The following is a 230,686-nucleotide window of genomic DNA, read 5'->3' as shown; positions in this document are numbered from 1 at the left end:
ATAGCTAACGCCGTAAAAAGTGCACTAAAAGTACATCATGAAGAGGCTGTAGTATAATGATGCCTAAATTAATTGTTGCACTAGATTTTGATAATGAGCATGATGCTTTAAAATTAGTTGAAAAGCTGGATCCTAAAAGTTGCGCTTTAAAAGTTGGAAGCGAACTATTTACACTGCTTGGCACAAGTTTTGTGAAACAATTAATCAAAAGAAACTTTAAAGTTTTTTTAGACTTAAAATTTCATGATATTCCCAATACAGTTGCAAAAGCGTGTAAAGCAGGTGCTGAGCTGGGAGTGTGGATGATGAATGTCCATGCTTCTGGGGGAATGAGTATGATGCAAGCGGCAAGAAATGCTATTGATTCATATGGCACGAATAGACCTATCTTAATTGCAGTAACTGTTTTAACCAGTTTTAATCAAAATGAATTAATTTCAATTGGGATAGACACATCTGTAATGAGTCATGTAAAAAAATTAGCTATTTTGACCAAGGAAGCAGGTTTGGATGGAGTCGTCTGTTCCGCTCAAGAAGTTAAGGTCATAAAAAGTTCTTGTGGGGATCAATTTATAACGGTAACCCCAGGCATCCGATTGCCAAATAACGTAAGTGATGATCAATCTCGAATTATGACACCCAAACAGGCCATTGAAGAAGGGAGTGATTATTTGGTTGTCGGACGTCCAATCAATCAAGCATCAAATCCTGAACTTGTTGTTACTCAAATTTTAAAGAATATTCAAGATAATTAATCCTATTTATACCCTAGGTACATTGCAAAAATGTGCCTGAGTATCATACGTTAAAGTCACATCTGACAGTTCATAGCAGCTATTAGTTGTTCATTTCGGAATAATTCGGTCTATTTAATTTCTGATAAATTTGTGTTAATTATATTTGTGATGGTTAAAAATAATAAAACAAAAAGGAATCTTAATCGAATCATTTGAACAAAAGGTGATGGAAACAGCAAGACTCGAGTTAAATATAGCATGATCTAATCAGCAATAAATCAACTGGAAGCAGGGAGTGCTTTAATTATTGCTGAGGGAGTTAATGGATTATCATAACTTAAGGATAAGTGATGACACCACAACACGTAATAAGTCAGCTGCTTGAATCTGACGCACACCCATATGCTCAAAATCTTGATTTATTAAAAAAAATTATTATGACGGCCTATTTAGGACGTTTAGAAATTAATGGTTCCCTCCCCGATAATAAAATCGCTTTTGGTAATTATCTATTTGATAACGAACAAACAATGTTCGATTTTACTCGCGTAAGTGATGAGAAAAGATCATTGTTTAACCAATGGCTGTTGGATCCCCACCAAAAGGAAAAAACTAAAGCATTTTTATCGGGCGTAACAGTAAATGAGTATCGCGGTTTCACAGCAGAGGTTGCTTTAACCTGGTGGGGTAGAATAGTAAGCTGGTTTCAAGGGCAATTTTTAGAGCATTGGAAAATAAGTGATTTAGATTTATCACTGAAAAATATATCAAATTATCAATTAACTGGTATTCAAATGTGCCATGGTCATCATGGGATATTAGTAGGCTTTAATCAATTTTTAGTTCCTGGGACGGGAACAAAATATAAAGATCCTAATGACTCACAGCAAGAACCTCTAGGAAATACGAAACGACTTTTTATTACCGATAAATTAGTCGATCAGCTAATTTCGCTTAATATAAAAAATATTAACTTTGAATCCATATGTAAAAGCCCTCATCCTCATTCTATCGAAGTGTCCGATCCACAAGAACGTCTAGATAAAATGCATGATTATCGAAAGATGCAGCGATATATGTCATTAAAGCCTTGGTACGTACGCATTTGGAGTTGGTTATTTCCTTGGATAAACGAGGAAAAAGTTAAAAGCAAATCGATTAAAGAAAAACAGGTAGTACCTCTATATCAAACCAAAAAAATCGAGATATTTAGGTTTTTAAAATCACATGAGATTCTTGTAAGAGAAAGAAAGCCTAATATTGAAAATATAGTTCTTTGTGGTGGTGGCGCAAAAATTTTTGCTCATATTGGTGTCTGGAAAGCACTGAATGAAGCCAAAATATATCCTGAAAAATTTGCAGGCAGCTCCGCAGGAGCCATTATGGCCTTAATGTGTTATTTAGGTTATACAGCGGAAGAAATTGAAGCATTATTTAAACATTTTAAACATGAGCATTTAGTCCATTTTGATATAAATATCAATGGAATTTCTGAGGCTCATTCCCTAAAGACCGCTCTTGATTATGCGATTGCTTATAAATTAGATCAAATTGTTTTCAAATACCAAATTCCATATCCCCAAGGTCCAATCACATTTGCAACCTTAGAAGAAATTCGGCAGAAATGCCCGGGGTGTGGAATTGGTAAGGAATTAGTAGTTACAGCAACAAATAAAAGCCAAGGAAAAACTCGATATTTCTCTTACTTACGCTCACCAAATTTTGAAGTGAGTGAGGCAGTAAAAACATCCGCAAGTTTTCCTATAGTTTATAGAGCAACACTCATTGACGGAGAGGAACATAGTGATGGTGGAATATTAAATAATTTACCAACCAATGTGTTTTTCGATGATCATTCCACACTACTTGAATCCGAGTATGGTAATAACTTAAAAGTATTAGCCGTTAAGTTTGATGATGGTCCAGAGAGAAAGGCGATCGATCGTGTGATGGATAGAGTTTATAGAGAGAATGTTGTCTTAAATTGGATTTATAGATTATTAACTGGTGTTAGTGATCCAGCCAGCGGGTGGGAAAAAGATCGTTTGAAATTGAGAAAATATGCATGTCAATCCATTGTAATCAATGTTGATAATGTATCTACCTCATCATTTACCGTTGGAGAAGAAACTAGAAAGCAAATGATTGATTCTGGTTATCAAGAGACAAACAACTATTTGAACATGCGATATCACAAAAATGATGCCAAGGAATATGAAAATGAAGAGTTTATGTATACTACCTTTAGTTCCCTGGGTGAATTACTTTCCTATTGTTGTTATCGAGGTGATCAGCATTGGTTTGAAATAGTATTCCGACTAATTGAAGAATCTAGCGCTCCTAATCAAAGTGAGTTAATGCAACAAGCACAGGAGTTGCGTAGACTTTATTTTACTACCGCAACTTCATCACCTAAAACTCCCAAGCAAGATGATAGTCCATTGACTTTTTTTGGTAATGAAATACCCAATGCCTTATCATCGTCAACTAGAAAAGACCATCATAAGATATTACTTGCGATATATCCTGTTTTTTTAAAACTATCACAAGATTTAATAAAGGACAGCGCCGATAAAAAGATTTTTGATTATGCCCGCCATGTTTTTTCATTAAAAGCACCGTTTGAGTGTTTAACTCATTTTGCAAAAATTCGTAATGAAACGCATGTAATTTTTCATATCGCAATAAATTTATTAAAGCAATTGAAGAAAAATCCTTGTGAGAGAGTTTATGAAGAGATGAGTCGACTGCTTGATTTACTTAATAGTAATAAAAATTTATATAAAGAAGAGTATTTCTCACGTTGGGATTTATCCTTTTCTCAATGTTCACGCATACTCGATTTAATGAGCAAAAATTCTGAAGTTAATCCTCGAATGCTCCGTTCATTGAGCAGAAAATATGAGCCGATGCAAACGGTGAAAGCGGGCATTTATTATGAAGATGATTATGGAGATTTAGAGTCTGATGAAGGATTTTCATTTAGTATGTAATATGTTCATGGAACTATGATATTTTATCCGTTAACTCGCGAATTAATGGAATAAATTTTTATTATGAATATAAAAGGGTTTACACTGCTTGAATTGCTGATAACGATGGCAGTGTTCATAGGTTTATCAGTAATAGGGATTGGTTCATATACTTATTTTTTGAAAAAAAATGAGCAAAAAACAATTATTGATGAACTTCGTACGGCAATACAATATGCTAAGATGCAGGCGATAATTCTTGGTAATCCGGTATATGTTTCTCCGCTCGATGGGTCATCTAATTGGTCAAATGGGATGGTGTTAAATTTTTTAAACAAAAGAACGAATCAAAGGGAAGTAATTTATCAATGGCAATGGAACCATCCCCGCTGGGACTTGCATTGGGATGGCGCAGGTTCGAAAAAGAAAATCAGCTTTTCAACTTATCCTGGGCAAGCAATTAGCAATGGGCGTTTCATTTTAATGAATATGGATACCCATGAGCAGGTGCTAATTATTTTAAATAGGCTAGGGAGAATAAGAGTTAGCAATAACTTGTCGCTGATGCGTTAATTTTGTAAGATCTTACTGAACTATATTTTGTCATAAGTAGCAATAATACATGTCTATTAATACTCATTCTATTTTTACCATAAATGCACAAAGTTCGGAACAACTTAAAGAGTGGCTTAATTATAAAGCCTCATTAACTGATAAACTCCAGCAACTTAAGGGCGAAACGCAGATCGAGGTTATCTTTCAAGGTTGGGAAAATGTGAATTGGTGGGATAGAAACCTTCTAGAAATTCAGGATGAATTGGTCTTTCAGCGCGAAATCATAATGAAAAGTTATGATGTTGTGTATTGGTATGCACGCAGTATTATTCCTAAAAGATGTTATGAACTCGATCCTGTTTTTTTTGGGCGTTTAGAAAATGAATCCATAAAAAACTTAATTTTTAATGAAGATAAAGTTCATCGTATTCAGGGGACAACTTATCCCGTGGATCAACAATGTTTGGAGTATCATTGGGTAAAAAGGCATCTGAACTCAATTAGCGGGATACTTTGGGTTCGGCTCACTGAATTTTTATTTTTACAAAAAGAATCATTTTATTTGGCCGAGATTATGTTACCTGAACTTGAGAATATTAACCCATGAAGTGGAATGCATATTGGCGATTAATGCGATTTGATAAACCTGTAGGAATCCTATTACTTTGGTATCCAACCGCATGGGCTTTATGGATGGCAAATAAAGGGATCCCAACACTTAAACTCTTGGTCTTTTTTTTATGTGGCACTATACTGATGCGGGCGGCAGGCTGTGTGATTAACGATATTGCTGATAGAAATATTGATAAACATGTTGAACGCACTAAATTAAGACCATTAACGGCGGGTGAAGTGACTTTGCCTGAGGCTTTCCTATTATTAATAATATTACTTTTAGCAGCCTTTTTTATATTGATTCAGCTTCCTCGTAATTGTTTTTATCTTGGATTGATCGCCTTATTTATATCTTTATTATATCCATTTTGTAAGCGCTTTCTTGATGCGCCGCAACTAGTCCTAGGTTTGGCATTTTCTATGGGAATACCAATGGCTTATGTTGCATCAAATCAATTTTTAAATAATGAATGCTTCTTATTGTTTTTAATAAATTTTTCATGGATTCTTTCCTATGACACCATGTATGCAATGGCTGATAAAGCGGATGATTTACGAATTGGGGTGAAATCGACAGCGATTTATTTTGCTAATTATGATCGGATGATTATAGGTTTGTTACAATGTTCATTCCATAGTTTGTGGTTATGTTGGGCATTTATGAATCAAATAAATGAATCATTTTATATGTTTTGGTTTATAGCGGGCCTCATCTTGGTTTATCAACAAATACTGATTAATAAAAGAATTCCCCGAGATTGCTTCAAAGCTTTTATTGTGAGTGTCTATTATGGCGCATCAATGTGGATGGCGGTTTGTATCAGTCTATAAGATAGGAGTGACAGCATTTTATTACCTGGGTTCCGCTATGCGTCCCCCAGGTAATTTAGATTTAGTAGGTATCGCTACCATTATCTGCAACAACTCGAGTATTTTTTCCATAAATTACAAGGATTTTTTGTTTTGTTTTCAGTTTGAGATCTTCTGCTTGAACCACAGAAATAATTCCGCCTGAATTTAACTTAATGACATATTCAACACCATGTGATTGGTTATAGCCATTGTCCTCAAAGCTAGTACTACCTTTAGTTATGTTGCTTGTGTTTCGATGTAAATTCACAGGGCGCTTAGAAATAATTGTACCTGGAATAACTTTTTTAATTTTGCCTACTTCATTTGAATCATATTCACCAGGAGGTAATTTATTATTACAGCTTGCTAAAATGAGTCCAAAGAAAAGTACTAAAATAGGTTTAAATAAGTTTTTTCGGTTCATAGATACTTAACTCCAGTAAGGGACATGATTAAGATAAGAGCCCTATATAGACTGCGAGTGATTACCTTTTAAGTAATAGGGATTATCTATCTCACGTAATAATTAATTTTGCGACCGTACGAAGTATAACCGAGAATTAATTTATTTTTAACAGTTCTCCTAATAAACTGCTCGCTCCAATGCGAAACCAACTCTTATTAATTTGTTTTCCCATCACTAACTCTGCGAGGGTTGCATAATTATGTGCTTGCTGTGGTGTCCTAATGCCACCCGAAATCTTAATACCGCAAGATGTATTTGCGTCTCGAATCGCACTTAACATGGCGAATGCGGCAACTAATGATGCCCCTATAGGGGTTTTTCCCGTTGATGTTTTAATAAAATCACAGCCTGAATCAATTAACTCTTTACTTGCATTGTAAGTAGTTGTGATATCAGGAAAAGTTCCCGTTTCTAAAATTATTTTCAAAATGAGCTTATGTTGTTTACAGAATTGTGCAATAGCATGACATTGATCTAATGTGTGTTGTTTCTGTCCTTTAAGATACCTTTGGTAAGGAAATACATAGTCAATTTCTCTAACCCCCAACCTTATAGCCTTTTCTATAGATTCAAGTGAACTATTTAGATCTTCGCTTCCATGAGGAAAGTTAATAACTGTAGCTAAATTAATAGTATTTTCTGAAGAAACTTGATCCAAATGCTGTAAGTAAACACATAACGCAGCAACCTGATTTTGATTTCCGTTATGTTTTAATTGCAATAATGTTTCATTAGTGGCTTGCTCATCCAACAAGGTAAGATCAATGGTGTGAATCAGTTGCTTGGCAGGAATAATTCTTTTGGAATAGTTGCCAAGCAATGTTTCCATAGCCTCATTAAAATTGGTTTCTAAGGTCACTTTATACTCGCAATATATTGTTGCAGAATTAAATTTAGTTTTTCTGCAGCACTTTCAGCCATTGCAACCACCGATTCATGACTGTGTGCAGTTTTTGAAAGACCAGTTGCATAGTTCGTTATCATTGCAATAACTGCAACGTGCATTCCACAATGATTCGCAACTAAAACTTCTGGTACAGTAGACATCCCTACAGCATCAGCCCCCCAAACTTTAAATGCTCGGATTTCGGCGGCTGTTTCGTAATGAGGACCTAAAACTGAAATGTAAACTCCTTCGGTAAGCTTAATAGAATTTTTTGCTGCAATTGATAATAAGTCAAAACGCATTTGTTTGTCATAAGCATTATCTAAAGGATAAAATCTTGGACCAAACTCATCATCGTTGGGACCAATCAAAGGATTGCTGGGCTGCAAATTTATATGATCTGAAATAAGCATTAACTCTCCGGGCCCAACATCTTCTCTTAATGAGCCTGAGGCATTAGTAGCTATGAAGTAATCACATCCTAATAGTTTTAAAGCACGAATATAGGTTTTAACTGTTTCATAGTTCTCCGAACCTTCATACGTATGAGCTCGGCCTTGGAGACATACAACAGCCACATCATTCAAATATCCTAAAATTAAATTACCCCCATGTCCTTGTACGGTAACTTTTGGAAATCCAGGTAATTCTTCATAACTGATTCGAATTGAATCCTGTAACCCATCAGCAAATTTCCCTAAACCTGATCCTAATACCACGCCGATACGAGGTTTAAATGAGGGATATAGTTTTTTTATATAGTTTGCTGCTAAATGGGCATAGCTCTGCTTTGGTGCAGTATCTGTCATACAAATTTCCTATTAATTAAGGGTTAACATCAAAATTAAAAGCCAATGGGAGGAGTTCATTAATTTTTAAGCTACGTAATATTGAATCTTTATTACATAGATGGATCAACGTATCTGCGGTGGAAAATTCATGGATTCTTTGTCTGCATCCACCACAAGGTGAACACAATAGATTAGTCCCCGCAAGTATAACCATACTTTTAATGTGTTGCTCTCCTGCCGAGACCATTGCAGATATGGCGGAAGTTTCAGCACATACACCTAAACCATAGGAACTGTTTTCTACATTGACACCGCTATATAAATTATCTTTATCGGTGCATATACAACAAGCCACGCTAAACTTGGAATAGGGAGAATAAGAATGAGCAAGGGCCTTATGGGCGGTTGAAATCATTTTCGCAATTATTTGATCCATAATAAATCTCAATTAAAACTAGTAGTCTGTAAGTATAAAAGAGGATTGACTTTAAGACCATCTTCTTCTTTATGTTCTTCATCCTTAACAGATGATTTAGAGGGTTGAGATTGCTTTGGGGGATCAGAGAATAAACCATTGAAGCAACTGGGTTCTGGTTCAGGTGAGTTCGAATGGTCCAGGGAAGGTGAAGGTTTTAATGTTTCAGTCATTTCACAATAACTATCAGGACGTAAGTCGGGTTCATGTTGTCCCAAATTGCCATTTAACCAAAATTCAAATGCTAATGCGCCAAGCCCCACACAAATGAGCAGTGAAAAAATAGTAATGGGTATTGCTAGTGGTGGAAATAAAAGTATAAAAGTAGCTGCAAGCGCAGCAACTAAGCTTATGGCAGTGGATGTTACGGCGTAAGATACATAAGCTTTTTGCCGTGTCGAAGAAAAATTTTCATCGGCAGGAGGGGGATTTTTTAACTTATGATACTCTCCAATCGCCCAAATTATATTACCAAGAAGAAAAAGCCATGCTGCAGGCGGAAATAAAGCGGGTACAAAAATGGCAGCCACACTGATTACTGTTGCTGTAAACCCTATAGCTGAGGAAAAAATAAATTGCTCTTTAATTTGAGCAAATCCATACCATTTGCGATAGTGCTCTGGGTGATCTGGATGAAGATGGCATGCTGTAAACCAACTCAGATACGCTAATCCATAAACGCCCAGTGAAAGAAATCTAAAAATCGATGCGGCGAGTGGAAAAGGGATATACTGGAGTTTTGAGAGCAAAAAGCCAGCAAAGAAAAAGATGCCACTTGCTTTATCTAATTTCTGGGCTACGGTCATTAAAAGTAATCCTGAAGATTTTGTAACCCTGCAAATTGTACCTTAATTAAACAGAAAAAAATAGTTTATTTAATATATTTAAGAATATAAAAGTGAAAAAATATGCAGACTTAATCAATTTTTTACTTTTACATTATAGGTTGATGTATTAGCCATTACCGAATTGAGTTCAGATATTTCGGTTTTAATATCCGATTTTGAATCAAGAATAACCCGTACGAGCAATCCTCCATCAGGGTTATTTAGAGCCATAATTTCACCATGATGTAAGTAAATTGAGCGAGCGGCAATGGCTAATCCTAATCCGTATCCACCTGTTTTTTTTGTTCTTGACGTATCAACACGATAAAAGGGACTAAATATTTTATCGAGCTGATCTTTAGGTACACCAGGGCCTTTATCACTGATATCAATATAGATATGTTCTTTAGTTTCATCATGTTTTAATGAAACGACGACTTGTTCTGTGGCTGGCGAATAATGTAGGGCATTGCGAACCACATTCTCTATTGCTCTATGAATTAACCGCTCATCAAGGAGCAAGCTACACGGTTCAATTACACCCGCGTTGACGCGGGGGGTTTCCTCCCCAACTTCATAATTGGCATCTCTAATGATATTGTGTAAAAGAGCAGAAAGATCAACCTTACTTAAATTAAGATCAGTTGTTGATTTCTCTAAACGAGCAAAATCTAACACTTCAGTGATCAAAGCATTTAACCTGGCACATTCGAGCTCCATACGATTAAACTCTGTATCTGCTAAACCCTTCGTTTTATTACGTCCTAATTCTATGGCAATTTGTAATCGAGCAAGAGGGGAACGTAATTCATGTGAAATATCTTGTAACAATCGCTCTTTAGAGGTGATTAGGGTCTCAAGTTGTTCTGCCATTCGATCAAACTCATTGCTCAATTGAGCTATTTCGTCATTGTAATGTCCTCTTAAAGGCCCAACACGTGTATTTAACTTTCCAGTCGCAATCGACTTAGCTGCCATTCCTAACGATCGCAGAGGTTGAGTTAAATAGCGGGATAATAAATAACAGATTAGACCACTAATAAATGTGGCCAAAATGAGACGAATCGCTAGACCAGCCCACGGAACACCGACAAAATGATAGATTGGTTTTTCACTAACAGCTGCAAGTCGATAAAATTTTCCTGAAGTGGATAAAATTTCATGACTCACTATGAGTTTGCCTGATTTTAAAATACCTTCGCTTAGCTGATCCTGAAGTAAGTTTTCTGCAACTTTTTTCACATTTTCTGGTACTGCGTGTGTGCCAATAATTTCACCCGTGCTGGATAGCAAATAAATTGACATATGGCGTGAAATACCAATTTTATTAAGCCATTTTAATAATGCAGTTTGTCGGCCTGATTCGTAGGTTGCAACCGCCGCATTTGCATAACTATCCATAAATAGCTGTTCTTGGGCAGGCAATGATGATTTTTGTACGATGTGACTTATTACCCAGGCTGTAGTGAAAATAATAAGTATTGTGGCGAGCCAAAACGAAATAAAAATTTTCCAATACAAACTACGCATTAAACATATATCCAAATCCACGAACTGTTTTAACTATTGGTTCACCTTGAGGATTATCTCCTAACTTATTTCTTAAGTTACTGATATGAACATCGATACTACGATCATATGCAGTATATTTTCTGCCTAGCGCATATTCAGTAAGTTCCTCCTTAGAGAATGCTTGTCCTGGTGACTTTATAAGCATTTCTAAAATATTGAATTCAGCATTCGTCAGTTCAAGATAGTTTCCCGCCATGGTTACATGACGTTTGGAACAGTCAACAACTATATTATGTTGCTCAATAATAGGTCTTGATGTGGGAATCTTTTGAGTACGCCTTAAAATAGCACGTAAACGAGCTACTAATTCGCGGGGATTGCATGGTTTTGGGAGATAATCATCTGCTCCAATTTCAAGACCTACAATTCGATCGATATCATCACCACGAGCCGTGAGCATAAGAACTGGTGTTTCCAAATGTTCACGAATTGCTTTTAATACTTCAAAACCATTCAGTTTGGGTAACATGACATCTAGAATAATTGCATCAAAAGTTTGATTTAATGCTTTCTTTACTCCATTTTCTCCGTCATGGACACAAACAGCATGAAATCCTTCAGGTTCCAAATATTGGGCTAATAAATCTGTCAGCTCTATATCGTCATCAATTATGAGAATATTACCATTCATACTTCATTATGCCTTGCGTTTATCAATACATTCCATTAATTTGATTCTTCGAGCATCCGCGTTAATAATTTTAAACTCAAAAGAATCAATCGTAATCGTTTCCCCTCGTGAAGGTAAATGACCAAAACTATTCATTACAATCCCACCTATTGTATCATAAATTTCCTCACTAAAATCTGCTTTAAGTTGTTCATTAAATTCATCAATCGGCATATGGGCTTTAACAATATAGTGTCCATCTTCATGCGTCTTAAGATACGCATCTTCATCGATATCGAACTCATCTTCAATATCCCCAATAATCTGTTCGATAATGTCTTCAATGGTCACAAAGCCAGAAACTTCACCATATTCATCCACCACTATGGCCATGTGATTTTTGTTACTACGAAATTCACTCAGTAGGCTATCTAAGCGTCGACTTTCAGGAACAAAAGTGGCCTGCCTACAAATATCAAGTAAGTCAAAGGAATCCAAGTTAGCAGATTGATAGCGTAATAAATCTTTTGCGTGTAATACTCCAATGATTTCATCTGAGTCTGCAGTGATTACTGGAAATCTTGAATGGCCAGTTTGGGTGACTGTTTTGATGATGTCGCAGAATTGTTCATCTTCTTTAATACAAATCATCTGATTTTTTGGCAACATAATATCTCGCACACGCATTTTGGAGAATGAAATAGCACCTTCTATCATTGCCAAAGTTTCAGCACTAATAAGAGAGCGAATCTGTGCGTCTCTTAGTAAACTAACAAGTTCCTCTTGATTTTGTGGTTCTCCTTGTAAAAACTGCTTAAATCGAGCAAACCACGTACTGTTATCTTCCTCTTTATTCAAGTTAATTACCCTCTGCGTCGTAAGGATTTGGTAACCCAAGCTCAGCTAATAGTTTAATTTCAATAGCTTGCATTACGGCCGCTTCATCATCTTTAATATGATCATAGCCTAATAAATGCAATATTCCATGAATCAAAATCAATGCCCAATGGGATTCTAAAGTTTTTTTAAGATGCTTACTTTCTTCTAATAAAACTGTGGGGCAAATTACGACATCACCTAGTAATGGACACTCCAATTGTATCTCCGGAGGTAATGAACTGGGAAATGCCAAAACATTTGTGGTTTTATTTTGTTTTCTGTAGGTATGATTTAGATGAATCATTTCTTCTGGTGTAACCAGACGAACGGTGAGTTCAGCTTCTTTTTGATAATCTCTTAAAGCCAGTGAGGCCCAGTTTATTATTTCATCTTCGCTGATAGGTAGTGATTCATCAGTTGCGTTTTGGATATCGATATAATAAGTCATTTATTTTTTTCCTGTTGATGCCTGATCATAGCAGTCAACAATTTTAGATACTAACGGATGTCGTACCACTTCACGACTTGTAAACGTATGAATACTGATTTCCGGTATTTTTTTGAATAATCCTACTGCATGCGCAAGTCCAGAATCAATACCTTTAGGTAAATCAACTTGGGTCACATCTCCAGTTACTACAGCCTTTGAGCCAAAACCAATACGTGTTAAGAACATTTTCATTTGCATAACTGTTGTATTTTGTGCTTCATCAAGAATTATAAATGCTTCGTTTAGAGTTCGACCACGCATGAATGCTAAAGGTAAAACCTCGATAATATCAGTTTGAATGAGTTTTTGAGTTTCCTTGAAGCCTATCATTTCATATAATGCGTCATAAATAGGTCTCAGATAAGGTAGTACTTTTTCTACTAAATCTCCTGGGAGAAATCCTAATTTTTCGCCTGCTTCTACTGCCGGTCTTACAAAAATCAACCTTTGTACTTCCCCTTTTTCAAAACATTGTATCGCTTTAGAAACTGCTAAATAAGTTTTCCCAGTTCCTGCTGGACCAACAGCAAAGGTTACATCAAAACGATCAATTGAATCGAGAAAATCAGCTTGTTTATTATTTCGGGCGACAATTGATTTTCTGCATAGTTTAACATGATGAACATTATGGATCATTATTTTTTGGTTTTCCTTAAAAGTAATATATTATGAGTATAGTATTTATTATACTTTTTAGTTGTGTAAGGTTTAAGCTCACAAGAATAGTTCAGAACGCGCACCTTCTGCAAGATTTATGCTACAATCATTCTTTTTTGGTATAACATTCATTCATGATCGATCTTCATTGTCATAGCAGTTTTTCTGATGGATTCTTAAGTCCGAAGGAAATAATCCAAAGAGCACAAAGCAAACAGATTCAGTGTTTATCGCTAACAGATCATGATACAGTCTCAGGTTATCCTGAATTATTGCAAGCGGCTTCTACCACTTCGATTAAAATAATTAATGGTATAGAGTTTAGTGTCCGATGGAAAAAGCATGAATTACATATCCTAGGGTATCACATGGATTATACGCCGGATTTCTTCGAGCTTATTCAAAGACAAAATCAAAATAGAGTAGCGCGTGCGCAGCAAATTGGGACTGCATTGGACTTGCTTGGTATTGCGGATGCTTATTCAAAGGCATGTAACTTAGCGGGACATGAGCGCGTTGGTAGACCTCATTTTGCACAAGTTCTTGTAAATGAGGGTAAAGTTAAAGACCTTGCTACTGCATTTAAGCGTTTTTTGGGGAGAGGTAAGGGCGCTTATATTCCTACTCCTTGGATTAGCATCCAGGAAGCTGTCGAGGGCATTATTGATGCTGGTGGTCAGTCAGTAATTGCTCATCCACTTAAATACGGATTGACGCGTTCTAAATTGCATGAGTTAATTAAAGAATTTAAAGAAGTTGGTGGCGTGGGAATAGAAGTGGTTTCAGGTGAGATGACTGTAACTGAAGTCAATGAAATGGCTGCGATATGTCTTCGGTTCAATTTATTAGCTTCTTCTGGATCGGATTATCATAGTGATATTGCTTCGCGAGTAAAGCTTGGCGGTCAGAGGCCACTCCCAGTAAACTGTACACCTATTTGGCATGAATGGAACATTTAACAGGGGACTTTATGAGTCAGTTTTTTGCATTACATCCTGATAATCCACAGGCTCGTTTATTGAGAAAAGCGGTGAATATTATTGAGGAAGGGGGATTAATTGTTTACCCTACTGACTCAGGTTACGCGTTGGGTTGTAGTTTAGGTAATAAAGCGGCACTTGAACGTATTAGAAAATTACGCCAATTGGATAAAAATCATAACATGACTCTGGTATGTCGTGATTTATCTCAGCTTGGGACTTATGCCCGTGTATCCAATCCAATATTCAGATTATTGAAAGCATTTACGCCCGGTTCCTACACATTTATTCTTAATGCAACCCACGAGGTTCCACGATTAATGCTGCATCCTAAAAGAAAAACCCTAGGATTAAGGGTCCCCGATAATATGATTACACTTGCACTATTAGAGTGTCTCGAAGCTCCGTTAATGAGTACGACATTGATTCTCCCGGGTGCAAAAGCCCCATTGAGTGAACCTGAAGCGATTCACGATCTTTTAGGGCATCAGATCGATTTAGTTATTGATGGTGGTAATTGTGGACAAGAACCCACAACGGTAATTGATTTGACTGGTGATTATCCAGTGATAATTAGGGAGGGTAAGGGTGATCCCGAACCTTTTAAGTAATAATTAATATTTATAAAGAGGATATTGATGTCAGCATTATTTAGTTCCAATAAACGAGTTGTTTCTGGAATGCGTGTCAGTGGAAGATTACATCTTGGGCACTACCATGGTGTAATAAAAAATTGGATTAAATTACAACATCAATATGATTGCTTCTTTTTTGCAGCCGATTGGCATGGCTTAACTACACAATATGATGAGACGGGTTTCATAGAGAAACATTTGTGGGATATGATTGTGGATTGGCTGGCTTGTGGAGTAAATCCTGGATTATCACGAATATTTATCCAATCTTGGGTTCCAGAACATGCAGAATTGCACTTACTTTTATCCATGATTACACCGTTAGGGTGGTTGGAACGGGTACCGAGTTTTAAAGATCAACAAGAAAAACTAAAAGAAAAAGACTTATCAACCTATGGATTTTTAGGTTATCCCTTATTACAAAGTGCTGATGTTCTTATCTATCATGCTGATTATGTTCCTGTTGGTGAAGATCAAGTATCACATATTGAGCTTACTCGAGAAATTGCGCGTCGATTTAATCATATCTATGGTAAAGAACCTAATTTTGAAGAGTTGGCAGCCGAAGCAATTAAGAAAATGGGCAAAAAGAACGGTAAGTATTACAGCGAGTTGCGTCGTCAATTTCAGGAGCATGGAAATCATGAGGCAATTAAAACAGCACAAGCATTGTTAGAAGATCAACCCAATTTATCTATTGGTGATAAAGAGCGTCTCCTAGGTTACTTGGAAGGAAGTGGCAAAATAATTCTACCTGAACCTCATCCATTACTTACCGAAACTGCAAAAATGCCTGGCATTGATGGACAAAAAATGTCTAAATCTTATCATAATACAATTATGTTAAGAGAGCCTCCTGAACAGGTTGAGAAAAAGATATTAACTATGCCCACTGATCCAGCGCGAATCAAACGAACAGATCCTGGTGAGCCAGAAAAATGCCCAGTTTGGCAATTTCATAAAATTTACTCGAATAATGAAGTTAAAGATTGGGTTCAAAAAGGCTGTCGTTCAGCTGGTATTGGTTGCATTGAATGCAAACGACCCATCGTTGACGCGGTTAATAAAGAATTAAAACCTATCCAGGAAGCAATTACGGAATATGAGTCTGATTTGAGTTCAGTAAAGCGAATTGTTTCTGAAGGAAGCGAGGCCGCACGAGAAGTTGCTTGTAAAAATTTGAGTACCGTACGAGAAGTTATGGGCCTCGATTATTGATGTCTGGACGTTGTATGGGTACTTTTGAAAAATCCTGGACGAATATAATAGTGTCCAGGTTTCACTACTTCACCAACTTCACAGTACCGATTTATGTTGATCTTTGAAGGTGTCTGCAAGGAGCCTAATAAAGAATGAGTTTTTAGCATGGATATTGAATTAGCAAGTAAACCAGAAGTAAAAGCAATTATTGACGGTAAGGAGCTTACGGAGCTCCCAGATGATTTGTTTATTCCTCCTGATGCACTAGAGGTGCTTTTAGACTCTTTTAGCGGACCTCTAGACTTGCTTTTATACCTTATTCGCAAACAGAATATTGATATATTGGATATTCCAATTGTTAGTATCACGAAGCAATATTTGCATTATATTCAATTAATGGAATGCAGACGTTTAGAATTAGCTGCTGATTATTTATTGATGGCTGCAATGCTTGCAGAAATTAAGTCTCGATTGTTGCTTCCGGCTCCTCCTACTAGTGGAGAGGAGGAGGAAGAGGATCCTCGTATGAGTTTAGTACGAAAACTTCAGGCCTATGAACAAATAAAAGTTGCTGCGGAATTGCTCGATGCACTTCCACGACAAGAGCGAGATCATTTTCAAATTCAAATTGTTCCTTCTGAGCTTGAACGTATCATAGTTCATCCAGACGTACAGTTAGAAGATTTAATTACGGCAATGAAATCCTTATTACAAAGAGAAGAGCAGACAAGCCACCATCAAGTTTCACGCGAAGTATTATCGGTTCGTGAGCGAATGAGTCATGTATTAGCGCTTCTCCAAGAACATAATGTTTTAGAATTTAGTCAATTATTTTCAATCGAAGAGGGACGAATTGGTTTGGTAGTTTCTCTGTTAGCCATTTTAGAATTAGCGAGACAATCACTCATTGTGATCACGCAAAACGAAGCATTTTCTTCAATACATTTACAGGCAGCATAAGATGGATGAAAAGGAATTAAAAAACGTAGTTGAAGCGCTACTTTTAAGTTCGAATGAACCACTCTCTATAGATAGACTGCTAGATGTATTCGATGAATGGCAAAGGCCAACTAAAGAACATTTAGTTTTTATTATTAATGACTTAAAAGAAGACTATACCTCTCGATCCATTGAGCTTATCCAAGTTGCTACTGGCTTTATTATCCAAACCAGAAAAGAATATAGTAGCTGGGTTGCACGAATGCAAATTGAAAAACCGAGTAAATATTCTCGTGCTTTGCTTGAAACTTTAGCTATTATTGCTTATAAGCAACCTGTTACCCGAGCTGATATTGAGGAGCTTCGTGGTGTGGCAGTAAGTAGTCAAATAATAAAAACCTTATTGGAGCGAGAATGGATTCGGGTTTCTGGTTATAAAAATGTAGCGGGTAAACCCGCTGTATACACGACTACAAGAGAATTTTTGAATTATTTTAATTTAAAATATTTAAATGAACTTCCAACCTTACCTGAGGTTATGGAAGCATTAACTTTACATAATCCTAATGAAGAGTATATTACTGAATGAGCAGCGAAAGGTTACAAAAAATACTAAGTCAAGCTGGCCTTGGATCTCGACGAGAAATGGAGCGTTGGATAGAAAATGGCTGGGTCCAAGTTAATGGCAAACCAGTAAAATTAGGTGACTCAGCAAGTGCCGAAGATAAAATCACTGTAAAAGGAAAGTTAATTGCTAATCCCCTTAAAGTGAGGCAAAACACCCGCATTCTGCTTTACCATAAACCTGTAGGTGAAATATCAAGCCGTCATGATCCTAAATTTGAGAAGACCGTTTTTGATCATCTACCTCATTTACGACAAGGCCGTTGGGTTCAGGTGGGTCGTTTGGATTTAAATACTTCTGGTTTACTTATCTTCACCAATAATGGTGATTTGGCGAATCAATTAATGCATCCTAAATATGGCTTAGAAAGAGAATATGCAGTTAGAATTCATGGTCAAGTGAGTCCGGAGGCTTTAAATATTTTACAAAAAGGAGTGGAACTTGACGATGGAATAGCTAAATTTACCCGCTTAGAATTCCGGGGTGGAGAAGGCTCGAACTCCTGGTATCATGTGACCTTAAATGAAGGACGTAATAGGGAAGTACGACGTTTATGGGAGTCCCAAGGTGTTGAAGTAAGCCGATTGATACGCATTCGTTATGGTGTATTAACTATGCCAAGATTTTTATCGCGTGGCCAATGTTATGAATTAACGCCCAAAGAGGTTACTGAGTTTTTAGCTTCTTTGCCTAAACAATAATTTATATCAGTACTTTTAATATAGGGAATTTTGTCGTCATCCCTTGCAAGACGCGGGATGACGGGACGCGGTATTCAAGAGGATGCTGCCCAAATGGGTCGACCCTACATTTAATTTTAAGCAGTATATGTCTTTTTCTCTTTACTAAAAGGCTTTAATGATTCTGCAATTTGTTTATATAATTCAGGAAGCCATCTCGGTTGTGCAAAGGTAGTGGTGGATGGTTTGCTCTTACGTAAATCATTGGGTGCGATAATTACCTGAATATTACTTAAACCTACGCGACGTGCCAAAATAAAAAGTTGATCTATAGCGAGATCTCCCACAGCCAGACAACCTACAGATAAGTTTTTACCATGGATAAAAATATTATTGCCTAAATTTCTTCTCCCATCTTGATAACCTTTTTGTTTATCAAAATTATTGGGGTAATTAATCATCATTGACAAATGCATACTGCTGAATGGATTAAAATTAACTAATTTATAAACACCTTCAGGGATTTGTTTATCATTTTCACGTAACTTAGGACCTAGCCGACCACTGAATCCTGTTAAAGGGTAATCATGAATATGTTTCCATGATTGATTAGAGTCTTTAGCCCAGAGCTCCACTTTTCTTTCGGATTTAAAAGCAAGTAACGCAATATCACTCGGAGGATAACTTACCTTAGCTTTTGAGAAATAAGATTTCAATTGCGGTTCGACACGTAAGCCATATCGTTTAATTGCTCGGTCGACGGCTTGATCCCAATTAAGTTTAGGTGCCATAGCAAAGCAATTCAGGCTAAATATCATTATGACAAATGCAAATAACCGTTTCATAGAAATACTAGAGTGATGGATTGTTGGCATGTTATCAAATATTAATACAAAGAACAATTTAACCTCCCAGACTTCACGTGCAAATAAATTCATTTAATGCTTTTTATTGATTTTCTTCTCAGAATGGATCAATAGATTTAACTTTTATTTTTTTGTTTGAGTAGCATTTGTTTTTTTATGGGTAATGACATTTGTGTAGTAATGAAATCGGGGCTCGTTGCTAGATGGCCTACAGAGGGTAATAGACCATAATAGTTCGGACAAAGGTAGGCGACAGAACTGTCTCGATCAATTTTATAAAATACATACTTACTATCACAATATCCAGGCTTGTCAAAGAGGGCCACCTGCATAACGGGTGTTCCTTCCATCTTATTCTCTATAAAGAATGCATTAATCCACAGATTGCTAATCAGAATAAATGCTCCCACAACTAAAAGTGCATTAACAAAAGTATATGCGTATTTAAAAGCAGGGGCATTTATACTTAAATGCGATATGACTTGTATTAGGGCAAGGAGCAAGATAAGTAAATTAAATGAATAAATTCCTGCATTAAGATAGTTAAAATAGGTTCCAAAAATTTCATTTCCAGAGAATTGAAAATGAATGAGAAGTGCAATAAGGCTCAGCCAAAGAGATGAAATAATGTAATAAATAGCGTGTCGTTTTATTCCAATAATAAAGAGTACTAGTGCAATTAATGGAAAAAGACTTTGGATTAATTTTCCCAGTGTATACATTTGAGTCATACTCTAAAAATTAAGTGATATATACTTTAAAACTATATAGTTATATCAGTATTTTGGGCATCTGTATAGATTGTACTAAGCTTGAGTTTAAGTGTAATAAATTATCGTTGCCCTGAGGATGTTTTCCTTTTTAATCGATCATCTTGAGAGTATGTAGGAGAACTGTTTGGACGATGTCCTAATAAAGTTACTTGAAAAAGCTGTGTTGTGACATGGTTAAAAGGTAGTGTCATTGTTTTCTTTAATAAGGGTTAAGTATGGTTCTGTTGGATATATTGTTGTTTTAATCATACTCTCTGGCAATTTGATTTGTTTGACTACAAAAGGATTTTCAGTTTTAAACATATAACTTAATGGATTTATTAAATTTGGGAAATAACCCTGATTACTCATTTTCTTATTTGCTCGAGTAGATGGATGAACGCTACCTATCCATAATGGCTGATTTGATTCTAATATATTATAACTTGACTCCCAAATTCTTAATTCCAAAGTTAACTTAGTTTGTTGATCGGAATAAGTCATTATCAACATGGGCGGCTTATTTTCATACAACTGAGTAAACAATGGCAATTTAACGCTGTTTGGTTTTTGACTCATTCGCAAAAGTAAATTGGTAAAAAATGAATCTTGATGCGGTTTCCATCCATTCTTTTCTAGCGAATTTTGAAGTGTATCCAAATTGCCTGAGAATTGAATGTTCAATAAACTAATTCGTTTACCTATCCGACTAAATTGGTAAATTGGTAAAGTTGGCTTTTCTTGCCCCCACCAAGTTTTTTCGCTTAAAGTAAATTTTTTATGATAGGGAGTATGGTTGTAAGATAAAGTTTTGAAATTTACATAGGTTGAGCCAAATGAAGGTAAAAAAATACCGATAAAAAGCAAAGAAATTAATAGTAATGACGGTATCGTTTTTTGCTGTGGGATATTAGATTTTCTATAAATCAAACAGTGAATCAAGCAAATTGTTGTACCCGCAAAGTACGATGCCAAAATGTCTGTGAGCCAATAATCTCCTAAATACAACGCACCTAAACCACTAAAACCAAGAATTGTAAATACAATTGACTTTGACATGTTGGTGAATAAATCATAGGTATTATTAAGATAAAATAAAATAAATCCATACAATGCTGTAGCAATTAAAAGATTAACTGCAGGAAAAGAAGAGCCAGGCATAACAATCAATAATCCAGACGGTCTAGGAATATGGATAAAATAAATAAGGGATAGAGCTAAAAAACTACTAAAAACAATAAGACTGCATAAATAAACTATGGCTGTTTTATTTTTCTGATAAATAAACCAGCCACAACAAATAATAAAGAGACTGAATATCGTTGTTGTAGCGGTTAATTGAGTACAAAAGATAAAAAATACTTTTAATGTGGGGGTATTAAAACTTTGTAGAAATAAATAAGTGGGATAATTAACGGAGGCAAGATATTGTGTCCCGACTGTTAGTCCTAAAAGTGTGAGAAAAAAAAGCAGGCAAAACATGGTTATCAATACCAGTGCAGCAGTATGGTAGTGATTTGATTCACCCTGAGGTGTAAGCATGCGGTACACGTAAACAAAAACAGAGTTGTCTTTAAGTTTTAGCCAGAAAGTATGTAAGTGAAGCTTTAAAATAGAGCTTAATAACCCAACAATTCGCTTTATGAATAAACTAATAAACCAAAGTACAGCAAGTAGAATAAGGATTAATATAAATAATCGTGTTGCGCTTTCAGTAGAGAGTTCATGACTTGCCGCTCCTATTGCAACACCCGGCATAACATATAAAATAGACCAGCCAATCGCTGATAAAACATTTGCTACAAAAAAACGCCAATGCTGCATATGTAGTATCCCTGCAATTACGGGAATAATTGAGCGTAGGGGTCCCACAAACCGACCAATTAATACACTTTTGCCTCCGTGTGTTTCAAAAAAATCTTTGCCCCATTGTATCCATTTGGGATATTTACTAAATGGCCAAATTTCAGTCAATCGATCGCTATAATAATAACCCAGGATATAACTAAGGCTATCTCCAACAACGGCCCCTAAAATCGCTGCCAATAAGGTAAGATCAATACGCATAATTCCGGAGCCAGCAAGGATACCTATGGCGGTCATAGTAACACTACCTGGTACAATACTACCTATAATTGCAAGGGATTCAGTTAGAGAAATTAGAAATGTGATAAATAATGACCAGTGAGGGTTTTGTTGCAACCAAACAGTGAGTGGCTGTACGTAATCTACGAACAAGTTCATATTTTTTCAGCGATAAAATTGTTGCAGAAAATATTGCACGAAATGCTGATTGACTTCGTCTATTTGCACGGTAGGAACAAACTGACTTATTTGAGTCATTTCCATTTTTGCAAATCCACATGGATTTATTCCTGAAAAAGGTTTTAAGTCCATATCAACATTAAGGGCAATTCCGTGATAAGTACGCCCATTTTTAACTCTTAACCCAATTGACGCAATTTTTTTCTCATTAACATATACACCCGGGGCGCCACAATGTATAGAACCTTCGATTTGATATTGTGCAAGCACGGAAATCAGAATCTGCTCCAATTGACTCACCAATGATCTTATCCCTAAATTTTTCCTATTAATATCCATTAAGACATATGCAACAAGCTGGCCTGGTCCGTGGTAAGTCACTTGTCCTCCACGATCCGATTGTACTACAGGGATAGATGCAGGATTTAGAATATGTTCGGGCTTACCTGCTTGTCCTTGAGTATAGACAGGGGAATGCTCCAAAAGCCAGAGTTCATCTTGTGTATGTATGTCTCGGTTTTGGGTAAACTCTTTCATTCGCAGCCAAACATCATTGTAATTTTGAATACCCAGCTGTTGTATTTTCATTATAGAACCATTTTCACGTCGGGATGTTGGGTAATGGCTCTATAAAATGTATCAAGCATTTCTTGATTTCTAGCATAAACCGTCACAGTTATTGCTAGATAATTGGAATCTTTACTCATTTTATGAGTCAGCGCATCTTCTGTAATATCAGGAAAGTGAGTGAAAGTAATTTCTCTGATTTCCTCTAGAAAAACAGTTGAATTGGTCCCTATTATTTTTATAGGAAAATCACAGGGAAATTCAATTAAAGTTGTTTTTTCCATTCTTAAACCCTATGGCTTAGGAGCCAAACCATCGTTTAAAGGCCAAACGTATTGAGTCCTTTGTTCGAGTATAAAAACCGCCTGATTCAACATCTTGCAAAGCATACAGTGGTCGAGTTGATACTACGTTATTGTCAAATTGAACCACCAAGTCACCTATTTTATCACCTTTCTTAATGGGAGCTTCAAGGTAAGAAGGAGCTTTTGTAGAGATATTAAGACGTTGATACTGACCAGTCGGAATAGTGATATATTGATCTTCATTTAGTCCTACAGCTATTTTATCAACACTTCCTTTATAAAGAGGAAGCTCGGAAATTGATTGTCCTGATTTGTAAAGCTGATGCGTTTCAAAGAACCTAAAACCATAATTGAGTAATTTTTCGCTATCATCGGCACGAGAAGAATCACTGGGTTCACCAAGAACAACAGCAAGTAAACGCATATTGTCACGTTTTGCAGAAGATACGAGACAAAAACCTGCTTCATTCGTATGACCAGTCTTTATACCATCCACTTGATTATCGCGCCATAACAATCGGTTTCTATTGGGTTGACGAATGCCATTGTAGGTAAACCACTTTTGCTTATACCAGTCATAATATTGTGGAAAATCAATAATTAAGGATCTTCCAAGAATCGCTAAATCTTTTGCCGTAGTATATAGGTTAGGGTCAGGCAAACCGGTACTGTCAGTAAAATGACTATTTTTCATTCCAAGATTTTGAGCTTGCTGATTCATAAGATCAGTGAAAGAATTTTCAGTTCCACCAACATGTTCTGCCATAGCCACACAGGCGTCATTGCCGGAGTCAACGATAATTCCTTTGAGCAGGTCTTCAACAGGAACTTGTTGACCTTCTTTAATAAACATACGTGAGCCACCTATTTTCCAAGCATCACGACTTACTCGGACATTATCAGTGAGGTGAATTTGTTCATGATGCAGGGCGTTGGATATCACGTATAAAGTCATCATCTTAGTTAAACTTGCTGGAGGTAAACGTTCTTCACTATTTTTTTCAGCAATAATTTTGCCGCTGTTTACGTCGATAAGTATGTACGCTTTCGCATTAAGAATTGGGGCCGCAGGAGTAACTAAAGGTTTATCATTCACGGTTGGCGAAGGTCTTTCCAAATCCGCGGTAGGTTTTGGAGGTAAGGAGTCTCCCTCAGCCATAGAATTTGTTGATTGTACAAATAATGTAATAATAAACAAAGTAGTTAATAAAATAGACGTTGCTCTTGTCATGTTGTTATCTAGTCCCAGTGCAAAATGCGAATATAGTACCACAGCCTTTTGCCGGCAACAAAATAGCAGATGAAAAATAATGAAATTTTTTTCAAAATAAAATAAATCTTCGAAATTATGTGATATTTCTGTATATTAACCAGAAAATAATAATTAAAAATAGAAAATATGCGAAAGATACTTATTGCCGTGACGATTATATTAGCCGGTTGTCAAACTACAAATCAGTCTCTTGATTCAGCATCAGCAGGAAGCAAGCAGCCTACACGACAAGTAACTCAGAATAAGAACAATACTAATTATTCCATATATAACCGTTATAAGAATAAAAACAATCGATATACCCAGCGCCAAGATGGAGCCCCAGCAAAAGCTAAAAAAATAAGTTTTAAAGAGCCGGTACCTTCCAAAGAGCCTTTGAGTCGATATGGCAACATATCAGAATATTCCGTTGATGGACGCTCATATCAAGTAATGAGAAGCTCATCAGGATATAAAGCAAGAGGAATCGCTTCCTGGTATGGCACAAAATTTCACAAACAAAGAACTTCAAGTGGGGAGCCTTATGATATGTATGTCATGTCCGCTGCACATAAAACTTTACCACTGCCCACATATGTAAAAGTTAAAAATCTAAATAATGGAAAGGTTGCAATTGTTAAAGTAAACGATCGGGGACCATTTCATTCCGACAGGATTATTGATTTGTCCTACGCTGCGGCTTTAAAACTCGGTGTCTTTCCCAAAGGGACTGCACCGGTTGAAATTGAAACATTAATGGGACCTAAAGGACAGGCCCACTATTATCTTCAGGCTGGAGCTTTTACAACCGAAGCCATGGCGAAGCGGTTAAAAGAAAAATTAACTCATATCACTCCATCCCCAGTATATATTGAGCATTACAAGCAGCATTATATTGTGAGAGTTGGTCCATTTGGTTCTAAAAATATGGCCGATAGTCTAAAACGCAAATTAACACTTAATGGAGTGAAGGGTTCTTTTTCCGTTTTAGTTTAATTCATATGAATTTTGATGGCTTATTAATGGATTAATGGATAAAATTATCACGTCAAACTTCAGAACATTTGAATTATTATAGTAATAAAATTGTATAGGCCTTATGTACTAGCGCAGTATATATCAATTTTGTGTTTAACTTCTTGTTCTAGTGTGCTTAATCTGGCTTACAATGTTCTTTATTAAGGTTGGTTTTATTTTAATATTAAGGTGCTGAATCAATGCATGATGGCTCTGTGTTTTATACCATATTTTTAATTTTCGCAGGAGCAGCATTTCTATCCACCTTGGTTCTTTACACCAAACAGTCTTTGCTGGTTGCATATATTCTTTTGGGTGCAGTATTTGGACCATGGGGTTTAAAGCTTGTATCTGATGTGAGTATTGTCAAACAAATTGGTGACGTGGGAATAGTTTTCTTATTATTCCTACTTGGATTGCATTTGCAGCCACAAAATCTCGTTCATATGCTTAAGAAAGTTACATGGATTGCTTTAATAAGTTCTGCTCTTTTTGCAGTTACTGCATATTTTATTGGCAGGTTCTTTGGGTTGACAGTGGCTGAATCATGGATTTTAGGCGCTTCAATGATGTTTTCAAGTACCATTATTGGGTTGAAATTATTACCGACGACTATCCTACACCATCAACATACTGGTGAGGTCATGATAAGCGTATTGCTTATGCAGGACGTTATTGCAATCATTGTATTGATCTTAATTAATGGAGCCCAGCAAACAGGTGGTTTCTCCATAGATGATATAATTTTAGTAGGCATTAATTTACCTGCTTTGTGCCTTTTTGCATTTGCTATTGAGAAATATGTTTTAATCCGGTTGCTGGCTCGTTTTGATAGAACTCAGGAATATGTATTTTTATTATCAATTGGTTGGTGCTTGGGGTTATCAGTTCTGGCACAGAAGATGGGGCTCTCAGAAGATATTGGTGCTTTTATTGCTGGAGTTGCACTTGCAGCAAGCCCAATCTCCCTTTTCATTGCAGAGAGTTTAAAACCCTTAAGGGATTTTTTCCTGGTCATGTTTTTCTTTTCAATCGGAGCAACTTTTAACTTTGGTTTGGCACAACAAGTTATAATTCCTGCGCTTATTTTGTCTGCTTTAGTGCTTCTGCTTAAACCTGTTTTATTTTATTTACTTCTTGAAAAATCGGGTGAAAAGAAACATGTTGCCAAAGAGGTAGGTATACGATTGGGACAAGCAAGTGAGTTCTCATTGCTGGTTGCCAGTATTGCCTTGAGTACCGAACTGATTTCGAATAAAGCTTCTAATTTAATTCAGGCAACTACTATATTAACTTTTATTGTTTCATCGTATTTTGTTGTATTGAAATACCCCACACCCATAGCATTCTCTGATAAAATGCGTAAGGACTAAAATAATGAAATTATTGGTAATATTATTGTGTTTATTAAGTGAACGTTTTTTGATTCACTCTGTTTCCTATCAGCGATTTTATTGGTTCCCAGATTATTGTCAAAAGATCAAAAATATGGGGAATAAACATAGTTTTCTTAATAATCCATGGGCACTTTTGGTTTTAATCATAGTACCTATTTTACTGCTGGTGTCTCTGCTTTATCTTTTGCTGAACCCTGTGGTGTTCGGTTTAATGGGATTTCTTTTGAGTGTACTCGTTTTCTTTTATTGCCTTGGTCCCCAAAATGTTTTTTACCCAATAGTACAATCAGATACAAAAAGTAACCAAGAGCTTGTCGGGGACTATTTTATCTTAGTTAACAGACAATTATTTTCTCTTGTATTTTGGTTTATCATCGCCGGACCTATTGGAGCTTTGGCATATCGTTTAATTACTTTATGCCGCGAGATTCCTTTCATAGAGGAGCAGGCAGATGAAGTTACTGATCTGTTTGAATGGATTCCAGCTCGTTTAACTGTATTGCTTTTTTTACTTGTAGGAAATTTCCAACGAGGCTTTTCTTTATTTACGAATTACTTTCTCGCCAAACCGGATATGAATAATGAGATGTTACGAGAGTGTGGGCTACTCGCGGTTAGAACAAATGAAACAGACGAGATTCCTATGCCAGTAGCAGAAGGATTGGTTGAGCATGCAATTATTGTTATGTTGGTTTTTATTGCTTTATTTACATTAATTACCTGGTTGTAATTATGTTTTAAGAGTTTTGAGCTGAGAGCATTTAACTGCATAATCATTTTTGTGGATTTTATATGAATTCTTTTGAGCGTCTAATTTGTTGCACTATAATATTAATGCTTGCTGGTTGTCAGGGGTTTCATCAAAATGCATTAACAGGCCAAGCATTAGAACAATGTAATACGACATGTGTGCAGCACTTTGAGTTTTGTAAAGATAACTGTATTAATAATTGTCAGACATGTTCCTATGTGTCTCAACGACAAGCGGAAAAAAGTTTTGCGAAATATGTACATGAGCGAAGAGTTCAAGGTAAAAAGGTGATGCGCGAGTTGAATTCTTACCGCGATCCACTACAATGCCGCAAAGTAACATGTGATTGCTCATCAGATTTCACAATTTGTAAGAAAGGTTGCGCTGGTGTAATTCCAAAATAATTACAAGCTGTACCTTATTGAGTTTAATAGATTTCGGGGAACACTTTCATGGCAAATGAAAACAATTTAGATTTGGATCCTATAGAAACACGTGAATGGCTGGATGCCCTGCAAGCTGTATTAATCAATGACGGTCCGCAACGCGGAGCTTTTCTTTTGAAACAGCTTCTTAGTAAAGCAAATGCAGAAGGGGTTAACTTAACCAGTTCAATTAATACACCCTACAGAAATACCATTAATCTGCATGAAGAAAAGCAAATACCTCCTGATGAGGGTATTGGTAAGCGGATTAGTGCTTTGATTCGTTGGAATGCGGTGGCAATGGTGTTACGTGCAGGTAAATATGCTCCTGAACTAGGGGGGCATATCGCTTCGTACGCTTCCTCATCTACTTTGTATGAAACAGGTTTTAATTACTTTTTTAAAGGACCCAATGGCGAGCATGGGGGGGATTTAATATATATCCAAGGTCATTCTTCCCCCGGTATCTACGCTCGTGCTTTTCTTGAAGGGCGACTTACAGAAGAACAATTGGGTAAATTCAGACAAGAAGTAGAAGTTGATGGTCTATCCTCATACCCGCATCCGTGGTTAATGAGTGAGTTTTGGCAATTTCCTACTGTATCTATGGGATTAGGTCCTTTACAAGCTATTTATCAAGCACGATTTTTAAAATATTTAGAAAATCGAGGATTAATAAAAACTGAGGATAGGAAAGTATGGGCTTTTCTTGGTGATGGTGAAATGGATGAGCCTGAATCAGTAGGGGCTTTAAGTATTGCAGCGCGTGAAAAGCTTGATAATCTTATTTTTGTGGTTAATTGTAATTTACAGCGCCTTGATGGACCTGTACGTGGCAATGGCAAAATAATTCAAGAACTAGAAGGTTTATTCCGTGGTGCTGGCTGGAATGTAATTAAAGTGATTTGGGGTGGACGCTGGGATCCATTGCTAGCGCGTGATAAAGAGGGTTGGTTGCAAAAACGTATGGAAGAGTGCGTGGACGGTGACTATCAAGCCTATAAAGCAAATAATGGCGCTTATGTGCGACAGCATTTCTTTAATGAATATCCCGAATTAAAGAAAATGGTTGAAAATTATACCGACGAAGAAATCTGGAGATTGAATCGTGGTGGCCATGATCCTCAAAAAGTTTATGCTGCCTATGCTAAAGCGGTTGAACATAAAGGTACACCCACTGTTATTTTAGCAAAAACAATTAAAGGTTATGGAATGGGAGCCGCTGGTGAAGGACAAAATATTACTCACCAACAAAAGAAAATGACTGTGGAGCAACTGAAGGCATTTAGAGACCGATTTAGTATTCCTATCAGTGACGACCAAATTGCTGATATTCCATTTTATAAACCTGCAGATGATAGCCCTGAAATTAAATACATTAAGAAACAAAGAGAAATATTAGGCGGTTATCTACCATCGCGATCAACACAAGTAGAACCTTTAAAGGCTCCTGAGCTTGCTGAATTTTCATCTGTTACTAAAGGCTTAGGTGACCGTGAAATTTCCACAACGATGGCATTCGTACGTATTCTTTCAACATTGTTGAAAAGTAAAGAAATCGGCCCACGGATCGTTCCAATTGTTCCTGATGAATGCAGAACGTTTGGAATGGAAGGTTTATTTAGACAAATTGGTATTTATTCTCCAGTGGGTCAACTTTATACACCGGTAGACCATGAGCAAGTAATGTTTTATCGTGAAGCGAAAGATGGACAAATCCTTGAGGAAGGAATTAACGAGGCAGGAGCTTTTTGTTCGTGGATTGCAGCAGCGACTTCTTACAGTTCAAACAAATTAGCGATGATCCCATTTTATATTTACTATTCTATGTTTGGATTTCAACGTATTGGCGATTTGGCTTGGGCTGCTGGGGATATGCAAGCTAGAGGATTTCTATTAGGCGGAACTGCTGGACGAACCACACTGGCAGGGGAAGGATTGCAACATCAAGATGGACATAGCCATTTATATGCTTCAACAATTCCAAATTGTGTTTCTTATGATCCCACTTATGCTTATGAACTTGCTGTGATTATCCAAAACGGTTTATATCGTATGTTCGAGAAGCAGGAAAATATTTTTTATTACATTACCGTAATGAATGAAAACTACATGCATCCAGATATGCCAAAAGGGGTTGAAGAGGGCATCATAAAGGGGATGTATGTATTGCAAGAAACCAAGAAGAAGTCCAAACAACATGTTCAATTAATGGGAAGTGGAACCATATTGCGTGAAGTCATTAAAGCGGCACAAATGTTAAAAGATGATTATGCTGTGACTGCAGATATTTGGAGCGTAACAAGCTTTAATGAATTAAGAAGAGATGGGTTGGCTGTAGAACGTTATAATGCAATGCATCCCAAGGAAAAAGCACAAAAAAGTTATGTTACAACTCAATTAGAGGGCAGACCAGGGCCAGTAATAGCTGCAACAGATTATTTACGAATTTATGCAGATCAAATTAGACCGTTTGTACCTAATCACTATGTAACTTTGGGTACTGATGGTTATGGAAGAAGTGACACACGAGAGCGACTACGTCATTTCTTTGAAGTAGATGCTAAATTTATTGTTCTCGCAGCATTAAATGCTTTAGTTGCCGAAGGAAGTATTGATAAGTCTAAAGTTGTGGATGCTATAAAGCGCTATAACATTAATCCTGATAAATTAAATCCGGTTAATCATTAGAATTAAAAATATATAGTAGGCTTGGTAATTCAAGTTTTGGTGGTAATGGAACCATAAATTAATCACTTAGATATGTTTTCTATTCCATCAAGGCTTGAGTACACTGAGCAATCTTTTGAGGAAAAACATGGCAAACGAAATAGAAGTTAAGATTCCTGATATTGGTGGAGCGACTCAGGTTGATGTGATCGAAATAATGGTTCAAGTAGGAGATCAAATTGAAGTTGATACGCCACTCATTACTTTGGAATCAGATAAAGCCAGCATGGAGATTCCTTCTCCAGTTGCAGGAAAAGTCACCAAACTGAATATTAAAGTGGGTGATAAAGTGTCTGAAGGCGATCTGATTCTTTTTGCCACGGTGGAAAAAGAATCGAATAACGAAAAAGAAAATGAAACTCCACCTGCTAAAAAGGAACCGGTCAATTCAGAGCCAAAAGAATCTCAAGTGACACAAGAAAAGAAATCAGAACAATTAAAAGAAGTTAAAATTCCCGACATTGGTGGCGCAAGCCAAGTAGACGTGATTGAAATCATGGTTCAAGTTGGGCAACGAATTGAAGTAGATACGCCACTGATTACTTTGGAATCAGATAAAGCCAGCATGGAGATTCCTTCACCGATTTCAGGAACTATAACGAAGCTTAATGTTAAAGTAGGTGATAAGGTCTCTGAAGGTGATTTGATTCTTTTAGCTGCCTTAGAAAGTGGATCTGAAATTGAAAAAAGTAAAACCGCTACAGCCGAGCAGAAGCCAGCAAGTGTTGCTGCAACAACAAACCAGACAGAATCTAAAAAAGAGGAGCCAGCTTCTCCTCAAGCTGCTTTTGTTGAGCCAGTAAATTCTTCAAAATTAATTGCTGCAGGTCCTGCTGTAAGGCGCATAGCTCGTGAATTCGGTGTAAATCTTGATGCAGTAAAAGGTACTGGTCGTAAGGAACGGATTACTAAAGAGGATGTACAAGCCTATGTTAAAGGTCGTCTTAGTGAGCAACCGAGTCAAGGCTCTCTTAACATTCAACCTAATCCAGTAATTGACTTTACTCAATTTGGTGATATTGAAACTAAACCACTGAATAAAATTAAAAAGCTTACTGGAGTTAACGTACATCGTTCTTGGATAACCATCCCTCATGTTACTCAATTTGATTCAGCTGACATTACTGATGTTGAAGCATTTAGGAAGTCTGAATCAGGACAGGCTAAAGAAAAAGGATATAAACTCACTTTGCTGGCTTTCGTATGCGCTGTAGTGAGTAAAGCACTAAAGGCATTTCCTCAATTTAATGCATCATTAGATGCTTCTGGCGAAAATCTTATCTATAAAAAGTATTTCAATATAGGTATTGCAGTAGAGACTCCTAACGGTCTGGTTGTTCCTGTAATTAAAAATGTGGATAAGTTAACTGTAGCTGAAATTGCGGCTGAAATGACCCGTTTAAGCACTAAAGCTCGAGATAAAGGCTTGATGCTCAATGATATGTCAGGAGGATGCTTTACAATTTCCAGCTTAGGTGGAATTGGTGGGACATCATTCACACCCATAGTGAATAGTCCCGAAGTAGCTATTCTGGGATTATCTCGCTCGGAAATAAAACCGGTCTATGAAAACGGTACCTTTCAACCAAGATTAATGTTGCCTTTGTCTCTATCCTATGATCATCGAGTTATAGATGGAGCTGAAGCGGCGCGTTTTACTCGTTTTGTTTGCGAGTGCTTAAGTGATATAAGACGAATTTTACTCTAATTTTTATAAATATCTAATTGAAGAGGCTTGTAATGGCTAATAAAATAAAAACAGATGTCGTAGTATTAGGAAGTGGCCCTGGTGGATACACCGCGGCATTTAGAGCAGCTGATTTGGGAAAAAAAGTAGTATTGGTTGAGCGTTATGATTCACTAGGTGGTGTTTGCTTAAACGTCGGTTGTATCCCATCTAAGGCATTATTACATATTGCAAAAGTGGTTGATGAAGCGCATGAAATGTCCGAGCAAGGTGTTAGTTTTGGTAAACCCAAGCTGGATAGTAAAAAAATCGTTGCGTGGAAAAATTCAGTAGTTTCCAAATTGACTGGTGGTTTAAAGGCATTATCCAAACAACGTAAAGTTGAAGTCGTTATTGGCATAGGTAAATTTTCAGGTCCCAATCAAGTAACGGTTGCCACAAAAGATGGTGCAGTGGAAGTTGAATTTGAAAATGCAATCATAGCAGTGGGTTCTGAATCCATTAATTTACCTTTTATTCCAGAAGATAAACGCATTTTTAGTTCCACAGGAGCCTTAGAGCTTGCTGATCTCAAAGGGAGTTTATTGGTATTAGGTGGGGGGATTATTGGACTAGAAATGGCTACCGTTTATGCCTCTTTAGGTGTAGAGGTAACGGTTGTAGAATTTATGGATCAGCTAATTCCAGGTGCTGATTTCGATTTGGTTAATGTTTTGCAAAAACGCATGCAGAAGAAAGGCGTTAAGTTCCTTTTGAAAACTAAAGTAACTGCCGTCGAAGCCAAAAAAGATGGAATTTATGTTTCTATGGAAGGCGAACATGCAACAGACCAACCTCTTTGTTTCCAGCAGGTTCTTGTTTCAGTGGGTAGAAAACCCAATGGTGGTGCCATTGATGCAGAAAAAGCAGGAATAAAAGTTGATGAACGGGGTTTCATCAAAGTCGATAATCAACAAAGGACAAATGTATCACATATTTTTGCCATTGGTGACGTTGTAGGACAGCCAATGCTCGCACATAAAGCAATTCCTGAAGGGAAAGTTGCTGCAGAAGTTATTGCAGGTAAAAAACATTACTTTGATCCTAAATGTATTGCCAGTGTTGCCTATACCGATCCAGAGATTGCTTGGGCTGGTCTAACTGAAAAAGAAGCTAAAGAAAAAAATATTCGATATGAAAAAGCTACATTCCCTTGGGCCGCCAGTGGTCGTGCTCTTAGTATGGGTCGAGAAGAAGGTATGACTAAATTATTGTTCTGCCCAGACACGAATCGAATATTAGGTGCAGGGATTGTGGGGGTTAATGCTGGGGACTTAATTGCTGAGACCGCATTAGCTATTGAAATGTGTTGCGATGTTGAAGATATTGCTTTAACCATACATCCTCATCCAACTCTTTCTGAAACAATCGCTCAAGCTGCAGAGGCATTTGAAGGAACAATTACAGATCTTTACTTGCCAAAAAAGAAAAAAACTAATGGATAATATGTAATGCGCAGTCTAATGAAGTGCTTACCTGCTGTATTGAGTTAAATTGATTGAACTAAAATCTTTGTCATCTCCGCTCAGGCGGAGATTTATTTTATAGTGACTCAGCAATAAATTCACTCCTTCGGAAATCGAAAAAATTTTGAACTTATTAGCATTACGGGTTACGCAACATGGGAAACTAATGAAGTAATCCCCCGGCTTCGCTTTGCCAGGGAGATGATTTTTGTATAGGAGCGAAAAGGATGACACTTAACATTCGACCCATGACTGAATCAGATATTGATCATGTTTATGCAATTGAAAAAGAGGTTCATATTGCACCCTGGGAGAGAGATATTTTAAGGGATTGTGTTCGTGTAGGATATGATTGTCGTGTATTAGATATAGATGTTGGAAACCGTCTAATAATTGGGGGTTATATTATTTCTAGGCATAGTAATAAGTGCTGCCATATTTTAAATTTCTGTATCGCTAAATCTTTTCAATCACAAGGTTACGGACGTCAATTTTTAAAAAAAGTACTGCACTCATTAACAGAGTCCCAGTATATTGATCATGTTGTCCTTGAAGTGAGACCTAGTAACAAATCAGCTTTACATCTTTATCAAAGTATGGGATTTGAGCAAATTGAAATTAAACCAGCTTACTATGTGGAAGGGGACCATGTTGAAGATGCAATTGTGCTAAAAAAAATATTACCCATTTAAAACTGAATCTAATTTAAAATTTTTATAAAAGTATTCTGTCAAGACTGTTTTTTTGTTTTTTCTTTGCTATTATATACGACCATTTCGGTAAATCCTCTTATTCCCCATTCTGTGGATAACTTTTAGAGTAGTACTCTATCTTTTTTGTATTTTTTCCATTAAATATTAATATTCTCCTTATGCAGAGCCAAATTATATTTTTTTCAGTGAGATGGTAAAAATAGAGTTTATCCACAAAAACTGTGGATAACATTGTGAATAGGATTATAAATTACTTGATATATAAGCGCATTTTGGTGTGCCTCAAATTTAACCAATAATAAATAGTGTGTTTGCTGCGGGTAAAATAAAGCAAAGCGGTATGTAAACATGTTATTTTATTGTATGCAGCGCTATAATGGTGCGGTTAATTTGTACAGCGTGGGTTTTGTCATCACAATTTACCATGACAAATATAAATTTCCTATGGTACTCTCTAACACCTTGAAAAATGCAATCTTTTTCACAACGATTGCAACTGGTAATTCAAATTGATTTAAGAATTTATTTGTTGAGAACATGTCATGAGAAGAGCAAAATCCAAACTTAATCCTACCACGCAAACTGCTCAAATTGATAATTTAAGCCATGATGGAAAAGGTATTGCACGTATTAATGGCAAAGCAACTTTTATTCAGGGTGCTTTACCCGGTGAACTTGTCGAATTTCAATACACCAGGATAAAAAAGGATTTTGATGAAGGATTCTTGCTAAAGGTTGTTGAACCATCTACTTTGCGAGTTGAACCCAAATGTCCGCATTATTCCATGTGTGGCGGTTGTTCATTACAGCATATGAATGAAGAAGAACAAATCCATTTTAAACAAGAGCAATTATTAGATTTATTAGGTCGATATGGTCATACCCAACCACAGATTGTATTGCCTCCTTTAGTTGCTGGATATTGGAATTACCGGAATAAAGCCCGACTAAGTGTCCGCTATGTCGAGAAAAAGCAAACCTCGATGGTGGGATTTAGAGAACGTAGTAACCCTCGGTATATTACTGAGATTACTCAATGTCCCGTTTTAAATGCAAAGCTTGATGCAGATATTATTCCATTACGGCAATTGATTGACTCGATGCAAGACAAGAATTGTATTGCACAAATTGAAGTTGCTGCAGGGGACAAGGAAGTTGCTCTTATTTTCAGAAATTTAACTCCGCTAAGTCTTGACGACGAGTTGAACATTCAAAAATTTGCTGAAGAGTATGATTATAAAATTTTCCTCCAACCTGGTGGTCCAGACAGCGTATATTGTTTTTATCCAGCTAAGGCAAGTGAATATCTTACATATACGTTACCAGATTATCAGATTAACTTCTCATTTCACCCTACAGATTTTACTCAAGTTAATTCAGCATTAAATCGTACTATGGTGCCACAAGCGATTGAACTTATGGACTTAAAAAGTACTGATATCGTGCTAGACTTATTTTGTGGGCTTGGTAATTTTTCGCTTCCAATGGCTAAATTTTGTTCCAAAGTACTCGGTGTTGAAGGCAGTAAAAATATGGTTGAAAGAGCATATATGAATGCAAAGCTGAATCATATTCAAAATGTAGACTTTTATGCTGCAAATTTAGATGATGTACATGAAGTAAAGAAACTGGTGCAGCAACCTTGCAACAAAGTATTAATTGACCCTCCTCGATCGGGTGCACTCGAAATTGTGAAACAAATTGATGCACTGAATCCAGAGCGTATTGTATATGTATCATGTAATCCCGTAACATTAGCTCGTGATACAGATGTATTGGTTAATCAAAAAGGCTATAAGTTGATGAAAGCAGGGGTAATGGATATGTTCCCCCATACTGCTCATGTTGAATCAATCGCATTGTTTAAAAAGGATAAAACTGATGGTTAGAGTAAAAGATACTGTCCCATTGTGCGAAGATGGAAGCATCGATGTAGATTTGTGGCTTCATCAGTTAAGTGCAAAGGGTTATTTGGATAATCTTGAACTCATTCGTAGTGCATGTACCTTAAGTCAACTTGCAGGACAAGAACATGCAACAGAAACAGGACAATCTTGTTTGCAACAAGGCTTGTCTATGGCCGATTTGCTTGCAGATCTTGAGGTCGACCAAGAAACACTCGCAGCAGCCATTATTTTTGAAAACGTTCACTATGCCGATTTATCCATTGATGATGTGGTGGAGCAATTAGGCCCAAATATCGCCAAATTGGTTAAAGGCATAGAGCGCATGAGCGCAATGCAGAGTTTTCAAGGATTAAATAAATACCCACAGAATAAACAACAAATCGATAACATTCGTAAAATGTTATTAGCGATGGTAGATGATGTTCGAGTGGTATTAATTAAGTTAGCTGAACGCTTATGCGTTTTAAGAACAGCCGGGCATTTATCAGAAGAATTACGTAAACAATTAGCTACCGAAGCGATGGAAATTTATGCTCCTTTAGCCAATAGGTTGGGAATTGGGGCAATTAAATGGGAAATGGAGGATATGGCTTTTCGTTATTTACATCCTGAGGAGTATAAAGCGATTGCCAAAGGTCTCAAAGCAAAACGATTGGAGCGCGATAATTTCGTTGATGCAATTGTTGCTCAATTAAATGAACAAATTAAAGCTCATGGAATAGAACATTTTGCCGTCTATGGACGTTCAAAACATATCCATAGTATCTATAAAAAAATGACCCGGAAGAATGTTTCACTCGATGAAATTTATGATGCTACTGCAGTACGTGTTCTTGTGGATACCCAGCCTCATTGTTATGAAGTCTTAGGGATGGTGCATACCCTTTGGAAACAAATTCCCGCTGAGTTTGATGATTATATTATCAATCCCAAGCCTAATGGTTATCAATCGTTACATACAGCAGTTCAAAGCCCCGAAGGCAGAGTTTTTGAGGTGCAAATAAGAACTTTCCTTATGCATGATTTGGCGGAAATGGGGGTAGCAGCTCATTGGAAGTATAAAGAAGGTGGTTTCAAACAAAAACAAAGCCATGAGCGCAAAATTGAATGGCTACGCGATGTCTTAGCCTGGCATCGGGAAATGGCGAATAATAAGGGTGTTCCTGAAAGTACTACCACAGAATTTCTTGAAGATAGGGTGTATGTTTTTACTCCCGACGGAGATGTTCTTGATTTACCTCAAGGCGTAACCTCTTTGGATTTTGCTTATCACGTACATAGTGATTTAGGCCATCGATGTCGCGGAGCACGCATAAATGGACACATTGTACCCTTAACGTATCAACTGAAAACAGGCGATAAGGTTGAGATTTTAACTGGAAAAGAAAGTAAGCCCTCTCGTGATTGGATCAATCCTCACTTAAATTATCTCAAAACATCGCGAGCTAAAGCCAAAGTTTTGCATTGGTTTAAAATGCAAGATTATGACCGAAACATCCAAGATGGACGTGAATTGCTTGATAAAGAATTAAAATCTTTAGGAATAAAATCCGATAAACTTAATGAAGTCGCTACAGCACTTCATTTCAAAAAACTTGATGATCTTTATGCAAATCTGGGACGGGGTGATATTAAAATAGGGCAAATCGTCAGTAAACTTGCTCCACCGGTTACTTCAGAGCTCAATCTTGAACGATTTGTTAAACCTCATGCAAAACCAGAAATTACTGGAAGTGATCTGCGTATTGAAGGTGTAGGTAATTTATTAACTTTTATGGCACGATGTTGTCAACCTGTTCCTGGAGATTCCGTAATTGGTTATATCACGATAGGTCGAGGTGTATCAGTACATCGACAAGATTGTCCTAATATTATTCATGCTAGTGAGCGACAAAAACAGCGTTTTTTGCAAGTTACTTGGGGCAGTGCTACTCGAGAAAACTATGTGGTTGATATTTTAATCAAAGCGTTTGATCGTTCCGAACTTTTAAAAGATGTGACCTCACTTCTTGCTAATGAAAAAGCACACGTTTATGCATTGCAAACCCAAAGTAATAAACAAGAAAATATGGCTTATATCACTTTAACTGTAGATGTTGATGGGTTAAGTAGCTTATCTCGGCTCCTAGCAAAGTTAGAGCAAATTCCTAATGTTCTCGAGGCGAGAAGACAAGTTTAATTTGGTCATGATTTGTAGCTTGGGTGAAGCGGGTGCGACCTGAAGTTAGGAGATCGTTCCTATTCAAAAATCGAACTCCACTGTGCATCCCCAGGCTACATCTATTCTTATTTAAAAATAAACCCTGCAATAACAGCACGATACTCGCTTAATAAAACATTATAGGTACGACACGCAGCACCTATAGACATGCATTCTATACCTATTCTTTGATCTGCAAAATGTTTCATAATTGACAGGGACAGGAGTTTTCCGGTATGTTCATGGCCAATGATGATGATTTCCGGTTTAAATTGCGTTAATAAATTCATATAGTGTTCATCAATTTCTTCAATGTTTTTAATTGGCAGATCACTAATGATTTCTGTTTTAGAAACAATTAAACTGCGTTCATAAACAATGGAATTAATCTGAATTTTGTTATCACTATAAGCTTGCACTGCATGTAGTTCTGCGGATTCTAAATTGATCTTCATAGTTTAGGATGATTCAATGAATTATAAATGGCTGTAAGTATATCACAGAGGTCACTATTATGAGTCAATTTCCGCGTATCAATCGTTTGCCACCTTATGTATTTAATACATTAACTCAACTAAAAACTGAAGCGCGGGCTCGTGGAGAGGATATTATTGATTTTGGTATGGGAAATCCTGATCAGCCAACTCCTCCACATATTGTGAATAAACTCATTGAAGCGGTGCAAAGACCAGATACTCATCGATATTCTATGTCAAAAGGCATTCCAAGGCTAAGACGTGCTATGGCCTCCTGGTATCAACGGAATTATGATGTTCATTTAAATAGTGAAACACAAATATTAGCTACCATTGGCTCGAAAGAAGGTCTAGCTCATCTGGCACTAGCGATAAGTGGCCCGGGGGATACGATTTTAGTTCCCGATCCCGCATACCCTATTCATACCTATGGATTTATCATTGCGGGAGCGAACGTAAAACAAGTCCCGCTTATAAATGAAACTCAATTTTTAGCTTCAATAGAAGATACGATTAATCGCAGTTTACCTAAACCTAAAGCATTAGTAATTAATTTTCCTGCAAATCCAAGTACACATTGTGTAGATTATGAATTTTTCGAAAAAATTGTTGCATTAGCAAAAAAACATGAAATTTGGGTGGTTCATGACTTAGCTTATGCTGATATCGTATTTGATGGATATAAAGCTCCTTCAATACTTCAAGTTCCAGGAGCAATAGATATAGCAATTGAAACTTATTCTATGTCTAAGTCATACAATATGCCAGGGTGGCGAGTTGGATTTGCTTGCGGAAATGAAGAGTTAGTCGGAGCACTTACTCGAATTAAATCTTATTTAGATTACGGCACATTTACGCCTATCCAAGTTGCAGCGATTGCTGCATTAGACGGCCCTGATGAGTGTGTCCACGAAATTAGAGCTCTATATGAAAAGCGACGTAATATTCTTTGCGATGGCTTAAATGAGATGGGTTGGGAAGTCGCTCGTCCCAAGGCAACTATGTTTGTTTGGGCACCCATTCCTGCTCATTATCAACATATGGGTTCCCTTGAGTTTAGTAAATACTTATTAAAAGAAGCTCATGTTGCTGTGTCTCCTGGAATCGGTTTTGGACAACAGGGTGATGGTCATGTTCGTTTCGGTTTAATAGAAAATAAAGATCGAATGCGTCAAGCACTAAGAAATTTAAAAGCATTGTTTCGTAGAGATGGATTGATTAAGGCAGAACAAATATGCATGTTGTGATTAACTCGGAATGCAGTTCGATTCCTGAGTATGCCAAGCCTCTAAATTCAGAAGGGAATGTATTACTCAATTTTTTGCTGTGTCTTGGCTATGATTCTACGAATCCACCTTATGCTGACTTATTAAGACAACATCATAATTTAGAAGGTGAGTGGTTTGTATTGACACCAGTTTATTGGGAAGCAACGCATAATGATGCCATGATTGTTGCTTTGGGGAGTGAACTGCATCTTGAAGAGTCTGAAGCGAAATCATGGTTTCTTTTATTCTCAGACTATCTGGCAAAAGAAGGTGTCTCTCTTTATTACCATAATTCAGAAACTTGGTTAATTAATAACAAAAAAAACGCGCTGAATGCAAAACCACCCCATCATTTATTGCATCAATCATTAATGCCCCAATTAGCACAATTGGATAATACGATGTATTGGCAAAAGTTTATTACTGAAAGCCAAATGCTTTTTGCATCTAAGCCTAATCAATCCTTGGCTAATGGATTATGGACGTGGAGTAGTGCAAAACTTAAGGATAAAATGCCGATACGCATTTGTGTTGACGAGCATTTTTATTCATTAGCACAACTATGTAGTTCTCAAGTTTCTTTATATAGCCCATCAATAACACTGAATAATTATCAGATTCTATTGCTTACTGACTATTCTGTGCTCAGTGAACCACATCAAAAAGAATTGAAGGAGATGTGTACTGATTGGTATTGGAACAATGAGGCTTATTCTATAAGTGCAGATAGTTGGTATGTTCGTTTATGGAGAAAACTAATTCATGCTTATTAAACAACGCCCCAGAGCATCACAACTTTTGGATTTACCTAATATACCCGACGTTCTAAGAAGAATATTCGCAAACAGAGGGATTACTGAGCTTTCTCAATTGGATAAACAACTCCAAGCTTTATTGCCTTTTGATAGCCTAATGGGGATCGATAAAGCGTGTCTACGTTTGGAAAAAGCATTGCGTGAACAGCATAGAATCTTAGTCATAGGAGATTTTGATGCCGATGGAGCGACCTCAACAGCCCTCGCAATTACCGCATTACGCTCTATGGGTGCTTCGTTTGTAGAGTATTTAGTCCCTAATCGTTTTGAGTTTGGTTATGGTTTAACTCCACAAATAGTCGAAGTGGCAAGCAAATGGAATCCCGCGTTAATAATCACTGTGGATAATGGAATTGCTAGTATTGAAGGTGTACAAAGGGCAAATGAATTAGGGATCGATGTTTTAATCACGGATCACCATCTGCCTGCTGAAATTCTTCCAAATGCTTGTGCCATCGTAAATCCCAACCAGCGAGATTGTAAATTTCCTAGTAAATCGATTGCTGGTGTTGGAGTTATTTTTTATGTGATGTTGGCTTTGCGAAGACATTTGGTGAGTACGAATTGGTTTCGTGAGATGAATATTACCGAACCCAATATGGCGAGTTTTTTGGATTTAGTTGCTTTAGGGACAGTAGCGGATGTTGTTGGACTGGACCAAAACAACCGCATCATGGTAAATCAAGGTCTGGCAAGAATACGTCAAGGTCTTTGCCGTGCAGGGATTAAAGCCTTAATTGAGGTCTCTGGACGTGAGTGCGCACGACTTAGAGAGTCTGATTTGGGGTTTGCTATTGCACCCAGACTCAATGCTGCTGGGCGATTGGATGATATGGCTTTGGGTATTGAATGTTTAATTACTTCTGATGAACAACAAGCTAGAAATTATTGTCAGCAGTTAGATGAATTGAATGATGAAAGGAAGCAAATTGAAACCGAAATGAAGGAACAGGCCATGCTTGCCTTGGAAAAACTTGCTCTAAATGCTGAATACAACAGTACGCACTTACCTATTGCTTTGTGTCTTTTTGATAAAACCTGGCATCAAGGGGTAATTGGAATTTTAGCAGGACGAATGAAAGAGCGTTATCATCGTCCAGTTATTGCTTTTGCAGAAGTAAGTGACGATGAGTTGAAAGGATCAGCACGTTCGGTTGCTGATTTAAATATTAGGGATGTTTTGGCAGCAATAGATAAGGATCATCCTGGACTTATTAATAAATTTGGTGGCCATGCTATGGCTGCCGGCCTGAGTATTCATCCGCGTTCTCTCAAAGTATTTCGAGAGGCTCTGGTTTGTGAAGTGAGCAAACACATCGATTTGTCGCAATGCGAAGGTGAGTTACTGACTGATGGTCCCTTACAGCCTGAAGAGTTCAGTCTTGAAATTGCTCAATTAATTCAGCAAGCTGGTCCTTGGGGCCAGCAATTTGCTGAACCTGTTTTTGATAATGTTTTTGAGATTCTGGATCAACGGTTGGTTGGGAAAAATCATTTAAAAATGACTTTAGTGACAACACAAGGCGATCAACAAGTGGATGCGATCGCGTTTAATGTGGACTTAAAATCTTGGCCAAACCATAGAGTTAAATACGTACATGCAGCTTATAAGTTGGATATCAATTTTTATCAAGGTCGAACACGGTTACAATTACTAATCCAAGCAATGAATGCTGTAAATCAAGAATAGGTATAAAAAGTAGCCTCATGCAGCTCAGGGAACCCATATTTAATCCCGGGTTTCGCTTTACTGCACTCAGGGATTTTCAGTTATATTTTTGTGCAAAGTTTCAGATCAGGTTATAATTGCTCTTTTTTTATTTGAATAATAATAGTGTCAGACATTTTGCTATCCCCTTTATCTATTGCTCCAATGATTGATTGGACTTACAGCCATTTTCGGATTTTTATGCGAATTCTGGCTCCTAGTGCACTTTTGTATACAGAAATGCAAACTACTGGTGCGATCCAGAATAATCCGGTGCGGTCTTTACAATTTAGTGAAATAGAACATCCCATAGCGCTACAAGTGGGAGGGTCAGACCCCAAAGCCTTAGCTCAATGTGTTCAATACGCCCAGCAAGAAGGATATAACGAGATTAATATTAATCTGGGTTGTCCGAGTGATAAAGTTCAGGCGGGACGTTTTGGCGCGTGCTTAATGCGGGAACCAAAACACGTTGTAGCTTGTCTTAAGGCGATGCGGCAAGTTGCTACTATACCCATTACTGCAAAAACCAGAATCGGGATCGATCATCAAGACAGTTATGAGTTTTTTAGTGACTTTGTCCATCAGTTGATTGAGGCTGGAGTGCAGAAAGTAATTGTGCATGCCCGAAAGGCTTGGCTCAATGGGTTAAACCCTAAACAAAATCGAACAATTCCACCAATTAACTATGAATATGTTTATCGACTTAAAAAAGAAATACCGGACGTTCCTGTGATAGTCAATGGTAATATATCAAATATAAAAGAGATTAGTGAACATCTGCAAATTGTTGAAGGAGTAATGCTCGGTCGTTTAGCATGTGATAACCCTTTTCAAATAGCAAAAATACATCATGAACTTTATCCAGAAATCCAAACAAGTACACGCAGTCAAGTATTTAATCGTTATCTGGATTATTTAAAGGAAGAATATAAAAAAGGGGCTTCTTTAAGTTTATTGATTAAGCCCGTATTCAATTTAGCTTTTGGATTACCGGGTGCAAGTCAATGGAAAAGAAAACTAATGCTGATTATGCAGACCAAAAATCTTACTTTGTTTAGTGAATTAAGAGAGTATTTAAAGGAAATTGAGCTGCATGCAGAGGAATTATAAGTGAACTAAATTGCATTATCTTGATATATCGAGATATATGCATTATTTGATTTAAAATATTGTATACTATGATATGAATTGTGGAAAATCATATCGTGGTTGTCTGTTTCGCCAGAAACTTTTCTCATCATCCAAGTTATATCATGAAGATTCTCTTAAATTATAAGGTATTCGTGGTATTTTTCCCCAAATTTTAGTACATTAACGAATTTGTTATTTGAAATCTCCAGAGGATTATTTAGGCCATGCTGAATACGTTGATTAAGAAAATGTTTGGAAGCCGAAATGAGCGTACATTGCGGCGTATGGAAAAGGCAGTAATGGCAATCAATGCATTTGAACCACAAATGAAAGCATTGACAGATGCTGAGTTGGCTGCAAAAACCCAGCATTTTAAAGCACGTTTTGCAGAAGGTGAAAGCCTTGATGAAATGTTGGCGGAAGCTTTTGCTACAGTAAGAGAGGCATCTATACGGACTTTAGGTCTGCGCCATTTTGACGTGCAATTAATTGGTGGGATGGTACTGCATGAAGGTAACATTGCTGAAATGCGTACTGGGGAAGGTAAAACACTGGTAGCAACTTTGCCTGCATATTTGAATGCAATTACTGACCGCGGTGTACATGTTGTAACTGTGAATGATTATCTCGCGAAACGCGACAGTCAATGGATGAAACCTATATTTGAGTTTTTAGGCTTAACTGTAGGTGTGATTTATCCGGATATGTCCCATTCAGCAAAACAAGAAGCTTATCGTTGCGATATTGTTTATGGAACGAATAATGAATATGGTTTTGATTACTTACGCGATAATATGGCATTTAGTCTTGAAGACAAGGTACAACGCGAGTTGAACTTTGCCATAGTGGATGAAGTAGACTCTATTTTAATTGACGAGGCACGTACACCTTTGATTATTTCGGGTGCGGCTGAAGATAGTTCCGAACTATATATCAAAATTAATACATTGATTCCTCATTTGAAGAAACAAGAAGAAGAGGGCGGTGAAGGGGATTATACTGTTGATGAGAAGCAAAAGCAGGCGCATCTTACTGATACAGGTCATCAACATATAGAGGAATTGCTGGTTAAAGCAAAACTTCTGGACCAGGGTGAAAGTTTGTATCATGCTAGTAATATTATGTTAATGCATCATGTGAATGCTGCATTAAAAGCTCATGCGATGTTCCATCGAGACGTGGATTATATCGTTAAGGATGGACAGGTTATTATAGTTGACGAGCATACTGGTCGTACAATGCCTGGTCGACGATGGTCTGAAGGATTACATCAAGCTGTTGAAGCGAAAGAAGGTGTTGGGATTCAAAATGAAAACCAAACTCTTGCTTCCATTACATTCCAGAATTTTTTCCGTATGTATAATAAATTGTCCGGTATGACTGGAACCGCGGATACTGAAGCGTATGAATTACAGCAAATTTATAATCTTGATGTAGTGGTCATTCCAACCAATAAACCGATGGTAAGAAAAGATGAATCGGATCTGGTTTATTTAACGCAACAAGATAAATTCCAAGCGGTCATAGCAGACATCCGTGAATGTATTGCCCGAAAGCAACCTGTTCTTGTGGGTACTGTTTCGATTGAAGCTTCTGAATTTTTAAGTCAATTTCTTAAAAAAGAACATATCAAGCATCAAGTTCTCAATGCCAAATTTCACGAAAAAGAGGCCCAGATTATTGCTGAAGCAGGTCGTCCAGGTGCCGTAACCATTGCTACAAATATGGCTGGTCGAGGAACAGATATTGTTTTGGGAGGAAGTTTGTCTGCTGATTTAGCTCAATTGCCGGAAACAGCGAGTGCCGAAGAAATAGATGCGGTTAAAAAGTTATGGCAGAAACGTCATGATGAAGTAATTGCTGCTGGTGGATTAAGAATTATAGGTTCCGAGCGTCATGAATCACGCCGAATCGATAATCAGTTACGGGGTCGTTCAGGTCGTCAGGGTGATGTGGGAAGCAGTCGTTTCTACTTATCACTTGAAGATAATTTAATGCGTATATTTGCTTCTGATCGTGTTGCATCGATGATGCGTCGTTTAGGAATGAAGCCTGGGGAGCCTATTGAGCATAGTTTAGTTACCAAAGCGATTGAGAATGCTCAACGGAAACTTGAGGGACATCATTTTGATGTTAGAAAACAGTTGTTGGATTATGACAATGTGGCTAATGATCAAAGACAGGTTATTTATACGCAACGTGCCTCAATCATGGATATGACAGATACTGAAGAAATGGTCAATATGATGAGAGAGGAGGTCATATCAAATCTTGTTGATACCTATATTCCTCCACAAAGTTTGGAAGATCAGTGGGATGCAAAATCTTTAAGTGATGTTCTGGCTGATGAGTTCAAACTTAAGGCTCCAGTGCTTGAATGGATTGAAGAAGATCATCATATCCAACCAGAGCAAATCAAGGATAAGATTCTTGACATTGCGGCAAAAAGATATGATGAAAAAGTAAAACAAGCAGGTAGAGCTACAATGTCTCAGTTTGAAAAATCAGTGATTTTGCAAACTTTGGATAATCAATGGCGTGAACACTTAGCGGTAATGGATCAACTGCGTCAAGGAATTCATTTGCGTGGGTATGCCCAAAAAGATCCAAAACAAGAGTATAAAAAAGAAGCTTTTGCCTTGTTTACCACGATGCTTGATACTTTAAAATATGATGTAACTCGTTTAATTTCCTCAGTTGAAATTCAAACTGAAGAAGATGTAAATGCCGTTGAAGAGCAGCGCCGAGCTGAGCAAGTGAGTAAGATGAACTTGCAACACGGTAATTATGTTGATGAAAATGAGGAAGAGGGAATTCAGACACAAACCTACAAAAGGCATGAAAAGAAAATTGGTCGAAATGATCCTTGTCCCTGCGGTTCGGGTAAAAAATATAAAACATGCCATGGAAGTTTAGCGTGAATATAGAAGTTGCTGTAGCAGTTATTGTTGATGAACAGCAGCGTATCTTGATAACCCAGCGTCCTTTCCATGTTCCGCATGGAGGATGCTGGGAGTTTCCTGGCGGTAAGTTAGAGACTGGTGAGTCTCCAGGAGTTGCATTAGTTCGAGAAATCAAGGAAGAGGTTGGCTTAGATATTTTGCAATACAAATTATTGGGAGAAATTAATCACCAATATTCCGATAAAGAAGTAAAATTAAATATTTTTCTTGTTGATCAATTTGTTGGTCTCCCTTCATGTAAGGAAGGACAGTTGGCTATGAAATGGGTTCATCAGCATGAACTCAATCCCGAACAGTTTCCTGAAGCAAACCATAGAGTAATTGCAATCGTACAGAACTATTTATGCTGCAGAGAAGCTTTATGATGGAATCCTCTATAGGGTTCCCTCAGCTACAATTTCTTAAAGCAGGTCAATGAGTACACCTTAATTAAAATCAATATACAGCGGAGCATGGTCCGATACTTCATCACTTAATACACAAAATTCATTCACAGTAATATCTGGGGAAGTCAGAATATAATCTGCAAATTTTTCTTCTTTTTTGTAATAACGAGTCCTTGTTGACTTTACGTCATGAATTTTTATGAGATTATTCATTCCCTGCTCAAGAATATGCATGCTTTTTGTATCTGGTTTTAAATTAAAATCACCGCATAATATTTTAGGTGTATTGATGGTATCCATAAAATGGCGAATCCGTTGTGATTGATTGATTCGTTCTGGGGTATCCTTCTTTCCTTGCCCATTCCAGAGTCCATGAACATTCAATATGGAGTAAATTTTTTTCCCTACTTCACATTCGACCCATTGCAAATTTCTAGGGTGGTTTAACCCTATTCCTGGATAATGTTGTTTTTGATGAATATTGATATCTCCTTCTCCTAAAATATCGATATCGTTTTTCAACAACATCGCAATTCCATAGATATTTTCTACAGCGGGTTTAAAAATAGCAAAATGATTAGGAAGGAGCTGCTGTAGGTCAGAAAAAATATTGAGACTAAGTTCTCTATCTTCTTCGGTTACAGTACGATGAGCGTTGTTATATACTTCTTGAAAGCAAAATATATCGATTTCATGATGTTGGCTAATAAATTCTAATAAAGGGTTTCGTAGGTGTCCGCCCCACAAATTTAAAGTAATTAATTTCATTGATTACTAAATTCCTTTTTCATTGATCGTATAATTTGACAGAAAAACACGTGCTTTCTATCAGTTGAATTAGAGAGAAATATTTGTTACATCTTATTTTTTGCCTCCCATAGGTATTTATCATGTAAATCATTTACCGCTTTAGTCAGTTCGTCAATCTCCATATTATTTTCAATAAGATCATCTGCGCTTTTGAGACGAATATTAATATCTGGTTGCACGGATAAAATTGCCAGGGCTTGTTCTGTACTGCATTTATCCCGTTGCATCAATCGTGCTATTTGTATTTCCTTTGGCGCGCGGACAAGCAAAATTCGATTGATATAAGGGTAGGATTGTTTTGTAATAAGCAAAGGAATCTCAACAATACAATAAGGTGTCGTACAGGTATCAACTTGTTTTTCTATTTCTTGGCGGATAAGAGGATGTAGAAGATGCTCAAGCCAGTACCGTTCTTGATGATTCGCAAATATTATTTCTCTTAGTTTACTTCGATCCAACTCTTCATCTTGTTTTAAAACTCTGTGCCCGTAATGTTCTACGATTTTGTTATAGGCTAGTTCATTCTTTTTGGTAAGTTCTCTTGATATTATGTCAGCATAAATTACCTTAATGCCTAATTTCGAAAAAAGTTCAGCAACGGTAGTTTTTCCACTCGCTATGTCGCCTGTTAATCCAACACAATAAACCATATTCTTTAAATCTCATTTTTATTAATACATGTTACTACATTAATATAACATGTATAAGGGACGGGACTTTTGTGTTTACAATACGCCAGGGAAGCTAATGCCGCATCATCTCGTGTAGGGTAAAGATTACTATTCCATCTAAAAGCTTCTCTATCTAAAGCGGTACATCGCCACATAGGCGTTACATCGGCACCATGAATAAATCGAACACAACTGGCTTTAGAAGTTTTACACGAAGCAGGGGCAGTGCTCTTTTTTTTGCATTCAGAGTAAGAAAGATTTAAAGCTACCTTTTGGTAAGCACTTTGGGTCGTCCATTTAGTCTGGGTTGCATCCTGAGAGGAACATTGCCAGTAATTATCTTCGAGGGTTATTGATTCAGCAAAACTTGAAAGTGGAACAGCTAGAACAAGAAAAAAACAACATCTTATGTGTTTATTCATTTGTTTCTCCTTGAAGCAGGTCAGCTAAATCTTCGACAGGTAAAGCTTTAGAAAAATACCAGCCCTGTATAAGTCTAACCTCGTTTTGTAATAAATAATTCAGTTGTTCTTCTGTTTCTACTCCTTCTGCAATAATAGTTAGATTAATTTTTTTTGCTAAATGAATAATTGCATCATTTAATGTTTCAGCTATAGCTTTTGTACCGATTGCATGAATAAATAATTTGTCGATCTTAAGATAATTAAAAGGATAGTATTGCAAATAGCTGATACTTGAATGCCCTGTTCCATAATCGTCTATAGCTAAGGAATACCCAATGTTTCTAAGCTCTTGGAGTCTGTTGATATAAATTTCGTTATTCATATCAAGTAAAGAGCGCTCTGTTATTTCTAATAATATTTGTTTGGGTTCAATCAAATAGTGACGCACGAGTTTATAAAATTGAGGAAAAAATTGACTATCAGTGAAATGGAGTGCACAAATATTAAATGACAGATGAAAATTGGGCTGGCTATCCAAAATGTTTTTAGCTTCTTTAAACGCTATTTCAATAATTTGTAGGGTTATAGGGACAATTAAGCCAGTATCTTCAGCTTCCTCTATAAACAGATCAGGCATAATGATCTCATTACTATAATCTTGCCATCTTAATAATACTTCGGCCCCAGAATAGGTATTACGTTGAGTGTCAAATAATGGTTGATAAACAGGATAAAATTGTCCACTTTTAATAGCCTGTTTTATTGCGCCGTGCAATGAATAATATTTGTTAAATTTATTTTTAATCAAAAGGTATAATAAAACTGTGAATGTTAAAATATCAAGGATCAGCAGGATTTGATTATGCAAAAGGTTGTTAATTAAAGTTTGATCAGGTCCTTCGACCGTAAGTTCAATGCCATTAAGAGTATTTAATGGAGCACTGGCAAATATTTGTTCTGTAAAAATGGGTAATTTATCCATCCAAGAGCTATTAGTTGGTTTTTGAATCCGGATAAGTTCTTTTTTCTGATTCACATCGTATAACGTAATCGTTTGTATTCCATTTTCTGAAATATTCAATTCTTCATTGAGGACGGGAGACAAGAGGATCATTTTTATTTGATAAATACCTATTTTTTTTTGAATCAGGTAGATAGGATGAATAAACATAGGGACTTTTAATGGACCTATAAGTGAGCGACTGTTGTCGTGACTTAGATTAAACGTTTGGTTTTGGGGTAATGTAGAGCACGAAATCTGGTGCCTGGTGTCATAAATCATAAGTCCAGAGACTTGGGGATAATTCATAATAATCTGTTGTAAGTAAGGATCAAAATCATTCTTACAATTTATATTGTTCTTTTGATACGTAGGTATTTTATTTATTTCAAGAAACACATCATTGATAAAACGATCAATATTTTGAGCTCGTTTATGGGTTATGTCTGTAATATAATTAAAAAAATTCGAAACACTCTTATACCAATTAATATAAGAAAATGCTAAAAGTAAAAAAATGGTAAAAAATATCCAGACTAGCCTCAATCGCTTGTAAACAATAAATGCCATGTTTCTGTATATTTTTCGCATGTTTTACGGCGTTAGATAGGCTCCCTTTATAGAGTGTAGTGTTATTTCCGCTAATTTCCCAATTACTTCATGTTGCGTATTTAATGGAGGTAGCCAGTAAAGCGTTTTACCTATAGGCCTTATTAAAGCTCCATGGTTTAATGCTTGCTGATAAACACTATTGCCTATGCGATCATCTTCAGTGCCTTCTAGATCCGCTGCTACTACGGCTCCAATTCCTCGAACATTACTTAATTTACCAGAGAGTTGGGCTACTTCAGTTAAGGCTGCAAACATGTATTCACCTAACTTTTGAGCTTGCTCGAGGATTTGTTCTTCCTGCATGACGCGAATGGTTGCTAATGCGGCGCTGACCGCGAGTGGATTTCCACTATAAGTATGTGAATGTAAAAAAGATTTTCCGCTTCCATAATCTGCATAAAAAAGATCAAAGATTGAGTTATCGATCATTACACAACTTAAAGGGATCGATCCGGAGGTCAATCCTTTGGATAAACAAATAAGATCGGGTTCAACATCTGCATGATCTGATGCTAACCATTTACCTGTGCGACCCATTCCCGTCATTATTTCATCGGCGATAAGATAAATATCCTTGCTTTTAGCCCAGGATGATAAGCGTTTAAGGAAATCGGGGCTATAACACAACATTCCTCCCGCACCTTGAAGTAAGGGTTCTACAATGATGGCACAGACTTTATCACTGATTGCTTCCAATTCTTTTTCTACAATGGGCCAATAGTTGTCACAATTGTGCCATAAGGGATCTCCTTTCCCCGAGATATACGGTATATTTTCAATATAATGACAGGTAAGACCAAACGATGAGTAGGGAGCTTTATAAAGACCTAAATCACTAATACTCATTGTACCTAGGGTTTCTCCATGGTATCCATTCTTAAGAGCAATGAACTGGTTCCTATCTGTATGGCCTTTGATTTGATTCGCATGGATTGCAAGTTTCATCGCGATTTCAACGGCGCTAGAGCCATCACTTGCGAAGAAAACATGTTGTTTTTGTGTAATTTGGGTTAACGCTTCGGCTAGCTCCACCAGTTGTGGGTGTGTGGTATTTGCGGTAATGACATGTTCGAAGCGATTCATTTGGTCTTTTATTGCTGCAATAATCGCCGGATGGCCGTGACCTAAAGATTTACACCACCAACTGGAGATAGCATCAATTAGTGGCCCTTTGTTGGTATAGAGATAACTACCCTTAGCTTTTTCAATAAACAAAGGAGGGCATGTCTCAAAATCTTTCATTTGTGTGCAAGGATGCCAAAAATGTTTCAAATCTCTACTAATTAATTGGTTGATGTTGACCATTTTTAAAATTTTGGTTGACAAGATGGGTTGGGACTTTATCATGTCCGTTACCTAAATTAAATAAATACGACACAAAATTGCAGCGAAGTTAGGTGCTTTCGCTTCACTTAATATCCTTGATTAGGAGGTAATGTTGTGACTCAAGTTAAGAAGCACTGGGCTGTTTCTGAAATTACAGCACTTTATGAACAACCCTTTAATGATTTGCTACATCAAGCACATACGGTACATAGAGAATACCATCAACCAAATTCATTACAATTCGCTACATTGTTAAGTATTAAAACTGGAGCATGTCCCGAGGATTGCGGTTATTGTTCTCAAAGCGGCCATCATAAAACTCATGTTGAGAAAGAAAAGTTAATGTCAGTTACTGATGTATTAAAAGCCGCTCAAGAGGCAAAAGAAGGTGGGGCTAAACGATTTTGTATGGGAGCTGCCTGGCGTTGTCCTCCGGATAAGGCGATGGGTGAGTTACAGGAAATGATTAAGGGAGTAAAGTCTTTAGGGCTTGAAACCTGCATGACTTTAGGTATGTTAAATCAAGAGCAGGCTGCCAGTTTAAAAGAAGCGGGTTTGGATTATTATAATCACAACATTGATACATCACCTTCTTATTATGAAAAAGTAGTTACAACACGCAAATTTAGTGAGCGATTGGATACCTTAAATAATGTTCGAGCTGCCGGAATGAATGTGTGTTGTGGTGGTATTTTGGGCTTGGGTGAAACACGTGCAGACCGAATTGAGTTTTTATTCACTTTAGCAAACATGGAAACACCGCCTGAAAGTGTACCAATTAATCGTCTAATACCTGTAGAAGGAACACCTCTTGCAAAAGCTCAACCAGTAGAAGGTATTGAGTTAGTAAGAACCATAGCTACTGCCAGGATAATAATGCCTCAAAGTGTCATTAGACTGACGGCTGGAAGGACTGAAATGAGTGATGAATTACAGGCCCTTTGTTACTTTGCAGGTGCGAATTCAGTATTTCTTGGAGATAAGTTGTTAACTGAAGAGAATCCTCGACGTACAAAAGATAAGGAGCTTTTTAGTAAACTTGGTTTAACTGAGATGGTTTAAATGCCTCTAAGTTATAAAATTAAAGATTATATTAATCAGCTGGCACAAGAAGGTTTATTAAGAAATAGACTAGTGACGGCTGAGGATTCCTCATTAATTCATTTTGACAGCAATGATTATTTATCCTTGGCAAGAGATAAACGTATCTCTGCAGGATACCAACGAGGTTATGCTATATACCCTAGTGGGAGTGGGGCTTCGATGTTACTGAGCGGCTATCATCCCAATCACCGCGCTGTTGAAGAAGCATTTGCCAATTTACTAGCCGTAGACGATTGCATTTTATTTTCTTCGGGATATGCGGCAAATCTCGCAGTTACAGCCTTATTAGGAAAGTTAAACGTTCATTGTTTTATTGATAAGGAAATTCATGCTTCAATTTATGATGGCTTAGCATTATCGCATGTAAACTATACCCGTTATTTGCATAATAATTTAGATGATTTAAGCGGTAAATTAACTAGTGATTTTAAAAGTTCGGCGTTAATCACTGAAGGAGTTTTTAGTATGAGCGGCCAATTGGCCCCTTTGGTAAAGCTCTCTTCAATGTGTCATGCGAATAAAAGCGCACTCTTAGTAGATGAGGCGCATTCTTTTGGGATTATAGGCGGCGAGGGAAGAGGGGCGACAGACTATCATGAGTTGACTCAAAATGAAGTCCCATTACGAATAATTCCATTAGGCAAAGCTTATGCGGCGCAAGGTGCCCTTGTTGCTGGAAAAGCAGACTGGATTTATGCTTTATTGCAAGCGGGCCGTTCCGTTATCTATTCGACTGCGGTAAGTCCTGCTTTAAGTTATGGTTTATTGAATACTTTGGAATTGGTAGTCAAGGCAGAAGACAGACGTTCAAAATTAGGACAACTAATAGCCTTATTTAGAACGTACGTGAAACAATCCCCTTTAAATTGGACTGATTCTATTAGTCCAATTCAGCAACTCAAATTAGGATGTCCTCACTTAGCTTTGCATTATGCTCGCGAATTAAAGAAACGGGGGATAAGTTGCTGTGCGATAAGAAAGCCTACCGTGAGTGTCAAAGCATCGGGATTACGTATTATTTTGAATTACGATCATACTCCGGAGCAAATTCATGAGTTATTTAATCAGTTAAGTGAAATTTATGAACATAAACATCCATAGTTATGGAGAAGGATACCCGCTTGTTTTTTTTCATGGATGGGGATTTGACAGTCAGATCTGGTCACCATTAATACCCAAGCTTCTCATGCATTACCAACTTATCCTCGTTGATTTGCCAGGATTTGGTTATACCACAATAATGGACTGGGATTTATTTAAAACGCGCTTAGTCAATCAATTGCCCGAAAAATTTGCATTAATTGGTTGGTCTATGGGCGGATTATATGCAACGCGTTTGGCAACAGAGGAACCGGATAGGGTCGATTATCTTATTAATATTACTTCATCACCACGATTTTTAAATAGCGAGCTATGGCCAGGGGTATCTCCAGAAGTTTTTAGAAATTTTTATAAAAGATTATCAGAAGAACCACATGCTACATTAAAAGAATTTCTAGAGCTCAATGGATTAACAGCTAATAAGGAGTTTCCACCTTTACCTAACCAATTGCCCTCTCAAGAGGGGCTGGAATTAGGTCTTAAAAGTTTAGAATCTTGGGATTTGCGAGAAGAATTAAAGCAGTTCAGTAAGCCAACATGCTTTATATTTGGTCGACTAGATCCTATTGTACCGATTAAAACAATGAATTTCATGCAATTGGTCTACCCCAATGTTCATCTTGTTTTATTTAAGCGAGCTGCACACATGCCCTTTTTATCCCATACAGATTTATTTATTGACGAACTACGAGGATTTATTAAATGAAACGTTTTTTTATCACAGGTACTGACACGGATTGTGGTAAAACCTATGTTACAGCACGTTTGGCCAATTATTTCTCATCCTCAGCCGCAATTAAACCTGTAGCAAGTGGGTGCATGGAAATAGAAGATCAACTGATAAGTAGTGATGCACAATATTTACAAAAAAATGGTATTAGTTTGGATGTAATAAATCCCTGGCGGTTTAGATGGGCTGTTTCACCCCATATTGCTGCACATGAAGAGGGTGTTCAGTTATGCATTAATGAAATTGCAGATTATTGTCTTAATGTGCAGCTTGATGGTATTGAAAACTTGTTCATTGAAGGTGCGGGTGGATTAATGGTTCCACTCAACGATCATGAAACTTGGATTGATTTTTTGAAGATTACTAGAATCCCGGTTATTTTGGTTGTTGGTATGAAATTAGGCTGTATCAACCATGCATTGTTAACAGAATCGGTTTTACGTACAAACAACATTCAATGTATGGGATGGATTGCCAATTGCATTGATCCCAATATGCAAGCTTTATCCGCCAATATAGATACATTAAGCCAAAAACTTACTTCTCGTCTTTTAGCCACAGTGCCATTCTCTGGTGAATTGACTCTGATTAATTCATTTCTTGATCATTATTAACTTGGTGGGTTGAATCCTTTTTTGTTGCCACTTGTTGTTTTAATAACACTATTGTATGTTAATGAAGAATTCATTTAATGAAAAGGAAAACTATGTCTACACGAGATAAGTTAATACAATCAGTAATGACTGCATTTTTTGTTTTAGTAGCAACAGGAAGTTCAGCGGCAGACAGCAATGACAATAATACTGCTGCCACGGAAAAATGCTACGGAATTGCTAAAAAAGGAATGAATGATTGCGCTACTGCAACTGCTTCTTGCGCTTCATCTGCAACAAAAGACAAACAAAAAGATGCCTTTATTTTATTACCTAAAGGACTTTGTGAACGAATTGTTGGCGGAAGTCTCAAATCTGAGTAATAATTTGAATATAAAAATGATGTAAAATTACATAGTAAATAAGGAAATTGATTATGAAGCAAACGCTAGGAAGTTGGTTTTCATCATTGCTTATGGCAATTACTTTTTCTACTTCAATCTATGCTGCACCTGAAACATACACTTTAGATAAAAATCACACTTACGTGTTATGGAGTGCGGATCACATGGGTTTTACAACTCAATATGGAAAATGGTATGCAACAGGACAGTTAATTCTTGATAAAGACAATCCAAGTCAGAGTAAAGTTAATGTGACAGTTGATGTTATGGATATGATTACGGGACTTCCAGAGCTGGATAAACATTTAAAAAGTAATTTGTTTTTTGATGCTGAGCATTATCCCGCAGCTACCTTTGTTAGTAATAAAGTAACCCCACAAGGCGATAAAAAAGCTACAGTGGAGGGTATTCTAACGTTACGCGGTGTAAGTAAGCCTGTGATATTGCAGGTTACCTTAAATAAGGTGGGAATGAATCCGATTAGTAATAAACAGTCAGTCGGTTTTACTGCCACAGCCTCTATAAATCGTTCGGATTTCGGAATCAATGCATTCTTGCCTGCAGTGAGCGATAAAGTAAACCTTTTTATTGGAGCTGAAGGATATCAGGATCAAAATAAAAAACCAGATCAAGATAAAGACCAGGCGCAAGGTAAAAAATAGGATATTTTATGCAATTCAAAAACAGCCCCACACATTTTGGTATTGTTACCATAGTATTCCATTGGGTAATCGCTTTATTAATTATAGGGCTATTGATACTTGGTTTATATATGGTGTCTATGCCTTGGAATGCCCAAAGGCTAAAATACTATGGCTGGCATAAAGAGTATGGTTTTTTAGTCCTATTTTTAGCTATTTTAAGGATCATATGGCGTCTAGCGAATGAAAATCCTGAATTGGCTTTACCTTGGCTGGAAAAAATTGCGGCACGCAGTATGCACTGGGCATTCTATGTATTTATGTTTGCGATGCCCATTACTGGTTGGCTAATCACATCAGCCGCGGGATTGCCTGCTTCATTTTTTGGTTTATTTACTTTGCCTAATCTTATAGCACCTGATGAAAGCAAAAGGATTTTATTTGAATCGATTCATGAATGGTTAGGTTATGCGCTTATTGCGGCAATTTGTATGCATACCGCAGCTGCTTTAAAACATCATTTTATTAATAAGGATGATATATTACGGAGAATGTTCCCATGAAAATGATTAAGTATTTTCTTGTTTTATTATTTTTGAACAGTGTCAATGCGAGTGCGGATGCCTTATCTGAATGGACCCTAGTTCCAAATGAAAGCAGTATAAGTTTTACTGCAACACAAAATAATGCACCTGTTACAGGTACCTTTAAAGAATTTACGGCAAAAATAGTTGCAGATCCGAAAAATTATCAAAATAGCAGTGTGGTGGTGGAAGTGAACATGAACTCACTCACAACCTCCTACGCAGAAATTACTTCCATATTACAGGGTTCCGATTGGTTTAATGCTAAAGAGTTTCCAAAGGCTGAATTTAAGTCATCTAAATTCACAAAAAAAGATGATAAAAATTATGAAGCCACTGGGACATTGACGATAAAAAATAAATCGTTACCAGTAACGCTTACGTTTACCGCTGTAGAATCTCCTAAAGATCATCTGATTGTTGAAGGACATACTAACTTAAAACGGTTAGATTTTGGAATTGGACAAGGGGACTGGTCGAGTACTAGTGAAATAAAAGATGAAGTCACAGTAAATTTTAAAGCGGTTGCTACGCGTAAACAATAATTTCATTCAGGGGTTAACAATACCTCCTCCCAGCGTACTAAGGAATCTTCAGTAAATGGCAGGAGGTATATGGAATACAATGCCTGAAATTGAGATCCTTCGTCGTAAACTCCTCTGGATGCAGGAATGGAGGCTATACGTTATCCCGAACCTATAGAACTATTCATCCTTTACCAGCACACTTAAATGATGCATTGTTAATTAATTATTGCTCCATAAGCCACTTCTTCTTTAATTCGATAAATTTGGCTTTTTGATTGTCGTTTAAAAGAGCAAACATTTCATGTTGCATCATTATCTTACTTCTTAACATAGAAGCTCTAATTTTATTGACCTTCTCTATCAAAGCATCAAGTTTTGCTTCATCAATTTTATCAGTCTTAACCAAAGAGTTTATCTGGCTGCGTAAAATTCTGAGCTGAGCATAATGTTCTTTGAAGTTTGCTTTTGCATTTTCTTTATATGCTTTTAATTTTGCTTTTTGATCTGCAGTAAGGTTAAGTTCTTGCGCTAACTTATCAAATTGACGATGAGAATTACAATGTTTTGAATCATCAATGCAAGCAAAGCTTGGCTGTCCTAAGATTAAGGTTAATGCGATTGTTGATAGCCAAATAAATTTTTTCATTATTTAATCCTTATAATAATTAAACTAACTTTCCTGTTTAACATCATGACGATGAACCTAAAATATTATTAATTTAAAATCAGTGATACCAAGGATCGCCTAATTTTATTTTTTTATCTTTTGTAAGACTAAAAATAGTTGCTTTATGACAAAGACTATCGAGTTCTTTGATTAATTTTTGTGTATATCCTTTATGCTGACGGATACTATGAAGGATATTTTTGAATTGGAGGATATTAAATTCATTCTCTTGAGTAAAACAACTTAATACCAGCTCAAGATCTATTTTGGCACGATTTTTTCCTTTAGAAGTAAAATGGCTGGATGTATGCGGTATTTGCTGAATGTATTGTTCTATATCATTTTTTATTGTAAAAAAAGAAACAGGTAAACTTTGAGCAAGTTCTTTCTGACGTGTAGCAAGGAACTTTGTCCGGGATGCTTGTAATTTTTTTCCAGAATCCAGCCAGGAGGAATCGTTTAATTCGCCTTCGTCAACACCTAGAAACTTGAGCATTCCCAAAACATTTTCGTGCAAGGGAATAGAGTTTTGTGAGCGAAAAGCATTTTGCAATCCATAATGATTGAAAGAGAGAGGTTGAATCTCTTTAATGAACTTATCGGAGTCCACAACGTACCCACTGAATAATGCATTTGATATTTGTATTGGACCTGTAGTGCAGACCACAATGGACTTAATATAAAGGTCTCGTTCCTTATTCATTAAGTAAGCTAGGAACTTCTCATCATTTTTTTCTAAAATACGTCTAATTGAAGAATATTCTTTGCTGAAAAAAAGATACTTAATTAGGTTTAATTGTGTCTCGAGATCTTTCCGTAATCTCTTGATCACCTCTTCATGGGTTTCTTGCGCCTCAATTTTATTAAAATCTAAAAATTTATTTCTATCGGTCATTACTTCATTAATATAGGCTCTGATTTTTAATGAAGAATCGGAAGTATCTGGTGGTAGGATTTCTTTGGATTTTGCTATATAAAGGGACTCAGAACGATTTTTCATAAACTTTAAAAGATGGCGATTTATAAAGCTGTTCGCATTTAATTCATTTTCAGTTCGTTCAATAAAATCGGTATCATAATGTGCTAGTCTTGAGATAAGTCCGGATTGTACGCGTTCAATGTCTTTTTTTGCAGCAAGTTCATCTACAATAGCAACAAAATCATTATTTGATAGAATAAATTCTTTTCTACCCATTTTTAAACTACCGATGTTAAGAAGTATGGGCATTTCAGTTGCAATGAGCTTAGGAAGTTTGGATGTATCAATGGGGAAATCAAAATCTGTATAAGTCCCTTTTTTAAATATTGGTGACAGCCATCTTAAAATATCACTTGCAACGGCCAAATTCCCACCAGATTTTAAATTAGATAATTCTTCTTTATAAAAACTATACAATTTCAATTCATTATCCGATTGAAGGGTGGCAAGTAGGGTGTTGGCATCAAAAGTAATAATCTTATGTTCCTTACAGAATTCATCTAATGAATTTACAGAAGCATGAGTCAATAATGCAGAGTCATATACTAGATGAATCGTATCGTTAGGATTGTTTTCGCGCATTTCAATAAGACGAATTTGATTTTCCAAATTCATAAACACGTTTGGATTATTACTTAACCAGATTTTTACATGTAAGTTTGGATTATATTGATACATTTTATTCTTAATTTTTAGGTTCAATAAATTACCGTATATAAAAACTAGTCACTGTATATTCCGGAACGCAATAAGAACGTTCATATAAAAAGCTTAGCACAAGATAAAAAAAATGAATTGCGACTAAATTCGATTGATGAATTTCGTCGAATATGTTATAAATACCGCGCTTTAAATACACACACGGTTCGGCACATACGATAGGGTCCCTTGAGGGTTTCGTATGGGAAGCGTGGAGGAATAACCCTGGAGAATAAATTATGAATATAAGCATGCGTGAATTGCTTGAATCAGGTGCTCATTTTGGACACAGAACGCGTTTTTGGAATCCTGAAATGGGCGATTATATTTTTGGTTCCCGCAACAAAATTCACATTATCAATCTTGAAAAAACAATGGTAATGCTCAATGATGTTGTCAATTATGTGGGTAGATTGGCATCTAATAAAGCAAAAATTTTATTTGTAGGAACTAAAAGGGCAGCACAAGACAGTATTCGTGAACATGCGAAGCGTTGTGGTATGCCTTATGTTGATCATCGTTGGTTAGGTGGTATGTTGACCAACTATAAAACTGTTCGTCAATCCATTTTTCGCTTAAAAGAATTAAAAGAAATGAAAGAAAAAGGATTATTTAACGGCATGATTAAAAAAGAAGCATTGATGCTGACACGTGAACTTGAAAAATTAGAAAGAGGTTTAGGTGGGATTGAGCACATGGGTGGTTTGCCTGATGCTCTGTTTGTTGTTGATGTTGGCTTCGAGCATATTGCTGTTGAAGAAGCACATCGATTAAAAATCCCTGTGATTGGTGTTGTTGATACCAACAATAGCCCAAGAAATATTGATTATATTATTCCGGGTAATGATGACTCCATGAGAGCAGTTGATATTTACGTACGTTGTATTGCTGATGCAATTTTAGATGCTAAAGGCACTAATACAGTAGGAGTAGGTTCATCTGACGCTGAATTTGTAGAAGTAGTTGAACAAACTAAAGATGCAGAAAAAGCTGGGGAATAATTAGAATTTAACATATAGGGGGCTGGGTGTTTGAACACCTAAATTTGCCCCCTTTTTGCTATACGGAGAAATGAAAATGTCAATTAGTGCAAGTTTAGTCATGCAGTTACGTGAGCGTACAGGTGCTGGTATGATGGAGTGTAAAAAATTTCTAATAGCAACCAATGGTGACATAGAAGCTGCAATCATTGAAATGCGTAAAGCAGGCCAGGCAAAAGCAGATAAGAAAGCTGATCGTGTTGCTGCGGAAGGTGTAATAGTAATCGCACGTTCTGTTGATGGACGCAGCGCAGTGATGCTAGAGATAAACAGTGAAACAGATTTTGTGGCGCGTGATGAGAACTTTACCAACTTTGCTAACTCAGTTGCTAATGCTGCATTAAATAGTTCAGCCACAACAATTGTAGAATTGTCCGCTATGCCTCTTCCATCAGGCGGTACCGTAGAACAAGCCCGTCAACAGTTAGTAGCAAAGATTGGCGAAAATATTAAATTAAGACGCATAGAACGTATGCATTGCGACACTGGAGTTATTGGTTGCTATTTACATGGATCAAGAATTGGTGTTATGGCTGCGCTTAAAAATGGTGATGAAGAGCTTGCTAAAGATATTGCAATGCACATTGCTGCGAGCAAACCCATTGTAGTAAGTAAAGATCAAGTATCTACTGAAGCGATTGAAAATGAACGTGAGATTTTTACTGCTCAAGCCAAAGAAAGTGGCAAGCCACAAGAAATTATCGATAAAATGATTGAAGGTCGAATCAACAAGTTTATTGATGAAGTAAGCTTATTAGGTCAACCCTTTGTTAAAAATCCAGATATTAAAGTAGGTCAACTTTTGAAAGAAAAGAATACTGAAGTTCTTTCTTTTGTTCGTTATGAAGTTGGAGAAGGTATAGAGAAAAAAGAAGACAACTTTGTTGAAGAAGTGATGGCTCAGGTTCGTACATGATGAATGAAAGTCACCCATTAAAATATAAGCGTATTTTACTTAAATATAGTGGCGAAGCCCTTATGGGCAAGTCACAATTTGGTATTGATCCCTCAGTCTTAGATACATTAGCTAAGGATATAGCCGATTTAATTAAGATGGGCGTTGAGGTTGGTCTCGTATTAGGTGGTGGTAATTTATTTCGTGGTAAAGCACTTTCTCAGGCAGGCGTTGGTCGTGTAACAGGCGATCATATGGGAATGCTTGCTACCGTAATGAATGCTTTAGCGGTGAGAGATGCTTTAGAACGTATTGATATGCCTGCGCGTATTATGTCAGCTATTCCTATGCTAGGTGTAGTTGACCCGTATCATCGACGCAAAGCAATTGAACATTTGCGAACTGGATATGTTGTAATTTTTGCGGCCGGAACTGGAAATCCGTTTTTCACTACAGATACCGCCGCTTGTTTAAGAGCTATTGAAATAGGAGCTGATGTAGTTTTAAAAGCCACTAAAGTCGATGGTGTTTATTCAGAAGATCCTTTTAAAAACCCTAACGCCAAACGGTATGATTATTTAACTTATATTGAAGTTTTAACACAAGGCTTGGAAGTAATGGACTCTACTGCAATTTGTCTTTGTCAGGATCAAGGCATGCCTTTACAGGTTTTTGATATGACTGCACCTAATGCATTAAGAAGAATTGTATCTGGAGAGCGCGTAGGAACTATAGTCGGAGCTAATCATGATAAATGAGATTAAGCAAGATTCAGAAAAGCGGATGAAAAAAACTATTGAAGTGTTACAAACTGATTTGACTAAAATTCGCACAGGAAGAGCGAGTGTTGGTTTGCTCGATCACATTCAAGTTGATTATTACGGAACTATGACCCCCTTAAATCAAATAGCAAATGTTTCTGCTAGTGATTCACGAACAATTTTAGTGACTCCATGGGAAAAATCTATGGTAGCAGCCGTAGAAAAAGCTATTTTGACTTCAGATTTGGGGTTGAATCCTGCGACAGCAGGCAGTGCGATTCGTGTTCCAATGCCCCCATTGACTGAAGAACGTAGAAAAGAGTTGATTAAGGTTGTTCGTAATGAAGGCGAACAAGGAAAAGTTTCCATTCGTAATATTAGAAGGGATGCGAATACTCAATTAAAGGATTTGGTCAAAGATAAAACTATTTCAGAAGACGATGAACGTCGCGCAACAGAGGTTATTCAAAAGCTTACTGATAAATATATTCTTGAAATAGACGGATTATTAGCCGAAAAAGAAAAAGATTTAATGGAAATTTAATTCTAGTTACTGCTTGAGGCAAACAGCCTCAAGCAGCAATATTCATTTTGTTGTACTTTCATTATAACTAAAGTAATTAGTTCGTTCGCTAACTTATGTAATAAGGGAAATTTGTACTAAAGTTTGCATCACTTTTTTATAATCTCGAATGCATCTCGCCCTAAAATGTTATGTAAGTCACTTTGAGGTTAACCCATGATATATAAGGTCGTTTTTTTTGGTAAAAGTGATAGTGGTAAAACTCAACTTAATAATCGAATAGCAAATCTAAATTTCGAAAATGGGGCCCCACTTACCATAGGTGCTGATTTTTTGACAAGGCGAATAGACTCTAATAACAGTGTAAGCATATGGGACACAGCTGGACGAGAGCAATACAAAGGAATGTCAAAAATGTTTTATAGAGGTGCAGATGTTGGGGTATTTTGTATTGATCTAACCCAAGAAATTAAGGAAGAAGAAATCCTTAAAAGTATCCAAGAATTTCGTCACTATGTACCTACTGCCCCTATTATTTGTGTTGGAACAAAATCCGATTCCCCCAAAGCGGATGTGAAAGCGCTTGATAGAATTAAATCGAAAGAATTATTTGCTGATTTCATCGTCACCTCAGCAAAAGATGATAAAAATGTAGAAAATCTTTTTGGTTTAATCTGTAAATATTGTAGCGCTAAGCTTCTATCCTTATGGAACGAGAACGTTGAGGCACTCCAAAGTAGTTTACAATCGCTCCCATCAGAAAAAAGTTTATTAATTAATAAAGAATTAATAGAGCTGTCACAAGTTATATTGGCGAGGCATGACAATTCTAGTGTAAGCCCCAAAATTAAGGCTAAAGCGATTGAAGACTTTAAACATAATTGTAAAACTATTTTAAAAGATGAATATCCAGATGTTCTTAAAGCAGTTCTTTCAGTTGCTGCAGCCGCTATTGTACTTACTGTAACTGCATTGATTGGATTTACAATAGGGGTGGCTTGCAGTTGGTGGACAGGTCCAGGGGCATTTTTTGCAGGTCTTCTAAGTGGTTATACTGCTGCGGTTACCGTAGCCTCATCCAGTACTATGCTAGGGGCCCTAACTGGTGGACTCACAGCGTATGGATTATTTAAATCATCTCCAGAACTGCGCGCCATCAATGAATTTGCTGAAACAGTATCTTCCTTCGACCCCGCGATTGTGTTGTAGTTTAAAAATTTAAATGAGTATTTCGCAGTTTTTTATAATAACCCATATCTCTCATAGCAAGTTTTATGGGAGTTCTCCATAAATCGAGAGGAGGAAATCGCTGGGGTAGATGATAATCGGTTCTCAACCGAACTCATCGTCTAAAAAATGTTGTTAATTGTTGCCAGGTAGTTTTTTTATAATCTCCAACATAACCCCACGAGTCGACCCAAATAATTCGTTTAAACGCATCAGTGTGTTTTATTTTATTCATAAATAATTCTTTACTGTCATTTTTGGCAGCAAGAATTACCATGTTTGCACTTTGTCTTATAGGGATCACCAACGTATTGCTAAATTGATGTTTAATTAATTGAAAAATCGGGTATTGTTCTTTAATATTTGCTAGATTTACAGCAAAAATTCCATCATCAGTTATTATTTTTTTGCATGAAGCAAAAAACTGCTTGTTTGAACATTCAGGTGGAAAATGGTTTGCATTGTAGAGATCCACAATGAGATGTGAAAAATGAAATTCACTTGTTTGTACATAATCCATTGCATTTTCATGAATGATTGTTAAATTTTTTAAACGATCCATTATAAAAAAACGTTTTGCTATCTCGATAACCTCTTCGCTATTATCTACTGCAGTCAAATGAATATCCTTCAGCATTAGTGCGACTCCAGCCCCACCTAGGCCTAACATGCAAGTACTACCGGGATATTTTCGAGCCATTAATGTGAGTGCGGGTAGATAATGAAGGCCTGGCTGATGTGGATTATGACGGTTTATAACGGTTTGTAACGCATTACTTCCTAGTTTTAACCATCGATAAAATGCATTTTGATATACTTTGTAACCTGAAGGAGACGTATAAATGCAGGTACCTAATTTTGTTTTCCACATTTTAGGAAGTCTTCTCTAATTGAAAGGGATAAATTGACCCTAGTTTTAGTATTCCAGTTAATTCATCCAGAGCACAAAAACACTCTTCAAGTAACAGAGGATCTGCTAAGTCGGTTGCAATTAACTCAGTACGATAGTGTTTTAATACCCACTTTTTTAAAAGCTTTAATAATTCTTCATTTATTAAAACGCCTTGATGCATTGCTTGAAGTTCCTCTTCATTTAACGCAATACGTAATCTCAGACAAGCGGGGCCACCACCATTTCGCATGCTTTGTTTCAAATCAAGGAAGCGAACGGAGTTAATGGGATTCGAAGAATCAGAGAGTATTCTCTCAATACAGCTATTAGCACGTGAATTAGTTTGACACTCAAAAGGAGCTATAAGCATCATAGAGTTTTGTTGGGGCAAGCTAACGACTTGTGAATTGAAAAGGTAGGTTTCAACAGCATCCACTATACTCAGTTCTTTTGCTGAAATTTGAATGATATTGATGGGGAATGAAGCTTTGTCGTTTAATTCGTTAAGGACAGAACCTTGCTGATGAAATGCTTGTTCGTGGATGAGTAAGACCGATTCATTCGCTACACATATCACGTCATTATGAAAAACACCTTGGTCGATAGCGAGCGGATTTTGATAAGCGAATACAACATGGTCTGTCGATAATTGATGTTGACGGACGATGGCTTGTGATGCTTCTTGGGTTTGTCGAGCTGGATATTTTATTGGCCCAGGTTGCAATGGATTGTTTGCTAAACCTTTTTTCCCATATACAAAAAGATGAATTCCAGGTTGATTGTAGCTCTGGCAGATGCGGCTGTGATTCGCAGCACCCTCATCTCCCATAATGGTTGATCGAGGTAGAATAGGGTGATGATGGAAGTAATCTGAGTTTGAGAAAATAAATTCCAGAATTTTTTTGGAGAAATCAGCTTCATGATGTCGGTGTAAATTACTTACAAGATTTGCTGCTGTAAAATGAACTTTGTGGTCTTGGGTATCAGTACTTGGGGAAATTGTGGCAGCATTTGCTGACCACATACTGGAAGCTGAATAACAAGCACTGAGAAGATCAGGGGCTGTTCTGTAGGCTTTATTAATTTGTTCTTTCGGTGTACCACAAAAACCCAATTGGTAAAGTAGTTCAAGATTAGGGCGTTGGTGGGGGGGAAGTAAACCCTGTTGGAGGCCCATTTTATGAAGTAGGTGCATTTTCTCTAATCCTTGCAAAGCAGCTGCTTGAGGATTGGAACTTGCTAGTGCGTTCGAGAAGGAGGCAATATTGCCTTGCGCAAGCCCGGCATAATTATGGGAGGGTCCGACAAGGCCATCCATGTTTAATTCATAAACATTCATTTCTAATTATCCATTTTTAAAGTAATTACTAAGCGGAAACTCAATGGGGAAGTTAGGCATAGATGCACCAATGATTTACCTTACTTAGACAGTTTAGAATTTTCCACATAATTTTATTTACCCAATACAATACCAGGCAAAATTTGTTCAGGCATTGTTAGAACTGGCTGCTCCATACTGGAAACCGGATAAGCGCAATAATCTGTGGCAAAATAAGCACTGGGCCTATGATTTCCACTTAGCCCAACCCCTCCAAATGGAAGGCTACTGGCTGCTCCTGTTGTAGGTCGGTTCCAATTAATTAATCCAGCGCGTATTTGTTGATAAAATTGATCATAGTGTTGCTCATTATTACTAATCAAGCCCGCAACTAAACCGTAACGGGTTTGATTAGCCAACTTGATGGCTTCATCAAAATGATTGTAACGATATATCTGCACTAAAGGAGCAAAAATTTCCTCATCTGGGGGATTTTCAAAGTGTGTCATATCAATTATGCCTGGTGACAGTAGGCCAGTCTGTTCAGCAAGTAAAGTCATTGGTAAGAGGGAAGAGCCACCCGAGTCAACCAGTTTTTTTTGACTCTGAAGATGTTTAGTGGCTTGTGCATGACTAATAACGGGGCCCATGAAGGGTTCTGGTGTTTTATCAAAAGGGCCAATCTTAAGAGATGAGCATGTTTTGATAAAATTATTTAAAAATTCATCACCCTGGTGTGTGTCTGGAATAATGACGCGTCGTGCGCAGGTGCAGCGTTGACCTGCCGTAAGCAAAGTGGAGAGCAAGGTATGATAGATGGCCGCATGAAGATCAGGAATTTCATCAATGACTAAAGGATTATTTCCCCCCATTTCAAGAGCTAAAATTACTTCAGGTTTATCGCTAAATTGTTGATGGATGCGTAACCCCGTTGTATAACTTCCTGTAAAATATACGCCTTGAATATCTTGTGAAAGTAAAGCTTTCCCACAAGAGGCATCGCCTTGTAAACAATTAATCACTCCGGGCGGTATTTTGCTTTCATGCCAACACTGCATAATAAATTCAGCGACCGCTGGTGTCTGCTCACTTGGTTTATAAAGAATTGTATTGCCTGCAAGAAGGGCTGGAACTATGTGTCCATTACTTAAATGGGCGGGGAAATTAAATGCGCCAAGCACCACTACGACCCCTTGGGGTTTAAAACGAAGACATGCATTAGCTTCTGTGGTTTTGGTTATTTTTGTCCAAGTTCGCTCATGGTATGCTTGTATGGATAAATTAATTTTTCCTATAACAGCATTGACCTCAGTATGAGCTTCCCATAAAGGTTTTCCCGTTTCTAAAGCGATTAGGTGTGCTAGATGATCACGATTTTTATCAATTTCTTGTGCAAATTTGTGGGTATAATGGGCTCGTTTTTCGAAATCCAAAGAGGACCAAGGAGAAAGTGCTTGTCGTGCTGCGTCAGAGGCAGCTGAAACTTCTTGAGCTGTAGCATTTGTGCCTTGCCAAAGTATGGTACCATAGCTAGGGTTTATGGATTCAAGTGTAGTTCCATGACCTCTTATCCATTGACCATTAACATATTGTCCTTTTCCATAGATTATTTCACCTTTAGTCATTTACCTCTCCACTCTCACATTGTAAAGGAGCTATTCGTAATTGATTTCCGCATTTGACTTGGAGGAGATTAGCTGTTTCTTTACTAATAATGCAGGTATTATTTTCTTTATTGACTAGCGCACTATTAATAGTTGCTCGAAAATTCAATTGGGTATTTGATAATAAATAACTAGTGCTACTCACCTCATCACTAATATTTTTAATGGTTACAACTTGGCTAAGTTCGATGGTTTTAATTTGTGATAAGGGAACCTCAAGGGTAGGGCCAGCATCAAAAATATCAATATACTTATTATATCGAAAACCTTCTTTTAATAAGATGTTCATAGCTGCTTGAGTGGAAGGATGGGCTTGTCCAATTACTGCTTGGGCTTCCAGCGACAGCAATTTAATGTATAAAGGATTTCGTGGCATTAAATCAGCTATAAATTGTTTGTCAGTTGCTAGAGTAAGTCGATCGGCATCTTCAAAAGACATATGAAAAAAATGGCTTCCCACATTTTCCCAAAAAGGTGATATACCCTTCGCATCTGAGATTCCCCGCATTTCAGCAATTACTGTTGAGGCAAAACGTTCAGGATGCTGGGCGATAAATAGGAAACGTGCTTTGGATAGCAATAAACCATTTTTATTTTTTCTATACTTCGGTTCTAAAAAAAGCGTGCAGATTTCACTTCGGCCTTGATTATCATTCACTAAGCTTAAAACCTCATAATCACTACGAATATTTAATGAGCGACTAATTCGGGTACGTTTGGAAATTTTATAAGAATAGAAAGGAGCCTCATGACCGGTATAGGATTCAATTCCTGAAACACCGATTATTTTTTTACTTTTAGGGTTTTCTAAAACAAATAGATAATATTCATTATTTGGCTTTTCAATATTTTTTTTAAATGAATCAGTGGACCAGTGAAGTCGTTTTGCCAATATTTCCTTATCTTTAGAAAGTGTCGTGATTCCTACACCACTTTCTTCGGCCAAATGATGAATGGCATCTAAATCTGTATTGCACGCACTACGAAATAGCATCATTTTTTAAATCCTCTAAGCCACCTTGAGCAAGGTCGAGTAAGAGTAGGGCACTAAGTGCAGCACGTTCAGACAGACTATCGAGTAGTATATATTCATCTGCACTGTGGATATTTCCTCCCCTGACTCCCAGTGTATCTAGGACGGGTAAACCGTGTTGTGCTAAGTTATTTCCATCACAGCAGCCCCCACTATCTTTCCAATCTATAGATAAACCGAGCTCTTGTCCTAAATGTTGAACACGATGAAACAGACGTTCTGTACCTGAGCACACACGTTTAACGGGCCTACCAAATACACCATGTATACTTAAAGAATAGTCTGGACGTTTTAATTGAACAACAATATTATCAAGTTCGCTTCGTACCCAAAATTCATCTTCAGGCAGACTGATTCTAATGTCAAGTTGCGCTACCGCTTTGTCAGGAACTACGTTAAGTGCTTCGCCACCTGCGATTTTTCCTACGTTGATGGTTACTCCATTACGCTTTCCATTAAGAGCGTGTATGGCACTTATCGCTTCAGCTAAGTAACAAATTGCATTTCGTCCTTCTGCAAAATCACGTCCTGCATGAGCTGCTTTGCCAGTAGCGATGAGTGTTAGTTTTCCGCTTCCTTTACGATTTTTAGCTAAAGTTCCATTTGCGGTCATGGCTGGCTCGTATACTAGAGCTGCTTGGTAATTAGATGCCAGTTTATCAAAAAGTATGCTGGATGCTGGTGATCCAATTTCTTCGTCTGCATTAATTAAAACATCCCAACCCAGTTCTGTCGCGCAGTCGTTCAGTTCAAAAGCAGATAAGGCATGCAACATCACGATAAGCCCACCTTTCATATCAGTAACACCAGGCCCGTTGATACAGTTATCATTAATATAAGTTAATTTCTGGAATGGATTATTGACAGCATATACAGTATCCATGTGTCCACAAAGTAAAACACGACGTTTTAAGTGGGGCCGTTTTCTGATGAATAGAACATCCCCACAACTTTGGAGTGAAGTAGTTCCGCACATATCAATAACTGAGAGGGGTTGCAATTTTTTTTTATCAATTGTATCTGCAAGGGGCAGATAGACTTCCTTCAGTAGGTTAGCCATGGAGGCTAATCCAACTAAATTCGTAGTCCCAGAATTAATCTCACAAAATTGATGGAGTTGTTTCACCATCATGCCTTGTTTGTTTTTTATTATATTTATCAGCTTATTATATGATTTAATCACGGGTTTTGGCTTAATGCTAAAAATACAGAATAGCTGAAATTAGGTGGCTTAACAATCTATTGTCCTATTGCGCCAGAAAGAAAAAATGCACGCAATTCGCTCCTATCCGATCATTTCATCCTCCATCCAATGATGCCTGGAGGATGCATTCCATTCAAAAAAATTTTTATTAGGGTACTGAAGATTGTTGTTTTGGAGCTGGAGACGGATTATTTATAGGCCATATTTGAGGTAATGCCATGAAACCGAGTTTACTAAGCAACCCCTCTGGTTTGGTTTGTTCCTCAGTTTTGACAGGGTTCAGTTCTGGATTAACACTGGAGTCAACACGTTTATCCAGACTTTGTAGACGCTGAAGTTGCCTTTCTTGAAGTTCGAGTAACTTATTAAAACGTTCTGTACTCGCTTTCAATTCGGATTTAACTTCTAAAAGTTCAGATTCTACTTTGCAAATACGCTCTGCTACTTGATCGAAACTTGCTGCTTTTTTATCCAAGAAAGAATTAAGTTTTTCTTGAAAAGAAAGCCTTTGATTTGAATCAGTTATAGCTGTGCTAGATAGAATTCTTACGGTACCCTCTAAAGTGGAAGCAATCTTTTTAGCTTTTTCTACCTCAGCCCCCATAGATATTCGTACCTCAGATAACTCAGATGTTTTTTGGGACAATAACACCAGACTTCTTGAATGCTCATCTCGAGCTTTCATAAGTTCTTTTTGGGTTGTTTCAAATTGCTTATTTTGTTTTTCAACATCCAGTTTTAAAGAGGCTGCTGTTTTTTCAAGCTCGTCTTTTGTTTTACGAAGTAATTTTTCGGTTTCTACGTACACTTCAACTTGAGCGCTCAATGTTTCAACTTCTTCATTCAACCTTGAAATATTTCTAGCTAATTTTTCATTTTCTTCTTTAAATCGTTCGATTTCAACGGCTAGTTTTTTACGAATAGCATCTAATGCACCAATAGTTAACTCAAGGATTTCTGCGACCCCAAAAATCCCTTCTTTTAATTTTTGAGCAATGTTTCTCGTATGATAATGATGGTCATCAAGAACGATACCGCTGGTAGTGTATGCTAAGGCGCTTACACCACTAATTGTAACTAGAAATCCAATGTGAGCTGCTGCACCTATGATTAAGGTTGGTCCTGATATGGCAACCCCACCTATAATTCTCTGCCATAAAGGCAACTCTCCCCAAAACGCAGCCGCCCGGGAAATAAGGCTTGGATTATCTTGTAAACTTTCCACTATTTCCCCCAAGCTTTTTTTGACTTGGGCCAAGTGTTGTTGAGTTAAAGCAATACTTTGAAGACTATCTAGGTCATGTTCAGGTGAATCTGGGTTGAGTAATAATTCTTTTGCCGCATCGGAGAAGTTCATCTGTGATAAAGCTTTTTCAATGACGACTCTATTAGTATTAGAGAGGTTTGTATCACTCTTTATAAGTACATCAAGTTCTTGTTCTTTAATAGACATAACACCAGCTCCCTGTGTTTAAGAATCTCCCTGTAAATTCTATTTTTAACCACAAGACATGAATAAGCAAGTAAAAAATTTGTTTTCATGGAGTTATTTTAAGACAATGGTGCTAGGGAAAAGTAGCGCAATTTTTAGCTCTGTAGCGTTGAAGTAAATTCTGCTATTTCTTCGCCCAGTTTATTTCTGCTTTCGTAGAATAATCCTTTGTTTTGTAGGGAAGTTCCTTTATCAATCATTCCCTCAGAGAATCCCAAAGAAGGAATAAGAAGTATATAGCCGAGTAAGGACACCATTATGCCGGCGAGTTCATATAAAATGGGATGATTTATTTTTAGGGCATCGGTTAGTGTTTTGTAGATTTCAATGGACTCTTTAGACGGAGTATTTACGAGTTCAGAGGTACGGGAAATGATTTCGAGTATGAGCTCGTCGCTACCCGACTTTTGCCGATCTAACTTCGCTACATTATTTAATAAATCAAGACCCACTCGCTTAATGTTTCCTTCGGGTAGCTTTTCAAATTGTTCTTGAGTTTGTTTAAGTCTTTTTTTAAGAAGTTTCTTTGTTTGTATCTCAGGGCAGTTCATATCACGCCAGTGAATTAACCAAGATTTCTTCTTGTTCATAATTAAATCTGAGTAATTTGCATTGACATACGTATTTAAAGCGTTCCATATGATTTTTCGATGAAAATTCATACCTCTTCCTTTTACATTTGCAGCTGCTGCATCTAAAGAACGCTCAAATTCTTTTTTAGTTATAGGTTTTTCTAACCTAAAGGACTTCATCAAATTATAGTATGTAGATGATAGGGCGCCACGATCTATTGCATCTTTGCAAGAAAAATTGAAACTTTTAGGTTGGACTTTTTTTATGATGTAATTGGGGAGCTCATATTTGACGAAGTGCACCCAAACTGCTTGTTTTTCTGCGGAAGATATAGAGCTTCTATGGATAAGCCCTTGTGCCTTAAAACTCTCCAAAAGTAGATGTGTTAAAATTTGCTGTTCATCAGTCCCAAACAATAATGCTCTTGCTGCGGGGCTAATGTGGAAATCAGAAACGACTTTTTTATTTGTTCTCTCTCCCGCTATATCTAGAAATTCATTAAATACAGCTCTGGTGGATAAAGTATCATCTATTTTTTCGAAGTCGGAGGACTCCATTAAACCTTCATTTGCTGGAAGGGTAATGACTAAGACCTTGAGGCTCGGATCGTCTTCAAGTTTATGTAGTGCTAGAGTTAAATCTCTTTCTTTAGCTCCAGCTATATCATACTTACTTCGATCCAACCCCAAATTATTAAAATAGATATGACATATTTGTTTATTCGATCTTTCGGCATTTATTTGTAACCAACGTTCAAAAAGAGGGCTGATGCGAGTTTTCCCACTATGGCGCTGGGCTTGGGTGCTAAAACGATACTCTGTTGGATCTGAAGGGTCCTGATAGGAAAAGTTTTTGATTGTTGGCAGATTGGTTTCTTGTTGGGGTTTAAAGTCATCCGAAAATAAAGAATAAAGACGACGGTAAATTCCACCTTCGCTATGGGGAGAGTGTCGATTAACTTTTTTATCAATGTCTTTTATTGTTTTTTGAATTTTTTTTTCTACATTGGATTTCCGAGGATGTATTTTGGCACCAATATCATTTATCCAATCAGAAGATTCTTCGAGGATCTTGTTGTCATTGTGGTAAATCGCTAAAACTAATTCATCCAGCTTTTTAACTTGTTCTGCTGGATTGTTCTCAATATACGTCTCTAAAGCAGCGATACAAGACGAATATAAATTACCATAGGGATAAGCATTATTATACGGTTGCTTCATCACAGTGTGTAATTTGGAAAATTCAGGCAGGAGTTGCGCAATAGGGCATTGGTCAATTGCAGCTTTTAATTGAAGAAAATAAGTATAGCAGTTACGATTATGAAGTGCATCGCTAGTTAGATTTGCTGCATTTTTTGCGTTGGTGCTCATAATTTTTATATGATTGTGCAAATTGAGGTCATTATATAGAAAAGGGAGTCATATTGGAAGAGTCGTTAGAAGTATTGATACCGAGTACAAAAGTGGAATATCAAATTTTTTTAAATATTTGCCATCCTGAGTGGAAGGAAATTCTAATCACAGCATTGAAAACGATGGATCAGAATTATTTGTTTCAGTTAATTCATGATAAAAATTGGTTGCCGGGCGCAGAACGATTACTTGCGGCGTTCAATTTACCGTTGGCAAGAACTCAATACATTTTATTAGGAGAATCCCCATATCCTCGTAAAGATTCAGCAAATGGATATGCTTTTTGGGATAACTCCGTTGCGGACCTATGGAGTTCGACCGGGTTAAGTAAAACAGTTAATAGGGCAACTTCTTTGCGTAATTGGATAAAAATGATGCTTTGTGCCCGTGGCGATTTAGGTTTTAATACGTCACAAGCTGATATAGCCTTACTGGATAAAAATGATCTGGTGCAAACGGCCCAACAATTGTTTGAAGGTATGATGAATAAAGGTATTTTATTGCTCAATGCCTCATTGGTCTATAGTGAGGGTAAAGTTCCTTATCATGCTCGCCAATGGAAGCCTTTTATCCAAAGTCTGTTGGAGCAGTTAGTTCAAGTTAAACCTAATGTTCAGCTAATTTTATTAGGTAAAATAGCAGAAACCGCAGCTCAGAATAAATTGCCTATAGGACTTATTGCAGAACATCCCTATAATGTGAGCTTTATCACGAATCAACACGTGATCAATTTTTTTAAACCTCTGGATTTATTAAAATATGAGTAATTCTGAATCAACAATTAACCCTCAAGAAATTAGTAAGTTTGCTCAGCATGCTAACTTATGGTGGGATAAAGAAGGGCCATTGAAAACACTTCATGATATAAATGAAATCCGACTGGATTTTATTAAGCAACATGTTCACTTAAATGGTTTAAATGTTTTGGATGTTGGTTGTGGCGGTGGGATTTTATGTGAAGCTATGGCAGGTACTGGAGCAAATGTTACGGGTATCGATGCAGAACCTACAGCAATTTCTGTAGCACAAGAACATGCAAAAAAAAATCATTTGAACATTAACTACCAATGTACTTCAGTTGAAACATATAAAGATCAAAGTTTTGATGTTATTACCTGCATGGAAATGTTGGAGCATGTAGAAAATCCTGAGCTTGTTTTTGAACATTGTAGACGGTTACTTAAGCCTCATGGGTTTTTATTTGTATCAACAATCAGTAGAACAGTTAAAGCCTATGCTACTGCAATTATTGCTGCTGAATATGTATTGAATTTATTGCCAAAACAGACTCATGATTATAAAAAATTTATAAAACCCAGTGAGTTGTGTGCTATGGCCCGTCCTTGGGACTTTAATTTAATAGATTTGAAAGGTATGGATTACAACCCTTTTCTGAGAAAAGCTACGTTAGGGTCGGATGTAAGAGTTAATTATTTGATAGCTTTTCAGTAATAATAAACGAGCTAGTACTTATCTAAGACTGGAATTAAAAAAGCCAGTCTTAGATTCTTGAGATTCCGTTATGTGTCACTATGGGTATTCTGATTTTTTTCGGAAATTTGTTTCTTGTTATAACGCTCCAAATAACGCTGATGAGCGTATCTGGCTTGTTCTTGTGTCACTACATCTACTTCATTCCCATAAATATCAATACGCGCAGCATTCTCTTTTTGGCAGTTTAGATAAGCTGGTGAAGCACTATAGTAGCTTAAAGCCTCACGTATCGCTTTTTTGCTAAAAGGCGGGGTATCTAGTCGTTCGTAGAAGTCGATGATATCGTCAAATATTCCAATTTTCAGAGGTTTGATCTGATTCCCTTTTTTAAAAAAGGCATTTGGAAAATGTTCAATAAGCCAATCTATGACATTTAGTTTATCTTTTTTTACTGTAGTTAACGGTTGTTTGTCCATCATTTTGCTCTAAAGCGTAATCTAGATGCTGAATAAACTACCACATCTTTTGACATAATCAAGCACTTGTATGTAAAGACTGTTATTAGTTTTAGTTTTTTAGTTAAAAATAATACGCTTTATTGAAAACGTAGCACGTTTTTTTGCTCTATCTCGTGTAAGAGATTTCTCAATTCAAGCAAAGAGAATTGCTGCTTTCTTTGCCCTAGATTATAGTGATTTTTCATAACATACTGTTTTTTAACTAAAATTTTTAGAATATGCTTTTTGAGCCACTTAAAATTTGTTAGGGAAAGACACTGAGGTCTGCTTGCGCTTCTCATTATCTATGCTAAATTTTAAACATGGCTTGTATGGATATAAGTCACACAAATGGAATTGTAATCATATGGATATGATTTATCATGGATGATAATAAGAACTTTAACGTTCTTATACGGATGACTGCGAAAGCCAGGGTTTATGCCCTGGCTTTTTTTATGCTACTAAATAGCCTGATCGAGATAAAAACTTTTTATCAGGAAAATAGGCGAAAATCACAGACCCATTTTTAATTGTATTAATTACGGGTTTTGCTAAAGTTTGAGCGATCGCAGGACACCCCCAGGATAGCCCAGCGCGACCTGCTCGCTTTATGAAATCAGGTTCTACATACCAAGCTCCATGTATTACTACACGTCGACTTAATGCATTGTCATTAAATCCTTTATCTAAGCCCTGTAAATTAAGCGAATATCCTTTATGCCCTATATAGGTGTCTTTTGTAATGTAGGTACCTAAGCTTGATTGTTTGCTTGAAGGAATATTGGAAAAATGACTGGCCTTATTCACACCCGAATTTTTTCCGTGTGCCACATAAGTGTTATATAAAAGACGTTCTTTACGAATATCGAATACCCACATTCGTTGTTTGTTTGAGGGTAAGGAATAATCTATAACTGTAAGTACAGGCTTTTTAACAGAGCCTCTTTTACTTGCGTTTTGGTACGCAGTTAATGCAAGTCTTAAAACATTTTTATTCAATTGGGGTGCTTTATGGCTCAAATGTTGCAATTTGCTATTAATATCTGAATCTGACCTTGCTGCAAACGAAGGTGTGCTTGAGGTTATATTACTAGTTAAAATTACGGTTGAGATAAGAGTTAATAGAGTATTCATACTGCTCCTTTCTTCTATAAATCGCCGTTATAGTTTCTTCGAAAAAATGGTGATTATATTAACAATTCACGTAATTGTAAAATCATGAGTCCTTTATTTGCCCATCAGGGAAAAATATTACTCAATTCATATGCTTAACCCTGTATTGAAAAAATGTATAGATTAAACAATGGTCTATATGATTCAAAAAAGACCAATTTGAGTTGTCAAATTGAGCGCAAATAGATAAAAAAAAATTCAAAAAAAATAAATAAATACCAGAAAAATGATCGAAATTTAGGTATAATAACTCGATTTACCGCCGATTTATCTTTTGTTCCTAGGCAAAATAACCGGTAATGCATTCCATTTTAGATGGCGCTAAATTATACTTGGCTGTTAGTTTTTAAACTCTTTTAAACCCAGCATTGACTTGTACTTCTTTGTGTTTCAAGAGTGAACGGGAAAAAGATTAGTTATATTTGATTGCGGAGAATACTATGCTGGAAAAGCAGATCATACAATTACCAGAAGGCTTACGTGCTGCTATTAACCATGCCTATCGTATCGATGAGTTGCCTTTAATAACCGAACTTTGTGAAAAAGCGGCGTTAGGGCAACAGCAACTAATTAACATTAAGGATAGAGCTACAAAATTAGTTGAGTCAGTGCGCATGGAACGAAAAAAAAGCACGGGAATTGATTCATTTTTGACTGAGTATGCTTTATCCAGTGATGAAGGTATTGCTCTGATGTGTTTGGCTGAAGCACTATTACGTGTTCCTGATAGTGCTACAGTAGATAATTTAATTAAAGATAAATTGTCGGGTGGAGATTGGAAATCACATATAGGCCAAAGTGATTCATTCTTTGTTAACGCAACAACTTGGGCATTGATGCTCACAGGGAAAATACTCACTCCGGAAAAAGCCGAAACCACATTAACTAAATCTTTAATGAAGCTTGTTAATCGCAGCAGCGAAGCGGTTGTAAGAAAAGCAGTTGATAAAGCCATGCGCATTATGAGCAAACAATTTGTTATGGGACGCACTATTAGTGAAGCCTTAAGCCGAGCCAAAAAGAAAGAGGCGCAAGGATACCGTTATTCATATGACATGTTGGGTGAAGCTGCTCTTACATCAATAGATGCATTGCGTTACTTTGAAGCCTATAAGGAAGCAATTGAAACCATAGGAAAGCAGGCTGATAAAGACTCTGATGTATATAAACGTGCAGGTATATCTATAAAACTTTCTGCATTGCACCCACGTTATAACGAAAGTCAGCATGATCGCGTTATGGAGGAGTTACCCGTTAAACTACTCGCTCTGGCTCGATTGGCAAAAAGTTACGGAATTGCCCTAACGGTTGATGCAGAAGAGTCTGAGCGTTTGGATTTATCACTAGATGTAATGGAGCGTGTTTTTAATGATGCAAGTTTGGATGGTTGGAATGGTTTCGGTTTAGCGGTTCAGTCCTATCAAAAAAGAGCCTTTTATGTATTAGATTGGGTTGCCGCTCTTGCAAGAAGCAAGCAACGTCGAATCATGGTGCGATTGATAAAAGGAGCTTATTGGGATAGTGAGATAAAAAAGACACAAATGCAGGGTTTTAAAGAATATCCTGTATTTACCCGCAAAGTTTTTACAGATGTTTCTTTCCAGGCTTGTGCTAAAAAAATATTGACCATGACGGATGCCATTTATCCTCAATTTGCAACCCATAATGCCTATTCGGTGGCGATGATTTTAGATATTACTGGTGATTATCGAGACTTCGAATTTCAGTGTTTGCATGGAATGGGTACTGAGCTCTATCAACAAATAGTACCAGCCGAACGTTATGGAATCCCATGTCGTATTTATGCGCCAGTGGGAAGTCATGAAGATTTACTTCCCTATTTGGTACGTCGTTTGTTAGAAAACGGAGCAAATTCATCATTTGTAAACCGCATCGTTGATGATAACGCACCGATTAGTACGTTGGTTGAGGATCCTGTAGAAAAAGCCAGATCTTTATTGCATAAGATGAATCAAAATATTCCACTACCGGAGGATATCTTTCAACCCAGCAGAAAAAATTCTAAAGGGTTTGATTTTTCTGATCGTACTGAGCGAGCTCTTTTACAACAAAAAATGACCCAACTTAAATTGCAACAGTGGACTTCAGGCCCCATGATCTCAGGAACTGCATCACTTAAAGGTGAAAAGCAACGCGTTGAGTCGCCGCAACTCACTGAAAATATTATTGGAACCGTTCAAAATTCATCCCTAGAAGATGTGGAGCAAGCATTGGTACAAGCTGTGCAGGCATTCCCAGGATGGTCTAATACTCTTGTAAAAGAAAGAGCCGCATGTCTTAACCGTTTTGCTGATTTATTACAGGAACATTCCGCAGAACTTATGACCATCGCATGTCTAGAAGCCGGTAAGACCATGAATGACTGCATTTCAGAAGTGCGAGAAGCAATAGATTTTTGTCGTTACTATGCGATGCAGGCACAACAAATTTTAGCTGCTCCTTTGCGTTTAACTGGTTATACAGGAGAGCTCAATGAGCTTAGTTTGCATCCACGTGGAATCGCACTTTGTATCAGTCCCTGGAATTTTCCCTTAGCAATTTTTACAGGTCAGGTTGCTGCCGCCTTGGTTACAGGAAATTGTGTTATTGCAAAACCAGCAGAACAAACCCCATTAATTGCTGCTTATACAGTTAAATTAATGCATCGAGCAGGAATTCCAGAGGCCGTTGTACAATTGCTTCCTGGACCTGGCGAAACCATTGGGGCTGCATTAGTTTCCGACAAAAGAATTAAAGCAGTATTGTTTACAGGTTCTACGGACACAGCAAATCTAATTAATCGTACCTTAGCAACGCGTGGTGGTGAACTGATTCCTCTAATTGCTGAGACAGGCGGCCAAAATGCGATGATTGTAGACTCGTCTGCACTATTGGAACAGGTAGTAGTCGATGCGGTTAACTCTGCCTTCGGTAGCGCTGGTCAAAGATGTTCTGCGCTCCGCGTATTATTTGTTCAAGAAGAAGTATATCCACGAACCATTGCTCTTTTAAAAGGAGCTATGGCTGAATTGGTAGTAGGCGATCCCCGTTGGCTGGTAACTGATGTTGGGCCTGTGATTGATAAGGCTGCTTTATCCACATTAAAAAATCATGTGGAGCATATGAAAAAGCGTTTTGAAATTATTTACCAATGCCCTTTGGATGAATCTTTGGAGTCGGGATACTTCATGCCACCCACTGCGATTGCTATTGATCATATCAATGCATTGGAAAAGGAAGTCTTTGGTCCGGTATTACATGTAATCCAATTCAAACGAAAAGATCTCGATCAAGTTATTAAACAAATTAATGCAACAGGTTATGGTTTAACCTTGGGTATCCATAGTCGAATTAATGAAACAGTAGAATATATTAGACAAAATATTCATGCGGGTAACTGTTATGTAAACCGTAATATGATAGGTGCTGTTGTTGGATTACAACCTTTTGGTGGAGAGGGATTGTCTGGTACCGGTCCTAAAGCAGGCGGCCCAAACTATTTGATTCGACTTTGCCATGAACGCACTTACACAGTTGACACTACTGCTGCAGGAGGTAATGCAAGTTTAATGTCCTTACCTGATTAGTTTATATCTGGGGCGTAATTCAGTATTTTGATTGAGTTACGCCTAGATTGCTGGCGCAACAGGATGTTGCCATTGCTCATTCAGTGGAGTTATTAATGAATAAGATATTCTATGTAACCCAGGCTTTAATTTCTATGCTCATTTGTTGTGTTAGCAATACGTTGCTCGCAATGACTTTTGCTCCTCCTCAGTCGAATCAATTTATTTCTTATAATGACGTAGGTGAAGGTAAACCAATCGTATTAATCCACGCATTCCCTACAGATCAACGATTATGGCAGGCCCAACAAGAAGGACTTAAAGAGCGCTTTCGAGTGATTACTTTGGATCTATGGGGATTTGGTGAGTCCTCATCTGTGGATGGAAATGCCATTCCTATGACTGAATATGCCAACGAAGTAAAACAGTTATTAGATTACCTAAAAATAGATAAAGCAATTATTGCTGGAGAGTCTATGGGAGGTTACATTGCGCTAGCATTTTTAGATAAATATCCGCATCAAACGCTAGGATTAGTGCTTTCTAATACCCAAGCTGTGGCAGATAGTCCTGAAACAAAAGTAACTCGGGAAAAAACTGCACTTGATGTTCTTGAAAATGGAATGGAAAATTTGATAGAGGGTTTTATGATCAAGGCACTTGCATCTAATGTCTCATGGGAACTAAAAACTTATCTTCGTCATATTCTAAGCTTGCAAAAGTCAACTGCTGCTGCATCTGCCTTGCGTGGAATGGCACTCCGTGATGACACCTCATCTGTCCTTGCAGCAACAAGGGTGCCTATTTTAATTATTACAGGTGAGATGGATAAAGTGATTCCTCCACAACAAAGTATCGATATGCATTCACTTGCCAAAAATAGTCAATTAATTGTTTTGCCTAATACAGGGCATTTATCTAATTTAGAACAACCCCAACAATGGAATCAAGCAATAATGGATATGTTTGAATAGTAGTAAGTAGTTATTGCCCGGAGAAACTTGAAGATCCAGCCGTCATCTCATGTCTAGTGTAAGATGGCGGCTTTAGATATGCTAATGTCTTTTAGCAAGAAACCAGGGGATTAATACAAATAAAAGTAATCCACCGATTAAAAAAGATTCAAAGATAAAAACATTACCAACCGGTATTTGTGTGGGCGGTACGAATCCGATAACAATTGCTGTTAGACAACAGAGAATCCCAATGATACATAATAACCACATCACCATATTACCACCTGGAACGGTGTAGCCTCGATTCAGGTTGGGTTTACTATATCGTAGTTTAATAGCAGCAGCAAACATAAAGACATAGACCAATAAGGCCATTTGCGCACACAGATCACTTAACATCCAGTAGGCCGCATTAATTGAATCTAACAAAATAAAAGCTGTACTAAGAAGGGTAAAAATAATAGCTTGTGCAAAGAGAATTTTTGTTGGAGCACCGTATTTATTTGTATGGGCGAATATTGCAGGTAAAGAGCCATCCCTCGCTGAAACCATTAATCCTTTTGTGGGACCGATAATCCAAGCCGAAACTCCACTGAGTCCACCTAAAATAATTAAAATGGCAATAATTGAGGTCATCCAGGGCATATTATATGCATTAAAAAAAACAGCATAAGCATCGATTAGCCCAGATACCACACTTAAACTTTCATTGGGGACCACGACCATAATAGCTATTGAGCCTAACGAAAGTGTAGAAATGACTAAAATAGTTGAATATAAAAGTGCTTTTGGATAATCCCGTTGGGGATTTTTTACTTCTTCAGCATGAACTGCTGACATCTCCATACCAAGAAGACCAAATAATACTACTGCAAATAAGGATAAATTACCAAATGAACTGAAGTCAGGTAACCATGTCGTTGGATAGCCGACAACCATAGGTTTTCCTTGAACTGCCCATAGTATTGCTAAAAAAATAATAAACAGCATTGGAAATATAGTCCCTATTGTTGCTCCAATAGTGCTTACTATGCTTGATACTTTCATTCCAAAGCAATTGAGTAGCGTAAACAACCAAAACAGACCCAGCACGGTACCCAACAAGTAATACTTGTTGCTCCCTAATTCTGGGACTATTAGATAGGATAGGGTTGCCGCGATAAAAGCCAGTATCGTTGGATACCATACCACATTATATATCCACTGTAGCCAAATAGTAATAAAAGCTGCTCGTTTACCGAATGCTTCGCGAACCCATACGTATATTCCACCAGTTTCGGGATAGGTTGTTGCTAATTCTGCCGCCACTAAAGATACAGGAATAAAAAAGGCAAATGCAGCTACAACGTAATAAGAGACTAATGTAAGTCCAAGTTTGGCACTAATAGGCAAAGTACGTAAGCTATCAACAGCAATAACGTTAATCATTACTAATGAAAAAACACTTAGAACCTTTTTAGGGTGATTCATGATTTGTCCTTAACAAATGCGGTACAAGCAAAACTTTGAATGCGCAATGCCATTATCATTAATGAAATTAAAACTAAAAAGTAGTTTGATTTTTAGAATCATAAAAAAGTGAGCATTAGATATTTGGGTGAACTGAATCTCAGAGCGGTTGGGCCTCAGGCCCAACCCAGACGTTAACCTAATCATCTCAATTACACAGGTTCCTGAGAACGTATTGAAGAATCCCACCATTTTTATAATATTCTAATTCATCAGCAGTATCGATACGGCATAATGCTTTGATCTTCTCAACTTGACCATTGGAACGCTCAATGGTGACAGGAACCATTGAACCAGGCATTAATGAATCAGTTACGTCGATGCTAACACGCTCATCTCCTTTCAAATCGAGAGTTTTACGAGTTATACCTTCACAAAATTGTAGAGGTAAAACACCCATGCCGATTAAATTTGACCGGTGAATGCGTTCAAAGCTTTCAGTAAGAACGGCTTTGACTCCAAGTAAATTGGTGCCTTTTGCTGCCCAATCCCTTGAAGAGCCAGTACCGTATTCTTTCCCAGCAATCACTACGAGATCATGATGATCTTTTTGATAAAGCATTGCTGCATCGTAAATGGGCATAACTTCCCCAGATGGAATATACCGGGTAATGCCACCTTCTTGTCCCGGAGTCATTTCATTGCGGATGCGAATGTTAGCAAAAGTACCTCTCATCATTACTTCATGGTTACCACGACGAGAGCCATAGGAGTTAAACTCCTTTTCATCAACCCCTTTGGATTTTAAGTACAAACCTGCTGGAGAGTTCGCTTTGATTGAGCCTGCTGGAGAGATGTGATCGGTTGTAATTGAATCACCAAATAAAGCCAAAATATAAGCCTGTTTGATTGATTTAATTGAATCAGGTTTTGCTTTTAGATGATCAAAAAACGGTGGATGTTGAATGTATGTTGAATTTGCGTCCCATTCATAGGTTTTTCCAGTGCTTGTTTTAATTGATTGCCAGTGTTCGTCACCGAGAAAAACTTCCGCATATTCTTTACGGAACATGCCACCAGTAACTTTAGATACCTCAGTAGCAATTTCAGCATTAGATGGCCAAATATCTTTGAGATACACATCATTCCCTTTATCATCTTTGCCAATAGGATCTTTACTTAGATCGATTGTGGTCGTTCCGCATAAAGCATAAGCAACTACTAAAGGCGGAGATGCTAACCAGTTTGCTCTGACTTGTGGATGTACACGGCCTTCAAAGTTTCGGTTTCCTGATAAAACAGCTGAAACGACGAGATCGTTATCACTGACGCAGTGAGAAATAGCATCCGGAAGTGGACCCGAGTTACCGATACATGTAGTACAGCCATAGCCAACTAAATTAAAACCTAATTGATCCAAATAAGGTTGTAACCCTGCTTGTTTGAGATAATCTGTAACTACTTTAGATCCAGGAGCTAAAGAAGACTTAACCCAAGGTTTGCGTTGGAGGCCTTTTTCAATAGCTTTTTTGGCTACTAAACCTGCTGCCATGAGTACACTTGGGTTTGATGTATTGGTGCAACTGGTAATGGCGGCAATAACCACATGGCCGTGTTTCATTTGGAAATCATGATTTTTAACTGGGAACGAAGAATTTGTTTCCTGTTCTTTCCCAGCTTCCTTAAGAAACTTATCGAATTCCACAGGTAGCGTATTTAAAGTTACTTTGTCTTGTGGGCGTTTCGGGCCAGCTAATGATGGGACAACAGAACTCAAATCAAGTTCTAGGGTGTCTGTAAATACAGGATCTTCGCTGTCATTTTCATACCACATACCTTGGGCTTTAGCGTACGCTTCGACCAATGCAATAGTATGTTTATCACGGCCGGTCAACTCTAAATAACGAATGGTTTCTTTGTCTACTGGGAAAAAACCACATGTAGCGCCGTATTCCGGAGCCATATTAGAAATTGTAGCGCGATCAGCAAGGGGCAAATCACTTAACCCAGGGCCATAAAATTCAACAAATTTGCCAACCACACCTTTTTTTCTAAGCATTTGGGTTACAGTGAGTACGAGGTCGGTTGCAGTGATTCCTTCCTTCATTTTTCCATGTAATTTAAATCCGATAACCTCTGGGATCAACATGGATACAGGCTGTCCTAGCATGGCAGCTTCTGCTTCAATACCTCCAACCCCCCAACCGAGCACACCCAAGCCATTAATCATGGTTGTATGAGAATCTGTACCTACTAAAGTATCTGGATAGGCATATAAAGTGCCGTCTTCAATACTACTCCATACAGTTTTTCCTAAATATTCAAGATTTACTTGATGGCAAATCCCAGTTCCAGGTGGTACGACTTGGAAATTATTAAAAGCTTTTTGTCCCCAGCGTAAAAATTCATAACGCTCATTGTTTCGCTTCATTTCGATTTCAGTATTTACAGTTAAAGCGTCTTTACTGCCAAACTTATCAACCATAACTGAATGATCAATGACTAAGTCAACTGGAGATAATGGGGAGATTTTATCGGGATTACCACCCATTTTAACAATAGCATCTCGCATTGCGGCTAAATCAACTACAGCGGGAACTCCAGTGAAGTCTTGCATTAATACACGAGCAGGCCTAAATGCAATTTCATGTTGTGAGGTTTTATCGTTCAGCCAGTTGGCAACAGCTTTAATATCTTTAGTGGTAACTGTATTGTCATCTTCGAAACGCAATAGATTTTCAAGCAGCACTTTAAGCGAATAAGGAAGACGATGGATCCCATTTAAATGTTTCTGTTCCGCTTCTTTAAGGCTGTAATAATGATAAGTTTTTCCATCTACATGTAATTGAGATTTTGTTGATAAGCTGTCATGACCTACTTTCATAAGGAGCTCCTGAAATCAAAAACCGAATGATAGCTCAATTTTAAGAAAATTCCATGAGTTCTTATGAAATTAGGTCAGAACTTTTTAGAATACAGTAGCATTCTGAGTAAGCCCTGGACCATCGTCAAAATCTAATTCTGGATTATTGACTTTAGCAGCAGCTTCAAAAATAAGTTTTTCTAAACCCTTTACCTCTGAGGTATCAAGAGGCCCAGGGGTTAATAAAGAGGCAACACCAGGAGCCAACAGAGAAATACCAATTGGAAGTAAAATTGCAGTTATCAATGGATTAAAGAATAACGCAGCAAAGGAAGCTAAGATAAGCGCTGCACCTAAGATGGTCGCAGCTAGTGAGATATTATGCCGAAAGGGCTCTTCGATTACCTTAGTAACTCCCACTGGATAATAATTTTTATGGTTAAGATAAGAATCTACATAGGTACTAGTTTTAGGTGAGTCAGATATACACTTTGATAAGGTCTTAGCAAAAACATAATATTGAGCTAATATTCGTTGGGTTTCAAAAGGATCTGGGTTTTGCTTCAGGGCAGTCTCAAACTCCTGCCTTCTCAAGGCCAGCAAATCAAGAAAAGCGTTTTTATTATTTTCTTCAATTAGTAATTTCAACGCTTTATTAATCATATCCGAAACTGATTCGTGCGTATATTTTGGCTTATAAAATGAATTTTTACCGTACATGATATTTACTCTTCAATATTTTGAGTGCGCAGATTAACATTGTTTGATTTGATTTAAAATAGCTCTTTTAGGTTAATTTACACTCAAGAAATATTTTTTAACAAAAAATTAATAGTTATGTGTTTATTATTAATTGGTATGGATATTGCTATCTAAATCTACAAATTTAGGAGAATTGGAATGACTGACTTGAGTAAAGCAATATCAAATCTACCCGCTATTGACCTTTTCTCAAATAATTTGTCGGATAACACTTTAGATGGCGAAATTTTGACGAAAACGGTAGAAAACTCACAGATGCAAAATCCTTTGTCAAATAATGATCCTAAGGACGTAGATGAGTTTCTATTTTTATTAACTCATATTGGGACCCCTATATCCAATCATCAAGAAGCTAAACAAAATTCGATTCCAGTTTCAGAAGTAATAGCATCATTGAGTTCCATAACTGGTGCTTCAGTAATTGATTCTGAAAAAGTGTTAGAAAACCCCATATCAGAAGAAACGAATGAAGAACAATCCGCACATGTTATGGAAGATAATGTTGCTGTTTCATGGATAAATTCTCCGTATTACCAGAATGTAATCGAAATGACAAAATTAAATATGGACCTACAAGATGACAAGGCAATTGAAAATAGAACCCCAATAATGCTTGAGACAGAAGAGGACGTTCCAACTTTCGGAGAAAATAGCGACGCTCAAATTCAAAACAGTTTAACTCAACAGGTGGTAGAAGATTGGGTTATTCAAAATGAATCTTTTTTATCTGAAGTGAAGCAGGAAGCTGATGCAAACTGGACAAGTAATGATCAGAAAACCGATTCAGTTGAGGATAAAAATATAAGTATAGGGGCAAATGGCGAGCTGAATGTAACAATAAAAACCCAAGAAACTCTAAACCCAGTTCAAAAATTTCAAAATGTGAATGAAAATATTATAACCCAAGAAGAACAACAAACCAATGCACCGGCTTTAATTGAAATTACAGAAGTATATGGCTTATTACCCAATTCTCATTCGTACCCAATGATAACACCGGATTCTTCAAATCTTATAGAGTCCACTGTGTCCAATATAACTTCAAGGAATATTCTAGCATCGCGTGAAGAACATACAAAATCAATGAGCTCACTGATTCCCTTGGGTCCTAACGCTAATTCCTTGGAAGTGGAAAATTTGGAGAACCAGATTATATTTCAGCCTTTAAATCAAATAGAAATTCAAAATGAAATTATGTTACCTACTGACTCAAAGCTAACCCATCTAATCGAGCATGTTAATGAAATAAACTTAGCATCCATGGTAAATGTACTGGCTACTGTGGAAATTAATACCCCGACTCGTACTCTCGATATATCTCAAACCCTAACTATACCTATGGAAATAAATAATCCGGAATGGTCAGACCAATTTTCACAGCATATTATCTGGCTTGGGCAGCAAGAGGTTAAAGGTGCAATAATTAAAATAAATCCTGAACACTTAGGACCGTTGGAAATAAGCCTTAAGATAATAAACGATACCGCTTCAATAAATATAACAACACATAATTCTCATGTACGTGATATTATTGATCAATCATTACCGAAACTACAGGTGATGATGGCGGACCAAGGTTTAAATTTATCAGAAGTGCACATTGATTCGGAAACCCATTCACGTCAATTTTCACAACAGAATACTCGAGACCCAGAAAAATTCCCTCAAGGAGATGTAGATGAGGTAACCCCCTTAAAAAATAAGAGGGTAATTAAAGGTTTGGTCGATTATTTTGCCTAAGTATTACTTTATTGATTAGAAGTATGAATTTTAACGACAACTTCTTTTACAGCGAATAACACGTCCACTCCAGCGGTCAATGAGACAGCTTCGACTACAGCCATGGCCTATGTATCTCCAGTCTGTCCAGTAAAATTTTCTATGATGACGGTGATGGCGGTAGTGGCGATAAGGTTGCGGGCCATAATATGAAGACGGCCCATAGTATCCAGAATGGTATCCCACAAAATATGCAAGCTGTTGAGCAGGTAGGGCGGAGGTCGCTTCTGCCTTAGCTATATTACTGTAAAGGAAACCTATAAGTATTGCGAAAGATAGAACAAGGAGCCGAAAAATCCTACAGTTTCGAATGGTAACTTTTTCCATGTTGCAACTCCATATTTTGTTGTTACATTAGGAATTATAGATTATAAATGATTTCCCTGAGCAATTTTTGGATACAATTTATGAAGGAAAAAATAATTCTAATTACTGGATGTTCTAGTGGAATTGGTTTTGATGCTGTTTTTACTCTGAAAAAAAGAGGGCATCGAGTTATTGGATCATGTAGAAAAAAAGAGGATGTGCAAAAGCTATTAGATAGCGGAGTAGAGGCCGTTCAACTGGATGTTTCGGACTCAACCTCAATTCAAAATGGGTTTGCGGAGGTATTGGTTAAAACAGCAGGGCGCTTAGATGTTTTAATTAATAACGCTGGGTATGGTCAAGCAGGGGCTCTGGAAGATATCAGACGTGATGTGATGAGGGCCCAATTCGAAACGAACGTTTTTGGGCTACTTGAACTTACTAATCAAGCGATCCCAATCATGCGTAAGCAAGGATATGGTCGTATTATAAATATAAGTTCAATTTTAGGCATTGTCAGTATGCCTTTTCGGGGAGCTTATAATGCATCTAAATATGCCGTAGAGGGTATAAGCGATACACTAAGATTGGAATTAAAATCTTCAGGTATTGATGTTATTACGATAGAACCTGGCCCTATAGAAAGTCGTTTTAGAGATAATTCTGTGGATAACTCATTAAACAACATTGATATGCAACATAGTTATTTCAGTAAACAGTATGAACGGATGTTGACTTCATTTAAGCAAAAAAAAACTGATTCTTTTTTTACTCGCAAAACAGAGGCGGTGATTGATAGTTTGATCCATGCAATTGAATCTAAAAAGCCTAAAGCCCGATATCCGGTAACATTTCCCGCCCATCTCATGATTTTTTTAAAATGGATTTTAAGCGTTAAAATGTTAGATAAATTCTTTTTGCAGGTTTCCAAAAAAGAACTCTCCTAATTGCACTTTCGAGCTAACCAACCGAGATAAAAAGGGGATGAAATAATAAACTTTTTAAAAAAAGGAAGAAAAACTCCAATTTCTTTGCTAATATCTAAATGGGTTAAAATCATTAACTATCAAGGAAGTAAAATATGAAAAAATCAACAATAGCTGTAGCTGCTCTTTTAACTGTATTAGCAGCTCCTGTAGTATCTGTTGCTTATGCAGATGATGCATCTACTACTACAAGTACTTGTAATGGTTGCAAAGGTTGCAAAGGTTGCAAAGGTTGCAAGGGTTGTACTGGCTGCAAAGGCTGCAAAGGTTGCAAGGGTTGTACTGGCTGCAGTGGTTGCTCAGGTGACTAATCTGTAGCTTGGGTTCTATCAAGAGGTAGTTCTCACTACCTCTTCTTTTTCCTCCCTAATGAAGTAAGAAATATGATTACTCATGCTGAATTCACGTTACCCAAACTTAGCAATTGGCACAAAAATATTTATTTGAATTACGCCAAGCAAGTTTTAGAAGCCCAACAATTAATGACAGCAAGAAAGGGTAAAAGCATCCTGCATTATACCTTACAAAAGAAACGGCGTTTTGAACGGATGAGTCATTATCCTCGCGGGGATCGTATTGATCGTAAAACTGGGGCTCAATATTTTTATCATTGTCATAGAGAAAATTATGAGAGTACGGAGCATGGTCATTTTCATTGCTTTTTACGTTATAAACACATACCCAAAAGTATCAAACCCGCTCCTTTAGCAGATTGGGATAAATATATTGATAATCCTATGACCCACTTGATTGCAATTGGCATGAATCAACTTGGGCAACCAATACGCTTATTCACGGTGAATCGCTGGGTTACTTCGGAAATTTGGTATAATGCGGAGTACAGTGCGCGTCTACTTAAATACTATAAAATGACGTTAAGTGATGATCCTTATTGGCAAGTTTTAGACCGCTGGGTTGAAGGGATGATTCATTTGTTTAAGCCACAAATTTTATGGTTGCATCAAGAGCGTGATAAAAAAATTATGCATCATCAAGCAAATAATAGTTCCATCGATAACCCGTATCTGGATTATGAGCTTGAGGAACTTTCAGAAATTCCAATTGACTTAAAACACCAAATTGAATGGATAATCAGATAGTAGTTCTTAATTGAGAGATTGATTTTTTAAACCAAATACTTGTTTAATAAGACTCTTCCAGTCTCCAACTTCAAAAATCAAAAGGATTAATCTGTACTATAATTTACATGCAAATTATAAATTCTTGGAGTATTTGCATGTCATCCCACGCTAAAAATAGGACTGTTGACGATATTGATTCTATACATGAATATTATATGGAAATTATCAATTCCATGCCTAACATCGTGTATTGGGTAGATACCGAATGTAATTTGAAGGGGTGTAATAATAACTTTGTCAAATTACTCGGGCTAAATACTCTTAAAGAACTCAAAGGATCTCCTTATCAAAAAATGGAGGAATTTGCCCATTGGAATAAGGAACGAGTAGAGGAATTAAAATTAGAAGATATGAGAGTGATATTTTCAGGTATTCCTCAACATAACGTAGAAGAAAAAGCGATTGAAGACTCTACAGGTAAACCTTATTACTTTCTCTCTTCTCGCGTACTAATGCATAATCGCAATAAAAAAGTAATTGGATTGATCGTTATTTTAAATGATATTACTTCAACTAAAGAAGCTGAAAAACATGTTGAGGTTTTACCAGAAGACACCCAAATGATTGAGCCTTCATTAAAGGAAAATTATTTACCCACTGTGCTAATGGTAGAAGATAATATTATTGCACAAAACGTTGAAAAAGCACTGCTCACTGCGTTACATTGTCGGGTTGATATCGCTGATTCTGCTGATAGCGCAATAAAATTATTTCAGCCCGGAAAATATGATTTGGTGTTAATGGATATTGGATTAGAAGATTCGTCTGGCTATGTTGTCGCAAAACAATTGCGTCAACAAGAGAAAAATACACAATACCATGTTCCTATAATTGCCCTAACTGGTTTTGAAGCAGATGTAGTCAAATACGATTGCCAGCATTATTTTATGGAAGGGGCAATTAGCAAACCTTTAACCTGTGAACAAGCCGAACAAATTATCAAACACTATGTATACCACATGGATGTTCCGGTGCGTGGTTTGAAGACAACTTAGTATGCTGCTATTATAATCATTTTAAATGAATTTTCTATGAGCAGTAATTCAACTGAAGTCGGTCGTATTTTATCTTTAGATGTTTTTCGTGGGCTGACTATGGCATTAATGGTTTTAGTCAATAGCCAGGGAACGCGAATGACCTTCCCTATACTAGAGCACGCTGAATGGAATGGATTTACATTAGCTGATTTTGTGTTTCCAGCTTTTTTATTTATAGTGGGAATTACTACTGTTATTAGTCTGAAAAGACATCTCAAAGTGGAGAGTAAAACATTACTCTATAGAAGCATCCTTACTCGTACGGTCCTTTTATTTTTATTTGGCATGTTCCTAAATGCATTTCCCTCTCATTTTGATTTAGCCACTGTGCGTGTTTATGGAATTTTACAACGCATCGCTTTTTGTTACTTCATTTGTGCTCTTCTTTATCTTAATACTTCTGTTAAGACTCAGTTTTTTATTTTTTTTGGCATTCTTATAGGATATTGGTATTTTCTGACCCAAATTCCTATCCCTGGTACTGGTATGGATCAATTAAGCATGACAAATAACTGGGTAAGCTATATAGATTCATCATTATTTTCACCTGTGCATCTATTATCGAAAACCTTTGATCCAGAGGGGCTTCTGAGCACTATCCCCGCAATTGCCACGACACTGTCGGGAGTCTTAGTAGGACATTTTTTGTTAACTCCAATTAATAAGCAAAAGAAAAGTATGATAATAATTGCAACAGGCATATTATCTCTTTTATTAGCTTGGATATGGAGTTACAACATCCCCATTAATAAAAATTTATGGACCAGCAGCTTTGTTTTATGGAGTAGTGGTTTTTCACTTATTGTTTTTGGTTTATGTTTTTTTATAATCGATGTTTTAGGGTATACAAAATGGTCCTTGCCTTTTAAGATCTTTGGCATGAATGCATTATTTATTTTTATTTTTCATGTGCTTTTGTTAAAAATTCAATCCATGTTTGTTGTTACACTGCCTAATGGGGCACACGACGTATTACGAGTTGCGATTTCAGAATATTTGTTTGGTGGTTTGGGTCCACAATGCGCAGGGTTATTTTACGCCTTACTTTTTCTTTTCTTTAATTTTTTAGTTGCCTCTTTTTTATATAGTCGAAAAATATTTGTTAAAATTTAAACAATTTCATGGGAGATTCAACGACTTTGCTCGCTCTGGCGTAGCCCTTACATATTGTTCATCCTTTGTGAGTTAGCTATAATAACAGGTTAGATTAAACTGTCTGAAGTTAATGGAGTGGTTTTCGATGCCAATTTATGAATACCAATGTTCAAGTTGTAATCATCATTTTGATTTGATGCAAAAAATTAGTGATGAGCCAGTTAAACAGTGTCCTGTATGTTATAAAGATACTGTAATTAAGCTTATTTCAGCTGCAGGCTTTCAACTTAAAGGTACTGGTTGGTACGCTACTGATTTTAAAAATAAAAACAGTAAACCTCCGGAGACTACCGCTAAAGATGAGAGCACTGCTTCTACGGAGAAGACGAAAGAGACTTCTTCGTCTAAAACTACTCAAGATGGTGACAAAAAGTGAAAACAAAGTCATTAAGAAGCTATTTACTCGCTGGATTGGTGGTATGGTTACCCATACTCATTACCATAGGAGTATTGCGCTTTATTATTGACTTACTTGACAATACCCTAGCTTTAATTCCTAAAGCCTATCAGCCTGAGCAGCTCATTGGGCATTATATTCCAGGTTTTGGAGTGATCTTATCGCTGCTCATTTTATTGATCACAGGGGTTGTTGCCACTAATTATTTTGGACAACGATTAGTAGAATGGGGAGAATCCATTCTTATCAAAATTCCTTTAGTCCGCTCAATTTATAAAGCAGTAAAACAAGTAATTAATGCGGTATTATCTACAAATAGCGAGGCCTTCCGTAAAGTAGTTTTAATTGAGTATCCACGTAAAGGATTATGGAGTATTGCCTTTCAAACAGGTGCAGGAAATACTTCGATAAATAATAAAACAAAAGATGAAATGATATCTGTATTTATACCTACTACTCCTAACCCTACTTCAGGCTTCCTCATAATGACTCCTAGAAGTGATGTAATTGAGTTAGATATGAGTATTGATGAAGCACTGAAATTTATAATTTCTTTAGGAGTAATGCCGCCTGCATCAGAGGCAGCGTTAGCAAACAATTTGTAAAAATTTAAATAGGCGGTTTTATATGCGTACACACTACTGTTTGGGCGTCGATGAGTCAAGTTTAGGTAAAGAGGTTGTCGTATGTGGCTGGGTACATCATCGTCGAGATCATGGTGGTGTGATATTTCTTGATGTTCGCGATAGCTCAGGTTTATTGCAAGTAGTGTATGAACCAGAAAATAAAATATCTTTTTCTGACGCAGAAAAATTACGTTCTGAATTTGTGGTTCGTATCACAGGAATTGTACGTAAAAGACCAGAAGGAATGATTAATGATGCAATGGCCACTGGTAAGGTAGAGGTGGTTGGCACAAAGCTGGAAATACTTAATCAGTCACCGACACCACCATTCTTACCTGATGATTTCCAAGTTGTGAATGAAGATTTACGTTATAAGTATCGCTACATTGATTTGCGTCGCCCTTCAATGAAACATAAATTATTGATACGTCATCAGTTAAACAGCTGTATTCGAAATTATCTCAATCAGTATGGTTTCCTTGATATTGAAACACCAATGCTTACAAAAGCTACTCCAGAAGGGGCTCGTGATTATCTTGTTCCTTCTAGAGTACACCCTGGATCTTTTTATGCGTTACCTCAATCTCCACAGCTCTTTAAGCAGTTATTAATGATTTCGGGGTTTGATAAGTATTATCAGATCGTTCGTTGTTTTCGTGATGAAGATTTACGCGCTGATAGACAACCTGAGTTTACACAGCTTGATATTGAAATGGCTTTCATAGATGAGGAAAGCATTTTAAATCTCATTGAAGGGTTATTAAAAACTGTATTTAAGCAAGTTCTTAATGTAGAGCTACCCGAAAAGTTACGTAGAATGTCTTATGCTGAAGCGATGCGACGTTTCGGTAGTGATAAGCCAGATTTACGCAATCCTTTAGAGTTAATTGATGTTGCGGATTTAGTAAAAGACTGTGATTTTAAAGTGTTTTCTGCTGCCGCTAATGATTCAGAATCACGAGTGATTGCTTTACGATTACCTGGTGGATGTGACCTAAGTAGAAAAGATCTCGATGATTATGGTCGTTTTGTAGGAATTTATGGTGCTAAGGGCCTTGCTTACATAAAGGTAAATAATCTTGACGAAGGCATGGCCGGACTACAATCGCCTATTTTAAAGTTTCTATCTGATGAATCTGTACAAGCCATATTGAAACGCACAGAAGCTAAAACGGGCGATGTTATTTTCTTTGGTTCGGATAAAAGTCATATTGTTAATGAATCTATGGGAGCACTAAGAATTAAATTAGGCCATGATAGAAAGCTACTCAGAGAGGGTTGGGAATTATTATGGATTGTTGATTGGCCCATGTTTGAAAGAGACTATGAAAATAACAAATTGAATCCTATGCATCATCCATTTACTTCCCCTAAGGATCTATCACCTGAAAATCTACGTGCTAATCCAACCCATACATTAGCAAAAGCTTATGATATAGTAATTAATGGTTATGAGATCGGTGGGGGCTCCATACGCATTCATCAATCGGATTTACAAAAGGCAGTTTTTGAATTGCTTGGAATTAATGAGCAAGAAGCTCAGGAAAAGTTTGGCTTTTTACTGGATGCCTTGCAATATGGTGCGCCACCACATGGTGGTATTGCTCTTGGTATCGATCGCCTTGCAATGTTACTTACAGACTCAACATCAATTAGAGATGTTATTGCTTTTCCTAAAACTCAAACAGCATCGTGTCTTTTAACGAGTGCGCCATCACCTACGGGTAATGCACAATTAAATGAATTAGGAATAAGACTTGCTCCAACTACGCAGACTAAAACGAGTTAGAAACTTAGCTAAACTCGTAAAAAACATGATTATCCCTGCAAAATCAGGGATCTATTCTCCTATGGGTACAAGAGCTAACTTGGAAGAAAATCTTTGTACTCTTAGGGGTAATTTTTTCTTAAGAAAAGTCAACTCATCAATGATAAGTCGTATCTCTTTGGGCTTTTTATTTTGTTTACTTTTTTCGGCTTCCTTTGCTACGCCTGCACCAATGAAAAAGCAGGCTACTTTTTCTGAATATTTAACTCAAGAAAAAATACATTTAATAACTGCTATTCAAGATGCAAAACAAACAATACAGCTAAAAAGCGAGAAAGAGTTTAGCGCTAAGATGAAGTTGGTCTCGGCGATACATTCAATGACTCAAGTTAAAATTGAAAGCCTAGAAAGTTTCTTAGAACATCAAAATAAAGAACAAAACTATCTTAATCAACGTTTAAAACAGCTTCAACAGATGCCTCTGGATAAAGAGAATACGACCATACCTGAACGTGTAGAGAGAGTAGAAAATTTAATCAATATTAACAAACAAACAACCCAACTTATTACTGAAAATTTAAAACTTGCTAAAGAATATCAATCCGCTTTAGATGATGAGATAAAACATTTGGAGTCTTGGCATTCGAATTTTGTGCTAGAACAAAAACTAGTACGGATTAAGTCGCTCAAAGAGCAACTTAATAAACGTTTAAGTACGCTTTATGACACCAACGTTAATGTAAATAATCAACCCGATAAACGATCTAAGACATCACCAAAACTTCTAGCAGCAGACTATGAAGCAATGTTGTTGATTAATAATCAAAATATTGCAGCAATTCAAAACCAGTTAAATGCTTTAAATATACAAAAGACAGTGGTTAAAGGGGATATGGTTTATCTTAAAAATCCAGATACCAAAAATTTGCAGCTTATCACAGAGATTTATAAAGATGCCTTAAATCAATACGCTAAAATTGAAAAGTCGATACAGCACATCCAAAATTTTCTGAATAAAGAAACAAGACTTGTAGTAGCCCCAACGTTAAAGAAATCAATAAGCACTTTACAAAATACTTTAGCGCAACAAGTTAATGAAGCCAATATACAAAAACAACTTTTACTTAAGAGCTTGTCTGATTATCAAGCTCAGCTTAAAACCCTCATATCTTCACGCCAAACACTTGCTGACTATAGTTTTAGCAGTTGGCCAATTATTCTAAAGAAAATAGTAGCTATTCCAGGTTTGTTTTATAAATACCTAAAAACATTAAGCGTAAAAGTTTATGACAGTTATTTGTGGTTAAGTACTGTATCCATGGTTATCTTGTGGGGTGGATTTGCGCTGATTGCTGGGTTTTTCTTTTTGATAAGCCGTATTTTAAAGATTATTCGAAGAGACAAAGAGCGGTCCCGTCTAACAGGTTACCTGTATGATGGCGTTTTAGTTCTCATACAAAGAAATCTCCCTTATTTTTGTATCGTTTCAATGCTCTGGGCATTACTTTACGTAACCCATATTTCTTTTTCAAATTACCAATTGCTGTTTAAATTAATTGCGGTGTGGTTCACTTTTAAGATATTAATTTTAATAGCACGTTTGGTGTTATTGGAACGAATTACAGACTCCTCAGGTAAGGATGTTAAACTTTATTATCGTTTGAAATGGTTATTACTATTCGGTGGTTGGACCACCGCATTAATGACTATCGGCCATTTATTACCCTTATCGATATTGCTTCAAGATATATTTAATCGTTTATTTATGCTCTTTATTTTAACCGTCTCTCTGGTTATATGGAAAAGTAAAGATGTTATTCCCTATCTTCTGCGACCTTTATTCAAGAGTCAGAAAAGATATGTTAGTAACGCTATTTCATTATTGGTTATTCTAGTACCGCTTACATTACTAACTACGGGCGTAATAGGGTTATATGGATTTATCGGTTTAGCATGGAGCCTTAGTCAATATCTTGCTTATGCATTACTGGTACTCGTAGGATACATCATTGCTAGAGGTTTGTTATTCGATGCATTGGAGTTATTTTCTGAATTGATGATCTCTTCATTACGTAACGGATGGTTATGGGTGGAAGTTTTTTTAAAGCCCTTAGATAATATTTTACGAATTTTACTATTAATAGCGAGCATTCATGTTCTATTCCAATTATTTGGTTGGAATTCTGATTCCTTAGTTATGATCAACTTAGGTAAATTTGCTCAATATACCATTGTGAATATCCCAGGGATCCACGTTACGGTGACAAGCACCCTGGAATTTCTTATTTTACTTGCAGTGTGTGTTTGGGCTTCTAAATGGACGCGCGAATTTTGTTATCGCTGGTTGTATAAAAACGTCAAAGATGCAGGAATACGTAACAGTCTTTCTGTTTTTACCCAGTACGCGATTATACTTTTAGGTGGTTTTGTTTCTCTCCACGTACTTGGATTTGATTTTAGTGGTATGTCCATGATTATTGGAGGTCTTGCTGTAGGCATGGGGTTTGGTTTACGTGATTTTGCAAGTAATATTGTAGGTGGTCTTATGTTGCTTGTAGAAAGACCTGTACGCGAGGGTGACTTGGTAACTATAGGTGAGCATGAAGGGCGTGTTGCCCATATCGGCATTCGTTCTATGAGGGTTTGCTCTTGGGATAATATGGAAGTTCTGATCCCTAACGCAGAAACATTTAATAAACCATTTACTAACTGGACCCACCAGGACGGTATTGTCAGAACAGTTATACCAATAAAAGTGAGTCGCTCTGATGATCCAGTAATAGTCAAACAATTGATAGAGGATATCTTGGCTACAACCCCAGAAATTGTTAGTGATCCTCCGGCTCAAGTTTTTCTTAAGAAAATTGATGAAGCATTGCTTGAATTTGAAGCACGATATTTTATCAATGTTCAAATTCATACCCGGTTTGAAGTACGATCTAAAGTATTATTTGCTATTATGACTCAATTCAAAGCCGCAAATATTAGACCTCCAATTGAACCACTCGCTATTGAAATTAAAGAAGGCCATGTTGACCTCAGTACAAAAAAACAGACCGCCGAAAACTGAAGCGGAATTGCTTGAACGTTGCAATTCTATTGCGGGCCTTAGTTTTGCACAATTAGGTTTGGGTTTAGAGTTGTTAATTCCGGCTTATCCTAATCAACGAAAAGGGTGGGTTGGTCAAGCTATTGAGTTGGCGTTGGGCACCGACGCCCAGAATAAATCAGTACCTGATTTTCAAGCTTTAGGCATAGAATTAAAAACACTTCCTCTAAATAACTCTGGAACACCTACAGAATCCACGTTCATTACTTCCATTCCGTTGCTTACTATTCATAAACAGCAATGGAAATCTTCTCAATGCTATGCCAAATTAAAACGAATTTTATGGGTTCCGGTAGAAGGGGATAAAGATATTCCTTATTCGCAGAGAAGGATCGGACAAGGTTTTTTATGGTCACCCGATGATGCAGAGGAGCGTATTTTAGCAGAGGATTGGAATTATCTATCATTTCAAATCAGTAGCGGGAATATTCAGACACTCGATGCAAAATCCGGAGAATATTTGCAGGTGAGACCCAAGGCTGCCCATGGAAAATCATTATGTTATGGTTATGATGTTTATGGAAATAAAATCAAAACATTACCGCGCGGATTTTATTTAAGAAGCCGTTTTACCGCAAAAATTTTAACCTTCTCTATGGATCTTATTAGAGAAAAGGGAGTTAATTCAAAATAACCCAATTGTATGCTGCGGGTTTATTTAGTGGGACTTGGTCCATGTTCTGTACTAGCGTCATCTCTCCTTAGTGTATCAATGATTTTTTTAGCATTAGTGGTCGATTTTATAGACCCATCGGGAACTGCTTTAGGTAAATATGGAGATCCGCTGGGTTCACCTTTTTGAGCTAAAGCACCATTCATCATGTTATTCAGAGACTCAGAGTTTAGTGATTTATTATGATGCAATGTTACAATTTCTTCAGCCAGTCTTTTTGAGTTTTTAGTTCCACGCAACAAGCTCCAAACCACATTACGAGATAGAATATCACAATTACTAAGTGCTACAATTGCTTCACAAATTAACTTATTAGAGCTGAAATTGAACTTTTTGACTGGCTCTTTTGTTGCAGGATTTTGTTCGTGCCATAAAAAAGCGAGTTGTAAAGCTATTATTGCCTTGTGTTTGTTTTGTTCTGAAGCTCCTTTGTTTTCAACTTTAGAGAGTTTTTTTAACTCATCTAAAACACTCATCGCATCTTGATGCTTTGGATTAGAACCTAAAAATTTATTCACCCTCTCTTGATCAATAAAATTAGTCTCTTTAACTTCGGGTTTCGAAGTATATTTCACTCTCTCTAATAAAGCTTGATAAGAATTTCTACCTGAAATAAATTGGGCCGATTTTGACAAGTAATGGCTTCCGTATGAAATTTCAAATTCTTCTGCTTTCGTTAGAGGGGGCTTATTCATACTTAAGTTCTTTAATGCAATTAATAATCCTGCAAAAATAACTTGTTCTTGTTTGTTAAATGGTTGTCCATTTTTCTTATTTAGAAATGAGGTCGTAAACATAAATAGTTCATCTCTTGTAAATCTGCTTGAAAGATATAATTGGGAAATTTGAATCAGCGTATCAACTTTATCTGAGGCATTTGGGGAAAGTCGATCTACCGATGAAACCGTGGATAAGGTTGAGCCAAAATGCCCAAAGCTATCGCGATTTGGGAAATTTGAGCTTGCTGCTTTTTTCAATTTAGGAGAATCTGCGATGACGAAAAAATACAATTCATTTAAATCATTTAACATATCCTTATAATAAATTTCCTTTTGTTTATAATTATCCAAGTTAGCAAAAAAATTTCTGAATAAAGCTCCATTTTCAAAATGTTGTTCTTTGATTTTTTCTAAGTAGTATCCACTGTGTTCATGCATAAAGCTTGCAATCACCATATCCAGATGATTTTCTAAATCATCTTTTGCTTTTTGCTCAAACTCATCAATAATTTCTGGTGAAAAAGAACCATCGCCACACACACCATAAACCACGCCGCCTTGCACTTGATCGGTATGAGCCAAGCCAAATTTTTGATAACTCTCATAACATATAATTGATAATGTCCCGTTGTTGACTAATTTTTTTATATCCTCATCCAGTTTTAAATTTTTATGCAATCCGGTAGTAACATCAACAACTATTGATATAGGTTTTTCAAGATCTTGTTTCCCTTTCATCAATTGATTTCTTATAAAAAGATTTAAATCTATTCCTGCATGAATCCCATCTGGATTTACAATCGGGCCCGTGGAGACATGATAGATATCTGCAATTTCATCTGTTTCATTTTCCTCTTTGGTGGGTAAAAATTTATTAAATTCAAAATACTTTGATCCGATAGTCTTGATAACTGGTTTTTTTCCTTCTGGAAGCTTCATCTTCTTGGCCAAATCCATTGCTACCATAAAAGCATGGGTACCTGCCATAGCAGGCGCAGCAATCATTCTATAAGATTTGTCTGGCTCATAGTTTAAAGCAAATGATGAAATAACATTTTTCTCAATGGATTTTTTGAAATTACTGTATTCTACAACGGAGATGTCGTTCTCTAGGGCTTTGTTAAGCAATAGAGATATTTCATGAGTTATGGCATAAACAGAAAAGGAGAAACGTTCATAATTATAAGTATAAAACTTTGTTCCAAAGCTTAAAAATAGAGCTATGCGTTGAACTGCTTCTGAATCAATCTCAGTTTCGGGTAACGCGGAGATCATTCTATGTAAACAAGAAGCTAACAATCTATTTGGATTATTTTTTTTGATTGCCATTCTAAATAAACCAAGCATTATGTCGCTTTCTTTTAGGTCTTTAATAGTGTTTGGCATTGTGGTTAACAACCTTGCCATTGTGGATGTATCAATTTCTTCTTCTTTGGGGGATACTCCCTCTGGGGACTCTTCCTCAATAGACTCTAGATTCATAGAGACCTCTTCTGGAGGCTCTTCTTCTTTAGAGAGATATTTTGTATGAAGTTTAGCTAATTCCCAGGGCGAAGCAATTAATCCAGCAGATTGAATTTTACTCAGAATTTCATCACGTTTTCTTAAATCTATTTGTACTATCCCTATATTTTCACCTTCTTTTTTATGTATTTTAATAAAAGGTAAGTGTTCGGGAGCTAAATAATTTGTTAATAGATCATCGATAGATGCATTATTTACTAAAATTATAGGCACGTATACATTCTTTTTATAATCGATCTCAGTAACAAAAATTTTTATAATATCATCAATTGCTTTTCCCTGTAGTTTGTCATCTCTGTGATAGTAACGTTCTGTTGGCCAATCAGGATGTTGTGTTACTGGAAAGTTGCTATCATTTTTTACGGCAGCTATTGTTTTTCCATACATCATTTTGGCAAGTAGATTACTTTCACTATCGACTAAGGTAGGATCTTGTCTATCAAGCATTTTCCAATAGGCTTTTGTTCCTTCCGCAGAATAGAATTCTTTAGTTAATAAGTAAGTTCGCCAAATTCTTTGTATTGTTATGGATGCTTCGGTTTGGGTGTCTGATACTTGAGCTTTTTTCTCTTCTTCAGAAGATATTTTTATAACTTCTTCGCTGCCTTGAGAGGATACTTCAGAAGGAGTATTCCGTATAGTTGGAATATGCATTTCATGATTTTTAATAAACGCAAACAACTTTTCGAGGACTTTACCTTGCTCTTTATTTAATTTCTTATCTTGTATATATTTAATTACTGGCTTAAAAAAGCCCATACGATATGAATACATTTTGGTACAAAATAGAATCAATATAAATATATTATAGACACTTGGATTAAAATTTTATTAATTTGGTGTGGAAGTGATATTTGAATGATCTGGAATAGGAAATTGGATATTCTTTTGTGCGAATCAGAAGCTCTAAGCTTAAGGTGTTCCAGAGGTGCTCATTTTGTAATAAAGGGGGTAAGAATAGCTCTTAACAGCGGTGTACACTGCGTATTTGCTTTGTAGATGTCTAAATTAAAAAACCCCGATTACTTAGAGTATCCCGGGGTAATTGAAAATACTATTTACTATTCCGATTTTGAGTGTCCAAAGGTTAGTGCCGAAGGCAACATTTCTCTTATCTGGTCCACAGGTTGTTTTACTTTAGCGACTAAAAGTTCTCTAAAATGGGCATCTGTTGCGAAATAACGAATGGCGCTTTCTACCCCTTTATATACCCCTACATCAAGTTCTCGCCTTTCTACGCTAGCCTTTAAATCTTGAAGACGATTGAGATCCACATCAGGCTTAGATGATGAAAAGAGGGAATAAGCACTGTAGAAACTACTCCAAATAGAGGTTTTAGTTTCCTCAGTTGCAGTTACTTTTTTCCATACTAGCATAAACTCATTGGAGCATAATGGAGCCATTAATTTGATCATGCGTTGGATATCTGGATTAGAGAGGGTGCTGGTATTATCAGTGCCATCATATTCAGCCTGATTTTTTTTCAAACACCAGTTGTAAATAGTTTTCATTTCATCAAGTTGGCTATGAAAATTGGCTAGACTAAAATTTTGGAGAATATAGCCAGCTGCTCCACAGTAAAGAAACATACTTAGAAAGTAATTTGCAAACTCAGGAATTGGTAGAAGGAATCCTGCGAGCCAGGAGCCGCCCCAAGCCGTCAGTCCGGTACTCATTCCTTGGAAAAGGTACATTAGATTGGCATTGTATTCAAAGTCATTAATATATTTTCTAAGTGCTATTTGCTGTTCTTCGTCGTTTGAGTTATACGGTTTGGAAGTTAATAATTTTAAAGCGTCCGCACGCTCTTTTTTTGATTTTTCAACAGCGGTCATTCCATCAACTGTAAGTGTCCCCACAATACTCTCCTTGAAAAATTACAATAAAAATCCCTTTTCATCCTACCTGAAAAAACATGATTTGTGCTATTGCTTTTTATAAAAAATCTATTTGTTATAATTGTGGAGATTTTTGAGCGATTGAAAATCCAAAGATAAGTAGAATTAGAATTGAGTTATATAAAGTGGGGATACAATAAAAAAGACCTCCCAAGGCTTCATAGATTTTATTTGACAAATTAATTAATTATAACTAACCTTGAATTGTGCAATGCAACATAAGGAGATGCTAATGAAAAATGAATTTTTTGAGCAAAAATTATTTAACAATTTTGATGCTCCGATGCAAAAACTCATGGAGCTCAATGTTAAAATGATGCAGAACTTATCTTTAATGAAACCTGTGGATTTATTGAGCCTAAAAAGACCAGAGGACTTTTTTGAAAAAAATATGGAATTGTTCATTCAAAATAGTCATATGACTTTAGAGTATATGCGAGAAACATTTAATATTCTTGAAGGTCATTGGTTAAATGTCTCTAGAAATTTGGATCAAAATACTAAAAAAATGATGAGTGAGTCTTCTAATCTTATGCAAAAGAGTACCCAAGAAGCATCTACCGCAGTTAAGTCTGCTGTGAAGAAGGGTTCCTCTGCTATGAAAAAAGCTACTTCAACTGCAAAGAAAGCGGTATCCGGTAATAATAAAGCGGCTTCCGCTTCGCCTGCAAAAAAGGGTACGCCTACTGCTAAAAAATCATCAGTGAAAAAAGTAAGTTCCAAAAAAAATACTAAGCTAGCGACAAGTAAGGCATCTCCTGCTTCAAAAAATCAGGAAGCTAAAAGTAATCCTCAAAAATCAACCGCACTACATGGTAAAGAAGCAATGGAAAAAAATGCTCCAAAGAGCACTAACGCAGTTGATAAAAATATGCCAAAACTAGGCAGCTTGCCTGAAAAAAGTAATCTTAACATCCAAAATATGGGTAAAAGTAATCCCATGCCAAATCACTAAGAATAAAAGAGCTCTCTCCTTATAGTAAGAGCTCTTATATAATTATTTAAGCTGTTTTATTCTAAGATTCCTTGTTTCTGAATCTCATCTTTAAAATATTTGATCAAAAATGTTTTTGTGAGTTTGGGGTTTTTAGTATTTTCTCTGATGAACTCAACTATAAAACCACATTTTTTGTAAAACTCAGGAGCTTGGAATGCGCTAGTGACCAGGTTTATATTATTAAAGCCTTTGCCTTGAAATTGATCTTCAAGTGCTTGCAGTAATCTTTTGCCATAACCTTTACCACGATGTTGATGATGTACCCACATATCATCAATGTAAATCTCAGCAAATGCAGTGAATGCATTGAGGACACCACATACTTGTTGATTTTCATCTCTTAAAATGAGGCAAAAAGTTTTATAATTAACATCGATTCCTTTACTGGTTTCATATGCTACCATATCTTCTTGCATAAGTTTTGCTACATCAGCGGGTAGGGAGTTATGAAATTCTATAGTGGTTTGATTTTTTTGCATGAATGAACTCTTATTTTTATTCTTAAGTAATCATTTATTAAAGTCAGGCAGTACAGTTTGCAATTCTTTTGCCAAAAAGTACAGGAGTAAGTCATTTCCCTGAGCAGCCCCAATTTGTATGGAGACTGGAAGTTGATGATGCATCATGACCGGAATGGTCATTGCTGGCAGGCCTGCCTGATTAAATAATGAGGTGAATGGAGAAAATTCAACATTTTTTTGTAAATAATTCTCGAACTCATCATCAGTTCTTAACTCGCCGATTAGTAAGGGAAGTTGGGCCAGAGCAGGGGTTAATATTATATCCGAGTAATTTAATAACCGATGGAGTGGCTGAGTAAGTTGGTATAAACGCGCTTTTGCTATAAGATACTCATAGGCTGAAAGGGCTTGTCCACGCTGGTAAAACTCCCAAGTTACGGGTTCAAGTTCATTATGTGTTGCCTTTCTTCCTAATTGAATCTCTTGTAATTTAATTACTGAATATGTATTAGCAGCGATAAGAGTAAGTACGCAATTACCGATGGCATCAAGGTCCAGAATTAATTTTTTTTTCTGAACCGTATGTCCCATTTTTTTTAATGCTTGTTCCACTAAATTTACTGCTTCAAGGCATGGCTCTGCAACAGGTACTGAGGCAAAAACACCATCGAGATAAAGAATATTTAATGGCTTTTTATTCGGTTGATGCAGAAGAATTCGTGAACGATCTGCTAATTGATTAAATAATGCTTCCGAATCTCTAAGAGATCGCGTTAAAACAAAATTAACCGCCAAACCAGACCACAATTCATTTGTCAAAGGGCCTGTGGGTGTTAAACCGGTTGTCGGCTTAAACCCAAACAAACCACAACATGCAGCAGGAATTCTAATGGAGCCTCCACCATCGCTTGCTGTAGCAACTGGTGCAATACCCGCAGCAACCGCAGCTGCAGAACCTCCCGAAGAACCACCAGACGTTCTATTGTGGTCATAGGGATTACGACAGGGACCCAATAAAAAAGATTCTGTAACATAGGAAAGACCTAACTCAGGTGTGTTAGTTTTGGCTATGGGTATAAAACCTAATGAAATCATTTTACTCACTAGATCACTAGTGAACTGAGCAATATTGTTAGCAAAAAATCGTGATCCTTCGGTGCTACGGGTTCCTACAAGGGGTTGTCCTAAATCTTTAATTAATAAAGGAACACCATAAAAGGGCTCCTTACCACTAAGATTCGCGAGAGATTTCTTTGCAAAATCAGAACAATCAGTAACAATTGCATTGAGTGTGGTATTTACTTCATTTATTCGGGAGCGAGCGCAATTTATAGCCTCATCGGGACTAATTTCACGTGCTTTAATTCGTTTTGCAAGTTCAATTGCATCACAGTTAAGATATTCTTTTAATAACATGAAAATACCTTTTTATCCTAAAAAATTCAGGAACAACGAACATTATTCCTGAATTAATTGTTTCATGCAGATTATTCTTTATGGCAGTTTTTAAATTTTTCTTCCATTTTTGCTTCCATCTTTTTCATTTTATTTTGCAGTTCTGTTTTTTGTTGTGTATTAAGTACGCCAAAAATTTGATTTTTCGCGGTGATTTTGGCTTTCATCATATCCCCAATCAGTTTTGTTTTCTTATCAATTAAATCGTCTACTGTAGATTGATCCATATTGGCTGATTGAGCTTGTTGATTTATTTGTCGACTTAAATTCATCATTTGCTCCGCATCATTTTTCATTGAGGTTTTAAGCTGGTCTAAAATAGGTTTTATTTTAGCCTTTTGGCCGTCATCAAGTTTTAGTGATTCAACCATGCTTTTAAATCCCTCTCCACAACCTCCAGAATGTGCCAATACAACTGGACTTAGTACCAGTGTAAATGCAAATACAGCGGTTTGTATAATTTTTTTATACATGATACGTACCTTCCTTAGTTAAATGGTAAAATCATAAGTTAGTATAGATGTTCTAAACTTATTTTTGTTAACTTTAAGTGAGCAGGATGAAAAAAAAATCTTTTGAGCCACAACTTGTACAGGCAACACTTGAAGATTACCCAACCATCCAAAACATGGCTCGTTTCTATGTGTACGACATGTCAAAAGAATGCGGATTTAATTCTACTGATTGGAATATTCCAGCGGATGGTTTGTACGAATGTTTTGATTTTAAAGAGTATTTTGTAAATGAAACTCGAAAAGCTTATAAAGTTTTAATCGATGGGGAGCTTGCCGGATTTGTTCTCTTAAACCATGAAGTAAAGTTTCCTAAAACCGATTGGAATATGGGTGAGTTTTTTATTCTAGGAAAATTTCAAAAAAAAGGAGTAGGAAGGGCGGTTGTGGAAAAAGTTTTTAAGCTTCATCCAGGACACTGGGAAGTTTCTGTGATTCCAGAAAATCAAATAGCATATAGATTTTGGCACAAAACCATTTCTGAATATACAAAAGATCAATACGCGGAGGAGGTTATAATCATTGATTATGATCCTTCGCAACCCAAACGAATTTTGTTTATTTTCTTTTTGTAAAATTATTATCCGCTATTCTAACTGCGGCTGCTCTTGGGTAGAAGATGTATGCAAAAGAAATAGTAATACATGAATATCGTTCATTCTATAAATAAATTAATAGTTAAACGATATTCATTCTTTTTTGATGTTCAAATTATCTATGCTTCTTCAGCTCCTACAGTTGCATTACCCATACTATAGGAATGCGCTCCTGTTCCAGCGAGTCTGCCTTGATCGACAATAAGATAAACATCACGGATAGGGCGACCCTCTAACCAACATTCCAAAATTTCACGTGTTCCGGCCGCGTAGCGAGCTTGCGCGGATAAGGAAGTTCCTGAAATGTGAGGAGTCATGCCATGATGAGGCATGGTGCGCCAAGGATGGTCTTTTGGAGCGGGCTGTGGGAACCATACATCACCTGCATAGCCTGCCAGTTGCCCATTTTCACACGCTCTTACAATCGCTTCGCGATTACATATTTTTCCTCGAGCGGTATTGATTAGATAAGAGCCACGTTTCATTTTATTAATCAATTGCTCATCAAATAAATTTTCAGTCTCTGGTGTTAAAGGGCAGTTAATAGTCACTACATCACAGGTTTCAACAAGGGATTCAATACGATTATGAAAAACCAATCCCAATTCTTTTTCGGTTTTCTCAGACAATCGATGGCGATCTGTATAATGTAATTTAACATCAAAAGGTTTTAAGCGTTTCATCACCGCCAAACCGATACGTCCACATGCGACAGAACCCACCGTCATTCCTTCCAGATCGTAGGAACGCGTGACACAATCCGCAATATTCCAACCTTTTTGGATAACCCACTGATGAGCAGGCAAATAATTACGCACCAAAGAAAGAATCATCATGACCACATGCTCTGCAACGCTTATACTGTTTGAATAAGTCACTTCTGCAACGGTGATGTTCTTTTCTTTAGCAGCTTGTAAGTCTACATGATCCGAACCAATACCTGCCGTGATTACTAATTTCAATTTTTTGGCTTTAGCAATCCGATCGGAAGTTAAATAAGCGGGCCAAAAGGGTTGAGAAATCACTATATCAGCGTCGGGTAATTCTCTTTCAAAAATTGAATTTGGTCCCTCTTTATCAGAAGTAACAATAAATTGATGGCCTTGAGCTTCAAGAAATTCACGCAATCCCAGTTCACCAGATACCGAACCAAGTAGAGTTCCAGGTTTAAAATCAATATGTTTAGGAGTAGGTACTATTTGCCCATCAGGATAGTGTTCTATTTTAGGAAGGATATCCCGCGCATAATGTTTTGGATATCCATTAATTGGGTCGTCATATAAAACGCAAAGAATTTTAGCCATACATTTGTCCTTAAATAAAATGGTTAATGAAATCGCCGCGTTTCAATGTACTTGACGCGGGATGAAGGAAAGCTTATTTATTATCTAAAATTTATTTATATTAAATTAAAGAATCAAAGATAATGAATTTATTCTGATTACTTGTAAACTATTATCATGTATTTAATTTTTAAGTTAAAAGAAGAAATTAATTGGACACTGTTTTTTAGAAAAAATTTAGATTATCAAAGCCAAAAGTAATTGAAAAATAGTCTGACTTTGACAAAAAAATACGAATCTTCTCGGTATCAAAAAATATCTTGCTGAATAGGCATGTAAATTCACTATAGGACGACGCACTACCCGAACGGATATAGGCAAAGAAAATGGGCTGAGATACAATCAGTGTTTGCTAGTTGATAATAATCTAAGAAATATAGCACGACTATTCTAAAAGTTATCGAAAGGGGAGGTAGTTCCTACGTATGAGTGATAATTTCAAAATCGAATTTGCAAATACCTTACGCGGATTTGCGGCATTATCGGTTGTTTTATCCCATTATTTAAGTACTTTTTGGTACAAGAGGGATTCGATCGCTCATCTAATTAATGCGCCACTTCTATCTCCTGAAACACATAGTATACCAACATTTATTACCTGGTTTAATTGCTTCCCTCTTTTCGATTGGGGTTCTTTTGGAGTAGGGTTATTTTTTATTATCAGTGGTTTTGTTATTCCTTTTTCACTCCATCGAAGGAGTGGCCTAGAATTTTGCATAAGCCGTTGTTTTCGTATCATTCCAACCTACATGCTAGGGTTTAGCATTACTTTATTGGCTTTATTTTCATGTGCGAGATATTTTTCTGCAGTTTTGCCTTACTCGATTCACGAAGTGTTAATTCATTTCATTCCCGGCCTTCGCGATCTTCTTGGTTCGAGAAATATAGATACCATTGTCTGGACTTTAGAAATAGAAATGAAATTTTATCTTATAGTAGCACTCTCAATTGCCTGGTTTCGTAGTTATTCACTAAAGATTTTCCTTATACCCACAGCTTTTTTTCTTTTGTCATGTTATGTATCGCACATGATTCCAGTGTGGGCTATGAATCATTTAGTTGCCTTCATCCAGGCAGAAATCTACATGATGTCATCACCTTATATAATTTTCATGTTTATCGGAGTTGTTTTTCATTATTTATACAGTGATAAAATATCCTCTGATTTGGGGTATTTGTTAATAAGTACCTTATTTTTTATGTTTTGCATTGCCTGGCGGGTTGGGCCTTATTCAGAAAATTTAATATTGGCTTGGAGCTATGCATTGGCTTTATTAATGTTCATGTTCGCTTATATATTTCCTCATTTTTTTAAAGCAAACCCCATATTTAATTTTTTAGCTGATGTGAGTTATCCCTTGTATATTATTCACAGCATTGTGGGTTACAGTCTCCTGCGCATTATGTTGGATAGGAATTTTAATATTGAGCTTGCATTATGTGTGGTTATGTTTATTTCCATCCTATTATCTTGGTTCCTACATCTAATTATTGAGCGGCCTTCGCAAGCGTTTGGGAAAAAAATTGCAGAAAGATTAGATTCTCACTTCTCAAAGTTCCCTTTTTTTATAAAGAAGTGGGGTAAGTCATTGCGATTACAATCTTCAAGAAATTAACTTGGGAGTAGTATGTCAGCTTATGAAACTATTTTAACTAAGCAAGAAAAAAAATGGATCTTAGAGAGACGTATAACAAGACTTGCTGACAATAAAGAAGTACAAATATACCCCATGGGAGCAGAGCGCTACTTATCATCCGCTTTGGCCGGAAATCAAAAAAAAAGATATGATATACGACCCCATATTGAAGGAAAAAATGTTTTAGTCATTCCAGCATATGGAACTAGCAGTTTTTTATTCGCATTTGCGGGCGCTAAATCTGTGACTGCTTATGACAAAGATCCAGTAACGATTGCATGGATGAAAGCATTTAAGAAATACTATCTTTATCGTGAATATGATACTCAAGGAAATGCATTACCATCAGTCGGCGAATTATTTGACGCACTCACATGTTGGTACCCACCCTTGATCAATCTATCACAGGGAAAACTTGTTAATTTTTTATTCTGGACTATTCAACCCAATTTATTACGGAGAGCCTATATACACTATATGGTGGGATTGGTTCAACGAGCCGTTCAATCCATAAATCAAACGAATTATGAATTGGATAAAAACATTCAGTTTCAGGTGGGAACCATAGATAAAATACAAGAACAGACTTTTGATACCGCCTTTGTTCCGTATCTTTTAGGGGTTGAGAATGGAATTGAACAAGAAAAGGACATCGTGGATTTTATGCGGAAAATAGTCAAAATCGTTCCTGATGGGTTTATCCTAGTGACTCCTTCTAGAAATACAAAAGAGCATTACATTATTGGACGGAGTTATTTTGTAACTACGGATTACGCTGATATTCAGGCGATTCCTGAACTCAAAACATATGTTATTGCTAGAGATAAGTACTGGTTTCGTACCCAAGGGTTGGCTATATTTGGAGCAACTCATAATTCATCTACGTTCTAATTGTAGACTGGTGTATTGATAAAAAGTGGTAAAGATTTCACAAGAAGAAAGTTTGATAATCTCGGAATTGTATAATTTAAGAACAATTTATCGCATTTAATGATTTAAAATGTCTCAATCTAAAACCGAAAAGCCTCTCGCAACTTCCAATATAGAACATGTAAGAAAGACAGCTAATATAACACAAGTAGATGTGGCTACAGTTAAAAGTAATGGTTCTCCTATAATTCATAGCTTTGGAGGTAGTGACAGAAATAAGAATATACGTTTCGGAGCTGCCTCTCTTAGTAAACCTGTTTTTGCTTACCTCGTGTTAAAGCTCGTAGAGGCGGGCAAGTTAACTCTTGATATGAAAGGACTTAATAATATTTTGTCATTTAAAGTCTTTTGCGACCAACATGGCTTTAAATGGAAGAACGATAAAGAAATTAGTGAAAAAGATATAGCACGTATTAATGCAATTACACCTGCCATGATTCTCTCTCATAAAACGGGTTTTGATTTAAGTCGAACAAACGAAGCAAACCATCAATTTGAACCTGGCCAAGAATATTATAGGTATTCAGGATTGCCACTATTCTATTTGCAAAAAGTGATTGAAAAACTTCATGAACCACAATTGGCTTTAATGCTGGATCATATAGAATCTTTTGAAGAAAACACGCTCTATTTTTCGCTCACCCCTCCCAGTTTAAGGTATACATTTATTGATATAAATGGTGTAGGTATATCAGGTGTCATTGACTTAAAAGCTCTTAATTGTGAACTTCAAAGTCTTTCTGATGTTCAGGAACTTAACCCATACCATGATAAAATATTCAAAGAATTAGCCAGGCGTGGCCATAACACCCATCTTGATGTGCTTGCCAGGAAATATGTATTTGAGCCTTTACATATGAATAATAGTAGTTTTGGGAATAGACCATGCTCAGCAAACAGTTTAACTACTACAGCTGAAGATTATGCACTTTTTGTACAATCCTGGATGTGTGATGAGAAATTACAATATGCATTTAATCCACAAATACGTATGACTCAGGATCCTTGGGCAAAAGAGATGGTGCCTGATAAAAACGATTTGAACTATGTAGCTGAGTGTTTGGGCTTCCAACTTGAAATAGATAACAAAGGCAAACCGCTTACAGCGTTTAAGACAGGGGATATGGGGCCCTGGAGAGGGTGGGTAGCCGTAGATTTAAGTGCTGATTTAAAGGATCGGAGAGCAACGGTTTATTTTGCAAAAGGCCCTGGCAATGATGGGAATGGACATGTGCTTGCAGAGACTCTAATAAAACCCTATTTTCAATTAGAGCATGCGTTTAAGTGGTTTAAAGAGAAATATGGTTTTGCCACAGATCTTGAAGAAAATTGGCAAGAAAAACAGCAGGAGCGCTTTGACCGAGTGGAGTATTGTTTGGAATCTTTAGCTGGTTTACATGCAAGTGAAACAGATTGGGCTGCAGAGGAGCATGAATTTGAAGCTAATAAAGGAAAATACATGCAATCTTCTGGCGAGGAATGTATTCATGAGTACAGAGAATTCCTGAAACAGCTAAGAGAAAATCATTCCGATTGTTCTATGACTCGGAGTTTAGAGTTTAAATAAACATCCTCTTATTGTCTTAATAGAATTCTCCAAAATAATTCTAGTTATACTACTCCTAATTGATTGTTATTATCAGGCACTTTGCTGTTTTCTAAGTCTTTAAGTGATATTTTTAGTGATGTCTTTACTGATTCAACTCGATGAAACATTGAATGGATCCCCAAAGGGTTAATCACATTGAGGTTACCTTGCTGTAGGTTACTAAAGTTGAAAGTAACTATAAGATAAAGGCAATTAATTATTTTGCTTAACATATCTACTAAGCCGCTTTGCTTTTGTAACTCCTTTGTTGCGTCAGGGTCAGATAACAAAGCGGTGCATGACGCTGCGAAATCTTTTCGTGTGATCTTAGATTCTGGAGCTATAAATTTTTCTTTTTCATCCATTAAACTTTTATGAAGTTTATATAATTCGGCACTTGCACCGCTTTCTGTTTCTAGCAACTCATCTGCTTTTTCCAACATTTTTTGCAGATATGCATTAAATTCCACTATATCCAATAGATCATTTCTCAGAATATTTTTGCTTTTAATTGAGTAGAACTTAGAGTTAACCAAAGAAAACCAATGGCTATTAGCTGAGTTATTTAAAATAATATCTGGATTACCGTGTTCATCCGATGAGAAATAGGGTGTTCCATCGCGATATATTTGTAAACCCATGGGTGTCTCATAACGTATCGCAACATGTTCTGCGTCAATCCGTTCTCGTATTTCCCCTTGAAGTTTACAATGCATGAGCATAAGGGTTTCTTCAGTTCCCCATTTGTAATTAGTATCTAAATGATTAATATAAGCCTCAAGATTTTGGTGGTCTTCTTCGAAAAAAAAGGCTACAGTCATATCACCTATTATGTCCGTTAAACGTTGTTTTGCACGGAACATGTAGCTTCCAATCTCTGCAAGTGATTTTGGAGCCTCTGTTTCGGCAAACCACTCATCATTAAAGATACTTATTAATTCTTCGAATTTTGTACCTATAAAACGCTGCATTTCTTGGGGTATATTTTCAACTTTAAATATTTCTGCTTGATTGAAATTTTCATTATCAAAACTATCTGTTTCAAATAATAAAAGAGCAGGATGTTTTTTTTCCGCAAGTAATTTTTTGAAAAGAAAGATCATGCCATAATTGGCTGCTGTATAGAGTGATGAACCTTTGGGATTGGCTAAAAAATTTTCTCGAGTCATCTCTGCAGCATAGTGTCTCAAGGCAGGGCCAAGTATCGGTTCAATGATTCTTTTTATGTGGAGTAACGTAAAGGGTTTATTTTTTTCATTTTCTAATAAATAAAAAAGTTTTGCTTTTTCTTCAGCACCTAATTCCAGTCTGTTAAATATGTTCTCTGCGTTTGCTCTATTCCTATTGTTACGCAAATGATACATTAATGAGATGCCATAGGCATAATAAAGACAGTTTCCATCACTGCTGTTATCTACTTTTTTTAATTTAGGCATAATAAAACTTATATACTAGTTATATAAAAGATTAGGATTCATGGTTATGAAAAAATAACAAATAACCAAGGTGTATGATAATATAACAAAAGGAATTAATATGCACACAATAAGAATTTTTTTTGGTTCTTTCATAAAGGAGATATAGCTGACAGAATTATAACGAATAGAAGGTTAAGTCCAACTTAATGCCATTATTGTTTAAGAAAAGCATCCTTCAAATTGAGTGTAAGGTAGGTCTAAGGTATGATTTACTTTTTTTGTTACTGGCAACACACAAAATGAAAAGAACGGTCGAAGTTGTTTCTTATAATTCATTATGGCCTGAACTTTTTGCAAAAGAAGCACGCCAAATAAAGCATACACTCGGGAACAATTGTATAGCCATCCATCATATAGGCTCAACATCGGTTCCAGGGTTAAGTGCAAAGCCTATTATTGATATCCTTCCTGTTGTTCAAGATATTTTGCTCGTAGATAAAGCTTCAAAAGCAATGGAAACCATTGGTTATTCTACTATGGGTGAGTATGGCATTCCATTTCGTCGTTTTTTTCAAAAAGGAGCATTAGTAAGAACTCACAATGTACATGTTTTTGAAGAGAACAATTCAGAAATTGAACGGCATTTGAATTTTCGAGATTGGATGAGATCCCATCCAAGTGATAGTGATACTTATGCAACACTGAAAATAGACTTAGCAAAACAGTTTCCCAATGATATTACCGCTTATTGTCTAGGGAAAGAGGAATTTATTACTCAAATCGAGGCTAAAACTGGCTTTACTAAGCTTCGCATCGTGAAAGCATTAACGCCTCTAGAATGGCAATCAGCACGTACTTTTCGTCAAAAATATTTTTTTGATAAAGTACCGATTTCAGATCCCTATACCTGGACATTTGATCATAAGGACCACATACATTTTGTTCTTTATCAAGGAACGAACCGAGTTGGGTATGCCCATATCCAATTCTGGCCAAATCAAAGAGCTGCATTAAGAATAATTGTGATCGATGAGGTCTATCGTAATAAGGGTATAGGAAGTAATTTCTTAACTCTTATTGAAAGATGGTTACAGCATATGGGCATTATTAAACTAAACATACAATCCTCTCCTGAAGCGATAAATTTTTATTTGCATCATCAATACGTTAACATGCCATTTGATGATCCTGACCATCATGAAAGTGATCCGCGCGACATTGAAATTGGAAAAATATTATGATTAGTAAAATATACTAGGGCTTAATATTCACTGCTAAACTTAATGAATGCCAACTATTCAAGTGAAACCACAATGATAAATCACCAAATTGAAATATTCTTCCAGTCAAAAGCCTTTGCTGTTATTGGGGCTTCCTCTAATCGGTCAAAATATGGTAATAAGGTCTTACGTTGTTATCTTGAGAACAATAAAACAGTTTATCCAGTAAATCCTCAAGAGGATTTAATTGAAGGCGTATCTGTCGTGCATTCAGTGAGGGAATTACCCGATGAGGTGGAAAGTATTTCCATTATAACGCCACCAGCTATTACTGAGAAAATTGTGGAAGAAGCGATTAAAAAAAGGATTAAAAACATTTGGATGCAGCCTGGAGCCGAAAGCGACTTAGCCATTCAAAATTGTAAACATCATAATATCAATATCATAGCCCAAGGGCCTTGTATTTTAGTTATTCTGAATTATGTTGGACATTAAAATTTTTGTACTTTTAATAAACGCTCTCAAATTATACATTGAAAAAGTACTTATGTATGAATTATTGCCTGCAATTAAGAGGGATACAATATGTATATGTGGTTTGAACTATTAGTTTTGTTGATCCTTATTTTAATCTCCGCGCAACTATTTTCTAATGCGCTTGAGTATTTTGGTGAAAAAATAGATATTTCAACGGGGGTTACTGGTTCAATATTTGCTGCTATATCGACTGCGCTTCCTGAAACTACAGTGCCGATTCTTGCAATCATTGCAGGAACGGCTGATCGACAAGTAAATGAAGAAATTAGTGTAGGAGCAATCTTAGGTGCCCCGTTAATGTTATCCACTTTATCAACTTTTATCATGACGTGTTCAGTTATTAAAAAAAGAGGCTTAAATGGATATATAACACCCGAACGCACTGGTTTTGAACGTGATATGACTTTTTTCTTAGTCGCTTTCACATTCGCAGCCTTAGCGATGTTCCTTCCCTTAGAACCAAACTACATCCGTATTCTATTTTGCATTATTCTTGTTACTCTCTATTTTATTTACTTGATGCTCACTTTCAGAGCCTCTAAGGCGTTGGTTGAAGATGGTCATTCGGTAATCACAAACGAACCCTTATTGATCACTAAACTCGGGTTAAAAAACAACCTTCTAACCATTTTGATCCAATTAATTTTGGGTTTATTTTTATTAGTATTGAGTGCAAAAGGGTTCATTCACGGAGTACAGCAGGCGGCTAACTCTCTAGGCATACCCGTTTTGCTTTTATCATTATTAGTCATTCCTATAGCAACGGAATTACCCGAAAAAGTGAATAGTGTGATTTGGGTAAGAAAAGGTCAAGATACTCTAGCTTTTGGCAATATAACCGGCGCGATGGTTTTTCAGGGTACTTTACTTCCTGCATTAGGAATACTCCTAACACCTTGGGAGCCCTCTAGAATAGTCCTCACCGGTATTCTTGTAACCTATATTGCTACAGCATGGCTAAGATTTAATATTGGCACTCGTGGAATTCAAATAAAGGCATTACTGTTGAATGGAGTTTTATATTTAGCCTACCTAGTAATTGTACTTTCATAAAAGGTTGTAAGAACCCAGTTGTACCTTATTGAAAAATTAACTATTTACAGGTTATAAACTCATCCAATAAACTCAATAATGGCAATTCATTGCATTATCTCATAAGCGGAGTATTTATTTATGAAATTTGATGCCGTTGTCCTTGGCGGTGGAATTGTAGGAGTATCGGTTGCAATTCATTTACAAATGCGAGGGCGTTCTGTGGCATTAATTGATTTGAAGGCACCCGGAAGTGAAACCTCTTTTGGAAATGCCGGATTGATCCAACGTGAAGGGGTATATCCTTATCCATTTCCAAGAGATATGGCCTCCTTATTCAAGTATGCTTTGAATTGTTCCCCTGAGGTTAGGTATCATCCTAAATCGCTTATAAGGCTTGCACCGTTTCTATGGAAATACTGGGTGAATTCTCATTCATTGCGCCATGCAGAGATTGCCCGTTCCTATGCAACTTTAATTCAACATAGCGTTACGGAACATCATTTTTTAGCTGAGCAAGCAGGCGTAAGCCATTTATTCCATTCTGGTGGATGGATAAAGATATTTCGAACTGCAAAAAAACAAGATATGGAAATGCGATTTGCTGAACAATGCAAAAATGAATATGGAATCCGATTCGAGTATTTGGACTCAGCTTCGATATCTCAAGCAGAACCTCATCTGGATAAATCTTTGTTAGGAGGTTTTCGTTATATTGATTCTGAGGCGGTGAATGATCCAGCTGCCTTAGTTGCAGCCTATGCACATTATTTTGAACATCTTGGTGGCCGCTTTTTTTGGGGTGACGCATTCACTTTAGCGGAGCAATGGACGGTCAACACAGAGAAGGGTTTGCTTAAAGCCGACACGGCAGTCATTGCATTGGGACCATGGTCAGATACTTTATGCTCTCGACTGGGATATCATTTACCCCTCGCAGTCAAACGCGGATACCATATGCATTATTCCATGAGACATAATGTCCAACTTAATCATCCAATACTTGATGTAGAAAATGGCTATCTGTTAGCACCAATGCGTCGAGGAATTCGTCTCACTACGGGAGCTGAGTTTGCATCACGAGACTCAAAAAAAACTCCAGTGCAACTCAAGTTGGTAGAACCTATTGCACGCTCTCTTTTTCCAATTACAACCCGACTCGATGAAACTCCCTGGATGGGATGTAGACCTTGTACACCGGATATGCTTCCTATTATTGGCCAAGCTCCCCGGCATAAAAAGCTTTGGTTTGCATTCGGACATGCTCATCACGGTTTGACGCTTGGGCCTGTGACTGGACGTTTAATTGCAGAAATGATAACAGAAGGGGACTTAATCGCAGATCCATTACCATTTAGTGCAAATCGATTTACTTCATGAGATGGTCAATTTGATGTGTTCTCAAGTTAAATATGTGATTAAATATCTATAACAGCAGGATAAATTGAGTCTTATAAGTTGGAGAGAGCATGGAGGGTTCAGTAAATATTATTATTGATTTTAAAGAAAATGAAGCTATTTCTAAAATCATCAATGAAAATCTAAAAAATTATAACGAATCAATTATTGGGAAGTATGAAGCAAAACCATTTATTATCTATGTGCAAAATGATTCGTCTGAAATTTGTGGTGGGATTAAAGGAGATGTATTCGGTCCCTTATGCAGGGTGTTTACTGTGTGGGTCCATGAAAAATATCGCCGTAAAGGATTAGGGCGAGATCTATTCGCGACTCTAGAAACTTTCGCGAAAGAAAATAATTGCACTATGATCCAACTTGATACGGCAGAGTTTCAAGCGAAAGGTTTCTATGAGAAACTTGGTTATCAAGTGATTGCCACATTGCCAGATAATTTTATAGGTTATACCAGTTACATCTTAAGAAAAAAATTGATCTAAAGACAATAAACTTTTTGCAGCTTATCTAATCGTTTCATACCTCGCGTTTCGGCAAACAAATTGGCGTTGGGTATTTTCCATTTCCTTGTCGATGTGCAATATTCAGGACACTTCCTTAATAAATTTATTAATTGACATAACCTGAAATTTATTCCCATAGTAAGGTACATTTATAAATGGATTTACTTAATGCATCAAAAAAAATTAATTGCCAATGGATTTCTGGTCGTATTAGAGTTTTTTAGTGTTCCTGATTATGCGTTTAATTCAGGTGACCTCCTGAACAAAACTCTAATTTCCCCTTATAGTATTACAAACACTCCCCTTAACCATTTTAATGTTTATGGTAGTCAATGGTTATTCTCAAGTTTTATTCAAAATGATGGGGATATATTAGCGACAGGTCTTACTCCAATTGAGCAAATCTCTGGGCCTGGAGAAGGCGATAACATACTAATAAATAACGGTCGGATTATCGTAACAACCGAGCCTTCTGGGACGGGTTGGTCTGATGTAATTCAAACCAGTGACGATGGTAGTAATATCATTATAAATTCTGGGTTGATGACCACTGGAGGCTCGAATGATGGGGATGGTGCAGCATCTATCATCCAGAGTAGTGTTAGTGGTAATAATATTATCACAAATGAGAGTACTGGAACGATCTCTGGGGGAAAAGGTGGTGGTACCGGAAATGGAGGCAATGGTATCGAAATAAGCACAACAACAGGCAGTTCATCAGTTACAAATGCGGGTGTTATCCGTGCCGGTGATGCGGGAATTGGAGGAACTAATGGTGGAACAGGCATCAGAGGAAATAATCTTAGTGTGGTAAATTCAGGTACTATTGAAGGTGGTTTGGTTGGTTCAGGCCGTGCAAATGCCATCGAGTTTTCTGGTGGAGTTAATGTCCTGGAATTACGTAATGGCTCTAATATACTAGGAAATGTCCAGGCTTTTAGTCTTAGTGATACCTTTATTCTAGGTGGTTCAGAAGACAGTACTTTGAATGTGTCTGCCATAGGGACGCAATATCTGAATTTTGGAGTTTTCGAAAAGCAGGGTTCAAGTATCTGGACACTCGTTGGTACATCAAACACAGTGATGGATTGGAATATCAGAGAAGGTGTTTTAGCTATTTCAGACAATGGGAGCCTTGGGGCTTCGTCCGGCGATTTGCTATTTGATGGCGGTGGATTACAAACGCTTGGGAATGTAGCAACCAGTAGAACTACCTTTGTAAGTGCAAATGGTGCTACCTTCATAACTAATGAAAATACTACCCTGGATCATTCTGGCGTCATTTCGGGAGCGGGTTCTCTGGTGAAAGAGGGCTTAGGTACATTGGTATTACAGGGGATAAATACCTACTTAGGCGGTACTTCGATTGCATCGGGTGTGTTAAGTATTTCTCAAGATGCGAATTTGGGGAATGCCACAGGAGGTCTTGTTTTTAATGGAGGAACTTTGCGTAACACGGGCAATATTTCCAGCAACCGTGCAGTAAGTTTAGATGGCAATGGCACTTTTGAGACTTTGGCTGATTTAACCTTAAATGGAGTTATGGGCGGAGTTGGTTCGCTGCTAAAGAGTGGAAGTAGTGCATTAATACTCAATGGTAAAAACACCTATATTGGTACCACACTTATTAATGAAGGTACCTTGTCTTTGGGAGCTTCTGGAAGTATAGCCTCCAGTGCTGTTGTGAATTTAACCAGTAGTGCTGCTGTTTTGGATATTGGTTCGGGCAGTAATCAAACGATACAGGATTTAATAGGTGTTGCTGGCAGCCAGGCGGATATTGACGGAAGTCTTTCCTTTGGAACGGCAAATTCAACTACCTTTAGTGGAGTATTCCAGGGTACTGGAGAATTAACCAAGCAGGGTGGTGGCACAGTTGTTTTGGCAGGAGATAGTGGCGGCTTTACTGGAAACACTCTCCTTAAAGAAGGAGGATTGCACATCACGGGCAGTTTAGCCAGCAGTAATATAACAGTGGCTTCCGGGGCATTCTTAAGTGGCGGCAATGGGGCAACGATTGGTAAAACGGTGACAGTTAATGGGACACTGATTGGTGTGGGTGGTGAAGTATTAACGATGGAATCGCTGCTATTAGGTAGTAGCAGTACACTGGATGTTACCCTTGGCAGTCCGAGCGGCGATCCATTATTCATAGTAAATAATGACCTGACGCTGGATGGCACCCTAAGTATCAATCAGACTCAAGGCTTTGGTGCGGGCGTGTATCGACTGATGAATTATGGCGGCAGTTTGACGGACAATGGATTAGAAACGAACAACTCCAATTATAAAATACAAACGTCTGTAGCTAATCAAGTAAATCTGGTGAACAGTACCGGTGTAACTTTAAATTTCTGGGATGGCTCAGGCCCATTTAACAATGGCGTGGTAAACGGTGGTACAGGGACCTGGAATTTGACTAATGACAATTGGACTGATAGCAGCGGTACTTTGAATGCACCCTATAAGTCTAATAATGCATTTGCAGTATTTGAAGGAGCAGCCGGTACGATTACTATAGACAATAGTGATGGTCAGGTTAGTGCTACAGGTCTGCAGTTCGCAGTGGATGGATATACGCTAACGGGAGCCTCTCTTTTGCTGACGGAGGCTGCTACAATTCGGGTTGGCGATGGCAGTTTTTTGGGTTCAGCAATGACAGCAACCATTGATGCGGTGCTGGATGGTGTTGATGGCTTAACCAAGACAGACTTGGGTACTTTGGTTTTACAGGGGTTAAACACGTACACAGGCGATACTACGATTGCTTCAGGAGTGTTAAGTATCTCTCAAAATGCCAATTTGGGTAATGCCACTGGAGGTCTTGTTTTTACCGGAGGTACTTTGCGTAACACCGCTACTATTACCAATAGCCGCTCAGTGTCCTTAAATGGGGAGGGCACCTTTGAAACCCAGGCGGATTTAATCTTAAATGGCATCATTAACGGAACTGGGGCGTTGATAAAAACCGGCAGCAGCGCATTGATACTTAATAGCAATAATACATTTACCGGCCACACATTTATCAACGAAGGGACCTTAACTTTGGGGGCTGGTGGGAAAATTGCGTCCAGTGCCGGTGTGAACTTAACCGGTAGTACTGGTGTTTTAGCAATTGGTTCGGGCAGTAATCAATCGATACAGGACTTAGCTGGTGTTGCAGGCAGCCTGGTGAATGTTGACGGTAGCTTGTTGTTTGGTACGGTACATTCCACTGAGTTTGCAGGAGCTTTTCAAGGAACAGGAGAATTAACGAAGCGAGGTTTAGGTGTGTTTGCGCTCACTAGCGACAGCAGTGAATTTGCAGGCTCCATGACGGTCAACGAGGGCGTTCTTAATGTCAATGGCATCCTGGGTGGTGATTTGCTGATAAATCGGGATGGTTCATTAAGGGGAAGTGGAACTGTAGGAGATGTCACAGTAGACGGCACTATTGCTCCTGGCAACTCCATAGGTACTCTGACGGTTAGCGGTAATTATACCCAAACGACGAATTCTGTTTATGAAGTGGAAATTAACTCCCAGGGACAATCCGATTTCATTGATGTAAGCGGTACGGCTAATATTGCTGGTACGGTGGAAGTATTAGGGGCTCCCGGGACTTATGTAGCGAACACCGAGTATACTATATTGCACGCTGATTCTGGAGTGACCGGACAATATGATGTTCTTAATCAGTTAATGCCTTTTCTGGATTTAAACCTAAATTACGACAGCAACAATGTATATTTGGTGGTTTTACGCTCGGCTATTCTTTTTGCTGATTTGGCGAGTACACCCAATGAGATAGCCACGGCTAATGCCGTAGAAAGCCTGGGAGCAGGCAATCAAGTGTATGATGCCATGGCTAATTTGTTAAATGCACAGCAGGTACAACGAGCGCTCAATAGCTTATCTGGAGAAATTTATGCTTCAGCGCTTGGAGCATTTATTGAGGAGAGCAGATATCTGCGTTCTGCGGTATTAAATCATTTGCAGCAAGTATTTGCGGACCGCGGAAGTGTGTTTGTGGATAAGTTTGGCAAACATATAATAGACCCTCAAGATGGTTGGTCATTTTGGAGTGACGGATATGGTTCCTGGGGTGATTTGGAGGGAAATGGCAATGCAGCGACCTTAAACCGTTCTACGGGTGGAGTATTTCTGGGAACCGACGGAATGTTCGGTGAGGCTTTTCGTTTGGGGATCGTGGGTGGATATAGCCATAGTAACTTTAATGTAAATACCAGGAGCTCATCCGCTGTCAGTGAAAATTATTATCTTGGAGCCTATGGCGGTGCCCGCTTCAATAGTTGGGGTATACGTGTGGGAGGTGCGTATGCTTGGGATAATGTTGATATAAATCGCGACGTAATTTTTCCTGGGTTTAGCAATCATCTCATGTCAAACTTCCATGCACACACTGGACAGATTTTTGCTGAAACCGGATATAGTATGAATGTCAAGCGTGTGGAGTTAGAGCCTTTTGTAGGTATCGCCTATGTGAACGTTGATAACGACCGGTGGGCAGAGCGAGGTGGACTTTCGGCTTTGAGAGGTGAGGGAAGTGACCATGTGTTTTACTCCACACTGGGTGCTCGGGAGACGAGTAATTTATATAAGGGAGAACGTTTTACAGTCAGCGAGAACATTCTGTTAGGTTGGCAACATGCCTATAATGGCCTAACTCCCCAAGTTCTGCAGCACTTTGTAAGTGGTGGCATACCTTTTCAAATCAGTGGTGTTCCCATTGCCAAGGATTCGTTGCTAATTGATGCGGGTTTAAATTGGTCAAATCATCCAGGCCATTTGAATTTACGGCTGTCCTACATTGGGCAGTTAAGTGAAAGGGTGCATGATAATGGGATCGCTGGCGTGTTCTCATGGCGTGGCTAAGTCAAAGTACTTTGATAGGCCCGTTCTTAAGCGATTTATATCTCAGCTCCACGTCCCTTCATGAGGGACGTTGCTGAGAAAAAATAGATTTACAGCAGAAAAGTTTATTTATAGCTCATTCTATGAGATGCTTTTTCTACTTCTATTTCCGCTTCTGGTCGACTATTTAACTTGTTCAGTTCACGCTCCAATGATCGAGCCCACTTATAAACCCCATTTGTTGTTTCAATAGCTTGAGGTTTGAAAAAACTATCGGAAACTCCATTTTTTTTGAGCTCAGCCTTTAAATGTTGTATTCCAGCCAATAGACAACGTTTGACACTTTTCGCACAGTTATTTTGTATGAAACAATAACTTTCATTACTCTCTTTTTCCATTGCATTTATAACTGCTAACTCATTAATATGATAGCGTAAACCGCTTTCACTAGTGGGTAGTTGGATTGAATGCTCTGGATGTTTGCCTTCTGTTTTATTTGAATTTAGCAATAAATTTTCTTTTCGGGAAAGAAAATCTGCTCGATTTCGAACGTTTGCTTTTAATAATTCAACAGCAGTCTCATCCATGCCGTTTATTCTTTGATTAAGTTCTTGAATTTGACTCTGAAGCAGTATGATTTCCTTAGCTGTTTGATCTAGTTCTTCTTGACTCGTTTTTAACTGTGCCTGGTAATTAATTTGAGTTTGTTCAATATTTTTTTCAAGAACAACCAAAGCTTGATTGAGTGTTTCATTCTCTTTCTGCAAATCGTTTAACTCTAGAGTTAAACGAAATATTTCAGCGATTGTCTTTGCATCAGGTTTAGTAATTTTATTTAAATAATTTAGTAGCCTAGTAGGAAAAATAGTTTTTTTAGTATTTTTTAATACTTGCGCGGCTATCTCATTCTTTGTTTTCTTTAATGCATCCAGTTCAGTCTGAGAGTGTTCGACAAGTTGATTATATGAAAGAATCAAATTTTGTTGTTTGATTATTAATTGATTGAGTTTTTCTACGGCAGTTCTTCTATTATCTATATCCCCATCAATATTCCAAACTTTAACGGTTGCATCAAGATTAATTCTCTTGGCATCATCGATCTTTTTTTGTTTCTTTCTATAGGCAGGATGTTCAATAGCAAGAGTACGGCTATTACTATCTTCTCTTTTCATATCCGAATCATGATCTGATATCTCTGGTTTTGTGCCTTTAGCTTTCGGAGCAAGATGTAAGAGATTGAAAAAATCCCGAAATAACTCTCCTGAAGAGGGTCTTTCTTCTGGCCAGAAACTATGTGTTACTTGAACGCTTCGAAGCGCTTTACGTTTATAATACCTACCAGATTGACCGACAATGGCCTCAGGAACATAACATAGACTTTTCTTGGCGCATAAGATAGATGATTTATCCTCTAATTTTGCAAATCCTGGAGAGTGTTCATTAAGTTCCATAACAAAATTAGCATGTCCAATATGTTCCCCTTTATCCTCAGAGGCTAATAAAGGGCCAAAAAAACGATTTTTAATTCGTTTGCCCAAAATCTGTGTTGTAGAGAGCCAAACATTTACTTGAATCATACCTTTTTTATACCTTTTTTATTTACATCCTGTACTATTAAATAATCAAAAAACTTGATTGAAAATCAAGTAGCTAAAAAAAATGTTATATTGTATCTTATATTAAACTCTTTGTTTTTCAAGCACTCAGTTCCATCTTTATGTAGAAAAATTTAAATGCATTAAAAACTAAGAACTGTTTATTTTCTAAATGATAAAACGCTAGTACATTGTTCAATGAGATCAATAATAAATAATATAGAGGCTTTGATATCAAGCACATATAAAGGTCCCACAGCCATTTGAAAATGGGACATCTTAAATTTAAAAAGAGCATCCACTCTTGATTTAATAATAATAAATTGAGTAGATTGGTAGATTATTCTGTGCATTGACTTATTATTGCTCTGTAGCAAAAGCTATTTCAACAACGTTGTTAGGATTAAACATCTCTTTAAAATGTTTAAAGCTTTCAAGTCTGGACTGATAGCTTTGATTCTGGGAAAGCAAGTCTAGTCCATACACTGCTATATCTTCGACAATGCGTTCATGTCTGTAATAAGATAAAATTGTTTTATCAACGGTAGTTCGACCATATCCTTCATAAAAATAAGGAATTTCCTGAGATGCATTCCATACATTACCCACGCCACCACCAATAAACATCAAATCACGTTCCTTAGGAGCTAGAATAGGTTCATCCCAATCAATAATATAAATTGCCTCCTCATTAACCACCAATACATTACCCGCATGGATATCAGAATGGCATAATACGTATTCATCGATATCGGGTTGAATTTTTTTAGAAAGTGCTTCTGAGGAATCCACTAAATGTTTAATTGCGTCAATATGCTGATTATAAAAAGATTTGAAGTCAGTAGCAATCATATCATCTGAACTATCCAAGCTCATTTTAGTATAAAAGGATTTGACGATATCGCGCCATTGGGATGAATACATTTCTTTTCTTAAATGTTTTTTAACAGATGGCGGCAAAGGGGTTTCATGAATTTGTCTTAATACTTTCCCCAGCTGACACCACTGTTTTTTTGTTAACTTTTCATCAAATCCATTCGGTGCTTGTATAAATGGATACACAATTATTTTAACATGCTCTATTTGTTGAAATAGTTTTGCTTCGAGTGTTGGCAGAGGTACTATAATTTCTTTTATTCCTGAATCCTGCAAGAGACGGATGATTGACAAATTAATTTCATCGTAATGCCCGTATTTCAGCTTCACAAAATAAGAATTGGTTTCTGAATCCGCTTTATATGCAAACGAATTCATATCCGCTCCACTCTGGATGAGTTGTGCCGAATGAATGAAAATTCCAAAATGAACATTTAAAAGCTCAATGATTTGTTGCTCTTGAAAGTGTTGCTTGAACATAAGCTATTTATTTTTAGTCATAGGGGTTATTCAAGGGACTGTCTCTATAAATCAGGAATAACTCCAGTATCTACAAAGTTTCTGCGGTTCTTTTATATTATTCCAATAAAGGGTAATTTTTCAATTTTCTTTCAATAATTGTTTTTTAAAGTTATCCAATCTCTATCTCTGTTAATTTGATATCTATTGATCAGTCTGTTTAATAATTGTGCTATAATTTCATTCAAGTTGAAGAGAAGCAGTTTCATGCAGGCTGGTTATAATGAAAATTTTAGAAATTTATCGCACTAATGAATGGTTAACTGATAATACCAGACGGCAAAAATTCAGAGAAATGACAAAGAACGATTTTATTGACAGCACAAAAAAAGTGCTGAAAGCAGTTCCTATACTTACTATTGCAGGGGCTGGATTTAGTAAAGGTTTACAGGAAAACTCTATTGGCTTAACGAACCTTAGCTTACATATTTTAAAAGAGGTTCATAACGGAATAGGTTATAGTGGCAAATTTAATGAATGCGAATTTTATGAACCAATTGACCTAACTACACAAAGGTTTCAGAGAGATGCCGCTTCTGATTTAGCATCACCTTTTGTGAAATTATGGCTGGTAACAGACGACGAGGAAGTTAAAGGGCCAGAGATAACCCGGGGTGTTTTGTTCCATAGCCATACCGAAGCAATAAAATTTCAAGAAATGTATCCGAGTTTAGAAGCGTATACTCAATCCTCTTTTTATAAGGCACCCAACCAAATAGTTTGCCTAATTACTGAAAACACACTACCAGTTTTTGATGAGGAGCTAGACAATTTTCTTGCGAATCAAGGAAAATCTTACGGTATTTTAGCAGGAAGACCTGAAATTACTGCAAGGAATTTTAGATTTATACGTTTATATGAAGGACAGCCTGAAAATTTAGTGATAGGTTCTGATGGAAGTAATTTAATAGAAATTGATTTTCCAGAAGCTGTAAGTAAAAAAGACTATAATAAATACTTTCCAAGAACTGCTGAGCAAAGCCGGGTAGAAGACGTTACGCAACTGGTTAATTCTAACTTAAAAATGATTGAAGAAGAGGTCGCTGAGCTTGAGCTGTCTAATGACGAAGAGGAATCTCATCAAAGAAGGGATGAACGGGAAAAAGTAGATGAGCTTAAAAGTACAGAATATTATGAATTTTTAGCTGAAGAATCTGAGACCACTGATTTAACTCAAAATGAAGAATCAGAGCATAAATCAGAGAAAAAAACCCAAAAAAAGAATGACTCTGATGCTGAAAAAGAAGATATTTCCGACGAAATGAATAGGGAACCTACTGCATCAAAAACTTCCAGTGATCTACCCGAGGAGAAAAAAGCTCCCCTAACAAAAAGCTCGAGTCCCTTAGCACGCTCCATGAAAAAAGGGGTCTTTAAGACTTTAGAAAAAGAGGCGGTGGATTCTGATAAGAAGGCTGAATCAGTAGTACAACCTAAGGATACTCCGTAAAATAAAAATAGTGCGAATTGAGTGAAATTCGATCTTTGACCATAATTTATGGTAGAATTGCGGCCTCATTTTGGAGGTTATGCATGCAAGAAAGTTACCTAAAAACTATTGAGCTACCTCGCATTATCCAACTTGCACTACGCGGTAATGCTGAAGCCATTCGAAAGCATCTAGGAGAGCATCCTGAAGACTTATATAGCACCGAACCTAACAATCAAGCAACAGCTTTTCATTTAGCAGCTTATTGCGGACACATAGAAGCTTTAAAATGTTTGCTGCAATTTGGGAACTCAAATGATTTATTGAAAGAAGACAAAGAGAAGAATTCTGTCTTAGATGTAACCCTTGATAGCCGAAGACCGTCTGCAGCTGTTTTCCAATACCTTTTATTTGAAGCTAAAGTTCCTTTTGGTAACAAGACTCTTTTGTTACTAAAGAAGAAATATGAACTTTTTGTTATCAAAATAAAAGAAGCTAACTCAATTGATGAAGCCAATGAACGTATTAAACAATTGGATTCTTTATTAGAACATGCAGGTCATCCTGAATGGGAATTAAGACGTCGAACAGATTTTGCCAAACCACGATTATCAAGTTTAGCGGAACTAACTGCTACACTCGTTAAATCAATGCACTTAGACGAAGCTGCCATCAGCAAACTTCCTAATAAAATCAAGCAACAAATTACTTATACACCCCAAAGTTTGAAATATTTAACTGCATTTGCAGTAAAAAACAAAGTTCCTGGCGGTAGTGAGTTACCAACTGACCAAGTGAATGAAGAATGCTTGGATGCAATAAAAGCAGCCATCAAACTTTAAATCAATTTTGCCTGAATCATAGCCTTCAGCTGTATCTCAGCCCTCATGCTGGAAGACCTCAGATCCTTATTTTATTGGGTCTGAGTTTGGGGTAAAAATATACTACATGTCTATAATTTATATATTAGATATAACAATTTTGAAACTATGAACGAACTGCCTGTGGGACAGGAATGGTTTATCGAAAGCGTGCAGAGTTTAGGATACAGAGGAAATCCAAACGGCATGTGCTTTGGACTTTGCCAAATGGCACACAAGCAGTTCTATTAGGGAGTACGATCTATTTAAAGAACGACTTAAACAAATGGCTGCGATTCCTACAGAATATTTTCCTCAAGAAATGGAGAAAATAAAAGAGGAGAGGGTGGCTATTTCAAAAAGCTAGTTAACGATGTACTCGAGGAAAGAAATCTAGGCAATAATTTCTATCCCATAGATAACTATATAAATAATAATCTAGCTAATGAACAATTTACGAAATTAATACATGCCTTAGCTAGAAGATCGAGCTCGACTTACTATTGATATGTTTTTAGATGTGTTGAATTATATGCAACCCACGCCCACTCCATATTGTTTCAAGGTAAAATGAAGCATCAAATTACTGATGCTGCAGCTTCTTTGTTACTTCCTCCTCAAATACTGGAAGGGGTTCCTTTTGTCCCTGTTTTTAGTGGGTCTTATACCACCTGGGATCTATATAGTTATCTGGGACTACTTCAACAAAAATTGAAAGATTGCAAAAATCCTGTCTCTTTACGCTTAATACCAGCTTCAAATGAAGACAAAGAGAAATTTAATGCCAAAACACTTTCTAAGGCGATAGGATGTGGAAATCTGGAGCTTGTAAAAATATTATTAGAAGCAGGTGTGGATCCTGATTAGACTGATAAACGTATCGGGAAATCTCCTTTGGAGTTTGCAAAATAAGTTAATTCAGCACAAAGTAAAAACCCAGTTTTTCAAGATATTTATGAAACACTGCAAACAAAAGCAGGATATGTTTTGCAAAAGATGGTACCTTCAAAAAGCAGTTAGTATCCATAAAAAAGGCAGAGGTAATGAAGGAATCTCCGCCTATGGAGGCAAACAAAATTAATGTCTATTCGTAGTCAATTTGTTAATTATTAAACAGTGGATGGCAGTAAAAACCTTTAGTTGATTCACTAAAGTAAATATACACTTAGTTTAACTCAAGGGATTACATCACTAAAAAAGCCGTTGTTGTGATCAATAAAATGATAGGAAAATACTATGCTGCTAGAAATCGAAACTGAACGCACCAAATTACGCCTTATAGATGAAAAAGATTTACATCTAGTGGCTGAATTAAATTTAGACCCAGAAGTTAGAAAGTACTTTCCTGAGGGAGTGCAATCGAAGGAGCAAACCAAACTAAGAATTCAACAGTTTATAGGCTTTCATAAAGAATATGGACTTCCTTGTTTTGTTATATTTAATAAAGAATCTAATGAATTTATCGGACGCTGTGGTTTTGGTCCTATAGAGACTGGAGAAATTGAGGTTGGATATTTAATAGCAAAAAAATTTTGGGGCATGAATTATGCTACAGAGGTTTTAAAAGGCCTTCTTAATTGGAGTAAAAAAAATATCAAAACCGATTTTATTATTGCTTTTGCTCCCATAGAACACAAAGCCTCTCATCGTGTAATGGAAAAATGTGGAATGCATTACTATAAAGATGGAATTGGGCATGGTATAGAATGTAAATTTTATCGCATTAAAAACAGTGAATAATACCGTTGTGGGCGAATTGAATTAAGACCTTATTGCTATTAGGTCTGATTATATAGATTAAAGGGACTATTGGATTAAAGAGATTATTTTAGAAATAAGCATGGAAGAGTAGGTTAGAGAAATTTATAAATGGGTATTTCATGTGCTAAAATTATCCAAATTAACAAATAAATTGTAATTTATTACAGAAATTAATATAATTTCATCGTTCCTGCTCTGCTTTAGCATCAGGCATTCGAGGCTACACAAAGGTCCGCCCATTGTAGCTGGCACAACAAAAATGGAGATGATAATCCTTGTTGATGCCACGTTCAAGGCTTCTTCGGAAGCCTTTGTCATTTATGATATACAAAAATATACTGAAATAAATCAAAGAGTTTAGATGACATCGACAAGCCTTATTAATCTAATTCATTTTGAAAAAGTTAATCATTCACATCAAGAGATAATATTTCAATGGCTTGCTGAGCCGCATATGCAAGAATTTTGGGATAATAGCCAAGAACATAAGGATGATATTATCAACTTTATAGATGGGCGTGTTAACCCATCTAACTATTTCGATGGAATTTTTACCTATTGGATTGGCCTGGTCGACAATAATCCTTTTTGCTTTATCCTAACTGCCATCGTTAATAAAGACGATGATCTTCCACCAATATGGCAAGATAATATTTCAATATCAGGGGCAACATACAGTATTGATTTTGGGATTGGTAACCCAACTTATTTGGGTAAAAAATTAGCAGCGCCAACATTAAAATTGTTTACAGAATTTTTTCAAAAAGAAATAGATCCTTCTGCAGATACATTTTTCATTGACCCAGCTGAACATAATCCACGAGCAAAGCATGTTTATGAAAAAGCTGGCTTTAAAATGGCTGGTGATTTCGAAATGGATATTGGTGTTTTTAAAGGAGAGCAAACGCATTTAATGGTAATGAAATTACCAGAGAGATCTAAATAATGCCCTTACTTTATATTATGAATTTAAGGCTTTTTTATAACAAGGGAAAATAAATTCTATGGCATCTCATATTATTGGTATTAGTGGAAACATGGGTGCTGGAAAATCCACACTTACCATGGAGCTTGCGAAAGAGTTACATAGTACTTTTATTAATTGGGATGATTTTGATGAGATTTCCACAGGACCGGAGGATTATGTTGACTGGTATAAACGTGGAGAAAACTATGTCGAGTGGAATTATCAGAAATTGGCAGAAATTCTTGAATCTCTTAAAGTTAAACAACCCATAGCTCATCCAACATTACAAGTCACTCTTAATCCTACAAAATATATTATTTTTGATGCTCCTTTAGGACGATTTCATACGCAGACTGGAGTGTATATTGATACATGGGTTCACCTTGACGTCCCACTCGATGTTTCATTATGTAGATGGTTACTTAGAAATTACAAAGAAACGAATAGAACAAAAAATGAGCTTGTTTCTGAAATCGATTTTTATTTAAACCACTCAAGACCTCTATTTGATGATACGAAATTTAAAGCTGAAGCGGATATACTCATAGATGGAATGCTTTCAACTAAACTACAGGTTAAGATCATTGAAAAATATTTAATGAATGAAAGCCTCTAACAACTGTTAAAAAATTGAAGTCATTCATTTTTTTAAATCGCGCCATAGGCAGAATCAATTAAACGAGTATTCTCAGAATATTAATAATCATAGGGTGCATAGTATTCAATTGTGTCTTCAATTTTTTCTACATTTATGTTGTTCCAGGTGTTTCTTTGAGGTTCCGAAATGTGTGTGCATGTTAAACATGCATTAGCATGAGGACATTTCTGCAGAGTTAGAGGTAAGCACAGTCGATTAGGTATCAGGATGTTTTGCTTTAACCAACGTGCGCCTAGATCGTTAATACAGCCCGTTAGATGCGCGATATTAAAGCAGTTATCTAACGTTGACTACATTAACTACGCTTACCATATTAGGTCTGATTATCAAAATAATCAGACCTAAGGGAACGATATTGCTTTTAATTACCCTAACCCTTTCCTAAACCGTTTAAGGTTTAATAGTTGATTCTTCGTCTAGCTCTCGGTCGTGTTCTTCGTCTCGTTCTTTTTTTAGTGTTTTATTGGCAACAGGATTTTGATAAATATTAAATTTTACCAAGGTTTCTGTGACGGAATTTTCCGAAGGGATAGACAAAACAGTACAAATGAATTCGGTAAGTGTTCTAATAAATCCAGCTACTGCGTTTCTCATTTCTTGAATATTATGAAACCGGTGATGATCTTCATTTCGAATGTATGAAACATCTATGTTTTTAATTGTTTCAAACAAATGCTGTGGGTCTTTATGATGTTTTAGTGCATCTTTCATTAAACTTGATATTTCAAGACACGTATAACCACCATTTTCTATGAGTTTTTCTATAAAACAAGCAACTTCATGTTCATAGGAATCTTGATTAAGGGTTTTTTTCAACTCTTCAAGGCGTAGAATTTTGTCCAGAAGTTTTGCATCAGTACTGGTGCCCGTTGGATCCACCCACATTCCAGTGGTCTTGTTTGTGGCTAAGCATTTAACTGTGAGTAAATGCGTGGGTCCAGAACTATTGTTTTGGTTTTCATAGTACATAACATAATGATTGTTTTTATATAGTTCAAACATAGAATTCTATCCAAAATAAAGGGATGCCAAGTTTATCATAAATACATAAAAATGTTTTTTTTGTAGACAAAATATAAGTATTTATTAGCTTTTTTCCCTAAACAAATAGAAGTTAATGAAAGTTGGCTAAAAGTGCTTGTACTGCTGCTTCACCCATTTTTTCTTGGGGACAAAAATCCATCGCAACTGCAAAACCTATCTCGTTCAATGGCTCGCTCCACAACTCCTCTTTATTTAATAGAGGTTTAATTTTTTTAATCAAAGAGTTAATAAATGCATCATCCATAGATAAAAATTGGTGTTTTTGAGGATTCGTGATTAACATTTTTTTTATAGTGACATGAAGTGCATATTTTAATATGTATACAGCGTATTCCTGAGACTCATTTGTTTCATTCAAATAGATGGTCTGTTCTTGATTGTAAAAATGGGTGAATTGGTAATTTTCAGGATAAAATTCATCTTCAATATGTGCTGTTTGTGGATTATTTTTAATTTCACATCGAAAAAGAAAATACTGTTCACGCTGAGCACGAAGCGTAGAGACTTTAAAACATCCCTGAACAATACTTGGATTCTGTCCCCATATCGCTACCAGAATTAATGTTTCAACATTTATATCGAAATGACTCATTTTAGCGTTCATTGATTGGTACAACCTGTTGTATTTTTCCACTAAATCTTGCCCCCATGGTTAAAACCCCAGGGAATTGTTTGATTATAGGTCTCAATAACGATCTGGCCCAAGGCTTCATCATCGCTAATTGTGCAAAAAATGAGGCTGCATGGATGCGATTGCTAAAGTATTTATACCATTGTTTCGTATAAAACGTACCCGCATCATCGAAATGCTGCCCTCTTCGTATGTTGAGTTTAAATTGAATTAAACAGTGTGCAAGCAACCATGCGGATTGCATGGCCATACTAATTCCCTCGGCCACAATGGGATGAGCTTCACCTGCAATATTACCAACAAAAAAGAAACCATTCTGATAGCACTTACGAATACCAGGTTTAATTGGCCCTGCTGATAGCCAGTTTCCTTCTCGCTCTGCACAACTAAGCACTTCCCTAGCCCCTCGACATTGGTTCAATATATATTGATACACTGTTTCACCTGCTTGTACACCTGGATTTTTTAAACGCAAGTCATGCAAAACATTTCGTCGAATGCAACAAGAAAGTGTGACTCTTTGCATGCTACTATGAACCATGCCGCCGTAGCCACCAGGAAAAGCCAGAAGTGGCATTAAATTTACAGGTAAGCTGGAGTTTCTAAAATGTGCTTTAAATGCAAGGAGATCAGAGGCTTTGTGTATTTTATTCTCTTGTGCATCGATTCTTTTTTCCCATGAACCATTTGCAATAACAACTAAAGAAGCCTTTATCTCGATTGTTTTATCATTTTCTTTTATGGAGCATAGAAACAATCCATCTTTAGAACGTTGTACAGAGAGAGCTTCACATGGTTGCCAAACACAAACCCCTTCCAGTTTAGCTCTATTTACAAGTTCTGTATCAAGATACTCTCGTCCTAGCGCCCGTCCCCATAGATTTCTTGATGCTCCAATGGAAGGCATATTTGCGGTCAAAATAAGATCATCCGCATATAAACCGACTTTTTGTATTTCCGGTCCACAATTTGTTAGATAGAACTCTTCCAAACCAAGTTTTTGTATTAGAGGTAAGCTTGTAACCGATATGAACTCACCACAGACCTTTCTTCGAGGAAATTTTTTCTTTTCGACTAGCCCTACAGACCATCCTGCTTGGGCAAGTAATAATGCAGTAGTTGCACCAGAAGGCCCTCCACCAATGATAAGCACATCCAGAGTCATAAATTTTAATCCATAATTATTTCAGAATAAGAATACTCCACCAAAATGGGAAGTGCCATTTGATTTGATAATTTTTAATACCTGCTTGTTGTAGAAAAAAAACTAACTCCGTTCTGGTAAAACTTTTTTTGATCGATAATAGACCATCATGGGTGATAAGTCGGTTACGAAACAATACTGGGCTGATTATTTTATAAAGGCAATAAGCAAAAAAATTACGATGGAGATCATTAATCACCACAGCTTTATGCGCTGTATCATTTGCTTTTATTAAGAGCGAGACTAATTCTTCATCATTCAGATGGTGGCATACCAAATTAAGTAAAATGATATCTACACGAGTATTGATTTCGAGCTCAGGTTTTAATTGGATTTGAAACTTAACTTGCGCATCTCCATTTTTTTGTTCCCATTTAATTAATTCTTCTTTTGCAAGTTTAATCGCATCATGTGAGATATCTAATCCTATTAGACGCATTTTAGGAAAGTATTTAGCAAGATTAATTAAAAATAAGCCGCCTCCACATCCCACATCAGTCAATATAGAACTGGAAGGAAATTGATGCAATAAATGGACTGTATTTTTAAACATTCCCATTAATTTATTGATTTTAAATAATTTTTTTAAGGATTGTTCGTATTCTTGAGGCGTATAAAAATCCTGTCCAAGATCGATGAGTTCCTTTTCATGTGATCGTACTTTCAATCGGGCCATTTCATTTTAAAGAGGGAAATTTTAATTCTGCATCGTATATTTGAATATTGCAATAATGATTTGTGCTATAAACTTATAAGCTATAACATACTGGCTTTCGAGGATGTTTGCAAAAAAAAGGGAAAAAATGCCATCAAAAATTACCGCAATTGGAATAGCCACCCCGCCTTTTAAACGAACACAAGATGAGATTGCGGATCTTATTTCCGTGGGTTTTCATCTCAATGAAGCACAAAAAAAGGTGCTAAAAAAAATTTATAAATCATCAGGAATTGAGACTAGATATAGTGTATTAACCGATTATTGCAAACAGCCAGGGGAATTTGAATTTTTTCCTAATACACCAAAAGAAAATTTTCCATCAACCTTAAAGCGAATGAATTTGTATAAGGATAATGCACTAAATTTAGCTATAGTTTCCATTGAGAATTGCTTAAATAGCATAGAGTTTGATAGAAAAAAGATTACACATTTAATTACAGTCAGCTGTACGGGTATGTATGCTCCTGGAATTGACATTGAAATTATACAGAAACTTGAGTTAACTTCATCGGTAAAACGTACTGCGATCAATTTTATGGGGTGTTATGGGGCGTTTAATGGTTTAAAAGTCGCAAATGCATTTTGTCAAACTGAACCTGATGCCAATGTACTTTTAGTTTGTGTTGAACTTTGTACAATACACTTTCAAAATACCTTTAAAATAGAGAATATCGTTTCAAATGCAATTTTTGCTGATGGAGCTGCAACCGCTTTGATTCAGGGAGAAGCTCATTCAAACAAATGTTTGAGTATAGAGTCCTTTTATTGTGATTTAGTTCCTCAAACAAGCCAGGACATGGCATGGACAATCACAGATTATGGATTTGATATTATACTGAGTTCTTATGTGCCCGAAGCAATTGAGTCAGGAATTTTTCTGTTTGTTGAAAAATTATTAACACAGTCTAATTATTCGTTTGCGGACATCAATTATTATGCCATTCACCCAGGCGGTATTAAAATTCTTCAGGCATGTGAAAAAGCATTAAAAATTTCCAGTCAAGACAACCAACATTCCTACGATATATTAAGAAATTATGGGAATATGTCCTCAGCAACCATATTATTCGTTTTAAAAAATATTTGGGATAAATTGAATAGCAAAGATATGGAAAAGCATATTTTTAGTTGTGCTTTTGGGCCTGGTTTAACCTTAGAATCCATGATCCTCAAAATACAGCATAATTAGATTTACATTCTTAATTGACAGAGTTTTATTGATTTAATCCTATTTATTATGAGGAGCTTAGGATCCCATCCTACTAATCGCTTCATCATCCAATCAAAAACGATAAGGGGCTTTTCCAATGTCAGAGAAAAAATTATTTAATCTTTTTATTATATTCTATTTTCTAACCTATCATCTTATAGGTTTTACTGCCTCAAATAGCATTCAATTGTTTTACTCAAATAATAATCGAATCCTTGATCTTGAAAAAGCGTACCAACGTTTAGTCGGCAAAGAGCAGCATCAGCTTAACCAAAGTGCTATTCGTGTATTACAAAAAAAGCATATGGAAGTAGGCGAATTTAAAAACGCTCTGGGTGCTTATACAATGCAAGAATCGCAACGGTTCACAGCGGAGAACTCAGAGATTTTTTATGTTTCGCCCTTACAGAAATTATCTCGAAAAGAAACGTTCTTTATCGCGTCTCTCTTGGCAAAACAACTGAATCAAGAGAGTGTTGCGATTTTTATTCCGACTCCGACAAATTCAATTGCTCATATTAAATTAGTTTTTAAATACAATAAATTTATTCTTACTGACCTAATATCATTAATTCATAAACTCCCTACTCCCTTTAGACATGCGTTTACACTTAATTTAAAAAATAGATACTCTGAGTTTAACTCAGTAGAAGTGGCTTCAATAGAATGGCTTGGAAGTGATCTCAATTGTTCAGAGCTTAAAGCGCTCTTTCCTTTTGATGAAGTTATCTCTCATCGTGGCGAAGCCTACCTAGTTTTTAATAATGGAACTTATCGGAAATTGTAATTATACAATAGAGCTAGTGTATTTAACGAGCGTCAGTTTCTAGCCCTTATAGTAGTGTCTAGGACAATTTTATCTATCCTTTTAAAGACTTACCGTTACCTTCATACAACTGTAAATCGCAATCTGGACGAATATATGTTTTATAATTTTGATATTCGTCAGAAAAATCTTCTCTTTGCAGGTTATTCTTAAAATATTTAATGGCATCAGGATCACCAAAATGCACCGAAAGATCCAGCCAGTCAAAGCCAGCACTCCAGTCACATTCCAACTCGGGAAATTCTACCTCAATATCATCATCTATTTCTTGTTTTAATGTTAGAAGATCTGCAAAAGAGACAAGAGCTAATTCTAATTGGGCACTACTATAACGTTGTTGACCACAATCCGAAACAATTCGCTTTGCTAGAAGTAAAGTATCTTGCATGTATTCTTGAAAGGAAATTTTTCTTTTAGAGGGCTTAAAAAATCGTTTCATATTTTAATTGAAAAAAAGAAGCAATTATGTTCAATATCATTTCACATGTAAATGTTTTTGGAAATTAACATGCTCCATTTCAACTTCCTAGTTATGCTGGTAAGCATTGTTTGGATGCTATCGGTACCTGAGTGAGATAATACTTATTTGATTGATCAAACAAATTGGAACAGAATGGATAACTTATTGTTATGGGAAGATATATATGGAAAAAAAAGTATGCGTTATTGTTGGGGTTGGGCCTGGGAACGGTGCTGCGGTTGCTTCGCGTTTTGCTAAAGAAGGATACCATTTGGCTTTACTCGCTCGCTCAAAAAAGTTCGCTTATGAGCTTGCAAATGAACTAGGTAATGCACATGCCTATGAATGTGATGTCAGTCAGAATGATTCGATACAAAAAACTTTTACTCAAATTCATCAGGATTTGGGTACAATCGATGTGGTTGTCTACAATGCTGGCTCTGGGGTATGGGGTAATATAGAAGAAATTAAACCCAAAGATTTTGAAGCAAGTTGGCGCGTTAATGCATTAGGGTTAATGCTTGTAAGCCAGTGCGTAATCCCTGAAATGAAACAAAATGGTCAGGGAAAACTTATCATAATAGGTGCGACAGCCTCAAAACGAGGAGGTATTAATACTGCAGTATTTGCCCCAGCAAAAGCAGCCCAACGAAGTCTTGCTGAATCAATGGCTAAATACTTAGGTCCTATGGGTATTCACGTCGGTTTGGTTCTTATTGATGGAATTGTGGATTTACCAAAAACCAGGGAATTTATGCCTGATAAACCGGATAGTTTCTTCGTAAAACCAGATGATGTAGCCGATACGGTATTTTGGTTAACGCAACAAGCACCATCTACATGGTCATTTGAAGTGGAAGTTCGCCCTTTTGGGGAAGCTTGGTAATCTATTAAAAGGTTAGTTGCAAAGCACTCTAACCTTTTATCAATTTTTTTTCATTTTGTTTGTTGTTGGTTATAAAATTGAATCAGACGAATTAGAGCAGTTAAAGTTACAAGAACGGTGAATAAAGAAGCAAGAGAGATAAACGCGCGCGGCCATATTATCATCGCAATAAAAAAGGCAAATGCTTCAGCACGCTCCATAAGTCCAGGACTATAATGAAAGCTTTTTTGAGACTGGTTTTCTGAAAAAATACCTACCACAAGAAAACTGGTAATGCACAAAAGCATGCTTCCCAACATCAACAAACACCAAAACCCACGATCTACAGGTGAGACATACCATAAAGCTAAAACAACGATGAATTCCACTAATCGATCGATCATAATATCTAATACAGAGCCCCAGTTGGATGTATGATGATTAAAACGTGCTAAGGTTCCATCTAAAGTGTCACAATAACCCGATAAAAGCAGTAAGCCAATTGCTAAAATTTCTTGATGAACGATTAAGGCTGGAAAAATAAGAATACCTAAGATTCCAGATAACAAAGTAACCTGATTAGGGGTTATGAAACGATGCAAATGAGTGACCACTGGATTAACCAATACTTGTTGATAATATTCTCTTAAATGTTGTTCTATCATAGAGCTACCCTAATTTTTGCAACCAACGAACCAGGGTTCGGGTTATTTTAGAAAACAGTTTGGGTGTATAATACGCACTGGCAACTCGTTTACTGATTTCGCTTAAAGTAGGATAAGGCACTATTGTATCGGTAAACGTACGTAATTTCTTTTGTTCCCGTATTGCTATAACCCAAGGTAAAATAAGCTCGCCGGCATGTGGTCCTACAATTGTCACACCCAAGATTTTTGCCTTTGCATCTGTGATAATTTTAATTTTGCCCTGTACAGTTCGTTCTGTTTGTGCACGATCATTATCCATAAAAGGCCATTCAAAAACTTTAATGCTCGAGTTTTTTTTAGCATCAGCCAAGAGCATACCTACATGAGCTAATTCCGGTTCCGTATAGGTAACCCACGGAATTGCGCGATAATCTACTTTGAAGGGGAGTTTAAACACTATATTGCGTAAGACAATCCCTGCTTGATACTCTGCCATATGCGTAAATTGAAATCCTCCGATTACATCGCCAATCGCATAAATTTTATTATTGCTGGTTTGTAATCGTTTATTCACCTTGATACCTTTGGATGTGTATTTAACCTCTGCTTTATGTAAATCAAGGCCATCAACATTCGCTTTACGGCCTGTTGCGATAAGCAAATGACTTCCAGTAATGGTTACATGATCATTAGGATCACTAAATGATATTTTTATTTTAGATTTGGAATGTGATTCTACCTGAAGATCTTTGATGTGTTCGTAAATGGCAATATTCATAGTTTCCAGTTGATCACGAACAATTTGAACACAATCCGCATCATCTTTAGGGAGAATATTTGCTGCATCTAAAAGCGTTACCTTGGATCCTAGCATGGCAAAAGCTTGAGCTAGTTCGCAACCAATAGGACCTCCTCCTATTACAATTAAATGTTGTGGCTGTTCTTTTAAAGAAAATACGGTTTCATTTGTAAGATAGGAGACTTTATCTAATCCAGGAATAGAGGGTATAAAAGGTGAAGAACCCGTTGCAATGACAAAAAATTTACTTTGGATAACCTTATCTCCAACCCTCATCGCACTTGGGCTGAGAAATGTCCCAGAATCTAGGATCACCTTGACGCCCAAAGCTTCAAACCGTTGAACTGAATCATGCTCTTCAAGATGACTAATGACATGCTGCACATGATTCATTACTTGAGGGAAATCAATACTCAATTCTTTAAAATGTAGTCCTAAAGACTCTGCGCATCGGGCATTGTAACAAGCTTTTGCTGCAGCCAATAAGGATTTGGATGGTACACATCCATAATTCAAACAATCTCCACCCATTTTATCTGATTCGAGTAATGCTACTTTTAGCCCTAATTGAGAACAACCCGATGCAAGACTTAAACCACCTGCTCCACCGCCAATGATGGTCAAATCATAATTTATGATTTTGTTCTCGTCGGTTGCTTTCTTATTGCTTGAATTGCGCTGCGTAGATTTGGTTCCAATAAAAAATTTATAAATTGGTGCGATTAAAGAAAGACCAGCCAGTGCCAATAAAGGTCCTAATATTTGGGGTTCAAAAATAATATGAAGATTAGGTGTTAGATTCGCAGCAAATACATGGCCTAAACCATTACCAACCATTACATAAACTAGGGACCCAGGAATGATACCAATTAGTGTGGCTATTAAGAATGTTTTTGCATTCACATCCAAAAGTGCAGGTACAATATTAATAACCCAAAAGGGAAATAGAGGCACTAAGCGTAAAGTAAGCAAATAAAAAAAGGAATTGTGCTTGAATCCTTTACGCATTCGCCCTACCCATCCTGACGCTTTGTCAGCTAACCACTCTCCTAAGGATGTACGAACAGCAAAAAAAACAATCATGGAGCCAATTGTGGCACTAAAGACTACATAGATTACACCCCAAAATATACCAAATAAGAAACCACCAATTATTGTAAGAAAAACTGCCCCAGGAAAAGAAATTGCAACAGAAAAGATATAACCCAAAATAAAAAGAAAAGATGCCATAAAGATATGTTTATTGGTCCATGACAACAATAAGGAATGGTGTTCTTTTAAGGATTCAAAAGTTAAATACTTATCCAGACGAAAACTAAAAAAAAGGACTAATAGTCCTATTAATATAATTAAAGGTAACCAATGACGAATTCTTACTTCCTTCATGATTGCTTTCCTTAGCACTCAGTTCAAGTAGTCTGGTTCAGCAAAGTTGCCCCCAGGGGAAAAGATTTATAGTCTCAACTAACTATCCAATTGTACATTAATATCACGTGCATCAGATAGACCATGATCATCTACTATTCTGACAACAAATTTTCCGGGTTTTGCCTTCCATAGGTAGGACTCCCCTGCTTTAGTCTTTGCAATAAATGTTTCATTAATAAACCAGTATACATGAGCAATACCGGCATCAGTCACTGCAGTAAGAGGAATGGTATTATTTTGCTGGGAATCTGCGCGAATAATATAACTGATCCCGTTTTGTGGAGAGGTAATGTGAGGATTAAGCCCCGAGTTTCCAGATAAGTTACAATCAGGCTCAAAAAATGGTGGAGTATGTCTTTGGATTCCTGCCCGCTTAAAAATACTCAGTAAGTCAGAAGGCCAAAACTCAAAAATTTCAAAGCGTGTATTTTCATCAATGTGGCAAGTTCGTAAACCTGTTTTGCTATTAATAGCAACTTCTCGATATATTGTATCTTTTTTTATGGGGGATTTTCCTGGAATAAACCAGCCCCATTCCGTATCTTGGCAATAACGAGTAGGAAGCATTCCTGAAGCCTTGCATACTTCGACTTTCTTTAGATTCATCTGTTCTGGATGTTTTTCTAAAGCATATATAGGTCCTCGTTCGTGTTTTAATGCATCAAATAATTCAAAGAATAAGGGAGCAGCTATGTCTTTACCAACAAATGCGGGATTTGCTTTATTGTCAAAATTGCCCACCCATACTGCTAATACATAAGGACCAAATACCCCTACCGTCCATGCATCTCGATAACCTGAGGATGTCCCAGTCTTCCAAGAAATAGGCAAACGAGACCAATCTTTGGAAACCTCATCCAAACGAGGAGTATTTTTAAGCATATCTAATACCAGGTAGCTAGCTTCCGGGCTAAGCAAACGTATCCCTTGGGGTTTGGCTTCGTTTTTAAATGTGCGGATTGGGTACCATAGTCCATCGTTTGCTAACATCGCATATAAACTAACGAGTTCTTTCATCGTTAATTCAACTCCACCTAAACTCAGTGACAGACCATAGTAAGATTCCGAACGTAATTGGCTGATCTGAGCTTTTTCCAATAATTGATGCAATGTTGGATTAGTTAATTGATTGGCAAGAGAAATTGCGGGAATATTACGGCTCAAAACCAAAGCATCCTTCGCTTTAATGGGGCCCATAAAATCATAATCAAAGTTCTCAGGATTATAACCATTAAAACTGTGTGGAACATCTTTTAAAACAGTATCTGGATGAATTAACCCTTGATCTAAAGCCAACCCATAGATAAAGGGTTTTAATGTGGATCCTGGCGAGCGTTTTGTTTCTGCACCATTAATTTGTCCGCTAATCCCTTGATTAAAAAAGTCAGCCGAGCCCAACATACCTTTAATACCCATATCACGGGTGTCTACGAGTAAAACAGCTGCATTATTTACACCGATACCTTTTTTTCTGTCGAGATAATGATGGGTAATACGTTCGATAATCATTTGAGCACGATAATCTAAAGTTGTATCGATACTTTGATGTTTAGTTGCCGTGGCGTATAAAATTTCATTTACAAAATGTGGGGCGCTAAAAGGCAGCATATGTGTATTCTGCATTACTAAAGGTAAAGCAAACATGCCTTTTTTATTAAGATCCTCTGGATGTTTTTTTAACCATCGGCCCAATAAATGCTCTCTAATTTTTTTTAATTCCTTATTATTGGGCGTTCTTTTACCAGGATTTTGGGGGATAATGCTTAAAGTTAAGGATTGTGGCAAAGTGATTTGATTCACAGAGGTCCCAAAATACACCAAACTTGCTGCCCCGACTCCTTCAATATTGCCGCCATAGGGTGCTAAATTTAAATAAGCTTCTAGAATTTCCTTTTTGGAGTAATGCATTTCAATTTGTATCGCACGGATGATTTGCGCTAATTTTCCAGAGATTTTTTTTGAATTCATACCATAACGCATTCGAGCAACTTGCATGGTAATTGTTGACGCACCAATTCTACGTGATTGTGCACCGTACGTTTGCCAAATGGCTTTTATTGTTGCCCAAGGATTAACGCCATAATGCCAATAAAAGTATTGATCTTCTTGGAGTAAGGTTGCTTCGATTAACTGGTTGGATATTTGTGATAAGGGGGTATACAATCGATATTTCTCATCTTGACTTAATGTTAATCTTAATAAATTATGATTGTTGTCATAAACCGCCCTAGAAAAACTCACGTCCTCTAACAAAGATGGCTTTGGCAAAAAAAATAAAACCAGATAGACGCTGACAAATAGCGTAACAAATATTATGCTAAGTTTCTTAAATATTTTGTTCATAGTCGCTATTATGCCTTAAATAGAATAAAATATATGCAAAAATTTTTCAGCACAATTCACCACCCTTGGAATAAATGATGAATAAAAATCGGCAATCTCGAGTACAAAATGCTTTCTCATCGGTGTTTGGAAAATTAAATTGGCGTAGCCCTCCGTGGCTGAAGTACTTACGCTATAGATCAAAATCATCTCCAAAAATGTTTTGGGGAAGCAGCCTTTTAATAGTGCTGGTTTTAATTATTGCCGGCTATTCAATACATTGGTATAAAAATTTACCAAAACCTATTTATACCACTGCGCAAATTACTGTTCCAGACATCACACCAAATTCAGAAGAACAATTGATCGCTAACAATTTGGTTATTGATTTTGGAATAAAGAATAACGGATTCATTAATCAATCGGTTGCACCGCTGAGCCAGGTTGGAAAAACGGTAACTGAAGGCATAGAAATGACTCCAAAAATGCCTGGAACATGGACGTGGAATAGCGACAGTCAATTAGTTTTCACTCCTGCGCAAGATTGGCCTGCGGGACAAAAATTTACCATCAGTTTTGCCTCTAACTTTTTTGCAAACAATGCCAATATGGAAAGCCATGAATATTCATTTTCCACTCATTCTTTCGATGGCAAAATCTCTGAATTTAAACTGTATCAAGATCCAGTACATGCTGAAATAAGAAACGCTGTAGCTACTATAGAATTTAATTTTCCAGTTAATCCTAAAAATCTGGAGAAAAACACTTCTTTAGTGTATCAAACTAAATCAGGTTCTTCGGGCGAAAAACTCCCTATTACCTTTACTTATGATAAAAATAAGCGGGTAGCATATCTCCATTCAGATACAATACAAATAAACAATGAAGCTCGCTTTTTACGCTTAACTTTAGATAAAAATGTTACTTCATCTACAGATTCTGCTCATTTGAAAAAAGATTTATCGCAAAACCTCCTGATCCCTAGTGCCCAAGATTTTCTTAAAGTTCTATCTGCTTCGGCATCCATTATTCGTAACGACAAAGACAGACCTGAACAAGTACTGAATGTCGAAACCTCCCTAGGCATAAATGAGAATGAGTTTAATAAATCGGTACATGTTTATTTATTACCGAAAGATCGCCCAGCCACAGTTGGTGAAGCTGCTAAGGAGAACTATCAATGGCAAAATCCAGGTGAGGTGACTAAAGCGGTCCTGGCTCTAGCTACGCCTTTAGCAAAGGAAGAGATTCCTACAGAACAAAACTACTCCACTTTGCATAGTTTTAAATTTAAAGCAGATACACCACGATATATATATATACAAATAGATAAAGGAATGCGAAGTTTTGGTAATTTTACATTAGGAACTGAGTATGCAGCGATCATCCCTGTTCCTGCGATACCTAAAGAAATCAGTTTCTTACATAAAGGGTCATTGCTCGCTTTAAGTGGGGAGAAAAAACTTTCTGTATTGATTCGTGGTGTTCCTGCAGTGAAGTTTGATTTCGCACGAGTATTACCTGAAAACATTAACCAATTAATCACTCAAACTCAGGGTGATTTTAACAATCCTTATTTCATTAATCCTACATTTAATCAACAAAATATCAGCCAAATCTCATCAGAGATTCAAGAGTTTGACATCTCGGATTTGGCAAAGCAACAGTATACTGCGCTTGATTTCAGTAAGTATTTAACAATGAATACGAATACGCTGGGACCTCAAGGATTGTTTTTATTACAAGCCACTGGGTGGGATACTACAAATAAAAGTGCGTTAGATGTTAAAGCAAGCCGCATGATTTTAATTACTGATATGGCATTACTGGTAAAAGACAATCAAGACGGTAGCCATGACGTTTTTGTTAATTCGATAACGCAAGGTACCCCTGTTGCAAATGCAACGGTAACTGTTTTAGGTAAAAATGGGTTGCCTATTTTATCACGTGTTAGTGATACTCAGGGTCGAGTTAATTTTCCCCCTTTAAAAGATTTTGTCGATGATAGAGAACCTACTGTATATTTGGCTCAATTAAATAATGACGTGTCATTTATTCCATTTAACAATGCCAACAGACAACTAAATTTCTCTAAATTTGATATCGGTGGTCTTTATACGAATAATCAAGAAATGCATAGCCTAAGCGCTTACCTTTTCTCGGATAGAGGAATCTACAGACCAGGAGATACAGTTCATGTGGGCATGATAGTCAAGCAAGCTTATGCTCAGCCACAACCTGGAGGCTTACCACTGCAAGCAACTGTAGTCGATGCAAGAGGAACTACGATTAAAGATGAAAAAATTACCCTGAATGATCTTGGGTATATGGATCTTGATTTTACAACAAATACCAGTTCGCCCACCGGCCAATATATGGTTAATTTGTATCTAGTTAAAGATGGATACCCACAAAACCTACTTGGTTCTACAAGTATTCGTGTTTCTGAGTTCTTACCCGATAGAATGCGAATTACTACCAGTCTGTCACCAAAGCCTTCCGCAGGATGGAGTTCTCCAACTGGATTGAAAGGAGAGGTAAATCTTTGGAATTTATATGGTGCACCGGCTACGGACCGAAAAATCAGCGCTAAAATTTTATTAGTACCTCAAAAAGTTGAATTTGATAAATATCCCGATTTCGTCTTTATTGACCCTTTACTGGATCCCAAAAAACCGCCTAAGGTATTCACTGAAACATTAAATGATGGGACCACAAACAACAAAGGCGAAGCCGAATTTGATTTAAATCTTGACCGTTTTGAAAAGGCGACCTACCAATTAACGTTTTTCGCTGAAGGTTTTGAGGCGGAAGGCGGTCGTAGCGTAACAAGTCAAACTAAAACATTGGTTAGTCCCCTGCCGTATTTTGTAGGCTATAAACCCGACGGTGATCTATCTTTTATTAAGCAAAATAGCACCCGAAGCGTTAATTATATTGCAATTAATCCTGAATTAAATAAACAAGAAATTAACGACTTAAAGCTACAGCTGGTCTCTTTACATCCGGTTACAACCTTAGTTAAAAAAGCGGATGGAACCTACCAATATCAGTCAGTTATTCAGTCGACAATTGTGAGCACTACCCCATTTAATATTGCTGCGCAAGGAACTGATTACGCTTTACCCACACAGCAAATTGGGGATTTTTCCTTAAGTGTCCTTGGGAAAGATAATACGGTACTTAATCAGTTAAAATTCAGTGTGGTCGGTGCCAGCCAACAACCCTTAGCTAAAAATGCTGAATTATCAATAAAACTTAATAAAACCGAGTATCAAGCCAATGAGGATATTGAAATACAAATCACCGCGCCCTATACTGGCTCCGGCTTAATTACTATAGAGCGTGATAAGGTTTTTGCAGCTCAATGGTTTAAAACAGATACTACCAACTCCGTGCAAACCATCCACATCCCTGCTGATTTTCAGGGAGACGGATATATTAATGTCGCCTTTATACGCGATTGGAGCTCTCCTGAAATCTTTATTAGCCCACTTAGCTATAGCGTTGTCCCCTTCACAGTCAATCATGAGAGTCATGAAGTAAAAATAGATCTGCAAACACCAAACGTCGCACGTCCTGGTGAACCATTTACTATTAATTATCACACCGATAAGCCAGGTAAAATTATTGTATTTGCGGTTGATGAAGGTATTTTGCAAGTAGCACACTATGAAACTCCGGATCCTTTATCATTTTTCTTCCAAAAGCATGCTCTTGAGGTTTTAACGCAACAAACTGTGGATCAAATCATGCCCAAATTCATTCAGGATAGAGAGCTTTCTGCAGTGGGTGGGGACGATGGGGAAGAAGGTATGGCAAGCCGTCTAAATCCATTTAAAAGAAAAACGGATCTACCAGTGGCCTATTGGTCTGGAATTATTGATACTGATTCTAGTACCCACCAAGTCGTCTATCAAGTGCCTGACTACTTTAATGGAACATTACGAGTTATGGCTGTAGCGGTATCATCAGATTCTGTGGGTGCTCAAGAAACCTCTGCCGAAATTCGTGGAGATTTCATTATTAATCCGAATGTCCCAACTTTTGTCGCACCAGGAGATGAGTTTGAAATCTCTTCATCCATTGCAAATAATATCAAAGGTTCCGGAGAACATGCACTCATAAATGTAGATTTGATTGCTTCGCCTGAAATTGAAGTGATTGGCTCCCCAACGCAAACATTAGAAATTGCTGAAGGACATGAGCAAACTGTGCACTTCAAATTAAGAGCTAAATCCTTTTTAGGCGCTGCTAAATTAAACTTTAAAGCGAGTATGGGCGATAAATCGAGTGCAATGAGCGCGACACTTAGTGTCAGACCAGCTACGCCGCTGAGTACGTACATTAATAGTGGTAAATCAGCAGACGCGCAAAAAACTTTGGAGGTGATGCAAACATTGTATCCGGAATATCGCAAAGTAAACGCAACTGCTTCCACTAGCCCTATGATTCTGGTCTTTGGTTTACAACGTTATTTGGATAATTATCCTTATGGTTGTACAGAGCAATTAACGAGTAAAGCAATACCATTATTAGCAATGAATAATCAATCTGGCTTTGGTTATGAAGCAAAACAGGTTGAAGAAAAAGTAAATGCTGCCATTCAGATGCTAAGTCAACGGCAAATGTCTAATGGAGGATTTAGTTATTGGCCAGGACTGGGTGACAATCAAGGTAATGACTTTGCATCAGTTTATGCAATGCACTTCCTCACCGAGGCAAAAACCCAAGGATTTAATATTCCTAGTGATCTGTTCTTCAATGGGATCAACTACCTTAAGACCTTGGCAAGCCAAAATGTAACAAACATGGATGCAGCAAGGCTTCAAGCTTATGCGATTTACATTTTAACCCGTAATGAAATAGTCACTACTAACTATCTGGCAAACCTGCAATTATATCTGGAAAAAGACCAGACAAAATCATGGCAAACCGACATTGCGACAGCTTATATTGCTGCTTCATATCAATTGTTGCAAAGCCATGATGAAGCAAATCAATTAATTGGCTTATATAAGCCACAAAATACTCAAGCATATGTGACTGATTTTTATAGTAGTGCCATTGCGGATGCCCAGTATTTATATTTGGTAGCAAAACATTTCCCCAACTTATTACCTCAGGTTGGCGATGAATTGCTTAAGCGCTTAATTCAAGCCATAAATAATGATGAAATCAATACAGTTCTATCTGGATTTTCCAGCTTGGCCTTAGGTGCATATCATCCTTCTTTATCCAATGAGCAGGCCTCTGTTTTATCCATGACAAAAATTATGGACAATAATAAGGAATTCAATGTACCAGCCGCTAATGCGGGATATCAAAAAATTGATATTGAACCTAATGTCCAAAAAATTCGTTTTAACAACCCTGATAAGAAAACGTTTTTCTATCAACTCATGCAGTCAGGATTTAATCGAGTCATTCCAAAAACTCCATTAAAACAAGGTTTAGAAATTTTCCGAGAGTATAAAGATTCAAAAGGGAATGTGATTACCTCCACAACTCTAGGAAGTGAAATTGAAGTACATATTCAAATTCGGGCATTAGGTAATGACTATCTGTCCAATATCGCAATTGAGGACCTTCTACCTGGTGGATTTGAAGTGGTAAATGACTCCATAAAAAATAATAATGTCATGGATTATGTTGACATACGTGAAGATCGAGTAAATTTCTTTGGTGGTGTTGAATCCGTTGCTAAAGAAATTGTCTATAAAATTAAAGCTGTAAATATAGGAAAATATATTGTTCCCCCTGCCTATGCGGAAGCAATGTACAATCCTAATACGAAAGCACAAGGTGTCTCCTCCGTGATTACAATTACAGAAACACCCTAAATGGTTTAAATGGGATCAAGCATATAATGTTAAATATTGTAGCCTGGGTGTAGCGCAGCCTAACCCGGGTTAATGATATGCTGTCAAACCTTGCTCACCTCCTCTCACAGACTTAGGAGACTTCTGAAAAGCAGGGTAAATATGATAAAAATATACCCAATACAAATAAGAAATAAAACAAATTTGATTTGCATTTTTAAGTCGATCTGTTTTAAATTAACGCTGTTAAATCGCTCAAAGATAATCAGCGCTCAATGAGTATCCCCGAATTGTAATAGGTAAATGGTGTAATTCATGATTAGTTTAAAAAATGGCATTAGCAAGTTTATTTTTATGGGAAGATGGTTGCAACTTCCGCTTTATTTAGGACTGATTTTAATCCTGGCAGCTTATGTTTATCGTTTCGTTCATGAGCTATTTGAATTAGTAACTCATCTAAATAGTTTTGATGATACCCTTATTATGCTTGGTGTATTAGATTTAATTGACGTAGTAATGATTGCAAATCTGTTGATTATGGTTGTTATGGGGGGATATGAAACCTTTGTTTCTCATCTCACTCTTGACTCACACCCCGATCAACCAGAATGGTTGGATCATCTCGATGCAGGAGCTATGAAAATAAAGCTTGCTCTTTCATTAATTGGTATCTCATCAATTCACTTGTTGAGAACGTTTATTGATCCGAATAAACTCAGTAATTATTCGGTAATGTGGCAAGTAGTTATTCATTTAACCTTACTTGTTTCAGCTTTGGCAATTGCATTGACTAATAAAATGCTCGTACAAAGTAAAACGCACTAAAAGAATGGCTCAACTCTGGGCGCGTACACTTTATTCCAGATATTACGGCAGGCACTCCTCTGGTATGAGTATAATATTTTATTGGAAAGCCCAAACTACCTACCGGAGATCTCTATTATTTTGATGACATATTGTAGTTTCATAAAGGGTTAGCTTAACAACATTCCAAAAATTCCCACTAAAGCTTGAGTACACTCTTTTCTAAATACAGTTGACTCCGCATTATCCTTATTAAAATTACTATTAGAGATTTATCATCTTACTGCAAAATAAAATTCGCCCATATTTTTCAGGTAAATTCTACATTTGTTGGATGAAGAATTTTCATGCCTCATCGGCATCCTAGAGCGTAAAATTTTAAATTAGCCAAAGTAATCAATAAGAGTTTTTTCAGGATTTTTTTCAAAATTCCATCTCCTAAATTTTCTCCAAAACATAGCCAAACAATTTCGGTTAGAGAAATTTATGCGCTGTACAAACAATGCTCAAATTGTATTAATAAATTAATAATTCGTTAATGATCGATCTGTATAATTAAAGGTCAAAGTGAATTTAAATGGGTATGGATGCCTTTTAATATTGAGGTGCTAAAATGAAATCAAAGTCAGAAGCTGAATACCAAATTGGTGTGTGCGTAAAGGAAACAAATCAAGAAAATGGTCCAGGGCATGTGTCAGCGATGCTTATTAAAAGGAAAGAAGGTAATACTAAAGTTTACCATACAAGCTTTTATCCTGGACCTTTTGGTAGTTTAGTCAATGGTATGACTTTTGGATCTGTACCTGTAGTTGGAGAATTAGCTTCGGATCATAAACAAGATCTAGAGGAAGCTGACCATGTGTTAGTTGCTTCCGTATCTAAAGAAACATTTAAAGGTGCTAAAAAAGGACAACAATCATTTAGTAAGGATGTAGTAAGTGGACGTCGAATGTACTCTGTTTTTGGGAAAGACAACCCTATTGCACATGGTATGACTCATTTATTTTCAGGGTATAAAGGAGCGCAGCTCACTGTAGCCAAACATGTGAAGGAAACCGGTTATGAACCCCCTGAAGACCATTGTGGTATCCATGTATATGATAATGATTGTCATGCAGAAATTAAAAAAGGACCTCTTGTAGACAATTGCGCAAGTTCTGTTAGCCACGTATTACGCAAAGCAGGTTATAAGGATTTCCAAAATCCAAAAATACCAACATTCTTTACTCCCGAGTTGCAAAAGCACGGTTTTGTTAAAATGGAAAAATTGGATTTCATGAAAGAATTTGACAATATAAATGGAACTTCAGTGAAAAAATAACTAATGAACCATTGCCCTACTTTAGATAATTAGGTAGGGCAATAATTAATATCATTTGCTAAAAAATTAAGTAACTGATTATAATTCGTACCTACAAGTTTCTATCAAAAAAGGATTGCTCATGTTTAAATTTTTAAAATCTAAAAAAAATAATGGACTGAATTCCACATCAGATTCAACGCTCCAAAGTGCTCCCGATGCCCCTGATTTAACTGCTCATTCACCCAAAAACATAAAACCCTCACAAACTTCAAAAGATACTTGGGTTTTTATTTGGAATATGACAGCAGATAAAGTAGGTCATGCTGCAGTACAAATCGGTGGATCAAAACCAAAAATGAACGATGAGGACCCTGGTGAATATGCCAGTATTCATCCCGGTCAAATCCCATCCACAGGATTAACATCAGTATTGCCTTTGCCAGCACAACTTGCCACCAATTTATCTCAAGATATGGAAACTTTAGGTGCCTCAGAAAATACTATGTCCATCACCGATATAGGAGAACCAATTAAGGTAAAATCAAGAGAGGCTAAACCCCTAGCTCCAGATCATGTATATCATTTTGAAGACCTTGATACTTCTGCAATGAGTAAACACTTAAAACAATCTCATAAAAAAGTAGATACGGGGGAAATGGGATATCAACTCTTTCCCAATGTGAATGTTGTTGGATTTTTTAAAGATAGTTCTGCATTTATCGCCCAAGATCCAGTTGATATAGAAATGCGTCGAAGGGTCACTGAAAAACAAGTTAATAATCATGAAGTACATAATTGCACCTCACTTGTGAGCGAAATCTTAAATAAAGGAGGATTGCCCATTAAGCAATCTAAGGTAAAGCCCTGGGTAATTACGCCGAATGGTTTGTCAGAGGAGCTCAGTAGCAAAGCCCCTAAAATTTAAATTTAGGAATGTAGCTTGTGGTTTTCAGTGCATTATCTGAAAACCACTTTAAAGTAAGTTATTTCTTTTGCTCTTTAGCTTTTTGATTCTTCGATTTTAAACCAGATACATCATAAATAGTAATTGGTGATTGAATTCCTTTAACTTTTACTCGAAGATGACCATTAATCTCCACATCCTGTGCAACTTCTTTGTACGTGGACTCTGAAATCAATATTTGTCCACCCAAGCTCAAATCTTGAATTCGCGATGATAAGTTAACGGCTGATCCTATAGCACTGTATTGCATTCGCTTCTTAGATCCTACATTTCCTACTATGGCAACTCCGGTATTAATCCCAATCCCCATCTCTAACTGCGGTAAATTATTTTTACTATTAGCATGATTTAATTTTCTTAACATTTTTTGCATTTCTAGAGCGCATGCTATTGCCCGGTGTGAATCATCCCCTGAAGAATAAGGGGCTCCAAAAATAACCATAATTGCATCACCAATAAAGGCATCAACGATTCCTTGATGTTTTTCTATAACCGGTACCATTTTGCTGAAATAGCTGTTTAAAAGAGAAACTAGCGTTTCCGAAGGAATGGATTCGGATAATGGAGTAAAATTTCTTAAATCACTAAACATGATGGTTATTTTATTTTCATATCCACCGAGTTTTTGATGAGGCGATTTGAGTATTGTATTCACTACTTCATCAGACATATAAAAGCTGAATACTTTACGAATTAACTTATTACGCACTTCAAGTTGGCTTTTAATTTTTTGTAATAAGAAATTCGTTTTACGAAGAGTTAACTCATCTTTAGCTATATTCGCTAAATTTAATAAAAGCTCTTGTTGCTTTGAGTTAAACTCTTTGGGAGAAGTATCAGCTAAACAGAAGGTCCCTACATTATACCCTTGGGGATCAGTCAAAGGAACACCAGCATAAAAACGAATATAAGGCGCTTGTTGAACCAAAGGACTATTGGCAAATCGTTCATCAAGAAGTGCATCATTAATGATGAGTGGTTCACTTTTTTTAATCGTTACATTGCAAAAAGAAATACATCGTGGTGTTTGGGGTTCGTTTAAACCGTATCGTGCTTTAAACCATTGTCTTTCTTCATCTAGAAACGCGATGTAACAAATTGGGATGTTAAATAAATCAATCGCCAGACGTACCAACCGCTCATAACTTTCCTCTGGAAGTGTATCCAAAATATTCAATGATTGGAGGGCATCAAGTCTTTTCTGTTCTAAATCTAGGGGTCCATCTGCTTTTTTTGATTTCATAATAATTCTCTGTGCTTGGTATCCTTATTGACTTAAAGCAAATAGTTCTACTTATCCTTCACATATAATCATTATAGATGAAATATTAATCCCTCTTTTTGCATCCGTGTGAATTCATGATATTCTCTGATCAATTTATACTCTCAGTTTATAAAAATGTTCACATTAAAAAATAGAAATGAGCTGCAGAAAAAATTAAGTAAAGTCAATGAATATGGGGAATATTCACCGTTCCCAGGCGTTACGGTCGTATCCTCGTGTTATCCTGAACACCAGGAGTTTTGTGAGGCTATTTTTAGAGCATTAAATACTAATCCATTGATTATCCGTTATTTTAATCCTCTTCCTGCCTCTAGTTATCACATGACTACAATGAGTCTGGAAACAGAACAACAAATTGGTGAAGAATGGAATCAATTTATTATTAAAACATTGCCTCATTACACAAAAATAAAACAAACTTTACAAGAAAAAGCTTTTTATCCTTCAATTGAGAAGATGGTGGTTCATATTGATCAGTGCATCTCGCTTACGTTATCTTTATCCACAGAGCAAGAAAAGCATATTAGAGAAATTGCGAAAGATTTAAATATCGAACAAACAATACCACGAGTTTTTCATATCACACTTGCCTACTCAAGACCTAATAAAACAATAACTAAAGAACATTGTGAGCAACTTCATACAGAAATTACAAAAACACTAAACATAATTATTGAAGAAACTAAATTGCCTATGGAAATCGGTGAACCCAAACTTTGCTATTTTAATGATATGACGGCTTTTGTTCCATGGGATGCAGATGATAATCCTTTTAAACATGTAACCAAACCTTTAAACTTAAAATTGGGCAACACAGAAAACTCAGAGTTGGAAAAAGAGTCACATTATGAAATGACAGTTTAAGCTATTATTTCAGTTGAAATAAACATTTTGATCTTATATTGTTGCTTCTTAATCTGACATGAATTAGGGAGTTTTCATGAAGAATCATTCTGGGATATTTAGGTTAAGTGAGTATAAGATTCTTGACTATCTGGTAAGACATGTCGATTTGACGCTGGATCTTTCCAAAAACCCGGTTCAATCAACCGCTCTATTGACAATTGAGCCCAACCCAAATTCTGAATCATGCTCCTTAGATCTAGAGTTAGATGGACAAAATATGATCTTAGACTCCATCTTCCTCGAGGGCAAAAAACTGTCTCAAGAAGAATATGAACTAACAAAAGACTCTCTAATTATCAAAAATGTTCCTCAAGGGCGCCCCTTTATACTCGAAACAAAAACTCGTTTGGGTAAAAATACAGATTTATTTGGTTTATATGAAACAGAGGGAACAATTCTAGTCAAGGCAGAAACCGAAGGGCTTCGTAGAGTCTTTTATTGTCATGACCGGCCTGATAATTTAGCTACTTACAAAACAACAATTATTGCTAAGAAAAAAGACTACCCTGTGCTGCTTTCTAATGGTTCGCTTATAGAACAAAGGGATTTAGATGAGGAACGGCAGTCTGTAACCTGGTTTGATAAAGTTCCGAAGCCCAGTTATTTGTTTGCATTGGTGGCTGGGAAACTACAGAAATCGGTCACTTATTTTAAAACACGTTCGGGTCGTGAATTACCAATAGAATTTTATGTTCCTCCAGAAGCTACGATAAAATGTGATTTTGCAAAAGAAGTTTTAAAAGAAGCAATGCGTTGGGAAGAGGAAATCTTTGATTTAGAGTGTGAACTACCCCAACATATGGTTGCCGGGGTGGATAAATATGCATCGGGTGCATCGGAGCCAACGGGGTTAAATTTATTTAACACTGCAAATTTATTTGCTACACCTGAAGCACGTACTGACGCTGACTTTTTAAGGGTATTAGAAGTTGTTGCCCATGAATATTATCATTATTGGTCAGGTGATCGAGTGACTATTCGCGAGTGGTTTAATTTACCTTTTAAAGAAGGATTAACTACTTTCAGAGCAGCAATGTTTCGTGAGCGTTTGTTTGGTACCGATTTAATTAGGATGTTAGACGGAAAAAATCTTGATGAGCGCGCCCCGCGTCAAGATACCTATACAAATGTTAGAAGCCTTTATACTCCCGCGGCATATGAAAAAAGTGCTGATATATTTCGTATGATGATGCTTTTTTTAGGGGATAAAGCTTTTTATAAAGGAATGTCCCAATTTCTAAAAGATAATGATGGTGGAGCCGTAACGCTGGAAGATGTATTAGGCGCATTAAGTAAATCAACGGGGAAAGATATGAATCCTTTCTTAGCTTGGTTTACTGAATCAGGTATTCCTCAAATTACCGTTACTGATGAATATGATGTAGACGCAAAACGCTACACCTTAAGATTTAAAACCAAAGATGGGAATGGAAGACCAATTCCGATTGTTGTTGGATTGCTCAATAATACAGGCAAGGAAATTCAAAGTGACACCATGATACTGGTTGATAAACCTCAAATAGAGTTCCATTTTGAGAACATTGACTCCCATCCTACTCCATCTTTATTGCGTAGTTTCTCTGCTCCTGTAATTCTCGATTTCCCATACAACTCAGAACAACTACTTCGCCTAATGCAATTTGATACCAATGTATATAATCGTTGTGAGGCAGCGAATAAACTCCTTACCCAAATGGTAAGTCAATATTGTTCTGGCAAGCCCCTTATATTTACTCCTGAGTTTTTTAACGCCTATCGAGCTATACTGCGTGATGAAAACAGCTCTTTGAATCCTTGGTTACTTGCTGAGCTAATCGCTATCCCTTCAGAGGAAATCTTGTTTTCCAGCATGCAAAATCAGGATTTTGAAAAAATAGCTGAAGCACGTCGATTGATTCAAAGTCAGCTTGCAAATGAACTAAAGGAGGACCTATTACGGTTACAAAAAAACCTAGATAGGTTACCTGTATCTCAAAGCACTCCCTTTAAGTCATTTGATATTTTATCTGCGGGTTCACGACGTCTAAATTACGTTTGTCATTCCTATTTATTTTCAATACAACCTGAAAATGAAGAACACTCATTAATTGAGCAATTCAACAATTCATTGGGTAAAAATATGACCGACTGCATCTATGCGCTCAATTTGTTATTGGATAATAACAGCAGTCAATCAAATAAGCTTTTGAAATCCTTTTATGACTACTGGCAACATGACCCCAGTGCTGTCAATTATTGGTTTAATATTCAAGCAGCAACCCATTCAGAGAGCGTAATCGGATTGGTAGAACAATTAATGCTTCATCCTGCCTTTGATTTATCTAATCCCAATAAAGTAAGTGCTCTATTTGGAACCTTTATCAAAAATCCTTATGGGTTCCATGCTTTTTCAGGAAAAGGATATGAATTAATCGGTAATGTCATTTTGCAATTGGAGAAAATCAATCCAACTTTGGCTGCCAATTTAACGGAAAAATTTAATAACTGGGATAAATTTGATGAAAACAGACAAAAATTAATGTTAAGCCAATTGGAATTTATTAATACTTATGCCATAACTGCTGATGTGAGAAACATGTCAAAAAAGGGGTTAGATAAGAGGAAGCTTGATCCCCCTATTCCTTACCAACACCTGTTCTTTGAACCGTTCAAGCAAGAATCAACACCCTTAGATAAGAATGTGGAAAAAATAAACTTACATAATTAAATCTTTTCCTATCCGCGTATCAAAGTCGAATCTTGGAGACGTGATCGGCCTCATCCAAACTCTAGCTTTATAATAAATAAGTTATATGAGAGCGAGACTAGCCCAAGGACTTGGGCTAGCGAGATAGTTGGTATGGATTTACGTTGTTATGTATGGGATAGGATTAAAACAAGTTCCTTAGATTTGAAAATTTATTGTCCTTATCTTTATTGGAAAAATTTAGTTTCTAAATGAGAGCATTCTATTAATATATCAAACTGTATAAAATAAGTGCATTCGGTGTATTTTGTATCGTTTTTATTCTACCACCCGGTAGCGAGGAAGTATTATGGCTTTTGAAAAATTATTAATAGAACTAGAGAATTTTATTCTCGTCGATATGTTTAATGTAATGAATGACTCTAATTGCCTCCCTACTGGCTATACATTCGAAATTGATCTATCTGTGGAGTTAATATCATCAATCTCCTTATCTGAAAAAAAAGATTTATTTAATAAAATTTTCGATAGGATAGAAGAATATATGAAATCGGTTCAAAACGATGATATTCCTTTAAATATTTCCGCATTAAGTATTTTAAAGGATTTAATCAAAGATAATCCCATAAACACAAAAAAATTATTTTTATATCTAACCGATAGTTCTCGAATTGACTATATAATAACAGCAGAAAACTTACCCACTTTACGTGAGTTATTTCCTGAGTATGCTAGTCTTCAAAAACAATCTCTACCAGAAATAAAAACCAGTGTTTTAGCAGCTGCCAGGGCTTTTGAAAAGTTATTAGCAGATTTAGAGGATAATATTCTTATTGATGTGATAAATGTTATGGATGATTTGGATGTATCTATTGGTTATGCATTCGAAATGAATCTATCCGCGGAATTAGTATCCTCAATCACTCCATCGGAAAAAAAAGAATTATTCGATAAAATTTTCGACAGGATTAAAGGAACTATTGCATCTGTTCAAAACTGGGATATTACTGTAAATATTACGGCATTACGTGCTTTAAAGGACTTAGTCAAAGATAATCCCACAAGCACAAAAAAATTATTTTTTTATCTGACCGATAGTTCCCGAATTGACTATATAGTAACAACAGAAAACTTACCCACTTTACGTGAGTTATTTCCTGGAAATGCTAGTCTTCAAAAACAATCTTTGACAGAAATAAAAGACAGTATATTAGCAGACCAACAATTCTATGGTAAAGCATCCGTAAGAGGATTCTTTTTTCACAAAAAAGAACTACCTTATGAAATGGCTGAAAAAATAGGAAGCTATCTTGACATAAAAACTGCGACTACAGTGGCTAAGACAGTTAAAAATGCAGCCCAACTAGCCAAAGACGCAATAGAGGCTGTAGATGATGACAATGGGCTCCTAAAAAAATTCATTTAAACTTATATAACACCAGGAGTGGAATAGTTGGGTCACGGCCCACCTAATTCCACTTTGAACCATCAAATTTAATCCTTGTTAAAATTATATTCATAACATTTCCCTACTCAACTAGTAAATACAGAAAACACCAAAAGGAGACGATTGTTTAATTACTTTTAAAAAAAACCAGTGCTGTTGCTATTTTCTTATTTAAAAAACGCGTAGGTAAGAGTCTTGGGTTTATCCAGTCTGAGAAAAGATGAGGAACTAGAGTATAGCGGGGTTTAGGATTAGAATTAGTTAAAATCCGATACACAAGCTCCCCTACTTTGCTAGCGGGTAAAGCAGAGTTTTGAAATAGAATAAGGGCCAAAAAATGGTTTACATATTTTACCTGATATAGAACCTATGTTAATGATTTTTCCCGGTGTGCCTTTCAGCGTTCTATCAGCACCAAGTAACGAGATAAAAGCTTGTGTGACTTGAATTTGCCCAATAACATTTACTTCAAGTTGACGACGAAATTCTTCAATCGGTGTTTCTATCAACGGTCCAACAACAGCCACTCCTGCATTATTAATCAGTCCCCAGAGCATTATACCCTGTAAATGCTCACGCACTTCTTGGGCTGCATTTCGAACCGCATTTTGATCAGTTATATCAAAAATAAGGGGAATAAAAAGTGAGCCTAGTTCATTAGATACACGTTGTGCATCTTGTTCATTACGCACACTTCCAAAAACTCTTATGTCCTGAGCAATCAGTTTACTAGCTATAGCATATCCAATTCCAGATGAAACACCTGTAACCACCACCGAACGCATTTTAGGCTCCTTGCTCCTAGTTCAATTGTATAGATGTTCCTTCTTATCCATTAATTTTGTCTGCTATAACTACTTTATCTTAGTTCATAACCTAAAAGATTTTTTGATTATTCATGCTCAGGATGTACTACAAAAATACCGGGTGCATTTCTAAGGTATTCGTTATAATCCATACCATAACCAAATATATAATGATCTTCGACTTGTAAGCCTACGAAATCAGCTTTCTGTAATCCATTGGGAACACGTTTTCGATATTTATCCACCAAAACAGCGCTGTATATTTTTTCTGCACCCAATGATTTTATTTCATCAATAATTGCTGCCAGGGTAACACCACCATCAAGAATATCATCGACAACTAGAACAGTCCTACCTTGCAAATTGGCCGATGGTTTCACCTTCCAGACAATCTCTCCACCTCGGGTCTCACCTCGATAGCGGGTTGCATGGACGTAATCTACCTCTAATGGAAAGTCCAATCGTGGAAGTAAATTGCCTAAAAGGACCAATCCTCCAACCATAACACAGACCAGTACTGGATTTTGATCTTGCAATTCCTTATGTATATTAATTGCCATTCGATCAAGAGCTGCTTCAACTTCATTAGTAGTAAACAAGCAAGATGATTTTTCGTAAACTTCTTTAATTTTATCTGGAATAGTCATTGTGGGTCCTCAGGACAGATCTGGTTATAAATATGTAGTCATTTAATCTTTTATTTTTCCTGTTCCAGGAAAAGGGCTAACTTTACTTCCATAGCCGGGATTATCTTTTACTTTGGCTGTCCCTTGTTGCGTAACTTCATCGATACGATAAATTGAATGCATCGGAATAAAAGTTCGTTTTACACCATTAAACTCAAGCTTTAATCGTTCTTCAGAAGGATCAACAACTAATGCGGTTTGTTCACCGAACACTAATTCTTCGACCTCGAGAAACCCAAATATCTCACTTTCCTTTACAGAGCGCGCATAAATTTCATAAATTGCTTCTTGATTAGCAAAAGTGATTCTGAATATCGTTTTTTTATTCATAAAATTAACCTATTTTTATGGCAGAGCAAATTATACAAAAACAAAGGCACTCTATTCAATTTAAATTAACGTATATCCTCTATAACTCGCATTTCTTTATACAACTGCTAATCTTTAAACTATTAACAGTGGTTAAATTAACTATTTTATTAATAAATGAGTTTAGTTAGGACGCACTATCATGTCACAAGCTCCTCTTCAATTAGATAAAATGATTTATTTTCAAAATTTGGTACCTGGTTTACAGCAGTCTCCGTTAATTAATGATTTTAAATCTGAATGTCTTGATGCGGAACCCAATGAGTCAATTAAAAAACAACGAGAGATGTTACTCATGGAGTTTCCTCCGATTCTTTCTTTTCGTAATGAACAGCAGAAGAAAAAATTTTATGAAGATGAAGCAGTAAAATGTCATCAGTTTTGTTGTGGTGGCTTATCTCCCATTAGCGCCAACTTCGTAGATGATATCGCTTTTACTCCTAAGGACGACTATGTATTTTCTGCTGGCAACGGTCAACTTTATGAAGGAAGTACAAAAACGATAGATAAGAGAATAAAAGAAGACATTACTCAACAGCAATTTGGAAGTCCAACTCAAAATACGTTGATGGATGGATTAATAAACTTTGATAAAGCAGTTACTCAGCGGATTCAAGCATCAGCCGCCATTGAAGCAGAATCGCCTTCATTAACAGAAATGAAAGCACCTAATCCCTTTGATACTACGTTTAAACCTAAGGAGCAGTAATCAATATCAATTTTGTATTTTATGGTTCTGAGAAGAAAAAATAACCGGCTGTAATGGAACTTGATAGTCTTTCATTGCAGACTCGGCGGGATTTACCTGTAAATCAGGTTCTATGATTTGATATTTTTGAGCAATATAGCAGTAAAAACCTGAAGGAAAAGGCCATAGCATTTTGCCTATTTCATCCAAAAATGTAAATTTTTTAATTAATGATGAGTTATTTACTGGAGGAATATAACAAAAGTTACTCAGAGAATATTGCCTATACCCTCTTTGCAAAAAAATTCGATTTAAGCTAAAGGGGGTACGCATTTTAACTTTTTGGTCACTATAACAGTGCAGAAGCCCTGTTTTCATTGCTCCACCCCATAAACTCCAAGGATTAATACTTAATAATATAACAAAACCCATTGGTTTAAGGACGCGATCAATTTCATCAATTAAGCTAAAACTGTTGGCGAAGGGTTCAAGCGTGAGTGGAACAATAATACAATCAACACTATTACGATCGAGTGGAAGTTGGTTTAAAGCACATTCGATGTGGACTTTATTAGCTAAATAAAAAGGTGATGCGATCCATTTGTGCATGTAATTAAATTTTTTGAGCCATATGTTGTCACCACAATTTCCCAATTGCAGTATTGTCTCGCCATGAGAGTAGACACTTTCATGTTCAATATTTACTACAAATTCATGAGCAGCAAAAAGCCCTAAAGGCGATTGAAACCATTTATTCAGGGCGCGATATTGTTTAAGTTGCCGTTCGATCAACAAAATAATGCCTTTTCAAATAGTTAATCCTCAATTAAACTACAATACAACGAGTTTCATATACATACAATCCATTTTTTGAGTTTAAATAGTGCCTTCGAAACCCATTAAATCTGGACAAAAAGAAACCTTTAGCAAGTTCTTCGTCATTAGTTTTTATTTAATAATAATATATGAACAACTCGAATATGAATGGAACACGTGATTTTATTAAATGAATTAACTATATTTAATATTATTATAAACTGATTGGAATTTATGTTAGGAAGCGATGAATTTAAATTACATGGAATAGGACAATTGTTTGTTCTTGAAAAGCTTTTGGATAAACCACAAGCTCTTGAGTTCTGTAAAAATGCTTCTGCAGAAAAAATATCTTTAGTTCAATACCTTGTCAAAAATAACATTTTATCAGCCACCCAAATTGCACTCACAGCAGCACATAATTTTGGTGCTCCTATGCTAGACCTAGACTGTATTGACATAGATTCTATTCCTACTGATCTGGTGAATGAAAAGTTAATTCGTCGTCATTCAATGGTTCCTCTATTTTGTCGCGGAAATAACTTATATCTTGCAACTGAAGATCCAAGCAAACAAGCTTCTTTAAAGGAGATTCAATTTCATACGGGACTTAATACACATGCAATTATCGTTGAGGCAGATAAGCTTAGTGCATTAATTGATCATTTACTCACCGTTAAGGAAACTCAAGGATTATCTGAATTTGTGGGTGATACAAGTGAGTTCGATGGAATTATCATCAATGAAGAAGAAGAGCATGAGACAGCAGTTGTTACTTCGCTAACGGAGGATGCTCCTATTGTTAAATTCGTTAACAAAATACTTCTAGATGCCATCAAACAAGGAGCTTCTGACATCCATTTTGAACCCTATGAAAAAGAGTACCGCATACGCTATCGTCAAGACGGTATTTTACATGAAATTGCCACCCCACCTGGAAGCTTATCCACACGAATTACTGCACGTATAAAAATCATGTCGAGTCTTGATATTTCGGAAAGACGAGTTCCTCAGGATGGCGGCTTTAAAATGAAAATATCCAAAACGCGATCCATTGATTTTCGTGTAAGCACCTGCCCTACTACCTCAGGTGAAAAAGTTGTTATGCGGATCTTAGATCCTGGTTCTGCAAAATTAGGTATTGAAGCTTTAGGTTTTAGCCCTATTCAAAAAGAATATTTTAAACATGCTATTGAACGACCACAGGGAATGATCCTGGTAACAGGTCCAACAGGTAGTGGTAAAACCGTAACGTTGTATACCGCATTAAATATTCTTAACACTAAAGAAGTCAACATTTCTACGGCTGAAGATCCCGTAGAAATTAAAGTAACTGGCATTAATCAAGTTAATATTAATCCTAAAGCGGGATTAACTTTTTCTAATGCATTACGTTCTTTTTTACGACAAGATCCTGATATCATCATGGTTGGTGAGATACGTGATTTAGAAACGGCGGAGATTGCAGTTAAAGCAGCTCAAACAGGACATTTAGTCCTCTCGACCTTACATACGAATAGTGCCGCTGAAACATTAAATCGTCTAGTTAATATGGGAATTGCAACATTTAATGTGGCCAGCTCCGTAACACTTATTATCGCCCAGCGTTTAGCTCGAAAATTATGCGAACATTGTAAAGTCTTAAGAGATGACTTCAATAAACCGAGTTTGTTAGAGTTAGGTTTTAAAGAGTCTGATTTGGAAGGAATTAAGTTATATAAAGCTGCAGGATGCGCTAGGTGTACCAGCGGATACCGTGGAAGGATTGGATTATTTGAGGTGCTGCCTATGACTAAAAAACTTGGCCAGATCATCATGGCTGGAGGAAACTCTCTGGAAATATTAAAAATTGCCCAGGAAGAAGGGATGATTACGGTTTATCAATCAGGACTTGAAAAGATAAAACAAGGGATTACAACTATTGAGGAAGTCAATCGGGTAACCGTTGATTAACTAGGCAAAAAATGAAAAAAAATGCCAATACAACCTTAACTTTTCATTACACTGGAGTTAATAAGGCAGCTCAACAAGTAAATGGAGATATTGAGGCCAGAAGTCTTGCTTTAGCCAAAGTCGAATTACGCCGACAAGGAATTGTTGTCAATAAAATTGCTAAAAAACGTCCACCTCTATTTAGTTTAAAAAGTAAAAAAATAAAATCTGGGGATATAACTGTATTTAGTCGCCAATTGGCAACAATGATTGAATCCGGGATCCCTCTAGTACAATCCTTTGATATTGTGGCAAAAGGACAATCCAATAAACGATTTAAAGAATTAATTGAAACAATAAAAAGAGATGTTGAGACAGGATTAACGTTCTCAGAATCACTGCAAAAGTTTCCAGCATATTTTAATGAATTATTTTGTAATTTGGTTGAGGCGGGTGAGAAATCGGGATCTCTCGATATTATGCTGGATAAAGTTGCAACCTATAAAGAAAAAATAGAGACAATAAAGAAGAAAATTAAAAAGGCATTAACCTACCCTCTCGCGGTAATGGTTGTTGCTTTCCTTGTTACTGCAGGTTTACTTATTTTTGTGGTTCCACAATTTGAGGCATTATTTAAAGGTTTCGGTGCCGACTTACCTGCAATGACCCAAGCTGTAGTGAGTATGTCGAAAATTTTTCAATCTTATTGGTATCTAATATTTGGAGTTTTAGGAGGCGCGATTTATGCATTTATTTATGCGAAAAAACACTCACCTCAATTCGCGCAGAATATAGATAGAATGCTGTTAAAAGTACCCGTAATTGGTCCTATTATTGAAAAAGCTGCGATCGCTCGTTTTGCAAGAACTTTATCGATCACGTTCGCAGCCGGCTTGCCTTTAGTTGAAGCGCTTAAATCTGTGGCAGGTGCCACAGGAAATATTATTTTCGCCAAAGCTACTGATAATATCAGAGAAGAGGTCTCCACGGGGCAGCAAATGAATAAAGCTATGGAGAATACGCAATTATTTCCCAACATGGTGATCCAGATGGTTGCCATTGGTGAGGAATCAGGTTCTTTAGAAAAAATGTTAAGTAAAGTTGCTGATTTTTTTGAAGAAGATGTTGATAATGCAGTTGACTCCCTGAGTAGTTTATTAGAGCCTGTTATTATGTGTGTTTTAGGTGTCTTGGTCGGTGGACTGGTTGTTGCAATGTATCTACCTATCTTTAAACTGGGATCAGCAATATAACATTATAATCTAATCGCTTATAGCCTGGGTGCAGCGAAGCACATCCTGGGAATTTATGACCTATAACCTAGGTTGGCTTCGCTGCACCTAGACATTTTCAGCAGGATCTTTCAATGATATATGAACTTATTAACACTCCATGGTTTATGTATGTGGTAATTGCTCTATTTTCGCTTGCGGTGGGTAGTTTGCTAAATGTGATTATATACCGTTTGCCTATAATGTTGGAACGAGAATGGAAACAACAATGTTATGAACTAGTTGGGGGCAAGGAAGATGAACAACAAACAATTAATTTATTTGTTCCACGATCTTTTTGCCCATCGTGCAAAGCTATGGTTAGAGCGTGGCAAAATATCCCAATTTTAAGCTATCTATTGTTACGTGGGCGTTGTTATCAATGTAAAAATCCAATCTCTATTCGCTATCCTTTGATTGAATTAAGTACCTTACTTCTATCATTATTTGCAAGTTGGCATTTCGGCTTTACTTTACAATTAGTATTTGTATTGATTGGTATTTGGATATTAATTTGTTTAATTTTTATCGATTTAGATCATCAAATATTACCTGACAGTTTAACCTTAGGCTTATTGTGGATTGGTCTCATTGCTAATACTCAATCTTTATTTACTTCCTTACCTCAGGCAGTACTCAGTGCTGCGGGAGCTTATATGGGATTATGGATATTTATCAAACTATTTTATTTGTTTACGGGTAAAATAGGCATGGGGCATGGGGATTTTAAGTTATTTGCTGCATTTGGAGCTTGGTTTGGATGGGTATTTTTACCGCTAATCCTCCTTCTAGCCTCAATTAGTGGTACAATAATTGGATTGTTGTATTTGCATTTACAAGGTAAATCCAAAGATACAACAATTCCATTTGGTCCTTTTTTATGCGTAAGCGGATTAATTTCTTTATTCTGGGGCCATAGTATAGTCAATTGGTACTTGCATTTTTGGATGTAAAATGAATAATCAGGATTCATAAATGGCTTATCAAGTTATTTTATTTGATCTAGATGACACACTAATTGATTTTGCCTATTCTCAACGAATGGGGTTGATGGATATCTATAAACAATTCTACTCAACTGTCGAATACACACTTTTTGAGCGTCTTTACAAAGAAATTAATGCTTGTCTTTGGAGCAAGGTGGGAACCAAAGAACATGCCCTCATGCCAAGCGATGTAAGATTGTTACGATTTGTACAGTTAAATCAAAAGCTTTCTTGTACTACTCCACCAGAAGTAATTGCAGACGCATATGATATCAATCTGTATGTCCATGCACATTGGCTACCCAACGTGAGAACTGCTATTGAATTCTTACATCAAAAAGGACATATTTTAGGTATTATTACCAATGGTTTCGTCGAAGTACAAGGAGAAAAAAGGCAAAGACTCCAGTTAAAGAATTGGTTTGATTGTTATATAGTTTCTGATGAAGTTGGTGTTGCTAAACCTAACGTAGAAATTTTTAATATTGCGCTACAAGAAATTACTAGCAAACGCAAACAAGTAATTGAAAAACAGTCCATGTTAATGGTTGGTGATTCGATTATTAGTGATGGTTATGGAGCAAAGAACTTTGGAATCGATTATTGTTTAATTAATAATCGAACATTAACTAACGACTCTTTGGAAACCCCTATTAAATACACCCTTCGCTCTGTTGCTCATTTGCCGGCAATTATCGGCTATGAAACTGAATATATGGATTTCTTGAAATCAAGCATGAACACAGAAGTACTTATATAATTGCCTTTAATAAGTTAAAAGAAAAACGTATCTTGATATAGTGCGTGAATACATTACTACACTGTTTAATCCAAAAATTAACATTTTTTTGTTTCGAGCTTAGCCAGTTGTTCAATCAGATTTTTGAATAAAATCACACCAAAATAAATACCAGCATTTGCAAGCAGAATACAATTAGAAGAAAATAAAATTTATCGCGACTCACCCAAGCAAAAGGATTGATATGGATATTAATTTAACAGTATTTGCTGCCCCAATATTTCTAATTTTAATTGGAATTGAATGGAGCATTTCTTATTACAAAAAATCTAGTGTATATCAATTTAATGATTCTATTAATAATTTGAGTACTGGCATACTAGAAGAAATTGCGGCTCTACCAGTAAGGGGGGCAATAATTTTTGGTTATTATTATTTGTATGAGCATTTTGCTGTGTTTCACATAAATTCTCATCTTATTATTTCCTGGATCCTACTCTGGCTTGGTGTTGATTTTTGTTATTATTGGTACCATCGAGCAAGTCATCGATGTAATTTTCTTTGGATAGGGCACTCGGTTCACCATCAAAGTGAAAATTATAATTTATCGGTTGCCTTAAGACAGGGCTATTTCCAAACCCTAACATCTTGGGTTTTTTATCTGCCCCTAGCTTTAATAGGCTTTCCAACCTGGATGTTTGTTCTGATCGCTTCAAGCAATACTATTTATCAGTTTTGGATCCACACTCAATCAATAAATCGAATGGGATTGTTGGAAATAATGTTTAATACACCCTCGCATCATAGAGTGCATCATGGCATAAACCCGCAATATATCGACAAAAACTTCGCCGGAAGTTTAATTATATGGGACAAGATTTTTGGTACCTTTGAACCAGAAAAGATTCCTGTAGAATATGGAATCACTGAGCCGCTTGAAACATGGAATCCGTTTTATGCCAATGTTAAAGTCGTTAAAGACGTATTGTATTATGGAAAAAATCTGAAAAATAAGCTGGACCTTATTAAAGCATTTTTTATGCCACCAGAATGGGTAATTAATCAGTTACAAGAGCAGAATGATATTCCCAAAAGAATGGTAAATAAGAAAAACAGCCAATCTCCCAAACTATATATGTTATTCAATATCGCCCTTGCAATAGTTCTTTACGCTTACCTCTCATTTATCTTCACTTTAGACTCACTGAGCTCATGGCTTATGGGAGTATTTATTTTATTTACCCTCTATACATTAGGTTCAATTGCCAACGGGAAACAAAAAAATCTATTTTTTGAACTACTGCGTTCCATTATTCTTTTATTTATTCTTCTCTCATTAAAAAATGGTATATTTTTATCTTTCGGTTTAGCTATATTGTTTTTACTGGTAAATCTTTTCCTATTTCGTTTTAATTTGTTTAGAAAACAATCCTATGTATCTTCTATTTCAGCATAAAATCAGGGGTTAACTTAGTCGAGTTAGCCCGAACCCAAGTTTTATAGACTATAATAAAAACAGCTAATAAAGTATTTGACTTTCGTTTCTCTGCGCTCAGTTAGTTGTTAGACGTAGTGAATATGAAGATTTCTATCTCGAAAAGTACTTTGCTAATAACGCAAAACTAAACAACTAATTTGGGGAGACCTTTATGAGAGTTGGCAAATACTATAACGATAATCTAGTTTTCATCTATGCCTATGGAATCAGTAAAAAACACTGCAGAGTTCACGTGTCCCCTATCATGTTGGAGACATTAGTTCTACTCTGAAGAACAAAAAATTAGTTTTAAATAAACGATATTGATGTATGTGATATAAGGAGCAAGCAATGAACAATTCAGCATATTTTCCTATACAAATAATATTCAATAATCTCAAACACTCAAAATCAATTGAGAGTAATGTACGCAAGCATGCTGAAAAATTAGGGAAGTATTTTGACGGTATTATCAGTTGTAATGTCAGCTTAGAAACGCATCGACATCACAATAAAGGAAAAATTTTTCATGTGCGTATTGATCTTGTTGTTCCAAATGCGGAACTCGTCGTAAATCGAGACCTAGCAGAAAATCACGCGCATGAAGACGTTTATGTTGCAATAAGAGATAAATTTCTTGCCATGACACGACAACTAAAAAAATACGTTCATAAACAACGTGGGGAAATAAAACACCATGAACTACCTACTGTAGGATTGGTTCGAGAAATCGCACCTATAGCTGATTACGGTTTTATTGAAACCATTGATGGAAGAAGACTTCGTTTTACCAGTAAAAGTGTAATTGATTATGATTTCAGTAAGTTAGAAGTTGGAAAAAAAGTTAGTTTTGTTGAAGCAAAAAGTAATGATGGTCCAGCAGCAAGTACTGTTTATGTGAAATAGAATAATTTGATGAAAAAGACATATTGCCTTTTTCATCAAAGGGATGTTTATTTTTAATCCTCGTTCAGTAAATAAAACTTGCCTACTAATCATTGTCGGGGTTCATCAAGTATTTTTACTGCCAAGACTCGTTTCTTATAGGGGCATGATGATAATATAACGTACTTTTACACCTAATTTTAAACTCAAATTATGGATAAAATTGCTGCAGTCTATGTCACCAAACCTGAATTCCTGCCCATACTTGCTGAAGAATTAGGTAATGTTTCCAAAATTGTAGAAGATTTAGTTTTTTCTTCTCATAAAAAACTGGATGTATGTTTTGCACAGGACATTTGGTTAGAACCACAAACAGTAACTTTTCAATCTATTTCAGAGGCAGTAAAAATCCTTCGTCAAGCTGGCAAATTTTGGCACCTACATCCTATTTCTCATGTAAGACGCTCACGATTAATCGAAGAACAATTACGTCAGACTCCTCCCCTTTTGCGCCAGTTTCCTATTGAAGAGGAAATTCCACAAATAGGTGCCTTTTGCTTATTAGATAAAAATACTTTGATATATAGCCAAAAACGCCAGAAAAAATGGCCTAATGGAACATGTTATTTTATTGAAGATAAATTAAATCCACCCAATCGAGCCTACTTAAAACTATGGGAAGCACTAACCCTTTTAGAAAAATACCCAAAGCCAGGTGACCAAGTCCTAGATTTGGGCGCTTCTCCAGGAGGATGGTCTTATGTGATGCAATCCCTGGGTACTTCAGTGACATCTGTGGATAAGGCTTTATTAGATCCCCAAATTGCTAAATTACCTCGCATTAACTACTTGCAACAAAGTGCCTTTGCTATAGATCCGATGCAGTGGGAACAAAGCTATGACTGGGTATTATCGGATGTCGCCTGTTATCCGGAGCGAGCTTATGCACTCATCATGAAATGGATAGAGTCGGGAAAAGCCAAGCAATTGATCTTTACTATAAAATTACAAGGAACGATTGAGATGGCCACAATAAAAAAATTTCAAAAAATACCAAATTCTTTTCTTACCAATATGTTTTATAACAAGCACGAAGCAACATTTTTTTATCCTTTTGAAAATAATCCTATAAATCGCTGAAAGTTAATATTCTTTTAATAAATTAGATCTAGACTATTAGTATAAGTCTTTAATATTTACCATTCGAGAATGTTATGTCTGGTTCAAAAGAAGAAATTAAATTAACCAGTGATAAACTGCATAATAAAAACTGTTTTAGCTATTTGAGGCACGTGAAGTTACCTCGTGCTGTTATTGATTTAAAATTACTTCCAGAAAATGTTATTAACAGCATCTCGTCATTACAAGAACCCCAGTTCAATGTAATGTCCCAACTACCTCAAGATTTAACGAACTATACAGGTAGCTATATATATTGCACTAATCAAGAGAGTAAAAAATTATATTTTATTAAATCAGATGGTACATCTGAGTCAGTACAAATTAAGGATTTTGATTTATTTGATCAGAACCTACAAGAGATGAATGTTAAGGGTTTGAAGCAATTCAATCTTAAACCCACGCAAATTGAAACATTGATTACCTCCAACGGAGGTCACCTTCCCTATGACTCCAGCTACCCATATGCTGATTTATACACCGAATTTTTTGATTATCTTGAAGATAATATTAAAAATATTTTTGATAAACCTCGGGCAGCTTTGCTACTTGACCGCGAGCGACTTGCAGTATACCAAGAAACTATTCGAGTTAACCCCACATACCTTCCTTATTCGTTACAAAAAGCATATGTTGGAAATATGGGTGTTTTACCTTCTATAAAAACAATTGGTAACTTGAAGGAAAAGGCAAACCGTATAGAAGAAGAGATAGATGCATTAGATGAATTTATTTTTTCTCTTTATGCAAATGATAATCATATTTTGAATGATACTTTTGACAATATTAGAGAAATAACTTTAAAACAGAATCCAAGCTCATCAAGCATTGAAAAATCCATTTCAAATCATGTAAGCGATAAAGAAACTCCGATCAATAAAAAATCCAACTCACCAGCATATGAGGGCTCTACAGTTGGTCGGGTTACCGCCATGATGGCTAAGGAATACCATCCACAACATGGAACCAGTTTGTCAACAATCAGACGTTATCGCTACAATGTTAATGGCCCTATAGAATACCGTTTTGGTACTCAAGGACAACGTCACGAAGGTAAGGTTCGCATAAGCCCATTATTCAAACGGTTTTTAAAAATTGAAGCCGAAAGAGAGGACGCAAGGGTAGAACAAGCAAAAAAAGAACTCGAGGCACGCTTGAGTGCAACAGGAAAACAAGCTCCCAACCAAGCAGAAGGAACTATCGCTCTAGAACGAATAAAGAGTGCTGATCATGGAGAGATAGATGAAGATAGAATAACTCATATTTATTTCAACCTTTTAGGTCGCGATAGAACCGGTCTGGAAGGAACAAAGGAAAAGGAATTAACCCAAAAGTTAGAAGCACTTGAACTACACCAAAAGGAAGACGGAACTATATCTGGATATAAAAATGTAGCTGTCATTACCCTTCCTGCAGATAAGGGGTTGATGTGGCAAAAAGCCTATGCAGATACCACAACAAAATATAACTCAAAAAATGTGATTGAAGATTTTTTACGGATTGCACAGGAATCTAAAGGATATGATCTCCATTTGAGGAAGAAATTACCTGAAGATCTCACTCAATATCAAGGAAGTTATATATATTGTAGCGATGATAAAATTAAAACACTGTACTATATTAATGCAGATGGGGAATCTAAAGAGGTACCCATAGAAAACATTGCTCAATTTGAGAAAAATCTAAAAGATATAAAGGAGCAAGACTCTGACTTAATACATCTTACAGATGATCAAGCCAAGAGCATGATTGCAAGCTCAGACCACACCCCTCCTGGACTGATGAAAATAAAAGACTTTCACATCAGTGAGCGAATTCGCAGAAAAATATTTAAGGATGGAGGCAAGTATACCCACGAAACTGAAGCCAAAGTTTTAAAAGGACTACTTGATGAGAGCTTTAAGGCTTTAGGTTATTCAGATAAAACTGAATTAACTGAAGCTGAACGGCAGGCAGTCTGGTTCCATTTTGTAAAATATCAACTACCAAATCACATCATAGAATCTCTAAACCCCAAAAGTATTAACTTCAGTTGTAAAGATGCAATTGACCGAGGTGGAGTAGCCTCTGCTTATTATAACCTGGTGAAATCTTTTAACTTAACTGATTCCGAACAGAAAAAGGAAGTAGGAAACAAACCAATGAGTCGGGAAGAGTTTGAAGAAGCATTACATGCCGCGCCCACCATGGTTAAAGGTCGTGGTATGAATCATCATAGAAAGCTTATCTGGAACGCTGTTGATGCTTATGTTAATGCACACTATAACGACCTCAAAAATAATTCCGATAAGGCATGGCTTATAGAATGGAGGGACTATAATTGCCCCCATGAGCGCGTCGAAAGTTTGCTAAAAAAACGGTTAGGAGAAGGTTTGGATGAAATAGAAGAACACCTTCGAACTGAACAAAACTCTCCTAAAATAAAAGCCCTTACCCAAGGAAAAATGATTTTAGAAGAAATAGATAAGCAAACAAAATTGGGTGTTAGTGGAAGACGTGTGTTGTTGGAAACCGCTGTAAGAACTACGTCAATGTCGCTCAGTCCTGACACCCAAAAGCCTAAAAACATCGACCGATACCAAAAACTTTATGATAAGCTTGAAATAAGCTTTCCAGAACTAACAGTTTTAAGAGGGTTAGTAAAAATCTTTGCTGGAACTGTCACAGATATTGTTTTAGGTGCATTGTCTATGGCCTCTTTTGGAAAAATAGACATAAAATCAGACCTGACAGCCCGAGGTTGGGCAACATTTAATGCTGGGTGGGAACTTTCTGCACGAAAATCGTTGCAATCAGTGATGAAAAATCAACTGGAAGAGATGAAAAATCAACTGGAAGTGATGAAAGGTAATCAAAAAGATGATCAAAAAGACCCTAATGAGGACTCTACCTTGAGCGGTGCGAATTCAAATGTGGAATGTAAATAATATCTTTCCTTTAAATACAATCTCCTTAAATAATTATTTATAAAAAAGATTAACAATTAAAATATATTTGTTAAGCTTTCTTAAACATGGAATAGGTATTTATTCATTTCAATCGAAATTTCAGGGAAATAAATCATGAATCTAAAACTTAAAGGCAAAACAGCGTTAGTTACCGGCTCCACTGCAGGTATAGGGTTTGCAATCGCGGAACTATTAGCTCATGAAGGCGCAACTGTTGTAATTAATGGGCGAACTAAGAATAGGGTCACTGAGGCAATGCAACAAATAAAAACGCACAACCCCGAAGCCAACTTAATTGCCGCGCCTTCTGATTTAAGTCTAAAAAAAGAAACAGAGACATTACTTAAACAAATACCCACAGTAGATATTCTGGTCAATAATGTTGGTATTTATAACACAAAGCCCTTTGTGGATATTTCCGATGAAGAATGGTTGCATATGTTTGAAGTCAATGTAATGAGTGGTGTTCGTTTAAGTCGTCATTACTTGGTTCCGATGTTAGAGCAAAACTGGGGCAGAATCATATTTATTTCAAGTGAATCAGGTGTCCAAATTCCGCCCGAGATGGTGCATTATGGCATGAGTAAAACAGCACAGCTTGCCATTGCTCGTGGAATGGCTGAGACGACAAAAGGAACTAATGTAACTGTTAATGCAGTTCTTCCTGGACCGACCAGTAGCGAGGGTATTAGCCAATTTGTAAACGATCTTGGTAAACAGCAAAATAAATCAACAAAACAAATTGAGAAAGATATTTTTGAAGATTTAAGACCCACTTCGCTAATCAAGCGATTTGCCTCCCCTGAAGAAATCGCCAATATGGTTGTATTCTTATGCAGTCCATTATCCTCTGCTACCAATGGAGCGAGTATTCGTGTGGATGGCGGGATTATTAGAACAATTGCATAGTAAATTAAGTAAAGTTGGTGTAGTGGAAATTACCAAATAATTTATTTCACTGCACCAAGGAGCTAAATCATTTATAAATTAAACGTATTAATTTTTGAATCCTTCAGACGTTCGGTTTCTAAGCAGTTCTATATTTTTGGCTGGATCAACAAACAACTCCCCTCCTAATCAGAATTTTAATCCTTTCAAGATGCTCCGGATTTCGAGGACAAGCTGCAGTGAGGTTGAAATTTATTAAAAAGGTGAGGTTCCCTTAGGTTTTAACGCCAATGAAGATAGCACATTGATCTTGCCTCTCATACACTTCAAAATCCGTCTCATACGTTCTGATAATATTGGACTGGGTTTCAAAATAAGCCCAGATTGCTTGCCAGGTTTCGATAATTGCTTTTGGCATAGGACCGGTGTTTTTAAAAACAAGATAATTCCCTTTATTTACTCTGGTGGTATTAAAATGATTTATTATTGCCGAATTATCAAGTTCAACTCCTGCAGTGACAGTATAAAAGCCATTACAATCTGATTCATAATCCGAATAGACTCCATATATCGGTACATGAGATTTTTGTGTTTGAATTTTTGACGCATAAAATCTGTTCCAAAGTTCTGGAAGTTTTGCAGTTTGAGGATTAAATTCGTCGAAATTGCGGGTTCGCTCACTTAATCCCATAACAGTAAATGACTCTATTTTAACAAGCTCGGGTGTAATGTTTTTCATAACCAGTTCTCTCTTAATTTGAAACCACACAGCTGCATAGCAGCAACAATATTTACCAATATAATTGAAGCTAGTGACAGTTTTTGTCAGTAGAGCACAGTTATTTCATACTTATTTCTTCGATAAGTTTTATTGTGTCTGCTGTAAGTTCAAATGAGTCCAGATCCAAATCTTCTCTCATATGCTGTTCACTGCTAGTTCCAGTTAAGGGAACCATCCCAATTTGCAATGCGAATCGAAAAATAATTTGTGGTATCGATTTTTTATAATGTTTCACAAGCTGATGCATAATATTAGTGATTAAATAAGTTTGGTTTGCTGTGAGCAAAGAAAATCCCTGATAAATTATTCCATGATTTTTACAAAATAATCGAATTGCTAAATCCCATTGCGTACTGGCAAAACAACGATTTTGAACGAAAGCAGGTTTTACCCGTGCAGCATGATAAAGGGCATCTAGTTGATCTAAATTCACATTTGAAATACCAAGTAATTTGATTTTTCCTTCATGATATAAATCCTCCATTGCGTTCCAAATATCTAGATCGTCTTGAACAATCCCCGAATTATAAGAGGGACCATGAAGAATGTATGAATCAAGGTAATCGGTTTGTAAGTGTTCTAGTGAGCTTGTAAATGATTGTATCACTTGCTCTTTATATGAATCGGTTTCCTCAAAAGGTTTGCGCTCATCTTGACCATGGGCGGGTGTGAATTTTGTTTGCAAGAATAACTCATTGCGTTGTTTTCCACTGGCTTTTAAAAATTGCTGAACTCCAAGCCCTACTCCTTCTTCAAAATAGTGCATACGTTGGTTTGCTGTATCAATTCCAGTAAATCCGTTTTTTAATGCCTGAAAAGTAAGCTCTTGGCTTCGCTCTTCTTTCCAAGCTGTACCATACAGAAAAGGTGGAATACTAATATGATGGAACTCGTGTTTAAATGCTTCAAGCATAAAATTGCAACTCAATATTGGATTATTAGAATAGTTTTAACGTATTCTTAAAGAAAAATAAATCAACACACTAATTTTCATAAAATTAATTTTATTTACTTGGATTTATTGGTTGCAAAAGTTGCCTTCCATTTTTTTAAAAGCGGTTGGCGACGTTCAGGATAACCCATTTCTGTTAGATTTAATTCAATAATACGATCTGTTCTAAAGTGTCGAAAATCCTGCCTTAGTTCGCACCACGCAATAAGAATACGAACTTGATCAAAAAAACCTAGTGCTAATGGCCAGATAATCCGCTTTGATGAATGTTCATTTACATCTCGATAGAGCAGTTGTAGTTTTCTTTCCAAACGTATTGCTTTTCTAATTAAAATTAAATCAGAATCTTTACTTTCGGCAACTATGCCTGGAGCTATAAGAAGTCCAGATATTTCTAGTTGTTCTCGTAATTCATTAGGCAATACCGCTGCAATTTTAGCTAGTGCATTTTGTGCAGCAAATTTGAGTTGAGTGTCTGTTCGATCCGCTACCCATCGTGAACCAAGAACTATAGCTTCAATTTCTTCTGGGGTAAACATAAGTGGAGGAAGAGTAAATCCTGGGCGCAACATATACCCCATACCTGCTTCGCCTTCAATTTCAGCCCCTTGTCCTTTAAGCATCGAAATATCTCGATACAAAGTACGAAGACTAATTCCCAACTCTTGGGCAAGCGTTACACCACGGACTGGGAACCGATGCCGTCTTAATATCTGAATTAAGTCTAATAATCGTTCAGTTCGTGACATTTACAAAAAGCACCCTCGGAATTTAGTGTTATCTTATTTAAGTTAAGTTTTAAATGCCAATATTTTTAATATTTCTTCCTCAGAAATCCTCTTTTTCTAAAGAAAAATGAATAACCATTCTGTTTGATTAATATTCTCTTAAGATTTAATTGGTAAAATTACAGACCATGTGTTCGTGTAATGGGCAGATCCGAGAGGTAATATATGGGTAAAAGCTCCCTTCCTAAAGACATAAGACAAAGTGAAATAAACTCTATTTGTGTTTTGTTAAATCATAATTTAATTCGTACTACTCAAGATTTAATTACCCATTTTTCTCAACTTATTGAACAAATTCGCAGAAATCCACAAATTTTCAAAGAAACCTACACCCCGGAACAATGCATTCAAATACTCAAAAAAGCAATTAAAACTTACAATAGTATCTATGCATATAACATTACACTAAAAGAAGAACTCATAGATCAGTTTATTGGCGCGGAAAAAACAAGAATATCAGTTGGAACAACAAAAAAATCCTCTGTTGAGACGCTAGTTGAAGATGATTTAACTAAAGTAACAAAAGGTTATGATCGTCTAGAAATGGCTCAGGAAAATGTCCAGCAAATTTCTAACGAGATTTTACGTGTGTTAACTAATAAGGAGTTTGCTGTAGTTCCACAGATAATAATCGGTTCGGGTGATACGGGAACTACCCTTTGGCTTGAACAATATAAAGCACATCATGGGACCAGCCAAACACTCTTAGCTAAGGGTGATCTTCCGCCAGTTTTAATGATAGGTGAAGATTCTGGTAGTTGGAGACATAATTATACCCTTGCCCAACCTTATAGCATCCTTGAGCGAACAACATGTAAAGAAAATCCCTCTATCTATTTATCTACAGAGTATTATCGAAAAAATCCTCATGCAAATGGTCGACATGTCTATCAAGCAAATCAAGTGAATCTTGGTTTTACTGAAGCTCCTCTGTTACGTGCATTTGTATCAAAAATTGAAAAAAGAAGTAATCATTTAAATGATTGGCAATCCTCAGATCATGAATATCGTGTGATAGTAGAGACGCCTAATGGAACTAAGAATATCTATGCAAATGAACTCAACATATGCACAGGCCTCGGTCCTGCACGAAATATCATTTCTGGCTCATTACTCTCATCGGATGAGTTCAATCATTTAAACAAATTTGATTCTAAGAAAGGATTCACACCGATTGTCGATGGTAATCAATTTATTTTAACGGATACAGAGGAACGAGTTAAAGCACCAAGAAAATTAGTGATCTACGGAGGTGGGGGAACCGCCGCTGCCTGCTACAGGAAGGGTTTTTTTGGTCATGATAAACGCACTGAAAATATGGAGTTTAATAAAACAAATCAACAAAACTCTGTTATCTGGATTGCAAAGCAATTTGATAAAGCGGGTACAGGAAAACTCGCTACGACTGCATTAGGCACAGCAAAATCCCGTGGAGATTTAATTCAAGCCGAATTAATCAAAATTGAACAGCAAATTAATGGAAGCTTATTATTAACCTTTACAACTGAAAGCTCCGCTGCTCAGAAAAAAACAAAAGCCTTCACTATTGAATGTGATCAACTTATTTACTCTGTTGGTCAAGATGATAATCGTATGAGAAATATTTGCAAGGAAATCGAGGCCGATGTATCACTTGTTTATGATAAAAATAATATGGTTCTTCATGTATGCTCAGCGGATAAAAAAGTATTTTTCTTTGGCGCAGCAGCGATGGCAGTACGAGAAAAGGAATATATGGATGCAACCTGGAAATGGCTTAAATCCGAAAACATTGGTGGTGATGTAGGTCCAGGATCAATGCCCCCTTCCCGAGCGCAAATCAAGAGTTATAATTTTTGGCGTGGTCTCGATCCAAATAGTATTAATGCCAACATGGACAGTCAATATTTAATTATTAAATACTTAGAAAAATCCGGTGTTGAACCAAAAGTGGCTGCCTGTTTTGTAGAGGATTTGTTAGAAGCAAGAAAAACAAGTACGTGTGGGGCTTCCCACTCAATGATTTTAGCACTTCTAAAGAAACATCAGTTAGATGAAATCATTGAAATAAAAGGACATGGACATCTAGCATTAAAAACAGACAGTAAACCTGTTCCAACCCAATCGAGACAAAAACTTTTATCCTGGCTTGGCCCACAAAGAACATCAAAAGATGCGGATATTCTCGTATCCTCTGTTCATGCAAAGAAAACATCTAAGGACACTATAGAAAAAGAGGAACAAGGTGTACAATTAATTGCAGAGATAAAAACATAAGAGTCTTATGTTCTTTCTTATGCGTAAAAAATAGTAAATATTTTGTATGCTCTTTTAACGACTCAATTGGAATCAACATGCTATTAGCTAAATTTCTTGAGTTAAATGATCAAGAAAATTACCAGCAGACCAAGTTATTAAGCCTAAAAAAACGATTGGATCCCGATTTTTTTTATCAAATAATCGCACAAGCAGATCATGAATTGTTATTCAAACTTGCGATGAATAATCCTGAAATTGATGCAATATGTAAAGCCCCTGAATTAAAATCTCACTGGGAGGACATGTGGCGTCTTTGTGGTGTTAATCCGAAAGAAAATGCTTCTATAAACTCTGAGGCTGTGCACGAATATCAACCCATGCCTACGATTTCCTCATGTTTTGATCTACTAAAAGGTCTTTATCTTTATGAAAATTTTAAAAAAATTTTTAAAGACATGGAGCATACACAAGAATTATATGACAATGCGGAGGAGTTTTTGGCGGCGTCTGGTCTTTATGGATGTTTTTTTGCCTTAAATGCGTTATGCAAGGGGGGGCTAGAGCTATTACACTATAAATTTGATGAAAAGATTGCAGAAAAGATAATTTTTTATGCCCAACTTGCTGCAAAATATTATTTATCTGCAGGGTACTTACTTTTAGCAAATGTTTATCAAGAATTACTTCAATATCAAAACGAAACGAATTTAGTTGGATGGAATTTATCGCTTCTAGCATTTCAAGCAATGAGTGTTGCAAAAAGACTAGAGCAATACTCTATCCCCATGCTCAATAATGCGTATCAAGGAAAAACATTAGAAGAAGCAAGTAATGGACAAATAACTAGTTTTTCGCAAGCCTTAAACAGGTTGCAAAGATTTTTGACACTATCCCCTTTAGATCTGGAAGTTGCTACAGGTGCAGCAATTGCTGAGGCTTCGGCAATAAAAAGAACCTACAAATTAGAGGAATCGCTGATTCCTACTCGGTCTGAGGAAGAACCTTTCACTGCAAAACCAAGAATGTCATGAAGGAAGAACTCATACTACCCTTATTCCGTCAACGCAATTGAGTCACCTGAGTATGGCTGTATGAAGTATCTGGAGTGCACACTTACGTCATCCATACGCGTTTACAACAAAAGGATTTCCTGATTCTATGATTCGCATGATAAAGGCCACAAAGAGAAGCCATAAATTTGAAAAGTATTGTTCCCTTATACCACCCAAGCTAAACTACCACAAAAAAAGATTATGGATGCTATAGTGAGGAATATATCAAGGAGACTGCTTGCACAAGCGCATAAGCCCTTTGATTTTTTAAGTCAGCTCTTGTTGTTACTTATTCTTATAATTGCTTTTGTGCCCTTTTCTCCCAAAATGCCTGCTTCGGGGATCGATCCTTCATGGGCACTGGGACTAAACCAAGCAGTCGCTCAAGGGTTGGCTTTTGGTAAGGAAATAATATTTACCCTAGGCCCCTATTCGTCTCTGTATACAAAAGCCTATCATCCAGCAACTGATCTCATGATGATTTTAGGATGTTTTTACCTCGCACTCATGTACTGGGTTTGTTTATTTTTTTTAATGCAAAAAAAGAGATGGTATTGGACTTTAATTTATTGCGTACCATTTCTAGGGATGATTTATTCGCGGGACTCTTTGTTTTTTTCTTATCCATTACTTGCAGGATTATGCAGTTTCAAAATCATCTATTTGGAACATAGGCTTACTCGCAACTATCGTCTATTATTTGCTTTTCTTCTCTTCGCTCCATTTGGGCTACTGGCCTTAGTAAAAGGGTCCATGTTAATTATTTGCTTACTTATACTTTTTCTTTATTTCATTTTTTTTCTTGCTTATAAAGAAAAAAAAATTGCACTAATTTGTCTTATTTCTCCTTTAATATCAATTATTTTATTTTGGTTGGTCGCGGGACAATCTCTACTTACATTACCTGATTACCTCATCAGTTCGGTTTTTATAGCATCAGGATTTACTGAAGCCATGTCTTCTAATGGTAATATTAGTGAAGTCATTTTATATTTGCTTACTTGCCTGTTAATTTTGTTAACCATTTCAGGGAATAAACAAATACGCCTTACTACAAAAATATTCTTGCTAGGCGCATATATTATTTTTTTGTTTGTTTCTTTTAAAACCGGTTTTACTCGTCATTTTGGTCATGCCTTTATCCCGGGAACCTCCATTATGCTTGCAACGTTACTTTTATCCCTGATTTTAAATACCTGGATCAGTTATCTGCTCGTCATTTTTTCATTGAACACTTGGTATTACATCAATAGTCAGTATACCCACATATCCATCCGGAATAACTTTATCTCTACTTCCTCCTCAGCCTGGCATGGTTTAAAGAATAGAATTCAGGATTTCTCCTGGCTCGAAAAAAATTTTTCATTTAGTATGAATTTCATACGTGAGCAAGCGGCTTTCCCCATTTTACAAGGCACTACGGACATTTACTCATACGATCAAGCTTATCTATTATCCTCACAGAATACATGGGCACCTCGGCCAACTTTTCAGAGCTATTCTGTTTTTAATGCAAGTCTGGCAAGTAATAATAAAAAACATCTTCAGGGGAAGTACAAGCCTGATAATATTATTTTTAAAATTGAACCTATAGATCAACGAGTTCCCTCTTTGGAAGATGGTGCAAGTTGGCCTTTACTGCTGTTGAATTATCAACCTATTCATTACAATAATAATTTTCTATTTCTTAGAAAAAAGAAATATGAATATCCAAAAGAAGTTATTGTGTTAAAAAAAGAATCTCATTTGCTTGGTGAAACAGTCCAACTACCAGAAAGCGATTTATTATTTGCTGAAATTAAGCTAACTCCTACTCTTTTGGGAACATTAGCGACCATTCTCTTTAAACCGCAACAATTGCACATTACTATGAATCTTAACAATGGTCGCACCAAACAATATCGTCTTGTGGCTAATATGGCGAAATCAATGTTTCTCATTTCACCTCTTATTGAAAATACTGCCGAATTCTCAATGCTTTATAAAAGAAATAACGAATTAGATGCTAAGAAAGTTCAGTCCTTGGTCATTACCACAAATCAGGAAAGAAATTGGCATTGGAACAACGAATATATTATCAATTTTAAGCGATTGACTCAGTAGAATTTATCTTTGAAACGCTTAACCTCTTATTACTCGGTTAAGCGAATCGATTTTTGGTATTTCCTATTTGATAGCTCCACGCCGTCTATTTTTGTAACGAATATCCATTATCAAGCCAGCCTTGTAGTCCGGTTTCTAACGATAAGATATTGGAATAACCCATTTTTTGTAAGTTGTCTGCTACTAAGGCACTTCGAAATCCCCCACTACAATAAACAAGAACTGGAGCGTTCAAATCTGGAATTTTCTTTTCAATATCTCGTTCGATAATGCCCTTACTTAAGTGAATTGCTGTAGGAATATGTCCAGTATCCCATTCATTTGACTCACGCACATCTATAAGATGCAGCGGTTCTTGCCGATCAATTTTTTCTTTTAGTGTTTTGGGGGGTATTTCGGTAATACGTTTTTTAGACTCAGCTACTAGTTTTAAAAATCCTTGCGCATGTTGTTTCATTACCTTCTCCTAACATTTTGTTTTATTGTATTCAACTTCTTAACCTTGGACATCTCTGCTTACCTACAGTTGCATTAAGAGCATAATTTAACCGCGGTGCTATAATTATAATCAAAGATAACAAAATCGATCATTGAAAATCGTTGGAGTGCTTTTGATGAAAGCAAGAGAATTTTTCGGTCGCGTAAAGCAACACCAAAGTGGGTCTTCATACTCTAATGTTGTACTAAATTACCTAAATACACGCAATAGTTCCATTTTAAAAGATTTTAAAACGGTATATAAAACAAATTTGCATTCAAGTCATGAACCATTTCCAAAATTTGTTACGCGTCTAGAAAGGGAACATAAAAAACAATTCATATTTAGAGGTATGAGCAATCATGAAGTTGCTGATTTTTTAAAAAGAAGAAGATTTCTCTGTGCGCCCAGCAAACAGAAACAGGATCATTATAACATTCCTGAGCATGTCATTCTGAATAATACAACCAAATTTGGTGCTTTTACTCCATCATTACAAGTTGGTGGTACCTATGCAAGCATGAGTACTATAGTTCCTAGCTCCGGAGCAATTGTCACAACCAATTTACCCCCTTTTTTTGTTAACCCTAAAGAAATCCTGGGGACTCATGAAGAGTTATATAAGCGTTTTAAAAAGCGCTATGACTTAGAAACAGAAATGAATACAGAATTTCAAGGGCTTACGGATGTCATAGAAACAGCAGGGAAAAACATAGAAATTACCATGATTCGAAATTTTGGAAAAAAATATGTTGGATTAGAACTAAATGATGTAAAAGACATTCATCTTTTGACAGTACCAGGTCAAATATTATGTAGTTGGACGAGTATCAATACCCCTTTGCATGAAGTAAGTTTTGAAAATCCAGAATACAAACTCAGGGTGTGTTCTGTAAAAGTTGGGTTTGCTGAGCATGATGCCTATCTTGCTGACGAGTATGATTTAGTTAATCAAAGAAATCGAGATATAGGACTTATTCCTCCTGAGGGTAGAGTAATTACGATGCATGAAGCAAAATATTTAGCAAAATCAGGTTTATTGGAACTACTCAATAATATGTATGAAAATGATGATGAAACATATGTATTTTCACATGTGCCAAGCGATATTCCAGTTAATGATATCGATGCTATTCGTGAGTATATGCTTAAGACTATCGAATCTTTACCACACATGAGAAAAATGGAATCCAGAATAGAAGAACTTACGGATGAGGAACCAAAAGAAAAGCCTGATGTAAAATAATAGAGACGTGCGACCTTTAATGCTTTTTGCCAATTCCTTTAAACCAATTTTTTAATTCCGGCCAAAAAGCAATGATAGCGATAATGAGAGTAAATAAAATAACTGAAATTACCATTTGAACGATAGGAAATCGGAGTTCATCATGCGCAACAAACCAGCTCGCGATTGATCCGGAAATCACTAAAAGTAACCTTATAAAAAACTGAAACATAATAACTCCAGATAGTTATGGATCTAAATCAGATTCAATGTATGTTTTGCAATCATATATTCTTCATTAGTAGGAATAACACCTACGAATACTCTACTATGAGGATGGCTAATTACTGCAGTATGAGTGCAATTTGCCTGATCATCCAATATTACTCCCAGCCAAGTCAGACGTTCACATATTTTTTTTCTTACTGGCGCTGAGCGTTCACCAATGCCGGCAGTAAAAATGATTGCCTCGCATCCTTGCAAGCTACTGGCTAGAGCACATAATTCTCGTGCTGCCCGATAACAAAATAAATCAACTGCCTCAACTGCCCTTTCATCCTTACTGGCTTGAAGTTCGCGCATATCACTGCTGATTTCAGAAACTCCCAATAGTCCTGATTTCTTATACAAAAGGGTATTCACTTCTTCTACAGATAATTTTTTTTCCTGGAGTAAATATAAAATTACCCCGGGATCAATTTCACCACAGCGAGTTCCCATCATTAAACCTTCTAAGGCAGTAAATCCCATAGAGGTAGCAACACTTTTACAATGTTCCATCGCACACATGCTCGCACCATTACCCAGATGAGCAACAATTACTTTTTTATCTTTGATTTCTGAAGGTAAAACGGAAGCAATGTACTCATAAGAAATACCATGAAATCCATAGCGAATTATTCCCTCCTCACTTAATTTCCTGGGTATAGCAAAAAGAGTAGCTAATTTGTCTTGGGTTTGATGAAATGATGTATCAAAACATGCAACTTGTGGAAGTTCAGGGTAAAGCTTCAAGATACTCTCAATAATCGCTACATTATGGGGTTGGTGAAGTGGTGCCAAAGGATTTAAAGAGGTTAATTTTTCAATAGAATCTTTATTAATTAATATGGGATCATGAAAAAAACGTCCCCCGTGAACTACGCGATGCCCAACCGCTTTTAAAATATACCGTGTAGGTAAATGCTTTATCCATTCAAATAAAAATCTCAATGCAGATTCATACCCCGGTGATGAAATGGATGTATTAGCAATCTGTTCCTGTTGTGCATTGGAAATGGTTATTTGAGGATGTTTAAAAATACTTTCTATTTCACCATGATAAATTATAGTTAAAGAAGAAATAAAGAGACTAAATTTAATGCTGGAAGAACCTGCATTAATTACTAATACTGCTTCATCAAATTGTTCTGATTTCATTATTTTTTTCTACGTGCATACAATAAAGCCATAACACAGGATGCTTTTCGTGATAATTCATCGCTACCTCGGCTGGTTAAAATAATGGGAACATGAGCTCCCAATACCATCCCAGCGGCTTCTATACCTGACAAATAAGTCATTTGTTTGTAAAGCATATTACCTGATTCAATGTCAGGAACTACTAAGATATCCGCATTACCCGCAACAGGAGAAAAAATACCTTTTTCACGTGCTGAATCCATAGAAATAGCGTTATCAAAAGCTAAGGGACCATCTAAAATACCCCCTGTAATCTGTCCGCGCTCCGCCATTTTACACAATGCTGTGGCATCCAGTGTGGATGGAATTTTTTCATTTACGGTTTCAACTGCAGAAAGAATTGCAACTTTAGGGGTACCTAGTTCAAGTGCATGAAATAGATCAATCGCATTTTGTACGATGTCACGTTTTTCACTGAGATTTGGAAATAGATTGATTGCGGCATCGGTCAAAAAAATAGGTTTAGGATAATTAGGTACCTCAAGAGAAAATACATGGCTCATACGGCGCCCTGTACGTAATCCATTTTCTTTAGCGACAATAGGTTTCATCAATTCTTCTGTATGAAGTTTTCCTTTCATTATCGCTTCAACTTTTTGTGCTGCAGCTAGTTTTACCGCAGTTTCAGCAGCTTCATTACTATGTCTAGTAGGAATAAGTTCGTAAGCCGAAATATCAATATTAGCTTCTTTAGCGGCCTCAAGAATTTTTTGTTTCGGGCCCACGAGAACCGGTATAATTAATCCCTCTTCGGCCGAAGCAATTGCTCCTTTAAGCGAGAGTACATCCACAGGGTGAACCACAGCCGTTTTAAGTGGTTCTAGAGCGTTTTTTTCCATAATTAAATGGTGATACCAATGTTCTTGTTTTGGTTTAAGCTCAACTTTAGGCAACTCAATACAGACTCTTTTAATTTTTGTGGTTGGTGCTATTACCTTTGCACGACCACAAATAACTGTTTTTCCCAGTTGGTTAACGCCTTTACAATCAAACTCCACAATGTGTCTTTCCGGTATTTTATTCACTACCTTAAGTGTGACGGTGATGGTGTCTCCTAGAGTCACAGGATGTTCGAATTTTAAAGTTTGTTCTAAATAAATGGTGCCGGGGCCTGGCAACTCTGTTCCCAATATAGTAGATAAAAGTGATGCGCTCCACATACCATGAGCAATAATTTTGTGAAACATATCATTTTTAGCGTACTCTGCATCTACATGCGCTGGATTAATATCTCCAGACATGATGGCAAACAGCTGGATATCTTCTGAAGTTAATGTGCGTATTAGACTCGCTGATTTACCAATTGTTATCTCATCAAAGACCTGATTTTCGATGTAACTCATCTTTATGCCTATTATAATAATTCATAATCCACTTGGAACGTGGTCATTTTGTCACATGAGCATTACGCCCCATAATCGTGGGGCATTTTATTCTATTTTGCAGTTTCTATTTTTACGTCTCGAGATTTCCCTTTAGCTTCTGCTTTCTTGGGTAGCTCTATCCATAGCATTCCTTTTTTAAAAGTTGCTTTGGCTTTATTTATATCTATTGTTGAGGGTAAAGAGAGTGAACGCTCATATTTACCATAACTAATTTCTCGAGAAATATATTTTTTCTTTTCATTTTTTTTAGAAGTTGATTTTTCACCTGTAATAGTAAGCGAATTGTCCCTTAAAGATACAGTGATGTCTTTTTCATCCATGCCAGGCATTTCCATTTGGATGGTAAAGTGATCTTTATCCTCAACCAAATCCATGGAAGGCATAAGATTTAGATTCTCAAATTGTTCCATGCTTCTGTTTGGTGAAAACATTTCATAAAAATCCTGGAATGCTTTATCCACTTCCTGTTGAAGACTTAAAAAAGGATTATGAGGATGTTCAATTGAAATAGGTGTTCCTTTTTTCCATTTTAATAGCGCATTCATGTTATCGACTCCGTCCTATATTAATTTTCCATTAACGAAATACACCAAATACAGTTTGATATACAAAAGTATTTTGTCAAGTCAAAATAGTATTAATTGGTCTACAGTAATAAATATCATTCGCATTTTCGCGTACTCAAGTTAAGGAACATATTATGATGCATGCAATGATTATGGAAAAATCAGGCCAAAAGTTAATCTATAAAAAAATAAAAAAACCTGAACCTCAAGAAAATGAAGTGCTCATTAAAGTGCATACCTGTGGGATCTGTCGTACCGATTTACATGTTGTAGATGGTGAATTAAATCACCCCAAACTTCCTCTAATACCGGGTCATCAAATTGTTGGCACCATCGAAAAAATTGGTTCAGTGAATATCCCTTTTACTATTGGGCAACGAATTGGAGTCCCTTGGTTAGGTGGGAGCTGTGGCCAATGTCTGTTTTGTAAATCTGGGCATGAAAATCTTTGTGATCACGCCCGATTTACTGGTTATCAAATTGATGGTGGCTTTGCAGAATATTGTGTAGCGAACCAGCGATTTTGTTTTCCTATACCTGAGGGTTATTCTGATGATCAGGCAGCCCCGCTTTTTTGTGCAGGTTTGATTGGTTATAGGGCTTTATTAAAAACAAATGATGCAAAAACTTTAGGATTATATGGGTTTGGCTCAGCAGCACATATTCTTATCCAAGTAGCGAAACAACAAGGACGATCGGTTTATGTCTTTACCAGTCCTGGTGATAAGCAGGCACAGGAGTTTGCATATAGTCTAGGCGCGGTATGGGTAGGAGATTCAAACCAAGAGGCACCTCATCCTTTAGATGCTGCAATCATTTTTGCACCTGTAGGAACACTTGTTCCGCGTGCACTTGGTAATATAGAAAAAGGAGGGATAGTAGTTTGTGCTGGAATTCATATGAGTGATATTCCTAGTTTTCCTTATAATATTCTTTGGGGAGAGCGGACTCTGTGTTCTGTAGCAAATCTAACCCGAAAGGATGGGGAGGAGTTTTTATCGCTCGCACCGAAAATTCCTGTTAAAACAGAAGTTCATGTCTATCCATTAAGAGAAGTTAATCAAGCACTTGAGGATCTACGTCACGGGCGGTTTACAGGTGCTGCGGTAATTAAAATTTGAACTCAATACGGAGGATAAAGCACTCTATTCCCTTGCTTTGGCTCTTAATATTTGGGACTATCAACATCAAGGATTTCAATTTACTTATTCCAAGGGATTATGATTAATATGTTTCAACAGGCAATTGTACGAACACCGTCTTCCAATTTAATTCATGGATTAACATCCACAATCGAGTTAGGTCAACCGGATTATAGAAAAGCCCTCAAACAACATCAAAGTTACATCAATGCCTTGGCTCGCTGTAGCCTCGAAGTAACTGTTTTACCTGCCTTGGACCCATTTCCTGATTCGTGCTTTGTTGAGGACCCTGCACTCCTTACAGATAGATTTGCCCTCCTCACTCGTCCAGGGGCCCTATCAAGAGAGGAAGAGGTAAATTTAATTGAACCGTGTATTCAAACTTTTTACAAAGCAAACATCCATAAAATTACTGCCCCTGGAACCTTGGAAGCTGGTGATGTGATGCAAGTAGAAGATCATTTCTATATAGGGCTTTCGCAACGAACTAATAAAGAAGGGGCGGCACAATTAACGGCTTTACTGACACAATATGGTTTTAAAAGTACCGTGATTGAATTGAACAAATTTTTACATCTAAAAACTGGAGTTTCATATCTGGGTGATGGCTGTGTACTCGTCAATGGAGAATTAATTAATCATCCGGCTTTTCAATCATTAAAACAATTGGTTATTGATGATTGTGAAGCTTACGCCGCGAATTCCATTAATGTTAATAACACCATCATTATGCCTCAAGGTTTCCCACATTCAGTTGAAATGGTTCTTAATTCTGGCTTCCAAGTGATCACCGTAGATGTAAGCGAATTTCGTAAAATTGATGGTGGTTTGAGCTGTTTATCCCTAAGATTTTAATGAATAAAAAGCTTACTATTTTTAGTTTGACTTTAACGACCGTGGGTTCAGTAGACAGCATTCGTAACCTGCCTGCTGCTGCATTGGTTGGGACAGATATTTTTTGGTATTTCGGCTTGGCATTATTTTTCTTTTTATTACCCAGCGCCATCATTGCAGGCTGGTTTTCCACTAAATTTGACGAAGGGATCTATGGCTGGGTAAAAAATAGTCTGGGGAAAAAAGCTGGGTTTCTCGCTATTTGGTTCCAATGGATGCAAAACATCCTTATTTATCCCACCTTTTTCAGTTTTATAGCGGGTGCGTTTTTGTACTGCATCAATCCGGATCTTGTTGAAAATAAAATGCTTCTTTTTATTATAATTAATCTTCTCATCTGGGGTTTGACTTGGATTAATATAAAAGGACTCAATTTTTCCAATCGCCTGACTATTGTTTGCTCTATAATGGGACTTTTAATCCCCTTTATTTTAATCCTAGCTATAGGATTTATAGGGATGATTATTCATCCCCAATCGCTTAACCTTATAACACCTTCCCATCAAGATTCATGGGGATCCCTAACGGCAATAATACTTTCTTTTTGTGGCATTGAAATTGCTGGGGTTCATGCGCAAGATTGCAAACCAGGCTCATTACCTAAGGCGATTGCTCTTTCAGTGATTATTATTTTTGTTACGATGCTCTTTGGCTCTTTGACTTTAGCTATGCTACTTTCACCGAATCAATTGAATTTTATTAGTGGCATTCCCCAGCTATTTCAAGTTTTCTTCACTCAAATCCAATGTGCGAAATTAAGTTTGATAGTTAATATTTTAATCGTCATTGGTTGTATTGGATGTGCCAATAATTGGCTTATTTCCCCAGTTAAGGGCCTTCTGTTTGCAAGTGATGAGCTCCCTATTTCGAAACAATCCTCCTCTAGATTACTAGTTATGCAAGCATGTGGTGTATCATTTATTAGTACACTTTTTTTATTATTACCCAGTGTTAATGCCTCCTATTGGTTTATGATTACTCTGGCTACTCAAATGTACTTGTTAATGTATGGGTTTATGTTTGCTGGTGCAATACACTTATCTTGGCAAGAAAAAGATCAATATTATTTGTGCATTGTCTTATCATCCATTCTCGGATTTATTGGCATTATTATTTCAATTGCGGTCAGCTTTACTCCTCCTTCCTCATTAAAATATGATTCATTGTTGCATTACGATTTATTTATCCTTATATGTTTGTTTCTTATCGCTTCATCCGCTTATTTTGGGAAAAGAATTCTTTATTTTAGAGTAACTAAAGAAGTACTTAAGAACTAAATCTCGAAGTAATAAGCCAATGTATTAAACTCTTGATTTATCAGTTTATTAATCCACATTACCTTTACTTTAAATTGAAAGAAGATTATAATTTGAACAGAATATTTTTCTACAGGAGTTCTTCTGTGCCTTATACATTACCCAGTCAATCAATGCTAAGGATGTTGGATTCACATCAGTTTGAGCAATGGTTTGCAACTATAGAAAGAGACAATACCCCCAATACCACAGAAACAGATTCCCATTTATCGACTCAATTCCTTGCACGGTTTGGACTAAGAGAAGCTACCCAGGTAGTTGAATTTCTCAAAACTGCTGGCGGAAATGAAACGATAAATATGATAGCACAAGAACTAATGAAGGAAGAGGAACAAACTCTTTTGATTAGAAAAAGTAGTGAAGAGGAACTGCTCCGACAGCAACGTTTGCTTTTTCTTCTTATGACCTTAATTGCCAAAAATAAAGCGCATACTGAACACGTTAATGAGATGACGCAGCATCAAATTGATGAAAGGCTTAATGAGTTTAAATCTGAGGAGAAAAAGCACTCTTCAATTGCAATGCATCTCATGGATGCAAGTATTCGAGCCAGTAAGATTATAAAACTTGATGAAGAATTAAGTAAATTAGAGAGTGATTTAACTCAATTGGAAGAAGAGTTACAAGAGCTTGAAGAAGAAGTATTAGCAATGGAAGAATATCATGCAGACATGGCCGATCATCTGGAACAGCTCAATGAGTTTCTTCAAATACCTTTATTAAACAATCAACCAATAACTCAATATGTTTCGCATGCAAACCAACAAATAACAGCTCTATCAACCCAGCTAGCGACCCTTAGAGCACAGCAAACAGCACAGGTTCCCAATAATATTGATAGAATACAAGAAACAAATACGCAGCGCCTAGAGAGAAGAGCGCGATTGTTGGAAGAACGGATTGCTTTTTATCAATCTCAACTCCAACATCCTCCTCAAACTTCTGAAGAAGTCTATCAACAGTTAATCGCTCAAATAAGAACCCGTTTAAATGAACAAGAATCGTTAAACGAAGATTTACAATTGCCTACGTATCGTGCACATCAAATAGAAGGTCTGAGATTACAAGAACGGGGATTGATACAAGCGTTGCAATTTTTAAGAAAAGAGAAAATTCTTCTAAACTCCCAGTTAGAGCCTGTTAATGATTTCAGCCAAGCACAATTTATTATTGATCCAAATCAAAGAGCTCGTTATCGCCGACATGGAGATTCATATGTTGTCTTTTCAGAAAAGATGGATCCCGATCATGCAAGTGAAAAAGACTTGTTAAAGGCCAAATTAAAATATGACAAATTAAAATCAGATATTTGTACCGTTAACTATTTATACAATAACCGCATACAAAATCAGGCAGAAACACTTAGGACCCGGTCTCAAGATTGTCAAAGTCGAGTACAGAAAGTGATGAACCGTATAGATAATTTTCAGGCAAATAAAGTTCAACTTCTTCAAGCACAAACCCCTTTTGCTATGTCACCAAAACCTACGGCCCCTAGACCGCAGCCTAGAAGTAGCTATTCGCGCATGTTGAAGTGTTTGGTCCCAACCCATGCTCCTGCTCCTCGTCCTGAAGACATACTTAAAGCAAAAAATGTACTTGAGGCGGTAGTTAAACCAGAACGCAAATACGAATTAAATGAATTAATCGGCGAAGTAAAGCCGGGAGAAATTATGAGTCCCGAGACAAGACTTGGGTGGCTTTATAGAGTAAAAAAACTCATACCCGATCTTCCTGTACCCGAATTAGATTCGAGTTCAAAACATCAGAAAAAATAAATGGCTTTGTTATACTTAAAACAAACCATTCATAAATCAGTATTCTTAGTGATCTGAGATGTACTTGCTCAGATCACCAACTATCAAATGATTATTCAGCTAAATTACTCAATTATTTGATAATCTATTTGACAAGATCTAATCGGAATTGTTACTATCAAATGATTAACGATTTATTTCACACTCTGTAACATATATGAACAATGCCATACAACATCAATCTTCTTTAAACAACTCTACTTGGTTGGTGTGTGCTATTGTTTCTGTCGTTTCTGTGGTGGTGGTCGTGGTCTTCCTCTCCTCGCCCTAGAGTTGCGTTTTGATTATTCGGCCTCTCTAGGGAAAGGCCAAAATAATCAGCCGATACGACTTTAACTATTTTGAGGAGATTACCTTGGAAACCGCACTCGATTCACAAGCATCGCAAAAACAAAAAATAATTACCTCTCGCGCTATTTTTATCATTAGTTTATGTGCAGCATTTTTATTTTATAAATATATTCTTCAGAATTTTCCAAGTGTAATGCCCCAACAATTAATGGATACCTTTCATCTTCAAGGATTAGGTCTCGGAGTCTTGTCAGGAGTGTATTTCTGGACTTACCTTATCGTACCTCTATTTGTAGGAATTATCCTCGATCACTATGGCACGCGCTGGGTTACTACAGGAGCCATTTTTTGCTGTGCTTTTGGAATCTATATTTTTTCTCAGGCCCAGGAATTAAATACCGCCATTCTAGGTCGTTCTTTAACAGGAGTAGGCGTATCTTTTGCTTCCATTGCTTATTTTAAATTAGCAGCGGTGTGGTTTCCCAAAAAATATTATGCTTTGTTAACCTCACTTCTCGTTACTGCCGCCATGATCGGAGCAATTTTCGGGCAAATGCCGCTGGCATGGCTGGTCAGTCAAATAGGATGGAGAGCCAGTTTAGCTAACGTAGCCTGGATGGGAATAATTTTAGCTTTCTTGTTCTTACTTATTGTCAAAGATAAACCATCCTTTTCCATTGGTTCCATAGAAACTCAACATGCTGCTAAGAACCCGCATCTATGGAAAGACATTTTATTAATTATAAAAAACAAACAAAACTGGTTATTAACCGGATATAGTGGTTTAGCATTTTCTCCCATCGTTATTTTTTGTGGTTTATGGGGAAATCCCTTTTTACAAAAAGCCTATCATTTAGATAAGTTGGTTGCCCCTTCCCTCATTTCATTAGTATTTGTAGGATTAGCAATTGCATGTCCTTTATTTGCTTTATTTATTAATCGCATACAAAATCGCTGCGCATTTGTTTTTTACAGCACTTTAGTTTCTGCATTATCCATTACTTTAATTATCTACGCTCACCCTATGCCAATTTGGCTATTAAGTGTATTACTCTTTCTTTTCGGCTTTAGTTTAGGAGCATTTCCCATAGTATTTGTTATCGGAAAAGAGTCCAACCCTTTATATCTGGCAGGCACGGTAAGCTCGCTAATCAATGCCAGTGATGCGTTTTTAGATGCAGTTACCGAGCCAGCGATAGGAAAATTGCTTGATACATTTAGCACCGCAGGGACCTCTCATGATTTTTCAATATTTAGTTATCATATTGCTTTAGCTATTTTACCTTTATTCCAAATTATTGGAGCTTTTTTGATGCGATGGGTAAAAGATGAACATCATCAAGTGGTCCATTAAGCATGCATTGAATCATTAAGTTCTTTTAACTTAATGATTCAATTTTCCGAGCACTCCATAGAAGAAATTGACAAAATAATAAAGCCTATGTTAGGTTCAATTTGTTGTTTATTTTTCACTATGTTTTATAGGAGATCATTATGTTACTTGCTATGCTCAAAAATGCCATCCACAAAATAACCCACATAGGCGCTCAATTAAGGACAATATGGAGTTGGGGGTATCTTTTTAGACACTAAAAAAATATCAACTAGAGCCCCCAAACATTCTCTTCCTCAATCTGAATTTTCTTTGTCTACTGCACTTAATACAAGAGGAAAAGGCACGCCAACAACTCATCCCTCAAAAACCTCACTAAGGGGATATGCTCAAAAGGCCTCGATCTGGTTTCTTGAAAAACATCTCATTTTCGCAAAAAAGGAATTAAATGGTGTAGATCATATTGTTACTTACATGAATGGAATGTTAATGCTTCTTCAACGAGATGACAAATCCAAGCATATTCTTTGTGAAGAAAGTAATACACCCGCACTGGATGATCCGTACCTACTTTTGAAGATCACCTGTCATTTCTCAATTTCTTTATTTGAAATTTTAGAGCAGGCAATCCAAAGACATATAAGATTGGAAGATTTGCCAGAGGAATTAGATGAATTGTATGAACAAATTGAAACGTTACATACTAACTTCTCCAATCTAGATGTAGTTATGCCTACTATTGATTTAATGTTGTCTTATCTGAAAGAAATTTCACGTTGTACGCAGGTAAATCAACTTGACCTGATACGGAAACGTTACTTACGTGATTTAAAACCTAATACAGATAAGTACACTGAAATGGCAGCCGAACTGCAACTAAAGGGCTTACAGCAAATATATATTTCCTGGAACCAGAAATATCAAATTGACTTAATGAAAACTTATATCATTATTGTGGGTGCTCGTGGCCCTAAAAAAGATCTTATTGAGCATCAATTTTTTAATGCACTACGTGCTTATTATGGAATCGATGAAAAGAATACCCCTTTTGGAGGTATTATCTATTCCGAAATGTTACCCCAACAAATGAAGGATTTAACTATTGAAATGCTTATCGACGATTTAGCTAGAGATTTACATAATATGCAGATCGGTCTAGGTATGCTTAATGATAGACACGCTATGTATCAAGATGTCCTGGGGAAATATGCTCCTCGCGTCATTAAAGAGCTTATAGAAACACCCTTAACACAACAAGAAGGAAAATGTCCATTTCGCAAAATAACAAACAATGCTTATAAGTTTTTCCCTTATGCAAAGGATGCAACAGAGGGTGAAAACCCAGATACGCTGAATCAATGTGCTCACAACTAAATACCATTCCCGCGTAAGCGGGAATCTACTCTTCGAAAGAAGTTATTCAATGCTCTCGACATGAACATAGACCCACGCAAATATGCCCGAAGCCAATTTCACTTTGACCCGTTTATAATCTTCAACCTCGTAAGAATCGGCTTTTGCTAACTCTTCTGAACTTACATCAAAAACCATACCCTCGATATTATCGTTGGGTTGACCTGTATAGGTAATGATAGGATGATCTTCTTCACCACTCGTCGCAATTACGCTGGGATCTTTGATTTTTATTTTAGACATACCAAATCCAGGCAGTTTATCTGCCGATCCATGCAATCTTCGTCCAAAATTATTCAGTTGTACTGTTTCATAACGCAAAGTTCCATAAGAAAATAGTTTTTCAACGTTCATCGCTTTACCTATTTAAATGGCTGATTATCCAGTATTTGTTATTTATAACAAGATAAACATCTTCGATATTTTTAATTTTTCTCTAAAATATTTCTTTGCTAATGATTTCTATTTTGATGAATGTTTGAGCTCGCTACAACTTTATTCCGCCCCATTTTTTTTGCTTGATAAAGGGCTTCATCTGCCTTAGATATTAAATCATCTATTCTCTTACCATCGTGAGGATAAAAAGCAATACCGATGGAAATAGTTACTGAAATAGTTTTTTCTTGATTAATTTCTATTGAAAAGTTTTCGATGGATTTACGCAGCGTTTCCGCTTGTGATTTGACCTGATCTAAATTACTACTTCGTAGGTAAATCATAAACTCTTCGCCACCCCAACGAGATACCACATTCTCCTCTCGTCCTATGTGTCGTATTTTTGCAGCAAATTCCAAAAGAACCTGGTCACCTACCAAATGACCATACGTATCATTAATTTTTTTAAAATCATCTATATCAATTAATAATAGAGCAAATGTAAATGGATTATCTTTTGAATTCAAAATTTCTTTTTGCAGGTATTCCTCAAAATAACGTCGATTATAAACTCCCGTTAAGCTATCTTGGGAAGATTGGGTTTTTAAGACATCACGAAGTCTAATATTATACAGGCTCAATGCGCACTGTTCAGAGATGATTTGCGCCAAAGCAATCAAGCGTTGATTGTCAGTATTTAAACCAAATTCCACGTAAAATAAGCCTAACATTTCATTTTGAGCAAATAAAGGCAAGCACGCATAGCTTTTAGGTTTTTTATCTCCTTTTTTTATATGATTGCACAATACTCCTTCAGTGCTATCGGAAATATAATAAGGTTGATGTCGCAATAAAGACAAACAATCTTTGGGCGTAAACAGGAATAAGTTAGAAACAGTCTCACCCCAGCTTAAAACTCTGCTAATCATATTCGGATTATCAGAAGCAATAAGGTAAACAATTCCAGAAGTACCTGATAGGATACGTTTACTGTAATTTTTTATTATCTCAATCGCATCATCCATGGAAAGACTGGATTGTAATAAACTCATTAATTCTTTTAATAACTCCAATTCTTTATTTTGCATTTCAAGACTTTTAACAAGATTCTCAAGCTCTATTTTAGATTCTTCAAGTTTTTGTTCATTTTGAATACGTTGATGAACATTCATTGCAAAATGACTAACCCCAATAAGATTTCCCTGCGAATCATGAATAGGATTGTAATGTATTTCATAATCCAGTCCATCGTAGCGTTTGTCTTTAAATGACTCAATCACTGTAAACGCAGTACCTTTCATTGCTCTTTCCCACAGCGTCAGGGATTTTGTTTGATTCTCAACACTCATTTTCTGTAAAAGTACATTAAAATTCATGCCAATTTCTAAATCGACTTTGAAAATTCGATAAATTTCACATTTATACATAGTGTTAAACACAATAAAATTGTAGTTCAAATCAATTGCAGCAACTAAATCATTACTTCCTTCAATAATTCCTTGCAAACGCTCTCGCGCATTTGCTAAAGCAACTTGGGTTCTCTTTAATCTTTCAGTATTTTCTCTTATAAATTGAAGTGTATGAACCAAAAATCCGGAGAGCAAAGCCATAATTATTCCGATTATTAAGATCATGGCAGGAAAAAAAGAGGTAATTACTTGATTGTGTAGTGTGATTGAAGGCCAAAGTATAATTTTCCAGTTTTGTCCATAAGTAGGAAGAATCATACTGTGCTGCCAACTCTTATAAAACTTCATATCTTGAGTATTAGTATATAAAACTCCTGAAGAATCATAGATATTCAAATTATATCCTTGAATATCCATTTTTTTTAAAATATCAGCCAAAAACTTTTCTGTATCGAGAATACCGACCATAAACCCTTCAAATAGATTTCCTTTATATAAGGGACTTAACAACAAAAGACTTTTACCCAGCCCTTTTAGTTCAAACTGAGTACTCATTTGCAACTCTTTGGAGGCCAAACTTTTGGTTATCTCTTTTCGTCGATCAGGATCATTGTAAAGGTTATATTCTTTAAGCTGCTCTTTTCCTTCCTCTGGTGCAAGCCAACGTACTATATATTGATTATTCACCCATGCAATTGCTCGGTAGCCGGGCTGATCATGAATATAATGCATTGCATCCGCCTTCCATTCGGTTTCGGATGGTGTTTGTTGACTTATCCAACGTTTGGCCATTCGGGAAAAAGAAGAAGTAAACTCTTGTAAATGAGATTCAATGACATCTTCAACATTTTCAATCTTCAACTGCAATAACATATTTAATGAATTTTCTTGGTTCTTTTTAGTAATCTGCCATCCTAGAGTAGTGATATTTAAAATTACGAACATCGTAATTAATGGCAGGGAGACTCGCGAATGTTTTACATTTTTTGAATTGATGTAAAAAATGATACCTAAGCTTAAAAGGATTAAACCCAAAGAAGTATAAATAGAAATTTTCATCCATCTTCCAGCTCCAAAGCGTGCTGTAAAATCCATAAAATAATCAGTCCCGGCGATAAATCCCAAACTCAAAATAAAGAATACACCGACTAAACTTACCCCAAGCCAATTAGGTGAAAAATCGAAAGAAATAATTAAAAAACAAAGTGAAACAATGATAAAACTTAAAGCCACACTTGGAGCCATAGGACCTGGGTATAACTTGTAATCTAATGCAAGAATTTTGATGAAGAAAATATCAATACCTAGATTTGCATTCGCGATATGCTCATACAAAATAAATGCCGAAAATAATAAAAGAATACAACTAAGAAGTCGGCTGGCTTGTATTGCTTTTCGATACAAACAAATTAAAGCTAGGCCCGACAAAATAAAGCCCAAAGTAGTGGTGGGTCTCATAAAAATATATTCGGGGAGTTCGTCGGGTAAATGAGAGCTAAAATACCAAGCAAAAAAATCAAATAACCCCACAAAGAAACAGATTCCTCCAATTAGACACGTAAAAGTCCTATAGTATACCTTTTCATCCATTTTCATTTCCTTGGCCTATAAATAGAGTATAAAACAAAGAAAAACCTATAGATACATTGAAAGCATACTCTCAAAAGTAGATGTTCAATAAGGTTTAAAGAGACGGACTTTCTTCTAAACTATACTCATCTAAAGCTAGCAAGATGTTTTCTTCAAGAGACTTCGCTTTTCCTATAGGTTTATTAACTCCATTGATGATAATAGAAAAAATAAATGTTTTTTGGTGGGGATTGGTGATAAAGCCTGATAAAGAAGATATGTCATGCATTGAACCTGTTTTGGCATAAACATTATTTTCAAGCATAGTCTTCTTCATTCTCTCCTTTAACGTTCCTGAAACACCAGCTCGTGGCAGTGCATTGTAGAAAATAGGTTTCATAGCTGGATCATGATAAAGATCGCTAAGCAAAACTACCATTTGTTCTGGCGTAACCAAATTATAGCGGGTTCCCTCGCCATCGATGATATCCATTTGTGACATATCAAGATGGGTGTGTTCAGATAATATTTTTTTAATCGCAAAAGCCCCTTCTTTGTGCGTGCCTTTCCCGCTTAGAGTAAAGCCTAGTTTTTTAGTTAGACTGTTTGCATAGAGATTATCTGATTGTTGTAACATATGAGTAATCAGGGTACTCAGTTTTTTTGATTGGAAACTCGCAATAAAAGTAGGATCAGCTGGAGAGGTGCCGGTAATAATTTTTCCTTTCAGGGCAATATTGTGTTTATCAAAGGTTTTTTGTATCACTTGTTTTACTACCAATATCGGATCAGGGATAGCAAGTTCTATTACTTTTGGATTTTTTTCCTGAATCATACATCCATATAAGCGAATGGTATTATTTGGATTGAGTTCAATATTCAAGCTGCAGTGGTCTTTCCCTTCTTCTTTACTCACTGTTAAGACTTCATTTATCACAGTTAGTGCTTTAAGCTGTGTTTTGGGTTTAATGTCGACCCGTTTACCCAGTTCTTTAGCGCTGGTAAGTTCATAAGCCACTTTATTTTCGTTGATAATTGCAGCCGTATCTGGAGCAGCATAATACCAACCTAAATCATCATAAGAAGTTCCACTTGGATAATTTGGTTCTTGATATTGCGAACTGTCAATTATTATATTTCCTTGAATGGAGTTTATATTATTATTTTTTTTCAAGTTTAATATTAATGAAGTTAGATTATCGGCAGTAAACGAGGGTGATCCGGTAAATTGAACATAGTAATTTTTTTCTTTTCGGGAAAGTGTTGTTATAAAACGATAATCTGGTTTTAATTGATAAAGAGCCGCTGCAGCAGTAAGCAACTTCATGCCACTAGCCGGAGAAAGCAATTTATCTGCATTTCTGCTGTAAACAACACGACCAGTTTCCGCTTCTTTAATAAGTATACCAACGGTTGCATGGGGTAATTTTTGTGCAATAATCCCGTCTATTTTTTCTGAAAGCGTTTGAGAATTTCCCATTTGATTAAAGAAAAAAGCGGCAAAGAAACATAAATAATTAGAATAGCGCACGACATTTACCCTAATGAGATACATGAAGTATAGCTTTACCGATTCAGAGCCGAAGTGCAACCCCTAATCCAATATTTTGGTCAGGCAATATATCTGGGGATTTTTAATAAATAAGGTTCACCCATAGCAAGACAAGATAATAGTTAGATTTTTCCATTCTATAAGTTCAAATTGGGGCGATTCGGTTTTGTAAAGCTTCGGGAAAATACTTCCGGTGTAATGTCCTTGGGACTCAATTCATCGAGATGAATCATTTTAAAAAATGATTTATTAGCCAGCGAACTTATATCTGGATTTTCTGGATAGTACTTAAGTAAGGGAAAAAATAATGCTTGGCCAATGACATACCTTTTGTCCCTGCTCTCAGGAGAAAGCCCCCAAATGTTCTGATACGTCATAGCAGCAACTTCATGATTTATCGACTTGTTGCCTAAATAAAGCATTACATGGCCACCAATATAAATAAGGGTCATGAGTGGATGCCCTTGTGTTTTCAAAGTACTAATTCGCTCATCAACCGTATTTTTAGTTAAATCGATCCCTGAGCTTATTTTAGCCTGTTGTGCGGAATTGCGCGGCAACCAAATACCGAATGGAGTAAATATGCTTTTTAGTTCTTGGGAGCAATCATTAAAAAAGAAAGCTCCTCCCCAACCATAAGGACGATTTTGTAATTGTTCTAATATTCGACTCATATTTTTTTTTGTAGCCTCAAGAGGCATTAGACTAGCGGATTGGGAGCGCACAAATCCAGTCTGGATCACTGCTTCATGAAGTTCATTTTTTATTGGAATCAAGATAGAAATATGATTTTGAGTACGGCTATGGAATGGGAACACTGCACCGATGTAGCCTGCGAATTGAAAGTGACCACGTTGATTTACAATACTTGCTTCTGTTTCAGTGATGGCTACTAAACTTTTTTTTGACGCTTGTTTCCAGTGTTCAATAAATCCATTAGAAGCATAAGCAACATCTGAGTTTTTTACCCATGCAAAATAAGCGTCAGGTGTTAATACTAAAGACCAGGCGCTATCCTGGGAAACTGTAAAAACATAAAGTGGTGTTCCCGCCCAAATCACTGATTCTTGTAAATTATCAAAGGGAAATCCTTGACCGGGAATCGTAAAATGGAAAAAATCTGGGGCACCATCTGGTAAAGCGCGGGCAAAGGTATTATTTACAGCTATTGCTCTATTCTTTTCGTTAAATGCTAATATTTCAATAGCTGGAAAATTCATATTGTTTTTGATTCGATTTAACCATCGCTCATCATGCTCTTTAAAGTTTTCTGCATAGTGTCGTTCTTCTTCTGATTTATTTTGATTATCAAATTCCGTTAATAATTCCAATTCAATTTTTTTCACTACAGGGATAATAGAACTGACCATTCTCTCACTCCAAGGAGAGAGGCCTTCTGAATTATCTGAGTAATAGTGATTATAAAATTGATGCAATTGAATCTCTTGATATTCCGGTTTTAATAAGGGAACCTCATTGTCCTTACTATCTGAAGGGAAATAATCATGAATATCTTGAGAGTAGGATTTTAGCGAGAAATCATAAATCGGGACTTCAGTAGCAAAAGAAGCGGACAGAAAGAAAATACCTAAAAGCGAAAAAGCTCCTTTGCTTAAGCCCCTGAATCTAAATACCTTGAAACGCATAAAACAAAATCCAATCCAATAAAATAAAGAACAATTATACGATTAAATGCTCATTGTATAAGAAGTTCATCTTTCACAATTGCTGTTGACTCTTCTACCATAGAAACAACATGCTCATGACGTGATGGACTTAACAATCTTTGAGAGGAGTATAGAATAAAGATACTTAAAGGTAATAAGGTCAATAGATCAAAAGGAAACTTTAAAATACCTATTCCACCGAAAGTGCCTAAATAAGAAACAACAAGTAGGGTCACCATGTAAAATAAAAACCAGTATAAAAGAGAACGATTATCCCATGAGTTTGCGCGATGATATATATAATAAATTAGAAGACCAAACAGTAAAGCAATATCTAACTTCCAAATAATCGAAAATCCACACCAATAAAGCATTAAATTACAAAAATAAAATGCAATATGTGAACAAACAAGTGCTCCAGAAAGTCTAAAGGGCCTAGGCGTTAAAGGCTGTAATTTACGCATTGCTAAAAGACATATAGGTCCAATACTGTATGAAAGAATACTTGCAGAAGATAGAAATGCTACCAATTTCTGCCATCCTGGAAATGGGAGAAACGAAAGCATTCCAACTAATAAATTTGCATAGAGAGTCACATAAGGAATTTTATGACGATTTACCTTTAAGAAGATTTTGGGCAGGTGATCATTCAAAGCCATTCCATATAAAATTCGTGAAGTCGCAGCGGTATACACTAAAGTAGTTCCAAATGGAGAAAAAGCCGCATCGATCATCAACAAAGTAGCTACAACTCCTAAGCCTAAAAGCAAAGTTAAACCTACTAAAGGTCCACTATCTCCTGGGTAACTCAGAGCTTGCCAACCATGTGATAAATATTTTTGTGGTACTGCCGCAATAAAACTTAATTCAAGCATGAAATACAAGACAAATCCAATCAAGACGGCACCTAAAATAGCAATAGGAATATTTCGTTGTGGATTTTTTACCTCTCCTGCCAATACCAAACCATTTTGAAATCCAGTGAACGCAAAAGCAATACCTCCAGCAGAAAGTGCGGTAAAAATATTTACCCAACTTTCTTTATCCGACAAATTGATCTTGATGTTATCCATGGTTGGAGCAACATGAAGTAAAGAAACGATTGCAATACTTGGTAATATAAATTTAATGATACTTGCATATTTATTACATTCAACAAGCAATTTAATTCCGTAGGAGTTCAAGACCACGACAAAAAGCATGATCCCCATTGCTGCAATATAACCATAGCCGGAGAGTGTGAAGGTTGAGGAATCTTTAACTATTAATATCGGGAAAAAATGACTTGAGTACTGCAAAATAGCCTGTATTTCTATCGGGGTCATTACGACATAAGACAACCATGATGTCCATGCAAATAAAAACCCAACCTCCTTCCCATGAGTAAAAGTAGGATAATTAGACATCCCGCCAGATATGGGAAACATAGTACCCAGCTCACAAAGAGGTAGAGCAATAAAAATCATAAATACAGTAGCAATAATCCATGAAATTAATGAATTACTACCTGCCATTTGGGCACTAATGAATGGGCTAAATAACCACCCTGAGCCGATCATTCCGCCAGCAGAGGCAATAAGAATATTAGTTGTTGAAATATCCCGTTTTAACATAACAAACCTATGAGGATGGTGATACTCCAATTTAGCCAGAAAGTAATTCATTATACAAGTTTAAATAATTCCAGATAGGTGCAACTACTTCTTAAAACTCTTTGATTATCACTTGTGCTTTAACCACTTTTGTAAATAGGAAATGAGCGATAAAACTAGTACTGTTTCCGTTCAATGGCTTCAATTTCTTTTATGATCAGTTCCCCTTCTTCATCAGATTGAGTATTAAACCAAGACTCCAAAATTTCTTTTGCCAAATCCTGTGTTAGAAGTCGATTGGATAAGGCTAAAACATTCGCTCGGTTCCATATTCTTGCACCTCTTGCAGTTTGAGCATCCGTGCATAATGCCGCTCTTATTCCGGGAATTTTATTCGCCACAATGGAAATGCCAGTCCCTGTCCAGCAAAAGAAAATACCTTCATCACATTCACCATCATGAATCGCTTCAGCAGCCATTTGAGCAGTTTCAATCCACGACTCATTTTGACGCGATTTAAGTGCACCAAATGGAATAACTTGATGTCCTAACCGTTTAAGTTCTTGCACAACAAACTCATTAACAGGATAAAGCTCATCGCTGCACACTGCTATTTTCATCGATTTATTACTCCCAGAAGAATGTTTTAATAAAACAAATATAATCCTATGGGCTCTATTTTATATAATGTAGGCCAAGAATACATCGCCAGAGCATAGTCCAGAGCAACGTTAATCAAACCACGCTGCTTTGTAAAATGGAGTTGAAATTTTTATTTGGACAAATTTTCAATTCCATTGAAATCAATATCATAAGTAGATGCAGGATAGAATCCCTTCTTGGCTCTGATTGCTCTACAAAGTACATTCAGCATCATCAGCATACTTTTCAGTTTAAACCAGGGGTAAGCTTTATGTTTTAAGACGTCATGTGCTCTTCGATAATCTTTAATGAATTGATGAGGATTTTTGAGTATATATTTCAAACAGTGAAGCATCATTCCTTGGCCCAGCATAAAAGGCTGCATGTGTTGCATATTAGGTATATCATACTGTCTTTGTCCACTTAAAATAGTATGCCAATCAATTTTATCAGTTAAAAGATGGAACCCACTGGTTACTCTTGGGTTACACTCTAAAACATATGCTTTATCATTCATTAAAATAAAATCAAACGCTATTTGGCCACTAAATTGAAATTTCTTGCAAAATATCTTAATAAAATCAGTGATTGGTTTTATTTCTGCGGGTTCAAAATATATTCCGGTAGATAGGCCGGCTTGATATTTTGAGTAATAGCAGGATTGAATTAATACTTCACCTTTATGCGCAATAGCATAAGTACTGTATTCTTTACCTGGGATAAACTGTTGAGCAATATAAGGTTCATTAACAGGGAGATTTGCAATGATTTGTGGTGAAGGGTTGATGAGTGTACGCGATCCAAAACGAGAAAAAACAGGCTTTAATACCAAAGGTACGTCCTTTGGAAGACGCTCTTTATCTTTATCTGTTTTAAGTAACCAGCTTTGCGGCGCAGTTAAACCGTATTCCCTAACAAGCTGGTTAAATGCATACTTACTATGTAATTGATTCAGGCGTTCAAAAGGTTCACAGAATACTTTGGTATGCTTTGATAATTGTTCATAGCCTTGGCTTATATGAAAAATTTCCTCGCATGATGGAATAAGTAAATCAATTTTATGATGGATAACTAGTTCTTCGATTGTATTTAAAAACGCAGCCAGGTTTTGATTGGGTTTAGGAATCACGAAATGCTTTTTTACTCCCTTAACCAGTCGCGCTAGCGGATAAAGCATACTCTCGGCACTATAGACCTCATATCCTTGACTAATGAGGCTACGCATAATGTCCATAGTAGCAGGCGCCCTACCTCCAGTAATTAAAATCTTCATCTAAATCATTTCCTTAAAACCATTAATCTACTTTTCAAAATCCAGCATTCAATCAATAAGAAAGGATAAAGTTATTTCGCTTATCTCCTAGCGCAATTCTATTTTCAAATAATTTTTGATAGATGTTTATAAAAATTATAGGGCGTTGCGCAAATTAATAATCGCTCTAATTCTTTGGCAAAGACCATGTGATGTTGCGGAGAAATCATTTTTGAAATTATTTCATTAATCATATAAGCCATTTGCATGGAGTCTCCTCCCAGATTGTCAAAAGTAACATGATTATCAATAAGTTCAAGGGGTAACGATAATACGTTTGCAAATAATTGACGAATTTTTGTTAGTAAATCCTTCTGTACGTCTATCTTATTAAAATTCAAATTAGAAGTTGGTGCTGGTAATTTTTTATAATCTACTTTTCCATTAACCGTTAAAGGGAATTCAGGTAGAAAAGTAAAATATTTGGGTATCATATAAGAAGGAAGAATGGTAGCTAGCTTATCGTGCAAATCAATTCTCTCTTGCGAATCTGAAACTAAATATGCAGCTAATTCATTATGATCCTCACCCATAAGATGATCCTGCTTTATGAGTGTTACCACAGCTTGCGAGATCCCATCTATTCCTAATAACACATGTTCAATTTCCGCCAATTCAATGCGATGACCGCGTATTTTTGTTTGATAATCTGTTCTTCCTAAATAAACAAGCAAACCATTTTCTCGGTGGGTCGCCAAATCACCACTCTGATACATACGATCGCCTGGAAAAAAAGGATCATTCATAAAATGTTTACTTGTTAACTGGGGTTGGTTTAAATAACCCACTCCCACATTACTTCCCGCAATATAAATTTCCCCTTTTTCTGCAAGTCTGACTGGTTTGAGTTTATTATCTAAGCAATAAATGCGAGTATTTGCTATAGGAATACCAATAGGCACGCTTCCTTGAAGATCGTTAATAACATCAAATTGATGAACCATACATCCCACCGTAGTTTCCGTTGGACCATATTCATTAAATATTCGGGCCGCAGGTAATTTTTTACTAATAGTGTGTGCCAATTTACAAGGAAAATCTTCTCCACCAACGACCAAAGTTAATGAATGTTCCGAGATCATTGGTAAATTGCTAATCATTCGCAAATGTGAGGGCGTTAGCTTTAAAAAATTGATTGCTGGGTTTGTAAGGATATCTTTAAGCATCAGTGAGCTAAGGGTCTCTTGGACTAACCTAATACTCCCACCCGAAAGTAAAGGCAAATAAAGTGATGTTACGGTTAAGTCAAAAGCAATGCTTGTAAATAACACTGTATGATAAGGTTGATTCGTATTTCCATAGGCTCCAACAGCCCAAGATAAATAATTCAGTAATTGCCCATGATTAATCATGACTCCCTTAGGCATCCCAGTAGAACCCGAGGTATATATGATATAAGCCAATTGAGTGAGTAAGTTTCCATTATTTTTTGGTATATGGGAATTTAAAATCTGTATTGGAATATGGGTACTTAATCCAGGGTAATCCTGCTTTAATACCGCGAATTCTTCATGAACCACCAAAGCAGGTTGCGCATCTTCCAATATAGCTAAAACCCAAGCGCTGGGTGATTTTATATCAATAGGAATATAAGTAGCCCCTAGATACCAACAAGCAAGAATAGAGCAAATCATAGTCTCATTTCTTGGTAAATAAATAGCAATCTTGTCCCCGCTCTGAATACCTAAATCGGAAAAATAACTGGCAATTTCCAAAACACGATGACCCAATTGCTGATACGTTGTAGTGTGAGTTCTAGAAATTAAAGCAGGTAAATGAGGATGCTTTAGTGCGCTCTCCCATATTTTTGTAAAAATTGTTTTCTCTTGGGGAAAATCAATCTGGGTATTGTTATATACAGGCCATAGGGTATCGCAATAAGATAAACTCTGCCGAACTAACTTAGGCGCATCAATCAACTTTTTAAATTGGTTGACTAAATGGGTACTTGTTTCAAGTGTGGCATGGGCATTTGAGACAGAGAAACAAATAGTCGTGGCATTCTCATGTTCGGTTACAGTAAGGACAATGGGAGCAATAGGAACATTAATTGGCAAAAAATAACCATCAAGCGCTTTACAGTCTTGACCTAAATAGAGATCTGATAAATTAATCGATAGTTTCGACACAATTCCAGACATCATATATTTATTTTTTTTGTTCTGATAATAAATCAATGCTTTAAGTAGCCCTTTTAGCAAGGGCAAAGGTAGATGGTTCATATAAGCATCAAAGGTTCCTATGCGTAGTTCATTCTGCTCACTAAGTTGCTTCACAATATCATAATAAATGGAAGCCCAGTCCGACCCTTTTTTTGCTTCGATAAAAATAGGATTTGTAAAATTTGCTGTAGTATTCGCCTCAATATGATGACGTAAATCTACTGGAATCATAAAACGGGCCTTTTCAGCGCCAAAATGTGTACTGCGCTCTAATAATATGTGACAAATCTTAGCCGTTAGCGCATTAATTTTTCCAGGAAGGGTTACTTTATGCCATAAATAATGAGTATGAGTGGCGCCAGTAGTGCCTGTTGGTGCAATGCAATCCAATGGAAAATTGGATCTACATTCAGTTTTTCGTTTTTCACTGAGGAATTCATAGTCAGTCATGGTACAGTTTGTACCCACTAAAGGTTGTTTTCTCAATGAACGAAAAATATCCTTTACCCAATGATACAAACCCATGCCATCCATTACCCCATGAAACGCACGGAATACTAAAAAATGGCGTTCCCCTTTGATGTAGGTAATTTGTGTCCCAGGATAGGAAGGTACAAACTTATGTCCATGGAACAATGATAAGTCTTGAATATTATGTCCATCCCATTCCATCTCGATAACTTGAACAGTGTTCAGATCGACCAACTCATCGGGGATCTTATACCAAATCGAATGAATGACTCTTAATCCAGCTTGCAAATGGACATATGGGTTTGCATCACTCGCTCGAACAATTGCTTTATTGAGCGAAGATACATGCACTTCTGAATCCATTTCAAGCACCAATTGTAGCGAAAAGGAGTGATTCATAGCATCGCCTGCAAGATACAGTTTTTCACTCGGTGTAATTGAACGTTGAACCTTTGTTTTGGATTGATGTGAGGGCATAAATTAAAAATATAGATGGCAGTTTTTTGAATACAACGTAACCTGGTAGGTTAATAATTTTACATCAAAAGTCATATTAATACCAACAATCGTGTATTACATTATAAAAGCTTAATGTAACAGAAGGATAAATTGCCTAGGCATTGTTTTACTCACCTAGGCGAAAGATTTATAAATATTTATGATGATTTTCTTCGCTGCATAATTTGCGAAAAAAATTCCGGCTTGTTTAACCCCATAGAGGCAAAAATTTGGGGAACTCTATCCCATGAACCCTCTTCCTCTATACTTGCAACAATTAATTCAAACCCAGCTTTTTTATCGGTCTCTAATCCCCATCCATTTATAAAGCTGAGACCTCTCAAACGTTTTGCAGCGATATGACCTAATGCTATTGCTGCTGATAAATAAGCATGAGCTTCTTCAAAAAGCTGGTTACATTTTTTTAAATTGGATTCGCTTTTAAAAATGCCTTCTTTTTCTAAATTTTGTCTAAATTTAGCTTCTTCGAGAACCATTTGCCCTAACTGATAATTAGCTTCTGCATCATCAAGCATTGCGGCAGCTCTATAACATTCCATATACATCACATTGGCATAAGGGAACTTTTTACTTCCTCTCAATGTATTATAAATAGCTGCCAGTTCAAAATAATATGCAATTTCTTTTTTAAGGAGTTCGTCTCCGGGTTGATTATTTACCCGATTTGCTTGCATTGCTTTTATCTTCTTTGTAATTCGTTTAATTTTCCAACGTTTTAAATAGGACATAAACTCTCCTGCCATTTACTATGCTGTTACTTGAATCAGATATTGTAAGAAAAAAATTGCCATTAAAATTAAAATCATTAAAGCAAGAATCTTAAGTCCAAAACCGGCAGATTCTTTTATTTCCTTCCCAATTTGTTTACTAGGAGGATTCTCTTGTTCTTCTTGAGGTTTTAGCTCTGACTTATAAAGATTATTATCAATATGATTCGATACAAAATAAGAAATCAATCCCGTGATGAGGCTGGGTACAAAAAACATTAACCAAACAATAAGCTTACTTTGCCCAACGGTATAGTTATAATCATCTTGCAAGGAACTCAGAAGTGTCATAACCATCTCAGGAACATTATAATTTAGTCCCCAAGCTAGATAGGGTAATAGGTATAAACTATAGAACAATAATCCCAAGCAAAGAACCAAACAAATCATGCCTAAAATATAGAGCTTACTGTTTTGGCTAAACCGATCTTGTTCCATATCACCTCTTAAATAACCTTTTCTTTTTATTTAAGATAGCAGATGGATTTAAATAAGTACACTTACTGGTGATATTAACCATTTCATTTTAAAATAGAATATATCTATCATTTTCATTATAAGGCAATAAATGAAGCGCTATGTTTTTATGATTTCCGATGGCACAGGGATTACTGCTGAAACTTTAGGCCATAGTTTAATCACCCAATTTGAAAATATTAAATTTGAGCGACTCACCATCCCTTATGTTGACTCTTTAAAGAAAGCAGAACATGCTGTTGCACAAATCAATCAAGCTTTTGAGGAACAGGGAATCAAACCTCTTGTATTTACAACCCTGATTGATCCAGAAATCAGAAATTACTTTAAAAAAGCTAATGCTCGCGTTTTCGACTTATTCAATACTTTTATTGGCCCCATGGAAGAAGAGCTTAATGAAAAATCTTCATATACCGTCGGAAAAACTCATGGTGTAGTGAACAGTAAACTCTATTTGCATCGATTAGAAGCAATTGATTTTGCGTTATCGCATGATGATGGCGTGAAAACTCGAGGCTATGATAAGGCTGATATTATTCTTATTGGGGTTTCACGTTGTGGAAAAACCCCAAGTTGCTTATATATGGCACTACAATACGGTATTTTGGCTGCAAATTACCCTTTTACTGAGGAAGAAATTATCGGTTTTAAATTACCCGATGTACTCAAACCTTATAAAAACAAACTATTCGGGTTGACCATTGATCCGCAACGTTTACAACAAATCAGGGCAGAGCGCAGACCGAACAGTAAATATGCTTCCCCAGAACAATGCCGTCTGGAGGTGAAAGAAGTCGAGGCTATGTATCAAAAGGAAAAAATTTCTTATATTAATTCGACAAAATACTCTATTGAGGAAATATCAACAAAGATACTGGCTGCCTCAGGTTTACAACGTAAGATATAGAACAGGAAGTTTTTGGTTAACAGTATCCTGGATATTAATGCCGCAAAACTGAAGAAAATTAGAAACACCACAATGGGAGAAACTATTTGGAAGCACTAGGGAAGTCTGCATTACAATCATAACGACTATCATTAGCTAGAAAGGTCTTGCAACTTTGATTAATTGTGTATTTGACAGTTGTAGCATCGGGTACCGCTATATTTTTCTTAGAATACATTTGCCAGATGATAACCCCTCCACTGTCCTTTTGTTCACTAAGGATTTTATCGACTAATTGATTAGTAAGTTGCAATTGTCCACCAACAGTTTTCGGATAAGCGGGTTGATTTACTTCAAAACCAAATTGTATTTTTGCATTAATATGATATTTGGCTGGTAAAAAAGTTACTTTTCCAATGCTATCAATTGTTAAACTCGGATTAGTAACACGGTCGGCTTTAAGCCAATTGATAAAATCGTTCATATAAGCACCGACTTGACCCGGTAAATCTAAAGGCCCGTTAGCATAAGGTGCACAAACAACCGGATTGTCTCCACATAGATCATAGGTCATTAAACCAATGCTATCAAAGCGGGAAACGAGTGCTTCATCTTTATTCGTAAGATTATACCACAACCCTTTCAAGTTTCCCTTCCACCACAAACCTCCTTTCGTATTAATATCCGGATATTTGTCTCCAAATACAAAGCCCGTAATTGGGCGAGCACCCACGGGGGGTGACGCGGTGCTAAACTTAAGATATTTTGCGCTGGGATTGTCCATTATCGCGTGTAAAATTGCATCCACTTTATCAATTGTTTTGGGCATCACATAAGAGGATCCAGAATTTATTCCGTATTTCATGAGATTTTTATAAGTTGGACCACCTGCTTTAAGAATGCTTTGCGCAATATCAGTTGACCATTCACCGCTTGTGCTAGGCCCCCAAGCAACAGCATATTCATCTGCATGCCAAAATTCTTCGTAGTCAAAATCAATGCCATTCACACCTAAGTCATTTGCTAATTTTACTAAATTTTCATAAGAAGTTTTTGCTTTTGATGCCTGTTCGGGATCAGTTGGATCAGGAAACCAATCATAGAACGCTTGACTCGTAGTTGAAGTTAATATCCTACAACTCTCTTTTACCACACTAAAGTTACAACTGTAATTCCAACCACCTACCGCTAGAAATGTTTGAATCTTTTTTTCTTCAGATAATTTGATTGCGGATTTTAACGCATTAAAAGCTTGAGCACCTTTACCATCGTGATCTGTAAAGTAACCTAGTATACCGGTTGTTGCTAAATTACCAGCTTGGTAATCGATCAAAGTCGGTCTAACAAATGAGAAGATAACCCTGTTAAAATTAGGTTTTTTTAACTTTACTAAATCATTAACGTAGCGTTGAAGCTGCTCTGGGGTTTCAAGAAGCAAATAAACTGAAACGACTTTTTCATTAGGGTCAATACCTGCATATAAAACAGAACTTGCAAGCATCAATATAGTATACAACACAGAGAAACCAGTCCGTTTCAGTTTCATTGATTCTCCCTAGTCTACCAACCAGATACTGTTTAAATTATATACATTTAATAGGGATAAGCAAATGAATCTACTTTTGTAAGTAATAGGATCTGGGGTCAACGTAATGGAACTTAAGATATTAATATCGAATGTTCCATACGTTAAATTTATCTGTGTGAACGAGTTACTCGACAACCCATAATTGCATAAAATCATCCACTTTCATGGTTGCAAGTGTATTTGTATCACTCATTGCTTGCATAATCCGTTCTACCCTATCTGCAGAAAATTGGGTGCTTAGGTTCTTTTTGAATTTGGATAATAAAACGGGAATACCTTCCTCACGTCTACGTTTATGACCAATGGGATATTCCACAGTAACCAAATCACTTTCAGTACCGTCTTTAAAAATAATTTTAATACTGTTTGCAATCGAACGTTTTTCAGGATCATGGTATTCACGAGAAAAACGTTCATTTTCAGTAACATGCATTTTTTCACGTAATGCATCTATTCGGGGATCTGCTGCAATATCGTTTTCATAATGTTCTGCTTTTAAATCACCGAATAATAAACCTATTGCCACCATATATTGCAAACAATGATCCCTATCAGCAGGATTGTGCAAAGCACCTTGTTTACTGATAATTCGGATCGCCGATTCATGAGTTACTAAATCAATTCGAGCGATTTCATCAAAACGATGTTTCACAATCGGATGCAGCATAACAGCACACTCCACAGCAGTCTGTGCATGAAATTCAGCAGGATAAGATAATTTAAATAATACGTTTTCCATGACATAACTGCCGTAAGGACGTTGAAACTTAAATATTTTTTTGTCAAAAAGTACATCATAAAAGCCCCAGGTAGGGACACTTAATGCACTTGGATAACCCATTTCACCGGCTTTAGCAATTAATGCTAATCGAACTGCTCTAGATGTAGCATCACCTGCTGCCCATGATTTCCTTGAGCCTGCATTAGGAGCATGTCTATAAGTTCTGAGGCTTTGACCATCCACAAAAACTTGAGATAAAGTTCTTAACATCATATCTCTATCTGCGCCAAAAAGTTGAGCTGCAACAGCAGCACTAGCAATCTTAACTAAAAAAACATGATCCAGTCCAACTCGGTTGAAACTGTTTTCCAAAGCAAAACACCCTTGAATTTCGTGCGCCTTAATCATCGCGGTAAGTACATCCTGCATTAAAATAGGTGCCTTACCATGAGTACAGTTTTGTCGACACATATAATCTGCTACTGCAAGAATGGCACCTAAATTATCAGAAGGATGCCCCCATTCTGCAGCAAGCCATGTGTCATTAAAATCCAGCCAGCGTATCATCGCCCCTATATTGAATGCAGCCTGTACAGGATCAAGCTCGTATGCAGTACCTGGAACACGTGCACCACCAGCGAGAGTTGCGCCAGGTACAACTGGACCCAAGAGTTTAGTACATTCCGCAAAATTTAATGCTAAAATTCCACATCCCAATGTATCCATAAGACATAAACGGGCTGTCTCATAAGCCAAAGCACTATCAATTTTCTTGTTTAATACATAATCCACTATATCAGTCATAACCTGATCATAATCAGGCTTAATGTTGTCTTCTACATAACTGTGCATAATCACCTCTTGTCTTATTAGAGTGTATTGACGAACCCTATCTAGGCTATATTCACCGGCTTGTTCGCGGAATCCATGAGCATTCGGATTAATCACATCTCCATCTTATTTTGATGTCCTGGATCCCGCGAACACATCGCGGGACTCTACTTAAATAGCGATGCTGTTGTGCTATTCACTATCTTTTCATTCATATGTTAATGCATGGATGGAACAACTACCCTCTCGTTTCAATAGCTGGAAACTCTTGAGGTTCAGGTCCAATATATTCAGAAGTGGGTCTGATCAATTTATTATTGGCTCTTTGTTCAAATACATGTGCTGACCATCCTGTGATGCGCGACATAACAAAAATGGGTGTGAATAAGAATGTAGGAATACCGCAATAGTGGTACGCCGAAGCACTATAAAAATCTAAATTAGGGAATAATTTCTTTTCATTCCACATTACTTCCTCAATACGTTCCGAAATATGATATAAAAGAAGATCATCTTTATCTTCACCTAAACGGAATGACCATTTTTTGATGATATCAGAACGTGGATCACTAGTCGTATACACTCGATGTCCGAATCCCATAATAAGTGCTTTATTGAGTAACATTTTTTTCAATTCAGTTTCAGCTTGATCCGGACTATTAAAACGTTCTATCAGCTCCATTGCTGCTTCATTGGCCCCTCCATGTAAAGGACCGCGTAATGTACCAATCGCACTTGTAATTGCAGAGTAAAAATCAGCCAGTGTTGCTGCAGTAACTCGTGCAGCAAAGGTAGAGGCATTAAACTCATGTTCTGCATATAGAATCAAAGATACATTCATCATCTGAGCTTCTTTTTTACTTGGCTTACGTCCATGTAATAAGGCTAGAAAATGTGCACCTGTTGTTTGCTCTTCACTTAGGCCATTGATTTCTTTATTATGGAAATGCCACGCATACCAGTAGCACATTATTCCCGGAAATAAAGCCAACAATCGGTCTGCAATATGATATTGCTCGGAAAAGTCATGTTCTGGTTCAATTGTTCCCAAAAATGAACAAGCGGTTCTTAGAACATCCATAGGATGGGTATTTTTTGGAGTTAATTTAAGTACTGTTTTTAAAGTCTCTGGTAAGGTTCTTAGATTAACTAATCGTTTAGTATATTCATCCAGTTCTTTTTGAGTAGGAAGTTTTCCATAAAGCAATAGATAGGCAACCTCTTCAAACGTCGCATACTCTGCTAAATCATCAATTGAATAGCCCCTATAATTCAAACCCTTCCCTGCTAGCCCAACTGTACAAATTGCTGATTGACCCGCAACAACCCCGGCTAAACCGCCGCTTTTAACACTCATTGTCTTCCTCCATCAATTGGTCTAGTTTTTGTTCGTATTGATAATAACCAAGTATTTCGTATAGTTCCTCACGTGTTTGCATTTTATCGAGCATAGACTTTTGCGTGCCGTTCTGAAGAATTGCGCTATAGGTATTTAACGCCGCTTGAGACATAGCTCTGAATGCACTTAAGGGGTACAAAATTAAGGATACCCCTACCTGCTTGAGTTCTTCTTGATTAAATAAAGGGGTTTTACCGAACTCAGTAATATTTGCCAGCACAGGTACGGGAACCGATTGAGTAAAGGTTTGATATTCTTCCAGGTTAATCATTGCCTCAGGAAATATCATATCAGCACCTAGCTCAACACAAAGTAAGGCTCGTTCAATAGCTGCATTCATTCCTTCAACAGCATAGGCATCTGTTCGAGCCATGATAACAAAATCAGGATCTTGGCGCGCATCCACTGCTGATTTAATTCGATCCCCCATTTCTTTCAGAGACACAATAGCTTTATTGGGTCTGTGTCCGCATCGTTTTGCCAATACCTGATCTTCAATGTGAATGGCAGCAACTCCGGTTTTTTCCATGAGTTTCACTGTTCTGCCGATATTAAAGGCATGTCCCCATCCCGTATCCACATCTACAAGTAGAGGTAAAGAACAAGCTTCAGTAATTCTGCGTGCGTCTTCAAGAACTTGAGATAAATTAGTCATACCCAGGTCAGGTATACCGTAGGATGCATTTGCAACACCAGCTCCTGAAAGATATATTGCTTTTGCACCAGCGGATTGTGCGAGCATAGCAGAGTATGCATTTATGGTACCCAATACGGGTAAAGGTTTATTTTCTTTGACTATTTGTTTGAAGGCTTTGCCCATGGAACTTACCATTAGCTGTCACTCCTTGATCTTATTGTGAATCTTATCACGCTGGAAAAATCAAATGGAACTCGATCTTTAGGTGAGAGCCCCATAATTTCTCTTCATCCCAGCTAGGGATTAATATTATGCTCTAATGAGAATTCCATCTCAATCGATTTTAACCGAACCTCTAATTATATTTTTACGTAAAAAACGTGCAGGTGATAAAGCATATTGCAAATTCCTTGGAAGACAACCCATTTCGTTATTTATTACAGAAGCGAGCCATTCCGCACATAATGGAATTGTTGTCAGGCCTCGAGAACCAAATCCAGCACAAGCATAAAGACCGGGATAATAAGAACCTGCTTGGCCTATCCAACGTTTTGCATTAGTCTCCAACCGCGCAAATTGTTGCATAAATTGTTCGGCCTGAGCAATTTGCCCCACTATAGGGAGATAATCGGGGGTTGATGCTCTGACACCTGCCCAATGATTACTTACTGTTTGAGACCACAACACTTTTGGCGCGAGCTCTCTAAGCTTAGCCAAATTACTTTGATCGTCTTGGGATTTGATTTGTGGATTTGCTGATTTTAACTCATAGGTAGCACCTAACTGATGAATACCCTTTATGGCTGGAAGAACATGACCCTCGCCGCAAACAGGCAATTTTAAACCTCCAGTTTGTTCGGTGGATGTAATCCCTGTCATTTGTCCCCGTATAGGTTTCACTGGCAAATACTCTGTTTCAGAGAATGAGTTGATTTTATGACCATTTGCTAGAATGAGCACTTCAGTTTCTAAATCATTCACGATCCATCGTTTATCAAAATTCAATTGTCTCACTGAGGTATTGGTAATCAAGGAAATACCTTCCGCACTTACTAAATACTGACATAATTCCGGAGAATTAATCCAGCCTGATAAAGGGATATGCAATCCGGGCTTGTCTAAAGGAATGCCAGCTAATTCTGTTGCACGCTGTGCATCTACGAGAGATCCTAACTCTGGATAATGTTCTAGCCAAGAACACAAGCTGGACTGCGCGGCTTCTTCTTTTTCAGAGTATGAAAGTAATAATGAACCATTCAACTCTCCAAGCTTTGTTTGCTTTAAAATACATTGATATGTTCGTGCAGCATATAAAAATGCAGTTAATAAGAATTGTGTTAATGGAGATCTGTAAGCAGAGAGCTTGGGAAATAAAACCGCTTGTTGATTTGCGGATCCTCCTCTTCCAACCTGATTTAATTCATCAATAATTGTTACGTTCCACCCTCGCTTATTCAGGGTATAAGCAGTAAAGCAACCAGCTAAACCCGCACCGATAATAATTGCTGATCTACGGGGATATTTTTCTGGCGTCCCTACATGCCAAGGTGTATGTCGTTTCGCAGTATTTTGTACCCCTAGTTGTGTAAAACGAGCACAAATCATATGACGTTTTGGCCCAAAACCTTTCCTTTTTTCGACCACAAATCCATGCTTGCTTAAACCAGACTTAACAGATCCTGCCGCGGTATAAGTGGCCAAAGTAGTATTTTCTTTTGATAACATCGCAATTATTTTAATCAATGATTCAGACCACATACTTTTATTTTTAGCTGGAGCAAATCCATCTAGAAACCATGCATCAATAAAAGCTGCTCTAAGCTCCTTCTCAAGCACAGCTTCCCCACAAATTAATAGTTGTTCATAACACTCCAATGCATCACCCAACATTAAGGTGAGTGTTACTCTGCCATTACAAAAGGATAAATGATGATATCCAGGAGTTAAGACAGGATAACTTGCTATCAGCTGCTGAACATACTTTTCCAATTGTGGCCAGGAACCGAGACTTTTTGTTAAATCCGCAAGAGATAAAGGATGTTTTTCACATGAAATAAAGTGCAACTTGGAGTTTTGGGGTGCGTATTGTTCCCATAAACTCCAACTTACAAGAAAATTTAACCCCAGTCCAAAACCCGTTTCTGCAATAGTAAATCTTGAGGGTTTATCATCAGAGAGTGATTGCCAACGATGGACTAAATCATTTCCATTAATAAATACATGAAGCGCTTGATTTATTGCACCTTCAGAAGAATGGTAAATATCATCGTATTGTGTGGAAAAAGGCAAAGTGTCCTGCCATCTCAACTCTGCCTTATTAATAGGTACAAAAAAATTACTCACATACTACTACTCGATTCGCAGCCATCCCTTTGGCTTCTTGTAATTCAGGTGCCTTTTTTTCCTGAATTAATTCCTTTAACTTAGGTACCAGGATAAAAAGTACAATTGAAGAACCAATTGCAAATAATCCTAACATTAAAAATACATGACTATAACCACTATTAGTTATTAAAGGTGAAACACTATCTTTACCATCAATCATTAAGTTGGAACTATAGCTGGATAGAGTTGCACCGACTCCTGAATTTAGCATCCACATGCCCATCATTACACCTTGTAACGAGGTAGGAGCCAAATATCCTATCATAGCATAACCAATTGGTGATATTAAAAGCTCACCAATACTTTGCAAAATATAACTTAAGATAATCCAGCTGGGGCTCACTAACCCTTCATAGTTGGCATAGGCAATACCAATAGGCAATATTGCAAAAGCAATACCAATAAACAACAATGCTAATGCAAACTGAGTTGGAATATTAATTTGTACTCCATTTTTACGCATTTTATGCAGGAATATTCCTAATAAGGGACCACCAATTACAATAGCGACTGTATTAATATTTTGGAACCATTGTGGAGGAATAATCCCGCTTGCATACTCTCGTTGAACATTATGGTCAATGAACACGGTAAGACCCATAGGGGCTATTTGGTAGAGCATCCAAAAAACAGTACCCACAATCATAAACACTGCAAATGCTACTAATTTATCTTTGGCTTCTTTTGTTGGTTGCTGACGTGCCAGATATAGAATTACCCCCAGCATTACAACGCCGGTTATCATTACTAATTTTTTAGCCCAGTCCGCATATTGGAGCATTTGTCCCAAAAAGAAAGGAAGCACTATAATCAAAATACTACCTACCAGCACAGCTCTTTTTTGAGATTGTTTGTCTTTTTTAGAGAATATTGTGTCTTTATCTGATAATTGCTGCCAACAATATAAACAAATAAGTAGGGCAATCAAATTTCCCAAACTACTCAGTAAGAAAAGTCGCTCGTAATTCTGGGTCAACTGGAATAATCCACTCAAACTAAAACCGACGAAAAAGCCAATGTTCATACCCGCATAGTTCATGAGAAATGCTGTTTCACGTCGCGTATCTTCTGGGGTGAAACATTGAGTTAACATGCAGTTCACGCAGGTTACGTTTAAACCCGATCCAGTTAGGAACGCTGCTAAACCATAATATAGAAAAGTAACATCACCGAAGGATAATAAAACGCAACCTATAATTTGCGCCACCATTCCTGCACAAAACAACGCACGGTTAGAGAGCAAACGACCGCCCCAAAAACCTCCAAGCAAGTGCAAGCCATAATTAAATGCAATAAACACGCCCATAATACTATTAGCAGTGCTAATTTGAAGTCCTAACTTGCCTTTCATATACAAAACTAGTGTTGAGTACAACACACTAAAACTTAAAGTAGAAACAATTTGAATAAAAAAAAGTGGAATAGTTCCTTGGGGCATTGACCTAATAAATTCCTTTTTATTTGTCATTATCGACATATGACCTTCCTTGTTAATAAGATCGTCTTTGAATATGACATGAGGAAAAAACACTGTCTAGGTATTTCAAAAATATATTTTAAACCTATTACTTTTCAATAAGTTATTACATTGCAACGCAATATAATCGTTTTTTTTTGAAATCAATAAATTATCAAAAACTGGGGTCCGCTTTATGCTTCCCGCAGGCTAAAACCAAACCCTACGATATTATTTTTTTAATTTTCTTAGAACTTCTTCCGCAGCCGTTTGCGTTTTAGCAATTTCACTTTTCCCATGGGCACTGGAAACAAATCCAGCCTCATACATTGAGGGAGCAAAATAAACTCCTCTATCTAACATCCCATGATAGAATTGTTTAAATAAACTCTCGTCAGAGGCAGCAACATCCGCATAGTCCGCAATGGATTTTTTTTCTGTAAAACAAAAACCAAACATACCACCTAATGAAGCGGTAAAAAATGGGATACCTAACAGTTCAGCAACATAAGCTAAAGCTTGGGTTAGACTTTGTGTTGTTTCACTCAGTTGTTTAAAAAACTCTGGTTTTTCAATTTCGGATAAAGTTGCAAGGCCTGCTGCCATAGCTAATGGATTACCTGAAAGCGTTCCTGCTTGATAAACCGGTCCTTCTGGCGCTAGAAAAGACATAATTTCCGCCTTACCACCTAAAGCACCTACAGGCATGCCTCCTCCAATAACTTTACCCAAAGTAGTAATATCTGGGGTGATGCCAAATACGCCTTGAGCTCCTGTTAGTCCCACTCTAAAACCAGTCATCACTTCATCAAATATTAATAAAGCATTGTATTGATCGCATAATTGACGCAATCCCTTTAAAAACTCTGGTTCAGGTAAAACAAAGCCCATGTTTCCCGCTACAGGTTCCAATATTACTGCAGCAATATCATCTGGAAATTTTTCAAACAATTGTGCCGTTTGTTCCAAGTTATTAAAATTTGCAGTTAGAGTATGTTCTGTAACACTCTGGGGAATTCCAGGTGTAGAAGGAATGCCTAACGTAAGTAAACCAGAACCTGCTTTCACAAGTAAACTATCACTGTGTCCATGATAACAGCCATTAAATTTAACAAATTTGTTTTTTTGGGTTACGCCACGAGCTAATCTGATAGCTGTCATTGTTGCTTCAGTACCTGAATTAACCATCCTTACTTTTTCAATCGAGGGAATTAAAGAGATTATTTTATCAGCCAATTGTATTTCAAGTTCTGTAGGGGCTCCAAAGCTCATTCCACTATGTAATACTTTATTTACTGCTTCAATTACAGCAGGATGACAATGTCCAAGGATTAATGGCCCCCAGGATCCAACATAATCAATGTATTCATTATTATCAACGTCAACAAGATAGGCGCCTTTACCTTGTCTAAAAAAAATCGGATCACCACCCACACCTTTAAATGCCCTTACGGGTGAATTAACACCTCCAGGAATAAGAGCCTGAGCTTGATGAAATAATTCTGCAGAACGAGTCATAAAAAATCTCCATAATTTTGCAGGATTATATTACAGACATTATTAAAAATTGGCAAAAAAAGCAGTTTATCTTTACATCGACTGCTACAATAGCTAAATTACGCTTTTTAAAATGAGTTATTATCATGCAAGAATATAAAAAATATATTTGTGTTATCTGTGGTTTTATTTATGATGAAGCTGAGGGATGGCCGGAGGATGGGATTGAACCTGGTACGCGTTGGGAAGACGTGCCAGAAAACTGGTTTTGCCCAGATTGTGGCGCTGGTAAAGAAGATTTTGATATGGTGGAAATAGAATAAGATCTCAGTTCACACCTTAATAAGTATGTAGCATGGATGAAGCGGGACTCGGGGTTCTTACCGTAAGGACTTCTACTCTCTGGTTCACCCAGGCTACAGAACTAGGGTTTCACTACTACTAAGATCACAATACCAATCAGTAGAAGAGTTGGAAATTCATTATAAATACGAAAAAAGCGCGAATTCTTTTGATTTTGATTTCGTGAAAATGCCTTTAAATAATACCCACATAGTAGATGATAAACCCACAAAATAATCACCAAGCTTAATTTTGCATGCATCCATCCTACACTCATGTAATAAGAGAGATTATAGCTAAGAAGCCATAATCCAAAGAACGTGGTCAGTATCGCCGCGGGCCACATAATTCCATAATAAAGCCGTCTCTCCATTGTTTTAAAACGAATAAGACTAGGCTCATCTTGGGTATCCGCATGATACACAAACAGCCTGGGTAAATAAAATAATCCTGCAAACCAAGAAACCATGGCGATAATATGAAATGCTTTAATCCACAACATAATTAATTTCCCGAGCGATTCTGTCGTTTTTTCCGTGAGTGTTTGACTAAATTCAAGGACTCCACTGCCAAAGAGAATCCCATGGCAAAATAAATATATCCTCGAGGAATATGAAAAGAAAAACCATCAGCAACCAGGACCATACCAATTAAGATCAAGTAACTTAAGGCAAGCATTTTGATTGTAGGATGTTCTTTAATAAATGCACTTACAACTTCACTTGCAAAAATCATAATCAGTATGGCGCTACTAATTGCGACAGCCATTACCCAAAAGTGTGATGTTAAGCCTACTGCAGTTAACACACTATCCAAAGAGAATATAATATCCATTAATGCAATTTGGAAAATAACTGCACGGAATGTTGTTTTAAAACCGCCGGTCTTTTTACCATTAGATTCAAGTTCTTCAGTCACATCCTGGTGAATTTCATCAGTTGCTTTCCAGATTAAAAAAGCACCACCTCCAATGAGAAAGATATCTCGGGCGGAGAACGACATGTTGGCCAGAGTAAGTATTGGTTTAGTTAATTTAATGAGATCCACTGCTAGTGCGAGTATAATTAACCGCATAACCCAAGAAAGCGTTAGTCCCCAGCGCCTTGCTTTTTTTCTCTGTTGTGGCGGTAACTTTTCTGACAAAATAGATAAAATTACTAGATTATCAATTCCCAAAACTATTTCTAATATAATTAAGACAATTAAGCCTACAGTAATATCAATAAAATCCATCAAATCCCCAGATGTCAGAAATTGAAAAACTATATGATATACTCTTATTCTGAGATTCACCTATACCTTTCTTTAAAATATCCAGCATAAATTTTATTGAAAGATCAAGGTTTGTAAGGGTAAAAGATTCACTTTATTCTTTTGCTTCGATATAATATAAGTGTTTTATTAATCTTGTGAGATACAAAGATCATCAAATTTATTAAAAAGCTATTAAAGAGAAACAGAGCTCATGTGGCCCCTGTTGCCTCAACTTATATCATCCCAAGGAATAAACATTCCATATCTAAGGCGGACATTAGTAGCAATGCGCTCAAAGTGCTTAACCGTCTAATTGGTGCTGGTTTTCAAGCTTACATTGTTGGAGGCAGTGTCAGGGATTTATTACTGCATAAGGCTCCCAAAGACTTCGATGTTGCAACCAATGCAACACCCAATCAAGTAAAGAGTCTGTTTCGTAACGGACGGATAATTGGGCGTCGATTCAAGCTGGTACATATACTATTCCACCGGGAAATCATTGAGGTTGCTACGTTCCGGAGTCATGTAGCGGAGGATGAAAGTCAACAAACAAATGAACGTGGTATGTTAGTGCGTGATAATGCTTACGGCTCCCTTGATGAAGACGCTTGGCGGCGTGACTTCACAATTAACTCGCTCTACTACAATATCAATGACTCCTCCATTGTAGATTTTACTGGTGGGGTAAAGGATGTTGAAGAAAAGCTTATTCGTATGATTGGGGATCCGACCAAACGTTATCAAGAAGACCCTGTGCGCATGTTGCGCGCCATTCGTTTTAGTGCCAAATTAAATTTCAAACTTGCGCGAGAGACAGAAGCACCTTTTCCCGAGATTAGTCATCTGATTACCCATGTTTCCAGTTCGCGCTTATTTGATGAAATGACCAAACTGTATCAATGCGGTAATGCAGTAGCGGTACAAAGACTACTCATGCAATATGGTTTGTTCCAATATTTATGCCCTCAAACTAATGCTCTATTGAACAGCAGCCATCCAGTAAATGCATTGCTGGAAATTGCTCTTGAAAACACCGATACACGTATTCATGAAGACAAACCCGTAACACCAGCATTTTTATTCGCAGTTCTTTTATGGTTCCCCATGATTGAGCGGGCAAAGGAACTACAAAAAACTGGAATAGATCCATTGCCTTCAATCGAAAAAGCAATGTCTCTCGTCATTGCCGAACAAAATCAAATTATTTCAATTCCCAAACGGTACACCCAAATAATTCGTGAGATCTGGTTATTACAGTATCGCTTTGCAAAAAGACTTGGAGGAAGAGCTTTTAATCTTTTACAACATCCACGTTTTCGCGCAGCTTATGATTTTATGGCGTTACGTGCCCTTGCAGGCGATGAGTCTATGGAGCTAGCGCAATGGTGGACAAGCTTTCAGGATGCAGATGAAGCAGAACAATCTGATATGGTGGCTCAACTCACTCCTGATGTGCCTAAGCGTAAGCGCCGTCGCAAACCTAAAAGTAATAAAGTTAGTGATCCACAATGAATGTATGTTATTTGGGTCTGGGCTCGAATCAGCACGTACCTGAACGTCAACTTCGCAAAGCAATTAAATCCATACGGGCATTACCCTCCACTGTGGTTACTAAAATTTCCTCTTTTTATTGGAATAAAGCATGGGGATTGCAAGGTCAACAAGACTTTTGTAATGCGGTGATAGAGCTCTCTACCCTTTTATCTCCTTTACAATTACTTAAAGCATGCCAAAAAATTGAGAAAAAACAAGGTCGAGTTCGAAAAAGACACTGGGGGCCTAGAGTTATTGATATTGATATTCTTTTTTACGAGAATCAATCGATCTATTCAAAGAAACTAATACTTCCCCATCCCCAGATCCAATTTAGAGACTTTGTCTTAATTCCTCTACTGGAAATAAATCCCCATTATAAATTAGGGAAATCTTGACTGGGGAAATTATCTTAAATGCCTCCTGGTTTTTGTGTAAGGAATGCACAGCGACTCATATCAACCGAAATTATTTTAAATTTTATGAAGTAAAATAGGTACTTATATTAAGGAATCTACTATTATTTACAATAATAAATTTAATTGTGAGGTTGCTATGTATAAGAATATTTTATTTGCTACGGATTTGCTCAAGGAACATAATCATCTCACAGAAAAAGCAATCGCTATTGCAAAACAATTTACCTCTACATTATATCTGTTACATGTGATTGAACTACCTGCTAGTTTTCAATTAGCACAAGGACTTGGTTTTACAGAATTAGCCAACCCAGCCAAAGATGACGCACAAACTGTATTAACTCTACTAGGGGAAAATTTTAACATTCCGCGCGAACATCAATTTGTCGAGGTAGGCTCAGTAAAAGAGCATATTTTTAATAAAGTAAAAGAACTAGATTGTCAGCTTATTATTATTGGCAGTCATTCATCTATTGGTTTGCATTCATTTTTGGGTAGCACAGCACATGCGACAGTGAATCATGCTCCATGTGATGTATTAACCTTACGACTTTAAAATTAATTTTTTCACGACACTGTTATTAAAGGATTAATATGCAATTTAAATTTCTTGCTGCTTCTGGAACTGTAATAGACTCTAGAGATCTTTTGTCGCCCAATAAGATTAGGCTCATTGATTGATCAAGTTGACGAAAAGCATTGTTCATCAACACATAGATACACCATGAATCAGAAGCCGCTTTATCCTTTAACTTAAAAATTGGAATACAACTTGAGTGGTGCTGTGAAATTCCTGGATAGGGACAGAAGAACAATTATGAGTAAAAGACACACAACCTTGACGCTAAAATATTTGGGCATTAATTCCCATAAAGAACCTGTTATTTATATGCGTGAAGATTGTTATATTTGTAAATCTGAAGGATTTACTGCTCAAGCTCGTGTTCAGGTACTACTTAATGAGCGCTCTATTGTGGCTACATTAAATACTGTCGAGACCAATTTATTAAGACACAATGAGGCAGGACTTTCTAATTATGCTTGGGAGCTGCTCGCAGCAAAAGAAGGCGATGAAATTACAGTAGCTCACCCACAACAATTGGACTCCCTCAGTTACATCCGATCAAAAATTTATGGAAATGAGCTCACCGCAGAACAAACAACCCATATCATAAGAGATATTGTATCCGGGCAACTCTCTGATATTAATATTGCAATGTATCTCGCTGCTAGTGGTGGAGATAGACTGTCTAAAAAAGAAGTTATTGATCTAACCCGGGCGATGATTAGTTCTGGCAAACAATTATCATGGGATCTCCCTTTTATTGTTGATAAGCATTCGGTAGGAGGCTTACCAGGAAATCGAACAACCCCTATTGTCGTTGCAATTGTTGCTGCGTTCGGTTTAGTTATCCCTAAAACATCTTCTCGTGCCATAACATCACCCGCAGGAACAGCAGATACGATGGAAGTATTTACTAATGTTGATCTGAACATTGCTGAAATGAAAAAAGTTGTTGAACAAGAAAATGGTTGCCTCGTTTGGGGGGGCTCTATGGCTTTAAGTCCAGCCGATGACTTACTTATCCGAATTGAGAGAACTGCAAATATCGATAGTGAAGGACAAATGGTCGCTTCAATTTTATCAAAAAAAATTGCTGCAGGTTCAAATCATCTTGTCATTGATATGCCTATAGGAACTACAGCCAAAGTTCGTTCCATTGAACGAGCCAATTCATTAAAAAAACTATTAAAATTGGTTGCAGACGAGTTTAATATCAGTATAAAAGTAATATTTAGTGATGGCTCACAACCAATCGGCCGGGGAATTGGGCCTGTACTTGAGGCATTTGATGTATTAGCCGTTTTAAATTGCGATAAACATGCGCCCCAAGATTTACGTGAGCATGCTTTAACATTAGCGTCTCATATCATAGAATTTTCCCCTCAAGTACCACCAGGCCAAGGATTGAGCATTGCTACTCATATTCTTGATAATAGAAAAGCATTAGCTAAATTCGAAGCAATTTGCAAAGCCCAAGGCGGCTTACGTGAGATTAAAAAAGCACCCATTGTGCATACTGTAGAGTCAAAACTATCAGGGACTATTATTAATATTGATAACCGGCATATTTCCCAATTGGCTAAGTTGGCTGGAGCACCACGCTCAAAAGCGGCGGGAGTGGAATTATTAACGCCACTCAACTCAATAGTCAAAAAATCTCAACCTCTTTTTAGAATTCATGCAGAAAACCGAGGGGAGCTCAATTATGCCCTTGATTTTCTGAAACAGGGTCATGAGGTCTTTCAAATTGAGGCGAGTATATGAAAAAACCCATTATTTTTTCATTATTTGGACACAATGAACTTACAACTAAGATTCAAAAAAAATGTCAGTATGAACTTGGTAAAATGAGCTTTCATCAATTCCCTGATCAAGAAACTCTGGTGAAAATTGAATCTGTTGTATCGAAGCGTATTGTTATCTTTGTTGCCAATTTAGTCCATCCCAACCCGAAAATCCTACCCCTTTTATTCGCTGCACAAACAGCAAGATCCTTAGACGCGGCTCAAGTTGTGTTAGTAACTCCATATCTTACTTATATGCGTCAAGATAAAGTATTTGAATCAGGTCAAGGTATTACATCTGCTTATTTTGCACAATTGGTTTCTTCTTATTTTGATGGCTTAATTACAATCGATCCACATCTTCATCGCTGGTCAGATTTAAGCGAGATTTATAAGATACCTACTAAAGTGCTTCATGCGACAAATGAGATTGCATCTTGGATTGCTCAACATGTATCCAATCCTCTCCTTATTGGGCCGGACTCAGAAAGTGCGCAATGGGTTGAAAACATCGCTCACAAGTCTTCTGCACCATTCACTATTTTAGAAAAAATCAGAAAAAGCGATACACAAGTTGAGATTTCCATTCCGGGAATAAAACAATACTTGGATGCTACTCCTATTCTTATTGATGATATTATCTCGACTGGAATGACTATGATGGAAACATTAAATCATTTAAGTTCATTAAATACGAAACCCGCTGTTTGCGTTGGTGTCCATGGCGTTTTCGCAGGAAATGCCTATCAAAAACTTTTACTCTCTCATGCTGCAAAGATCATTACTTGCAATACAATCCCTCACAACTCTAATAATATCGACCTCAGCCAGAATATCGTTGATTTTTTACTTGGGTGGGATGTCTTAAATGGATAAAATTATCTTATCCTTTTTACCTATCTATATTAGAGAACCTATCATTTGTCCTCCAAACACAAATAAACCTATTTCTTTTTGCTTTTAGCTTTCTTTTTAATGTGACTCATTAATCTTCTTTTCTTATTTACTTGTCGTTGTGATAATTTAACCTTTTTATCTGCAAATGGATTTGTTCCACCTTTAAATTCCAATTTTAACGGAGTCCCGATTAGTCCTAAATGCTTAATAAATTCATTATTTAGGTACCGTTTATAACTTTCAGGAAGATCAGCTAATTGATTCCCATGGATTACTATTACGGGCGGGTTGTGGCCAC

The 230,686-nt window shown here is 36.7% G+C and carries 195 protein-coding genes (2 of these 195 only partly in view); 109 read left to right on the top strand and 86 right to left on the bottom strand.

Features of this window, described 5'->3' with window-relative positions; all coding sequences use genetic code 11:
* From ACWTE2_RS01315 to ubiA, 6 genes are all read left to right on the top strand, one after another.
* Positions 1-57 carry the end of a DegT/DnrJ/EryC1/StrS family aminotransferase gene (locus ACWTE2_RS01315; protein WP_182393663.1) on the top strand. The gene continues 1,059 nt to the left of window position 1, outside the view, so 57 of the gene's 1,116 nt are visible here — the last part of the coding sequence; its start codon lies off the left edge, out of view; its stop codon occupies positions 55-57.
* Positions 57-755: an orotidine-5'-phosphate decarboxylase gene (gene pyrF, locus ACWTE2_RS01310; RefSeq protein ID WP_454783829.1), complete on the top strand. Its 699-nt coding sequence runs from the start codon at positions 57-59 to the stop codon at positions 753-755. Before ACWTE2_RS01315 ends, pyrF begins: the two co-directional genes overlap by 1 nt.
* A 332-nt stretch (positions 756-1,087) precedes the next feature.
* Complete coding sequence (gene vpdC, locus ACWTE2_RS01305; protein ID WP_454783828.1) at positions 1,088-3,730, top strand: Dot/Icm T4SS effector VpdC; 2,643 nt, start codon at positions 1,088-1,090, stop codon at positions 3,728-3,730.
* Positions 3,731-3,793: 63 nt separating this feature from the next.
* Positions 3,794-4,282, top strand: coding sequence for a GspH/FimT family pseudopilin (locus ACWTE2_RS01300; RefSeq protein ID WP_454783827.1), 489 nt, complete (start codon positions 3,794-3,796; stop codon positions 4,280-4,282).
* A 49-nt stretch (positions 4,283-4,331) separates the two neighbouring features.
* Positions 4,332-4,871 carry a chorismate--pyruvate lyase family protein gene (locus tag ACWTE2_RS01295; RefSeq protein ID WP_454783826.1) on the top strand — a complete coding sequence of 180 codons (540 nt, stop codon included), beginning with the start codon at positions 4,332-4,334 and terminating at the stop codon, positions 4,869-4,871.
* Positions 4,868-5,710, top strand: coding sequence for a 4-hydroxybenzoate octaprenyltransferase (gene ubiA, locus ACWTE2_RS01290; RefSeq protein ID WP_454783825.1), 843 nt, complete (start codon positions 4,868-4,870; stop codon positions 5,708-5,710). Before ACWTE2_RS01295 ends, ubiA begins: the two co-directional genes overlap by 4 nt.
* Before the next feature lie 61 nt (positions 5,711-5,771).
* On the opposite strand, the gene ACWTE2_RS01285 is transcribed toward ubiA, so the two are convergent.
* The 10 genes from ACWTE2_RS01285 to ACWTE2_RS01240 form a co-directional block, all read right to left on the bottom strand.
* On the bottom strand, positions 5,772-6,155 hold the full coding sequence (locus tag ACWTE2_RS01285; RefSeq protein ID WP_182390763.1) for an outer membrane lipoprotein: 384 nt from the start codon (positions 6,153-6,155) through the stop codon (positions 5,772-5,774).
* 136 nt (positions 6,156-6,291) lie between these two features.
* Entirely contained in the window at positions 6,292-7,056 is a 765-nt protein-coding gene (gene deoC / locus ACWTE2_RS01280; RefSeq protein ID WP_454783824.1) for a deoxyribose-phosphate aldolase, read from the bottom strand.
* Positions 7,053-7,892 (bottom strand): purine-nucleoside phosphorylase, encoded by an 840-nt coding sequence (locus ACWTE2_RS01275; RefSeq protein ID WP_182390761.1) that lies wholly within the window; start codon positions 7,890-7,892, stop codon positions 7,053-7,055. The genes deoC and ACWTE2_RS01275 overlap by 4 nt, the downstream gene beginning before the upstream one ends.
* 16 nt (positions 7,893-7,908) lie before the next feature.
* Positions 7,909-8,310, bottom strand: coding sequence for a cytidine deaminase (gene cdd / locus ACWTE2_RS01270; protein ID WP_454783823.1), 402 nt, complete (start codon positions 8,308-8,310; stop codon positions 7,909-7,911).
* A gap of 8 nt (positions 8,311-8,318) precedes the next feature.
* The gene (locus tag ACWTE2_RS01265; RefSeq protein ID WP_454783822.1) at positions 8,319-9,155 is read right to left on the bottom strand and encodes a hypothetical protein; all 837 of its coding nucleotides are present in this window, start codon (positions 9,153-9,155) and stop codon (positions 8,319-8,321) included.
* Positions 9,156-9,269: 114 nt separating this feature from the next.
* Positions 9,270-10,706, bottom strand: coding sequence for a two-component system sensor histidine kinase CpxA (cpxA, locus tag ACWTE2_RS01260; RefSeq protein WP_454783821.1), 1,437 nt, complete (start codon positions 10,704-10,706; stop codon positions 9,270-9,272).
* Complete coding sequence (gene cpxR, locus ACWTE2_RS01255; RefSeq protein WP_182390758.1) at positions 10,699-11,379, bottom strand: two-component system response regulator CpxR; 681 nt, start codon at positions 11,377-11,379, stop codon at positions 10,699-10,701. The genes cpxA and cpxR overlap by 8 nt, the downstream gene beginning before the upstream one ends.
* 6 nt (positions 11,380-11,385) lie before the next feature.
* Positions 11,386-12,222 carry an HlyC/CorC family transporter gene (locus ACWTE2_RS01250; protein WP_454784423.1) on the bottom strand — a complete coding sequence of 279 codons (837 nt, stop codon included), beginning with the start codon at positions 12,220-12,222 and terminating at the stop codon, positions 11,386-11,388.
* Positions 12,218-12,685 carry an rRNA maturation RNase YbeY gene (ybeY, locus tag ACWTE2_RS01245; protein ID WP_454783820.1) on the bottom strand — a complete coding sequence of 156 codons (468 nt, stop codon included), beginning with the start codon at positions 12,683-12,685 and terminating at the stop codon, positions 12,218-12,220. Before ybeY ends, ACWTE2_RS01250 begins: the two co-directional genes overlap by 5 nt.
* On the bottom strand, positions 12,686-13,363 hold the full coding sequence (locus ACWTE2_RS01240; protein ID WP_454783819.1) for a PhoH family protein: 678 nt from the start codon (positions 13,361-13,363) through the stop codon (positions 12,686-12,688).
* Positions 13,364-13,518: 155 nt separating this feature from the next.
* Between ACWTE2_RS01240 and ACWTE2_RS01235 the strand changes: the two genes are divergently transcribed.
* The 6 genes from ACWTE2_RS01235 (at position 13,519) to ACWTE2_RS01210 (ending at position 18,464) form a co-directional block, all read left to right on the top strand.
* On the top strand, positions 13,519-14,343 hold the full coding sequence (locus ACWTE2_RS01235) for a PHP domain-containing protein (RefSeq protein WP_454783818.1): 825 nt from the start codon (positions 13,519-13,521) through the stop codon (positions 14,341-14,343).
* Between the two features lie 11 nt (positions 14,344-14,354).
* On the top strand, positions 14,355-14,975 hold the full coding sequence (locus ACWTE2_RS01230; protein WP_182390753.1) for an L-threonylcarbamoyladenylate synthase: 621 nt from the start codon (positions 14,355-14,357) through the stop codon (positions 14,973-14,975).
* 27 nt (positions 14,976-15,002) lie between these two features.
* Positions 15,003-16,217: a tryptophan--tRNA ligase gene (locus tag ACWTE2_RS01225; protein ID WP_454783817.1), complete on the top strand. Its 1,215-nt coding sequence runs from the start codon at positions 15,003-15,005 to the stop codon at positions 16,215-16,217.
* A gap of 147 nt (positions 16,218-16,364) precedes the next feature.
* A complete protein-coding gene (locus ACWTE2_RS01220) occupies positions 16,365-17,159 on the top strand; it encodes a segregation and condensation protein A (RefSeq protein WP_454783816.1) in 795 nt (264 codons plus the stop codon).
* Position 17,160: 1 nt separating this feature from the next.
* Complete coding sequence (gene scpB, locus ACWTE2_RS01215) at positions 17,161-17,727, top strand: SMC-Scp complex subunit ScpB (protein WP_454783815.1); 567 nt, start codon at positions 17,161-17,163, stop codon at positions 17,725-17,727.
* On the top strand, positions 17,724-18,464 hold the full coding sequence (locus tag ACWTE2_RS01210) for a pseudouridine synthase (RefSeq protein WP_454783814.1): 741 nt from the start codon (positions 17,724-17,726) through the stop codon (positions 18,462-18,464). The genes scpB and ACWTE2_RS01210 overlap by 4 nt, the downstream gene beginning before the upstream one ends.
* 116 nt (positions 18,465-18,580) lie before the next feature.
* Here ACWTE2_RS01210 and ACWTE2_RS01205 read toward each other — a convergent pair whose 3' ends face one another.
* The 6 genes from ACWTE2_RS01205 to ACWTE2_RS01180 form a co-directional block, all read right to left on the bottom strand.
* Positions 18,581-19,288 (bottom strand): L,D-transpeptidase family protein, encoded by a 708-nt coding sequence (locus ACWTE2_RS01205; RefSeq protein ID WP_182393662.1) that lies wholly within the window; start codon positions 19,286-19,288, stop codon positions 18,581-18,583.
* 137 nt (positions 19,289-19,425) lie between these two features.
* Positions 19,426-20,031 (bottom strand): type I secretion system protein LssZ, encoded by a 606-nt coding sequence (locus ACWTE2_RS01200; RefSeq protein WP_182393661.1) that lies wholly within the window; start codon positions 20,029-20,031, stop codon positions 19,426-19,428.
* 225 nt (positions 20,032-20,256) lie between these two features.
* A complete protein-coding gene (locus ACWTE2_RS01195; RefSeq protein ID WP_454783813.1) occupies positions 20,257-22,305 on the bottom strand; it encodes a VTT domain-containing protein in 2,049 nt (682 codons plus the stop codon).
* A 6-nt stretch (positions 22,306-22,311) separates the two neighbouring features.
* On the bottom strand, positions 22,312-22,914 hold the full coding sequence (gene lipB / locus ACWTE2_RS01190) for a lipoyl(octanoyl) transferase LipB (protein WP_182390747.1): 603 nt from the start codon (positions 22,912-22,914) through the stop codon (positions 22,312-22,314).
* Complete coding sequence (locus tag ACWTE2_RS01185; protein ID WP_454783812.1) at positions 22,914-23,177, bottom strand: HP0495 family protein; 264 nt, start codon at positions 23,175-23,177, stop codon at positions 22,914-22,916. The genes lipB and ACWTE2_RS01185 overlap by 1 nt, the downstream gene beginning before the upstream one ends.
* Before the next feature lie 16 nt (positions 23,178-23,193).
* Positions 23,194-24,429 carry a D-alanyl-D-alanine carboxypeptidase family protein gene (locus ACWTE2_RS01180; RefSeq protein WP_454783811.1) on the bottom strand — a complete coding sequence of 412 codons (1,236 nt, stop codon included), beginning with the start codon at positions 24,427-24,429 and terminating at the stop codon, positions 23,194-23,196.
* A gap of 168 nt (positions 24,430-24,597) precedes the next feature.
* On the opposite strand from ACWTE2_RS01180, the gene ACWTE2_RS01175 reads away from it, so the two are divergent.
* From ACWTE2_RS01175 to relA, 9 genes are all read left to right on the top strand, one after another.
* Positions 24,598-25,446, top strand: coding sequence for a septal ring lytic transglycosylase RlpA family protein (locus ACWTE2_RS01175; protein ID WP_454783810.1), 849 nt, complete (start codon positions 24,598-24,600; stop codon positions 25,444-25,446).
* Positions 25,447-25,667: 221 nt separating this feature from the next.
* Positions 25,668-26,840, top strand: coding sequence for a cation:proton antiporter (locus ACWTE2_RS01170; RefSeq protein WP_182390743.1), 1,173 nt, complete (start codon positions 25,668-25,670; stop codon positions 26,838-26,840).
* 4 nt (positions 26,841-26,844) lie between these two features.
* The gene (locus tag ACWTE2_RS01165) at positions 26,845-27,594 is read left to right on the top strand and encodes a regulatory signaling modulator protein AmpE (protein WP_182390742.1); all 750 of its coding nucleotides are present in this window, start codon (positions 26,845-26,847) and stop codon (positions 27,592-27,594) included.
* A gap of 473 nt (positions 27,595-28,067) precedes the next feature.
* On the top strand, positions 28,068-30,731 hold the full coding sequence (aceE, locus tag ACWTE2_RS01160; protein WP_454783809.1) for a pyruvate dehydrogenase (acetyl-transferring), homodimeric type: 2,664 nt from the start codon (positions 28,068-28,070) through the stop codon (positions 30,729-30,731).
* A gap of 127 nt (positions 30,732-30,858) precedes the next feature.
* Complete coding sequence (gene aceF, locus ACWTE2_RS01155) at positions 30,859-32,478, top strand: dihydrolipoyllysine-residue acetyltransferase (RefSeq protein WP_454783808.1); 1,620 nt, start codon at positions 30,859-30,861, stop codon at positions 32,476-32,478.
* Positions 32,479-32,510: 32 nt separating this feature from the next.
* Positions 32,511-33,941, top strand: a complete 1,431-nt coding sequence (gene lpdA, locus ACWTE2_RS01150; protein WP_182390739.1) for a dihydrolipoyl dehydrogenase — start codon at positions 32,511-32,513, stop codon at positions 33,939-33,941.
* 248 nt (positions 33,942-34,189) lie between these two features.
* Positions 34,190-34,654, top strand: a complete 465-nt coding sequence (gene rimI / locus ACWTE2_RS01145; RefSeq protein WP_182390738.1) for a ribosomal protein S18-alanine N-acetyltransferase — start codon at positions 34,190-34,192, stop codon at positions 34,652-34,654.
* Between the two features lie 563 nt (positions 34,655-35,217).
* Positions 35,218-36,564, top strand: coding sequence for a 23S rRNA (uracil(1939)-C(5))-methyltransferase RlmD (rlmD, locus tag ACWTE2_RS01140; RefSeq protein ID WP_454783807.1), 1,347 nt, complete (start codon positions 35,218-35,220; stop codon positions 36,562-36,564).
* Positions 36,557-38,761 carry a GTP diphosphokinase gene (relA, locus tag ACWTE2_RS01135; protein ID WP_182390736.1) on the top strand — a complete coding sequence of 735 codons (2,205 nt, stop codon included), beginning with the start codon at positions 36,557-36,559 and terminating at the stop codon, positions 38,759-38,761. The genes rlmD and relA overlap by 8 nt, the downstream gene beginning before the upstream one ends.
* Before the next feature lie 107 nt (positions 38,762-38,868).
* Here relA and ACWTE2_RS01130 read toward each other — a convergent pair whose 3' ends face one another.
* Positions 38,869-39,237, bottom strand: coding sequence for an Mth938-like domain-containing protein (locus tag ACWTE2_RS01130; protein ID WP_454783806.1), 369 nt, complete (start codon positions 39,235-39,237; stop codon positions 38,869-38,871).
* A gap of 59 nt (positions 39,238-39,296) precedes the next feature.
* Between ACWTE2_RS01130 and alaC the strand changes: the two genes are divergently transcribed.
* The 6 genes from alaC (at position 39,297) to mutT (ending at position 47,511) form a co-directional block, all read left to right on the top strand.
* Positions 39,297-40,505: an alanine transaminase gene (alaC, locus tag ACWTE2_RS01125; RefSeq protein ID WP_182390734.1), complete on the top strand. Its 1,209-nt coding sequence runs from the start codon at positions 39,297-39,299 to the stop codon at positions 40,503-40,505.
* On the top strand, positions 40,493-41,299 hold the full coding sequence (locus ACWTE2_RS01120; protein WP_454783805.1) for a hypothetical protein: 807 nt from the start codon (positions 40,493-40,495) through the stop codon (positions 41,297-41,299). Before alaC ends, ACWTE2_RS01120 begins: the two co-directional genes overlap by 13 nt.
* The gene (recJ, locus tag ACWTE2_RS01115; protein WP_454783804.1) at positions 41,289-43,031 is read left to right on the top strand and encodes a single-stranded-DNA-specific exonuclease RecJ; all 1,743 of its coding nucleotides are present in this window, start codon (positions 41,289-41,291) and stop codon (positions 43,029-43,031) included. Before ACWTE2_RS01120 ends, recJ begins: the two co-directional genes overlap by 11 nt.
* A 144-nt stretch (positions 43,032-43,175) precedes the next feature.
* Complete coding sequence (dusA, locus tag ACWTE2_RS01110; protein WP_454783803.1) at positions 43,176-44,162, top strand: tRNA dihydrouridine(20/20a) synthase DusA; 987 nt, start codon at positions 43,176-43,178, stop codon at positions 44,160-44,162.
* A gap of 245 nt (positions 44,163-44,407) precedes the next feature.
* Entirely contained in the window at positions 44,408-47,104 is a 2,697-nt protein-coding gene (secA, locus tag ACWTE2_RS01105) for a preprotein translocase subunit SecA (protein WP_454783802.1), read from the top strand.
* A complete protein-coding gene (mutT, locus tag ACWTE2_RS01100) occupies positions 47,101-47,511 on the top strand; it encodes an 8-oxo-dGTP diphosphatase MutT (protein ID WP_454783801.1) in 411 nt (136 codons plus the stop codon). The genes secA and mutT overlap by 4 nt, the downstream gene beginning before the upstream one ends.
* 60 nt (positions 47,512-47,571) lie before the next feature.
* Here the strand turns inward: mutT and ACWTE2_RS01095 are convergent, their stop codons facing one another.
* The 5 genes from ACWTE2_RS01095 to bioA form a co-directional block, all read right to left on the bottom strand.
* Positions 47,572-48,300 carry an endonuclease/exonuclease/phosphatase family protein gene (locus ACWTE2_RS01095; protein ID WP_454783800.1) on the bottom strand — a complete coding sequence of 243 codons (729 nt, stop codon included), beginning with the start codon at positions 48,298-48,300 and terminating at the stop codon, positions 47,572-47,574.
* Positions 48,301-48,386: 86 nt separating this feature from the next.
* A complete protein-coding gene (gene coaE, locus ACWTE2_RS01090) occupies positions 48,387-48,992 on the bottom strand; it encodes a dephospho-CoA kinase (protein WP_454783799.1) in 606 nt (201 codons plus the stop codon).
* Positions 48,993-48,997: 5 nt separating this feature from the next.
* Entirely contained in the window at positions 48,998-49,435 is a 438-nt protein-coding gene (locus tag ACWTE2_RS01085; protein ID WP_454783798.1) for a hypothetical protein, read from the bottom strand.
* On the bottom strand, positions 49,428-50,987 hold the full coding sequence (locus tag ACWTE2_RS01080) for an EAL domain-containing protein (RefSeq protein ID WP_454783797.1): 1,560 nt from the start codon (positions 50,985-50,987) through the stop codon (positions 49,428-49,430). The genes ACWTE2_RS01085 and ACWTE2_RS01080 overlap by 8 nt, the downstream gene beginning before the upstream one ends.
* A 24-nt stretch (positions 50,988-51,011) precedes the next feature.
* Positions 51,012-52,334, bottom strand: a complete 1,323-nt coding sequence (gene bioA / locus ACWTE2_RS01075; RefSeq protein WP_483099541.1) for an adenosylmethionine--8-amino-7-oxononanoate transaminase — start codon at positions 52,332-52,334, stop codon at positions 51,012-51,014.
* Positions 52,335-52,469: 135 nt separating this feature from the next.
* Between bioA and bioB the strand changes: the two genes are divergently transcribed.
* The 8 genes from bioB to ACWTE2_RS01035 all read left to right on the top strand — a co-directional run bounded on the left by bioB (position 52,470) and on the right by ACWTE2_RS01035 (position 58,057).
* A complete protein-coding gene (gene bioB, locus ACWTE2_RS01070) occupies positions 52,470-53,417 on the top strand; it encodes a biotin synthase BioB (RefSeq protein WP_454783795.1) in 948 nt (315 codons plus the stop codon).
* On the top strand, positions 53,418-54,560 hold the full coding sequence (locus tag ACWTE2_RS01065; protein WP_454783794.1) for an aminotransferase class I/II-fold pyridoxal phosphate-dependent enzyme: 1,143 nt from the start codon (positions 53,418-53,420) through the stop codon (positions 54,558-54,560).
* On the top strand, positions 54,541-55,266 hold the full coding sequence (locus ACWTE2_RS01060; RefSeq protein ID WP_454783793.1) for an alpha/beta fold hydrolase: 726 nt from the start codon (positions 54,541-54,543) through the stop codon (positions 55,264-55,266). The genes ACWTE2_RS01065 and ACWTE2_RS01060 overlap by 20 nt, the downstream gene beginning before the upstream one ends.
* A complete protein-coding gene (bioD, locus tag ACWTE2_RS01055) occupies positions 55,263-55,904 on the top strand; it encodes a dethiobiotin synthase (RefSeq protein ID WP_454783792.1) in 642 nt (213 codons plus the stop codon). The genes ACWTE2_RS01060 and bioD overlap by 4 nt, the downstream gene beginning before the upstream one ends.
* A gap of 92 nt (positions 55,905-55,996) precedes the next feature.
* Positions 55,997-56,266, top strand: a complete 270-nt coding sequence (locus ACWTE2_RS01050; RefSeq protein WP_182390720.1) for a BufA1 family periplasmic bufferin-type metallophore — start codon at positions 55,997-55,999, stop codon at positions 56,264-56,266.
* 53 nt (positions 56,267-56,319) lie between these two features.
* Positions 56,320-56,949 carry a YceI family protein gene (locus ACWTE2_RS01045; RefSeq protein WP_454783791.1) on the top strand — a complete coding sequence of 210 codons (630 nt, stop codon included), beginning with the start codon at positions 56,320-56,322 and terminating at the stop codon, positions 56,947-56,949.
* 8 nt (positions 56,950-56,957) lie between these two features.
* Entirely contained in the window at positions 56,958-57,491 is a 534-nt protein-coding gene (locus ACWTE2_RS01040; protein WP_454783790.1) for a cytochrome b, read from the top strand.
* Positions 57,488-58,057, top strand: coding sequence for a YceI family protein (locus ACWTE2_RS01035; protein ID WP_454783789.1), 570 nt, complete (start codon positions 57,488-57,490; stop codon positions 58,055-58,057). Before ACWTE2_RS01040 ends, ACWTE2_RS01035 begins: the two co-directional genes overlap by 4 nt.
* A 205-nt stretch (positions 58,058-58,262) precedes the next feature.
* Here ACWTE2_RS01035 and ACWTE2_RS01030 read toward each other — a convergent pair whose 3' ends face one another.
* Positions 58,263-58,685 (bottom strand): Spy/CpxP family protein refolding chaperone, encoded by a 423-nt coding sequence (locus ACWTE2_RS01030; RefSeq protein ID WP_454783788.1) that lies wholly within the window; start codon positions 58,683-58,685, stop codon positions 58,263-58,265.
* 79 nt (positions 58,686-58,764) lie between these two features.
* Positions 58,765-60,363, bottom strand: coding sequence for a glycosyltransferase family 88 protein (locus tag ACWTE2_RS01025; protein ID WP_454783787.1), 1,599 nt, complete (start codon positions 60,361-60,363; stop codon positions 58,765-58,767).
* 257 nt (positions 60,364-60,620) lie between these two features.
* On the opposite strand from ACWTE2_RS01025, the gene rpsB reads away from it, so the two are divergent.
* From rpsB to ACWTE2_RS01000, 5 genes are all read left to right on the top strand, one after another.
* Positions 60,621-61,385 carry a 30S ribosomal protein S2 gene (gene rpsB / locus ACWTE2_RS01020; protein WP_454784422.1) on the top strand — a complete coding sequence of 255 codons (765 nt, stop codon included), beginning with the start codon at positions 60,621-60,623 and terminating at the stop codon, positions 61,383-61,385.
* Positions 61,386-61,461: 76 nt separating this feature from the next.
* Complete coding sequence (gene tsf, locus ACWTE2_RS01015; protein WP_454783786.1) at positions 61,462-62,340, top strand: translation elongation factor Ts; 879 nt, start codon at positions 61,462-61,464, stop codon at positions 62,338-62,340.
* A complete protein-coding gene (gene pyrH, locus ACWTE2_RS01010) occupies positions 62,337-63,077 on the top strand; it encodes a UMP kinase (RefSeq protein WP_182390715.1) in 741 nt (246 codons plus the stop codon). Before tsf ends, pyrH begins: the two co-directional genes overlap by 4 nt.
* A complete protein-coding gene (gene frr / locus ACWTE2_RS01005; RefSeq protein ID WP_454783785.1) occupies positions 63,067-63,624 on the top strand; it encodes a ribosome recycling factor in 558 nt (185 codons plus the stop codon). Before pyrH ends, frr begins: the two co-directional genes overlap by 11 nt.
* A gap of 195 nt (positions 63,625-63,819) precedes the next feature.
* Positions 63,820-64,812, top strand: coding sequence for a Rab family GTPase (locus tag ACWTE2_RS01000; protein ID WP_454783784.1), 993 nt, complete (start codon positions 63,820-63,822; stop codon positions 64,810-64,812).
* 133 nt (positions 64,813-64,945) lie between these two features.
* On the opposite strand, the gene ACWTE2_RS00995 is transcribed toward ACWTE2_RS01000, so the two are convergent.
* The 7 genes from ACWTE2_RS00995 to ACWTE2_RS00965 form a co-directional block, all read right to left on the bottom strand.
* Positions 64,946-65,701 (bottom strand): spermidine synthase, encoded by a 756-nt coding sequence (locus ACWTE2_RS00995; RefSeq protein WP_454783783.1) that lies wholly within the window; start codon positions 65,699-65,701, stop codon positions 64,946-64,948.
* A gap of 1 nt (position 65,702) precedes the next feature.
* Positions 65,703-67,061, bottom strand: coding sequence for an N-succinylarginine dihydrolase (astB, locus tag ACWTE2_RS00990; RefSeq protein ID WP_454783782.1), 1,359 nt, complete (start codon positions 67,059-67,061; stop codon positions 65,703-65,705).
* 113 nt (positions 67,062-67,174) lie between these two features.
* Positions 67,175-68,665, bottom strand: a complete 1,491-nt coding sequence (gene astD, locus ACWTE2_RS00985; RefSeq protein ID WP_454783781.1) for a succinylglutamate-semialdehyde dehydrogenase — start codon at positions 68,663-68,665, stop codon at positions 67,175-67,177.
* Complete coding sequence (locus ACWTE2_RS00980; RefSeq protein ID WP_454783780.1) at positions 68,658-69,701, bottom strand: arginine N-succinyltransferase; 1,044 nt, start codon at positions 69,699-69,701, stop codon at positions 68,658-68,660. Before ACWTE2_RS00980 ends, astD begins: the two co-directional genes overlap by 8 nt.
* Complete coding sequence (locus tag ACWTE2_RS00975) at positions 69,685-70,920, bottom strand: hydrolase (RefSeq protein ID WP_454783779.1); 1,236 nt, start codon at positions 70,918-70,920, stop codon at positions 69,685-69,687. The genes ACWTE2_RS00980 and ACWTE2_RS00975 overlap by 17 nt, the downstream gene beginning before the upstream one ends.
* A 169-nt stretch (positions 70,921-71,089) precedes the next feature.
* Complete coding sequence (locus ACWTE2_RS00970) at positions 71,090-72,394, bottom strand: LegC2/C7 family Dot/Icm T4SS effector (protein ID WP_454783778.1); 1,305 nt, start codon at positions 72,392-72,394, stop codon at positions 71,090-71,092.
* A 134-nt stretch (positions 72,395-72,528) separates the two neighbouring features.
* On the bottom strand, positions 72,529-74,376 hold the full coding sequence (locus ACWTE2_RS00965) for a hypothetical protein (RefSeq protein WP_454783777.1): 1,848 nt from the start codon (positions 74,374-74,376) through the stop codon (positions 72,529-72,531).
* A 53-nt stretch (positions 74,377-74,429) separates the two neighbouring features.
* Here ACWTE2_RS00965 and ACWTE2_RS00960 point away from each other — a divergent pair, with 53 nt between their 5' ends.
* Together ACWTE2_RS00960 and ubiG are read left to right on the top strand one after the other, a co-directional pair.
* Positions 74,430-75,185, top strand: a complete 756-nt coding sequence (locus ACWTE2_RS00960) for a uracil-DNA glycosylase family protein (protein WP_454783776.1) — start codon at positions 74,430-74,432, stop codon at positions 75,183-75,185.
* Positions 75,178-75,870 carry a bifunctional 2-polyprenyl-6-hydroxyphenol methylase/3-demethylubiquinol 3-O-methyltransferase UbiG gene (gene ubiG / locus ACWTE2_RS00955; protein WP_454783775.1) on the top strand — a complete coding sequence of 231 codons (693 nt, stop codon included), beginning with the start codon at positions 75,178-75,180 and terminating at the stop codon, positions 75,868-75,870. The genes ACWTE2_RS00960 and ubiG overlap by 8 nt, the downstream gene beginning before the upstream one ends.
* A 68-nt stretch (positions 75,871-75,938) precedes the next feature.
* Here the strand turns inward: ubiG and ACWTE2_RS00950 are convergent, their stop codons facing one another.
* On the bottom strand, positions 75,939-76,328 hold the full coding sequence (locus ACWTE2_RS00950) for a ProQ/FinO family protein (protein ID WP_182393655.1): 390 nt from the start codon (positions 76,326-76,328) through the stop codon (positions 75,939-75,941).
* 477 nt (positions 76,329-76,805) lie between these two features.
* On the bottom strand, positions 76,806-77,486 hold the full coding sequence (locus ACWTE2_RS00945; RefSeq protein WP_182390704.1) for a murein L,D-transpeptidase catalytic domain family protein: 681 nt from the start codon (positions 77,484-77,486) through the stop codon (positions 76,806-76,808).
* Positions 77,487-77,965: 479 nt separating this feature from the next.
* On the opposite strand from ACWTE2_RS00945, the gene putA reads away from it, so the two are divergent.
* Both putA and ACWTE2_RS00935 read left to right on the top strand, forming a co-directional pair.
* A complete protein-coding gene (putA, locus tag ACWTE2_RS00940) occupies positions 77,966-81,112 on the top strand; it encodes a bifunctional proline dehydrogenase/L-glutamate gamma-semialdehyde dehydrogenase PutA (protein ID WP_454783774.1) in 3,147 nt (1,048 codons plus the stop codon).
* Positions 81,113-81,207: 95 nt separating this feature from the next.
* Entirely contained in the window at positions 81,208-82,065 is an 858-nt protein-coding gene (locus ACWTE2_RS00935; RefSeq protein ID WP_454783773.1) for an alpha/beta fold hydrolase, read from the top strand.
* An 81-nt stretch (positions 82,066-82,146) separates the two neighbouring features.
* Here ACWTE2_RS00935 and ACWTE2_RS00930 read toward each other — a convergent pair whose 3' ends face one another.
* From ACWTE2_RS00930 to ACWTE2_RS00920, 3 genes are all read right to left on the bottom strand, one after another.
* Entirely contained in the window at positions 82,147-83,517 is a 1,371-nt protein-coding gene (locus ACWTE2_RS00930; RefSeq protein ID WP_454783772.1) for an APC family permease, read from the bottom strand.
* Between the two features lie 187 nt (positions 83,518-83,704).
* Positions 83,705-86,380, bottom strand: a complete 2,676-nt coding sequence (acnA, locus tag ACWTE2_RS00925) for an aconitate hydratase AcnA (protein WP_454783771.1) — start codon at positions 86,378-86,380, stop codon at positions 83,705-83,707.
* Between the two features lie 84 nt (positions 86,381-86,464).
* A complete protein-coding gene (locus ACWTE2_RS00920; protein WP_454783770.1) occupies positions 86,465-87,079 on the bottom strand; it encodes a lpg1689 family Dot/Icm T4SS effector in 615 nt (204 codons plus the stop codon).
* A 180-nt stretch (positions 87,080-87,259) separates the two neighbouring features.
* Here ACWTE2_RS00920 and ACWTE2_RS00915 point away from each other — a divergent pair, with 180 nt between their 5' ends.
* From ACWTE2_RS00915 to mutH, 11 genes are all read left to right on the top strand, one after another.
* Positions 87,260-88,861: a flagellar hook-length control protein FliK gene (locus ACWTE2_RS00915; protein ID WP_454783769.1), complete on the top strand. Its 1,602-nt coding sequence runs from the start codon at positions 87,260-87,262 to the stop codon at positions 88,859-88,861.
* Positions 88,862-89,307: 446 nt separating this feature from the next.
* Positions 89,308-90,153 (top strand): SDR family NAD(P)-dependent oxidoreductase, encoded by an 846-nt coding sequence (locus ACWTE2_RS00910; protein WP_454783768.1) that lies wholly within the window; start codon positions 89,308-89,310, stop codon positions 90,151-90,153.
* 134 nt (positions 90,154-90,287) lie between these two features.
* Positions 90,288-90,503, top strand: coding sequence for a hypothetical protein (locus tag ACWTE2_RS00905; protein WP_454783767.1), 216 nt, complete (start codon positions 90,288-90,290; stop codon positions 90,501-90,503).
* Between the two features lie 72 nt (positions 90,504-90,575).
* Entirely contained in the window at positions 90,576-91,292 is a 717-nt protein-coding gene (locus ACWTE2_RS00900) for a DUF6969 family protein (protein WP_182390697.1), read from the top strand.
* Between the two features lie 137 nt (positions 91,293-91,429).
* A complete protein-coding gene (locus ACWTE2_RS00895) occupies positions 91,430-92,329 on the top strand; it encodes a response regulator (protein WP_454783766.1) in 900 nt (299 codons plus the stop codon).
* Positions 92,330-92,365: 36 nt separating this feature from the next.
* On the top strand, positions 92,366-93,484 hold the full coding sequence (locus ACWTE2_RS00890) for an acyltransferase family protein (RefSeq protein ID WP_454783765.1): 1,119 nt from the start codon (positions 92,366-92,368) through the stop codon (positions 93,482-93,484).
* Positions 93,485-93,611: 127 nt separating this feature from the next.
* Positions 93,612-93,902 (top strand): FmdB family zinc ribbon protein, encoded by a 291-nt coding sequence (locus tag ACWTE2_RS00885; RefSeq protein WP_182390694.1) that lies wholly within the window; start codon positions 93,612-93,614, stop codon positions 93,900-93,902.
* Positions 93,899-94,528 (top strand): DUF502 domain-containing protein, encoded by a 630-nt coding sequence (locus ACWTE2_RS00880; protein ID WP_182390693.1) that lies wholly within the window; start codon positions 93,899-93,901, stop codon positions 94,526-94,528. Before ACWTE2_RS00885 ends, ACWTE2_RS00880 begins: the two co-directional genes overlap by 4 nt.
* 22 nt (positions 94,529-94,550) lie before the next feature.
* The gene (gene aspS, locus ACWTE2_RS00875) at positions 94,551-96,338 is read left to right on the top strand and encodes an aspartate--tRNA ligase (protein ID WP_454783764.1); all 1,788 of its coding nucleotides are present in this window, start codon (positions 94,551-94,553) and stop codon (positions 96,336-96,338) included.
* Positions 96,339-96,477: 139 nt separating this feature from the next.
* Positions 96,478-99,387, top strand: coding sequence for a mechanosensitive ion channel domain-containing protein (locus ACWTE2_RS00870; RefSeq protein ID WP_454784421.1), 2,910 nt, complete (start codon positions 96,478-96,480; stop codon positions 99,385-99,387).
* Positions 99,347-100,060 carry a DNA mismatch repair endonuclease MutH gene (mutH, locus tag ACWTE2_RS00865; RefSeq protein ID WP_454783763.1) on the top strand — a complete coding sequence of 238 codons (714 nt, stop codon included), beginning with the start codon at positions 99,347-99,349 and terminating at the stop codon, positions 100,058-100,060. The genes ACWTE2_RS00870 and mutH overlap by 41 nt, the downstream gene beginning before the upstream one ends.
* Before the next feature lie 20 nt (positions 100,061-100,080).
* On the opposite strand, the gene ACWTE2_RS00860 is transcribed toward mutH, so the two are convergent.
* Together ACWTE2_RS00860 and ACWTE2_RS00855 are read right to left on the bottom strand one after the other, a co-directional pair.
* Positions 100,081-103,116, bottom strand: coding sequence for a hypothetical protein (locus tag ACWTE2_RS00860; protein ID WP_454783762.1), 3,036 nt, complete (start codon positions 103,114-103,116; stop codon positions 100,081-100,083).
* A 287-nt stretch (positions 103,117-103,403) separates the two neighbouring features.
* On the bottom strand, positions 103,404-104,201 hold the full coding sequence (locus ACWTE2_RS00855) for a hypothetical protein (protein WP_454783761.1): 798 nt from the start codon (positions 104,199-104,201) through the stop codon (positions 103,404-103,406).
* 271 nt (positions 104,202-104,472) lie between these two features.
* Here ACWTE2_RS00855 and ACWTE2_RS00850 point away from each other — a divergent pair, with 271 nt between their 5' ends.
* Positions 104,473-105,195, top strand: a complete 723-nt coding sequence (locus ACWTE2_RS00850) for a hypothetical protein (RefSeq protein WP_454783760.1) — start codon at positions 104,473-104,475, stop codon at positions 105,193-105,195.
* A 56-nt stretch (positions 105,196-105,251) separates the two neighbouring features.
* Here ACWTE2_RS00850 and ACWTE2_RS00845 read toward each other — a convergent pair whose 3' ends face one another.
* The 3 genes from ACWTE2_RS00845 to ACWTE2_RS00835 form a co-directional block, all read right to left on the bottom strand.
* Positions 105,252-105,716, bottom strand: coding sequence for a GNAT family N-acetyltransferase (locus ACWTE2_RS00845; RefSeq protein ID WP_454783759.1), 465 nt, complete (start codon positions 105,714-105,716; stop codon positions 105,252-105,254).
* A gap of 30 nt (positions 105,717-105,746) precedes the next feature.
* The gene (locus ACWTE2_RS00840) at positions 105,747-107,114 is read right to left on the bottom strand and encodes an amidase (RefSeq protein WP_454783758.1); all 1,368 of its coding nucleotides are present in this window, start codon (positions 107,112-107,114) and stop codon (positions 105,747-105,749) included.
* Positions 107,115-107,185: 71 nt separating this feature from the next.
* Positions 107,186-107,626, bottom strand: coding sequence for a Spy/CpxP family protein refolding chaperone (locus ACWTE2_RS00835; RefSeq protein WP_454783757.1), 441 nt, complete (start codon positions 107,624-107,626; stop codon positions 107,186-107,188).
* Between the two features lie 86 nt (positions 107,627-107,712).
* On the opposite strand from ACWTE2_RS00835, the gene ACWTE2_RS00830 reads away from it, so the two are divergent.
* On the top strand, positions 107,713-108,240 hold the full coding sequence (locus tag ACWTE2_RS00830) for a GNAT family N-acetyltransferase (protein WP_454783756.1): 528 nt from the start codon (positions 107,713-107,715) through the stop codon (positions 108,238-108,240).
* A 140-nt stretch (positions 108,241-108,380) separates the two neighbouring features.
* Here the strand turns inward: ACWTE2_RS00830 and ACWTE2_RS00825 are convergent, their stop codons facing one another.
* Positions 108,381-109,565, bottom strand: a complete 1,185-nt coding sequence (locus ACWTE2_RS00825) for an NAD-dependent formate dehydrogenase (RefSeq protein WP_454783755.1) — start codon at positions 109,563-109,565, stop codon at positions 108,381-108,383.
* A gap of 464 nt (positions 109,566-110,029) precedes the next feature.
* Between ACWTE2_RS00825 and ACWTE2_RS00820 the strand changes: the two genes are divergently transcribed.
* The 3 genes from ACWTE2_RS00820 (at position 110,030) to ACWTE2_RS00810 (ending at position 113,738) form a co-directional block, all read left to right on the top strand.
* Positions 110,030-111,220 (top strand): acyltransferase family protein, encoded by a 1,191-nt coding sequence (locus tag ACWTE2_RS00820; RefSeq protein WP_454783754.1) that lies wholly within the window; start codon positions 110,030-110,032, stop codon positions 111,218-111,220.
* A gap of 12 nt (positions 111,221-111,232) precedes the next feature.
* A complete protein-coding gene (locus ACWTE2_RS00815) occupies positions 111,233-112,132 on the top strand; it encodes an ABC transporter permease (RefSeq protein WP_454783753.1) in 900 nt (299 codons plus the stop codon).
* Between the two features lie 109 nt (positions 112,133-112,241).
* A complete protein-coding gene (locus tag ACWTE2_RS00810) occupies positions 112,242-113,738 on the top strand; it encodes a serine hydrolase (RefSeq protein WP_454783752.1) in 1,497 nt (498 codons plus the stop codon).
* Between the two features lie 44 nt (positions 113,739-113,782).
* Here ACWTE2_RS00810 and ACWTE2_RS00805 read toward each other — a convergent pair whose 3' ends face one another.
* Positions 113,783-115,195 (bottom strand): hypothetical protein, encoded by a 1,413-nt coding sequence (locus ACWTE2_RS00805; RefSeq protein ID WP_454783751.1) that lies wholly within the window; start codon positions 115,193-115,195, stop codon positions 113,783-113,785.
* 281 nt (positions 115,196-115,476) lie between these two features.
* Here ACWTE2_RS00805 and ACWTE2_RS00800 point away from each other — a divergent pair, with 281 nt between their 5' ends.
* From ACWTE2_RS00800 to ACWTE2_RS00775, 6 genes are all read left to right on the top strand, one after another.
* Entirely contained in the window at positions 115,477-116,418 is a 942-nt protein-coding gene (locus ACWTE2_RS00800; protein WP_454783750.1) for a GNAT family N-acetyltransferase, read from the top strand.
* 72 nt (positions 116,419-116,490) lie between these two features.
* The gene (locus ACWTE2_RS00795) at positions 116,491-116,892 is read left to right on the top strand and encodes a CoA-binding protein (protein ID WP_454783749.1); all 402 of its coding nucleotides are present in this window, start codon (positions 116,491-116,493) and stop codon (positions 116,890-116,892) included.
* Positions 116,893-116,982: 90 nt separating this feature from the next.
* Positions 116,983-117,987 (top strand): sodium:calcium antiporter, encoded by a 1,005-nt coding sequence (locus ACWTE2_RS00790; protein WP_454783748.1) that lies wholly within the window; start codon positions 116,983-116,985, stop codon positions 117,985-117,987.
* 120 nt (positions 117,988-118,107) lie between these two features.
* Positions 118,108-119,346: an NAD(P)/FAD-dependent oxidoreductase gene (locus tag ACWTE2_RS00785; RefSeq protein ID WP_454783747.1), complete on the top strand. Its 1,239-nt coding sequence runs from the start codon at positions 118,108-118,110 to the stop codon at positions 119,344-119,346.
* Positions 119,347-119,435: 89 nt separating this feature from the next.
* The gene (locus ACWTE2_RS00780; RefSeq protein WP_454783746.1) at positions 119,436-119,864 is read left to right on the top strand and encodes a GNAT family N-acetyltransferase; all 429 of its coding nucleotides are present in this window, start codon (positions 119,436-119,438) and stop codon (positions 119,862-119,864) included.
* Between the two features lie 189 nt (positions 119,865-120,053).
* Positions 120,054-124,760 (top strand): autotransporter domain-containing protein, encoded by a 4,707-nt coding sequence (locus ACWTE2_RS00775; RefSeq protein ID WP_454783745.1) that lies wholly within the window; start codon positions 120,054-120,056, stop codon positions 124,758-124,760.
* A 104-nt stretch (positions 124,761-124,864) separates the two neighbouring features.
* Here ACWTE2_RS00775 and ACWTE2_RS00770 read toward each other — a convergent pair whose 3' ends face one another.
* Positions 124,865-126,316 carry a coiled-coil domain-containing protein gene (locus ACWTE2_RS00770; protein ID WP_454783744.1) on the bottom strand — a complete coding sequence of 484 codons (1,452 nt, stop codon included), beginning with the start codon at positions 126,314-126,316 and terminating at the stop codon, positions 124,865-124,867.
* 378 nt (positions 126,317-126,694) lie between these two features.
* The gene (locus ACWTE2_RS00765) at positions 126,695-127,690 is read right to left on the bottom strand and encodes a phosphotransferase (RefSeq protein ID WP_454783742.1); all 996 of its coding nucleotides are present in this window, start codon (positions 127,688-127,690) and stop codon (positions 126,695-126,697) included.
* Positions 127,691-127,952: 262 nt separating this feature from the next.
* Between ACWTE2_RS00765 and ACWTE2_RS00760 the strand changes: the two genes are divergently transcribed.
* The 6 genes from ACWTE2_RS00760 (at position 127,953) to ACWTE2_RS00735 (ending at position 133,362) form a co-directional block, all read left to right on the top strand.
* Positions 127,953-129,179 (top strand): hypothetical protein, encoded by a 1,227-nt coding sequence (locus ACWTE2_RS00760; protein WP_454783741.1) that lies wholly within the window; start codon positions 127,953-127,955, stop codon positions 129,177-129,179.
* Between the two features lie 83 nt (positions 129,180-129,262).
* Positions 129,263-130,000, top strand: coding sequence for an ankyrin repeat domain-containing protein (locus ACWTE2_RS00755; protein ID WP_454783740.1), 738 nt, complete (start codon positions 129,263-129,265; stop codon positions 129,998-130,000).
* Between the two features lie 588 nt (positions 130,001-130,588).
* Entirely contained in the window at positions 130,589-130,885 is a 297-nt protein-coding gene (locus ACWTE2_RS00750; protein WP_454783739.1) for an ankyrin repeat domain-containing protein, read from the top strand.
* A gap of 369 nt (positions 130,886-131,254) precedes the next feature.
* Positions 131,255-131,758 carry a GNAT family N-acetyltransferase gene (locus ACWTE2_RS00745; RefSeq protein ID WP_454783738.1) on the top strand — a complete coding sequence of 168 codons (504 nt, stop codon included), beginning with the start codon at positions 131,255-131,257 and terminating at the stop codon, positions 131,756-131,758.
* A gap of 382 nt (positions 131,759-132,140) precedes the next feature.
* On the top strand, positions 132,141-132,725 hold the full coding sequence (locus tag ACWTE2_RS00740) for a GNAT family N-acetyltransferase (protein ID WP_454783737.1): 585 nt from the start codon (positions 132,141-132,143) through the stop codon (positions 132,723-132,725).
* A gap of 58 nt (positions 132,726-132,783) precedes the next feature.
* Positions 132,784-133,362, top strand: coding sequence for an AAA family ATPase (locus tag ACWTE2_RS00735; RefSeq protein ID WP_454783736.1), 579 nt, complete (start codon positions 132,784-132,786; stop codon positions 133,360-133,362).
* A 432-nt stretch (positions 133,363-133,794) separates the two neighbouring features.
* On the opposite strand, the gene ACWTE2_RS00730 is transcribed toward ACWTE2_RS00735, so the two are convergent.
* From ACWTE2_RS00730 to ACWTE2_RS00715, 4 genes are all read right to left on the bottom strand, one after another.
* Positions 133,795-134,406: a hypothetical protein gene (locus tag ACWTE2_RS00730; protein WP_454783735.1), complete on the bottom strand. Its 612-nt coding sequence runs from the start codon at positions 134,404-134,406 to the stop codon at positions 133,795-133,797.
* Between the two features lie 112 nt (positions 134,407-134,518).
* The gene (locus ACWTE2_RS00725; RefSeq protein ID WP_454783734.1) at positions 134,519-135,040 is read right to left on the bottom strand and encodes a hypothetical protein; all 522 of its coding nucleotides are present in this window, start codon (positions 135,038-135,040) and stop codon (positions 134,519-134,521) included.
* A 1-nt stretch (position 135,041) separates the two neighbouring features.
* Positions 135,042-136,244 (bottom strand): NAD(P)/FAD-dependent oxidoreductase, encoded by a 1,203-nt coding sequence (locus tag ACWTE2_RS00720; protein ID WP_454783733.1) that lies wholly within the window; start codon positions 136,242-136,244, stop codon positions 135,042-135,044.
* A gap of 16 nt (positions 136,245-136,260) precedes the next feature.
* Complete coding sequence (locus ACWTE2_RS00715) at positions 136,261-136,959, bottom strand: methyltransferase (RefSeq protein ID WP_454783732.1); 699 nt, start codon at positions 136,957-136,959, stop codon at positions 136,261-136,263.
* A 103-nt stretch (positions 136,960-137,062) separates the two neighbouring features.
* Between ACWTE2_RS00715 and ACWTE2_RS00710 the strand changes: the two genes are divergently transcribed.
* Positions 137,063-138,190, top strand: a complete 1,128-nt coding sequence (locus ACWTE2_RS00710) for a type III polyketide synthase (RefSeq protein WP_454783731.1) — start codon at positions 137,063-137,065, stop codon at positions 138,188-138,190.
* A 118-nt stretch (positions 138,191-138,308) separates the two neighbouring features.
* On the top strand, positions 138,309-138,998 hold the full coding sequence (locus ACWTE2_RS00705; RefSeq protein WP_454783730.1) for a hypothetical protein: 690 nt from the start codon (positions 138,309-138,311) through the stop codon (positions 138,996-138,998).
* 73 nt (positions 138,999-139,071) lie between these two features.
* Here ACWTE2_RS00705 and ACWTE2_RS00700 read toward each other — a convergent pair whose 3' ends face one another.
* A complete protein-coding gene (locus ACWTE2_RS00700) occupies positions 139,072-139,476 on the bottom strand; it encodes a hypothetical protein (RefSeq protein ID WP_454783729.1) in 405 nt (134 codons plus the stop codon).
* Positions 139,477-139,681: 205 nt separating this feature from the next.
* On the opposite strand from ACWTE2_RS00700, the gene ACWTE2_RS00695 reads away from it, so the two are divergent.
* Complete coding sequence (locus ACWTE2_RS00695; protein WP_454783728.1) at positions 139,682-140,383, top strand: SDR family NAD(P)-dependent oxidoreductase; 702 nt, start codon at positions 139,682-139,684, stop codon at positions 140,381-140,383.
* A gap of 50 nt (positions 140,384-140,433) precedes the next feature.
* Here ACWTE2_RS00695 and ACWTE2_RS00690 read toward each other — a convergent pair whose 3' ends face one another.
* The 3 genes from ACWTE2_RS00690 to pbpC all read right to left on the bottom strand — a co-directional run bounded on the left by ACWTE2_RS00690 (position 140,434) and on the right by pbpC (position 145,579).
* Entirely contained in the window at positions 140,434-141,027 is a 594-nt protein-coding gene (locus ACWTE2_RS00690; protein ID WP_454783727.1) for a CDP-alcohol phosphatidyltransferase family protein, read from the bottom strand.
* 4 nt (positions 141,028-141,031) lie between these two features.
* On the bottom strand, positions 141,032-143,194 hold the full coding sequence (locus ACWTE2_RS00685) for an FAD-dependent oxidoreductase (RefSeq protein ID WP_454783726.1): 2,163 nt from the start codon (positions 143,192-143,194) through the stop codon (positions 141,032-141,034).
* A gap of 78 nt (positions 143,195-143,272) precedes the next feature.
* Positions 143,273-145,579 (bottom strand): penicillin-binding protein 1C, encoded by a 2,307-nt coding sequence (pbpC, locus tag ACWTE2_RS00680; RefSeq protein WP_454783725.1) that lies wholly within the window; start codon positions 145,577-145,579, stop codon positions 143,273-143,275.
* A gap of 77 nt (positions 145,580-145,656) precedes the next feature.
* Here pbpC and ACWTE2_RS00675 point away from each other — a divergent pair, with 77 nt between their 5' ends.
* The 4 genes from ACWTE2_RS00675 (at position 145,657) to ACWTE2_RS00660 (ending at position 154,412) form a co-directional block, all read left to right on the top strand.
* Complete coding sequence (locus ACWTE2_RS00675) at positions 145,657-151,401, top strand: alpha-2-macroglobulin (RefSeq protein WP_454784420.1); 5,745 nt, start codon at positions 145,657-145,659, stop codon at positions 151,399-151,401.
* Between the two features lie 294 nt (positions 151,402-151,695).
* A complete protein-coding gene (locus tag ACWTE2_RS00670; RefSeq protein ID WP_454783724.1) occupies positions 151,696-152,205 on the top strand; it encodes a TIGR00645 family protein in 510 nt (169 codons plus the stop codon).
* 592 nt (positions 152,206-152,797) lie between these two features.
* On the top strand, positions 152,798-153,505 hold the full coding sequence (locus ACWTE2_RS00665; RefSeq protein WP_454783723.1) for a hypothetical protein: 708 nt from the start codon (positions 152,798-152,800) through the stop codon (positions 153,503-153,505).
* Positions 153,506-153,626: 121 nt separating this feature from the next.
* A complete protein-coding gene (locus ACWTE2_RS00660) occupies positions 153,627-154,412 on the top strand; it encodes a hypothetical protein (RefSeq protein ID WP_454783722.1) in 786 nt (261 codons plus the stop codon).
* Positions 154,413-154,470: 58 nt separating this feature from the next.
* Here ACWTE2_RS00660 and ACWTE2_RS00655 read toward each other — a convergent pair whose 3' ends face one another.
* Positions 154,471-155,694, bottom strand: coding sequence for an adenylate/guanylate cyclase domain-containing protein (locus ACWTE2_RS00655; protein ID WP_454783721.1), 1,224 nt, complete (start codon positions 155,692-155,694; stop codon positions 154,471-154,473).
* A gap of 156 nt (positions 155,695-155,850) precedes the next feature.
* Here ACWTE2_RS00655 and ACWTE2_RS00650 point away from each other — a divergent pair, with 156 nt between their 5' ends.
* The 3 genes from ACWTE2_RS00650 (at position 155,851) to ACWTE2_RS00640 (ending at position 160,754) form a co-directional block, all read left to right on the top strand.
* On the top strand, positions 155,851-156,600 hold the full coding sequence (locus tag ACWTE2_RS00650) for a DUF1868 domain-containing protein (protein ID WP_454783720.1): 750 nt from the start codon (positions 155,851-155,853) through the stop codon (positions 156,598-156,600).
* Between the two features lie 76 nt (positions 156,601-156,676).
* Positions 156,677-159,349, top strand: a complete 2,673-nt coding sequence (gene pepN / locus ACWTE2_RS00645; RefSeq protein ID WP_454783719.1) for an aminopeptidase N — start codon at positions 156,677-156,679, stop codon at positions 159,347-159,349.
* Positions 159,350-159,677: 328 nt separating this feature from the next.
* A complete protein-coding gene (locus ACWTE2_RS00640) occupies positions 159,678-160,754 on the top strand; it encodes a hypothetical protein (RefSeq protein WP_454783718.1) in 1,077 nt (358 codons plus the stop codon).
* 314 nt (positions 160,755-161,068) lie between these two features.
* Here ACWTE2_RS00640 and ACWTE2_RS00635 read toward each other — a convergent pair whose 3' ends face one another.
* From ACWTE2_RS00635 to ACWTE2_RS00625, 3 genes are all read right to left on the bottom strand, one after another.
* Entirely contained in the window at positions 161,069-161,560 is a 492-nt protein-coding gene (locus tag ACWTE2_RS00635; protein ID WP_454783717.1) for an SDR family NAD(P)-dependent oxidoreductase, read from the bottom strand.
* Between the two features lie 107 nt (positions 161,561-161,667).
* A complete protein-coding gene (locus ACWTE2_RS00630; RefSeq protein ID WP_182390644.1) occupies positions 161,668-162,228 on the bottom strand; it encodes a hypoxanthine-guanine phosphoribosyltransferase in 561 nt (186 codons plus the stop codon).
* A 42-nt stretch (positions 162,229-162,270) separates the two neighbouring features.
* Entirely contained in the window at positions 162,271-162,597 is a 327-nt protein-coding gene (locus tag ACWTE2_RS00625; protein ID WP_182390643.1) for a DUF1820 family protein, read from the bottom strand.
* Positions 162,598-162,778: 181 nt separating this feature from the next.
* Between ACWTE2_RS00625 and ACWTE2_RS00620 the strand changes: the two genes are divergently transcribed.
* Entirely contained in the window at positions 162,779-163,345 is a 567-nt protein-coding gene (locus ACWTE2_RS00620) for a hypothetical protein (protein WP_454783716.1), read from the top strand.
* 6 nt (positions 163,346-163,351) lie between these two features.
* On the opposite strand, the gene ACWTE2_RS00615 is transcribed toward ACWTE2_RS00620, so the two are convergent.
* Positions 163,352-164,119, bottom strand: coding sequence for a methyltransferase domain-containing protein (locus tag ACWTE2_RS00615; RefSeq protein WP_454783715.1), 768 nt, complete (start codon positions 164,117-164,119; stop codon positions 163,352-163,354).
* 255 nt (positions 164,120-164,374) lie between these two features.
* Between ACWTE2_RS00615 and pilB the strand changes: the two genes are divergently transcribed.
* The 9 genes from pilB to ACWTE2_RS00570 all read left to right on the top strand — a co-directional run bounded on the left by pilB (position 164,375) and on the right by ACWTE2_RS00570 (position 176,466).
* Entirely contained in the window at positions 164,375-166,093 is a 1,719-nt protein-coding gene (gene pilB / locus ACWTE2_RS00610; protein ID WP_454783714.1) for a type IV-A pilus assembly ATPase PilB, read from the top strand.
* A gap of 11 nt (positions 166,094-166,104) precedes the next feature.
* Positions 166,105-167,325, top strand: a complete 1,221-nt coding sequence (locus ACWTE2_RS00605; protein WP_454783713.1) for a type II secretion system F family protein — start codon at positions 166,105-166,107, stop codon at positions 167,323-167,325.
* Between the two features lie 113 nt (positions 167,326-167,438).
* On the top strand, positions 167,439-168,296 hold the full coding sequence (locus tag ACWTE2_RS00600) for a prepilin peptidase (protein ID WP_454783712.1): 858 nt from the start codon (positions 167,439-167,441) through the stop codon (positions 168,294-168,296).
* A 22-nt stretch (positions 168,297-168,318) separates the two neighbouring features.
* The gene (locus ACWTE2_RS00595) at positions 168,319-169,089 is read left to right on the top strand and encodes an HAD family hydrolase (RefSeq protein WP_182390637.1); all 771 of its coding nucleotides are present in this window, start codon (positions 168,319-168,321) and stop codon (positions 169,087-169,089) included.
* A 223-nt stretch (positions 169,090-169,312) separates the two neighbouring features.
* Positions 169,313-170,524 carry a sterol desaturase family protein gene (locus ACWTE2_RS00590; RefSeq protein WP_454783711.1) on the top strand — a complete coding sequence of 404 codons (1,212 nt, stop codon included), beginning with the start codon at positions 169,313-169,315 and terminating at the stop codon, positions 170,522-170,524.
* Between the two features lie 372 nt (positions 170,525-170,896).
* On the top strand, positions 170,897-171,451 hold the full coding sequence (locus tag ACWTE2_RS00585) for an HPF/RaiA family ribosome-associated protein (RefSeq protein WP_182390635.1): 555 nt from the start codon (positions 170,897-170,899) through the stop codon (positions 171,449-171,451).
* 192 nt (positions 171,452-171,643) lie between these two features.
* Positions 171,644-172,570 (top strand): SAM-dependent methyltransferase, encoded by a 927-nt coding sequence (locus ACWTE2_RS00580; RefSeq protein ID WP_454783710.1) that lies wholly within the window; start codon positions 171,644-171,646, stop codon positions 172,568-172,570.
* Between the two features lie 74 nt (positions 172,571-172,644).
* The gene (locus ACWTE2_RS00575; RefSeq protein WP_454783709.1) at positions 172,645-175,536 is read left to right on the top strand and encodes a hypothetical protein; all 2,892 of its coding nucleotides are present in this window, start codon (positions 172,645-172,647) and stop codon (positions 175,534-175,536) included.
* A gap of 135 nt (positions 175,537-175,671) precedes the next feature.
* Positions 175,672-176,466 (top strand): SDR family NAD(P)-dependent oxidoreductase, encoded by a 795-nt coding sequence (locus tag ACWTE2_RS00570; RefSeq protein ID WP_182390632.1) that lies wholly within the window; start codon positions 175,672-175,674, stop codon positions 176,464-176,466.
* A 253-nt stretch (positions 176,467-176,719) separates the two neighbouring features.
* Here the strand turns inward: ACWTE2_RS00570 and ACWTE2_RS00565 are convergent, their stop codons facing one another.
* The 3 genes from ACWTE2_RS00565 to ACWTE2_RS00555 all read right to left on the bottom strand — a co-directional run bounded on the left by ACWTE2_RS00565 (position 176,720) and on the right by ACWTE2_RS00555 (position 178,927).
* Entirely contained in the window at positions 176,720-177,184 is a 465-nt protein-coding gene (locus ACWTE2_RS00565; protein ID WP_454783708.1) for a GyrI-like domain-containing protein, read from the bottom strand.
* A 100-nt stretch (positions 177,185-177,284) separates the two neighbouring features.
* Positions 177,285-178,139: an aldo/keto reductase family protein gene (locus ACWTE2_RS00560; protein WP_454783707.1), complete on the bottom strand. Its 855-nt coding sequence runs from the start codon at positions 178,137-178,139 to the stop codon at positions 177,285-177,287.
* Between the two features lie 95 nt (positions 178,140-178,234).
* Complete coding sequence (locus ACWTE2_RS00555) at positions 178,235-178,927, bottom strand: helix-turn-helix transcriptional regulator (protein WP_454783706.1); 693 nt, start codon at positions 178,925-178,927, stop codon at positions 178,235-178,237.
* Positions 178,928-179,131: 204 nt separating this feature from the next.
* On the opposite strand from ACWTE2_RS00555, the gene ACWTE2_RS00550 reads away from it, so the two are divergent.
* The 3 genes from ACWTE2_RS00550 to ACWTE2_RS00540 all read left to right on the top strand — a co-directional run bounded on the left by ACWTE2_RS00550 (position 179,132) and on the right by ACWTE2_RS00540 (position 184,359).
* Entirely contained in the window at positions 179,132-181,222 is a 2,091-nt protein-coding gene (locus ACWTE2_RS00550; protein ID WP_454783705.1) for a hypothetical protein, read from the top strand.
* A gap of 77 nt (positions 181,223-181,299) precedes the next feature.
* On the top strand, positions 181,300-182,235 hold the full coding sequence (locus ACWTE2_RS00545) for a DUF5630 domain-containing protein (protein ID WP_454783704.1): 936 nt from the start codon (positions 181,300-181,302) through the stop codon (positions 182,233-182,235).
* A 234-nt stretch (positions 182,236-182,469) separates the two neighbouring features.
* Complete coding sequence (locus ACWTE2_RS00540) at positions 182,470-184,359, top strand: hypothetical protein (protein ID WP_454783703.1); 1,890 nt, start codon at positions 182,470-182,472, stop codon at positions 184,357-184,359.
* Between the two features lie 85 nt (positions 184,360-184,444).
* Here the strand turns inward: ACWTE2_RS00540 and ACWTE2_RS00535 are convergent, their stop codons facing one another.
* Positions 184,445-184,816, bottom strand: a complete 372-nt coding sequence (locus ACWTE2_RS00535) for a rhodanese-like domain-containing protein (protein ID WP_454783702.1) — start codon at positions 184,814-184,816, stop codon at positions 184,445-184,447.
* 157 nt (positions 184,817-184,973) lie between these two features.
* Here ACWTE2_RS00535 and ACWTE2_RS00530 point away from each other — a divergent pair, with 157 nt between their 5' ends.
* Positions 184,974-186,083, top strand: a complete 1,110-nt coding sequence (locus ACWTE2_RS00530) for a hypothetical protein (protein WP_454783701.1) — start codon at positions 184,974-184,976, stop codon at positions 186,081-186,083.
* Between the two features lie 16 nt (positions 186,084-186,099).
* Here ACWTE2_RS00530 and ACWTE2_RS00525 read toward each other — a convergent pair whose 3' ends face one another.
* The 4 genes from ACWTE2_RS00525 to ACWTE2_RS00510 form a co-directional block, all read right to left on the bottom strand.
* Positions 186,100-186,294, bottom strand: a complete 195-nt coding sequence (locus ACWTE2_RS00525) for a hypothetical protein (RefSeq protein ID WP_182390623.1) — start codon at positions 186,292-186,294, stop codon at positions 186,100-186,102.
* Between the two features lie 23 nt (positions 186,295-186,317).
* Positions 186,318-187,481, bottom strand: a complete 1,164-nt coding sequence (locus tag ACWTE2_RS00520; protein WP_454783700.1) for an acetate/propionate family kinase — start codon at positions 187,479-187,481, stop codon at positions 186,318-186,320.
* The gene (locus tag ACWTE2_RS00515) at positions 187,481-188,866 is read right to left on the bottom strand and encodes a bifunctional enoyl-CoA hydratase/phosphate acetyltransferase (protein ID WP_454783699.1); all 1,386 of its coding nucleotides are present in this window, start codon (positions 188,864-188,866) and stop codon (positions 187,481-187,483) included. The genes ACWTE2_RS00520 and ACWTE2_RS00515 overlap by 1 nt, the downstream gene beginning before the upstream one ends.
* Positions 188,867-188,958: 92 nt before the next feature.
* Positions 188,959-189,453 (bottom strand): Hsp20/alpha crystallin family protein, encoded by a 495-nt coding sequence (locus ACWTE2_RS00510; RefSeq protein ID WP_454783698.1) that lies wholly within the window; start codon positions 189,451-189,453, stop codon positions 188,959-188,961.
* 158 nt (positions 189,454-189,611) lie between these two features.
* Between ACWTE2_RS00510 and ACWTE2_RS00505 the strand changes: the two genes are divergently transcribed.
* The 6 genes from ACWTE2_RS00505 (at position 189,612) to ACWTE2_RS00480 (ending at position 197,641) form a co-directional block, all read left to right on the top strand.
* Positions 189,612-190,595: a zinc-dependent alcohol dehydrogenase family protein gene (locus tag ACWTE2_RS00505; protein ID WP_454784419.1), complete on the top strand. Its 984-nt coding sequence runs from the start codon at positions 189,612-189,614 to the stop codon at positions 190,593-190,595.
* A gap of 99 nt (positions 190,596-190,694) precedes the next feature.
* Positions 190,695-191,471: a dimethylarginine dimethylaminohydrolase family protein gene (locus ACWTE2_RS00500; RefSeq protein WP_454783697.1), complete on the top strand. Its 777-nt coding sequence runs from the start codon at positions 190,695-190,697 to the stop codon at positions 191,469-191,471.
* Positions 191,471-192,787: an APC family permease gene (locus tag ACWTE2_RS00495; protein WP_454783696.1), complete on the top strand. Its 1,317-nt coding sequence runs from the start codon at positions 191,471-191,473 to the stop codon at positions 192,785-192,787. Before ACWTE2_RS00500 ends, ACWTE2_RS00495 begins: the two co-directional genes overlap by 1 nt.
* A gap of 125 nt (positions 192,788-192,912) precedes the next feature.
* Entirely contained in the window at positions 192,913-194,604 is a 1,692-nt protein-coding gene (locus ACWTE2_RS00490) for a hypothetical protein (RefSeq protein ID WP_454783695.1), read from the top strand.
* 394 nt (positions 194,605-194,998) lie between these two features.
* Complete coding sequence (locus ACWTE2_RS00485; protein ID WP_454783694.1) at positions 194,999-196,288, top strand: MFS transporter; 1,290 nt, start codon at positions 194,999-195,001, stop codon at positions 196,286-196,288.
* Positions 196,289-196,579: 291 nt separating this feature from the next.
* Complete coding sequence (locus ACWTE2_RS00480; protein ID WP_454783693.1) at positions 196,580-197,641, top strand: hypothetical protein; 1,062 nt, start codon at positions 196,580-196,582, stop codon at positions 197,639-197,641.
* Positions 197,642-197,683: 42 nt separating this feature from the next.
* Here ACWTE2_RS00480 and ACWTE2_RS00475 read toward each other — a convergent pair whose 3' ends face one another.
* The 10 genes from ACWTE2_RS00475 to ACWTE2_RS00430 form a co-directional block, all read right to left on the bottom strand.
* Entirely contained in the window at positions 197,684-198,034 is a 351-nt protein-coding gene (locus tag ACWTE2_RS00475) for a gamma-glutamylcyclotransferase family protein (RefSeq protein ID WP_454783692.1), read from the bottom strand.
* Positions 198,035-198,132: 98 nt separating this feature from the next.
* Positions 198,133-201,054 (bottom strand): diguanylate cyclase, encoded by a 2,922-nt coding sequence (locus ACWTE2_RS00470; protein ID WP_454783691.1) that lies wholly within the window; start codon positions 201,052-201,054, stop codon positions 198,133-198,135.
* 94 nt (positions 201,055-201,148) lie between these two features.
* Entirely contained in the window at positions 201,149-202,564 is a 1,416-nt protein-coding gene (dacB, locus tag ACWTE2_RS00465) for a D-alanyl-D-alanine carboxypeptidase/D-alanyl-D-alanine endopeptidase (RefSeq protein ID WP_454783690.1), read from the bottom strand.
* Positions 202,565-202,722: 158 nt separating this feature from the next.
* On the bottom strand, positions 202,723-204,231 hold the full coding sequence (locus ACWTE2_RS00460; protein WP_454783689.1) for an SH3 domain-containing protein: 1,509 nt from the start codon (positions 204,229-204,231) through the stop codon (positions 202,723-202,725).
* A 50-nt stretch (positions 204,232-204,281) separates the two neighbouring features.
* Positions 204,282-205,865, bottom strand: coding sequence for an APC family permease (locus tag ACWTE2_RS00455; protein ID WP_454783688.1), 1,584 nt, complete (start codon positions 205,863-205,865; stop codon positions 204,282-204,284).
* Positions 205,866-206,020: 155 nt separating this feature from the next.
* On the bottom strand, positions 206,021-206,464 hold the full coding sequence (locus tag ACWTE2_RS00450; RefSeq protein WP_454783687.1) for an RpiB/LacA/LacB family sugar-phosphate isomerase: 444 nt from the start codon (positions 206,462-206,464) through the stop codon (positions 206,021-206,023).
* Between the two features lie 152 nt (positions 206,465-206,616).
* Positions 206,617-207,759 (bottom strand): ATP-grasp domain-containing protein, encoded by a 1,143-nt coding sequence (locus ACWTE2_RS00445; protein WP_454783686.1) that lies wholly within the window; start codon positions 207,757-207,759, stop codon positions 206,617-206,619.
* A gap of 104 nt (positions 207,760-207,863) precedes the next feature.
* Entirely contained in the window at positions 207,864-210,830 is a 2,967-nt protein-coding gene (locus tag ACWTE2_RS00440) for a non-ribosomal peptide synthetase (RefSeq protein ID WP_454783685.1), read from the bottom strand.
* A 257-nt stretch (positions 210,831-211,087) separates the two neighbouring features.
* Positions 211,088-211,678 carry an SEL1-like repeat protein gene (locus ACWTE2_RS00435; RefSeq protein WP_454783684.1) on the bottom strand — a complete coding sequence of 197 codons (591 nt, stop codon included), beginning with the start codon at positions 211,676-211,678 and terminating at the stop codon, positions 211,088-211,090.
* Positions 211,679-211,696: 18 nt separating this feature from the next.
* A complete protein-coding gene (locus ACWTE2_RS00430) occupies positions 211,697-212,155 on the bottom strand; it encodes a hypothetical protein (protein WP_454783683.1) in 459 nt (152 codons plus the stop codon).
* A gap of 130 nt (positions 212,156-212,285) precedes the next feature.
* On the opposite strand from ACWTE2_RS00430, the gene ppsR reads away from it, so the two are divergent.
* Positions 212,286-213,101 (top strand): posphoenolpyruvate synthetase regulatory kinase/phosphorylase PpsR, encoded by an 816-nt coding sequence (ppsR, locus tag ACWTE2_RS00425; RefSeq protein ID WP_454783682.1) that lies wholly within the window; start codon positions 212,286-212,288, stop codon positions 213,099-213,101.
* Between the two features lie 82 nt (positions 213,102-213,183).
* Here the strand turns inward: ppsR and ACWTE2_RS00420 are convergent, their stop codons facing one another.
* The 7 genes from ACWTE2_RS00420 to hemL all read right to left on the bottom strand — a co-directional run bounded on the left by ACWTE2_RS00420 (position 213,184) and on the right by hemL (position 223,615).
* Positions 213,184-214,626, bottom strand: coding sequence for a hypothetical protein (locus ACWTE2_RS00420; RefSeq protein WP_454783681.1), 1,443 nt, complete (start codon positions 214,624-214,626; stop codon positions 213,184-213,186).
* 166 nt (positions 214,627-214,792) lie between these two features.
* The gene (locus ACWTE2_RS00415; protein ID WP_454784418.1) at positions 214,793-216,241 is read right to left on the bottom strand and encodes a bifunctional 2-methylcitrate dehydratase/aconitate hydratase; all 1,449 of its coding nucleotides are present in this window, start codon (positions 216,239-216,241) and stop codon (positions 214,793-214,795) included.
* Between the two features lie 217 nt (positions 216,242-216,458).
* Complete coding sequence (gene prpC / locus ACWTE2_RS00410) at positions 216,459-217,577, bottom strand: bifunctional 2-methylcitrate synthase/citrate synthase (protein WP_454783680.1); 1,119 nt, start codon at positions 217,575-217,577, stop codon at positions 216,459-216,461.
* Positions 217,567-218,451, bottom strand: a complete 885-nt coding sequence (gene prpB, locus ACWTE2_RS00405; RefSeq protein WP_182390602.1) for a methylisocitrate lyase — start codon at positions 218,449-218,451, stop codon at positions 217,567-217,569. The genes prpC and prpB overlap by 11 nt, the downstream gene beginning before the upstream one ends.
* Positions 218,452-218,589: 138 nt before the next feature.
* Positions 218,590-220,599, bottom strand: a complete 2,010-nt coding sequence (mnmC, locus tag ACWTE2_RS00400) for a bifunctional tRNA (5-methylaminomethyl-2-thiouridine)(34)-methyltransferase MnmC2/FAD-dependent 5-carboxymethylaminomethyl-2-thiouridine(34) oxidoreductase MnmC1 (RefSeq protein WP_454783679.1) — start codon at positions 220,597-220,599, stop codon at positions 218,590-218,592.
* A complete protein-coding gene (locus tag ACWTE2_RS00395; RefSeq protein ID WP_454783678.1) occupies positions 220,592-222,118 on the bottom strand; it encodes a peptide MFS transporter in 1,527 nt (508 codons plus the stop codon). The genes mnmC and ACWTE2_RS00395 overlap by 8 nt, the downstream gene beginning before the upstream one ends.
* Before the next feature lie 210 nt (positions 222,119-222,328).
* The gene (gene hemL / locus ACWTE2_RS00390; protein ID WP_454783677.1) at positions 222,329-223,615 is read right to left on the bottom strand and encodes a glutamate-1-semialdehyde 2,1-aminomutase; all 1,287 of its coding nucleotides are present in this window, start codon (positions 223,613-223,615) and stop codon (positions 222,329-222,331) included.
* A 125-nt stretch (positions 223,616-223,740) separates the two neighbouring features.
* Between hemL and ACWTE2_RS00385 the strand changes: the two genes are divergently transcribed.
* On the top strand, positions 223,741-223,917 hold the full coding sequence (locus ACWTE2_RS00385; RefSeq protein WP_182390598.1) for a rubredoxin: 177 nt from the start codon (positions 223,741-223,743) through the stop codon (positions 223,915-223,917).
* 101 nt (positions 223,918-224,018) lie between these two features.
* On the opposite strand, the gene hemJ is transcribed toward ACWTE2_RS00385, so the two are convergent.
* The gene (gene hemJ / locus ACWTE2_RS00380; RefSeq protein WP_454783676.1) at positions 224,019-224,438 is read right to left on the bottom strand and encodes a protoporphyrinogen oxidase HemJ; all 420 of its coding nucleotides are present in this window, start codon (positions 224,436-224,438) and stop codon (positions 224,019-224,021) included.
* A gap of 2 nt (positions 224,439-224,440) precedes the next feature.
* The gene (locus ACWTE2_RS00375) at positions 224,441-225,169 is read right to left on the bottom strand and encodes a TerC family protein (RefSeq protein WP_454783675.1); all 729 of its coding nucleotides are present in this window, start codon (positions 225,167-225,169) and stop codon (positions 224,441-224,443) included.
* A 234-nt stretch (positions 225,170-225,403) separates the two neighbouring features.
* On the opposite strand from ACWTE2_RS00375, the gene pcnB reads away from it, so the two are divergent.
* From pcnB to ACWTE2_RS00350, 5 genes are all read left to right on the top strand, one after another.
* Positions 225,404-226,702 (top strand): polynucleotide adenylyltransferase PcnB, encoded by a 1,299-nt coding sequence (gene pcnB / locus ACWTE2_RS00370; protein WP_454783674.1) that lies wholly within the window; start codon positions 225,404-225,406, stop codon positions 226,700-226,702.
* Positions 226,699-227,121 carry a 2-amino-4-hydroxy-6-hydroxymethyldihydropteridine diphosphokinase gene (gene folK / locus ACWTE2_RS00365; RefSeq protein WP_182393561.1) on the top strand — a complete coding sequence of 141 codons (423 nt, stop codon included), beginning with the start codon at positions 226,699-226,701 and terminating at the stop codon, positions 227,119-227,121. Before pcnB ends, folK begins: the two co-directional genes overlap by 4 nt.
* A gap of 157 nt (positions 227,122-227,278) precedes the next feature.
* The gene (locus ACWTE2_RS00360; RefSeq protein WP_182393560.1) at positions 227,279-227,698 is read left to right on the top strand and encodes a universal stress protein; all 420 of its coding nucleotides are present in this window, start codon (positions 227,279-227,281) and stop codon (positions 227,696-227,698) included.
* A gap of 261 nt (positions 227,699-227,959) precedes the next feature.
* On the top strand, positions 227,960-229,471 hold the full coding sequence (locus ACWTE2_RS00355) for a thymidine phosphorylase family protein (RefSeq protein WP_454783673.1): 1,512 nt from the start codon (positions 227,960-227,962) through the stop codon (positions 229,469-229,471).
* Positions 229,468-230,367, top strand: a complete 900-nt coding sequence (locus tag ACWTE2_RS00350) for a ribose-phosphate diphosphokinase (RefSeq protein ID WP_454783672.1) — start codon at positions 229,468-229,470, stop codon at positions 230,365-230,367. The genes ACWTE2_RS00355 and ACWTE2_RS00350 overlap by 4 nt, the downstream gene beginning before the upstream one ends.
* A gap of 68 nt (positions 230,368-230,435) precedes the next feature.
* On the opposite strand, the gene der is transcribed toward ACWTE2_RS00350, so the two are convergent.
* On the bottom strand, positions 230,436-230,686 hold the 3' portion of the coding sequence (gene der, locus ACWTE2_RS00345) for a ribosome biogenesis GTPase Der (RefSeq protein WP_454783671.1). The gene runs 1,153 nt beyond the window's last position; 251 of the gene's 1,404 nt are visible here — the last part of the coding sequence; its start codon lies beyond the right edge, outside the window — the gene reads right to left on this strand; it ends in the stop codon at positions 230,436-230,438.

It is taken from the genome of Legionella nigrisilvae, from assembly GCF_977063395.2.
The sequence above is the reverse complement of the archived record's forward strand: the minus strand, read 5'-3'. Positions and strand labels throughout refer to the sequence as shown.

What these genes read in the sequence shown, in the direction of transcription:
- ACWTE2_RS01035 (WP_454783789.1), top strand. Translation starts at nt 57,488, where the DNA reads ATGAAAATGATTAAGTATTTTCTTGTTTTATTATTTTTGAACAGTGTC.
- ACWTE2_RS00790 (WP_454783748.1), top strand. Translation starts at nt 116,983, where the DNA reads ATGTATATGTGGTTTGAACTATTAGTTTTGTTGATCCTTATTTTAATC.
- ACWTE2_RS00840 (WP_454783758.1), bottom strand. Translation starts at nt 107,114, where the DNA reads ATGTTATTAAAAGAATATCTTAACTGTGATGCAATTGAACTTGCAAAA.
- ACWTE2_RS01095 (WP_454783800.1), bottom strand. Translation starts at nt 48,300, where the DNA reads ATGAAATTAATTACTTTAAATTTGTGGGGCGGACACCTACGAAACCCT.
- lipB (WP_182390747.1), bottom strand. Translation starts at nt 22,914, where the DNA reads ATGAAAATACAACAGCTGGGTATTCAAAATTACAATGATGTTTGGCTG.
- astD (WP_454783781.1), bottom strand. Translation starts at nt 68,665, where the DNA reads ATGACTAAAGGTGAAATAATCTATGGAAAAGGACAATATGTTAATGGT.
- ACWTE2_RS00710 (WP_454783731.1), top strand. Translation starts at nt 137,063, where the DNA reads ATGTTTGCAAAAAAAAGGGAAAAAATGCCATCAAAAATTACCGCAATT.
- cdd (WP_454783823.1), bottom strand. Translation starts at nt 8,310, where the DNA reads ATGGATCAAATAATTGCGAAAATGATTTCAACCGCCCATAAGGCCCTT.
- ACWTE2_RS00900 (WP_182390697.1), top strand. Translation starts at nt 90,576, where the DNA reads ATGATTACTCATGCTGAATTCACGTTACCCAAACTTAGCAATTGGCAC.
- ACWTE2_RS00695 (WP_454783728.1), top strand. Translation starts at nt 139,682, where the DNA reads ATGGAAAAAAAAGTATGCGTTATTGTTGGGGTTGGGCCTGGGAACGGT.
- ACWTE2_RS01065 (WP_454783794.1), top strand. Translation starts at nt 53,418, where the DNA reads ATGCCTCTAAGTTATAAAATTAAAGATTATATTAATCAGCTGGCACAA.
- ACWTE2_RS01030 (WP_454783788.1), bottom strand. Translation starts at nt 58,685, where the DNA reads ATGAAAAAATTTATTTGGCTATCAACAATCGCATTAACCTTAATCTTA.
- ACWTE2_RS01170 (WP_182390743.1), top strand. Translation starts at nt 25,668, where the DNA reads ATGCATGATGGCTCTGTGTTTTATACCATATTTTTAATTTTCGCAGGA.
- ACWTE2_RS00910 (WP_454783768.1), top strand. Translation starts at nt 89,308, where the DNA reads ATGAAGGAAAAAATAATTCTAATTACTGGATGTTCTAGTGGAATTGGT.
- alaC (WP_182390734.1), top strand. Translation starts at nt 39,297, where the DNA reads ATGAGTCAATTTCCGCGTATCAATCGTTTGCCACCTTATGTATTTAAT.
- ACWTE2_RS01285 (WP_182390763.1), bottom strand. Translation starts at nt 6,155, where the DNA reads ATGAACCGAAAAAACTTATTTAAACCTATTTTAGTACTTTTCTTTGGA.
- ACWTE2_RS00935 (WP_454783773.1), top strand. Translation starts at nt 81,208, where the DNA reads ATGAATAAGATATTCTATGTAACCCAGGCTTTAATTTCTATGCTCATT.
- ACWTE2_RS00995 (WP_454783783.1), bottom strand. Translation starts at nt 65,701, where the DNA reads ATGTGGAAAACAAAATTAGGTACCTGCATTTATACGTCTCCTTCAGGT.
- ACWTE2_RS01230 (WP_182390753.1), top strand. Translation starts at nt 14,355, where the DNA reads ATGAGTCAGTTTTTTGCATTACATCCTGATAATCCACAGGCTCGTTTA.
- hemJ (WP_454783676.1), bottom strand. Translation starts at nt 224,438, where the DNA reads ATGTTGTGGATTAAAGCATTTCATATTATCGCCATGGTTTCTTGGTTT.
- ACWTE2_RS00725 (WP_454783734.1), bottom strand. Translation starts at nt 135,040, where the DNA reads ATGAGTCATTTCGATATAAATGTTGAAACATTAATTCTGGTAGCGATA.
- ACWTE2_RS00730 (WP_454783735.1), bottom strand. Translation starts at nt 134,406, where the DNA reads ATGTTTGAACTATATAAAAACAATCATTATGTTATGTACTATGAAAAC.
- ACWTE2_RS00675 (WP_454784420.1), top strand. Translation starts at nt 145,657, where the DNA reads ATGAATAAAAATCGGCAATCTCGAGTACAAAATGCTTTCTCATCGGTG.
- ACWTE2_RS00575 (WP_454783709.1), top strand. Translation starts at nt 172,645, where the DNA reads ATGTCTGGTTCAAAAGAAGAAATTAAATTAACCAGTGATAAACTGCAT.
- ACWTE2_RS00605 (WP_454783713.1), top strand. Translation starts at nt 166,105, where the DNA reads ATGAAAAAAAATGCCAATACAACCTTAACTTTTCATTACACTGGAGTT.
- ACWTE2_RS00435 (WP_454783684.1), bottom strand. Translation starts at nt 211,678, where the DNA reads ATGTCCTATTTAAAACGTTGGAAAATTAAACGAATTACAAAGAAGATA.
- ACWTE2_RS00375 (WP_454783675.1), bottom strand. Translation starts at nt 225,169, where the DNA reads ATGGATTTTATTGATATTACTGTAGGCTTAATTGTCTTAATTATATTA.
- ACWTE2_RS01000 (WP_454783784.1), top strand. Translation starts at nt 63,820, where the DNA reads ATGATATATAAGGTCGTTTTTTTTGGTAAAAGTGATAGTGGTAAAACT.
- ACWTE2_RS01165 (WP_182390742.1), top strand. Translation starts at nt 26,845, where the DNA reads ATGAAATTATTGGTAATATTATTGTGTTTATTAAGTGAACGTTTTTTG.
- putA (WP_454783774.1), top strand. Translation starts at nt 77,966, where the DNA reads ATGCTGGAAAAGCAGATCATACAATTACCAGAAGGCTTACGTGCTGCT.
- ACWTE2_RS00445 (WP_454783686.1), bottom strand. Translation starts at nt 207,759, where the DNA reads ATGAAGATTTTAATTACTGGAGGTAGGGCGCCTGCTACTATGGACATT.
- ubiA (WP_454783825.1), top strand. Translation starts at nt 4,868, where the DNA reads ATGAAGTGGAATGCATATTGGCGATTAATGCGATTTGATAAACCTGTA.
- ACWTE2_RS01045 (WP_454783791.1), top strand. Translation starts at nt 56,320, where the DNA reads ATGAAGCAAACGCTAGGAAGTTGGTTTTCATCATTGCTTATGGCAATT.
- ACWTE2_RS00495 (WP_454783696.1), top strand. Translation starts at nt 191,471, where the DNA reads ATGAATAAAAAGCTTACTATTTTTAGTTTGACTTTAACGACCGTGGGT.
- ACWTE2_RS00475 (WP_454783692.1), bottom strand. Translation starts at nt 198,034, where the DNA reads ATGAACGTTGAAAAACTATTTTCTTATGGAACTTTGCGTTATGAAACA.
- ACWTE2_RS00905 (WP_454783767.1), top strand. Translation starts at nt 90,288, where the DNA reads ATGAAAAAATCAACAATAGCTGTAGCTGCTCTTTTAACTGTATTAGCA.
- pyrH (WP_182390715.1), top strand. Translation starts at nt 62,337, where the DNA reads ATGATGAATGAAAGTCACCCATTAAAATATAAGCGTATTTTACTTAAA.
- ACWTE2_RS00665 (WP_454783723.1), top strand. Translation starts at nt 152,798, where the DNA reads ATGAAATCAAAGTCAGAAGCTGAATACCAAATTGGTGTGTGCGTAAAG.
- ACWTE2_RS00520 (WP_454783700.1), bottom strand. Translation starts at nt 187,481, where the DNA reads ATGAAATCAGAACAATTTGATGAAGCAGTATTAGTAATTAATGCAGGT.
- ACWTE2_RS00930 (WP_454783772.1), bottom strand. Translation starts at nt 83,517, where the DNA reads ATGAATCACCCTAAAAAGGTTCTAAGTGTTTTTTCATTAGTAATGATT.
- ACWTE2_RS00700 (WP_454783729.1), bottom strand. Translation starts at nt 139,476, where the DNA reads ATGAAACGATTTTTTAAGCCCTCTAAAAGAAAAATTTCCTTTCAAGAA.
- ACWTE2_RS00825 (WP_454783755.1), bottom strand. Translation starts at nt 109,565, where the DNA reads ATGGCTAAAATTCTTTGCGTTTTATATGACGACCCAATTAATGGATAT.
- acnA (WP_454783771.1), bottom strand. Translation starts at nt 86,380, where the DNA reads ATGAAAGTAGGTCATGACAGCTTATCAACAAAATCTCAATTACATGTA.
- ACWTE2_RS01040 (WP_454783790.1), top strand. Translation starts at nt 56,958, where the DNA reads ATGCAATTCAAAAACAGCCCCACACATTTTGGTATTGTTACCATAGTA.
- aceE (WP_454783809.1), top strand. Translation starts at nt 28,068, where the DNA reads ATGGCAAATGAAAACAATTTAGATTTGGATCCTATAGAAACACGTGAA.
- ACWTE2_RS00350 (WP_454783672.1), top strand. Translation starts at nt 229,468, where the DNA reads ATGAAAAAACCCATTATTTTTTCATTATTTGGACACAATGAACTTACA.
- ACWTE2_RS01220 (WP_454783816.1), top strand. Translation starts at nt 16,365, where the DNA reads ATGGATATTGAATTAGCAAGTAAACCAGAAGTAAAAGCAATTATTGAC.
- bioD (WP_454783792.1), top strand. Translation starts at nt 55,263, where the DNA reads ATGAAACGTTTTTTTATCACAGGTACTGACACGGATTGTGGTAAAACC.
- ACWTE2_RS01180 (WP_454783811.1), bottom strand. Translation starts at nt 24,429, where the DNA reads ATGACAAGAGCAACGTCTATTTTATTAACTACTTTGTTTATTATTACA.
- ACWTE2_RS00565 (WP_454783708.1), bottom strand. Translation starts at nt 177,184, where the DNA reads ATGAAAAACATTACACCCGAGCTTGTTAAAATAGAGTCATTTACTGTT.
- ACWTE2_RS00670 (WP_454783724.1), top strand. Translation starts at nt 151,696, where the DNA reads ATGATTAGTTTAAAAAATGGCATTAGCAAGTTTATTTTTATGGGAAGA.
- ACWTE2_RS01085 (WP_454783798.1), bottom strand. Translation starts at nt 49,435, where the DNA reads ATGAATAAACACATAAGATGTTGTTTTTTTCTTGTTCTAGCTGTTCCA.
- ACWTE2_RS00765 (WP_454783742.1), bottom strand. Translation starts at nt 127,690, where the DNA reads ATGTTCAAGCAACACTTTCAAGAGCAACAAATCATTGAGCTTTTAAAT.
- ACWTE2_RS00755 (WP_454783740.1), top strand. Translation starts at nt 129,263, where the DNA reads ATGCAAGAAAGTTACCTAAAAACTATTGAGCTACCTCGCATTATCCAA.
- ACWTE2_RS00560 (WP_454783707.1), bottom strand. Translation starts at nt 178,139, where the DNA reads ATGCTTGAAGCATTTAAACACGAGTTCCATCATATTAGTATTCCACCT.
- ACWTE2_RS00815 (WP_454783753.1), top strand. Translation starts at nt 111,233, where the DNA reads ATGTCAGCTTATGAAACTATTTTAACTAAGCAAGAAAAAAAATGGATC.
- ACWTE2_RS00735 (WP_454783736.1), top strand. Translation starts at nt 132,784, where the DNA reads ATGGCATCTCATATTATTGGTATTAGTGGAAACATGGGTGCTGGAAAA.
- ACWTE2_RS00800 (WP_454783750.1), top strand. Translation starts at nt 115,477, where the DNA reads ATGAAAAGAACGGTCGAAGTTGTTTCTTATAATTCATTATGGCCTGAA.
- rimI (WP_182390738.1), top strand. Translation starts at nt 34,190, where the DNA reads ATGACACTTAACATTCGACCCATGACTGAATCAGATATTGATCATGTT.
- ACWTE2_RS00470 (WP_454783691.1), bottom strand. Translation starts at nt 201,054, where the DNA reads ATGGATGAAAAGGTATACTATAGGACTTTTACGTGTCTAATTGGAGGA.
- ACWTE2_RS00690 (WP_454783727.1), bottom strand. Translation starts at nt 141,027, where the DNA reads ATGATAGAACAACATTTAAGAGAATATTATCAACAAGTATTGGTTAAT.
- prpC (WP_454783680.1), bottom strand. Translation starts at nt 217,577, where the DNA reads ATGAGTGTTAAAAGCGGCGGTTTAGCCGGGGTTGTTGCGGGTCAATCA.
- ACWTE2_RS00950 (WP_182393655.1), bottom strand. Translation starts at nt 76,328, where the DNA reads ATGGACAAACAACCGTTAACTACAGTAAAAAAAGATAAACTAAATGTC.
- ACWTE2_RS01120 (WP_454783805.1), top strand. Translation starts at nt 40,493, where the DNA reads ATGCATGTTGTGATTAACTCGGAATGCAGTTCGATTCCTGAGTATGCC.
- ACWTE2_RS00835 (WP_454783757.1), bottom strand. Translation starts at nt 107,626, where the DNA reads ATGTATAAAAAAATTATACAAACCGCTGTATTTGCATTTACACTGGTA.
- vpdC (WP_454783828.1), top strand. Translation starts at nt 1,088, where the DNA reads ATGACACCACAACACGTAATAAGTCAGCTGCTTGAATCTGACGCACAC.
- hemL (WP_454783677.1), bottom strand. Translation starts at nt 223,615, where the DNA reads ATGACTCGTTCTGCAGAATTATTTCATCAAGCTCAGGCTCTTATTCCT.
- ACWTE2_RS00870 (WP_454784421.1), top strand. Translation starts at nt 96,478, where the DNA reads ATGATAAGTCGTATCTCTTTGGGCTTTTTATTTTGTTTACTTTTTTCG.
- folK (WP_182393561.1), top strand. Translation starts at nt 226,699, where the DNA reads ATGAATGTATGTTATTTGGGTCTGGGCTCGAATCAGCACGTACCTGAA.
- ACWTE2_RS00640 (WP_454783718.1), top strand. Translation starts at nt 159,678, where the DNA reads ATGGCTTTTGAAAAATTATTAATAGAACTAGAGAATTTTATTCTCGTC.
- coaE (WP_454783799.1), bottom strand. Translation starts at nt 48,992, where the DNA reads ATGGTTTATTGTGTTGGATTAACAGGCGACATAGCGAGTGGAAAAACT.
- ACWTE2_RS00965 (WP_454783777.1), bottom strand. Translation starts at nt 74,376, where the DNA reads ATGAGCACCAACGCAAAAAATGCAGCAAATCTAACTAGCGATGCACTT.
- ACWTE2_RS00845 (WP_454783759.1), bottom strand. Translation starts at nt 105,716, where the DNA reads ATGCAAAAAAATCAAACCACTATAGAATTTCATAACTCCCTACCCGCT.
- ACWTE2_RS00555 (WP_454783706.1), bottom strand. Translation starts at nt 178,927, where the DNA reads ATGTCACGAACTGAACGATTATTAGACTTAATTCAGATATTAAGACGG.
- ACWTE2_RS01210 (WP_454783814.1), top strand. Translation starts at nt 17,724, where the DNA reads ATGAGCAGCGAAAGGTTACAAAAAATACTAAGTCAAGCTGGCCTTGGA.
- ACWTE2_RS01275 (WP_182390761.1), bottom strand. Translation starts at nt 7,892, where the DNA reads ATGACAGATACTGCACCAAAGCAGAGCTATGCCCATTTAGCAGCAAAC.
- ACWTE2_RS00360 (WP_182393560.1), top strand. Translation starts at nt 227,279, where the DNA reads ATGTATAAGAATATTTTATTTGCTACGGATTTGCTCAAGGAACATAAT.
- ACWTE2_RS00385 (WP_182390598.1), top strand. Translation starts at nt 223,741, where the DNA reads ATGCAAGAATATAAAAAATATATTTGTGTTATCTGTGGTTTTATTTAT.
- ACWTE2_RS00980 (WP_454783780.1), bottom strand. Translation starts at nt 69,701, where the DNA reads ATGATGCTATTTCGTAGTGCGTGCAATACAGATTTAGATGCCATTCAT.
- ACWTE2_RS00570 (WP_182390632.1), top strand. Translation starts at nt 175,672, where the DNA reads ATGAATCTAAAACTTAAAGGCAAAACAGCGTTAGTTACCGGCTCCACT.
- ACWTE2_RS01200 (WP_182393661.1), bottom strand. Translation starts at nt 20,031, where the DNA reads ATGTATACACTGGGAAAATTAATCCAAAGTCTTTTTCCATTAATTGCA.
- astB (WP_454783782.1), bottom strand. Translation starts at nt 67,061, where the DNA reads ATGAATGTTTATGAATTAAACATGGATGGCCTTGTCGGACCCTCCCAT.
- ACWTE2_RS00890 (WP_454783765.1), top strand. Translation starts at nt 92,366, where the DNA reads ATGAGCAGTAATTCAACTGAAGTCGGTCGTATTTTATCTTTAGATGTT.
- relA (WP_182390736.1), top strand. Translation starts at nt 36,557, where the DNA reads ATGGTTAGAGTAAAAGATACTGTCCCATTGTGCGAAGATGGAAGCATC.
- ACWTE2_RS00590 (WP_454783711.1), top strand. Translation starts at nt 169,313, where the DNA reads ATGGATATTAATTTAACAGTATTTGCTGCCCCAATATTTCTAATTTTA.
- ACWTE2_RS00355 (WP_454783673.1), top strand. Translation starts at nt 227,960, where the DNA reads ATGAGTAAAAGACACACAACCTTGACGCTAAAATATTTGGGCATTAAT.
- ACWTE2_RS00655 (WP_454783721.1), bottom strand. Translation starts at nt 155,694, where the DNA reads ATGAAATCAAAAAAAGCAGATGGACCCCTAGATTTAGAACAGAAAAGA.
- ACWTE2_RS00750 (WP_454783739.1), top strand. Translation starts at nt 130,589, where the DNA reads ATGAAGCATCAAATTACTGATGCTGCAGCTTCTTTGTTACTTCCTCCT.
- bioA (WP_483099541.1), bottom strand. Translation starts at nt 52,334, where the DNA reads ATGGTCAACATCAACCAATTAATTAGTAGAGATTTGAAACATTTTTGG.
- ACWTE2_RS01300 (WP_454783827.1), top strand. Translation starts at nt 3,794, where the DNA reads ATGAATATAAAAGGGTTTACACTGCTTGAATTGCTGATAACGATGGCA.
- ACWTE2_RS01240 (WP_454783819.1), bottom strand. Translation starts at nt 13,363, where the DNA reads ATGATCCATAATGTTCATCATGTTAAACTATGCAGAAAATCAATTGTC.
- ACWTE2_RS01205 (WP_182393662.1), bottom strand. Translation starts at nt 19,288, where the DNA reads ATGAAACGGTTATTTGCATTTGTCATAATGATATTTAGCCTGAATTGC.
- ACWTE2_RS00415 (WP_454784418.1), bottom strand. Translation starts at nt 216,241, where the DNA reads ATGCACAGTTATGTAGAAGACAACATTAAGCCTGATTATGATCAGGTT.
- ACWTE2_RS01265 (WP_454783822.1), bottom strand. Translation starts at nt 9,155, where the DNA reads ATGACCGTAGCCCAGAAATTAGATAAAGCAAGTGGCATCTTTTTCTTT.
- ACWTE2_RS00795 (WP_454783749.1), top strand. Translation starts at nt 116,491, where the DNA reads ATGATAAATCACCAAATTGAAATATTCTTCCAGTCAAAAGCCTTTGCT.
- ACWTE2_RS01025 (WP_454783787.1), bottom strand. Translation starts at nt 60,363, where the DNA reads ATGTATCAATATAATCCAAACTTACATGTAAAAATCTGGTTAAGTAAT.
- ACWTE2_RS00585 (WP_182390635.1), top strand. Translation starts at nt 170,897, where the DNA reads ATGAACAATTCAGCATATTTTCCTATACAAATAATATTCAATAATCTC.
- ACWTE2_RS00395 (WP_454783678.1), bottom strand. Translation starts at nt 222,118, where the DNA reads ATGTCGATAATGACAAATAAAAAGGAATTTATTAGGTCAATGCCCCAA.
- aspS (WP_454783764.1), top strand. Translation starts at nt 94,551, where the DNA reads ATGCGTACACACTACTGTTTGGGCGTCGATGAGTCAAGTTTAGGTAAA.
- ACWTE2_RS00430 (WP_454783683.1), bottom strand. Translation starts at nt 212,155, where the DNA reads ATGGAACAAGATCGGTTTAGCCAAAACAGTAAGCTCTATATTTTAGGC.
- ACWTE2_RS01050 (WP_182390720.1), top strand. Translation starts at nt 55,997, where the DNA reads ATGTCTACACGAGATAAGTTAATACAATCAGTAATGACTGCATTTTTT.
- ACWTE2_RS00945 (WP_182390704.1), bottom strand. Translation starts at nt 77,486, where the DNA reads ATGAATACTCTATTAACTCTTATCTCAACCGTAATTTTAACTAGTAAT.
- ACWTE2_RS00650 (WP_454783720.1), top strand. Translation starts at nt 155,851, where the DNA reads ATGTTCACATTAAAAAATAGAAATGAGCTGCAGAAAAAATTAAGTAAA.
- ACWTE2_RS01175 (WP_454783810.1), top strand. Translation starts at nt 24,598, where the DNA reads ATGCGAAAGATACTTATTGCCGTGACGATTATATTAGCCGGTTGTCAA.
- ACWTE2_RS00510 (WP_454783698.1), bottom strand. Translation starts at nt 189,453, where the DNA reads ATGAATGCGCTATTAAAATGGAAAAAAGGAACACCTATTTCAATTGAA.
- ACWTE2_RS00820 (WP_454783754.1), top strand. Translation starts at nt 110,030, where the DNA reads ATGAGTGATAATTTCAAAATCGAATTTGCAAATACCTTACGCGGATTT.
- scpB (WP_454783815.1), top strand. Translation starts at nt 17,161, where the DNA reads ATGGATGAAAAGGAATTAAAAAACGTAGTTGAAGCGCTACTTTTAAGT.
- lpdA (WP_182390739.1), top strand. Translation starts at nt 32,511, where the DNA reads ATGGCTAATAAAATAAAAACAGATGTCGTAGTATTAGGAAGTGGCCCT.
- ACWTE2_RS00830 (WP_454783756.1), top strand. Translation starts at nt 107,713, where the DNA reads ATGAAAAAAAAATCTTTTGAGCCACAACTTGTACAGGCAACACTTGAA.
- ACWTE2_RS00515 (WP_454783699.1), bottom strand. Translation starts at nt 188,866, where the DNA reads ATGAGTTACATCGAAAATCAGGTCTTTGATGAGATAACAATTGGTAAA.
- ACWTE2_RS00970 (WP_454783778.1), bottom strand. Translation starts at nt 72,394, where the DNA reads ATGTCTATTAAAGAACAAGAACTTGATGTACTTATAAAGAGTGATACA.
- ACWTE2_RS00635 (WP_454783717.1), bottom strand. Translation starts at nt 161,560, where the DNA reads ATGCGTTCGGTGGTGGTTACAGGTGTTTCATCTGGAATTGGATATGCT.
- ACWTE2_RS00760 (WP_454783741.1), top strand. Translation starts at nt 127,953, where the DNA reads ATGAAAATTTTAGAAATTTATCGCACTAATGAATGGTTAACTGATAAT.
- ACWTE2_RS01080 (WP_454783797.1), bottom strand. Translation starts at nt 50,987, where the DNA reads ATGGCATTTATTGTTTACAAGCGATTGAGGCTAGTCTGGATATTTTTT.
- ACWTE2_RS00885 (WP_182390694.1), top strand. Translation starts at nt 93,612, where the DNA reads ATGCCAATTTATGAATACCAATGTTCAAGTTGTAATCATCATTTTGAT.
- ppsR (WP_454783682.1), top strand. Translation starts at nt 212,286, where the DNA reads ATGAAGCGCTATGTTTTTATGATTTCCGATGGCACAGGGATTACTGCT.
- ACWTE2_RS00530 (WP_454783701.1), top strand. Translation starts at nt 184,974, where the DNA reads ATGAAAGCAAGAGAATTTTTCGGTCGCGTAAAGCAACACCAAAGTGGG.
- ACWTE2_RS00620 (WP_454783716.1), top strand. Translation starts at nt 162,779, where the DNA reads ATGTCACAAGCTCCTCTTCAATTAGATAAAATGATTTATTTTCAAAAT.
- ACWTE2_RS01225 (WP_454783817.1), top strand. Translation starts at nt 15,003, where the DNA reads ATGTCAGCATTATTTAGTTCCAATAAACGAGTTGTTTCTGGAATGCGT.
- ACWTE2_RS01195 (WP_454783813.1), bottom strand. Translation starts at nt 22,305, where the DNA reads ATGAACTTGTTCGTAGATTACGTACAGCCACTCACTGTTTGGTTGCAA.
- ybeY (WP_454783820.1), bottom strand. Translation starts at nt 12,685, where the DNA reads ATGACTTATTATATCGATATCCAAAACGCAACTGATGAATCACTACCT.
- ACWTE2_RS00525 (WP_182390623.1), bottom strand. Translation starts at nt 186,294, where the DNA reads ATGTTTCAGTTTTTTATAAGGTTACTTTTAGTGATTTCCGGATCAATC.
- ACWTE2_RS00460 (WP_454783689.1), bottom strand. Translation starts at nt 204,231, where the DNA reads ATGCGTTTCAAGGTATTTAGATTCAGGGGCTTAAGCAAAGGAGCTTTT.
- ACWTE2_RS00915 (WP_454783769.1), top strand. Translation starts at nt 87,260, where the DNA reads ATGACTGACTTGAGTAAAGCAATATCAAATCTACCCGCTATTGACCTT.
- ACWTE2_RS00850 (WP_454783760.1), top strand. Translation starts at nt 104,473, where the DNA reads ATGAAAAATGAATTTTTTGAGCAAAAATTATTTAACAATTTTGATGCT.
- ACWTE2_RS01235 (WP_454783818.1), top strand. Translation starts at nt 13,519, where the DNA reads ATGATCGATCTTCATTGTCATAGCAGTTTTTCTGATGGATTCTTAAGT.
- ACWTE2_RS00450 (WP_454783687.1), bottom strand. Translation starts at nt 206,464, where the DNA reads ATGAAAATAGCAGTGTGCAGCGATGAGCTTTATCCTGTTAATGAGTTT.
- prpB (WP_182390602.1), bottom strand. Translation starts at nt 218,451, where the DNA reads ATGGTAAGTTCCATGGGCAAAGCCTTCAAACAAATAGTCAAAGAAAAT.
- ACWTE2_RS01130 (WP_454783806.1), bottom strand. Translation starts at nt 39,237, where the DNA reads ATGAAGATCAATTTAGAATCCGCAGAACTACATGCAGTGCAAGCTTAT.
- ACWTE2_RS00785 (WP_454783747.1), top strand. Translation starts at nt 118,108, where the DNA reads ATGAAATTTGATGCCGTTGTCCTTGGCGGTGGAATTGTAGGAGTATCG.
- ACWTE2_RS00660 (WP_454783722.1), top strand. Translation starts at nt 153,627, where the DNA reads ATGTTTAAATTTTTAAAATCTAAAAAAAATAATGGACTGAATTCCACA.
- tsf (WP_454783786.1), top strand. Translation starts at nt 61,462, where the DNA reads ATGTCAATTAGTGCAAGTTTAGTCATGCAGTTACGTGAGCGTACAGGT.
- ACWTE2_RS00715 (WP_454783732.1), bottom strand. Translation starts at nt 136,959, where the DNA reads ATGGCCCGATTGAAAGTACGATCACATGAAAAGGAACTCATCGATCTT.
- ACWTE2_RS00775 (WP_454783745.1), top strand. Translation starts at nt 120,054, where the DNA reads ATGCATCAAAAAAAATTAATTGCCAATGGATTTCTGGTCGTATTAGAG.
- ACWTE2_RS00420 (WP_454783681.1), bottom strand. Translation starts at nt 214,626, where the DNA reads ATGAAACTGAAACGGACTGGTTTCTCTGTGTTGTATACTATATTGATG.
- ACWTE2_RS00595 (WP_182390637.1), top strand. Translation starts at nt 168,319, where the DNA reads ATGGCTTATCAAGTTATTTTATTTGATCTAGATGACACACTAATTGAT.
- secA (WP_454783802.1), top strand. Translation starts at nt 44,408, where the DNA reads ATGCTGAATACGTTGATTAAGAAAATGTTTGGAAGCCGAAATGAGCGT.
- ACWTE2_RS00455 (WP_454783688.1), bottom strand. Translation starts at nt 205,865, where the DNA reads ATGTTAAAACGGGATATTTCAACAACTAATATTCTTATTGCCTCTGCT.
- ACWTE2_RS00920 (WP_454783770.1), bottom strand. Translation starts at nt 87,079, where the DNA reads ATGTACGGTAAAAATTCATTTTATAAGCCAAAATATACGCACGAATCA.
- ACWTE2_RS00720 (WP_454783733.1), bottom strand. Translation starts at nt 136,244, where the DNA reads ATGACTCTGGATGTGCTTATCATTGGTGGAGGGCCTTCTGGTGCAACT.
- ubiG (WP_454783775.1), top strand. Translation starts at nt 75,178, where the DNA reads ATGAGTAATTCTGAATCAACAATTAACCCTCAAGAAATTAGTAAGTTT.
- frr (WP_454783785.1), top strand. Translation starts at nt 63,067, where the DNA reads ATGATAAATGAGATTAAGCAAGATTCAGAAAAGCGGATGAAAAAAACT.
- ACWTE2_RS00630 (WP_182390644.1), bottom strand. Translation starts at nt 162,228, where the DNA reads ATGACTATTCCAGATAAAATTAAAGAAGTTTACGAAAAATCATCTTGC.
- ACWTE2_RS00625 (WP_182390643.1), bottom strand. Translation starts at nt 162,597, where the DNA reads ATGAATAAAAAAACGATATTCAGAATCACTTTTGCTAATCAAGAAGCA.
- ACWTE2_RS00580 (WP_454783710.1), top strand. Translation starts at nt 171,644, where the DNA reads ATGGATAAAATTGCTGCAGTCTATGTCACCAAACCTGAATTCCTGCCC.
- ACWTE2_RS00740 (WP_454783737.1), top strand. Translation starts at nt 132,141, where the DNA reads ATGACATCGACAAGCCTTATTAATCTAATTCATTTTGAAAAAGTTAAT.
- ACWTE2_RS00685 (WP_454783726.1), bottom strand. Translation starts at nt 143,194, where the DNA reads ATGAAGGAAGTAAGAATTCGTCATTGGTTACCTTTAATTATATTAATA.
- ACWTE2_RS00535 (WP_454783702.1), bottom strand. Translation starts at nt 184,816, where the DNA reads ATGAAACAACATGCGCAAGGATTTTTAAAACTAGTAGCTGAGTCTAAA.
- ACWTE2_RS00500 (WP_454783697.1), top strand. Translation starts at nt 190,695, where the DNA reads ATGATTAATATGTTTCAACAGGCAATTGTACGAACACCGTCTTCCAAT.
- pyrF (WP_454783829.1), top strand. Translation starts at nt 57, where the DNA reads ATGATGCCTAAATTAATTGTTGCACTAGATTTTGATAATGAGCATGAT.
- ACWTE2_RS00550 (WP_454783705.1), top strand. Translation starts at nt 179,132, where the DNA reads ATGGGTAAAAGCTCCCTTCCTAAAGACATAAGACAAAGTGAAATAAAC.
- ACWTE2_RS00805 (WP_454783751.1), bottom strand. Translation starts at nt 115,195, where the DNA reads ATGCCTAAATTAAAAAAAGTAGATAACAGCAGTGATGGAAACTGTCTT.
- pepN (WP_454783719.1), top strand. Translation starts at nt 156,677, where the DNA reads ATGAAGAATCATTCTGGGATATTTAGGTTAAGTGAGTATAAGATTCTT.
- ACWTE2_RS00895 (WP_454783766.1), top strand. Translation starts at nt 91,430, where the DNA reads ATGTCATCCCACGCTAAAAATAGGACTGTTGACGATATTGATTCTATA.
- ACWTE2_RS00600 (WP_454783712.1), top strand. Translation starts at nt 167,439, where the DNA reads ATGATATATGAACTTATTAACACTCCATGGTTTATGTATGTGGTAATT.
- ACWTE2_RS01060 (WP_454783793.1), top strand. Translation starts at nt 54,541, where the DNA reads ATGAACATAAACATCCATAGTTATGGAGAAGGATACCCGCTTGTTTTT.
- ACWTE2_RS00440 (WP_454783685.1), bottom strand. Translation starts at nt 210,830, where the DNA reads ATGAATCACTCCTTTTCGCTACAATTGGTGCTTGAAATGGATTCAGAA.
- ACWTE2_RS00770 (WP_454783744.1), bottom strand. Translation starts at nt 126,316, where the DNA reads ATGATTCAAGTAAATGTTTGGCTCTCTACAACACAGATTTTGGGCAAA.
- cpxR (WP_182390758.1), bottom strand. Translation starts at nt 11,379, where the DNA reads ATGAATGGTAATATTCTCATAATTGATGACGATATAGAGCTGACAGAT.
- ACWTE2_RS00505 (WP_454784419.1), top strand. Translation starts at nt 189,612, where the DNA reads ATGCATGCAATGATTATGGAAAAATCAGGCCAAAAGTTAATCTATAAA.
- recJ (WP_454783804.1), top strand. Translation starts at nt 41,289, where the DNA reads ATGCTTATTAAACAACGCCCCAGAGCATCACAACTTTTGGATTTACCT.
- ACWTE2_RS00545 (WP_454783704.1), top strand. Translation starts at nt 181,300, where the DNA reads ATGCTATTAGCTAAATTTCTTGAGTTAAATGATCAAGAAAATTACCAG.
- ACWTE2_RS00705 (WP_454783730.1), top strand. Translation starts at nt 138,309, where the DNA reads ATGTCAGAGAAAAAATTATTTAATCTTTTTATTATATTCTATTTTCTA.
- ACWTE2_RS00745 (WP_454783738.1), top strand. Translation starts at nt 131,255, where the DNA reads ATGCTGCTAGAAATCGAAACTGAACGCACCAAATTACGCCTTATAGAT.
- rlmD (WP_454783807.1), top strand. Translation starts at nt 35,218, where the DNA reads ATGAGAAGAGCAAAATCCAAACTTAATCCTACCACGCAAACTGCTCAA.
- ACWTE2_RS01185 (WP_454783812.1), bottom strand. Translation starts at nt 23,177, where the DNA reads ATGGAAAAAACAACTTTAATTGAATTTCCCTGTGATTTTCCTATAAAA.
- ACWTE2_RS00810 (WP_454783752.1), top strand. Translation starts at nt 112,242, where the DNA reads ATGTCTCAATCTAAAACCGAAAAGCCTCTCGCAACTTCCAATATAGAA.
- ACWTE2_RS01295 (WP_454783826.1), top strand. Translation starts at nt 4,332, where the DNA reads ATGTCTATTAATACTCATTCTATTTTTACCATAAATGCACAAAGTTCG.
- ACWTE2_RS00860 (WP_454783762.1), bottom strand. Translation starts at nt 103,116, where the DNA reads ATGTATTCATATCGTATGGGCTTTTTTAAGCCAGTAATTAAATATATA.
- aceF (WP_454783808.1), top strand. Translation starts at nt 30,859, where the DNA reads ATGGCAAACGAAATAGAAGTTAAGATTCCTGATATTGGTGGAGCGACT.
- pilB (WP_454783714.1), top strand. Translation starts at nt 164,375, where the DNA reads ATGTTAGGAAGCGATGAATTTAAATTACATGGAATAGGACAATTGTTT.
- cpxA (WP_454783821.1), bottom strand. Translation starts at nt 10,706, where the DNA reads ATGCGTAGTTTGTATTGGAAAATTTTTATTTCGTTTTGGCTCGCCACA.
- pbpC (WP_454783725.1), bottom strand. Translation starts at nt 145,579, where the DNA reads ATGAACAAAATATTTAAGAAACTTAGCATAATATTTGTTACGCTATTT.
- ACWTE2_RS00780 (WP_454783746.1), top strand. Translation starts at nt 119,436, where the DNA reads ATGGAGGGTTCAGTAAATATTATTATTGATTTTAAAGAAAATGAAGCT.
- mutH (WP_454783763.1), top strand. Translation starts at nt 99,347, where the DNA reads ATGTTGACCTCAGTACAAAAAAACAGACCGCCGAAAACTGAAGCGGAA.